We start from the raw sequence: 230,686 nt of genomic DNA on the forward strand, positions 1-230,686 counted from the left end.
CAAAAAAACTTCGGTTGTAGAGTTGCCGTTCCTTTGCCATAATGATTGAAATGGTTCATTCCGTTAAAGCGGCGGATGGACAAAGCACCAGATAAATCAGTATAAATAGGAGGCTTTACATTGAAGGGGATTATCACAGTACTGGGAAAAGACAAAGTCGGTATTATTGCCAAGGTCTGCACCTATCTCGCAGGCCACAATTTGAACATTCTGGACATCTCACAGACCATCATACAGGATTACTTCAACATGATGATGATCGTGGATATTTCCGCACCCAGCAAATCCTTTGAGGAGATTGTGGAGGATCTGCAGCAGGTGGGTGAAGAGATCGGCGTGGAAATCAAGCTTCAGCATGAGGATATCTTCAATATTATGCATCGGATTTAAACCATTAAAAATTAAGATATGGCAAAAATAAATGAAGGAGTTAAACCTATGATTTCAATTGTGGAAGTACAGGAAACGAATAAAATGATCCGGGAAATGAACCTGGATGTCCGTACCATTACGATGGGAATCAGCCTGATGGACTGTGCCCACGCAGATATGCGTGTGTTCAATCAGAATGTGTATGATAAAATCACCCGCTCCGCCGAGAAGCTGGTCAAAACCGGCGAAGATCTGGAGCGGCAATTCGGTGTGCCGATCGTCAACAAACGGATATCGGTTACCCCGATCTCCATTGCCGCCGGAGCGGTCCACACCGATACCTACGTGCCGGTTGCCGAAGTTCTGGACAAGGCAGCCAAGGAGGTCGGTGTGAACTTCATCGGCGGCTTCTCGGCGCTGGTGCAGAAGGGCTGCACCACAGGCGACCGGATTCTGATCGAGAGCATTCCTGAAGCGCTGGCCGTAACAGAAAGAGTATGTTCTTCTGTCAATGTCGGCTCCTCGCGCAGCGGAATCAACATGGATGCTGTGAAGCTGATGGGCGATATCATCCTTCAGACCGCAGAGCGCACCAAAGAGCGCGACTCCATCGGCTGCGCCAAACTGGTGGTTTTCTGCAATGCCGTGGAGGACAACCCGTTCATGGCCGGTGCGTTTCACGGAGTCGGTGAACGCGAATGTGTGATCAACGTGGGCGTCAGCGGTCCCGGTGTTATTAAGCGGGCGCTGGAGGAAGTAAAGGGGCATGATTTCGAGACTCTTTGCGAGACGATCAAGCGGACCGCCTTCAAGGTTACCCGCGTGGGCCAGCTGGTTGCCCAGGAAGCTTCCAAACGGCTGGGCGTGCCTTTTGGCATTATCGATCTGTCTCTGGCGCCAACCCCGCTGATCGGGGATTCCATCGCCGAGATCTTTCAGGTGATGGGGCTGGAAGAAGCCGGGGCACCCGGCACAACTGCCGCACTTGCTATTCTTAACGACAATGTCAAAAAAGGCGGCGTTATGGCTTCATCCTACGTTGGCGGACTCAGCGGCGCTTTTATCCCGGTCAGCGAAGACCACGGCATGATTCAGGCGGTGCAGCGCGGGGCGCTGACACTGGAGAAGCTGGAAGCGATGACCTGTGTCTGCTCGGTAGGCCTGGATATGATTGCTATTCCCGGCAGCACCAGCAAAGAAACCATCGCCGGCATCATCGCCGACGAAGCCGCCATCGGCATGGTCAACAACAAGACCACCGCAGTCCGCGTAATTCCGGTTATCGGTAAGGAAGTCGGCGAAATGGTGGAGTTCGGCGGTCTGCTCGGCTATGCGCCGGTGATGGCCGTGAACAAGTTTGACTGCTCCGGGTTCGTTAACCGGGGCGGACGTATTCCGGCTCCGATCCACAGCTTTAAGAACTAGACTTATGAAGAAGCGCCGCCTGCCCGGCAACGGGGAGACGGCGCTTTTGTTGTGTATTATAGATACCGGAGACCTAGCTCCTGAAAAGGAGCTGAATGTTCCAAAGGCGGGGCCGCAAGGGTCAGTTCGCCACATGCTTCAGCTTGCCGGGAGCCATAACCAGGTACAGCTCCTGAATCTGCTCCCCGCTTTTGTCCAGTGTTAGACAGAGCACCGCTCGGACCTCTCCTTGCTGCTTGAACACAAGATTCGGCTCGCCGTTGATGCTGACGACCGCGCCCTCCCACTCACGCATCCGCTGGAGTACTCTCCGCGAAGTCAGCAGTGCCAGCACGCCTTTGCGTCCCACCATAGGTCTAAGAATCGTATGCACTTCCTGCCCGCCCCCGTCACCGACAAGCACAGGCTGTTCAGCCAGCAGCGCAAGCATTCCGCCAACATCATAAGCGGCAAAAGCGGCGGTGAACCGTTGCAGCAGCTTTTCTCTTGAAGCGGGGTTCCCCTCCCCTGATGCCGCTGGCGGCAACTGCTCCGATTGCAGCGTGCGTTTGGCCCGGCTGAAAATTTGCCGGCAGTTGCTCTCAGACTTGCCAACCATCTCCGCTATAGCATCATATTCGTACTGAAAAGCCTCTCTCAGCACAAACACCGCTCTTTCCGTGGGAGACAGCCGCTCCAGCAGCACCAGAAAAGCATATGACAGCGTATCCTTCCGCTCCGCTGACGCTTCCGGCCCGTCGTAAGCCTCGCTTACAGGCTCGGGCAGCCATTCTCCAATATAAGTCTCTCTGCGGCTGCGCGCAGAGCTGAGAATATTCAGGCAGCGGTTGGTAATCCCCTTAGCCACGTAAGCCTTCATATTGAGAATACCGCTGAGCTCCCTCTGCTGCAGCCCGGCAAAACAGTCCTGCACGGCATCCTCCGCATCAGCCACAGTTCCCAGCATTCTGTAAGCAATCGAGAAGGCATAACGATTATAGCTGCGGTAGATTTCCTCCACCGTGAGATCTTCCACTGTCTGTGGAGTCATGCTGCCAGCCTTGCTGTCCCGGTCCTTCACTGCTGTCCCTCCTGTGCTTCTAACCTAAATTCTGTTGTGGATCAGTTAAAACAACCCGGATACATTCCGGTAGAGATCGCGATGCGGTTCCAGTTGTTGATAGTATTGATGACCATAATCCAGTCCACGAACTCCTCCTGGCTGATATGCTCCATAACCTTGTCATACAACGCCGCAGGAACCCCAGCTTGACTAATAAGGGTTACTGTCTCGGCAAGTTCAAGCAGTGCTTTTTCCTTTTCCGTAAACAACGGCACCTCATGCCATGCACTGAGCAGCAAAATATGGTCCGCATAATCGCCCAGCTTCATCAGGTCCTTCGCATGCATATCCAGGCAGAAGGCACAGCCGTTGATCTGGGAGACGCGTATTTTCACTAACTCATATAATACCTTATCCTTGATTCGTCCGCCTCCATACTGCTCCAGTGTCATCATTGTCCGGAAAGCCTGCTCATTTACCGCTCTGTAATTAAATCTTAAACTCATTCTAATCGCCTCCATTATGTGTGTACATACTGAAGACAATGTACCTTGCGGATTTGTGACAAAGACCTCAAAAGCAGAACAAAACGGCTACGCCGCCCTTCACTGGATAACGTAGCTGTCTTGGATTTCAATTTAGCGTTGCCTGGAGGACCTTTCATGAATCCGGCGGAAATTCCAAGTGGAAAAAGGATCATTCATTTGCCCCAGCACACGGATCTCCGCAGTCTATGTTGGAAAAAGGATCACTGATTCAGCTCATTTCGCTCCCGATTAAGTAAAATCACCAATTAAGTTACCTCATTCTACTTAAATCTCCCATTTGTAGATTTGGAGGGGAAATAAGTTCCCTTTTTCCAACTAGCGGTTGTTCACCTGCTTCTTCGCCAGCGCGGGTTGGAAAAGGCTATCGCCCTTGGCTCCGGAGCTAGCGGAACTTTACCACTCAGCCTCCATGTCTTGCGCTTGGGGTGCTTTTAAGAATCCGCCGGGAACTTCCCCATGAAGATGTCGGCCATGCCAGATGACAAAAAAAGCCTCCCGGCCTGAACTCAGGCTGGAAGGTTTTTGACTTGAATTGGGCTTACGATGTGAGCGGAGAGGCCGAGGGAATCTCAGGCTGCGGCTCTCTTTGCCTTCTTTGCTCTTTTGATCGATATCATCCGCCAGCCTGTCAGCAGCGCCGATACCAGGCAGATAGCCGAAGAGGTCATGAACACGACATGCATGCCGGAGAGAAATACATCCGGACGACCCGGGATAAGGTCGGTTACCCGGTAGCCGGCTTTGCTGCTCATTACGTTGAACAGTATAGAGGTGGCAATGGTGATGCCGACAACCATCCCCACATTGCGGACCAGCGAGTTGACGCTGCCCGCTGAGCCGAGCTGGGTCCGCGGGACGGTGGACATCACCAGTGAGTTATTCGGCGACTGGAACAACCCGCTGCCGATCCCCAGCATGGCAATCCAGACGCCCACCAGCGCGACGGCACTTCCATCATGCAGACGGGCCAAACCAAATTGTGCGATCACCATGACAATCAGACCGGCGAAGGTAAGGAATTCCGAACCGATTTTGTCGGACAATGCCCCGCTCAGCGGAGCGACAATGACCATGGAGATCGGAAACAGCATGAGCAGAAAACCTGCATAAAATGGCGACAGGTTCAGCATGTTCTGCGCATAAAACGGGGCGATGATGTTAAAGCAGAAATTCGCTACGAATACCAGAAAACCGCATAGTATGCTGAGCGAAAATAACGGATTCTTGAACAGGGACAGCTGCAATAGCGGCTGGCTCCGGCGCAGCTCTACAATAAGAAAGACCATAAAAGCTGCGGCTGCGGCCGCCAGCGCCGAGATAATCCGGCTGTCTCCATAGCCGAGCTGCTGTCCGAGCAGCAGGCCTGCAAACAAGGCCACTATAAATATGGCGAACAGCAGGCTGCCGGGAAGGTCAATCTTGGCTTTTACCCGGATCAGATCCTTGGGCAGAACCTTCCACCCCAGCACGATGGCGATCAGACCAATCGGAACGTTCACCCAGAAAATATATTCCCATCCCAAAGAAGAGACGATTATCCCCCCCAGGCTGGGGCCGGCAATACTGCCAAGCGACACAAAGGTACCGATCAGTCCCAGCGCCTTGCCCCGTTCAGTGGCCGGAAAAATATCCGTGACAATTCCCTGGCTGTTGGCCATGGTCATCGAAGCGCCGATTGCCTGAACGACCCGCGAAGCAATCAGCAGCGGCAGGCTTGCGCTCAGGCCGCAGAGCAGCGAGCCGACGACGAAGATAATCGTGCCGATTTTAAAAATCCGGATCTTACCGGCGATATCCCCAAGCTTTCCGAAGAACAGCACGGCTGAGCAAATCGCCATCAAATAACCTGTCGTGACCCATTCCACCTTCGCTACCGGCAGGTGGAGCTGCTTCACGAGTACCGGCAGGGCAATGTTCACAATGCTTCCGTCGAGCGTGGACATAAAGGTGAACAGATTCAGCACGATCAGAATGATCCAGCGTTTCTTCTGGACCGCCGCATCCTCCTGATAAGTAGCAGTCATTGTACTCATGATCAACACCTCTAACTCTTATTCCAAAACTAGTTGCGCCCGCAACCAAACTTCGTCTTCCCAGTGTACCGCAACTTAGTTGCGTGCGCAACTATTTTATTGTACTATTTTAAATTATAAGAAAGTGCCTGCTGTCCGCAGGATTTTAACCAAAGAGGTGTCCATGTTGAATTCAAATAGAGAACCCATCGGGAAGCTGATCTCCCAGCTTTATCGCCAGAATCAAAAGTTTCTGGTCAAAGAACTGCTGCCTTACGGTATCGGCAGCGGCGGACAGCACATCTTTTTGAAGCTGATTGTGAACCGTCCCGGCATTACCCAGGATCAAATGACTAATGAAATGAAATTCGATAAAGCCACAACTGCCCGCTCGGTGAAGAAGCTGGAGGAAGCCGGTTATATTGAGCGGAGAACCGATCCCAAGGACCGCCGCTCTTCCCTGCTGTATCCGACCCCCAAGGCGGTTAAGTTCGCTCCTGTCCTTCAGTCGATCCTGGCAGACTTAGACAGCAAGCTTACCTTCGAATTAACTGAAGAAGAAGCCGACCAGCTTGTTGCTTTGCTTCAAAAGGTCAGCAAAAATTCGGCCAATCTATGAATATGCCACAATATTTTTTGATTCTGGCAATATGAAAGCTTGAACTGTGACGAACTGGCCATCGATTACTAAGGCGATGTAGGAGATGCGTGGGAATGAGTTAACCACGCCCCTACATGTTCAAGTTCCTGCTGATTCTGATTCCTGCCTCCCCGCATCCCTGCTGTTCACAATCTGCGCCACCTCTTGGGTAATGGCATCGCCGCCCAGGCTCTTCCACTTGGCTGCAAAGAGGTCAAAATCGCTGAGCGGTGAATCGCCGACAATAATGTTCAGGAAGGTCTCGCTCTCCAGCTTCTGCAGCTCGGGCCAATGGCTCCGCATATGCATTGTGCTTCCGTAAAAGACACTGCGCACTCTCTCTATAGGGGTTGTGGATAATACAGAGACTCCGTATTTGTAGGCATTGGCCGCTTTCCAGCCCTCCAGATTTTTTTTGGGCTGCTCCTCATCGGCAAGCCAGAGATCATACAACAAATGAGTGTCCGGGTCCAGAGCATCCGGATCAATCTTGCCATGGAGTGCCTGCTGCATATCCGCATAATGCTTCTCAATGGCATCTGTATAATCAATCAGCAGATCGAAAGGATAATACGCCCTCGGCTGGATGCCGGTCTGCGCCGAGAAATCATCCAGGCTCCGGACCGCCTCCAGATTCGGATCTCTTCGCCGTTCCAGCCGGGTGAACGCATTCAGCAGCTTCACCACAGCTTCGGGATGCTCATAGCCTTTGCGGACGACAAGATAGCGGTCGGTGACCGGAGCCATATGAGTTACGAATTTGCCTGAGGCATCAAGCGGGGCGGCAAAGGCCCTCCATTCCGCCCTGGTATCCAGGGCAACCGCTTCCGACAGGGGATAATAGGGCATCCACCACGGGCCGAAGAACATCCCCGCTTTGCCGGAAATAATCGGCTCCTGCGTTTCCTTATACAGGGCAAAGTCCGGGTCAATCAACCCCCGCTTATACCAGTCGGCCAGCTTGCCCAGCGCTTCCTTGGCCTCCGGGGTGATCGAACCATAGACAATGTTGCCCCGGCTGTCCCTGATCCAATTGGTAGGGAACGCATGTAATGCGCTGAACAAGGTGTCCAAGCCGTTGACATGGGGCTTCGTGCCGTACACGATATTGTTGTATGCGCTAAGGCCAACGGTATCCCGCTTCCCGTTGCCATCCGGGTCTTGCTCGATAAACGCCTTGGCGATGGCTTCAATATCTTCAAAGGTGCGCGGAGCCGGCAGCTCCACCCGGTCCAGCCAATCCTGGCGGACCCACAGCAGGGACGGCGAATCCGCATGGATCGCCACGTTGGGCAGGCCATAGAGCCTGCCGTTCCGCATTCCATCCTGAGGCGCTTCGCCCTGGGTCGAATCGTACATATCCTTGATCAGCTCAGACCCGTACTCCTTATAGGTTTCGGTGAGATCCGCAATCATATCGCTATCGATCAATTTTTTCAGCTGGTCCCTGTCCACAACCATTGCGTCAGGCAGATCGTTGCTGTCGATGGCCAGCTGCGCTTTTTGCGTAAAAGCTTCTTCCCCTTTCGCTTCCCAGGAATGAATGACCTTGATATTCGTCAGACTCTCCAAGTAGCGGGAAATCGGATTATTATCATTGCTGTCTCCCGTATTGAGCCGGGAGTCGGGCACTTTGAAGCCGATCCGCATCACTACCGGCTCTTCATATCTCCCGTAAGCAGCAGATTCCGCCTGAGTTGCCCGAGTGTCTGTACCCCCTGAGCCTGCGGCTGGGGCATTCCCCTCCCGGCAGGCCGCGAGGCAGACCAGCGCCACAGCCGGAAGAACATATTTGACGGCTCTGTTCACCGCTCCATCCCCTCCGCACGGTATTCGCTTGGCAGCTTGCCGACATGTTCACGGAACAGCCTGCTGAAATAGCGGTCATCCTCAAAGCCTGATCTGCCGGCGATTTCGCATATCGGATCATAAGTTTCCAGCAGAAGAGTCTTGGCCAGCTCCAGCCGCATGCCCCGGAGGCTCTCGCCGAAGGTTTCACCGGCAAAACGGGCAAAGCACTGGCTGAAGTAGCCGCGGCTCATGTTGATCTCGGCGGCGACATCGCCCTGGTTGATCTTGTCTCCGGCATGGGTCCTCATGTAGCGCACCGCACGGATCAGGCAGAATACTACCTCTTTGCTGAGCCCCAGCTCAAGCATCCGCTGCTGGGCACACCCGGAAAACTGCCGCAGCCAGCTTTTCCATTGGCCCCAGTTCAGGTTCCCGGCAGCAGAGGCTTTCAGCTGTGCCGCTTCTTCAGCCTTCAGGAGCAGTCCGCTCCAGTCATGGAGCAGCAAGTGGCTGAAGGCCGAAATCTGTTCCTGCGCGGGCTGCCTCTGCTGCACCCCGGCTGTAAACCCCTCCCAAGCCTCCCGGTCCAGGGTCCATCTCAGATTCTGCGCCTCTGACAGCATATCTTCTCCTGCAGGCAGCCGTTCCCCGGCTATTCGTTTCAGCCCGCCAAAATCCAGCCTGGCCGGCTCCTCAGCCCCGCAGTAATAAAACAGCGCATGCCGGACAGTCTTGCCCAGCACTTCCTCTGCCTCCTGAAGCAGCTGATTCTTCAGTCCGCTCACCAGCGCCGCTTGCCAGCCTCCGCCCAGCACCGTTTGGAGTTCCCGGCAGGTTTCGTTGTCCGGATACCGGCTGAGCAGCGGCGTCATCCACATGTTCTGAAACGCAATCAGCGGATTATTTTTTGTTACCGACAGCCGAAACAGCTCTTCTTCATTGCCTCCCGGCAGCTGCGGAAGATAGAGCAGCGCGAGATCAGCAGCCATCACCTTGCCTTCTCCACGCGCCAGCAACTCCCGGGTGCTGTCTTCCCATTTCACCCGCTCGACCAGGCGGCGGATGGTCTCATCGGCGTTCTCCACTTCCAGCAATGTTTTGACAATATAATCAACCGCTCCCAGACGCATCGCCTCCTGCACATAATCAAACTCATGATGGCAGGTCAGCACAACACAGCGAATGGCCGGATAACGCTGGCGGACCTGCCGGATCAGCTCGAAACCGGACATGCCTGGCATGGTCAGATCCACAAACAGCAGGTCTGCTTCCTGCTCCCGGAGGAGCGTAAGCGCCGCGTTGCCGTCTCCCGCCTCGCCGACGATCACCACTCCGAAGGACGACCAGTCAATCAGCGAGATGAAGCCTTTGCGCACCAGACGCTCATCATCGACTACAACAGCTTTAATCATCGAAGTCCTCCTTGCCTTTTATGGGGATGATAATGGATACGGTGGTTCCTTCATTTGCAGCGCTATGGATTTGCAGTGTCATCTGCTCTCCGTAATACGTTCTCAGCATACGCATGACGTATGAGAATCCGATTCCAAGCCCGCGCCCCGTTACCCCGTCATCCGAGAGCAGTTCTGCGATCCGGGCTTCATCCATGCCGGTTCCGGTATCCCTGACACACAGCTGCACTTCCCCGGGGCCATGCGCCGTAATAATCACATCCACTCTGCCGTTGTCGTTAAGGCCGTGATAAATCGAGTTTTCCACCAGCGGCTGCAGCAGGAACCGGGGGACCGCTGCGCCCAGCACTGTCTCATCCGCCTGCACGTTGAACTCAAATTCATAGTCATAGCGGATGCGCTGCAGCTCCATATAATTGCGTATCGCTTCAATCTCCTCCCCGATCGTAACAATAATACTCTGCTTGCCGAGGTTATAATGGAGTACCTTCACCAGCAGCGTCACCAGCTTGTCGATTTCCTTCTGGCCGTTCAGGCGGGCCAGCCATTGTACCGTATTCAGTGTGTTATGCAGAAAATGGGGGTTGATCTGACTGAGCAGCTTCTCGATTTCGAACTGGCTTTTCTGCTTCTCATTGCGGGCTACAGCCAGAATCAGCTCATTGACCTGATCCTTCATCTGCTGGAAGTTCATCAGCACGAAGTCGAACTCCGCAACGTTCGTAAAAGCCACCGGAGCCGTTACATTCTCCGCCATCCGGATAATTTCGAGGTTCACCTTGCGCAAAGGGCCGTAGATCCTTTTCCAGATCAGCCAGGCCAGCATTCCGGCAAACAGCAGAGTCGAAAGGGCGAGCAAAATCATTTTGTAGAACCAGGAAGAGATTTCACTGCTATATACTGATTTCTTAACCGCGGCCATAAGCTTCCAGCCCTGCGGACTCTCGTAGCGGAACAGATGATAGCCATCCAGCACCTCATGGGCAGGACCCTTGCTTGCCCGGGCTGCTTCCACAACAGATGCAGGCAATTCACCGTCAATCACATGAACATCCTTGTTATTCTGGTTGACCAGCAGATGATTCACCTGCATCCCGTAAGCCTGCGGATTGAAGATTTTGCGCAGCAGGCTGTAATTCGTCTCCAGATAGATGTACAGCTCATGCCGGCCGTTCACACGGACGATCCGCCGCTCCGAAAAAACTACATTGTCGCCAACCGCATACATCGTTTCGTGCGGCCCGTAATAATCAGCCCCGTTGTAGCGCATAAAGGACGGAAGCCTGCCAAGATCGAAATCCCGCCGCGTACTCATATTAGTGAACAGAACAGGGTCATCGCTGCCTGGCATAATATATGCCGTTAAGCCGATGTAAGGATTGGTGAAGTTGACGAGATTGATCTTCTGGTTGATTGAATTCATGATCCGGGATTTGCGGTAAATCTGTTTCTCCTCCAGAAAGGAAGACATCTCTTCCACGATTTGACCATCCAGCGCAAACTGCTTCGAGGCAAAATCCAGATTATCGATGGCGTTCTCCAGGATCAGCGCCTCCTGCTGCAGGCTTGCCCGGATGCCGCTGCCGATTTTGCCGGAAAGAATGGAATAAATCGATGTATAGGATACTATTCCGACTATAAGCAGCGGGAGCAGCGTTCCGACGAGCAGATATATCACCAGCGTCGTCCGCAGCGATTGGCCTGCCGGAGTCTGCCGGAGCGCTTTCCTTTTGAGTATCCGCACGTCCTTCTTCTCCTCCAATGAAAGCGTTTCACCTAGTACTCCAAGAATACCAGATTTATCTTAATTCGAACAGAATAAGGCAGAGCAGCTACCTCACCGCCCTGCCCTGCTTCTATTTGCCCGAGTGGCTTACTTCACACTTTTGCGGGCTTCGAACAGCTCTTCCGCTTTTTTGACCGAGAAGTCCATCACATCGGCATAGCCGAGTCCGTTCACTTTATCATGCATTTCTTTGTTCAGCTTGTCGTATTCCGCCTGATTTTTGGCAAAAACCATCTTCCAGGAAATCTGCTGAATCACGGTTCCAATCTGCTTATTCTTCTGCTCCAGCGTTTTGTCCATCGTCAGCGGTGCTTTACCGGTGAAGCCCTGAGGCGCAACGGCAAGCCGTTTATTTTTCTCAAAATATTCCTTCGCTGTCAGCACGCCCATCTTTGCTCTCCAGTCGCTATCGAGCTTCGTAGGGTTGCGCTCCAATGATGTTGTCCATAAGTTATGGTCATAAGGCTCGCTGGTCTGCGGATTCACCATTGCGGGCACAATAAACGAAAAGTTCATCTGATTCGAGCCATAGTAATAGTCGCCGCCTCCGTATTCATCGGGAACCTTCGTGTTCTGCTGATCCGCGTACGCCTTCCAACCGAAATCGGTAACTACCGGCTTGCCGCTGCTGTCAATATCCCAGGCCAGCCCCTGCGGTCCGTTCGGTACCGCCGTTCCGCTGCCTGCCGAGATCATCGCGCCTTCAGGCGTATACATCCAATTGAGGAATTCCATAATCCGCGCAGGCTCCTTGGCTTTCGCGCCGATCGCGATGATGCCATTCCCGCCGTAAACGTTGAAGCCTGTGGAATACATCAGCTCATCCTTGAACGGTACAAGTGCGAAGCCCTTGCCTTCTGCTGTTCTTTCCGGCGTATTGTAGTTGGCAGCGCCCAGCCACGGGAACCAGGAGAAAAGCAGACGGCCATCCTTATACTTGGCCACCACATCATCAAATTTCTGCGTCAGCGAGTCGGGGTCCAGCAGCCCCATCTGGTTCGCCTCGTAATACAGCTTGAGCGATTTCATGTACCAGCTGTCCCCGGAGATGAAATCATAATATTTCTCTTCGTCCGCTTTGACATAAAGTGCTGTGTCGGGAATTTCGTCATAGCCCGTCATATTCGCGAACTGCTTTGCCAGCGTCATTTTATAGTTGCCGTCCCAGTCGGACCAGAGCGAGAAGGCATAGGTTTTTTTCCCCTGCTCATTCTTGGGTTCAAGCTCCTGCATCTTCTTCAGCACCGGCAGATAATCCTCAATGGTGCTGATTTCCGGAGCACCGGTTTGCTGATACAGATCCCAGCGCAGATCCGGTCCCCAAGTCATATCTTTTCCTTCGGAAGGTCCCGAGGGATTCGTGGCAACACTGTTCCCGATGCCGTACACCGCGCTGCCCCCGCCAAAAGCAACCTTTGCTTTCTCTACGGCTTTCGGAAACTGCTTCGTGATATCCGTACCGTATTTATCCAGCAGCCCATCCCGGGTCCAGTCCAGCAGCAGCTTGCCTTTGATCGCATTCGGATAATGGTTCTTGTCGTCCCCGAAGACAATGATATCGCCGAGATTGCCGGAGGCCATCATAGCGGAGATTTTGGTGTCCCCGCCGGTTAAATTGGAGGCGACAATGTCCAGCTCGATGTTGAACTTGTCTTTGATAATTTTGGCGAACCAGCCGGTCTGCGGCCCTGCATAGTTGGCAGTGGTAGAGAATACTGTCAGCTTCAGCGGCTTGGAATGGTCGAGCGCCCCGTCACTGGGCACTGCGGACCCAGCCGCAGCATCCGTCGCTTGAGCCGCCGGCTTGCCGGTGCTCTCTGCCGTGTTCGTCTTGCCTGAGTTTCCGTTACCTCCGCCGCAGGATGCCAGCACCAGCACCATGCTCAGCAGAATGAGCGGCAGCTTTTTAAATTTCATGGCTTCATACCTCCTAAAAGTTTTGTGAGCGTTGCTTGCTAGAAAGTCTTCGTACAAAACTCGATTCGAACGGCATAGACTTAAGTATTGTGAGCGTCGCATGCTTGAATTACTTCATACAAAACCCGCTTCGAAAGCATTGACTTAAGGCTGGTGGACACACCGGTCAGCCTTTGACGGCACCGATCATAATGCCCTTAACAAAAAAACGCTGGAAAAACGGATACACGATCAGAATCGGCAGCACAACGATCATCGTTACGGTCATCCGGACGGAGGTCGGTGTCTGCATGTTCTGCACGCTGGCCGCCATATCCGGGGAGCTGCGGATGAGTGCAGCCAGCGAGCTGGACTCATTCAGATACCGCCAGAGCAGGAACTGCAGCGTGTAATATTTGGTATCCGTCATCAGAAATGCCGTGTCAATGAAGGAATTCCACTGGTTGACTGCCGAAAAAATCGTAATCGTCGCCAGAATCGGAGTAGTCAGCGGGACGATGATGCTCCAAAAGGACCGCAGAACACCCGCCCCGTCCATCGCTGCTGACTCCTCCAGTGAAGGCGGAACAGCCTCCACGAAGGTTTTGACGAGAATGATGTTGAATGGAGTAATGATTGTCGGCAAAATATAGGCCAGATAATTGTTGGTCAAGTGCAGATTGTGCATGGTGATGTACCAGGGAATCAGCCCTGCGCTGAAATACATGGTGACGACAACACTGCGGTACCAGATCTGCCGGCCCCACATCTCCTTCTTCGTGAACAGATAGCCGAGAAAGGCTGAAGCGCCCACGGTGAGGAAGGTGCCCGCTAGGGTCCGATATACAGACACCAGCGCCGCATGGCTGAGTCCGCTGATCCGCAGCACCTTCGAGTAGTTGTCAAAATGGATCTGCTGGGGGTAGAACTTAATGTCACCCGCCGCGCTGAGATCATTCGAGCTGATGGTATTGATGAAGAGGTAATAGAACGGGTAGATGCAGCTCAGGGTGAACACACCGAAGAGCACATAGATGATTCCCTGGAACAGGGCATCGCCGGGCTTCAGCTTTTTTAGCAAATGGAATCACCTTCCTTAAATGATCGACTCATCGCGCACTACCTTGGACAGCGTATTGGCCGCAAACAGCAGGATGACACTGACGACCGACTTCAGCATACTGACCGCCGTGGCGAACGGAAAATTGTTGGCAAAAGCGATGTTATACACATACAGGTCCAGCACTTCTATCGCATCCTTGTTCATCGCATTCTGGAAGGCAAAATACTGCTCCATGCCGTTATTGACAAAATTGCCGATGGAGAGCAGCAGCAGCACGAAGAAGGTCGGGATGATGCCGGGAACGGTGATGTGCCAGATTTTGCGGAACCGGCTGGCCCCGTCCACTTCCGCCGCTTCATACAGCTCCTGGTCTATGCCGGCTATCGCCGCCAGGTACAGGATCGCACCCCAGCCAAGGGATTTCCACCAATACCAGGCAATCATGGTCAACCAGACATGAGAGCTGGAAGCCAGAAAATTGAATTCCTCATTCACGATCCCCAGCTGCACCAGAAAGTGGTTCACAACACCGTTATCCACGGAAAACAGTGAAAAGGCCAGCGCATAAACGAGAATCCAGCTGATAAAATTCGGAATCGTCGTCAGGGTCTGCACAAATTTCCGGTACCAGCCCGCCCGTATCTCCGTCAGCAGGATGGCAAAAATGACCGGAAAAACCGAGGTGACCAGCCCCAGTGAACTCATCGCCACCGTATTTTTCAGCACGCGCAGCACCTCCCCGGTCTGCGTGGGATTGGCAACGAGGGTGCGGAACCACTTCAGCCCGACATAGGGTGTGTCCGACAGCGGAATGCCGGGGATGAAATCATAGAAGGCGTAGATCCACCCGCTGACCGGCAAATAATAGAACACAAAGGTCACGGCAAGAAAAGGAAGCGCCAAAAGAAACAGCTTGTATTTGTTCTGCAGTTTCCAACGGGATGGCCGGACCGGTTCCACGCCGCGAAGCAGCTCGCCTGAAGGTACCCCCATATTGAATCTCCTCTATCCAGATTTTTGTTTGCGCTTTCATCTTAGACTAAAAAACCTCCCTCCCGGGAGAGAGGCCGGAATGGCCTTCTGGGAGAGCGGTAATACAGTTTCGGACGATTTTCACAGGCGAGCGGACGAATTTCCTGCTGCCGCCTTTCTGATCCTCCCTGTGAGGGCTAAAGAAAGGCTGGTCTGCCTTTGTATCCAGGCAGACCAGCCTACGGCACTCCAACAACGGCAGTTCTGCCGTTGTTTCTGCACAAACCCGCCTACGGCGCTCCAACAACGGCAGTTTTGCCGTTGTTTCTGCATAAACCCGCCTACGGCGCTCCAACAACGGCAGTTTTGCCGTTGTTTCTGCACAAACCCGCCTACGGCGCTCCAACAACGGCAGTTTTGCCGTTGTTTCTGCACATCCCCGCCTACGGCGCTCCAACAACGGCAGTTTTGCCGTTGTTTCTGCACATACCCGCCTACGGCGCTCCAACAACGGCAGTTTTGCCGTTGTTTCTGCACAAACCCGCCTACGGCGCTCCAACAACGGCAGTTCTGCCGTTGTTTCTGCATAAACCCGCCTACGGCGCTCCAACAACGGCAGTTCTGCCGTTGTTTCTGCACAAACCCGCCTACGGCGCTCCAACAACGGCAGTTTTGCCGTTGTTTCTGCACATCCCCCTAACGGGGCCCGTTCAAAAAGTTTGTGTAAGAAGTGCACGTATCTTCTTTACGCTTCATTAGTTGTTTAGGTGGAAAAAGTATAACTAATTTGCTTGAGCATCGAGCAACCCGGCAGGCTAAGTGGAAAAAGGCACACTAATTCAGCCCGTTTCGCTCCATATAAGGGAAAATTGCTAAATTAAGTTCCTTTTTTCCACTTAAATCTCTCGATTGTTGATTTCTTAGGAATTTAAGTTCCTTTTTTCCACTTGGCTTGCCGCTTCGGCGCTCCAACAACGGCAGTTCTGCCGTTGCTTCTCCCCCTACAGAAGATCATCATATTTTTCCTAAGTAACTTAAAATATCCCCACGAGCGGGGCCTTTGCGCTGGGCCTTTATGCTGGGCCTTTATGCTGGGCCTTTGCATGGAGCTGATTCCGGTACTTTGCGGGGACCCCGATTTATACTTTCTGATATGTAAAAAAAGAGCCGTTCATCTGCAAGCTCCGCAAATGAACAGCTCTTTTACATCCATCTCATCAATACTGCTGCTGCCTGATTACAGCAGCCAGTCTAAGCAATGCTATACTGACCGGCTTAAGCTTCTTCCGCAACCATCCGGTTCGTCAGCCTTCCCAGCTTTTCTATCTCCACGGTAACCTCGTCACCCGGTTGGAGGTAGACCTGCTTCTCCGGCGGATACCCCATCATGACACCCTCCGGAGTTCCGGTAAGGATGATGTCACCCGGCGACAGGGTCATGCAGCTGGAGATGTAGCTGATGATCTGCCTGCAGCCGAAAATCATGTCCGAGGTGTTGGAGTCCTGCCGGACTTCTCCGTTCACTGAACAGCTAATGCGCAGAAATCCGGGATCGCCAACCTCATCTTCCGTTACTACATAAGGCCCGGCCGGCGCAAACCGGTCGCAGGATTTGCCCGCCAGCCACTGGCTGGTGCGCGTCTGCAGATCACGGGCGGACAGATCGTTGGCGGCAAAATAACCGAACACTGCATCAAGCGCCTCTTCCTCGCTTACGTTTTTGACCGTCCTGCCGATCATAATGCCCAGTTCTGCTTCATAATCGACCTTCTGCGTCGAGCTTGGAAGCGGTACTTCCATGCCGTGACCGGCCAGGCTGTTCGAAAACTTGCTGAAAAGAATCGGGTATTCCGGCAGCGGCATTCCGGTTTCTTCAGCATGTCTGCGGTAATTCAGCCCGATGCAGATGATTTTGCCGGGATGGCTGTACACGGTGCGAATTCAAGCAAGGTTTCATCTCTGTAAAAAGCCTTCGCTCCTTCATCATGATAAGGCAGCGTGCCGGCAAATTTACGCAGGCTGCCGAGCGCCGCTTCCCCTCCATCGAGCAATTCTCTCAGCGTTGCCGGAACAGCCTCCGCTGCCAGCTGCGGCAGTGGATTCAGCGCCGCCGCCACATCCAGAATGCCCTCTTCCCTCTTCACACCCAGCCGCAGGTTGCCTGATTCCCAAAAATTCATTAGCTTCATCTGTGCCTCTCCTATCTGGTTTAACCTGCAAAACGATTCGCCGTCACTCCCCTGATGCCCGTATTTGCCTTGAACAGCCCGCCTGCAAGCGGCCACCGCTGCAACTCCTCAGGACTCATACCGCCACGTGCCGAAGTAATATACAGCTGATCCAGGTGCTCGCCTCCAAAAGCGCATGAAGTTACGAGCGGTGCAGGTACTTCAATTTTTCCAAGCTGTTCGCCGGTGTGGGGGTTCCAGCGGGAGACACAGCCGCCGTTCCAATGGGCCACCCAGATCATTCCCTCGCTGTCGATGGTCATTCCATCCGGTCCGCCCGCACCTTCCGGGAACCGCACCACTGTTCTGCGTCCGCTGACCGTGCCGTTCTGCAGATCATAATCCATTACATCCACGCCCCGGGTCAAGGTATCAATGTAATACATCAGTCCGCGGCTGTCATCCCACGCCAGGCCGTTGGAGATGCCGATCCCCGACAGTGCCTTCCGCACTTTGCCTCCAGGCTCCATCACATATAAGCTTCCCGCATCCCGCTTGTCCTCCATGCTCATGGTGCCGAACCATAGTCTGCCCTTGCTGTCGCATTTCGCATCGTTCAGCCGGTTGCCGGGAAGATCTTTCTCTACTTGAGCCAGCAACTCCAAAGACTGATCTTCCTGAAATTTGTAAATCCCATCCTGCAAAGCCACCACCCAGCCGCCGCTAACTGCGGGAACAGCCGCGCTGATCTTTTGCCCAAAAGCATAAATCCGCTCGCTGAGTGTCACGGGGTCGACAATCCGCAGCTGTCTGCCATCAATATTCACCCAATACAGCCGGCCAGCCTCTGAATCCCAATGAGCCCCCTCGCCAAGCTCCGCTTGTACGTCCAATATCATTTCAGCCTGTATAATCACTGGTAATCCTCCTAACTCCACTCCAGAATATGACACCATTCTCTTCATTCTACCTGTGCAGAGTATAATTATCCACTATCCGCCGACCTGACAGACACCTGTCCAGTTTCACATGATATTCTGAAGTTAGGCATGAATTCAAAGGATAGCCACTAAAAAATACGGAGGGATACTAATGAAATACGAATGGAAAAAACAGGACAAAGCGCTGATTACGGTACCCGAATACAACTACTTCATGCTGAAGGGTGAAGGTAACCCAAACAGTGAGGACTTTGCCCAGGCGGTGGGTGTGCTCTACTCCCTCACTTATGCGATCAAAATGCTGCCCAAAAAAGGTCCGGCACCGGAAGATTACTATGAATACAGCATTTTCCCCCTGGAGGGAGTATGGGATCTCAGCGAAAAAGGCCGCAGCCAGGCAGCCCTCGACAAAAACGAATTGGTGTACACTATAAAGATCCGGCTACCGGATTTCGTCACCCCGGCTCTTGCCGGCGGTATTCTGGAGAAGGTGCAGGGCACGAAGCCGCACCCATTGCTGCAAAAAGCCGTCTTCGGCAGTTCCGAAGACGGCCTATCTGTCCAAATGCTGCATACAGGCCCTTATGATGAGGAACCTGCAAGCTTCAGGAAGATGGAACAATACTGCGCGGAGCATGGACTGCGGCGGCTCTCCAAGACCCACCGGGAAATTTATGTCACGGATGCGCGCCGAACACAGCCCGGGAAGCTGAAAACCGTGCTGCGTTTCCTGGTCGCAGAAGAGAAGTAGTCTGCAGCCGGTCTGCCTGCCGGACTACTCCGCCCCGCAGGCAGCATCAGTGTCCGGAAGGCATCTGCCCTTCAGCCGAAGCATCCATCTTCTGGCGGCCCATGAAGCAGGCGGCCAGAAGTGCCAGAAGCGCAGGTAGAGCAGCCCAGGCGAAGGTGCTGGTAATGGAGAATGACAGCCCGTCGGTAATTTTACTCAGAATTTCCGGCGGAATCTGTGCCCGTGTCTCCGGGGAGAGCAGCGCATGCGGGTCCTTGAAATCCAGCGCGCCGCCAGGTGCGGCTCCGGCAGTCCCCGTGAATACTTCGGTCAGCTTCGAGCTGAGATAATGGCTCTGAATGATCCCGAAGGCTGTGATTCCGATGGTCATCCCAAGCGAACGGATGAAGTTCAGCGTTGCGCTGGCCGAGCCGCGCTGCTGGGGGGTCAGGCCATGGATTGCGGCCGTACTGAGCACCGAGAAGGAGGCGCCGACTCCGAGTCCGATGAGGATCATATAGAGCGTGACGAGAAGGCGCGAGGCATCCGGTGCCAGGGTCGCTACAAGACCCGTACCGAGTACAAGCAGGGCCAGTGTGGGCACCATCAGGCTGCGGTAGCTGGTCTTGGCCATCAGGAACCCTCCGGTAGAGGCGGTAATGACCGAGGCGACCATCATCGGCAGCAGCACCAGCCCGGAATTCGTGGCCGAGCCGCCCAGCACGCCTTGGATGAAAATTGGAATATACACCGAGGCGGCGATAAATGCCGCACCGCTAAACAAGGCACATAAAATGCTGGAGGCATATAATCTCTGTCTGAATAAGGCAAAAGAGATTATGGGTTCCTTGGCCTTCGTCTCTGCGAACAGGAACAGCACCGCCAGTACGGCAAACGCCGCGAATAAGCCCAGGATCAGCGCGGAGTTCCAAGCATACTCTTTGCCGCCCAGTTCGAGTGCGAACATTAAGCTGATTACAGCGCCCAGCAATGTTCCCGCACCCGGCCAGTCAATGGGCTGCTTCGAATGCTCCACCGATTCCCGGTAGAAGCTGACCACCATAACAAATGCGATTACTCCCAGGGGAAGGTTGATATAGAAGACCCACTGCCAGGCAATGTGATCCGTAATGTAGGCTCCGAGAAGCGGCCCAAAAATGCTGGACAGCCCGAACACCGCACCAAAGGCGCCGCCCAGCTTGCCGCGTGTCTCCAGCGGAACAGCGTCGAACATAATGGCAAAAGCAATGGGCACCAGCGCGCCGCCGCCGATTCCTTGAAGGGCCCGGTAAGCTGCCAGTTGGGTGATGGTGTCTGCGGTCCCGCACAGGGCTGAACCGGTCATAAATACAATGATCCCGAAAATGAAAAATTTTTTGCGCCCGTACATATCAGACAGCTTGCCGAAAATCGGCATCCCCGCCATCTCGGCAACCAGATACGCCGAAGTAACCCAGACGAATTTGTCCATTCCACCCAGCTCACCAACGATGTTGCCCATGGCTGTGGCCACGATCGTGCTGTCCATGGAGGCCATCAGGATGCCCAGCAGTAAACCTGCAATAACAATGCCGAGATTCGGCGTTTTTTGAGCTGAGCTCATAGGACCCACTCCTTATTTTTTATAGTATGAATTTCACTTGGGGCATTACACTTTCATCTGATTCCTCACAATAGCATTCTGATGGATATCCAGAGAATCACGGTATTCAACTGTGCCAATTTCACAGCCGGTACCTATGACCACTCTCCCGCCTCTGACCGTTTCGGCTGCCGTACCCTGCAGCTCCACCTGATCTCCTTCAATCAAACCCGCAGCGAAGCTCAAATGTCCGGGATGTCCCGGTCTGATCAGCGCCCCGCCAAGGCTGCGTTTGATCTTGACGCTTCCGCCCCCGACCTCGGCTGCCCTGCTCGGACCATACAGCGATATTTCCAGCGTCTCCGCACTGAGCAGCCCGTCTACCTGGACCGCACCGCTAATCTGCATTTCCTCAGCATCACAATTGCCGGCTACGCTCAGATTCCCGGTGAATTTGATACCATCCACATGTACGCTTTCCGCCCTGATCTCCCCTTGTCCGCGCAGGGACTCACCCTCGATGCCGCCTTTCACGGAGCATTCTCCTGTAAGCTTCATATTTTCCATGACCAGGCTGCCATTGACCTTGGTTTCACCCATCAGTGTCAATTTCCGGCAATCCACATCCCCATTGAATGTGCATTCCCCGGTCACCTTGACGTCCAGGAAACATCCGCCCGCCGATGTTGAATTCCCCAGTATTTTCAGATTTGTCCGGTTTGCTGTCTCATCCACCGATCTTCTCCTCCATTCCCACACGGGCTCCGGGATGCACCGTCAGCCTGTCACGGTACTCTACCCGGCCAACGCGGCAGCCCTCTCCAATGATAATTACAGTACCTCTTACAACCTCTGCTTCCGTATATTCCAGGTCAAGAAAATCACCTTCAATTACCCTTGCCTGTAATTCTGCCCTCAATTTCGGGATCATGCCGCCAGCCAGCCTGCTCCAGGCTCCCGAACCGCCTTTGCGGATAACCAGACTCTCCACGCCTATCTCTTTTACCTTAGCCTGACCCTGCAAAACCAACTCGACACTTCCAGCGCTGAGGAAGCCCCCGATCGCAACAACACCTTCAGCGGTAAAGTTCTCCAGCTCACAGTCGCCTTTGATGTCAGCCATCCCGTTCAGCGTAAAGCTTTCTCCGTGCAGGCCGCCTTCAACCTTCAGCAGCCCGTCATGCTTCATCGTGCCGACCCGCAGGCCGCCGCCTATTTTGAGATCACCGTTCGTTTCCATTTGCTCTACCGTGAGACTGCCGCCCAACCTCATCCGGCCGTTTCCTGTAAATGTCCGGGCTGTCACCGGGCCGTTGATCCGGCTTAGTCCCTCCAGACTGACATGGTTATAGGCTCCGCCTGCTGCCCCTCCTATCCCCGCAATCTGTAAATCTGCCGCTGCATCTTTATCCATAATCTAACCTCCCCAATTATGCCAACCTACCGCAAACGGTTGAATCACTCATTATCTGTCTGCGGCCTGCCCCAGTCCTTCAACCCAGCTTGCCCTGCAGCTGTTCTGTCAGATCATCAAGTGTAATCCTGCTGATCAGCCGTACTCCCTCATCAAAAACAAGCTCTGACGGAGCCAGAGCCTGGAGGAAAAAGCCGACCCCCATTTTACGTGCAAAAAACAGCTCCCAGCGCTTGCCCTGAAATTGCGGCCGATTCACATTCAGCGTGTGGTGTAGGAGATCGGCCTCCTCCAGGCTCAATTCCCCCTTGCCGAGCAGGAGGTCAACAGCAACCAGATGAAGCAGCTGATCAAATGAATATTTATGTTCGTTCCTGTCACGCTGCCCATACCGCTCCAAAGTTATCGATGAAACAATGTTACGTTCTCTGACCTCTTCCAAGGTCAGCAATTGTTTTTGCACCCATGTCATATCCGACAGCTTGCCTGCCAGCTCATCCAAAGAAAGGTCATCTTTCTTGCTCAGAATATGCTGAATGCGCCCCAGCATTCGTTCCTTCGGAAAAAAGGTTTCCTGTCCGGTAAATGTTGACTTGCGGATGAACCAATTCTCCGGAATCAGCTGCTTTCGTTTCCAGCGGTACAGCTGTCCGTAAGAGATTCCGGTTAAATCCAGCAGCTCCTTCTTGGAGATCAAATCTTCTTCCATGGTGATCACCCCTAGCAGCATCGTAACATAACACTGTTACGTTGTAAACAAAGGAGTCCCTGCCTACCTATCCATTTCCGTAAGCTTTCTAACTTGTCTCACTGCACTTCCGATTGTATTCCATGTCAAAAAAGCGGACCTCCGCCCTGAGGAGGATTTCCGCTCATTCTTCAAGCCTATTCTATTGCATTATACAAAATTCAGTCCCGAAGCATAGGGAAGCGGAACCGGGAACAGCTCCTTCAGCTGTTCCCGGCTTGCGGCCGGCAGTTCAAGCTGCGGATCGGTGTCAAAAAACAGCGAAATCAGCTCCTTGTCATTCAGATGAACCGCCGTTCCATTCACAGTCAGCACAGTTTCTCCCCCTGGAGCAGCATAGTGAACCTTAACACCGTTGACGGCTTCCGGGGATTTCTGCTGCAGATATGGATGAATTTGCAGCCAGAGCCGGACGGGGTTGATGATTTTGACTGTGCCAGGATTAGGTGTTTCCAGATAAGCGCTGTTTCCCAAGGCTTCTATCATCTCCGTCTCATGCCATGGAACCGGTAACATAAGCTCAGAAATCCCATTCGCTGCAATCGCCCAGGTGATCGCTTGAAGGGCGGCCTCCGGTGCTCCGCCCCATTCGATAACAAGCGGTACGGCATCCGTCTTCAGCTCCTTTCTTACGGCGATAACAGCATAAGCCAGCAAGCGGCCATCCGTTTCCGCAACATAGATCTTTTGCTTTAGCTTATATATATCTGAGATGGCTTCAGCTCTTACAAGTGTGGCCAGCTCATATAAACTGCGATTAAACCGCACTTCACGGTTCTCTGCCAGCCTTTGCAGCCCAAACCAGTCCTGTTCTTCTGCCTCGCGGACGAAGGCCGGGCCAGCTGCTGCCTTTCTGACTGCTTCATTCTCTGTAGTCAGCAGGTAGCTGCGCACAGATCCGAAGGTATGGCATCCCTGCCGAATGTAGAGATCCCGTGTACCCGATACGAGCAGCAGCGAACCGCCTGATCTGTCGATATGATCAAACACGCGTTGCAGTATGGCATTAGCATAGCCTTTTCCCCGATATTCAGGGTGCGTGCATACCGAGCCAAGTGAGAATATCGGCACAGACGCAGCGCCTATCTGTATAAAACCCGGAACAAGTCCGGCAAAAGCAACAAGCTGCCCGTCCTTAAATACACCGGGTGAACTCATGAAACTGCCGGAGAAAATCCCCGGAAATTTGGCTGCCATTGAGGTCTGTTCCTCTCCCCGAAAGACCAGATCCGACAGCTCTGCCGCCTTTTTCAATTCTTCACGCGAGACAAAACGAATATCGCCCATGTTCCATTCCTCTCTCCCATACGCTCAGATCTCGCTGCATTAATTTCGCAGCACATGGTCCGTGCCGATTATATCAGCAGTATATAACACTTCGGGCCTCAAAATCGAATAACGGTTAACGATCAGCTTCTGATCACACCTTTCTCCCTGGCTTCACGCAGCCACTTGGGAAACTCGTTGAACAAACGGTCGTACAGCTCTTCGTCGCTGACTTCATCCAGGTCATCCAGGGCAAAAAAATCCGCATTGTCCACATATCGTCCCCGCAGATCATCCAGCTCCCGCAGCACGCCGTAATCCGCATGGCCAAGACCGACAAATTGCCAGAAAATATTGTGCTTTGAGCTGTCAATCAGCAGCTTGGAGATCTTCGGCGTCTCGTAAATTCCGCCATCACTGAAAAATACGACGTACACCGGCAGGGTGCCCGGATCTTCCCTGGTATATTTTTTGATGATGTCTGCCATGACAACAGGTTCATTATTGCCGATGCCAAGGCCCCCGAACATGCGCGGCCCCGGATAGGTGCGTTTCACATAGTCCTCATATCCGGCTTCACCTACACTGGGCATCCGTTTGCTTTTGGTGGCAAAAAACCAGACATCCAGCATTCCGTCATCATCCATGCTGGCGGCCACGGCAAGTATCCGTTCAAAAGCACGCTGGACCACTCCCTTCTGGTAAAGCGCTGACATGGAACCGGACGCGTCAAAAACGACGGCTACGCGTGCTTTTTCCTGCTCCATATTCTTTTTGCGCAGTGAAAGCTTCACCTGCTGCTTGTGCAGGTCGATCTTGGTCAGGTTGAGCCTCAGCGGGGGAGCTGGCTGTGCCGGCGGCGATGCCGCCGATGCTGCTGCCGTTTCGGCGAAGGAAGCTGACAGCTCGGCAGCAGCCGCAGCCGTATGACCCGGTTCGCCTGTACTGGCAGCCTCCGCTGCCGGTTCATCCTCCACCTCCACGCCATGGGCTTCCGCCAGCGGCTTCAGCCCGCCGTGAAAACCGCGCCCAACGGCCCGCAGCTTGAAGCCCTGTCCGTGGCGGTACAGCTCGGCAAGAACCAGGGAGGTTTCAGCCTTGCCTTCAGTCATGGCGAATACAAGCTCCGTATTCCCTGCCGCAGCACTGATCTTGCAGCCTCTGACCTCGGCAAAGGTTCCCGGCCCGTCCAGCGTCGCGGCGAACACGCATTTTTCAACACCAGAGCTCTGCAAGGCACGCAGATCGATGACAAACTCGCCGCTGTATTTATCGATCGGCTCAAACCGCACGGCCCGCTGCGGATCTACGGGCTGGTTATAGAAAATAAAATAATCGTCCGCAGGCACCCTTCCGTCCGGTCCCACCATAAAACAGCTGAGATCCAGCTCCGCGGGGGAGCTGTTGCAGGATATTTTCACTGTCGCATTCATTGAAGCCTCATCCAGTTTGGCATTTGAGCCGCTGATCAGATTAATGATTGTCCCGTCCATATGCAGTTCTCCTTTTGCTCCCAAGTTAAGGGTGTTAATCCCCATTCCGTTCCTATGCAGCAAAAGGAGCAGACAGCTCCCCGGAAAGGATGTGTCTGCTCCTGATAGCTGCGTATATTAGTACGCTATTCAGATCGTAATACGATTTATTCCTCTGTCTTCTGTTCTGCGGAAGCCTCGGAAGCTGCAGGCTCGTCCGCTTCAGCATCTGCTGGCTCTTGTGCTACAGGCGGTGCAATCCGCACAATCAGCGTATCTTCAGGGGTCAGCACTTCCCAGCCTTCATGCTTCGGCAGATCCGAAACCAGCAGCTGGTCGCCAACGTCGAGTCCGCTGATATCCACTTCAAAGGTGGCGGTCAGCTTGTCCGGCAGTGTGCGGATATCCAGCTCATACAATTCAACCTGCTGAATGCCGCCGCTCTTCACGCCGGCAGGATCTCCGGTGAAGTGGAAAGCCACCTTGGTATCCAGTTCAGCCTTCATGTCAATCTGGTGAAGGTCCACATGCAGCAGCTTCCGGGACAATGGCTGGCGCTGCACTTCCTGGATCACTACGTTTTTGGAGCCGGAATCCGGTAGTTCCACCTTGAGGATGGCCCGCGGGTTTTTGCCCAGAATCTCGTTCAATGTCTTCGCATCCGCTGTAAAGGACTGGCTATCTGAACCTGCACCGTAGACGACAACCGGTACAAAGCCTTTGCTCCGCTGTGAAGAGGTCGAGCCGGATCTTTCAGTCAAACGTACTGTGGTATTCATGATATTTCCTCCTAAAAGTTTTTTGAGCGATAGCAGCATTGAATAGTTCATTGTACAAAACAAAAAAACAAGACCAATTAGAGCTGCAGGTCTAATTAGTCTCTTATTAAACGTATTTACCTACATTGGAATCAGTATAGCACTGCTGATATGGCAAGTCAAAAAAAGGAAATTTTCAATTTTGAGCCGGATTTATTTGAATCAAGCCAAATGACAAGCCACAAAATGTCCGCCTCCGGCATCACGGAAAACGGGGTTCTCTGCTTTGCACACCTCTACGGCAAACGGGCAGCGGGTATGAAATTTGCAGCCGGAGGGCGGATTCGCCGGGCTGGGAATATCCCCTTTCAGGACGATCCGTTCCCTTTTCAGCCTCGGAACCGGAACGGGCACCGCAGAGAGCAGAGCCTTGGTATAGGGATGCAGCGGGTTATGGAACAGCTCGTCCCGGGCAGCCGTCTCGACCATGGAACCGAGATACATGACCCCGATCCGGGAGCATAAATGCTCGACTACACTAAGATCGTGGGAGATGAATAAATAGGCCAGGCCCTTGCTTTGCTGCAGCTTGCTGAACAGATTGATAATCTGGGCCTGGATCGACACATCCAGCGCCGATACCGGCTCATCGGCAATGATGAGATCCGGGTTCAAAATCAGCGCCCGGGCGATTCCGATCCGCTGGCGCTGTCCGCCGGAGAATTCATGCGGGAAGCGGTCGATGTGGTACGAGGATAACCCGCAGGCTGCTAGCGATTCCAGAACCAGCTCCCGCACTTCATGTTTGGAGCATAAACCATGGTCCAGCAGGGCTTCGCCGATCGCATCGCCTACCCGCACACGCGGATTGAGTGCGCTGTACGGGTCCTGAAAGATCAGCTGCATCCGCGGCCGCAGCAGCCGGAGCTCTGCAGGGGAGAGGCTGTGAATGTCTGCTCCTTTGAACTTCACCTCGCCGGACGTTTTCTCGGTCAAACGCAGAATCGTCCGGCCGACCGTGCTTTTGCCGCTGCCGGATTCTCCGACCAGCCCAAAGGTTTCGCCCGGCTGAAGTGTGAGGCTAATGTCATCTACGGCCTTCACATGCCCAACGGTGCGGTTCAGCAGCCCCTGGGTGACCGGAAAATATTTCTTCAGATGCCTAACCTCAAGCAGTGCGTCAGACATGGACTTCCGCCTCCTCGTACAGCCAGCAGGCTGTCTTTTGTCCGCCGCCCAGCTCCTTTAAGAGGGGCTGGCGGCTGCGGCAGACCGGCATACAATGCTCGCAGCGGTCATGGAAATAACAGGAGGGTTCAAGTGTAAGCGGATTTGGCACCTGACCCGGAATGGAATACAGCTCCTCCAGGCGCTGGCCTACCACCGGCTTGGACTTCAGCAGCCCTCGGGTATATGGATGCTTGGGATGATTGAACAGCTCCACAACCCCGCCCTCTTCAACGATTTGGCCCGAATACATCACAATCACATAATCGGCCATTTCAGCAACAACTCCCAGATCATGGGTAATCAGCAGAATGGACATTCCGCCGCTTTCTTTAAATTCCCGCAGCATATCGAGAATCTGGGCCTGGATGGTCACATCGAGCGCGGTGGTCGGCTCGTCGGCAATCAGCAGCTTCGGGTTGCAGGAGACGGCAATGGCAATCATGATCCGCTGAAGCATCCCGCCGCTTAACTCATGAGGATAGCTGCCAAAAATCTGCTCAGGGCGCGCAATGCCCACCTGCGTAATCAGCTCGATTGCCCGGATACGCGCCTGTTTCTTGGTCAGCTTCATATGCACCATCAACGGCTCCATAATCTGCTCCCCGATCTTCATGACCGGATTGAGCGATGACATCGGCTCCTGAAAAATCATGGCGATTTCATTGCCCCGGATAGCACGCAGTGTATTCTTGTCAAGCCGCAGCAAATCTTCCCCCGCAAAATCAATCCGCCCTCCGTTCACCTGTCCGCCTGGCGCTTCCACCAGCCCCATTATGGACATGGCAGTTACACTTTTTCCGCAGCCGGATTCACCGACAATGCAGACCGTCTCTCCTTCGCGGACCTGGAAGCTTACTTTATCCACTGCGGTCACTTTTCCTTCTTCTGTATGAAAAACGGTGTTTAGTCCTTCAATTTTCATTAAATGCTTCATCAGCTGCTGGCCACCTACCTCTTCTGTTTGGGATCAAGCACGTCTCTGAGGCCGTCACCGAATATATTAATGGCAATCACTGTGGCAAAAATGGACAAGCCCGGAGGAATCCACAGCCATGGATGATCCTGAAAATCAATCATATTGTTCGCCGCGTCAATCATGTTGCCCCAGGTCGGCGTAGGCGGCATGACGCCCAGCCCGAAAAAGCTGAGCACCGATTCGCTGAGAATCGCTCCGCCGATGTTCAGTGTAGCCATGACAATCAGCAGCGGGACTACATTCGGGAGCAGATGATGGAACAGCTTCCGGCTGTCGCGCAGGCCCAGCACAACAGCAGCCTGCATAAATTCCCGTTCCCGCAGGCTGAGCATCTGCCCCCGTACCATCCGGGCAAGTCCCGGCCAATTCACAATGCTGAGCATCAGCATGACGATATACATCCGGTAGTCTGTCGGAACCTTCCATTCCGAGAGCAGCGCCCCGAAGATAAACAGCAGCGGCAGGCCGGGTATCGTCATCAGCAGGTCGGCGATCCGCATAATAATCTGATCTGCTATGCCGCGGTAATAACCGGCAACCGCCCCCAGCAGAGCGCCAATGAACACGGACAGCACCATGGAAGCCAGACCTACAGTCAGTGAAATCCGTCCGGCCTGCATCACCCGGGTCAGGATGTCCCGGCCCAAGGCATCGGTCCCCAGCAAATGCTGCAGGTTCGGCGCTTTGTTCATCATTGCCATATTGATTTTGTTATCCGCATAAGGCGAAAAGAACGGGCCGATAAAACATAAAGCAAACATAAACACAACCACTCCAAAACCTGCTACAGCGAGCTTGTTTTTCATCAGCCTTTTCAAAGACTGTCTGAACAGGGAGGACTTTAACCTCTGTACCTGCGGCTCGCGCAGCCCGGCCAACCTGCTGTCAACTGTCATAACGGCATCTCCCTCCTATAACCGGACGCGCGGATCGGCAACCCGGTACAGAATATCCGAGAGCAGCGTTCCGATAACGGTCAGAATGGCAATAAACATCGTAAAGCCCATGAGCAGCGGGTAATCCCGCAGCCCGAAGGATTTCATATACAGCTGGCCGATCCCCGGCCAGTTGAAGATTTGCTCAATGATCAGCGAACCGCCGAACAGTGCCGGAAGCTCGAAGCCGACCAGGGTAATGGCCGGCAGCAGGGCATTGCGCAGCGCATGGCGGAACAGCACCTTCCGCTCCTTCAGCCCTTTGGCCCGCGCGGTGCGGATATAGTCCTGCTTCAGCACGTCAATCATATTGCTGCGGAAATAACGGGTTAATGAACCCAGGCCAAGCAGAGTCATCACCACGACGGGAAGCGCCATATGCCGCACCACTTCCTTGAGATAGGCCATCCCCGCGGCATGGCTGCCCGTGGTAATCATCCCGCCCGGCGGGAGCCACTTCAGATCCACCGCCAGAATCTTGATCAGGAACAAGCCGATAAAAAAGGACGGCAGCGACATTGCGGCAAAGATAGCCACCATTACCAGCGTGTCGAACCAGGAATACTGCTTATAGGCCGAGATCACGCCAACAATGACCGCAATTACCCAGGTTAGAAAGGTAGACACGGCGGCCAGCAAAAAAGAATTCCAGATATAATCGTTAAACAACTGAAGCACCGGCTTCTGCTGGGCAAGCGAATACCCGAAATCCCCGTGAAAAGCATGGTTCATCCAGATGCCGTAACGTTCCAGCACCGGCTTGTTCAAGCCGTAGATTTCCCGCAGTTCTGCTTTGCGCTCCGCAGTCAGCTTAATATTGCCCGTAATGAAATCGCCCGGCGTCGATGCATACAGGACGAAGATCAGCAGTGACGCCGCAAACAGAATGATGAGCATGTACAGCAGTCTTTTTGTCAGATAGGTACTCATGCGCCGCTCCTTATAAGTCGTCCCCTGCCCGTTACAGCTAAGCAGGGGACGAACGTGTAGTTATTTCAGTGTCCACTCCGGAAGGCTGCCGGCAAGTCCGATGAACGGGCTGACGGTCAAATTTTGTATGCGCCCGTTGTAGGCATAGACTGTTTTTTTGTAGCTGGTGAAAAGTATCGGCAGTTCATCATTGAAAAGCTGGTACAGCTCCTTGTAGACGGCTTTGCGCTGTTCAATATCGGTGGTAGCGAGCGCTTTGTTGTACAGTTCAAGAAATTTCGGATTGTCATAGTCAGTGATCTCTCCGTCAAAGAACTGCATGAACCCGTCTGCCGGATCAGTCAGCATACTGGTAGAGAAGGATACCAGATCGTAATCTCCGCCTTCTACCTTGGACACCAGCGAGTTAAAGTCGGCAAAAACCTCCGGCTGGAATTCAATACCCAGCGCTTCAAAGTTCTCCTTGGCTACAGCGATGAAAATATCGGTGTTTTTGCTTTTGGAGCCGAGATAATGGATCGTCAGCGGTTTGCCGGCTTTTTCGCGTATTCCGTTTGCGCCAACAGTCCAGCCGGCTTGATCCAGCAGCTGTTTGGCTTTTTCCGGATCATATTTGTAAGGATTGATGCCTTCCTCGGTATAGGCCCAGGAGATCGGAGAAGCCGGAATATTGGCTATGGAGCCCGCTCCCTGCGCAGCATCTACGTAAATGCTCTGGCGGTCCAGCCCGTACATAATTGCCTGTCTGACCTCTTTATCCTTCAGCTGCTCATGCTTCAGATTGACCTGCATGTAGCCGTAGTTGCTGGGTGTATATGGAATGATGTTTACAAATCCGAGTGCTTTCAGCTTCTCAATATTTTCATCCGTGGCGCTGAAGGAGGCGTAATCGACCTCTCCGGTCTCCAGGAACTGCCACACATCGCCTTCGGAGGTTTTATAGATGAAATGCTCTGTTTTGGGTTTGCCTTTGAAGTAATTTTCATTGGCTGTAAAGCGCACCTCCTGCCCGGGCAGGAATTTTTCCAGCTTGTAGGGGCCGTCGCCGAGCGGATGCTCGTGCAGCTTTTTGATGTATTCCAGGTGGCCGAACGTATAGTCCTTGCCGTAATAAGCTTTGGAGAGCACATTGGAGCCGAGTGTCACCAGCGCTGTAGCATTTGGTTTCTCCAATGTTACCGAGATCGTCTGCGGGTCGATGACTTTGATGCCTTCAACTGTTTTGGCCGTGCCTTCTTTATAGGCTTTGCCGCCTTTTACGTTCATGGAAGGCACAGAAGAGCCGCCGTCATAGGCTTTGTCATATTGAATGGACCAGGTAAAAGCCACATCATCCGCGGTAAGCGGCGAGCCGTCGCTGAACTTCAAGCCTTTCCGCAAGTGGAAGGTGTATGTAAGCTGATCATCCGATACATCCCAGCTCTCGGCAAGCTCGGGTGCAGGAATACCTTTGTCATCCACCGTTACGAGGGAGGCATACAGCAGGGAAGATACGTTGCCGTCATAGCCGCTCTCTTGAAAATAAGGCGTAAATGCGCCGCTGGGATCGGTCAGGCCGACAATAATCGTATCCGTGCGGTTCTGGGCGACAGCCGGAAGCTTGGATAAATCCGCTGCTGTAAAAGGCTCGCTCAGCGCACCCGCAGGCACTGGTGCCGGTGATGCCGGCGCCTCAGTTCCGGCTGTACCCGGATCAGCAGTTGCAGACGCCGGAGTGTTGCCTGATGCAGAATTGCTGCTGTTGTCCGAGCAGGCTGCGAGCAGCATGGAACCGGCAATCAGCAGTGTAGACAATACGAGCGTACTTTTTCTCATACAATCATCTCTCTTCTCTCCAAAATGAATAAAACTTATAATTCCTACCCACTAAGTATGTTTAAGACCGATAGTTCACATTATAGGAAAAGTTTGTGGTTCTGTAAAGAGAGAACTTCACTAAATTTCTCTGTAAACAGAATTCATCCGGAAAAACCGCAGCATAAAAAGCCAAAGCTTTCTCTTCTGCAGAGAATACTTTGACTTGTTATGATGCCGGAGGGCCGGAAGTTATTGCAAATATTCAAGCAGCTGCTCATTCATCCGGTGGATTCCTTCCAGGCGCAGACTATAGGCGGTAACGTTCTCCCCTTCGATGTAGGCATGAAGGAGGCCCGCACATCGGAGGCTGAAAAGATGGTCATGAACAATCCCCTTGGAGATTCCGGCCTGCCTGGCGATTTCGGTAAAGGTTTTGCGCCCGCCGCCAAGCGATTGGAGGATCTTCAGACGGCTCTTCTCCCCCAGGCTGCGCAGAGTCCTGTACATCGAAGGCGATATTTCTTCATCCGTTACTGAGACTCTCGCCGCATAATGGCATATTGTCAGCGGACCGAAGCTGTAGATAATATTGGCAGGCTGAAAATGAAACTGCGGAATCAGCACCAGCTTGCGCAGTCCGTCTCCCGGCAGAAAATAAAAACCGTTCGTTGTCCTGTTCACAAAATCGGATACTGCTTTCTTGTCCGCTTCCAGTCTCTGCTTGTCCGCATGCTGCCGCAGTTTGCCGATGATCTCAGGGCTAGTGCCCCTGAAATACTGCCGGTTCCACTCGGACAGCAGAAAGTGCATACGGCTGCGGAAATGATCCATCTGCACCGGGAACACGCTGACGTATTCCGCAAGCGTCTCATAAATCTCTCCTACCGGCAAGCGCTCCAGCCAGTCCAGGACAATGTCTACGCTTTCCTTCACAGGACACTGATAGATCAGCAGATTCAGCAGCTTCCAGTCATTGCCGAGCTCCGTCTCCTCCAGAGCGGACAACAGCTCCGGGCTAAGCTTGCCCGCTACTTCAGCAGACCAGGAGGTGCCCAGATCCATCTTTTTATTGGATTTCTTGCATATAAACGTATGTATGCTGCTCACTAATTCATATACCGGCTCAAACTCAATCTCAACCTCATATTCCATGGCCATTCCCCCTGATGCAACTTCTATTCATCACAGCGATAGTGTTTTAATATTATGGCATTTCACGGAGCATACGCAAGTTATTCTAAATCACCTTACTTATCCAGTTATACAGATGCGGCTTAATTACAATCTACTGCAAGTTCGCCTTCTCGCTTTTTCCAGATCAGGGTAGTAAAATATAGTCACTATATTAGATTGGAGTGAAGAATATGGAATCGATTGAACAGGGAGAAGGAAGATTTTATATAGCTGGTGACGGTAAGGACCTTGCCGAGATTACATACAGAACGGATGAAGCAACGGGAAATTGGGTTATCGACCATACCTTTGTCTCAGAAGATCTGCGCGGCCAAGGTGCCGGTGAGAAGCTCGTGCGGGCGGTTGTGGATAAAGCCCGGGCAGAGCAGGTTAAGATTGTGCCCCAATGCCCTTATGCTGCCCATCAGTTCAAGAAGCATGAGGAATACGGGGATGTGCTCAGCAGCAGCTGAGAATGGTCTATAGGACCATAGTAACTTTTAGGAGGATATGCGTTTGACTACCGCTGATACATTGAAGGATATAGAGGAATTGCAGCAGCGCTGCGAGCAATACGAAGGCATCAGCCTGAAGCTGAACTGGGACATGCTGCGCTTGTCTCCGGAATCCGGGGGAGCGGAATGGCTGGTCATCTATGAAGAAGAAGTGTTGGTAGGTTTTATAGGACTATACGGATTCGCAGGAGATATGGAAATCTGCGGCATGGTGCGGCCGGGGTACCGCCGCAGAGGAATATTCACCTCGCTCTGGGAGCGGGCACAGAGCATTATCAAGCGTAATAATATCAGGACGCTGCTGCTTAATGCTCCGGCCAGTTCAGCCTCGGCGGCAGGTTTTCTGAAGACCCTGCCCCTGGCATTCAACCATGCGGAATATCAGATGAAATGGGACGGGTCTTCTGTACCGCAAGGTTCGCCGGAAGCCAGTTCAGCCGCAGGGGCCGTAATCCTGCGGCCTGCACGTCAGGATGAAGCGGATATTCTTGTTGAGCTGGACTGCGCTGGGTTTAACATGTCCAAAGAAGATGCCGCCGAAATGTACACTCAGCAGATGAACGAGAATCAGCAGGAACAGATCATTATCGAAATGAACGGACAACCCGCCGGCAAGATGCGGCTGTGGACGGAGGACAACGAAACCTGGATCTACGGGTTCACAGTGGACAAGAACCTGCGCGGGCTGGGCATCGGCCGGAGCGCACTTTTGCAGACGATTGAACGGGAACGGCACAATTACAATGGCGTCAACCTGGAGGTTGCACTCGATAATCCGAATGCGCTGAGACTGTATGAAAGCTGCGGCTTTGTTATTTTGAACAAACAGGATTACTACCGTTATACCGGCTAAGGAGTATTACAATCTGTACAGCACTCTTTCTTTTGGCGTCCGCGCCTTAAGGAAGGGTGCTTTTTGGGTTGGGGTTGGGGTTGGGGTTGGGGTTGGGGTTGGGGTTGGGGTTGGGGCTTTGGGCTTTGGGCTTTGGGCTTTGGGCTTTGGGCTTTGGGCTTTGGGCTTTGGGCTTTGGGGGTTGGGGGTTGCGCTTTGGGCTTTGCGTTTTGGGCTTTGCGCTTTGCGCTTTGGGCTTTTTGGTTCCTTGGACATGGGGCTAGATTATTAAGGTCACACTTTATTTAGGTCACTCATTATTTAGGTCACTCTATTTAAAGGCTACTCTATGTATTGTTACTTTAAGGTGCCTATATAACCCCAAAGTGCGTACTATTCATCCCCTGGCCCAGCAGACATAATGATGGCATACCCAAGTTGAAGGAGAGAACCTGCTTATGAATCCTAATAATACTGCACAGCGCAAAACCGCACTGGTTATTGGAGCGAACGGTGTGATCGGGCGCAATCTGATCGGGCACCTGGCTACGCTTCCTGAATGGGATATTATCGGAGTTTCCCGCCGGGGCGGAGTGAACACCAGCCGTGTCCGCTATATCGCCGCCGATCTGCTCGACCCAGACGAATCCCGGCTGAAGCTGGGGACTCTGCCGGAGGTGACGCATATCTTCTATGCGGCTTATCAGGACCGCCCCACCTGGGCGGAGCTGGTGCCTCCGAATCTGGCCATGCTTGTGAACGCCGTAGAAGCTGTTGAGCCCATTGCCCGCAGTCTGCAGCACATCAGCCTGATGCAGGGCTATAAAGTATATGGTGCCCACCTGGGCCCCTTCAAGACCCCGGCCCGGGAGACGGATGCGAATCACATGCCGCCGGAGTTCAATATCGATCAGCAGAATTTCCTGGAGCAGCGCCAGATAGGCAAAAACTGGACATGGACGGCGATCCGGCCTTCTGTGGTCTGCGGTTTTGCACTCGGCAATCCGATGAATCTGGCCATGGTGATTGCAGTATATGCATCTATATCGAAGGAGCTCGGACTTCCGCTCCGATTCCCCGGGAAGCCCGGCGCCTACCATAGTCTGCTGGAAATGACGGATGCAGGCCTGCTGGCCCAGGCAACCGTCTGGGCAGCAACCGACAGCCGCTGCGCCAATCAGGCATTCAACATTACGAATGGCGATCTGTTCCGCTGGGACGAGCTCTGGCCGAAGCTTGCCGCATTTTTCGGGCTGGAGACGGCCCCTCCGCTGCCCATGTCCCTGTCAGTAGTCATGGAGGACAAAGAGCCGCTATGGAACGGGATGGTGAAGAAATACGGCCTGGAGCCGAACAGCTACCGCGATGTGTCCTCATGGGGGTTCGGGGATTTTGTATTTTCTTGGGATTATGATTTTTTTGCGGACGGGAGTAAGGCGCGGCGGTTCGGATTCCATGAGTTCATCGATACCGAAGCGATGTTTGTGAGCATATTTACGGACCTCCGCAGCCGGAAAGTGATCCCGTAACCAACAACATCAGTCCTCTTGCGAATATCTGGCTTGGAGCCGAATAGCGGCCGCGCGTTTTTTTAACCTCCGTTTCCAAGCAGAAACGGCTTCACCGTTCTTTTTAATGAGCCTATGGCTCCGAAGCAGTGATACAGAGTATCGCTTTCAGGTGCCATTTCAGCGAGAAATAGAAGGATAAATTATAGCGGAGAATAGATAAATTCTATATTCAGACAACATCACCCAGACGGGTCCGAAACAAGGACACCCGGCCTGCGGCGCTCCAACAACGGCATTTCCGCCGTTGTTTCCGGGCTGTCCGGCCTGCGGTGCATTAACAACGGCATTTCTGACGTTGTTTCCGGGCTCACCGGCCTGCGGTGCTTCAACAACGGCATTTCCGCCGTTGTTTCCGGGCTATCCGGCTCGCGGCGCTCCAACAACGGCATTTCTGACGTTGTTTCCGGGCTATCCGGCCTGCCGCGCTCCAACAACGGCATTTCTGACGTTGTTTCCGGGCTATCCGGCCTGCCGCGCTCCAACAACGGCATTTCTGACGTTGTTTCCGGGCTATCCGGCCTGCCGCGCTCCAACAACGGCATTTCTGACGTTGTTTCCGGGCTATCCGGCCTGCCGCGCTCCAACAACGGCATTTCTGCCGTTGTTTCCGGGCAGTCCGGCTCGCGGCGCTTCAACAACGGCATTTCCGCCGTTGTTTCCGGGCTATCCGGCCTGCGGTGCTTCAACAACGGCATTTCCGCCGTTGTTTCCGGGCTATCCGGCTCGCGGCGCTCCAACAACGGCATTTCTGCCGTTGTTTCCAGGCCTGCCGGCCTGCCGCGCTCCAACAACGGCATTTCTGACGTTGTTTCCGGGCTATCCGGCCTGCGGCGCTCCAACAACGGCATTTCCGCCGTTGTTTCCGGGCTCACCGGCCTGCGGTGCTTCAACAACGGCTTTTCTGCCGTTGTTTCCGGGCTGTCCGGCCTAGTTACGTGGAAAAAGTATAACTAATTAGCTGAAATCCCCGCTGCAGAAGTTTTATGTTGGAATTGGTACACTTAATTCATACATATTCATCCCATACACTTTCAGCCAAATTAGTAGTACTTTTTCCCACATAGGAACTTCCATAAGCCAAATTGTGTTCGATTAGTGATCCTTTTTCCCACTAAGGATGACTTAATCCGACCCATCAGCACCTGTACGGGTAAATTCGCTTCGAACAAGTTCACTATGTCTCTCTAATTCCACTTCAACTCGCTTCAACTCACTTCAGCTCACTTCCCTGCATCTCCTTGCCACCGCTGTTACAACGGGAAAAGCCTGGCCCTTCTATAGGCCCAGGCTTCTTTATTCTTTCGTTTGCGGCTGGGCCAGTACGGCGGCTTGATCCCCGTAGACCCGCTCAATATGGGCATCGCCCCACCTGCACATCAAATGCAGGATCTCCTTAAGGCTCCAGCCGTAATCGGTCAGCTCATACTCGACTCTGGGCGGAACCACATTGTATACGGTCCGTTTGATGACCCCATCCTCTTCCAGCTCCCGGAGCTGCTGCGTAAGCACCTTCTGGGTGATGACGGGCATCAGGCTTATAAATTCTCCGTTGCGCTTTTTGCCGAAGGTAAGAAAGAACAGGATCACCGGCTTCCATTTGCCGCCAATCACCTCAAGCGTGGCTTCCACAGCGGTATTATACGTTTTGATCGGTTCCGGCATGGTTACGAACACCCCCTGCTCTAACCATAGCGCCTCGGCAGTACGCTGGCAAGTCAAGCTGCACCCCAGCTGCCACCATTTACTTACATCAGGCCATACCCCCGTTGAACCAGCTCTTCCTGCTCACTCCTGCGTTCTCCGTATTTCAGCATCCGTGCGGCCGACTCCTCCTGCTTCAGGAACACGGACAGCAGCCGCACATAATCGAGGGATTCCCGGAGCGGAATTCCCGCTCCATCAAAAATATGCTGGCGCCCGTCCAGCAGCGAATAAATTTCTACCTTTTCCGCTGGCATTCCATAGGCCCGGTGGCAAAATACATTCGCCATATGCAGGAACCCGGTGATAACCTCGTCATTACTGCTCACCATAAATTTCTGAATGCTGAGACAGCGGCCCGGGACTGCAGAGTTCCAGGCCAGCTGAAAAATCATCGCCAGCTCAATGTCCAGCTCCGGCAACGGCACATGCCACTGCTCATAGAGCAGCACCGGGATCTCCTGCAGGTGATTGATACTGGCTCTTCGCATCAGCTCATCGGTGATCGCCGTCTTAACCTCCCAATAGTGCATCAATGAAGGAAAAGCAATCCCTTTGGGAGGCCAGCGGCGTTCCAGCAGGAACTGGATTGGCGTTTCCCTCCGCACCTCCGGCTGGAGACTATAGAAATCATTCAGCGTATGCCCTACCGCATACTGCACCTGCTGCCTCCAGCGCGGAAGACCGGTGGACGGCTTTCCGCTGCCGGCAGCCTCCGCTCCGCCCAGCATAATATGCTCCACTCGGAAATCATTCAGCCGGCTGTATTGTTCGGCCGGTGCTTCGCGTCTCCCCGCTGTCCTGCTCCCCGCCGCGCCGCCCATTCTCAAGATACCGCCGCGCAGGTTTCGATAAATTGGCGGCCGAAGCTGCGGCAGGTTTCTTTTTCTGCAGCATTAGGTCCGTATTCAATCTTCAGGCTTTCCTGAATAATCTCTGCCCCGCGCTCCCGCAGCTTCTCTTCGATCTGATTCACGGCACCGCAGTATATTTCATAGCCTGTATCTCCACTGCCAAAGGCTGCTGCCTTGCAGGCTGTCAGATCCAGCTCATCCATCTCTTCGTAGAAATCCAGGAATTCATCCGGCAGCTCGCCATCCCCCCAGGTATATGCACCGAGCAGCACGCCCTCATAGGCTTTGATCTCATCCGCATTGCAGTCAGTGACCGATTTCAGCACAGCCTCACCGCCTGCCTGGCGTATGCCTTCCACAATCAGTTCAGCCATTTCCTCCGTGTTGCCAGTCAAGCTGGCATATGCTACAAGCACCTTAGCCATGTATAGGTTCCTCCCAAAGTAAACATTTAATATGTCCGATAATTCAATCCAATACTCCGAAATGCACGCCAAAATGCAAGCCGGAATTCTTGTAGAAATTCATGTAGAAATTCGCGCAGAAATATGTCATGTATATATAATGCTAACCTCATTCTATTTGATAATGATTCTCATTGTCAATATCAAAAAAGCAGTAAACACGTCCCCCCGGTTATCAACCGGATAGAGCCCGCGTTCACTGCTTCGATGTGATCATCTGCTGGCGTGGTTATGGGTTCAACAATATGCCCCTTCCAGGAGAGTAATCCCATTGCCGTCCGGGTCACGGAAATTCATTTCCTTGCCCCCATACTCCATGGTGGCCGGCGGCTGGCAGTCCAGCCCTCCCGCCTTCAGCTGCTCATAAGTCTCATCCAGGCTGCTGCAAGAGAACACCAGATTGACAACACCTGTAGTGTGCTTGCCCCATTTGTTCTCATCCCAAATAATCAGCCCCGGCTGTCCCTTGTCAAAACCGATCTTCGCCCCGTCATAATTGCCAAATCCCTCAAAAGGCACCGGAACCCCAAGCAGGTCCGCATAAAATTTTGCCAAAGCAGCCGTATCCTTTGTATACAGGTTAATACCTTCGAATGAAGAAATCATCTGTCCGCTCTCCTTCAAGATTATTTTCTTAGCTGCACATTGGCCCGCTGAACATAGTGTACATGCTAGTGGAATTATTGTATTGCAAAAAAACGACATCTACCTCCGGGCATAGGCCAAAGCCTCCAGCGGCGTTTTTCCGGCGAATCTCTTGAAGCTGTTGATCATATGGGACTGGTGGGTGTAACGGTAATCGTAAACCATATCCAGCATTGCCTTGTGAGGCGGGGGCGACAGATACAGGTCCAGCCATACATTTTGAAACCGTACCAGATCCGCAGTCTTTTTGGGCGTAAGGCCGATATATTCGCGAAAAAGCCTCTCCAGCTGCCGGCTGCTCACCCCTGCACTGTTCTCAAGCTCTTTGGCATTAACCACACCTCTATGTTTAAGAATACTGTAGACGGCATTCATCATGCTGTCAGAGCCTCCTCCGCTCCTCCGGTCCAGACGCCTCAGCAGATAATTTTCTGCCGCAGCGATGCATTCTGTGAATGTACGCGAAGCTTGAAGCCTGTGGCCTAATTCGCTGCAGAATAGCCCGAAATATTGCTCGACCGGAACGTGTACATTAAGCACATCCCTGAGATGCTCATCCGCAAACAAATGCACGGCCCAGAAATGAAACCGGATGGCAAAATATAGTTGGACTGCGGGCTGATCAGCTTGTCCAGTTTCAAACGGGGCATCATTGATTCCGCAAAACATCCCTCCGGCTTCACCTGTAGCCGCATCCCATTCCCATATAATATCCATGCAGGTATCCGGTATAATCACTTCCGGCCCCTGAATCAGGGATGCTGTCTCAACACGGGGCGTCTTGGCTTCGAATGCACCTGCCTGCTGCAGAGCCGCACTGCCCCAGAAGCAGCGGATATAAGGCCGCAATGCCTTACTAGGCAGAAACTCACTGGCACCCGCCGGGTTGGCCGTAATCGGATAATACAGCTCTGAGAGGTCAAACATCCCCTTCCGCCTCCATTCCAAATATAATCCGATCATACACAATCACTGATGAAAGCGCCAGATTTACAACGGCTGCTAATTCTTTTCATTGCCGCATAATTCACTTTGCTTTCCCGATATAGGGTGGAAATATTATACGCTCCGGTGTAATGGGGCAAAATGAGAATAGTCGCAGCTTTGCAACCATTTTGTTTGTAGCCGCAAGGTTAAATGTTGTACAATAAAGGCTAAATGACTTTTTGAAGGATGGATAAAAAGATGTATATAGCAAGTGATTGGAAGGACTACGAAGTCATCGATACCGGAGGCGGAGAAAAGCTGGAGCGCTGGGGAGACATTATTCTCCGCCGTCCTGACCCGCAAATCATCTGGCCGCTGGCCAATGAGACGGCAAAATGGCGCGACGTGCATGGACACTATCACCGCAGCTCCGCCGGAGGCGGACAATGGGAAATGAAAAAAAACATTCCGGACGACTGGAAAATTAGCTACGGCAAGCTGAAATTCCATTTACGCCCCACCAACTTCAAGCATACCGGCCTGTTCCCCGAGCAGGCGGCCAACTGGCGCTGGATGATGGACAAGATCGCTGAAGCGGGCCGTCCGATTTCCGTACTCAATCTGTTTGCTTACACTGGCGGCGCTACCGTCGCAGCAGCCAGCGCAGGTGCTTCCGTCGTGCATGTGGATGCCGCTAAAGGCATGGTCCAATGGGCGAAGGAAAATGTGCAGCTGTCCGGTCTGGCTGAACGTCCGGTCCGCTTCATTACCGACGATGTGTTCAAATTCGTACAGCGTGAGCAGCGCCGCGGCAGCAAGTACGACGCAATCATCATGGACCCGCCATCCTATGGCAGAGGACCCGGGGGTGAAATGTGGAAATTGGAAGCGAGCCTGTATCCGTTCCTGGAGAGCTGCCTGGAAATTATGAGCGACCGGCCGCTGTTCATGCTGATCAACTCCTACACCACCGGCATTTCGCCAACGGTTCTCCGCAACATGCTCTCGATGACGATGGGCAATCGTTATGGAGGCAAGCTGACCTCCGGTGAAATTGGCCTGCCGATTACAGCCTCCGGGATGAACCTGCCTTGCGGAATTCTGGGCCGCTGGGAGGCGTAAGCCATGTCAGGAATGTTGCCCGGTGCAGCCGGGGATTCCGGCAGCGGAAGCTCCCGGTTCGAGATCCTGTACGAAGACAACCATTTGCTCGGCATTGTGAAGCCCGTTAATATTCCTGTACAGGAGGATGCCACAGGAGATCCCGATCTGCTCAGTCTGTTGAAGCAAGATGTGAAGGAACGTTTCCATAAACCGGGCAATGTATATATGGGTCTGGTCCACCGGCTGGACCGGCCGGTCGGCGGGGCGATGATTTTTGCCAAGACCTCCAAAGCTGCTTCCCGGCTGTCCGAAAGCGTCCGCTCCCATCACTTCCGCAAAGTATATTTAACTGTGGTTCATGGCAAACCTCCGGCCGCGCAGGGCCGTCTGGTCAACACGCTGCTGAAGGATGCCAAGACCAACACGGTCACGATTGTCCGCAAAGGCACGCCCGGCGGCAAGGAAGCTATTCTGGATTATACGGTGATCGGGAGCGCCGGAGGCTATAGCCTGCTTAAGATTGACCTGCTTACCGGACGTTCCCACCAGATCCGGGTGCAGCTTAGCGGTATCCGGTGTCCCCTGTATGGTGACCAGAAATACGGAGCCGCTGTCAACAAGCCCGGCCAGCAGATTGCCTTGTGGTCTGCAGTTGTCGGCTTCCCGCATCCCGTGACCAAAGAGGAAACTGAACTGATCTCTATCCCCCCGCAGACCCATCCGTGGAGCCTGTGGTCACAGCATATACAAAAGCAGGCCATCCTTTAACGGAGGCCTGCTTTTGTATATAGTTTGCTCTGTTCAAATGCCATCTTGCACAAGCATGCCGGCTTCTCTTATGTCATGGAGATGATTCAGCTGCGGCAAAAAAATTCAAATTCACCTCAGCCGGTGAATAGACATGTGGTGCTTACATCCGTTATTTGACCAGCTCTCCCTCATTTTGGGCCCGAAAGAACAATATAACGGCTCCTGAGTCCGACTGATCCGGAAAAGGTGTGTGTTTCGTAAAATAACGCCTTCACTGGAGCACTTCATGCTGCAGATGAAACCGCTTGCTTCTGCAGCATCGGCAACTTTCAATATAACAGCTTTTTTGTATGGCTTGACCACATATCTTAGGGGGTTGAGCCCTCCGGTGTTGGAGCGACAACCATTTTGCCCATCAGGTAGAGCAGGAGCTGCTGGTTATGGGAAGAAATCGGGTCCAGTGCCTCAGCAAAAAAATCACTGCGGATCTGAAGCCCGCGCTCAGTCTCCCGCTTGCCCGTTTCCGTGATGCTTACCCATACAATCCGCCGGTCGGCAGCATCACGCTCCCGGACAATCAGACCATGCTTCTCCATCCGGTCCAGCAGCATCGTTACCGCTGCCGGGCTGGTCGCCAGATGCGGAGCCAGATCGGAAGGCTTCATCGCGTCACGTTCCTGCAGTAATTCCAGTACGGTGAGTTGGGCATCTGTAAGTGTAGGGGCAAGGTTGCTGTCCATATGTAACTTATAATCCTTCAATAATTTATGCCAGATCTTACTGAATTCAGTGGAGTGCACACTTATTCCTTCCTTTCTAGATCAATTAGGATGGTATCTTATCGGGCCGCTATAACTACATTTTCGCGAGATAACTTCCATTTCCTGCAAAAGAAAAAAATAAATAGCCCGCTGCCATATAAAAATGAATCTTTTGGACTATATATCTGGTACTGCGGGTATATCTTAAAACGGTGTCCGTCTTCTCCGTAGGGAGGTCCCGGACACCGTTCATTTCTTCAGCCCTTGCTGGAATTACGAATCACAGTTTATTTGATCGCGGGAAACAGACTGGTAATCTCGTCCTTCTTCTCTACGGCCATCAGCTGCTTGCCTATCGAACGGCGTTCCCCGAGCGGCGCCGATTCAGAGGAAAAGGTAAACGTTGCCCCCTCGCGGGTAATAGCCAACAGTTCCAGCGGTTCCCGGCAATAGAAGGCACCTGAAATTCTGCTGCCGTTCGGACGGACACGTTTGCCTTCCTTGAATTCGAAGGTTGGCATACCTTTGCCGCCCCGGCTCTGTGCAGGATAGTCCAGGAGGAGCGTGCGTTTGGCATAGCCAATTTCAGTTACAGCCAGGATTTCGCCTTCATCTTCATTGACCCAGAAGCAGGAGACCACCTCGTCTCCTTCACGCAATTGTATTCCCCTCACCCCACTGGCAACACGGCCCATTGGGTTCACTTCGTTCTCACGGAAGCGGATGCTCATGCCTTCACGGGTCACCAGCACAATCTCCTTGTCACCGCTGCTTAACGCCACAGTAATGACCTCATCCCCCTCAGCCACCTTGCAGGCTGCAACCGCCCCTGAGCGGCTGGTAGAGTATTCCTTGAGCTCCGTACGCTTCACTTGGCCCTTGCGCGTGACGAAGACCAGGCTGGCTCCAGGATCATCCATATTGCCCACCGGCAGAATAGCGGCAATCCCATCCCCCTTGGCAAGGCCAATCACGTTGACGATCGCCGTACCCGGCTCTTTCCATTTAAACTCCGGTATCTGATGGACCGGAAGCAGGAAATATTGGCCTTTGCGGGTAAACACAAGCAGGCTGTCCCGGGTATTCAGGTCCATCAGCTTGATGATATGGTCGCCTTCCTTCACACCTGAAGCATGGCGTTCACCGCCTGACCGGGTAAAGGACGGCATGCCGGTCCGTTTGATGTATCCGTCCGCTGAAAGAGCTACAAGAACATCTTCGGCGTTGACGAGCACTTCAAGGCTGACTTTAAGCTCCTCCACTTCGCCCTGGATGAGCGAGCGGCGGTCGATGCCGTATTTGTCGCGGATTTCAATAAGCTCTTTCCGGATTACGGCGATCAATTTCTTGTCACTGTCCAGAATCCCCTGCAGCACGGCAATGCGGGCATGCATTTCGTCCAGCTCCTTCTGGAGCGAATGGATCTCCAGGTTGGTTAATCTGTACAGCTGCAAGGTGAGGATCGAATCCGCCTGGCGTTCACTGAAGCCGAACATCCAGACCAGATTGTTCTGGGCATCCTGGCGGTTCTTCGACGCTTTGATGGCGGCGATGACCTCATCCAGAATGTTCAGCGCTTTGACCAGCCCTTCCAGGACGTGGGCGCGGTCTTCTGCTTTTTCCAGATCGAAACGGGTGCGGTGGGTTACCACCTCGCGCTGATGGGCGATGTAAGCCTCCAGGATAGCCTTGAGGCCAAGCTGCTGTGGAGACTTGTTGACGATGGCCACCATGTTGAAATTATAAGTAACCTGCAGATCGGTTTTTTTGAGCAGGTAAGCCAGGATACCCTGGGCATCCGCCTCTTTCTTAAGCTCGACCACGATCCGGAGGCCATCGCGTCCGCTCTCATCGCGGACTTCAGCAATACCTTCAATCTTCTTTTCCAGCCGGATATTCTCCATGGAGGTGACCAGCCGGGACTTGACGATCTGGAACGGCACCTCAGTAATTACAATCTGCTGCTTTCCGCCGCGCAGCGTCTCAATTTCCGTCTTGGAGCGTAAGTAGATGCGCCCTTTGCCGGTGCGGTAAGCATCCATGATGCCATCGCCGCCCATAATGGTGCCGCCTGTCGGAAAATCCGGACCTTTGATAAAGGTCATGATGTCCTCCAGCGCAATATCCGGTTTCTGCATGACAGCGATGCAAGCATCAATAACCTCACGCAGATTGTGCGGAGGAATTTCCGTCGCGAACCCGGCAGAGATGCCGCTGGTTCCGTTGACCAGCAGATTCGGGTACCGTGAAGGAACTACCACCGGCTCTTTGGCCGTATTGTCAAAGTTGTCCTTGAACAGCACCGTACGCTTCTCGATATCGCGCATCATCTCCATCGCGATCGGCGACAGCCGCGCTTCCGTGTAACGCATCGCTGCTGCCGGGTCATCATCCATGGAACCCCAGTTCCCGTGGCCGTCTATAAGGACGTGGCCCATCTTCCAGGGCTGTGCCATCCGCACCATGCCTTCGTAGATGGACGAGTCTCCATGGGGATGATAGTTCCCCATCACATCCCCGACCGTCTTGGCGGACTTGCGGTATGGCTTGTCAGGGGTATTGCCTGAATCGTACATCGCATACAGAATCCGGCGCTGCACGGGCTTCAGCCCGTCGCGGACATCCGGAATCGCCCGGTCCTGAATAATATATTTGGAATACCGGCCAAAGCGGTCACCGACGACCTCTTCCAGAAAAGCCGGCAAAAACTGTTCTGATAAACTGCTCATTCGCTCACCTTCTGTTCCTCAATCTATCCAACTCAAAATAGTGTGGTGAAATCATCGTCACTGCGGTGAATGTTTGGACTTCCTGCCGCTGTTGTCTCCAGATTTCCTGATTTATACCGATGTTATCGGTGAAATCCGCAGACAAAGGCGGACGCTGCCGCTCCTACAGTTCCAAACTTCCCCTACGCTCCTTTCATCACCAAGCTATTCCAACCCCGGAATTTTCGTCAATTTCCGATAAACACATTTCTGTGCCAGCTGTGCCCCGGCATCTCTACGAAACTCTGCCGCTGAACCGGTGCAAGGGTGAATCACGGAAGTTACTCCGTATCCGCCTAATTCTTGCTACTCCTCAATCTCCGTGAAATCGACATTCTCCACAATCCAGCGCTTGCGGGGGTCAACCTTATCGCCCATCAGCGTGGATACACGGCGCTCGGCTTTGGCGGCGTCCTCAATCTGCACCTGCAGCAGGTTGCGCGATTCCGGATTCATCGTAGTCTCCCACAGCTGATCCGGGTTCATTTCACCAAGTCCCTTGTAGCGCTGCAGCTCGAAATTCTTGCCAAACTCCTTCAGGTAGTTCGCCAGTTCCTCATCGCTCCAGGCGTAGCGTACCGTCTCCAGCTTGCCCGATTTGCGCGTCAGCTTATAAAGCGGAGGCTGGGCGATGTAGACCTTGCCGGCATCGATCAGCGGCTTCATATAACGATAGAAAAAGGTCAGCAGCAGCACCTGGATATGCGCCCCGTCCGTATCGGCATCGGTCATGATGATGATCTTGGAATAATTGCTGTCTTCTACGGCAAAATCCGGTCCGATCCCTGCACCAATGGTGGAAATTATCGCCTTGAATTCGTCGTTCTTAAGCACATCCAGCAGCTTGGCCTTCTCGGAATTCATCGGCTTGCCCTTCAGCGGCAGGATGGCCTGAATCTTGGAATCCCGGCCCTGCTTGGCGGAGCCTCCGGCAGAATCGCCTTCGACAATGAACAGCTCTGTGCGTGTCACATCCTTGGACTGTGCAGGAGACAGCTTGCCGCCAAGATTTGAGCTTTCACTGCGTTTTTTGCCGCTGCGGATCTCATCGCGGGCTTTGCGTGCCGCTTCCCGAGCCTTAGAAGCCTGAATGGACTTCTTCAGCAGACTCTGAGCCACCTGCGGATTTTCTTCCAGGAAACGGGCCATATTCTCAGATACGATATAATCCACGGCACTGCGCGCAGAGGCGCTGCCAAGCTGGTCCTTGGTCTGCCCGACGAATTCCACCTCGGACATCTTGACGCTGATTACCGCCATCATGCCTTCGCGGAGATCATTGCCCTCCAGGTTCTTGTCCTTTTCCTTGAGCAGCTGCGTCCGGCGGGCATAATCATTCAACACCCGGGTGTAGGCTGTCTTGAAGCCTGTTTCATGCGTGCCGCCGCTGCGGGTAGGAATCGAGTTCACGAAGGAAGCCAGCGTTTCTGTATAACCGGCATTGTACTGCAGCGCTACCTCAACTTCAATATCATCCTTCTCCGAGCTGAAATGGATCACATCATGCAGCACATCCTTGCCCTCATTGAGGAACTGCACGAACTGGCTGGCCCCGCCTTCATAATAGTATTCATCCTGGCGGCCGCTGCGTTCATCCGTCAGCATAATGCGCAGTCCGGAATTCAGAAATGCAATCTCCTGCACCCGTTCCGCAAGCGTATCATAATTCAGGGCAATGCCGTTTGGAAAGACGCGAATATCCGGCTTGAACGTAATCTTCGATCCGGTCTTATTCGTATTCCCCAGAACTTCAAGCCCCGTTACGGGCTCACCGACATGCTCCTTCCCGCTTTTATCTACCCAATATTCAAAGCGCTGCCGGTGGATTTTGCCGTCCCGGTATATTTCAACTTCCAGCCACTCGGACAAAGCATTCGTGACTGAAGCCCCTACGCCGTGCAGACCGCCGGATTTCTTGTAGCCGGAGCCTCCGAATTTACCGCCTGCGTGGAGGATCGTAAATACCACCTGCGGTGTAGGCACTCCGGTCTTGTGCATTCCGGTTGGAATTCCGCGTCCGTTATCGAGCACGGTCACTGAGCCATCCTTGCGGAGGGTAATATCAATCTTCGAGCAAAATTTAGCCAAATGCTCATCTACGGCGTTATCCACGATTTCCCATACCAGATGGTGCAGTCCCGAAGAACTCGTACTGCCGATATACATGCCGGGCCGTTTGCGTACTGCAACCAGACCTTCGAGCACCTGAATGTCGTCAGCATCGTATCCAGTCGCGGCAGTGCCGCCGTTCTTGGAGACTTTTGCAAACATATCGATCTGTTCGAGCATTCATGCTCCTCCTTCTTTCTCTATCTGCGAAATGCAAACAAACGTTTTGGTTCACTTTGTACATTCTAATTCAAAATATCCCGTTTCGTAAAGACGGCGAATGAAATGATCACCGAAAGAATCCCCCAAACGGCCAGTACCCCCATGGAAAAAGACAGCGTCATCCCCTCAATGGGAGCGGGTGATCCGGCCAAATACCCGGTCAGACCCAGATTGACCATAAATAAATATTTGGCCGTCGTCCACGCCGAAGCCATATTGGTCAGAATGGTGCCGGCAATCAGCGCCGCCATCATGACCACAATACTTGCGGCTGTGCTGCGGACAAGCACGGACACCATAAAGGCCAGGAGTGCAACAACTACGCTCACGAACCAAATCAAGCCGCCTTGCATCAGCAGATATTTCCACTGCGGCACCGCATGTACGGAGGACATGTCCACGGTGTCACCATTCAGCTGAAAACCCGTAAAGACTGGCACGTTAAATCCCTTATAGCCAAAAGCAAGACCGGAAATAAGGTAGCTGATCACAAAGGCCGCAAGCACAATGAGCGAGACGAACATTAGCAGCGCCGCCATTTTGCTGAACAGCACCTTCCAGCGTTTCACCGGACGGGTCAACAGCATTTTGATGGTCCCGGTGGTCCGCTCTCCAGAGACCAGGTCAGAGGCTACAGCCATAATCAGCAGCGGAATGAACAAGGATACCGAGTTGTCCAAGAACTCCCGGGTGAAGGTTACCCCGCTGGGCTCATTGGGGTTCACATCATGATCCAGATAATATTGCAGCTGCTGGACAAATATTTTCCGGTATGACTTCCATTCCTCCGGAATCCGGTCGCTGCCCAGCGAATTCTGGTTGTCCGTGATCTGCTGCTGAATCTCCAGCCTCCAGTCCGAATTGAACTTATCCTTGTTGCGGTCGGCAATCCGCATCTGTGCATAGGTGAACATAGGCACGAGAACAACCAGAATGAGCAAAATGATGTAGAAACGCTTCTTTTTTATAATCTTCAGGCACTCATTGCGGATGAGCGGCATCAGGCTAGTCAATAGTTTCACCTTCCGTTAGCTTCAAGAATAGCTGTTCCAGTGTGGGATTGATTTTATGCACGGCTCTTACTTCCACTTCAGCTGTAACCAGCACGGCTACAATTTCTGGGATCAAATCCTCCTCCATCACCGTAACCAGAGAATTCGCCCCCATTCCGGCAATTATGGAATCGTCCAGCGTCACCTCATCCAGCTCCATCAGTGAAATATCCGGGCGGCTGTCCAGGATCTTTTTTGCTCTGCTTAACGGTTCCAGTTCCCAGAGTACATAAGGAGAATTCCGGGCGACCAGATCCTCTACTCCGCCTACAGCCAGTACCCGGCCTTTGCTGATGATTGCCACACGGTCACACAGCAGCTGAATTTCGCTCAGCAGATGGCTGGATACAAATACAGCAAGCCCTTCAGCAGCAAGCTGGCGGATGAATTCCCGCAGTTCCTTGATTCCTTTGGGATCAAGCCCGTTGGTCGGTTCATCCAGAATAAGCAGCCGGGGCCGTCCTAGAAGGGCTTGGGCAATGCCCAGACGCTGGCGCATGCCGAGCGAATACGTGCTCACCTTATCGTGAATCCGCTGATCCAGCCTGACAATATCCACTACCTCGTCAATGCGGGCCTTGTCCACTCCCGGCTGCATCCGGGCAAAATGCTGCAGGTTCTCCCACCCGGTCAGGTAGGTATATACCTCCGGGTTCTCTACAATGGAGCCGACATATTGCAGCGCTTTTTCGGGCTGCCGGTTCACATTATAGCCGCATACGGTAATACTCCCCTCACTGGGACGGATCAGATCCACAAGCATGCGGATTGTCGTCGTTTTTCCGGCTCCATTCGGACCGAGAAAGCCAAAAACTTCGCCTTCCCGCACATCAAAGGTTACATCGTTAATAATCCATTTACGGCCTATCTTTTTGCGGACACCCTCGACAGACAGCACTACCGTTCCGGAGCCGCCGCTTTGATCTTTTGTCATCTTTCTCACAGCCCCCTGTTCTCCATTTCTGTGTCCTTTTCACTGTTCATGAGGCTTATTGCACCGCCTGAACGATCCGCTCACTCATCCGCTGGTATCCATCGCCATTCGGATGAAAATGGTCGCCCGATAAATACTTGTCCAGATGGCGGTTGAACAAATCAAAGGTTGGGACAAGCGTCATATTGCTGTGCTTATTAATAATATCCATCGCCGCATTATTCCAGGCGGTGACCGCCTGATTGCCGGGTACAAGCAGCTCAGGAATATCTCCAAAGGGGTTATAAAGCCCCATATAAAAGATCTGTGCCTCAGGATTAATCTCCGCAATGCGTTCCAGTATCGTATTCAGCCGTTTAGCCGCTTCCGGCAGTGCTGCCAGCAGAGATTCGGGGGTTAGATCTCCGGCCCCTTCAGCACCACCAGTCATCCCCTCGCCAGCTCCTAATCCCGAGCCTGCACTGGTACCTGTACCTCCACTGTCGGTACTTTCTGTTTCGGGTACCGCTATTTGCTGGCCTTTACTGCTGCTCCCTAAAAGGTCGGAGCCCCTGAACAGATCATTCCCGCCAATGGAGACCAGGATCACATTGGACTGGCGCAGCGCATATTTCACGCCTTCCTGCTGGAGCCTGCTCTGCAGTCCGGCTGTGGTCATGCCGTTGATCCCCAGGTTGCCGGTCAGACTTGCTTTGCTGCCTTTTGCTGTCAAGCCATCTATTGTGCGCTTTACGAAGCCGCTTCCCTCGTTATCGCCCGTTCCTTTAGCCAGAGAGTCCCCTAATGCCACTATTTTGATTACTCCGTCAGTTGCAGCAGCCGGAGCTGCTGTTTCCTGCGGTAAAGTGGTCAGCAAGGCTTCCCCTCTCGGATACAAGATATCCTTCACTGCATAAACAAACCCGCCCAGCAAAAGAATTGTAGCCGCGATGGAAATCAGGCTGACTGCCCGCCAGGTCCACTTGGAATCGTTCAAAAGCTATCCCCCCGTATGCCGTTCTATTCTGCATTGTTCCACATTTTACAAAGTTCTTAACTATGTAGATAAACATAATTCTTCTATGTGCAATTTGCAAATACTCCGACAAGTAGTAAACGGCTTCGCCGTCCTTAAAAGTAAGGTAACCTTTTCAGCGAAAAATAGAAAGATAATTTATTACGCGAAGGATATAAATTCTTATATTTTGACAAAAAACCGTCCCCGGCTGCGCCGGAGGACGGTTTTTAGTGCTGAAGCAGCTAGGATCTGCTGCAGCAAAATATTTTTACTTTCCGATGAATTCCTGAACCCAATAATTGTTATCAAAACCGACACCGATATAATTGAAATTGGCACTTAAGATGTTGGCCCGGTGTCCTGCGCTGTTCATCCAGGCGGTCATAACTTCCTGAGGTGTCCGCTGCCCCATGGCGATGTTCTCACCAGCATACTGGTAAGTAACTCCAAACGCAGACATCATGTCAAAAGGTGATCCATACGTAGGGGAGGTATGGGAGAAATAATTATTCGCACGCATGTCAGTGGCTTTCGCTGCCGCAACTTTGTTCAGGCTGGCCAAAGCGGACACAGGCGAAAGTCCGGCTGCGGCGCGTTCCTTGTTGACCAGCGTTACAATCTGCTGGGTAAAGGCAGCGGTTCCTGTGGCATCCGAAACTGCCGGAGCTGCAGGAATTGCTGCAGGCTTAGCTGTTGCGACTGGCGCTGCAGGCTTAACTGTCGGCGCTGGTGTTGCCACTGGCTTGGCTGTTGGCGCTGGTGTCGCCACTGGTTTGGCTGTAGCTGTTGGGACTGCAGCCGCCGGTCTGGTAGTGACTGGCTTGGTAATGGTTACAGTGGAACCCTCAAACGAAAATCCATTAGTGCTGTATTGTTGTAGATATTCCATAAACTGTGCAAAGTTGTCAGTCTTCAGGGTCACGGTCTGAATTTCGGATGCTGCATTTGCCTGTAATGGAAGAGAAATGCTAAGCGCCATAACAGCTGCTACACTTCCCCCTAACATCGCTCTTAAAGTCTTGCTCTTCATTCTGCCATCTCCTTATTCGTGTTGTATTGTGGCGGGCTGCCAAGAGTTGCTGAATCAAATATTACAAAGTTGTAATTTGTTCCTCAGTCATTGTAACACAAATCTATCAGCAGTGCGCTTCTAAATTCTGGAGATTAATAGAGCGGCAGAAAGCTCGTCCCTTTAGGCAGCAAAAAGTCCAAGGCCTGGTTCACTATGCCAAAACAGCAAAACCGTTCCCGAAGGAACGGCCGCCGCATATTTAAAAATTTTAATTTTCTTCCATTATAATCGGTATCGGCACACAAAGAGCTTTTCTAATGAAAAGACTGCCAGAATTCACCTTCAGTTGAGATCAGGCCCATGATCTCCGCATAGGGAATACGGAAGGTCGGAAACCCGGCGGCATACGGCGCGATTTCATACGGGGCAAAATACAGGTAAAGCGCCTCTTCATCCACGTAAAACGGCTGATCAGCAGTAATGCCTTTATAAGTGTCCGGAAAAACATAATCATACCGGGGATCGTTCGCAATCTGCTTGCCGACGATATCACTGAGCTTTTGCACATATTTGCTGCCCGGCTTGAACAAGTCACCGAGCCGGTAAAACCTGCCGTTCTTCAGATTGATATGCGTATAGATCCGGGTAGGCATGCCATGGGCCGCTCCGAACGGGAAACGGTATCCGCTAAGCTCCAGGACCAGCAAAACCTTCCGGAAGAAGGATACGGCGAAATCGCCGGTATAACTGAAGTCTTGCGCTCCCGTTCCCGCACCTTCGGCCAGAGAAAGACTCCGCAGCTTATCATTCACTTCTCTGGACACATCCGTAATGGCGATGCCTTCCACCACCGGATAGTACACCAGGTAGTCTCTGTTCGGCTTATATTTTTTCTCCAGCACAGAATAAGGCGGCCGGAGCGGTATCACACCGTTGTGCCTCCATACCTGTTTGCCTCTCCGGTCATAATAAGAGATCCTCTGGTCTACATCTGCCCGGATCAGACTGCCGCTGAAGGAGAGTGTGCCGGAGCCGGGGATGACCGGAGGTTGGGCAGCCTTTTTGCCGCTTTTATCGATAAAATAAGTATTCTGGGCATCGTATACCGACGCCAGGCCGTTCTGGTAATTGTTCACGCCGAGCAGAGGATGGCTGCTGAGGATTCTCCCTGTCACCGCGTCTGCAATAGCGTAGCGTGATCCCCGGTAAGGCTGGGATGCAATCAAAGGGGTTCCAAGTGCAACCCGGTCTTCGCCAAGCTGCAGCACTTCATAATAGGTGGCCGGGATGATCTGTTTGCCCTGCTTATCAATAAGCCCGTAGGCATTGCCATAGTCTGATGCTGTATTAACCACCGCTCTTCCTCCGGAAAAAGGCAGCGCAGCCGTAAACTGCGGTTGTATCGCTATAGTGCCATCTGTGCGGAGATAGCCGTATTTGCCGTTTTCCTCCGCCTGAAAGGCGAGCAAGCCGTCTCCCGGGTAGCCGACAAAAGGATAATTGTACGTGTGCAATACGGCCCCCTGCGGATCGATCAGCGCATACTCACCGTCTTTGATCTTAACCAGTGCAACCCCATCCATGAAATCACCGGCATCCTCATAAACGGCTGGCAGCACCTCTTTACCTTGCGCATCCCAATAACCGTAACGCGAATTGCCGGCAGTGCTCTGTTTGGAGAACAATGCCCGGCCTTCCTGGAGTGAATTCAAATAATCCGCGCGCGCCGAAGTGACTTCTTTGCCCTTCTCATCAATCAGTGTGTAGCCTTTCGCATCCGATACTACAGCTCTGCCTTCAGAAAAAGGGGCAATAAAGGAATAGAGTGGTTTCACTCTTTCCCGGCCGGTACTGTCAATCAGTCCGCTTTTGTCCTTACGCTGCACAATAGCCAGCCCGTTCGCCTGAAATTCCTCGGCATAATCGTACCGGGGCTCGATGGCAGTCTTGCCCTCATTGTTGATATAACCCCAAAGCGTACCCTCTTTCAGCTTAAAAGGCGCCGGGTGCAGCAGTTCAGCCCTCAGCGCACTCTCCTCCACCTCAGGGAGAACAAACAGCGGTTCGAGCGGTTTCCGGGAGTAATCCACCCGGTATAAGCCCGCCACCGCAGGGATCGTTACGAACAACTCTTCATCCGCCCGGATAAAATCCTCTTCCTGCTGGGGAATGCACTCGTTCCAGCCGATTCCATCCCAACGCCACACCTCTGTCTGCACGAGGCCGTTATCCCAGCTTTTGATCAGCTCATTTAATTTGATCCTCAGCATCTATCCGCTCCCCTTTACCATAGCCTTATGCCTACAGGATATGGGCAAGGGCGGATTTATGTGCGTAACGGGGCACGGTTCTATATGTCATGTAGTGTGATCTTGAATTTCATGGTTTCTCCGCATAGTATAGACATAACATTTTTGTATAACTTCGGCGATTAGGGTCGTGGATCTCTACCAGGCACCGTAAATCCTGATTACAAATAAGTGCCAGTGTGCATTTTTTGTAATCAGGATTTTTTAGCATACCCGGGACAAATAGAAAAGGATGTAGAACCTATGAACACTTTTAAATCTCTGCACTCAGACGCATTCAAGTGGCAGGCAAGCAAATCCCGGCGGACCCCTTGTGAGTTCTCCAAAGTGGTGCTTCAGCACGGGGTAAACGCTGTCTCACCGATCCGCACGAAATCGGCAGCGTCGCAGGAGTGGCGGGCATAGGGTACATTCCGGGACGCTCCAAGAGACCTGCCAGTGGATATTTATGTCATGCTTCCTTCCTATGCCGGCAACGAAAAGGCTTCCAGTTTGCTACAGGAGCCATTGGCAAGCGTAGCCCACCACCGCCGTCGTCTCCGATCAGGAGCTGTTCACCGCTACCCGGCACATCGAGGCCATGAACGGCGGGGCTGACAGTGGTACCGCGGCAGGTTTCTCACCTCCCTGCCGCTGCCGGTAGCGGGACTCTGTCGGAGCAGGGTTATGAGCAAATATATGCCGAGACTTGCAAATACGCAGAGCTATTTTAAGTAACCTGATGTTTTCTGAATTTGTGATAAGTAAGTGGCAATAATAAAGCGATGCTTATTATTGCAAAACCTATCGTGAACTTATATTGGGGAATGATTTGTCCAAAGACATGGATAATACCATATCCTGTTACTTTTTTAAACCCATCAAACATATTTCCAGGCAATAAATCCATCAGTTGATTAAACAATAGGCTACTTTTGCTGGCAGGGATAAACAGTGGCCCGATCAAAAATATTCCCATCGCTATAATAACTGGGAATGGGCTATTCATCCAACTGGATAACCACAATGTTACAGCCCCTACAAGCATGCAAGCAAGAATTCCAATAAAAACCACCCATAAGTACGTTTGGAACACCGTGTAGGGTACAGGAGACAATAGATCTATCATCTGTACACTGGCATCTGCTCCATAAAACCCAAATGAGCCAAGAAGTAAAAGGGTATATGTTCCGATTGCAATGCAGGTAACTCCACATGTAACAATAAAACTGGCTTTGAATTTTGCTGTAATGATCTTATTCCGGCCATATCGGGTAGATAAAATCACAGAGTCTGTTCCACTCTGATATTCACTCGCAAATACAGGAGCAAGACTTATTGCGATGACAAATGAAATAATTAGAAAAAAGCTTCTAAGTGACTGAAACACCTTCTGCCAGCCGGTCACATAATCCATTTGAAAAGGAACAGGAATACTCTTATTCATTTCTATAAAAAAATCCTTTTCATTCACAGAATAGTTACCATAGGAATAATCGTAATTTAAATAATCAATAATCTTTTCGATTCGTTTTTGATAGAATGTTTGGGCAGATGATGAATTTAACTTTTCTATTACATGATAATCATATTCTTTTACTGGAGAAAATGTAAACCTGAGTAAGTTGTCCATCTGTTCGTCCATTACTTCAAATTTTGCATATGCCTCACTGGTCAGTTCTTTATTTGCGTTCAGATTTTTAGGATCATATGTTATTTTTTTGTGTCGCTTAACTGCTTCTGCAACTTTGTCTACGGTTAATGGACCTGCATGCTTGCGATCATATTCTTTTCTTAATGAAATAGCGGCTAAACCTTTTAGTTTCTCACCATCTTCATTAATTATCCATGTTCCCGCAACCATCATATTAGTCAAGAATAGAGCTGCCAGTATAACGATCATAATCCCTGCAAGAAATGATCTTTTCCTCGTTATTTTCTGGAGTTCAAACCGGGTTAACGCATCCAAGAACAACCCCCCTATTCATTAAAAAACTTGATGCGTTTTAAACGCCCAATAAGCAAATGGTAGGACTACAACTATAACTAATATAGGAAAAATTGCTAATACCTGGTATTCGGGAATAAGTCTTCCAAAAAAATGAAACAATTTATAATCTGTAATTTTATTAAATGCGTCAAACATATTCGCAGGCAGTAAATCCATTGCATAATTTAAAAACCGGCTACTTTTACTCTCAGGAATCAATAGAGGACCAATAAGAACTATTCCCATTGTAACCATAACAGGAAATGAACTACTCAACCTACTAGACAGCCACAGCGTAACTGCCCCTATGAGCAAACTAGCCGTACTTCCTATGAAGATAGCCCATAGGTAAGTTTGGAATACTGTGAAAGAAACAGGGGCAAAAAAATCAATAATTTGTACACTTGCATTGCCGCCATCAAAACCGAATATTCCTAGCAGCAGCAATGTATATATGGCAAGACCCAATATAATAAATCCTGCTGACACCAGAAAGCTAGCTTTTAGTTTTGCGATTATGAGCTTATTACGGCCATATCTCGTGGATAAAATGATGGAGTCTGTCCGTCTCTGATACTCGTTGGCAAACACAGGGGCAAGACAAGCTGCAATAACGAATGAAATGATTAAAAAAAGATTGGGTAAATTCTCAAATACATTTTTCCAGCCAGTAACATAATCCAATTGGAATGGGATGGAAATGTCCTCATTCATTTTCTTAAAATATGCTTTTTCTTCTTGCGTGTAGTCACCATAAGAATACTCCGTATTCAAATACTCCTGAACTTTACCTAACCGTTTTTGATAAAACTCATTTACATCACTTGGGCTCATTTTATCTATAATATAAAAATCATATCCACCTATAGGAGAAAAAGCATACGAGATTAAAGAATGAATTTGATAATCCTTCACATCAAATGTTCCATTTGCCTCAATTGTCATTTCTCCGTTGCCATCAAGGTTTTTAGGATCTCTCATCAAACTTTGATGCCGTTCAATTGTATTCTTCAATTTATCAACAGTTAATAGGCCAGCAAGTTCTCGGTTGTAATTTTGTTCCAAATGAATAGCGGGTATGCCATGTAAAAATTGCCCGTCTTTGCCTGTTATCCGAGCGTTTGTAATCAGGACAACAGATAAGAATATTGCCGTACATACAACAATCAGTATGCTTGCATAAAAAGATTTCCTTCTTATAATTTTTTTCAACTCAAACCGGGTGAGCGTATCCATTCTTCGTGCCCCCTATTTTCTTCCATTGTTGATTTCGTCCTGTTCATCCTGAAAATGATATAAATAAAAGTCTTCTAACGTAGGTGCTACTGATGTTATTTGTCCAGCAGGTTTTTGCTCAGACACAATCCTCAATTCAACCAGATTTCCTTCGTGCCTAAGATTGCTCACACAATATCGAGCGTTCCATTCTTCAGCTTCACGGACAGGAATATGGCACACCCATACAAACCCTTCCATTGTTGCCGTCAAATCTTCTACGGTACCATGCATTAATAATTCACCTTGCTTCATCACGAGAATCTGATCAGCTATGTATTCTATATCCGAAACAATATGCGTTGAGAGGATAACGATCTTGTCTCTGGCCAAATCAGCGATGAGATTGCGAAAACGCACTCTTTCCTTTGGATCAAGTCCCGACGTTGGCTCATCCAGAACCAGTATTTTGGGGTCATTAATCATGGCTTGTGCTATTCCAAGACGTTGTTTCATCCCACCAGAAAATGTACGTATTTTCTTTCTAGATACATCTTCCAGGGCAACCGTCCGCAGAAGCTCTCGGGTTTTTCCTTTTGAAGCCGAAGGCGTTAATCCTTTCAGGGACCCGATATACCAAAGAAATTCCTCCGCACTGAAGTCGGGATAGTATCCGAAGTCCTGAGGCAGATAACCCAGAAGATCGCGATACCGCTCTCCCATTCGTCCAATGTCCTGACCATTCAACTGGATTGATCCTGAAGTAGGGTTTAAAATGCCACATATCATCCGCATTAGCGTCGTTTTTCCTGCTCCATTGGCGCCCAGCAAACCATACACACCACTAGTGAGTCGGAAGGATATTCCTTTAACTGCTCTTTTAGCAGAAAAATGTTTGTTTAATTGATTCAAGCTCAAATCCAGCATCCTATCTCCTCCTCAGTTATTCCTTCCTAAATTCCAAAACTCAGTTATATATTCGGTAAGCACTATCTAAACTGCAACAAACTTTATTTACACCTCGTACCTCCTTAACCACACCTAAAGATGTGAGCATTAATAACACCAGCCATACTTCCAAAGAATCAAATAGCGTCTGCGCTGCAGAGATCTTTAACATGATCTGTATTAATAGAATTAGGCTGCAAAAAATAAAGCAGTAGTTGCCACAGTTAGAAGTTCGAATTTTATTAAGAATGCACAAGCAACCAAAACAAGTCACATTATAAGGGACCAGCAGAAAAAGCATCAACTTTACGAAATCCGCTTGTATCCAAAAATTCAATAATATCGCCAATATTGTAAGTCCTATAAGATCTGTTATGGCCAACAAACTCATCCTTACAAGCATTAGCTTTTGAAAAAGATGACGTGTACTAAGTTCAATCTCAAGCATATTTGAACTCATAGAACAAGTAAGGGTCTGGATACCCGTCATGACCAACAATGGTGCAGCGGTTGAAGCCAACATGATAAAATCAGAGCTTTCCTCTGACCCTAGGAGAAGGCTGTGTAATAACATACCCATTCCCAATACAATCAACAGTTGCATAGCCCACACTTTCCAACTGATGAAGCGAATTTGACTGATATAAAACTCCAAGAAAGTTGTTCTGCGATTCCCCAGTGTTTGGCGCAATTCTACAGTTGCAGAAGTAATTGTTCTATCCAAATGCTGCTGATCAATGGGAGACGAATGGAAGTTTTTCATTGAACCAAGGATGATTTCTTGTTTCTTGGGCAAACGAATCGCTCCTTTCTAAGTGACGTCTCAAGACCAATAATCCGCGTCTAACCCGGTATTGCACCACACATACATTTATCCCAGAAATCTGAGCAATATCTCGAAAGGTTAAATCCAGACAAAACCTCATAAAAATTGCTTCACGCTGCTCTTCAGGCAGCAATTGCAGCAGTTCACCTATCAATTGTTCTCTTTCTACTTGCTCTTCGACAGAGTTTCCTCGCTGCAATGCCGCTAGGTCTGAGGCTTCTTCAGCGTGCTCCCAAGGCAGTGGAGTCCATTTCCGTAAGTAGTCATTGCACAGGTGACGGGCAATGGTATACAAGTACGCACGACACTTCCCTGAATTTGTATATTTTTCAATATATCTGCAAAAACGCAAAAATGTCTCCTGAGTCAAATCCTTGGACTCTTCTTCACTTCTAACCCGATAGTAACAATACTTCTGAATTCCGCTATAATGCCGTTCAATCAATGGAGTCAGGTATTTTGTTTCTCCTTCTTGTATACGTCGAATCCATTCCCGTTCATCCACCACGTCTCCTCCCTTCTATATGTATAACAGTATTATGATGAAAAAAAGTGATTTTATATTGTGACTTTTTCGCGAAAATCACTATTATTTACATTATCGTAAGAATTCGCCTGCATTTGATATAGACGAGCATAGACTCCTTTTAACTGAATTAATTCGTTGTGATTGCCGAATTCAATCATTTTTCCTGACTCTAGAACAATAATATTATCAACTTGGCGTGTATTTACAAAACGATGGGTTACCATTATACATAATCTACTGCATCTCATTTCTTGGAATTTCATAAAAATCTCATGTTCAGCTATGACATCTAAAGATGCAGTAGGCTCATCCAAAATCAATACAGCAGAGGGCTTCATTAATGCACGGGTAATCGCCAATTTTTGCCATTGACCTAGGGATAAATCTACGCTTCCAGACCATTCTTTTTTCAACTTAGTATCATATTGATTAGGAAGGTTGATGATAAAGTCATTTGCACCAGAACTGATTGCAGCGCTAATAATTCGATCAATATTATCAATATTTTCCAAATTTCCTATTCCTATATTTGTTTTGACATCAAATGGATATTGGATGAAGTCTTGAAATACAGCTGTAACATTTTCAAACAAGCTTGAACGATTAAACTCGTTAATGTTTATTCCATCAACAAGTATTTCCCCTTCTGTTGGCTGATATAAATTCAAAAGTAATTTAATGAATGTAGTTTTACCAGAACCATTTAACCCAACAAGAGAATAAGCATGATTAGCTTCCAAAACAACATTAATGTCTTTTAAAGCGTAAATTTCTGTACCTGGATAACAAAATGAAACAGACTTAAATTCTATTCTTTGAAATGGAATTGGAAATTCTCTTTTATTGTCTTTTTTCTCTACTGGAGTATCTAATAGCTGAAAAATGCTCTGCATATATAAACAGTTCTCATAAGCCGAAGATAAAAGGGTTAATATATTCGAGACTGTATTCTTCAAGTTATCAATTGCTGTTACATACATTGTTAATGATCCAATCGTTAATTTGCTATTTAAGCAAATAATAACAACCAGTATTTTAATAAAATACATAATAGCGTTATCAATCACATCGACCAATGACGTCTCAAATAAAAAACGCTTTCTTATTTTTTTATCTTCGTTTATGTACTTATCCATAATCTCAAGGATTATATTTGTTAGATATCGATCTGAACTAGATAATTTCAATTCTTTTATATAATGATTAGTAATGAGAATGGTTTTTAAGTGTTTAACAAATCGATTCTGTTCAAACCTTTCATTGAACACAGCAAACCATTTATTGAGTATTCTAATACTAATGTAAAACATAGGAATCGAAGAAACTAAGCAAAGCAACACAATAGAAGTATCAAGAAAGATAAGAATTCCCACAATCCCAATGAAAGTGGTTATATTATTTATAAAATTCACTGTCGTTTGTAGAATACTTATACTTCTGTTTAATGATTGGTCACTAGATTTTTGAATTTGATTGTATGTCTCCGAATTATCGAAATCTTTCATTTCTAATTCCATTGTTTTCTCAGAAATTTTTTCAGTTATTGTCTTATTCAAATTGGATGAAAAAACATTCTGTACAAAATTAGAAACTCTCCCCAAAACAGAGCTAAACAATACTAAAGAGAAGTGAATGGACAACCAAAAAAACATCTTTTTAAAAGAAGTTGAAGGAACAGACAAAATTTCAGCTGCAGCATCAATAAATTCTTTCCAGACCCACAACTTACCAGGTATTGTAAGGCCGATTGAGGTATCAACAAGAAGAATGAAAAGAAACGTTCCCCGACTAGTCTTCCAAAGTAAAATAATGGTTTTTAAAAAAACCAGAAGATTTTGTATAACACTTTTTAATTTTTGTATCAAGGCCATCATTCCTTTAAGTCGAAATTACTATTTTTGCAGATTCTTCTAGAATCCAATTTCTATAGTTGAGAATGTCTCCAATACTTATTTCATCCATTATTTCCTCTATATCCCTATAGTGCTCTCTAGTAATATGAATCGGCTCACCGTAAAAAAAGTGGGAGGATATATTCTGAAATAGTTGTTCTCTGCTTGATTTGTAGTACTCATTTAAAAATGGAATGATTCTTTTTTTCGACTCAACTAAGACTCGTTCTGTCAAGTTAGCTTTTTTCAAGTGATTAACAATACCATTAGCCAAAAGAGTGATTTTATCATCAACAAAAGAGAATTCCATGCTGAAAACAGCAAAGTAAAAATAATCACTTACATACTTATCCGAAACAGATAGATTATTTAAATAATTACAATATTCAGTTTTTTCTATATATTTTTCGATACAATTTTTAGATATAATTTCAAATAACATTCTAGTCAACTTTCTTTTCAAATTCACTGAAATATATGGTTTATGAAAATATATTTCTACTGTTTTTAGCTTAAAAGGATGATTAAGTTGTAGTAAGGATAATTCATCGTTTTTATTTATTATATTTCGCGAAATCTTTTTAATTTGAAAATTGAAGTATTTATTTTTGGTGTTTCTTCTTTTTTCAGGTTTAATAATAGGAATAATATCTTGTGATAGAATATTAGTAAAAAATACAATCCCTATATTATCCATATTATAAAAATCTTTAATGTATGATATTACATCATTAAAATGCAGTTTTTTAATTTCGTCTTCACTCCCAACTGGAAGGTTCTGCACTTGATTATTTGTAATATATGTTATAATTTCTCGTTGCCATTCCCACTGAGATTTTTTCGTCATACATTCATCAAGGATTTCTGTTTGAGACAATTTAAAAGTATCCTCAGTTACGATATCAGCATCCATAATAGTCCTCAAAAGTCGACTAAATATATAAATATTCTCTAGATGCGACTGAAAGGTAAACATCAAAACAGTTTGTCCGTAATTTGTATATCCAGTAGAACAAAATTTAATATTTTTATAGGTATGTTCGTAATTAGAAGAAATGTAATTCTCATAAGCTAAACATATGTGTTCTACTAAGTGCGCTACTCCATTTTTCCCGAGTGGCTCTTGTCCACAACCAGCTTGAACACATACAACTACCATAGTTTCTTCACAATCATCATTAACGATAAGTAATTTCCCATCACTAAAGCGAGATAATTGAGGATACATTGTTCTCTCCTTATTAAGAATAGTTAACGTTTATTAAGCTAAAAGGTGAGCTAACATTTATGTTAGATCACCTTTTTGAAATTTACCTATAATTAAGATCCATCATGGGCTGTAGTGGTATTACCTTCATTGTTGCCTTTAATATTGCTGTTGCAACCGCAACCACAATCAGGTACTCCCCACCACCAAGCGCTGTCTCCAGTATTATCATGTTGATTCGGGGTATCAACATTACAAATACAATTGCACTTATGAGCTGCTGTCACTGCGTCTCCTTGACTACGGAATAATGGATTAATGACTTTCATTGTTGTTCACCCCCTTTCCACTTATCAATTTATATTAATCCTCGGGTTTGAGGAAAAATATCATTTAGGTTATCACAATATCTTTTAAAAATTCTAGTTTCTCAGGACAATTCTCAAGCATAGTGTGATAGAGTACTAAATCTTTGAGGTGCACTCTCCTACGAAAATCACATTTTCTATTCTTCTCGGAAGAATCAAATTGGGATTCAGTGTAATTGTGAGCATAACATACAGAACATAATCTAATAGCCCAACAATCCTGACATTGTTCTATAGAACCGTTAGAATAATCTTCAACATAGTGCTTTTTCAGTGATGTAAAGTCAATTCCCTCCAAAATGTTCCCGATGGATGGTGAAAATCCAACACGCTCACAAACATATAATTGACCGGAAGTATTGACGTAAAGTCTACGTGCCCCTGGTATACAACAACCATTGAATGGATAAAGATCTTGAGGTTTGTCAGTAAGAAATCTCTTTTCTATACTAATTAAGGAACTCTCTATTCCTGTTGATGAAATATCATTAGTTTCATCCCTGATATAGGAACGGTTAAGGGCCCTTGATTCTAACCAAGTCCAAAGAGGGTCTAATAGTACAGGATTTATTTGATTTTCATCTCTTTTAATACTGGCGTTTGGAAGACTGCCTTCTGCTACATAGCCAATATTAATATTTGTGTTGGCTGGTAAGAATTCCAGACCTGAGAAGAAAGAGTTTATTTCATTTAATTTTTCATGTGAGTACGGTGGTGCAAACACTGCATTAATAGACAGTGAATTTTCACTGAGAGAAAAAGAGTCGCTCAACAATTCCAAGCCACGGAAGGCTTTTGAAAAACTTCCCTCTCCATTACTGTATCTTCTATATTCATTTTGAATATTTTCAGGTCCATCTAAACTGCACACAATCCCCAAACCCGGGACAGTTGCTAAGTAATTGGCAACTTCTTTGGTTACTAATGTTAAGTTTGTCGTTAGTGAAAAAGTGAGTTTCTTCCCTTTCAGGGTCTTTAAAGAATACTCAATCACCCACTTAAGTAGATCAAATTTCAAAAGAGGTTCCCCTCCATAAAAAGTAACGGCTATTCTATCTTTTGAGTGCATAGCTGCATAATCGACCGCTGCTTTGGCAATTTCAAAACTCATATCACTACTATTAAAGTCTCTATTTAAATCGCACTCTTCATTATAAATACAATAGCCACAACGTAAATTGCAGCGCCCCGTTAGTTCTAGAATAATTTGGGATAGTTCATTATTTACTTGTTCTTCTAGTAGCTCATTATGACCTGGTGTGTAAAGTCGATAAGGTTTATGCGCTCTGAATAAATGTTCATTGAGTACAGTTTGACAAAAATCATTAATTGCTGATATGGATATTTGCTCAATAGCCAATAAGCCTTCGGGAGTATTAACATTTACTAATTCAAATAAAGAATGCATAATTATTGAAGAATCCTTGTCCAGTTGCAACACTTTTCCTGTACCTGTATCGTAATAATATGTATTTGAAGCCGTTGTAAATAGTTTTCCTAGACGATGAATTCCATTATTTCTTTTTAATTCGAATAAACGTTCAATTTCTTCATGGTGTATTAACGAACTCATGCTTTTTCCCCCTTATCCCTAAATAAATTTCTTAAACAAACTAACCTTCTTACCTTCTGTACAAAAACTCCTTTTAAAAAAACAATAGAGGTATCTCTACGTAAATAAATCTCTGACTGGTATAAGCATTAGAGGTATTTTAAATTTTAATCATGGGATTTTTTTCACATAATGTCGTATGAATCCCACAACCACATCTATAATATACCATAAAAAAGATTTATTTGTTAAATTTAGGATGTATTAAGAAAATATAATGACGAACGACGACTTTCAAAAATTTATTACATATAATGTTAATAACATCATTTCCTTGATATATCTCCATTCAATGCGCTTCCATTTTTTTGTATTCACCAATTTTTTTCGATATAATAATACTTATATGGATCATAAAGGGATATATGGAGGTTGTTATAATGATGAACATAGCGATCTGTGATAATGATTATGATACTCATATGATTTTCAAGGATTTTTTTTCGAGGTATTTAATAGAGTCAACAGTCACATGTTTCGTACAATATTTCCCATCTGGTGAGGAATTACTTCGATACTACAGCATCCCAGGTCATTATAGTTTCCATTTAGTCTTTCTTGATGTGGAGATGAGCGGAATCAATGGCATTGAGACTGCTTTAAGGATTAGAGCAATGCGAGATTATAAGGTGCAGATTATTTTTATTTCAAATAATTCAGACCACATGCTAGAAAGTTTTTATGTACAACCGTATTATTATCAAATTAAACCTATTGTCTATAAAACATTTAAGTCGCTACTTGAAAGAGCCTTTGCTTTTATAAGTAATGTCATATGTCCAATAATAACTTTAAAAACAACCGATGGAGAACTAAGGATTAAACCCCATCAAATTATATACTTGGAAAAAACAAGTAAGACTGAGATAGAAATATACACATTAGATAATGTTTTTTACTCAAGGCTCACTTTAAATCAAATTATTGAAAGACTGGATACGAATTTTTGTCAAATACATAGATCAATCATTGTAAATACTAAATATGTACATAAATTCACTTATAGCACAGTAGTATTAATAAATAAAAAAATTCTCCCCTTAGGACGTTCCTACAAAAAAAAATTTGACTTTCATGTCCGTCAGGATTTTAATTACACAATATAAGGGCTCAACCTAAAAAATAGCGGTAATTGTTCAGGCGGAGTTTTATTCTCGCTTATCCAACAGGCCTCCCAGATAAGAACAGCATCATTCCGCCCGCACCTGCCCAAATTTACGCTGAATCCATTGGCAGCTTTGGATTTCGTCACGAATGGGTGACTCATCGGCTACAACCGCCTCTAATTGGATTAGTGGTACCTCAGGCCGGGATTTTGCCTCTGGTTTCCTTCAGGTCGCAACTCGCGGTGTACACCCTTGCTCTTGGCTACTGGTTAGGTAATACCAGCCCCCCCGTTCGGGACTTTTATCCAAGAGATAACGCCCATGCTGGGCGTATCATCAAAAAAAGGCGTTTGCGGATACCCCGCAAACGCTATTATACTGTTCCTCCCCGGCAAAGCGGGGAGGGAACTACCTTAGGTGATGCAAGTAGCGGAAGGGAGGTTTGGAGCTGTAGGAGCGAATGCATCCGCCTGAAAGCTTTCCGAAGGACAGCTCACATCGATGCATACACTGTCCTCGGATTCTGCCGCTGCCAGCAGTTCAAATCAGGAAATCCGAGAACAACAGCGGCTGGAAGCCTAAACACTACCTGCAGCCACGTCCTTATCACCTCAAGAGCATTTTCCCCTCATCACTTCGCTTACTTCTTCGACGAATATTTCCGCATATCAAACGATACCGCAGCGATGATGATCAGACCCTTGATAATCAATTGATAGTAAGGGCTGATGCCGATAAAGGTCAGGCCGTAGTTAATCAAGGTGAAGATAATAACACCGACGAGGACACCAGGTACGGTACCGATACCGCCTGTAGTGGATACGCCGCCGACTACGCAGGCTGCGATGGCGTCAAGTTCGTACATGTTGCCATAGTTGTTCGTGGCGCCGCCTGTCCGGGCAGCCTCAAGCACACCAGCCAGACCATAAAGAGCGCCGGCGATAGCATAGATGTAGATCAGGTTCTTGGATACATTGATCCCGGATACCTTGGCAGCCTGCATGTTGCCGCCGATGGCGTACATGTTTTTGCCCAGCTTGGTTTTGTTGAACAGCACCCAGACAATGGCCGCGACCACCAGAGCTATGATTACAATGTACGGTATCGAATATTGTCCGCTGCCTATGAAACCAGAGCCTATTTTGGTGAAGTCAGGACGCAGGCCGCCGATAGGCTGCGATTGGTTCGGGTCCATATCAAAGTACAGCGAGTTCAGACCGTAAACGATCAGCATCGTGCCCAGTGTGGCGATAAACGGCGGAACGTTAAGCTTGGAAACTATGATACCATTGATAAGACCGCAGAGGAGACCGGCAACGATGGCAATAAGAATGGGCAGCCATACCTGCACCTGAGGCATATCCGGGAAGAAACGGCGTGAATAATCCGGAATTTGCAGCATAGAGGCGGAGATAACGGCTGTGAAGCCTACAACGCGGCCCGCTGACAAGTCCGTACCGGCTGTGATTAGAATAAAGGCGACACCAAGGGCGATGATTACCCGGGTGGACGACTGAATTAGCACGTCGCGCAGGGTATTGATGGACATGAAGCTTGGCTCATAGATGATAATTCCTAGAATTAACAGTACCAATACGATATAGATCGCGTTCTGAGTGACAAAGGATTGAGCTTTTTTAACGTTCATTAGTAGTTTCCCCCTTAGTGCTGTGCGGCGAGACGCATAACTTCAGTTTCCGTAGCCTGCTCGCCTTCTAGTATTCCTGTTAGTCGGCCTTCCGACATGACCATCACGCGGTCGGACATCCCGAGCAGCTCCGGCATTTCGGACGAGATCATGATAATGCTTTTGCCCTGCTTCGCCAGATCGGCAATGATCGAATAGATCTCGAACTTGGCGCCGACGTCTATTCCGCGGGTGGGTTCATCCAGCAGAAGAACCTCAGGCTCGGTGAGCAGCCACCTGGCCAGCAGCACCTTTTGCTGGTTGCCGCCCGACAGATTCATGATCTGCGTCTTGGTCGTTGGTGTCTTAGTTCGCAGCTTTTCGATCATTTTATCGACTTCCACCTTCTTTTTTTGGCCGTCAAGCAGGAAATATGGGGTCTTGTAACGATCCAGATTGGCAATCGCACCGTTCTCATGAACCGACAACACCGGGAAAATACCGGTTACACGGCGCTCTTCGGTGAGCAGGGCCAGCCCGTGCTTTTTGGCATCCTGCGGCGATTGAATGTTGACCTTTTTACCGCCAATGGAGATGCTTCCGGATTTTATGGCCCGCAGGCCGAACAAGGCTTCAATAACCTCTGTCCGCTGTGCGCCGACCAGACCGCCAACGCCCAGAATTTCACCGCGTCTAAGCTCAAAGGACACATCCTTGAACGAGCGGGGCTCCGTCGATGTAAGCCCTTCCACTTTGAGAAAAACTTCACCTGGAACGTTATGACGTTCTGGGAACCGGTTAGTGAGGTCACGGCCGACCATTCTGGAGATAATCAGATCTGTTGTCAGCTCCGCCGAAGGCCAGGTGCCGATTTTTTTGCCGTCACGCATGATCGTCACTTCGTCGGAGATTTCAAGGATTTCTTCCATTTTGTGAGATATATAAATAATGGCTACGCCTCTTTTTTGCAGATCCCGGATAATCCGGAATAAATGCTCCACTTCGACGCTGGTCAGCGAGGAGGTTGGTTCATCCATTACGATGACACGGGAATGAAAAGAGACCGCTTTGGCGATTTCGATCGATTGGATTTTGGATACGGACAGCTTGCCCACCAAGGTTTCGGGATTCAGATCGATATCCAGATCCTTGAAAAGGTTTTCAGTGTCAGTAAACATTTTCTTGTGGTCGATGAACTGAAACGGTCCGAAGCCCTTCGTCGGAAAACGTCCCAGCCAGATATTCTCCATCACATTGCGGAACGGAACCGGATGCAGCTCCTGATGGATCATGGAGATTCCGTGCCCCAGAGCATCATTGGAATTCGTAATATTAGCCTTTTCACCATCCAGATAGATCTCACCGGCATCCGGTGAATAGATTCCAAACAGACATTTCATCAGTGTAGACTTGCCTGCGCCGTTTTCGCCCATAAGTGCATGGACCGAACCCGGCCTAACCTTAAGGCTGACGCCGTCCAGCGCCTTAACGCCGGGAAATTCTTTGGTGATATTGTTCATTTCCAGCAAAAATTCTGTTTTTGCCATGTTGATACGCCCCCTACGCTTTTTTTCTTTTTCCATGAGAGGCACAGCGGTTCTATCCTGCTCCCTACCCGTAAGGAATTCCGGGAAGCGGACCTTCCGCCCCCCGGCATTATTTAGTTCAAGCTTATTTTGCGTCAGCTACATTGTCTTTGGTGATTTTTTTGTAGGAAATCCATACATATTGGTTGTCGGTGATGTCAAAGCCTACATTTTCCTTGGTTGGGGCTTCGCCTTTGGCCAACAGCGCAGCCAGTGTAATCGCCGCTTTACCTTGGTTGTTGGCATCGTTCAGCACTGTACCGAGCATGGTTCCATCCTGCAGCGCCTGAACCGCCGGAGCCGTTGCGTCAACCCCTACAACCGGCATGTACTTATCACCTGTAAAATATCCGGCAGCTTTCAGAGCTTCGATCGCGCCGAGGGCCATATCATCGTTGTTGGCAAGAACGGCTTCAATTTTGTCGCCATGGGAGCCGAGGAAGGCTGCCATTTTTTCTTGGCCTTTGACGCGGTCCCACATTGCGGTATCTTCAGCCAGTTTCTCTACCTTGATACCGGCATCTTCGATCGCCTGGATGGAGTATGTGGTGCGCAGCTCAGCATCCTGATGTCCCGGTTCGCCTTTCAGCATTACATATTGGAGCACGCCGTCTTTGTTTTTGTCCGCTTCAGGGTGCGCCTTCCAGTAATCCACAATCAACTGGCCTGACATGGTGCCGGACTCTTCTGCTTTAGCGCCGACATAGTACACTTTGTCCCATTTCTTCATATCTTCCGGGAGCGGTTCGCGATTCAGGAACACCACTGGGATGTTTGCGGTTTTGGCTTTATCGATAATTACGCCTGCTGCCGTGCGGTCAACCGGGTTAATCAGCATGCCGTCGTATTTTTTTGTGATGAAGAGGTCCACCTTGTCGTTCTGTGTAGGCTGTGAGTTTTGGCTGTCTACGATGTCTACGGTAGCGATGTCTTTCGCAGCCGAGTCAATCGCGTTGCGGACACCGGTCATGAACGTGTCATCAAATTTGTAGATGGCCACGCCGACTTTAGGAGTTTTACCCGCAGCAGCACCGGAGTTGGTACTGCTGGTGGCTTCTGCAGCGTTGTCTTTTTTTCCTGTATCGGCATTATTGTTGCCGCCGCAGCCTGCCAAAGCCGCACCCAGCAAAGCACTGGCGAGTAAAACGGAAGTGATTTTTTTCATAATTATTTGACCTCCTGATAATGTTTCTTTTTAGTTGTATCCGGTATGTCCCGGGTACATTCTTATTATGCCCGAGGTGAAAGCGGTTGCGAATATAAAATACTCATCTGTTGTATGAAAATTCTCATATACTGAAAAGAACAAAACGGCTGCCCCCCCCTTCACTGGGTAACGCAGCTGTTGTGGATTTCAGTTTAGCGTTTGCCTGGAGAACCCTTCATGAACCGCGGCAATTCCAAGTGGAAAATGGATCACTAATTGCCCCGGCACTACCGATCTTTGCTCCCTAAGTTGGAAAAAGGATCACTAATTCAGCACATTTTGCTTCTGAATCAGTAAAATCACCCAATTAAGTTTCCTTTTTCCACCTAAATCTCCGATTTGTTGATTTTGAAGAGAAATAAGTTCCCTTTTTCCACTTATTGATTGTTCACCGACGGCTTCGCCGCCCTTTTAAGGGCCTATGCTTCGGAAGCAGCGATACAGAGTATCGCTTTCAGGTATCGTTTCAGTGAGAAATGGAAGGATAAAGGATATTGTGCAACATATACTTTCTTATATTTGCGCAAAAAAAAGGCCAAGCAGTACGACGAGGCCGACAAGAAGCGCCGTCATAACAGCCCAAGCCCATTTCTGGTTTGGAGATGGCCGGGTTGGCTTTCCTTTGAGAGCGGGCAGCAGCAGACCTGCCCAAACCCAACGGGTACAATTCCCAACCTGAAGTTGATTCTGTGCCAAGGCAGAATTGGTCAGTACATTGAGCAGCAGCAGAGAGTTGGCCCCGAGAGCGGTTCCCCACAGAAGGGCGCTTATGGACTGGCGGTTTGCCGCCCGGGCCGGTGCGGTTTTTCTCCACAGCCGGAGCCAAAACAGTTAATAGGACGATGACGTAAGTTATCTTACAAACGGAAACAGCAGCTTTTGATTCTCCGGCCACAGCATATTATCCAGGTCAATCAGCTTCGTTCCGGTATCTACGCGCTCCGGCACATCCATGCCTTCCGTGGCTTCTACCGCGTATTTGACCGCTAAATATCCGTTATTGAAGGGATTCTGAATCACTGTGGCCTGAACTGTACCGTCTTGCAGCAACTCCAGCATGGAAGGCGAACTGTCAAAGGCCACCATCTTCAGCGGACTGAGGCCCAATTCCTGAACGACTTTGCCCGCACCCTGCGAAGCCGTTTCATTCAGTGTGGCAATCCCGCGAAGATTGGGATGGTTAAGCAGCATGTCCCGGGTCAGCTGTTCGGCATCGGCAGTGTTGGAGGAGGTATAAGAAATCTGCACAACCTCAACATTGGGAAAACGCGCAGCATAGTTGAGAAACCCCTTTTCCCGTTCATCTGCATCCCGCGCACCGTAATCAATCGTCCCCGTCGAACTGGTCTGACCGCTTGTGGAATTGGTAAAATTGATGATTCCGATTTCCCCATATCCGTTCAAAAGATCAATCAGTCTTTCTGCGGATTTTTGCCCCGCTTCATAGCTGTTTGAGCCCACATAGGTTTTCACCTTGGCCGAACCCACCTCCGCATCGACTGAAATCACCGGAATCCTGTAGTATTCCGCCTGATCCACAACCTGTGCAAGCCCCATATAGCTGCTGGCTGCAAGGATGATCACATCGGCCTTTTGCTTAATGGACTCTTCCACCATGGTAATCTGTTCATCAATGTCGCTCTCCGAATCCGGCGCCTTGAACGTCAGCTTCACATTGAACTCCTTGGCGGCGGCTTCCGCACCGAGCTTCACTGTATTCCAGTAATCGCCCCGGTTCATTTTTACAATCATATGGACATTGTGTGTTTTATTCGTGCTGATGTATGCCGGAGAGGTGCCCAGACAGGAAGTAACCGCAAGCCCCAACACCGCGCACAGCAGCAGCACAAGCCCTAAGCGCAAGCTTTTCATTGTATGGATTCCTCCATTCCATCTTCCGGCCCTTCTCCGGCTGTGACCGCAGGAAAGCAAATGGTCACTGTAGTTCCTTCTTCAAGCTCACTCTCAAAAGCAAGTCCGTATTCCCGCCCGTAGACCAGTCCGATCCGTTCATTCACGTTCCGAACGCCTACACCTGAACCGCTGCTGCTCTTGCCGCCGCCGCTCAATAGGGTACCCAGCGTCTCCTTGCTCATGCCAAGTCCGTTATCGCTGACCCGGATGACAATCAGACCCTCCTGCAGCCCGGCGGTAATAGTAATCAGACCCTCATCCGGCAGCATTTCGATGCCATGGTAGAGGGCATTCTCCACAATCGGCTGCAGAATCAGCTTAATCGTCTGGCAGGCCAGCACTTCGTCCTCAGCCCGAATCTCATAACGGAATTTATTTTTGAAGCGGAAGCTCTGAATGACCAGATAATGCCGGATATGATCCAGCTCCTCCTGCATAGTGATCATATTCTTCCCTTTGCTTAGGCTGATGCGGAAAAATTTCGACAGCGATTGAATCATCGTCACCACCTCATCCGTTTTGCCGCGTTCTGCCAGCCGGATGACCGAATTCAGCGTGTTGTACAGAAAATGGGGGTTGATCTGCGACTGAAGGACTTCAAGCTCCCCCTTACGTTTGGTTTCCTGCTCGTAGATAATCTGGTCCATCAGCTGTCTGATCCGCTGCAGCATCATGTTGAAACGCCGCGACAGCTGCTCCACCTCATAAGCGCCGCTGACATTGATCGGCGTATTGAGGTCCCCCTCCCCTACCTGCTTGACGGTACGCTCCAGCTTGCGGATGGGACTGGCAATCAGCCAGGAGAGGAGAATGGACAATACGATCACACCTATAATCACGACGCCCAGAAACCAGGCCAAAAAATGGTTCAGGTCACGTTTGGTGGTCACAATCTCATCGTAATAAGCCACACCTACAATCTTCCATCCTGTCAAATCCAGGGTGCGTACCGTAATAAAACGTTTCTCTCCTGTCGATTCGTCCAGGTAGCTGCGGTATTCATACTCCAGCACAGGCTCCACATTCTCATACTTCAGTCCGGCATAGATCAGCTGCTGCTGCGGATGATAGACAATATTGCCTAACGGGTCAAGGATGTAAGCGTAACCCCTTTTACCCAGCTTAACCTGTCTGCTGAGCTCATCAATGGTGCGGAAGTTGAAATCAATCAGCAGAATCCCTTTCCTGATTTGCCCGTTTTCTCTGTACTCAATCATTTTGCTGATCGAGACCACCCAGGTATAGCGTCCTTTGAACAAATTCTGGATATGGGGAGCGGAATAGGAAATTTCAGGGTTTTTGATCGCCGAGGTGAACCAGCTCTGACTCTGCAGCTGGGTGTTCAGCCGCATGTGCTGGCCAGGGGTACCGACAACATATTTTCCCTGGGGAGTGAATACCGCTACTGAAACCAGGTCCTCACGGCTGCTCATCAGTGTATCCATCCGTTCCCCAAGCAGGGGGGAGTCAATGGACGGACTGGATGTAAGCTGCTCCTCCGCGGTTGCAAAGATATTCGCCATCCCTTTGACATACAGCTCCAGGTTGTAATTCACCTGCTCAATGATCTGCTGCATGTTCATATTGGCATTCTCTTCGGCCGTTGTGGCAAATTTGTTGTACAGCATAAAACTGACGATCACTGCAACGAGCACTGTGACCGCCGTAAAGGTTAAGGTTATGATGAGCTGAATACTCCGCAGCTTGGAGGGCAAGCGGAACTTGCCTCTGCGCGGCTGCGGGCGGTGCGGAAAAAAATAAGGCTTCGGCTTGTTCATGGCTTATCCTCCCCGGGAGCTGTTTTTGTACTCTTTGGGTGATTGTCCATATTTCTTGCGGAAGCAGAAGCTGAAATAGTTCGGGTCGGCAAAGCCGATGCGTTCGGCGATTTCAAACGCCTTCAGTTCAGTCGACCGCAGCAGCTCCTTGGCGGCTTCAAGACGAATCTGCAGCAGATAGCTGACAAAGGTCATCTTCATTTCTTTTTTAAAAATGCTGCTGAAATAGCCTGTGCTGATGTGCAAATGCTGGCAGACTCTGCCGATGGAAATATCAGATTCCTCATAATGGCTGCGGATATAGTCCTTGGCCTGATCAATGAGCTGCTTGTAGCTGGACTGCCGTTCCATTGCAATAGAGTCCATCAGCCGGCTGCATACCCCAATAATCCACTCTTTAGCTTCACCCATATTGTTGAACTTATGAATCTCTGACAGGGAAGAAAACCCTAAGCCCGGATAATCGTTTAACTCACTGCCCGACTCCTTGGCTACCCGCAGAATCGTAGTGATGACCTCCAGCAGGAAAATCTGGTATTCCTGTGTGCTTACCTGAGCCGCATCCAATCCGCCAAACAGCTCGTCCACAACCTCCTTCAGTTCCTGAAGGGTGCCCAGCTTAATCGTGCGGATCAGCGACTGCTGGGTCAACTCGTCATAGGCGAGCATTCGTCCTACCCGGGATTCCACATCTTCAATCCAGATGACCCTATTGTTCCCAAGGATCAGCCGGTAATCAAGCGCCTGCAGCGCATCATTGAAGGAGTGGGACAAAAGTGACGGAGAATGGCAAGCCGTACCGAAACCCGCGGTTACCGTCAGTTTAAGAAAACGCTGGACATTCTGGCGGATTTCTTCGAGGGTGGCATACGTCCTGCCGGTAATGGATGCCTCATCCTTCTCTTCGCTTACCGAGAGCAGCACCACATTATCCCGGTGGATAAATACTTTACCGAAGCTGTGCTTCTGGCATATTTCCTCGGCAATATTCAGCACGGCGAAGAGCTGCAGATTACGGTCTCCGGTGTCCCTGAGCGATACCGGTCCGCTGCCGGCAGTACCTGTTCCTCCGCCTTCACGGATATAATCGACACTGATTACGGATGCCTGAAACAGTTCGCCGCTAAGATGGATTCCGTATTCCGCACTCTTCTCGGCAATTTCCTCCGGCCGGAGCCTGCGGGAAACCAGGGAGGAAAGGAACTGCTCACGTAGCACTGGCAGGCTTTTGCGGTAATGCTCACTGAGCACGAATACATTCTCCTTCTCGGCAATCTCAGCCTCGATCGCGGACCTTACCTTAAGCAGAACGTCAATCAGCTCCTGTGCAGAAAACGGTTTCAAAATATATTCATCAATTTGCAGCTTGATGGCCTTCTGGGCATATTCGAATTCATCGTAGCCGGTCAGTATAATAATCTTCGTATTGGGATGACGGCTGCGGATCCACTCGGCCAGCTGCAGCCCGTTCATAAATGGCATCTGAATATCGGTAACGACCACATCCGGCAGCAGCCGGTCAATGGAATCCGCGGCTTCCCGTCCGTTCTCTGCCTGATCCACAACCTCAAACCCGTACTGTTCCCAGTCGATTTGCGCGATTATCCCTTCTCTTACATCTTCTTCGTCTTCGGCAAGTATCAATTTATACATACTTCATCCCTCTTTGAATCAGGTTTAGGTCATACTACAACCATTCTAGCTGATTCGAACGGCTCAATCTATGGTTAAGTTAAGGAAGTGGCTGGGATAAGGAAATACATAAAATTCCCGTCAGGACCGCATACTAAGGGCGGAACGGGTGAATAAGGCCTTGGAGGTTACAAAGTCCGCATTTGTTGTACAAGACGCAGGATGCTTCTTTTTGATGTCAAACTTCTAGATGTCCACATTTTTTTCATTGCAAAATTTCCTATGCATAAAAAAAACCATCCCGCTTGACCCGGGATGGGGATGATTGGCGCATATAGGCCTATAACAATGATTTGTTGAAACGGTAACCGGTTGTTTTTTCGAACCCGATATGACGGTAAAAAGCATGTGCCGGCGCACGCTCCACACGGTTGCCGCTTCTCAGGAAGAGCTGGCAGCATCCCTGCTGGCGGGCCCATTCCTCTGCTGCGGACACCAGTCTTTTGCCAAGGCCGTTGCCTCTGAGCTCCTCTGCTACAATCAGTGCGGTAATTTCCGTAATACAATCTGCATGTTTGTAATACGATCTTACCTTCCGTAGTCCAACCATTCCCACAACTTCATTATCCAGTTCTGCAACAAGTGTGCAATGGAACGGATCCGTCTCCATGTCTTCCATTCTTTCTTTCATCACGCTAAGCGTTGTCGGATAGCCGAATTCCCGCAAAAGGGCTGTGACTCTCTCCAGATCATTTAAGCCGCATTTGCGAATTTGCAGTACCTGCTCCTGAGTACTACTGTTCATCCTCAATAACCTCCACTTTTAGCATAGACGCCGCCTGCTTGGCTGCTGTCCGCGCGATCTCCACATCTTCCGCTGCACTTAATGCTACGGCCATCCGCCGTCCAGGACGGATCTCCGGTTTGCCGAACACTCTAACCTGCGTACGGGGAAGCGCCAGCGCTTCGCCAATACCGGTCACCCGAAAAGCTTGTCCGGCTGTTTCTGCCTTCAATGTTGCTGATGCGCCCGGTGACAGCAAATGCACCGGGTCGAGCGGAAATCCAAGAATGGCTCTGACATGCAGAGCAAATTCCGATAAATCCTGTGTAACCATGGTAACCATACCGGTATCATGCGGTCTCGGCGAAACTTCGCTGAACAACACCCCATGATCCGTAAGAAACAGCTCCACTCCAAAAATTCCAAATCCGCCAAGCTGATCCGTTACTGCCCGGGCAATGCCTTCAGCCTCAGCCAGTTGAGCTGCGCTCATGTGATGGGGCTGCCAGGATTCCACATAATCGCCGTCCTTCTGGATATGGCCGATGGGAGGACAGAATACTGTTCCGCTGACCGAACGTACAGTCAAGAGTGTGATTTCACTTTCAAAAGTGACAAAAGCTTCCACGATCACCCTTGTTCCTTTGGCGCGTGCACCTTCAAGCGCTGTGTTCCAGCAGCTCTCCGCATCCTCTGGTTTCCTGCAGATACTCTGCCCTTTGCCTGAAGAGCTCATAATCGGCTTAATCACGCAAGGGGTGCCCAGGATTTCTACGGCCTGGCGCAGCTCGTCCAGACTATCGGCAAAGCGGTAGTCTGCCGTCGGTAAACCGAGTTCCTCGGCGGCCAGCCGGCGGATGCCTTCCCGGTCCATGGTCAGCCGGGCCGCACGGGCGGTGGGAACCACGAGGAATCCTTCTTCCTCCAGCTCCTGCAGCGCATGTGTGGCGATAGCTTCAATCTCCGGTACGATCAGATCCGGCTTCTCGGCACGAATTAGCTTCTTCAGCGCTTCGGCATCGAGCATATCAATAACATGGGAACGATGGGCCACTCCCATCGCCGGTGCATCTGCATAACGGTCCACAGCTACGGTCTCTACGCCAAGGCGCTGAGCTTCGATAATGACTTCCTTACCCAATTCCCCGCTGCCCAAGAGCAGCAGCTTACGGCTCTGGGATGAAAAAGGAGCTCCCCACATTGTCGATTCCAACCTCTTTCAGCAATTTGACTGCTCTGTTCTATTTTTCTGTAAATAAAGCAGTTCTAATTGTAAATTTTCAGGCTCCTTTATTTTCTTCCATCATCCGTCAGAATGCAAGTGTTCTTCGACATTTTCCTACAACCTTCACAGATCATTGTCCACGAGATTGTCGAAAGCTCCTTCCAGTTGCAGCAATTCTCTGCTGAGTCTGTGCCAGTGCTCTGCAGAATCACCCCCTTTCAGGAGCTCTGTGATCGCCGCTTCCCGTTCAGACAGACTCTCGCGCAGTGCATCCCCCGCGCGTGATAATGCAGCTTCCACACTGCTTGCATAGAAATCGAGTAGAAAGGCCTCCAGTGCTTCAGCTGCCCCTGCAACGGACTCCTTCATCCAAGGCTCTGCCGCTGCTCTGACCTCATTCCGTCCTGCCCCTTCGAAGAAGTGGCGCGGCGATTTGAAGCGGCTCCAGAGCGCCGGCCAATCCAGCGGGTCCAGCCTGCATTCCAGCTTGGCCGGCGAAGGCCAGAGTTCCTTGTCGTTCTGCAGGAACTGCAGCTCCTCTGCGGGGATGGACAGTTCTTCTGCCGCAGCGGCCGCTGCCGCATGCGCAAGCCGCCGTCCGGCCGCCTCCAGCCGCAGCGTGGTAGCCCACAGCTCCTGCTCCAGCTCACGCTGGACCGACCGTTCCAGCTCTCTTCCACAAGCTGTGAAGATTTCTTTCAGATTCCCGCCATCCTCGCGGAGCAGCGAAGGATGGAAGGACTCCTGGAAGAAACGGCCGAAAGCAAAGGAAATCCGCTGGCGGACATGATACAGCAATTCTTCGCCTTCCCGGCGCAAGTCCCGGCGCGGCCGCTCCTCTTCTGTCAGCAGGCGCAGCCGCTGCTCTGCCAGGCGGCGCTGGTCCTGCAGCTCCCGCATTTGCGCTTCACGCTGTCCGGCCGCCTGGCGGGCCTTCTCCTGCCACTCCTCTGTCCGGCGGCGGACGGAGCTGAGGCTGTCTTTGGCTGCGGCCAGAGACAGCCGCGGCAGCTCCCCGCCGGCAAAATCCGCCAGCGCCTGCTCAAAGCTGCTGAACCGGGAAGCCTCATACAGCTCCCGGTTGCCGGCCGTTTTGCCTTCCAGTGCAAGCAGGCTGGAGAGAGAGTACATTTGCGGCTTCATCAAACCGCCGGCCCGCAAATTCTGTGCAACATGCTGATGAACCTCCTGCAGCTCTTCTTCATCCAAGGCCAGATCGGAGGCATTGATGATAAAAAACATTTTATCCAGCGCGAAGCTGTCTTTGATCCGCCCCAGCTGGGCCAGCAGACCCCGGTCCGCCTTGGAGAAGGCATGATTGTAATAGGTTACAAAACATATCGCATCCGCATTCTTCATGTAACCAAAGGTTACTCCGGTATGACGCGCATGGAGGGAGTCCGCCCCAGGGGTATCGACCAGCACAATCCCGCTGGCAGTCAGGGGGCAGTCGTAATAGAGATCAATCCCCTGGATGAAGCAGGCCCGGGTCTCTTCGGCGACCAGGGTCCGGTATTCCTGCAGATCGACGGTACGCACCGTGCCAAGCAGAGCTTCTGCCTCCTGCCAGCCTGCGGCTGCGGCACGCAGAAAACCGGCATGCGGCAGTGCCGAGGGGTGAAGTCCGCCGACCAGCAGATCCACGACCGCAGCGGTCCAGGTCTCCGGCTGCGGAGCGGCCAGCTGCAGCACGCTGAAGGAATGGAGGATGTCTTCCCAGAAATCCTCCCTGCTTTTCATGGTGACCACCGCGCTGGCGTGACGGAAGTCCCCTTCCGGCGCCAATATGCGGCCCACCGCCGCTGTGGCGGGATGCGGCGACACAGGCAGCACTTCTTCGCCCAGCAGGGCATTGGCAAAGGAGGACTTTCCGGCGCTGAATGCTCCGAACAGCGCCAGGGTGAAGCGGCCGCCGGCGAGATCCGCCGCCCGCGCCGCCAGGCTGCGCGCAGCGGAGGCCATGGCCGGCTCGCGGCGCAGCAGCTCCGCCGCAGCGTCCAGCGCCGCTGCGGCCTGCCCAAGCCGGCGGCGCCCGCCCGCCGGCGAAGCCGTCCCCGCCGCCAGGCCGGCGGCGGGGTTTCCAGCCGCAGCCTGGCGCAGCGGCTGGGGCTTGCGCGGCGCGGCGCTGAGCGCGCCTGCCCGCGGGGTAACCCTCACCTCCGGCAGCGTGCCGGGGGTGAGGGTGCGGCGCGGCGGAAGCTGCGCCGCGAGTTCTGCCGCGCGGGCATCCGCCGCGCGGTCAAGGGCGGCCAGCGCGGCCAAAGCGCGCGCCTGCCGCTGCAAGGCGGCCTCGCGGCGCGCCAGCTCCGCGCGCTGCCCGTCAACGAGCGGCGGCAGCTTCGCCAGCAGCTCATCGCCAACGCCCAGCGCAGCGCGGCGGAACTGCGCCTTCATTTCAGCCGCAAGCGTGCGGCAGAAATTAAGCAGCGCCTCCCCGCTGAAGCCGGTTCCCGGCTTGACGGCAGCCGCCAGCTCCGCGGGGCTGACCGCCGGGAACGCCTGCTTAAGTGCCGTCTCCGCCGCCTCATCCCAGACGCCGAGGCCTTCTCCCCATTGCCGTACCAGCTGGAGCAAATGCCACTCCAGCTGGGCGGCAATCTCCCGGGTCTGCAGCGTGTGCCAGGCGGCAAGCCGTTTCTGCTGCTCCTTCTCCCGCTTTGCTGCCGTGAAGAGCAGTCCCTTCCGGAAGCCGGGACTGACACTTTCAGCATAGGCTCCGGCTGCTTCCCGGACCTCTGCCGGCATCAGGCTGCTGTTCCCCAGCAGCGCATCCACACCGGCGCGCAGATTCAAGCGCGCCTCCTCACCAAGCCCGTCAAGACTTACCAGCGCCTCCGCACACTTCTGAAGCTCCTGTTCTACGTAATCCCGTTCTGCCGCTCCCGCTTCCTCGACCAGACGCTCTCTTTCCTCACTCTGCTCTTCCCTGTAAGCTCCCAGAGCTGCATCTGCGGTATGGTAGAGAGAGCGGGACAGGCTGTATTCCAGCAGCTCCTCCCGTTGTTTCAGAAGGCTGTCAATCAGGCCCAGCAGATGTTCCCATTGATTCAGAGGATGCTCCTGTACCTTAAGGGAAGTAAAAAGAATGCCCGCCGGATGAATCCCCCAATGTCCGAAAGCGCTTTCCAGTTGCTGGCGGTACAACTCGATGGTAATCTCCTGTTCACGGTGTTTATCAATCTGATTGATAATGAGATACAGCGGTTTTCCCCATTCACTTAGAGCTTTGGCAAAGGCGAGATTATTCTCGGACTGCACATGATTGTAATCCATTACATAAAAAACGACATCAGCCAGATGGAGCGCCGAATGCGTTGCCGCCTGATGTCCGCTATCGGTGGAATCCACGCCTGGGGTATCCATCAGAACCCCGTGGCTCCCCAAGAGCGGGACATTCTCCCACACGGAAATCGCGGAATATTCCCCGCCTTTGCGGCAAAAATCCTGGAGCTGCTCCGGCGTTGTCTCCCAGGGTTCCGGCTTAGCTTCGGTCTCAAGTGTACGCGGATAGACAAGAACGCGGGGGGACCCGCTGCGGATGGATACGATATTGGCACTGGTTGGAACCGGACCTGACGGCAGGACAGGTTTGCCGCACAGCTGATTAATCATACTCGACTTTCCTGCCGAGAAATGGCCGCAAAAAGCAAACGTCAGCTCACCGGCAGCTGCTTTTGTCTCCAAATCTGTGATAATTTGCACTGCAGCGGAGTCTCCCCACTGTTCCAAAAGCATTCTAAGCCCAAGGTAAGGCTGCTCTTTCAAAATCTCATTCGGTATTTCACCCCGACCCGTTCCCACATTAACTCCCACTTTCGCAGCCTCCAGTATCGTGCGTATGACAAGAATAGAATAATTACATTTTATCACCAGTTTGCCACAATTCAAATCAGAACTATTTACAAAATCCCCTATAATCCTTTACGAATCTCGCCAATCCGGTAAACCCCTTACAAAACTGCGGATTACCTCACTTGTTTCTTCGGGCAAAGCGGGAGAATGTACTAAGTTTGCAGAGCAATATTTCTAACCTGTTTATAATTTGGGTCGTTGTGCGGAACGATAAACGAAAAAAGTGATGAGTATGTAAATCCAATTGCAATATAACACCTTTTGGTGTTATTATAAAAACGAAACCAAAAGGTGTTATAAAAATCAGGAGGTCGCTCATGCATACTGAAGAAACATTGCCCGAAATCCGTAAAACTCTAGTCCTTAATGCTCCCATCGATAAAGTATGGAAGGCTGTTGCCACTTCCGGGGGCCTTGCCGCCTGGTGGATGGACAACACCTTTCAGCCCGTCTTAGGCCAGGAGTTTATTCTCCGGTCCGGACAATTTGGCGATTCTCCTTGCAAAGTCACCGAACTTGAGCCGCCTCACCGGCTGGGCTTCGATTGGGGGAAAGACTGGCATCTCGCTTTTGAGTTGAAAGAGCTGGAGAACCATCAGACAGAATTCACTCTGATTCATTCCGGCTGGGATGAAACAAAGGTCACTGAATTCGGACAACCCCATTCGGTTATCCGCGGCATCATGAACGGGGGCTGGGAAAAAATCGTCAATCAAAGTCTTGTGCATTATGTTGAGGCTTAAACAGTGTCTGCCCCCGCACTCAAACATGATGTATTCCAGGCGGTTGCCGATCCGACACGCCGCAGCCTATTAAAACTGCTCGCCCATCAAGAAATGCCGATTGTAGCCCTCTCGGAGAATTTCCCTCTGTCGCGAACTGCTATTAACAAACATCTGCATATCTTGTCGGGTGCAGGTCTTGTCAGCTCACGGCGGGTAGGCCGGGAGACCAGGTACAGGTTTCAGCCAGAGCCGCTCACTGAACTAAGAGACTGGCTGGACTTCTTTGAGACATACTGGGACGACAGATTGTCACTCCTGAAGGAATTCGTAGAGGTTAAACCTGATCCGCAATGAAAGCTTGAAGCAGAAAAAGCCGGCCCAAGGGCCGGCTTTTTCTCATCACATATCGCTGCTTCCAATTCTTCAGCTAAGCTGAACAATCAGGCAGTTTCCAGAACAGGCAGCAAAATTTCGAATACTTTGCCATGCTGAAGAATCGTCAGACCACGGGACTTGTCTCTCATCACTACAACTTCAGGTTTTTGAGACATACGTTCCAGATAGTGCTCAGGCACATCGCCGGAGTGGCTGATCGTGATGCCTTCCACTTCCTGCTCTTCATTTTCCTCCAGCGGACTTTCAACTACACGTTCGAAAATATCGGAAAAAGCTTCAAAATTATCGGTATATACAGAAATGCACTTCATCTCTATCCCATCCTCTTCTTCATCTCTAATTCTTAGCTATTTGTTTCCGTATGACTCTTAGCTTTCCTGATTACAGTAGTTTTCATACGTTTCTTGCCTTCCCGGCAGACATCCAGCAGCGGGCATACCTGACATTTTGGATTCTGGGCTTTACAGTGATAACGTCCGAAAAAAATCAGCCGGTGGTGCGTGAGTGTCCACTCGTCACGCGGCACCGCCTTCATCAGCTTCTTTTCCACTTCCAGCACGGAATCCTTCCAGCCCGCAAGGGCGAGCCTTTTGGCTACCCGCTCAACATGTGTATCCACCGCAATGGCCGGGACTCCAAAAGCATTGGAAACTACCACATTAGCAGTCTTGCGCCCGACACCCGGCAGGGTTACCAGCAAGTCATGGGCCTGCGGCACCTCGCCGCCATACTGCTCTATCAGGATGGAGCACAGACTTTGAATATGCTTCGCCTTATTGCGGTATAAACCAATACGCCGGATGTCACTCTCCAGTTCCTCGACGGGTACAGAAACGTAGTCGAGCGGAGTTTTGTACTTTTGAAACAGGTCCTCAGTGACTTTGTTCACTGTTGCGTCCGTACATTGGGCTGAGAGCAGCACGGCTATCGTCAATTCAAAAGCGTTGCTGTGGTTCAGCTCACAATGCGCATCAGGGAATAGCTCACCGATGGTATCCAGGATGTGGCGGACCTCTGCAGCTTTCATAGTGTCCCCTCCACGGATTGTTATCTCACCGGCAGCAGCGAGCGTAACTTCTCGATTGTAAGGAAATACAAGCATAGTATGTATCGCAATGTACATGTACATGTTCATACACCAGAGCTAATACATGACCAGCTTTATATTTCAAAAAAAACGTCTTGAAGCAGGCCAAATGCCTGAATCAAGACGGTGTTTCACGCGGAAAATCACCAAGCTCTTATTGTTTCGCAATCTCAACAAGAATATTATTATTGAAATACATTATAATATTATCATTTTCTTTGAGAGATTGCACGGGTAAAGTCGTGTCGCCTTGATGAATATATACATTCGGACCCGGAACAAAGCGGTAATTACTATCCGAAGCACTTGAGCGTTTTACCAGAATCTCATTTGTTCCGCTCTCGTAACGCCAGAACACACGGTTCAGCTGGCTGAGTACGCGGATAATTGTCGACCCGTCTGAATCCTTGCGTACTTCCACACGGTCGGCAGTAGTCAGTGAACCGAGTGTTGTCGTGGTAGACCCGTCACGGATAATCTTGACTCCGCCAGCCGCTGAGAACGTCTGTGCACCGCCTTTGTAATCCTTCAAGGTAAACGTTCCGGAAGCAGCATCCACTGCGGTCAGCTGGCCTGAGTTAAGTTTTACCGCTTTAAGAGAGAGCGGCGCACTTCCATTAAAGGTGATATTTACAAAATCCCCGACCTTCAAATCACCGATCTTGATGCTTTTTCCGGTTTCATCCGTCATAGGGAGCGTATAGGTATTCAATACGGTAGTTCCCCCCGACCATTTCACTCCCAGCTTATTCGCTGTTGCGTCCAGAGTAGCAATCTCCAATTGCATGGATGAGTTTGCGCGGAGAACCGATACCCCGCTCTGATTATCCGCAAGAACAGCAGTAACTGCGCTGTCAAGTGCCACATCTGTAATTGCTGATGTTGTGCGTCCGAAGATTTCCACGGACTGCGGATAAGGCAAGGTAACCTGCTGCGCATTGGCAAGCTTCAGTGTGATCGTTCTGTTCGCTACATTCACAGCAGTCAATGTACCGTCATATTTGGTGCTAGTTTCCACAGATAATGCGCGCTGGCCTGCAGCTACAACATCCACTTTGCGGCCTTCGGCAAGTCTGTAACCCATATTTGCGAGAGAAGTGGTCGTAGCGCCATCATAAGCAAGCTTCGTATTTGCATCGATCTTTACCAATTGTGCTTTCCCGCTGCTGTCCGTAACGGTCAGAAGCTGGGTTTTTGCACTGTAATCGACCACAGTTGCACCGGTGAACTGGCTGATCTGCCGGCTCAAAACTTCAATTTTTGTCACCTGGTCACTGCTGTTCAAGGTGAGCTGTACATTGTCTCCGGCCGTTGCATCAGCGACCAGATCTCCAATGGACGGTGTGGCCACGCCGGGAATGATGACGGCTGGCGATGTGCCAAGCAGATTCACTTCACGTGTGCCATCAGCCTTTTTATAGACAATCGTTGAACCTGACAGTTCAGTAATCGCCCCCTGGACAGTCCGTTCTACCCCAGAAGTCACTTCCACTGTCCGGATCAGATTATCCTTGACTGAATACTTGACGGCTGCCCCCGTCTTCAGATCAGCGGGCAGCAGCACTGCATTTTGCGAACTGAACAGGGTCGTGCCATCCTCCCATTTGTAGGATTCCGTTGCACCCTCAGCTGTTTTGAACGTTATGCTCTTTGCTGCAGTATCTACACTTTGAATGGTTCCGTTCGCCGTTTTATTGACAATTCCCGAGGTCACCTGTACCTTCACGAGCTTGCCCGCCCCGCTGTATGTTTCCCGAAGCAGAGCAACCTTGCTGGCAGGGGTGATCGAGGAGGCAGAAATGACAGCTCCGTTCACATCTACAAAGCTGGTGCTTCCATCATAGCTGTACTGGTCGTATCCGGCTGGAGAATCCAGCCAGATCGTTCCTGGAGTAACCTTGGCAAATACACCTTCAATAGTTTGCACCTGCTGCACCGGATCTGTTACTTCTACATAAGCGGCATTATAGGTAGCTCCAATAACAGTCACTTTGGTATAAGGCTTAAGATCGCTAAAGTTAATTCTGGTATCAACGGTACTGGTAAAGTAGGCGGTGCTGTAGGTTACATTGAATACAGATGTGCTGCCATTGTTGAACAGCGTTAATTTCCCGTCCTGCATTGCGCTGATGGTGCCTTTGACAGTATTGTCATACTCCAGCGTATTGTGAGCTTCTGCACGGCTGAAGAAAGTAGCCAATTGCGCCCGGGTGACCGCACCTTGCGGATCAAAGCGGTTGCCGTCCAGACCGTTGGCCAGCCCCAGACCCACTGCGGCGTTAATATACCCCCGTTTGTTGGCGGCAACTTTCGCATCATCTGCGAACCCGGTAGGTTTGCCCGATACAGCAGCGGCTTCCGTATTTTTGCCGAGTGCCCGGATCAGGAGCTCAGCTACCCATTCGCGGCTGGCTTTACGTTCTCCCCAGGAGGTTTTCAGATTATCAGGAGCCATTTCTACCGCTTTGTCCAGCAGCCCCTGCTGGAAAGCAAGCACGACATAAGGCTTATAATAGTTGGTTACTTTGAAATCCGTTGGAAAGACTACATCGGAATCGCTTTGCACATTGCCTTGCAGCTTCATGAAACGCAGCGCCATCAGCACCGCTTCCTGCTGGGTAATGGAATCCCCCGGACGGAATAGGCCGTTATTACCTACTACAATCCCTTGAGAAGCCAGCTTGTAGATATGTTTTTCGGCCCAGAAGCCAATTTTTACATCTGTAAAAATTCCTGCTGAGGCTGTTGGAGCAGAACCATTATTTGCTCCAGAGGTTGCTGCCGGTGCAGCGGTCGCAGCAAAAGCCGCACCTGCTCCGCCAAACACCATCGTTCCGGCCAGAATTGCGGCTGCCGCTTTGCTGGAGTAAGTATGAATTGAACGTTTTGACCTTTTTTGCCCGGACAATAGGTTATTCCCCTCTCTATGGTTGTATTTTTAATAGACTGTAGGTATTTCGCCAGTCAGCAGGCTTATTCCTGCATTTTCCTTACAACCCGCTGTTCTCTCTGGTAAACGGATGTTCCAGATCCACATGGCCCATGAGACTTTCCGCCTGCTCGCCATCCACAAGAACCTCAATGCTCTTCACTTCTTCGAATTGAAAGAGGGTTTGGACCAGCGCGCTGATGGCAAAAGCTTCGCCGCCCGCTCCGAGCTGTGCCTCATCCGGCTTATGGATATCCATAATAATCTGCCCGTCAGTGAATTTAAGCGATTTAAGCTCAATTCCCCCCCATAAAGGCACCTGGTCAGAATTGCTGCTGCTCTGCAGCGATTTATAAGCCTCACTGTATTTCTCCACATCATTGGTATAGCTTATATCGGTCTTGGCAGGAACCAGCTTCATTTGCTGAGGATCCGTATAATACACGGAAATGCTCTTGCTCTGTTTGGCTGGTGCTGTGGGCTGCTCTGTAGCTGCAGGGGATGCTGTAGGTTCTTCTGTCGGCTGAGCGGATGGGGATGCTGTTGCAGTAGCGGTAGCGGTAGCGCCCTCTCCTCCTTCATTGCTGCCTGCTCCATTGACAACCGTTGTGGAATCTTGACCTTGTTCATTGGCCGGAGCTGCTGTAGGTTTATCACCGCAGCCGGATATCACAAGCAGAAGCAAAGCTGCAATACCTGCATATGTCAATTTCTTGTTCATCAACAATTACCCCCTCTGGATGAATATGGGCAGACAGGGCCGCAAAGCCTTTTTGACCTGCTAAGGCCGAAAGCTGACTTTGCGGCCCTGCTGTGCCGCTTGGCTGCTGCTATAATTTGAGATATTCCTTAATGCCGGCGACAATGCCGGCGGCTACCTTGTTCTGCAGATCTTCCGAGAACAGCAGGGATTCGTCTCCCTTATTACTCAGATATCCGACTTCCAGCAACACGGCAGGCATAGTAGTCTCCCGAATCACATGAAAGTTCCCATAACGAACTCCCCTGTCGCTTAATCCGGTAGCTTGGACTAAATATTTATGCATTACATTCGCCAGAGCCTTGCTTGCCGCCCGCTGATAATAGGTTTCCGAGCCGCTGGCTGCAGATGATGATCCACTGTTCGCATGAACGGATATAAACAGATCGGCTTTGAGATTATTGGCCATTCCTGCCCGTTCCTTCAATTCCAGGAAAGTATCATCACTGCGGGTAAGTACGACGTCCACCATGTTTTCCTGCTTCAGCAGTGCAGCTGCCTTAAGGACAACTGCCAGATTGAAGTTTTTCTCGTATTTGCCTGTAACCCCGACTGCCCCGGAATCCTTGGCGCCATGTCCTGCATCCAGCACCACAAGCTTCCGTCCGCTGTTGCCGGGTAATGTGGCAGTGTCATTAGTGCTTGCCGCATTCAAATCCACAACGACCAGCTTGGAGACATCCCCTGACACATTAACACTATAATTCTTGGCCTGATTCAGATCAATCACAAACCGGACAGTGTACGGATTAGTGCTGTATAGCGAGTAGCGCACTCCTGAAACATCCGGGTAATCCGTCACTGCAAGCGAACCATTCAGATCCGGGCTCAGCATCTGACCCGTTCCGAATACATCTGAGAACGTGGCATTCGGAAGATCAATGATTATCCGGTCCGGCCCTGTTGCCTTGGATACCACGGGCTGCGAATTTCCATCCATCGCAATGGTCAGACGGTTTTCACTAAAGCTGATACCATTAACCATGGTCAGATTTGTCGTTGTATCCACCGGAGGCACGACTACGCTTGTCCCGCCGTCACCGGAACTTTCTCCCGTATTATTGGTGCTATCGGGAATTTCCGGGGTAATAAGATTTACAACTTTGGCTGTGTTGTCCCAGGTCACCTTCAAGCCAAACTGCTCACCGATAAACCGGATCGGCACCAACGTCGTGTCGCTCCTAAGCAGCGGTGCTGTCGTAAGTACTACGGTCTTGTCATCGACGGAAGCTGCAGTCTGATCGACAATCAGCTTGATGGTCTTGCCTTGCTGTTCAATTGTAACCGTCTTGCTCTTCTGATCCCAATTCACCTGGTACCCCAGATTCTCGGCAATCATTCTTAGCGGCACCATAATGGAGTTGTTCACATTTTCGACTGGAACGTCTTGTCCTGCCGTCAGCTCCTTGCCATCGAGAAAAATCTTGTTGTTCCCGCCAGCGGCATGTCCTTGCCCCGGCAGAACAACTACAAAGAGCAGCAGCAACAGCATAAAAGCAAATTTCTTCATTCTTCACCTCAAGAATCTAGTATTCCGCCCAAAAAAAGCGTTCATGATGCCAGTCTGCCTGACAGCCTTCGACATTGATTAGACGCCGGGTTTCTTTAAAAGTTGCGAATATATACCATATCCAAACCTATTTCCTCACTTGCATCTTCCGGTAGAGCCAAGTTACAATCCGAGATATTCTATAATTCCGGCAACGATCTCCCGGGCCAGGCTGTCCTGAAGCTGTTCACTGTACATGGCCGATTCATTTCCCGGGTTAGTAAGGTAACCTACCTCCAGAAGCACTGCCGGCATGCTGGTTTCTCTCGTGACATGGAGACTTTTACTTCTTATTCCGTTATCCTTGAACCCCGTCGCTGCTACCAGGTGTTTATGCAGGATCTGGGCAAGCGGCAGGCTTTCGGCCCGTGAATAATAAGTCTCGCTCCCGTTAACTTTATCCCTGTTCGGGTATTCTACAGGCAATGAGTTGCCATGGACGGATATGAACAGATTGGCTTTCGCCGCTTCCGCAATGTCTACACGCTTCTGCAATCCAAGCGTAACGTCCTCTGTGCGTGTGAATACTACGTCAACCAGTCCTGACTGCATGAGCAATGCTCCCGCCTTTTGAATCACAGCGAGGTTGAAGTTCTTCTCCAGCTTGCCTGTAAGACTGACGGCTCCGGATTGAGTGCCGCCATGACCGGCGTCAAGTGCCACTACCGGCTTGCCGGTGATTCCGGTCCCCCCAGTGGGAGTTGTTCCGCTGCTTGCAACATTCAAGTCAACGGTTACCAATCCTGTACTATCATCCTTACTTAGCTGGTAAGGCTGGCTGCCAACAGTTTGGATTACAAATCTTACGGTAGGCGGACTCACGCTGAAGAGCGCGTAACGCACCTCGGTAATCAGCGGGTATCCGCTGACATCAAGCTTGCCCTGAGGGCTTCCGCTGGCAGAAACTCCCGGAAAGCTGCCAGCAAAACCGGGTGCAAAGCCAGCTCCCGGAAAATCAATGACAATCCGGTCCGGGCTGCCCATTTGGGTTATGTTAGGCTTAACCGACCCTGCTACGGATACAATCAAACGGTTCTCGCTGAACACCGCCCCCATGACCTGCGGCGAACCTGCAGGCGTACCCGCACTGCCAGGAATAGGAGTAGGAGTGGGTTCTGTCACTCCGGTTACAATATCTCCTTCTGTCCCTTGGCTGACTGCCGGAACAGAGGTTGGGGCTGGCACTGCTGTAGGAGACGGTGCGGCAGAAGGCTGGGAACTGCTTGAATCCCCTGGGCTGTCGATAGCTCCGCCGCTCAAGTAGACGGTCTTGTCACTGTTGTCCCAGCCTACCTTCAGCCCGAACTGCTCACTTACAAAGCGGATAGGCACCAGCACCGTCCCGCCCGTCTGTTTCGGTGCCGCATTCAGGGCCAGTGTGACTCCATCGGCATCGGCCGTTTTGCTGCCTACAGCCAGTTGTACACTTTTGCCGTCCTGCTGGACTGTTACTTTGTGGGATTTCTGCTCCCACAGCACCTCAAAACCCAAATTCTCAACGACTACACGGATGGGAATCATAACGCTTCCATTTACGTTCTCTAACTTGATTCCTTTGGGAATCTCCAGCTCTTTGTTGTCCATAACAATTCTGCCCGCGCTGTTCCCGGCAGCTGCGGCTTCATGGCCGGCGAATGATAGCAGTAGCAGTGGCAGCAGCAATAGAAATAGCACTCGTTGTCCGGCTCTTCTCATCCTTTCCTCTCCTTCTGGCAAATGTTAAATACATAGATAAGATTAAGACGACAGAAATCTCCAAAAGTTGCCTTCTCGGGCAATGAATATATCGATTATAGCAAAAAAACTTCTATTTCCGACACCCGGAAATAGAAGTTTTGTGTAAATCTTGTAAAGTTTTTATATTGACTTTTCTTATGCAAACAGCTTAGCAGCGTGGCGCTCCTCGTAGGCGGCAATTTCATCGGCATGCTGAAGCGTCAGCCCGATATCATCCAGTCCCTGCAGGAGGAATTGGCGGCGGTGTTCATCCAGCTCAAATGTAATGCTGAGTCCATAATCATCCCGGAGCAGGTTATTCTCCAGATCCACCGTCAATTCGTAGCCGTCATGCTCTGCTGTACGCTTGAACAGCTCATCTACCTGGGATTCCGACAGCTTGATCGGCAAAATCCCGTTTTTGAAGCAGTTATTGTAGAAGATATCGGCATACGAAGGGGCAATGACGACCCGGAAGCCATAATCCATAATGGCCCAAGGCGCATGCTCACGTGAGGAGCCACAGCCGAAATTCGCCCGCGAGATCAGAACCGAAGCCCCTTTATAGCGGGGTTTGTTCATTTCAAACGCAGCATTGTCATTTCCGGCTTCGTCAAAACGCCATTCGTAGAACAAAAACTGTCCAAAGCCTGTACGTTCGATCCGTTTCAAAAATTGCTTAGGGATAATAGCGTCCGTATCTACATTTACCCGGTCTACCGGGGCAACAATTCCGGTTAATTTCTTGAATGCTTCCATGATTAGTTCCTCCTGCTCTCTCAAGTTCTATGCGTTAACGGCTTCCGCCTTGTAGTTCCAGTCACGGACATCGGTAAAATGGCCTTTGATCGCAGCCGCAGCCGCCATAGCAGGAGATACCAGATGCGTACGTCCGCCGCGTCCCTGGCGTCCTTCAAAGTTCCGGTTCGAGGTGGATGCGCAGCGCTGTCCGGGCTGCAGGACATCCGGGTTCATGGCGAGGCACATGCTGCAGCCCGCTTCGCGCCATTCGAAACCTGCTTCTGTAAATACTTTGTCAAGCCCTTCCTTCTCGGCCTGCATCTTCACGCGTCCCGATCCCGGTACCACAATAGCTGTAACCTGGCTGGATACCTTATGCCCCTTGGCTACTTCAGCAGCGGCGCGAAGATCTTCAATGCGTCCATTCGTACAGGAGCCGATGAAGACATAGTCAATCCCGATTTTGGAAATCGGCGTTCCCGGTACCAGATCCATATATTCAAGCGCTTTTTCAGCTGCCTTGCGTTCGTTCTCCGTCGTGAAATCTGCCGGGTTCGGCACAGTGGAGGTGATATCCGTACCCATACCCGGGCTGGTTCCCCAGGTTACCTGCGGAATTAATGTCTCCACATCAAATTCAACAACGGTATCATACTGGGCACCCTCATCGCTGACAAGCCCCTTCCAGGTTTCAACCGCAGCTTCATAGGCCGCGCCCTGCGGCACATACTGGCGTCCGCGCAGATAGTTGAAGGTAGTCTCATCCGGAGCGATCAGCCCCGCTCTTGCCCCGCCTTCGATCGACATGTTGCAGACCGTCATACGTTCTTCCATCGACAACTCACGGATGGCTTCGCCGGTATACTCAATGACATAACCCGTGGCAAAATCAGTGCCGTACTTGGCAATAACACCAAGAATCATATCTTTGGCCGTTACGCCGGGATTGCGTTTGCCCGTGAAACGGACTTCCATCGTTTTGGCCTTAGACTGCTGCAGACACTGGGTTGCCAGCACATGTTCAACTTCACTGGTGCCGATCCCGAATGCCAGTGCGCCGAAAGCACCATGTGTGGAAGTATGGCTGTCGCCGCAGACGATAGTTTTGCCGGGATGAGTCAATCCGATTTCCGGCCCCATAACATGGACTACACCTTGGTCAATATCGTTCAGATCAAACAATCTTACGCCAAAATCACGGCAGTTCTGTGACAACGTATCAATCTGCTGCTTGGAGATAGGATCGGTAATATTGTAACGGTCCTTAGTGGGAACGTTATGATCCATCGTTGCAAAAGTAAGGCCCGGACGGCGCACTTTGCGGCCGCTGAGGCGAAGTCCTTCAAAAGCCTGCGGGGATGTGACCTCATGCACCAGATGCAGGTCGATGTAAATAATGCTTGGCTTGCCTTCCTCTTGATGAATTACGTGATTGTCCCAAATCTTTTCAAACATTGTCTTATTGCCCATGTCTTCACCTCATAAAGTAGAATCGTTCATTGGAAGAGAAAGTGGAGTCTCTCTTGAATGATCTAAATATAACATCGCGGTGTTTATAATTCCAAGATATGATTTCTATAAAAGCCATAGGTTTGGCCTATAAGCGGCAGGCAGTCCCCTTTATTTTTTTATGAAAAATTGTCCATGCAATCTATCCTTCCCTCCCATAAGCTATACCATCTCTGGAATTGCAGTTGCAGGCTAATGGATAACCTTTGGCTTGAACATCGGGGATCTTATTTCTGGCTCATCCTTCTCGGATATACCACCTATACTAATAACAATATTTATAGGTTATACTTATAAGCAACAATCTATTTAAAGGTGAGGAATCTGTTTATGGAACTCAGACAGTTGCAATATGCCCTGCAAATTGCGGCAGAGCGGAATTTTTCCCGGGCAGCAGACAAACTGCATATCGCCCAGCCTTCACTCAGCCAGCAGCTTTCAAAACTGGAAAAGGAGCTGGGTGTCCTCCTTTTCCAGCGCAATACCAGTTCGGTGGAGCTTACGCACGCCGGCGAGAAATTTGTGGAGCAGGCCCAGACCATTATTGATGCTGTGGAGCTGCTTCGCCAGGAGATGTCGGATATTTCCCAGCTGCGGAAGGGGCGTGTGGTTGTAGGCAGCATGCCCATTACCGGCGCCCATCTGCTGCCGCATGTACTTCCCGTGTTCAAGAGTAAGTATACCGAGGTCGAAATTACACTGCTGGAGGACTCCTCCATGAACCTGGAAAAACTGACAGCCAGCGGTCAAACCGACCTTAGCCTGCTCTCCCTGCCGCTGGAGATCCCTACACTTGCCTACGAGGTGCTGGGTGAAGAGCGGATCGACCTTGCCGTGCCTCCAGAGCATTCCCTCGCTTCGCGGAGCGCCTCCGGAATTCGCACTGCTTTGGAGGAATTAAGGGATGAACCGTTTATTGTCCTTAAAGAAGGCCAGGGTTTCCGTAAAATGACGGTCGAATTATGCCGTGCCGCCGGTTTTGAGCCGCGTATTGTATTTGAAAGCAATAATATGGAAACGGTTCAATCGCTTGTTGCTACCGGAATGGGTGTGACACTGGTTCCCCATTTTATCGCCCGTGCGCCGCGCAGTGAATTTGTTCCTGTATACCTGCCGCTTGCCGATCCGGTGCCCAGCCGTACACTGGTCGTCGCCTACCGGCGCGGCCGCTATTTGTCCAACGCTGCCGAGGCTTTTATGGAAACGTTCAGAACGACGGTCAAAGATCTATCAGTGGAATAGTTACTAAAATTCAAGTTATACTTGTTTTTGTCCAGTATAGTTTACTGCTATGAAAAAAGCCCTTCCGGCTCACTTTTGCGGCTGGGAGGGCTTTTCAAAAAATGAAATGAAACGCTATATACCGATGCTATAAAGGTTCTTTCTTTTTCTCATTGAAACGGAACGTTTCTTGCCTCTGCAGCCGTTTCGGCTTGCAGCTTATTTGCGCAAATTATGCTGGGTGACCAGACGGTTCTGATCATCGGTCATCCGGGCTGTGCTCTCGTCGACCAGACCTTTTGTGCGTGAATCCACGGTGTTCTCCTCAACAAATTCCCGCATAGCCTTGTTTTGAACCTCGGCTGCTTCCGTGGAATTTCGATTCTGTTCCTGCTGGACGTTGTCGTTCTTACTCAAGTCTATCCACCTCCTGGTAACAGATTATAAGTATTTTACCCCATCTCCTACAGGATAAACATTAGATTTCCCTGACAATGCCCCTGCCAAAAATAATCCTCCCCTGCTCTTTGCAAACCCCACTCCTCCATGGTATTCTAGATGACAAACAGTGAAACGTGCAGACGGGACCAGTACGAATAGGCGCTTACCCGCGATCAGAGAGTGAATTCCGGCAGGCTGGGAGAATTCACCGCGGTTGTCCATTCGGAAATCCTACCCCCGAGCGGCCTGCCTAGCAGGACGGAAACTCCCGTTATGAGAATGAAGTCGGATGAACCCTCATCAATGAAGGTGGTACCGCGGAAGTTAACAAGCTTTCGTCCTTTGCTAAGTCTAAGGATGGGGGCTTTTTGTCATTTCCCGCATGAAATATTGTACAATCGAGAAGGAAGTGAATGACATTGACAACACGAATCGTGGTCAAAATCGGCAGCAGCTCGCTTACCGGACCGGAAGGCGGACTGAACCGTGAAGCGGTTGCTTTTTTTGCCGCTGAGATCGCCGGTCTGCAGAAGGACGGCTGTGAAGTGCTGCTGGTTACCTCCGGAGCTGTAGCTGCCGGATTCCGGGGCATCGGCTACCCTACACGTCCCAAGCTGCTGCATGAGAAGCAGGCGGCAGCGGCGGTGGGCCAGGTGATGCTGATGCAGGCCTATCAAGAGGCTTTTGCGAAATATGGCATCCCCACCGCGCAGATTCTGCTGACAAGGACCGACTTTTGCAGCCGCCGGGCAATGAATAATGCTGTAATGACGGTTGAAGAGCTGCTCCGGCAGGGAGCTGTGCCTATATTCAACGAAAATGATACCGTTTCGGTAGATGAGCTGAAATTCGGGGATAACGATACCTTATCCGCGCTGGTAGCCAATCTCCTGAAAGCTTCCCATCTCCTCGTTCTGACGGATATGGACGGCTTGTACAGCGGAGATCCGCGCAAGCATCCGGGCGCCACACGGTATGAGCGTGTTGAGGAGATTACTCCGGAGATTTATGCCATTGCCGGGGGAGCGGGCTCCAGTGTAGGCACTGGCGGCATGCGCTCCAAGATCGATGCGGCCAAAATCGCCACACGCGGCGGAGTGCCCGTCTTTGTAGGCAGGGCAACCGAACCTGGCGATCTGCAGCTGGCAGCGGCAGGCACCGGCAAAGGTACCTATTTTGACACAACGCTCTCTTCCCTGCCTGTTAAGAAACAGTGGCTTGGCTTCATGTCCACCCCGCTGGGCTCCCTGTATGTAGATGAAGGTGCAGTAGAGGCGCTGCTCCATGGCGGGCACAGCCTGCTGCCGGTTGGGGTAAAGCGGATTGAAGGCAGCTTTCATTCCGGTGATGTGGTAGAGGTCCTTGGTCCGGACGCCAAGCTTCTCGGACGGGGAATTGTGAATTACGACGACTCCCAGCTGCGCACGATCCAGGGGCTGCCCAGCGGTCAGATTGTACCGAGGCTGGGCGAGGTTCACCGCCTGGAGGTCATCCACCGTGATGAATGGATTACCTTGCGCTAACCTGCGGTAACATCTTCAAACACAATATGGCGTATGCTTCCCAAGCAGCTTGATCGAAGTCAATTCAGGAAGTATCGCTAACAAATCTTTTAGGAGGGTTAATATGAGTGAGGTTGTTGACAAGGCAGCATTAGCTAAGGAAACTGCCGGTGTTCTGGCCAGCCTGAGTACCGGGCAAAAAAATGAGGCCTTGCAGATCATGGCAGAAGCCCTGATCCGTGAAGCTCCAGCCATCATCGCCGCCAATGCTGAAGATTTGGAGCGCGGACGGCTCGGCGGCACTCCCGAATCGATGCTGGACCGTCTGGCACTGGACGTCAGCCGGATCACAAGCATTGCAGAGGGGCTTCAGCAAATAGCCGAGCTCCCAGATCCGATTGGCGACCGCCTGGAAACCTTCGAACGCCCGAACGGGCTGCACATTCAAAAGATCCGCGTTCCACTGGGTGTCATCGGCATTATTTATGAAGCGCGGCCCAATGTAACCGTAGATGCAGCCGGGTTATGTCTAAAAACCGGAAATGCCGTTGTCCTGCGCGGCGGCTCCTCCGCTCTGTCGTCCAACCGCAAAATCATCGAAGTGCTGCACCGGGCCCTTGCCGAAACAGCCATTCCAAGCCAGGCGCTGCAGCTGATCGAAGATCCGAACCGCTCCTCTGTGGATCAAATGCTCAAGCTGAACGGACTGCTTGATGTCATTATTCCGCGCGGCGGGAGTGCGCTGATCCAGAACGTCGTGCTCAATGCCACGGTACCCGTCATCGAAACGGGAGCAGGCATATGCCATACCTTCCTAGATGCCGGCGCTGACCCGGAAATGGCATTATCCATCAGTTTAAATGCCAAGGCCCAACGCCCTTCTGTGTGCAACTCCATGGAAACGCTGCTGGTCCACAGGGACTATGCCGCAGAGCATCTTCTTCCATTAGCAGAAGCCTTCCGCAAGATCCCTGTGGAATTGCGCGGCTGTTCGGAGACTGTAGCCCTGATACCGTGGGCAATTCCCGCAGCCAGAGGAGATTTTGCCACCGAGTACAATGACTATATTCTTAACATCAAAATTGTCGATGGCCTGGACGAAGCCTTGCAGCACATCGCCGAGTTCAGCACCAAACATTCCGAATGCATTGTAACCAGGGATGTTGGAAACGCCGAACGTTTCCTGCAGGAAGTGGATGCCGCGGCTGTCTATCATAATGCCTCGACGCGTTTCACCGATGGCTTCGAGTTCGGATTTGGGGCAGAGATCGGCATCAGCACCCAGAAGCTGCATGCCCGCGGCCCTATGGGACTGCCGGCGCTGACCTCAACCAAATACAAAATTCACGGCTCGGGACAAATCCGGGGGTAAGCATATATTACAGTGAGCCTAGCTCACAAAATTAAGAGTATGCTTCCGATGCAAGTTTTTCGGAGAGATTCGATGAAGAATACGCTCAAAACTTTTAGGGGGACTAAGAGCCATGTGTCAGCAACCTGCAGTTCCATTAATTAATCATAAGATTGTTTTTTACGGGGCGGGTTCGATGGCGGAAGCGATTGTGCGCGGGATGATTGCCCGCAATGTGGTCGATTCCGGTAATATCGTGATGCTGAACCGCAGCAGCAGTGAACGCCTGAGCGAGCTGCGCAGCCGGTACGGAGTCCTCGGCAGCAATGATCCTGAACAAAAAAATGATTATCTGCGCACAGCCCCGGTCATCGTGCTTGCCATGAAGCCGAAGGATGCTGCCGAGGCTCTCCGCAGCTTAGGAACTCTGCTCTCTCCGGATCAGCTGGTGATTTCCGTGATCGCGGGGATGACCATCCGTACGATGCAGGGCTTGCTCGGCAAGTCCCAGCCGGTAGTGCGCACCATGCCTAATACCTCCAGCTCCATTGGACTGGGAGCAACCGGCATCGCTTATTCCAAAGAAGTGGACGAGCAGAGCCGCCGGACGGCGCTCAATATTTTTGAGGCTGTCGGATTAACCTCGGTCATTGATGAAGAACGTATGGAGACCCTGACCGGGATTTCGGGCAGTGGTCCAGCATATATCTATTACATGATGGAAGCGATGATCGCCGCAGGAATCCGTGGAGGCCTGCCGGCCGAACAGAGCAGAGAGCTGACGGTTCAGACTGTCCTTGGCGCTGCCCGGATGGTGCAGCAGACCGGTGAAGAACCAGCCGCCCTGCGCAAAAAAGTGACCTCGCCGAACGGCTCCACACAAGCAGCACTAGAAGTGCTGGAGAAGGGCGATTTCTTCGAGACGGTAATTTCCGCTGTGAACCGCTGTGCCGAACGCTCCCGTGAAATGGGTCTGGCCCTGGAAAAAGAGCTCTCATAAACGATGGATCCTATACACACCAGGCGATTCCATAGCTAACCTTAAATCTAAAACACCCGTACTTCCAGGCTGATGCAGCCAGGTATAGTACGGGTGTTTTTATTAAATATAAGATTAAACCGCTGTGCGTTATATCTTTCCAGGTATCCTAGTTATCTCCCGCCGCCGCGGAACTTCTGGGTATAAGCTTTGACATCCTGGGCATTTTTCACCCGGTTGCGGGCCCATTCCAGGAGAATGCGGTCAATATAGCGGAAATGAATCTTTCCGGCGAATACAGACTCTTTCAGAGCCAGCAGAATTAATTCCTCGGGGTATTTGTCCTGGTCTACCCAGCCGGAGATGGTTTCACATTCCATGGGGGAAAGCGGGCGTCCGAATTCCTTCTCAAAAATGGTAAACAGACTGCGGTTCTCTTCAGCGTCTTTACCCGCTGCAGAAGGGAACGTTCTACCGTATCCGCCATCAGGAGCAGGAGCTCCGGTATGATGGGCAGATTCACGAAGGCTTGGCAGATTTCCAGCAGGCTTGGGGCTGGAGGAATTGGCCGATTCCTGAACAGCTCCTGCCAAAAATGCGCCAAGCTTGCCGTACAATCCAGAGAAATTATAGCGTTCATAGTGGATATCCCTCAGCTCATCGTTGTCTTCATCAATGCTGATGAAGCCTTCCTTCATCAGCTTCTGCAGTTCTCCTGCTATTGCGGTAATACTCCGCCCTGTCACCGCCTGCAGTTCCTCCAGGGAAGGGAACTCTATTCCTTCCACTTGGCGGAAAGAGAACAGATGAATCAGCAGCATCGCTTCACTGCCAGTCAAGTTGAGCTTCCGGTAATACTTCAAGAGCGCGTAAGGAATGACGGCCATCCCGTTCTGGAGGCCAAATGACACGCCTTCGCCCCAGGTATTCCATCCTTTGCCGTCCATGCGCAGCCCCCTTTGCCAGCCTATGGGTACAGACGGTACAACGTACGAGGGAACGGAATCGTTTCCCGCACATGGTCCAAACCGCAAATCCAAGCTACTGTCCGTTCAAGTCCAAGACCGAAACCGGAGTGCGGCACAGAACCATATGTGCGCAGATCCATGTACCATTTGTAGGCATCCATTGAAAGATTATGTTCCTTGAAGCGCTCTTCGAGCAATGCCGGATCATCGATACGCTGGGATCCGCCTATGATCTCCCCATAGCCTTCAGGAGCAATCATATCCGCGCAGAGCACAACCTCAGGACGTTCAGGATGCGGCTTCATATAGAATGCCTTGAACGAAGCCGGGTAATGCGTAATGAAAACCGGTTTGTCATTGGCCTCGGCAATCGCTGTTTCATGCGGTGCCCCGAAGTCATCCCCCCAGGCAATCTCATATCCTTTTTCATTCAGGAACTTGATCGCATCATCATAGGTGATACGCGGGAACGGCGCTTTGATATTCTCCAGCTTGGAGACATCGCGGCCAACCGCTTCCAGCTCTGCACGGCAGTTCTTCAGCACGGACTGCACTACAAAGCTGATGAATTCCTCCTGTACTCGCAAGCTTTCCTCATGGTCGGTGAAGGCCATTTCCGGCTCAATCATCCAGAACTCGATCAGATGACGGCGGGTTTTGGACTTCTCGGCACGGAAGGTCGGACCGAAGGAATAGACACGGCCAAGCGCCATTGCCGCAGCTTCCATGTACAGCTGTCCGCTTTGCGTCAGATAGGCATCTTCTTCAAAATACTTGGTGTGGAACAGATTGGTAGTACCTTCTGCCGAGGTTGGCGTCAGGATTGGCGGATCCACCTTTGTAAATCCGTTCTCGTTGAAAAATTGCTGAACCGCGCGGATGATTTCCGCACGAATCACGAGCACAGCCCGCTGCTTCGCGGAACGAAGCCAGAGGTGACGGTGATCCATCAGGAAATCCACGCCGTGCTCCTTCGGGGTGATCGGATAATTCTCTGTAAGATGCAATACTTGTATCCCCGTCACAGTCATTTCATATCCGGATTGACTGCGCGGCTCCTCGCGGATGATTCCGGTCACATACAGTGAACTTTCCTGCGTCAGGCTTTTGGCATCATCCCATACTTGCTCCGGCACTTCCGATTTCACCACTACGCCCTGAATATAGCCTGTACCATCCCGGAGCTGCAGGAACTGAATTTTGCCGCTGGAGCGCTTGTTATTGATCCAACATCCAATCACAACAGTTTCTCCAACATGCTCATTCACGTTCTTGATTACACTCTTGTTAGCCATGCCTAATGATCTCTCCTCTGATTTAGCCGTTAATTCCTTGCACAATACGATAAGTATCGCGTGCAATGACAAGCTCCTCGTTTGTCGGAACCACGAGCACCTGCACCTTGGACTCTGCCGTAGAGATACGGCGCGGATCGCCGGAGCGGACCTTATTGGCTTCTGCATCCAGTTCAATTCCAAGGAACGTAAGGTTATTCAGCACTTTGGCACGCAGCACGGCGGCATTCTCGCCAACACCGGCAGTAAATACAATTACATCTACTCCGTTCATCGCTGCAGCGTAAGAACCGATATACTTCCGCAGACGGTACTCATACATATCAAAAGCAAGCGTAGAGTTAGGCTCGCCTTTTTCCGCACCATCAATAATATCACGCATGTCGCTGCTGACGCCAGAAATAGCCAAAAGGCCGCTATGCTTGTTCAGCATCGAATTAACTTCACCCACGGACAACTCTTCCTTGTTCATTACGTAAGGAACGATAGCCGGGTCCAAGTCACCGCTGCGGGTACCCATCATCAGACCTTCAAGCGGTGTCATCCCCATTGAAGTGTCGATAGACAGGCCGCCGTCAACGGCAGTCACGCTGGCACCGTTACCGATGTGGCAAGTAATGATCTTGAGATCTTCAAGCGGGCGGTCCAGGAATTCAGCAGCAGCCTTGCTGACGAAATCATGGGAGGTGCCGTGTGCGCCATAGCGGCGGACCTTGTATTTGTTGTACAGCACTCTTGGAATGGCATACATATAAGCCTTCTCAGGCATCGTCTGATGGAACGCAGTGTCAAAAACAACAACCTGCGGCACGCCGGGCATGTTGACCTCAGTTGCTGAAATCCCCATCATTGCAGCCGGATTATGCAGCGGTGCAAGATCGAACAGCTGGCGGATCTTGGTCTTCGCATCGGCATCAACCAGTGCGGAAGCCTTGAAAAATTCGCCGCCGTGAACTACGCGGTGTCCAACAGCATTGATCTCGTCGATCGAAGAGATCACACCGTGCTCCTTGTCAGTCAGACAGGCCAGCACTTTGCGGATCGCTGTATTGTGTTCAAGAATTTCGCTGACTTCCGTAACTTCCTGCTTCCCGGTCGGCTTATGGTTCAGAATGGAGGAATCCATCCCGATGCGCTCTACCAAACCTTTGGCAAGTACGGATTCATCGGTCATATTGTACAGCTGGTACTTTAGAGAAGAACTGCCTGAATTAATAACTAGAATATTCATACACGGTCACCATCCTTGTCATACTTGAAGAAGCCTTCGCCCGATTTCATGCCCAGTTGTCCCGCACGCACCATTTTCTTAAGAATCGTGGAAGGACGGTATTTCAGTTCACCGTACTCACGGAACATATTTTCCAGTGCGGCAAGAACGGAATCCAGACCAAAACGGTCAGCCATTTCAAGCGGCCCATGCTGGAACTGGTAGCCGATACGCATAGCATCGTCGATATCTTCAGGAGAAGCAACACCCTCTTGCAGAACATGCATAGCCTCGTTTATAAACAGGCAAATGAGGCGTGAAGATACAAACCCCGGGGATTCGTAAATCATGACGCCCTTTTTCTCAACAATTTCATCAACAAAGGCTTTGGTATCTTCAAAAGTGCTGTCGGAAGTTTTCAGTCCGCGCACAATCTCAACGAGATCCACCTTCCCTACAGGATGTATAAAATGCATGCCGATGACGCGTTCCGGGTACATTGTAGAACTGGCAAGCTCAGTCAAGCTGAGTGTAGACGTGTTGCTGGCCAGAATAATGTGACTCGGACACACCTGATCGAGCTGATTGAATACTTTTTGCTTCGCTTCCAGATCCTCGGTAATGGTCTCAATAACCATATCACAGGAGCTGAGTTCTGCGAAGTGTGTCACTTTTTGAATACGGCTGAGGATAAGCTTCTTTTCGGCTTGGGTAATAGCCCATTTCTCAAGCTGTTTGTCGAGACTTGTCTCGATCATTGCATAAGAATAGTCCAGTCTTTCTGCGGTTTTCTCCACCAGCATAACATCCAGGCCCTTGGCTGCCAGCATTTCAGCAATCCCTTGGCCCATTGTGCCACCACCGATGACACCAATTTTCTTAAAATTCATCTAAAAGTCTCCATCCTTTCAGGTATCTATACTTTTGTATTGTACCTTGTCTGTCGTAAAAAATAAGTAGCCCGACATATAATAATATCTTAGCATGTCTGAAAAGTAAAAAAAAATAACCGGCATAAAGAATTATGCCGGTAAAAGGACACTGTCACGAAATTGACAACGAAATTGCTCTCCGGAGAGAACTTCTTCTTTCATTAAAATGTCAAGGGAGTAATCAAATACATTTCGCTGCTTGCCGAGAAGCTCATGCGTCCGTACCATTAACTCGTCCAAAATTTTACTGTTTTCCTTCATTAACTCTTCTGTGGTAACCATTTGCAGATTCGCGATACCCAGTGAGGTTAGCCCTGACTTCATCATTGTCTCCACGATATTGAGCGCCTGGTCAAAATCTCCGCGTGATCCTGTGCTTCGGCCACCATAGTACATTTCTTCCGCCACAGCGCCGCCAAGGGCAATCATAATCTGATTTTCCAGGTAATCCTTAGTGTACAGATACTGTTCGGTCTGCGGATTATGCCGCACGTAACCCAGGGCTTGTCCACGGGGTGTGAGCGTAACCTGGCTAACGCTTCCCGGACGCAGCAGCTCGGCCATAATGGCATGTCCCAGCTCGTGGATAGCTACCCGCTTCTTCTCTTCATGGTTGGTTTCCCGGTCCGTCTTCTCGCCCATCATGACCTTGTCGATCGCCATCGAGAGATGGCGCTGCTCCACTTGAGTCAGGTTCTCGCGCATCATGTAGATCGCCGCTTCGTTCATCACGCTCTCAAGCTGGGCACCGGAGAAGCCATAAGCCTCCTCCGCTATTTTGTCCAGGTCAACCTCCTCATGCAGCGGCTTGTTCTGGGCATGCAGATCGAGGATGGACTTGCGGCCCTTCTTGTCCGGCATGTCCACCTGGATATGACGGTCAAAGCGGCCGGGGCGCAGCAGCGCCGAATCCAGCATCTCCTTGCGGTTCGTTGCCGCAACCAGCAGGATGCGCGGCGTATCATTATTGTAAATTCCATCCATCTCCGTCAGCAGCTGATTGAGCGTCTGATCATATTCACGCTGCTGTCCGCCTTCGCGTTTGCCCCCGATGACGTCAATTTCATCGATAAAAATAATCGCGCTTTGTTTATTTTCCTTGAGGGCACGCGCACGCGCATCTTTGAACAGATCGCGCACACGTCCGGCGCCGACCCCCACATACATCTCAACGAACTCGCTGCCTGATGCGGCTACGAATACGGAGTTGGTATAATGCGCTGCCGCTTTGGCCATCAGGGTCTTCCCGGTTCCCGGAGGGCCTGTCAGCAGAATCCCCTTCAGCGGGCGGATGCCGAACTTGCTGATTTCTTCATGCCGGATCAGGAAATCCAACGCTTCGCGCAGCTCCTGCTTGGCATTATCCTGTCCTCCGATTTCTTCAAAAGTCAGCTTCGACGGGCCGTTCTTTTTACGTTTTTTGTCCCCTCCGGCATTTACGGTCAGCCCCCCGCGCAGATGGGCAATGAGCAGAAGTGCGCCGACCATGCCTGCCGCGATGATCACCGGGAAAATATTAATCCCGACAAAAGCCATAAATATCACCAGTACAGGAACAAATCCGATTAATACCTCTTTCCAGAACTTAGGCATTATTCCACACTCCCATCGTTGCCGCAGCGCGTGGCAAAATCATAAATTTGCTTTTCTTGCCGTCGCTCAGGCTCACATATACGTTATTGTCATCAATTTCGGTTGCTGCAGTTACACCGCTGTATTTGGAATTCTGAGTTTTCAGTTCATCCAGCTTCGCGGGAATTAATGTATATTTACGGCTCTCCATTGCTTCAGCAACCGAGAACATCGCTTGATCCCAATATTCATCCAGCAGCTCGCTGGAATGCTGCTCCACATCCAGTTTCAGTGTCCGGCCGTCAATCGCCGATCTGCCTTCGGTATTCACATACTGCACCAGTTCGCGCAATTTAGTGCCCGGCTGCAAATCCAGTTTCAAAGTGACCTCATTGCGTTTAATAGAGATATGGGAATCATTCACTCCCTCATATGCAGATACAATTTTTTGCAGCGGCTCCTGCACAGCGAACTCCCGATAGGAATACCAGCCGCCAAACAAAAGCGCAGCCGACAGCAGAGACGTTAGCAGTACTGGCATAAGACGTAGTTTCAAGAAACGTCCTCCTCTCAATGATAAAAAAGTGAAAACATAATAAATTTTAAAAAATAGCGGGTCTAGCGCTCTTCCGAGACTGGCATGCTCTTAAACATGCCTAAGTACAAATAGTAGTATATCACAGGTGTATATACGAATTCGAAGAAAAGTGTGAATATATTTAAAATTTTCAGTACTAATTTTTGGGCAAAATGACAGCCTGTTTCCCCTTATATCGACAGCAAAGACCGCAACGTTTAGGGCTGCGGTCTTTTTGGGATGCTTCGGATAAGCACAAATTTATCCAACAGACGCTGCTAGATCCGCCTCATATGTATATACCCGAAGATATATTCAAAATCTCTACTGACCATCCCTCCATTCATTACCTTCCCGATAAGCTGCCGTGTTCGCGTCATCCCAGTTCACCCCCACACCGCTTCCCCGCAGGTGCTAGTTGGAAAAAGAATAACTAATTCTCCTCAGCACCCTGTTCTCCGGTAAATTAAATGGAAAAAGGCACACTAATTCAGCTCATTTTGTTCTTCACAAAGGAATATACCCCATACAAGTATCCTTTTTCCACTTTACACTCAAGATTGTTGATTTTGGGGAGAAATAAGTTCCCTTTTGCCAACTAGCGCCCGCTCAATTGCTTCCTCCCCATGTCCGCTTCAAGCTGCTGATAAGCCCGGCACGTTCCTGCACTACCGTCAACCTTCAAGTTACAAAAAAAGCAGGCAGACAATAACTTGTCTACCCGCTGTATATTGGCTCATGCGCTTATTACTGGTTAGGCAAGCTATAGCCGTCGCCAATCGCACTTCCATCCGCAAAACGGTAAAACTTGTAATAATAGCGTCCCTCCAACTTGTAAAACAGCTGCCACGCATATTCTCCATTGTACACACCCGGCAGGAGCCGCTCAACGGTGCTTCCCGGTAAGTCTGAGGCAATGATGGAACGGATCTTCTGCTCTGACATCCCTTTGGAGACTTCTTCAGCGTACACATCATTGTTCCCTCCGGCAGGCTTGCCGTCACGCGTAAAGCGGACCCAGACCATAAGCTCCGTCCCGGCTGTGTTACGGCCTGTAAGAACCCAGTAAATCGAGTTTTCATCCCAGACAGACTTCTGGGCTCGGGTCACCTCTGTCAGTCCTGCCCGGGCTTCAGCAACCTTTGTGGCTGCGCTGCGTTCGCTCCACTGGTCTTTCATCACGTAAGCATAGAACTGGCTTAGTCCGAACAGAAGGAGAAGAACCAGGAGTATTCCCAGCAGAAGCCATTTTCTTCTTTTCTTCAAAGTACAGCTCCCTTTCTCAAAATGCTTCATCGATCATGCTCTTTTACCGCTTCAGCAGGCCCTCAAAAGTCTCCTGCGCCTTGCGCCGGATTTGTTCCTCATCCAGCGTCAGGCATTGCCCATGCTTCACAACCTGCTTGCCGTCCACCCAGACATGCGCTACATCCTTTGCGCTTGCCGAATATACGGCATGGGACAGGAGGTCCGTATGCGGCAGGAAATGCGGCTGGTCGATATCCAGCGCAATGAAATCCGCCTTCATTCCCGGAGCAAGCCGGCCGACCCGGTCCAGAAAAATCGACTGTGCGCCGTATTCGGTCGCCATCAGCAGCGCTTCCGGTGCCGGAACCGCCGTCGGATCTCCGCTCACGCCTTTGTGGATCAAGGCAGCTAGACGCATCTCCTCAAACATATCGAGATTATTGTTGCTCGCCGCGCCGTCGGTGCCAAGCGATACTGTGACTCCTGCACGCAGCAGCTCCGGTACCCGGGCTACTCCGCTTGCCAGCTTCAGATTGCTGCCTGGATTATGGGACACTCCTACATTGTAACGGGCAAGAATCTCAATCTCTTCATCGGTCAAATGAACACCATGTGCAACTAGGGACGGGCGGGTGAACATTCCCAGCTTTTCCAGATGGGCTACCGGACGCAGGCCGTAATCCTCGGCATTCTGCTCGACTTCACGCCGGGTTTCCGACATGTGCGTATGCATCGGCAGATCCAAATCATGGGCGGCTTGAACAAACTTCACAAAAAACTCCGGCGGACAGGTGTACGGGGCATGGGGTGAAATCATCGTTGTGATTCTTCCGTCCGCTTTCCCGTGCCAGTTCCGCGCAAAAGCAACCGCTTCGGCCAATTTATGGTTCTGCACGTCCTCCGGACAGAGGCCAATAACCCCGCGCATCAGCACGGCACGGATGCCGGACAGCTCGGTAACCTCGGCAACACGGTCCATGTGGTCATACATATCCAGGAAGGTGGTGGTGCCGCCTTTCAGCATTTCCAGTACAGACAAGGAAGTCCCCCAATAGACATCGTCTCCGGTGAATTTTTCTTCCATCGGCCACATTTTTTCCTGCAGCCAGTTCTGAAGCACCATGTCATCCCCGTAGCCGCGCAACAGGGACATTGCTGTATGGCCATGGGTATTGACCAGACCCGGCATGAACAGCAGACGGCTGCCGTCAATGGTCTGGGTACCTTCTTCAATGACAGGTTCAATTTCTCCTATGTATGTGATGAGATCATTTTCTATGGTCATATAACCGCTTAACACCGGCTGCTCCGTACCCGGTACCAGAAACCGCCCATTTACAATTACAGTTTTATTGCTGCTCATCTTCCGTTTCGTCCTTTCCATCATGCAAGTAATAGGCCAGACTCTGCAAATCAGTGGTAAAATCAGCGGCGTGAATCCGGATGTTGGCAGGCGTCTTCAAAATCACCGGTGCGAAATTGAGGATCGCCTCAATACCTGAATCCACCAGAATATCTGCAACGGTTTGCGCTTCACTGTCCGGTACAGTAATAATACCGATGCGAATGCCCTGCTCGCGGATTGTGCTCCCCAGCTCTTCCATAGGCTGGACAGTCAGTGAGTTGATTTTCTGCCCGATCTTGGGCGGATAGGAATCAAAGACTGCGGTGATTTTCATCATGTCCTTTAAGTAGGCATTGTAATTGGATAATGCGTGTCCAAGATTACCTGCACCCACCAGAGCCACATTGATCTGCTGGTCAAGCTTTAGGATATGGCGGATTTTCTCAATCAGATATGATACATCATAGCCGATGCCTTTTCGGCCGAAATCGCCGAAATAGGCCAGATCCTTGCGGATTTGCGCCGGATTCAGATCCAGCTTCTGCCCCAGCTCCTGTGAAGATACGGTGGAGATTTCACGCTTCTGAAGATCATTCAGAAAACGCAGGTACACAGGCAGTCTGCGCACCACAGCCTCCGATATTTTGTCCGATTTCATATTTTCTCCTCCTAAAAGTTTTGTTAGCGTATGCTTCTTAGATCAGCTTCGTACAAAACTCACTCCGAAAGCATCATCTTAAGTTTTGTTAGCGTATACTTCCTGAAATACTTCGTACAAAACTCACTTCGAAAGCATCATCTTAAGTTTGTTAGCGCTCCAAAATTATAGTCCATCCCCCGGCGCCCTTTCGTTAGCAGAACGCCTGAGGACCGAACTATAGGTGATAACCAAAGACATATTCGCCTTCAGCACTCCAACAACGTCATTTCTGCCGTTGTTTCTGAACTCACCAGCCTTCAACGCATCAACAGCAGCATTTCTGCTGTTATTTCCGGGCATTACGAGCCTTCTACACTCCAATAACGGCATTTCTGCTGTTGTTTCTAGAGAAACCAGCCTCCGCTTCCTCAACAACGGCATTTCTGCCGTTGTTTCTGGATAAACCAGCCCCGGCTTTTCAAAAGCTAAATTTTATTTATCTCTACTTAACAAAATTTCTGATCCGCAACAGAAAATAATCATAATTTCTAATAATAAAAATTAGAATGTATAGCAGAATCAGGACACACTGCCGTCTTCAAGCCATTCGGCGATACGCGGGACCATCTGATCGGTGAGCATATGCTCCATTTTGGGTCCAGGAAGCGAGTACAGGAAGTACTTTCCATAATAAGATTCGATAACCCTGGTATCATATACAATGACAATCCCCCGGTCCTGTGCAGTGCGAACCAGCCTGCCGAAGCCCTGTTTGAACCGGATGACCGCCTGGGGTACCGACAGCTTCATAAAAGGGTTCTTTTTCTGTGCCTGCAGCAGTTCAGCCTTCGCCTCCGCAAGCGGATGGTTCGGCGGTTGAAACGGCAGCCTGACAATAGCCAGACAGGTCAGCGCCTCACCGGGAATATCTACCCCTTCCCAGAAACTGCTTGTCCCCAGCAGCACGGAAGCGGCACTATCCTGAAAACGCCGGATCAGCTTACTGCGGCTTCCGCCCTCTACGCCCTGCCCCAGAACAGTGATGTCCTGTGAGGCAAGCGCCTCCTTCAGAGGATCATAAACCTGGCGCAGCATTTTATAAGATGTGAACAGCACCAGCATTCGGCCCTGTGTCGCCACTGCAGCCTCCGCCAGTGAATGCACGAGCTTATCGACAAACCTGGCATCCCCCACACTGCCTTTGACACTGGGGAAATCGCGCGGGATAACCAGAAGTGCCTGTTCACGATACTTAAACGGCGACGGCAGCAGCGCTGTCATCAGACGCCCCTGTTCTGCGGACTCGCCCAATCCAAGATTGTCAATCATGAATTGAAAGGACTTATCCACGGACAGTGTGGCTGAGGTCAGGACAATGCTTTTCTTTTTATCGAAAAACAGCTCCTTGAGTTGGGAACTGACATCCACCGGAACAGCATACAGCTGCAGTGATTTCCCCCGGTAATTGCCGCTGCCCTCCATCCAGTAGACGATATTCTCGTCGTTCAGGTTCATGAAAAACCGCACCTGCTCGCGGATGGAGGCCAAGTCCTTGAACAGCCCGCCGATATCCGTCACCAGACTGTCCGAGGAAGACTGGCTCTCCGATTCGCGCATTTCGCTAAGCATCTTGTCACCTTTGCGGATAATTTCGCTCAGGCTCAGGTTCAGGGTGTTCTCCAGCGCAGCTATTTCTTCCCAGCCCTTTGGCTGAACACCCGGCAGAAGTCGCGTAACCAGCTGTCCCGCTTCTCCTGCTGCGGCATCGCTGCGCTCGGGCAGCAATGCAAACAGTTTGTCGCTTAGCGCGTCCCAAGATTCCTTTACCGTAAGCAGTTCCGGGTAGATTCTATCGATCACCCCGCTCCATTCAGCCGCCTGCTCGCTGCCTGAAGACTGCAGAGTCTGGCGCAGAACGGGCAGCTGTCCGCTCTTGCTGTCCTTATAGAGGCGTGTAAGCGTATGGGCAACCGTGAAGTATTTCATCTGCATGCCCAGATGCTTCCCGGCAATGTCCTCCAGATGATGCGCTTCATCAATAATAAGGTGCTCATACGCCGGTAGCAGCTGATGGCCGGCCTTGACGTCTGCGAACAGCTTGGAGTGGTTGGTCACTACGACATCAGCGATTCCGGCTTCGTGCTTGGCCCGGTGGTAATAACATTTGCGGAACCAGGGGCAGGAGCGTCCCAGACAAGAATCCGTGTCACTGGCCACAGTCTCCCAGAAATCACCGCCGCGGCCGTTCAGATTCAGCTCCTCATCATCACCTGACTGGGTCTGTGTCAGCCATACAATCATCTGCGCTGCAGTAAGCGCTTCTTCCCGGGGACTCGCGAAGTCCTTTTTATTTATTTTATGTTCAAACTTGCGCAGACACAAATAGTGTCCTCTCCCCTTGAAGACCGCAGCTTTAAACGGAAATGGCACGACATTTGTCAAAAGGGGGATGTCGCGCTCACGCAGCTGGTCCTGAAGGTTGATGGTATGTGTGCTCACCATGACCTTCTGTCCCGAGCGCACACTGTGGTAGATGGCCGGAAGCAGATAACCCAGGGATTTGCCGGTACCCGTACCCGCCTCGATTAACAGATGCTTGTCACTTTCAAGTGCCGTCATCACCTCATGGATCATAATTTCCTGGGCTTCACGGCTTTCGTATTGGGGCAGGGCCTCCTTAAGACGCTGGGTCACCTCTTCCATATATTCCTTAAAGGTAATATTCTGCAGAGGATTGCCGGTTCCTTCCTCTCTGGGAGGCATCAGCTCGGTCCAGTCTCCTGCAGCCAGCGCCAGCTGGCGGTAAAAGGTCAGCTCACCCTCAGGCTGGAAAGTCTCCATTTCCCGCTCATGCAGCAGCCCGTCGAAATACCAGGCCAGGTCACTGTCTTCGTCCGCAAACAGTTCATTCAGACGCTGGATGGTCAGCAGGGGGAAGCTGTATAGCTCCTCAAGACATTTCAGCAGGACCAGTGCAGTTGCAAGAGCATCACTGTCCGCCTGGTGCGGACGCTCATGTGTGAGGCCGAAATGGGCACTTACTGCCCCGAGCTGATAGGTGGTCAGTGACGGAAAGCATATCTTAAGAAAATCAATCGTATCCAGAATCCGGCCCTGGAACGGCAAATAACCGCACCGGTCAAGCGCATTCTGCAGGAAATGAAAGTCGAAAGCCACATTATGACCGACCAGCACAACATCGTCGAGCAGCGGAACAAGCTCCATCATCATCTCATCCAGTTCAGGGGCGTCCTGCACATCACTGTCCGTAATTCCGGTCAATCCCGTTATAAAGGGGGGAATTGGCGTTCCGGGCTTGACATAGGAACCATACACCCTGGAAATGGACCGGTCTTCTTCTATAATGGCAAGGCCAACCTGGATGATTTCACCCACGGATTGGGTTCCTGTTGTTTCAAAATCAAGCACGGCAAATTTCATTATAAGTTCTAATCCCTTTCACTTGAGACTCCTTATCAGCATAACAGAAGTTACGAAAAAAGGCGATGCACACCCCTTGGCAAGCGGGATGCATCGCTTAAATGGATGAAGAATTATAAAAGCGAAACCAGCTGATATCCAAATTGCAGCTTCCCGCCTCTCCTGCGGCAGACCTCCAAATTCAAACTGGGTTCAGGGAGCAGGGGATCATGCTGTAAAGAGAGGCTAAAAAGCTCCTGGGCTTCAGGGTACCGCTCCTGGGAGGCTCTAATACAGCCCAGCGCATTGTAAATCATGGCCTTCAGCTTCTTCTCGCGGATCAGGGCCAGCATGTGATGCAGATGCCCCCAGGAGACGTCCAGCTCCCCTTCCTGCAGATAGGCCATGGCCAAATACAGGCGTGCTGCCAGACTGTCCGGATAACGGGTGATAACATCCTTGAACTGCTCGATGCATTTGCGGTACATCAGCAGCTTGTAGTAGCCCTGGCCACGGACAAAAGAGTCCATTGCCAGCTCGGGAGCCTCAACCTGTGGCATTTCTTCCTCCGAAGCAGGCGAAAAATCCGCATTTTGGCGGAAATCACTCAGCTTCTCGGCAAAAGCCAGCCACTCATCCATCACTTCATCGCTAAGCCTGTGCAGCATGTTGTACTTGCATAAAAGTTCATTCCGGCGGGCGCCCTCCGCAGTTGGGAAGTCGGCGGCGATTTCCTGAAGCATCTTGTTCATCTCAGCAAATAAATGTTGAAACACGGGACATCCCACCCTTACTGAAAATGAAATCAGCTTAAGCTTGCCTGCCTTCATTTTTCACAAGTACGGGTCTCTTCATCCCTGCCATTCATTGCTGGGATTTAGCTTCAGGCAATTGTGGCATGCAGCTCATGGTCCGCCAGCTTGACCGGTTTGTTATCTGCGTCCACGAATACAACCGTTGGCTTATGGGCAGCCAGCTCTTCGGAGGACATCATGGCGTAGGAGATGATAATCACAGTATCCCCGGGCTGAACCAGCCGGGCGGCAGCACCGTTCAGGCAGATGACGCCGCTGCCGCGCGGTCCGGGAATGACATAGGTTTCGAGACGGGAACCGTTATTGTTGTCGACTATCTGCACTTTTTCATTTTCCAGCAGGTCAGCGGCTTCCATCAGATCCTCATCAATGGTAATGCTGCCCACGTAATTCAGGTTGGCTTCCGTTACGGTGGCACGGTGGATTTTGGATTTCATCATATGTCTAAACAAGGGCGTGTACCTCCTTGGGAATAAAAACATTATTGTCGATCAGCCGGGTTCTGCCAAATTTCACAGCCAGCGCCATGATCACTTCTCCCTCTGCATCGCTCAGCAGGGACCCGCCTTCCAAAGTTTCCAGGTCTGGAAAAGAGAGAATTTCCACATAATCGATGACTGCGAGCGGCGAAGATGAAATAACGGATTCCAGCAGCTTGCGCGCTTCTTCCACCGTTCTCACAGTCCCTTCTTCAATCGCTTTGCGGGTTTCGCGAAGGGAGCGGGACAGCACAAGTGCTTGGGTGCGCTCTTCACCGCTAAGGTATACATTCCGCGAGCTTAACGCCAGTCCATCCCCTTCCCGGACAATCGGACAAGCGATAATTTCCACATTTATGTTAAGATCGGACACCATCCGGCGCAATACGGCTACCTGCTGGGCATCCTTCAAACCGAAGAAAGCATAATCCGGCTGTACCATATTGAACAGCTTGCTGACAACCGTAGTCACGCCGTCAAAATGTCCGGGGCGGGAAGCTCCGCACAGCTGTGTGGTCAGCGAGTCCACGCTAACCTTGGTGCGAATGGGCTCAGGGTACATCTCTTCAACGCCGGGAATAAAAACAATATCTGCCCCTTCACGCTCCGCCAGCTCCAGATCCCGGCGCTCGTCGCGCGGATAGGACGAGAAATCCTCGTTCGGTCCGAATTGCAGCGGATTGACAAAAATGCTCATCACAACGGTGTTGGCCATTTCTCCCGCTTTGCGGATCAGGCTGGCATGCCCTTCATGAAGATAGCCCATGGTGGGCACAAAACCGACCGGGGTATGTCCCCCCATCCGCATATAATCCAGCGCTTCGCGCAACTCCAGAACCGTTCTGACTACTCTCATCTTATTCCTCTCCTTTTCCGGCCGCGCCGTATAACGAATCCAGCACATGCTCATCTGCATTAAAAACATGACTCTCCGCCGGGAAGGAACGCTCCTTCACTTCCTGGACATAGCTGCTGATCCCCTCCCGGATTAGCGTGCCCACATCGGCATAGGTTTTGACAAACCGTTTATCCCGGTAAGGGGAAGCATACCGCAGCAAATCATGGAAGACCAGCACCTGGCCATCGCAATAACGGCCTGCGCCGATCCCTATGGTCGGTATGCTGACAGCCTTGGAGATGGCTTCCGCGACTTCCTCGGTCACCAGTTCCAGTACAATTCCGAACACCCCGGCAGCTTCGAGAGCCTTCGCTTCATCCATCAGCCGCTGCGCATCCTTGGCATCTTTCCCTTGAATGCGGTAGCCGCCGATCATATTGACCGACTGCGGAGTGAGGCCGATATGGCCAAGAACAGGAACCCCGGCAGACACAACAGCAGATACCGTGCTGCAAATTTCCACTCCGCCTTCCATTTTGACGGCATGTGCCCGTCCTTCCTGCATCAGTCTGCGCACACTGCGCAGAGTTTCGTCAATACCGCCATGGTAAGTCATAAAAGGCATATCGGCCACGATAAACGTATTCCGGGCTCCTCGGGTGACGGAGCGCGTGTGGTAAACCATATCTTCTATGGTTACCGGCAGCGTTGTATCATAGCCGAGCACTACATTCCCCAGCGAATCACCGACCAGAATCAGGTCGATCCCCGCTTCCTCAGCCAGCAGCGCCGAAGGATAATCATAAGCCGTCAGCATGCTCAGCGGCACGCCGTCCGCTTTCATTTTTTTCATTTTCACAATATTCAATGCATGTTTGTCAGCCATAGGCTCTATTCCCCTTTTCGCAGTTAATTACGCATAGACGCGCAAACAAAAAAACCTTTTAGCATAGTCCGCTAAAAAGGTCCGAAGGGCAAAAAAGAGTCACTCGCGATCGTCCCTTCTGTCTCGGTCCTTACGGCTCAGAGCAGAATCCAACGTAACCGTGAAATACAGTTAAGAAGGTGAATCCAAAAGCAAATTCCTGATAAAAGGTTTCTTCCCGAGTACAGCTCGGGTACCGATGCTGTCTCTGCCCTTATTATAACAAAATCTGCAAGTATGTACACAAAAAAAGATGACAAGGGATGGAACCTTGTCATCCTAGATCATTTCTATCTCTCCGGAGAGCACTCTGATAACGCTTCCCGTGCCGTCCTTAAGCAGCAGACCTCCATTATCATCCAGCCCCACAGCGGTAGCCTCACAGCGTCCCTGCGGGGTATTGAAGCCTACCTGGCGCCCCAGTGTAACTGACATGGATTCCCACAGTTCACGGATCGGCGCAAATCCTTGTTCCATATATACCAGATATAAGTACTCCAGCTCGGTCAGGACAGCCGCTGTAAGTGCTGAACGGTCTACAGGAATCCCGCCTCCTTCGATCAGCAGCGAGGTGCCGATGCCCTGCAAATCCGGCGGGTAATCTTCTTCCGTCAGATTGGCTGCAATCCCAATACCGGCAATTGCATAATGAAGCCTGCCTTCACGCAGGGAGGATTCCAGCAGAATGCCGCATACTTTGCGTCCGCCTGCCAGCAGGTCATTCGGCCACTTGATCCCTGCCTGGACACCCGTGACCTCCCGGATGGCTAAGCAGACAGCAACCCCGGCCAGCAGGGTTAGCTGCGGCGTCAATGACAACGGAAGCTCCGGGCGCAGCACCACGCTCATCCAGATGCCTTTGCCGCGCGGAGAATGCCATTTCCGGCCCATCCGGCCCCTTCCGCCGGTCTGTTCTTCCGCCCGGACGGTGGTGCCTTGGGGAGCGCCGCTTTCAGCAAGCTTTTTGGCCTCTTCCTGCGTGGACACCACAGCTTCCAACAATCGCACACGGTCCACCCAGCCGGGTATAAAAGTATCCCGCCCCCCGGCCAGCCGGAGCCTTTCATTACGGTTCATTCCGATCCATCCTTTTTGCTTCCTGCAGCAGTAATTGAGTGTCATTGGGAACGTCTCCCGCTGCTGCAGCCAGTAACAGCTGCTGCAGCCGCTCGCCCAGCCACGGGCCTGGACGCTTCTGCAGCGCCCTGGCCAGCTCATGCCCCGTCACGGCAAGCTCCGCCAGTGTGTGCAGCGGCATCTCCGCGGTCCAGGACCGCAAAGCAGCGATGTCCGGCGCATTAAGCCGCTGTGCGGCGGGGGCGCCTGCTTCCGGCGCTCCCAGTGCAGGCGCAGGCGGCTGCGCAACGCCTGCCGGGCAAGGCGACGCTGCTTGCGGCAGCGCCGCAAGCAGCGTCAGCCACCCTTCGGCGGCTGACTGGCCACAGGCCAGCACGGCGGCGATCCAGCGCCGCCGCAGGGCCTCCGTACCGCCAGGGGAACCTGGCGGCACCTCCGCAAGCGCCGCGTCCCATGCATCGCGGACGCGCAGCACCCCGGCGACGGCGCTGCGCGTCGCCCCCGGGAACGTCCATGCCCGCAGCAGCTCGCCGGACTCGGAGGCCGGCTGCTTCAGGGCATGCAGCAGGAGCGCCCACCGCAGGTGGGCGTCCTGCAGGTCCCCGATCCCGGCTGTCAGGGCGGCGGCTGCCGCCATGTCGCTGCCGGTCCAGGGGAACGGCGCCTTGCCGCGCGGCAGCAGCCCGCTGCGCGCCAGGAGACCGAGGCCGCGCTGCGGGTGCGGGCCGAGAACGATGCGTTCAAGCTCCGCGCGAACGCGTTCTACGGCAATATGCGCCAGCTTGTCCCGCTGGCGCAGCAATCCCCGCCAAGTATTCTTGGCGATGCTGAAATCGAGAACCGACGCAAAGCGCACACAGCGCAGCATGCGCAGCGCATCCTCCTCGAAACGGGCCTCGGCATCGCCCACACAGCGGATCAGCCGGCGCTCGGAATCCTCTTGTCCGCCATAGGGATCAACGACAATCCCATCCAACCCGCGGCACATCGCATTGATCGTGAAATCACGGCGGCGGAGATCCTCCTTAACATCACTTACAAATAAGACATGCTCCGGACGGCGGTGGTCAGCATAACCGCTCTCCGTCCGGTACGTCGTCACTTCAAAACTCCAGCCATCCTGAAGAACAGTGATGGTGCCATGCGCAAGTCCGGTGGGAACACAGCGCGGAAAAATACCCATGACCTCTTCAGGCCGCGCCGAAGTCGTCAGGTCCATATCATGCACCGGCCGGCCAAGCAGCTCATCGCGGACGCAGCCTCCTACAAAATAAGCCTCATGTCCTTGCTCCAGTAGACCTGCTAATACCAGGTTACCCGCTGCAACCATTCCGGAAGGGGCCATTGTCCAGTCCATATTTCAAGCACTCCCTACCTCTGGATTGTATCCAGACCATGCACCTTGCATCCAAGCACCCGGTAATAGATATCTTCATATTGATTGGTGATCACATCTCTGCTGAAATCATTACAGGAACGTTTCAGGCACGCTTGTCTGAACTGCTCCTCCATCAGGGGATCAGACAACAGCTTGACAGCATACTTCGCCATTGTAGCCGTATCCCCAATCGGGGCCAGAAATCCGGTTTTGCCATGTTGAATCAGTTCAGGAATGCCTCCGGCCTCCGAACCGATGGTTGGAACCCCGCAAGCCATCGCTTCCAGAGCCACCAGACCAAAGCTTTCCTTCTCCGAAGGCAGCAGCAGCAGATCCGCCAAGGAAATCACCTGGGCAATCTCATCCTGCTTGCCGAGGAACCGAACCTTGTCCTCAAGCCCCATTTCACAGATCTTTGCCTGGATTTTGGGCAGTTCCGGCCCTTCCCCCACCAGCAGCAGCCGTGAAGGAAGCTCCTGGCTTACTTTTGCAAAAATATCGACCACATCCGATACCCGTTTAACCGGCCGGAAGTTGCTGATATGCATTAGAATTTTCTCATGGGGTTCCGCGAAATCCCCGCGCAGATCGGTCACATCCCGGGGATAATACACACGTTTGTCGACAAAATTATAAGTGAGGTCAATTTCCCGGGTGATATCCAGCACCTTGCGCGTCTCCTTGATGAGATCCTGCGAAACCGCTGTCACCGCATCGCTTTCGTTGATGCCGAGCCGGATCAGGTCCTTCAGCGACTCATCCTGCCCAAGCACCGTAATGTCGGTCCCGTGCAGGGTAGTCACCACCTTGATATCATTGCCCAGCATTTGTTTGGCGAGATAAGCGCATACTGCATGCGGGACTGCATAATGGACATGGAACAGGTCCAAGCCCACCATTTTGGCTACTTGGGCCATTTTGGTCGCCAGTGCCAGATCATAAGGCGGGTAACGGAAGACGTAATAATCGTTAACCTCAACTTCATGATAAAAAATGTTCTTCTGAAACGTTCCCAAACGGAACGGGATACTATGTGTAATAAAATGGACTTCATGGCCCTTCTCGGCCAAAAGCTTGCCCAGTTCCGTCGCCACCACACCCGAGCCGCCAAGAGACGGATAACAGGTGATGCCTATTTTTAAACGGTCCATTGCCCCGTCCCCTTTACAAGACTTAAGTTCATTACTGAGTGTAATGATATGAATTTATTATAGTGGATTATGACCATTTAATAAAGTTTATTAAGCTTGAGCCTGCTTATGCGGTGTGTTGAACAGCTCTACGGTGTGAGGCACTTTGCTCGCAAAGCCTTCAGCGTAAGGAATAAGCCGCCGCTGTCCAAGCAGCATATCTCTGGAGCGGACACGTTCGATATATCCTTCATTTAAAGGAGTGGATACTACGTCCTCCCCCGGGCTTTTCTCAAATTGGGAACGGTAGCAGGACAGCGCCTGCTCTTTAAGGCTGTATTGCCCGGTCACATCCACAATAAGGTCAGTACGCCCCAAATCATTAATGAAATAAAAGTACAGCTGTGGCGCAGGAACAGCGGGCTTGTCCGGCATATACTTGCGCAGCTTGGCATTAAAAACCGCTTCTTCCACCAGCTTGCTGCAGGCAATATGATCCGGATGCCGGTCTTCCCAATAAGGGGCAAATACGATATCTGGAGCGAACTTGCGGATTTCCAGCGTCACTGCCGCCAGATGTTCCTCTGTCATATATAATCCCCGGTCCGGCAATCCCAGATTCGTACGAATGGAAACGCCGAGCAGATCGGCCGCCTGCTGAGCCTCCATTTTACGGCGCTCCACGGTTCCGTTCGAAGACATTTCCGCTGCGGTCAAATCACACAAGCCGACCTTGAATCCTGCAGCCGTATGTTTGGCAATGGTTCCGGCCATGCCGATTTCCGCATCGTCAGCATGCGCACCGAATACAAGAATATCCAGCTTCATTCATCCACACCCGGCTTATACTTATGTACAAGCTCACGCCAGGCGAAGTCGCCGCGGTCGATGGCTTTGACCAGAATCTCGGCTGTGGCAATATTCGTTGCCACCGGGATCCCGTACACGTCACAAAGACGAAGCAATGCTGTAATATCCGGTTCATGCGGCTGTGCCATGAGCGGGTCACGCAGAAAAATAATCAGATCCAGCTCGTCCGTCGCCACCATAGAGCCGATCTGCTGATCGCCGCCAAGCGGCCCGGACATGTAGCGGTGGATAGAGAGATTTGTCACTTCCATAATACGCTGGCCCGTAGTTCCGGTTGAATACAGCTGGTGTCCGACAAATACATGCTCATAGGCAGTCACAAAATTAACCATTTCATCTTTTTTCCGGTCATGCGCGATAAATGCGATTTTCAACATGGTGTTCTCCCCCGTCTATTCAATAAAATGCTCAAAACCATAAATCAATCCGGTGTAGCCCATCACCTTCTGGATTCCCATTTTGACACCGGGCATGTAGCCTGCCCGCTCATAGGAATCATGACGGATTTTTAGGGATTGCCCATATCCGCCAAAAACCACTTCTTCCTGGGCAAAAACACCCGGAAGCCGGACGCTGTGAATGCGGAACCCGTTATAGTAGCCTCCGCGCGCACCCTCAATCACTTCCTCTTCCTTCGGATTGCCTTGCCGCAGTTCCTGCCTTGCCTCCGAAATCATCTCTGCCGTTTTAATTGCCGTACCTGAAGGAGCATCCAGCTTCTGGTCCCCATGGTATTCGATAATTTCCAGATGCGGAAAATATTTCGCAGCCTGGGCTGCAAACTTCATCATCAGAATCGCTCCGATCGAGAAGTTGGGGGCAATGAGCCCTCCAATCCCCCGGTCCTGGCATTGCTTGTCCAACTCAGTAATCTGCTCCGGAGAGAACCCGGTAGTACCGATTACCGGACGCACTCCATATTTTATGGCAAGCAGTGTATTGGGGTAGGCCGACTGCGGGGTGGTAAAATCCACGAGAACCTCTCCGCCGCTCTCTGCCAGGGCAGTTTCCAAATCAGATACAACCACAATGCCGCTCTCTTCCAATCCAACCAGACGGCCGGCATCACTGCCGCTTGACGAACGGTCTACAGCAGCTGTCAGCTCCAGTTCTTCATCCTGCAGTACCAGCTTCACAACTTCTTTGCCCATTCTGCCTCCTGCACCGGAGACGATAACTCTGATCTTGGCCTTCACCCTTATTCCTCCTCGCTTTTACTGGTTCCAAATTACTGAATGTATTTTTGCAACGATTTCTGAAGGTCCTTCATAAGCTCCCGCAGCCCGGTATCATCAGGATGCAGGGACATCACTTCTTTTAGCGCGGCCATTGCCTGCACATGCTCATTAATCCGGCTGTATGCGATGGCAAGCCAAACATAGGCATCCCCGTACAAGGGGTCTAGAGCTATTGCTTCCTTCAATAAAGTAACCGGATGATACGGGTTATGGGCACCCGTAACTTCATCCTCCAGGAGCTTTTTGGCCTCCTGCACCAACTGCAGGGCCCGCAAATGCTGCAGGTGGAGCTGATACTCCGGTTTCCCTCCATCCAGCTTCACTGCTGCCCGGGCATGATCCAGCGCTTTAACCAGCATGCCGCTTCGGGCATACGTTATCGAGCAGCGGTACCTTACCTCGGCATCGTCCGGACTGGCCGCTATTGCTTTTTCGAACAACGTGATTGCCTCGGCGAAGTCACTGCGGAGTATAGAGCGGTATGCCGCTTTGACATAGTCGTTATGATTCATTTGCCCACCATCCTCACGGCTAAATCCCGTTCGTTTGGTACAGCATATGTTATAGAAACCTAATCGGTGTTTTTAGGAGTCCAACGACCGGCATCGCGGGTATTGAACTTGTGCATCACTTTATTGTGTGCCTCAGTTAGATCAATCCCCAGTGAATTGGCGAAGCAAACTGTAATGAACAAAATATCTCCCAGTTCAAGCTCAATCGAATTTTCTGCTTCATCGACTTTTTTAGGTTTTTCGCCAAACTGATGGTTGACTTCCCGGGCAAGCTCGCCTACCTCCTCCGACATCCGGGCCAGCATGGAGAGCGGGCTGAAGTAACCCTCTTTAAATTGTGAGATATAAGCATCAACTTCATGCTGTATGTCACCAAGACTTTTATCCATAATTTGTTTCTCTGCCCCCCCTGTATGATCTTGCCTTCTGTTTGCCCCTATGTTATCGTAAAGACGTTTTGAAGACAAATCTTTTTTAAAATATAAGGAATTTCTCAAGGTCCCGGGCAAGCCGGTGAATGCAATAATCTGACAAAACAGCTCTTAAGAACAGCAATCCTGAATAAAGGATACCAATATACTATGCCCTAAACGGGCCAGGCGAGGGATTACATGAATTCATCTTCCAAAGTAGCTTCCACTATTGTCAAAACGGCAGCACCGATTATGCTGGGAGCCGCCGTATACGCTTTTGGCCTGCTCTATTTCATCATACCTAACCAGTTGATGGAGGGCGGCGTAACCGGGATCACCATCCTGCTCAACTATGCTTTCAACATCCCTATCTTTTTGACCACTCTGCTCCTCAACCTCCCTCTCTTTTTACTGGGCTGGAAAGTACTGGGCGGACGGCAAATCGCCTACACCGGTGTCGGGATCGGCTCGTTGTCCTTTTTCCTCTGGCTGTTCGAGCGGATGATCGATGCCGGCTGGATCGTAACCTTCAGCACCGAGCATGATTTTATTCTCGCTTCATTATATGCGGGGGTTACGCTCGGTTTGGGACTTGGCATCGTGTTCCGTTTCGGAGGCACTACGGGCGGAGTAGATATTGTTGCCCGAATTCTCGGCCGCAAGTTCGGCTGGAGCATGGGGCAGATTATTCTGGCCGTCGACGTTATCATTATAGGCGCCTCACTGCTCTATATTCCCCGTGAAAAGATACTTTACACTCTGGTGGCCGTCTTTATTTCTTCCCGTGTCATCGACTTCATTCAAGAGGGCGCCTATGCCGCCAAAGCCTTCACGATTATCAGTGATGATGCCCCGCAGATCGCTGATCTCATCACAGCAGAAATGGACCGGGGTGTAACGCTGATTCCAGCTATCGGCGCTTACTCTAAGCAAGCCAAGTATATGGTATACTGCGTGGTCTCTAGACAGGAAATCCGCCGGCTCAGCCAGTTGGTGAAGTCGGTTGATGCCAAGGCGTTCGTTATCATCAGTGACGTTCACGATGTCCACGGCGAGGGCTTCCGGCAGACTTGACCAGTGATGAGCGCTCAAGCATACGACAAAAAAGACTGTGCATACTTGCAGAATCCTCTGCAGGTTTGACCAGTCTTTTTTTTGGACTTGCTATACGCCTCAATAATCCGGCTCATGTTATAGCATTCAGCTCTCTGTGGGCAGTGGGCCCGTAAACAGGCAGGCCCAATCGGCCAAATGTGAGGTTTTAGTACCTTTGTTTCCGCCGTGAACGGGATACTAATGAGTTGAAGTGGAGAACTTGAAAGCTTAGAGTACATTAAAGCTCATAAGGAACTAAAGCTAAGTGGAAAAAGTAAAACTAATTAGCTGAAATCCTGGCTTCAAAAGGTTTTAGGTGGAATTAGTATACTTCATTCATGCATATTCATCCTATACCGCCACTTTCTGCTGAATTAGTGGTACTTTTTCCCACATAAGATCTTCCTTAAGTCAAATGAGTTATATTAGTGATACTTTTTCCACTAAGGATGGCTGTTCTTAGTTCTGCCGTTGTTGTCCCTTGGCCGGGCAGCGCCTGATAAGACAGGCCGCTTCCGTTCTCCAATCCTCACTTTAGCAGCCTTATACCGGCTTCCAATCCTCATTCTCACCCCGATACTTCCGGAACGCAGCGTAGGCCAATGCGGCAATGATGAATCCTCCGGCCAGCAGTCCCCAACCTCCATATCCCTGCTCGGCAAGCGGGAGGGTTAAGGCCGGCTCATCCCGTTCTTTGCCGAACATCACCCGGGCTGCATCCTGCCCGTAGGAGACAATTTCCAGGAGACGGGTACGGCTCACCGGCTGTGAGGATGCAGGGATTCCTGCTGCATAGGACAGCCAGGAATCAAAGGCACTGACCGTTTCCGGCGGCCGGGAAATGATAACCGCAGGCCGAATGTTGTCGTACCGGCTCTGGAGACGTTCCAGCGTGTTCTGCCAGCCTTTGAGATCATTTGCGGCAGCTTTTTGCTCCATATCGTTCAGATCCTCGCGGATCAGCTTGTAATATTGCATCCACATGGGCTGGCGCGGATGGTTGAGACTGTCGGCAGCAAGCCGGAGTTTGGCAGCGGCCGCTTCCCATTGCTCCGGATGAATCTGTGCAGCGGCCAACGTCGCCTTCAAGTCAATAATGACGTCTGACAACGCATTTATTCCTTCCACAGAAGTCAGGCCTTCAAATGAAGAGGAGACAAAAATCTGTGAAACCTTCTCACTCGCCTGCCTCGCCTTGACCACGTCACCCTCAAGCACATAACCATACAAAGCCTCCGCCGCTTCATCCAGCCGCTGGGCAGCATTTCTGCCTGTAAGCGCCGGCGCGAGACTGGTTGCGGAACTCCCGTCCCGGAGAACCACTTTCCCGCCTGCCCCTTGTACTTCCGCCTTTGCATCTGCGTGAACCACACCTGCATTCATGCCGGCCAGCAGCCAGCACAACATCAATCCTGTCAGCACAACATATCTCCTGCGCGGCATGAGACATCCCTCCTACCCTAAATGTATGGCAGGAGGACAAGAGTTAGAACAGCCTGTCAGCGTTCCAACAGGACTGCCGGGTCTTTCAAGGTGCCTACAGGAATACCGGAAATTCAGCATTCCAACAGGGGCTACAAAGCCGTTAAGCATTCCATTCCAATAGGGCTACAGAGCTGTTCAGCATTCCAATAGAGCTACAAAGCCTTTCAGCGTCGTCTAATAGGGGGCCTGTCCAGCAGTCAAGCCTTCCGGTACCTTCTCCCGCATAACCAAGCCGCAGCAGTGCTCAGAAAGGTTAAGCCAATGGTAAAATATTGCACTTCATTCACGTTATCCTCCAGCACATCCGGCAGCCAGGGAAAGACACCCTTCGAGTAATCCACCATGTCATTGGCGAAGGCCCAGAACAATGCCAGGGGAAGCATTCTGCGGAAGGAGAAAAACCGGGCGTAGATCAGTGCCTCTACCGCCATTCCGGTGTGCGAAACCACCAGCATCCAGTCCTTCCAGCTCACCGTATCTCCCTGGTATCCGCCAGCAAAAATGATGCTGACCGCCCAAATGCCATATTTCACGGAGGTAACCACCGCCAGCGCCTCAATCAGCTCGCGTAGGAGTGTCCCTTTGATCCCTTTTGGAGGATAGAGCAGCAGCAGCAAGGCGAGCGTAAAAAACAGGCTCGCAGTCGGGCTGTCCGGAACAAAGGGAAGCAGCCATGCGGGATAATTATCCGCTGTAAATTCCAGTTGATTGCCATACCATATGTACCCGTAAATCGTTCCGAGGAAATTCACAATAAAGAGCAGCCACATGACTCCCCGGTGCCTAAATAGTCTCTCAAACCAGTGAACCGGCATATACAATCTTTAACCTCCCGAATGTGGCAGCTTCATATGAACGCATACAAAAACCCGACCGCAGGTACGATCAGGTTGGTGCGTTATTATTATTTTACTGTTCGCTTTTTTGTTTGGCAAGCCAGGCAGCCAGACTGTCAATATCCTGTTCACTAAGCCCCGCTGCCATGGCAGTATCATACATCGGAGGCATCTGGCCCTGGCCATTTTTGATGATCGCGAGGATCGCTTCCTTATCATGGGTGTCTCCCACCCCGCGCAGAGACGGGCCTCCGGCGCCTTTCATATCCACCGCATGGCAAGTTACGCAGGTGGCTTGTTTGAACAGCGCCATGGCCGGATCATCCTTGTCCACAATAGCTATTTCTTTGGCCTGCACCGCACTGGTGGTCGGCAAGCCCTTTGCCTTGTTCTCAGCCGCTTTTTCCTCACGCTGCACATCTTCGGGAATCTGGCCGGTTTCCGCCATCTCGTGCTTGTATTCCGTCCAGGCCGTATTGGTCAGATAGATGATTGCGATCAGGGACAAAAACATCAGCGAGGAAGCAATCGGCCGGCGGTAGAAGCGGCGCTCCCGGCCCGTATCGAGGAAAGGAGCCAGCAGCAGCGAGCCAAAAGCAACACCGGTAACGCCAAGTGTTCCCAGCACAATATAATCGCCGGATGCATAAGGCAGCTTCAAATACTGGTACAGGAACAGGAAATACCAGTCGGGAATCGGAATGACCGTGGCGCTGGCATTTGCCGGGAATCCCAGCGGAGCCGGTTCAGAAATCGTCAGGACGAGTATGCCCACCAGCACAACCACCCCGACCATCCATTCCTTCAGCAGAAAGTTAGGGATAAAGGCTTCCGATTTACCGGGATAGGCTGTGTAATCCGGTGGCGTAATGAAGCCGCTGCCCCTGCGCACCCGTGAATCCCCCACATATACAATTTTTTCCTTGGAGTTGTCTCCGTGAGCCATTGCATTTCCTCCTTTAGCTGTGGCCGGGACTCAGAGCGGGCCAGAAATCCCCTGTCTGCGGATCATAATAAAGTGACCGACGAGCAGAATAAGCAGGACCGCCGGGAGAAAGAATACATGGAGTGCAAAAAAACGGGTCAGCGTTTCCGCTCCGACAATCGTGCCGCCCTGCATCAGCTCCTTCAGCACCGGACCCATGACCGGTACGGAATTCGCAATCTCGAGGGTTACCTTGGTGGCGAAATAAGCTTTATTGTCCCAAGGAAGCAGATAGCCGGTAAGGCCAAGGCCCAGCATAACGAAAAAAATCAGCATTCCCACTACCCAGTTCATCTCACGCGGAGCTTTGTACGATCCGGTAAAAAATACACGCATGGTATGCAGGAACATCATGACAATGACCAGGCTCGCTCCCCAGTGATGCATGCCTCTAACAATTTGCCCGAAAGCTACCTTGGTCTGCAGATATTCCACACTGGCATAAGCGTTGATAATATCCGGGACGTAATACATCGTGAGAAACATGCCGGATAAGATTTGAATGACTGTAATAAAAAAAGTAAGGCCGCCAAAGCAATACACAAATGCCGAGAAGTGATGGGCCGGATTGACATGTTCAGGAACTTCATGGTCGGCGACATCTCTCCAGATCGGCGTAATATCCAGACGTTCATCAATCCAGTTGTAGACATTTTTAAACATCAGATCTACGCCTCCTTCTTAACCTCTGTATTGGGTACGATCTCACCCAGATAGACCCAGTCTCCATCAATTTTGGTTTTGTACTGGTCAAGGGGCTTTGGGGCTACAGCGAGATTTTTGCCAAGCTTCGTGTATCTGGCTCCATGGCAAGGGCAGTGATATTCATCAGGATACGCCTTGTCATTGTTCCAGCCCACCGTACAGCCCAGATGCTTGCAGATTGGTGAAAGCGCATAAATTTCTCCGTTCTCGTCTTTGCGGATCCACGCCGTCAGTGTAGCTGTACTGGCATACCACCCGTCCTGTTGAGGGAGTTCGAAAGTGAACTCTTGAGGGACGTCGGTAATCTTGGCAGTTTCAGCTACCTTGATGAACTCCCCCGCACCTTTCTTATGTAATACCGGGTCCACCGCGAAACGGATCATGGGCAGAATCGCCCCTACTCCCATAAATGCCGTTGCCCCTCCCAGTGTATACGTTAAAAACTGTCGCCTGGACATCTCTTTCCGGCTGGGAGGTCCTTGTGGAATTGACTCGTGCTCGTTGTTATGGCTGCTCATACGGTGTGTAACCCCCTTTTCACATTTGAGAAGGCACCTGCAGTGTAAAAACAATGCAATTTTCTGTAAATAATCCGTTTACAATGATAATTGTCACATGTCACAAGTTCAATCTAATCATAGCTTAGCCTCCAAAACCCGTCAAGAATATTGTCTAAATTGTGACGACCTCATTTTAGATTCCCTTTATAAATTGTTGATTTTTTGTCACATTTACATCTGTTTCATCAATTCCATAATGCCTCGATTTCATCTCTGACGCAGCTTCTCACCGGCTTGTGCTGAGAAGCCTCAATGTCAGGCAGGGATAGGACTAAATCGCTTTCAACAATCCCGCTCCCGGCCAGAGAGATGTCCGCTGACAGCACAATCACATACTGGAAACCACTGGATTTGACTTTTCGGCAAACCTCATTCAAATAAGCTGTACTTCCGGTCCCATTGTACTGTAAAGCCGGATAAGTTACGATACGGCCCTGATATGGTTTTTCAACGAGGTCCAAAAAATCCCGCAATCTTTCCAATGCCTCCGCCGCTTCAGGCGGACTCTCTGTACCGCTAAGTCCTGTATACGGGAGCAGGCAGGTATCGTAGTATTTCCGGTTCTCCAACCAGCTCTCGGCGGTAAAATCACTGAATTTCATCATACTCACCCTTTTTTTAATGATATAAGTTTCCTTATGAAATTTCATTGTAACAAAAAAAGAAATGCGCCAGGCGCATTTCCCGTTTTATGCTTAGGCCAGACTTTTCAATTCTTCCGTCAGATTACGGAACGCCGTTTTATCTCCGGCAGCCAGCGCCGTGTCGATCTCCCGGTACAAGATGTCGGTACGACGCTTTCGCAGCGCTTCATCCCACACCATTTCTGCCACAAGTCCTAGCATCACTTCATAGGTAGCCTTCATTTTGTCCATTCGATACACCTCCGCTGTTTAGATCCTTCCATATTCACTTGCTTTAAGTACATAGCTCTCGCATGTGCGGGCCATCCGCTGAAGGTCCTGCTCCGTTAATTCACGAATCACTCTGGCAGGTGAACCGAGTGAAAGGGTATAGGGCGGAATGATTTTGTTTTCGGTTACAATAGATCCGGCTCCTATTAAAGCATATTCACCAATCTCTGCACCGTTCAATACAATTGCACCCATTCCGATTAATGTACCTTTGCCTATCCTGCAGCCATGGATGATTGCAGAATGGCCAACCGATATGTCATCTCCCAATACCAGCGGCAGTCCCTCAGCCACATGTCCCACGGTACCATCCTGGATATTGCAGCGGTCACCGATGATAACCGGAGCTAAATCCCCCCGCAGTACGGCGTTGAACCAGATACTGGACTGCCGTCCAATTCTTACGTCACCTACCAGCTTTGCACCTTCCGCCACGTATACAGATTCGTCAAGCTGCGGTATGTAGTTCCCATAACCAATCCGCATTCTTCTCCCCCCCTGCCTACTGCAGCTGCTTCGGCACAGCCGCCTCCAGTCCCCACGGCGTCATCATGACCACCGGCCCCTCCGGTGTTTCGCCGAGCCGGAGCATGCCCAGATGCAGCATCATCCGGATGATGCGCTGTTCCAGAATTGAAGCGGCATCATCGTAATAAAATGGCTTGACCAGCCAGCCCAGACCCTCGATGACTGAAGACACGGCAACCCATTTCCCCGCACTTACACTAATCCAGTATACGAGGGATGGCAGATTTGGTATAGCGCCTTTATACAGTTTTAACCAAAAGGAGTATAACTGTATCAGCTTTTCAGATTTCCCTTGTCCGAGCAGCGTGTCTCCCGCCAATGTCAGCTTCAAACGCGAGCCCTCCTCGGTAGTCCAGCGGCGGTGGCGGGCGTAATCCACGATCAGAGCCAGTCTGGGCGGGTAATGCTCACAGGCTCTTCCATAGCCGAATCTCCAGCCGCCTTTGCCGAGAAGAGGTTCAGGAATTTGAATTGCGTTCATGACCCCCTGCTGATACCTTTTGTGCAGCGCTCCTTCCTGGTTCAGCTCCGGCTCATTTTCTTTGATGTACCGAAGAAAGAGCAGCAGGTCACCAGCAAGCATCTCGCCTTCGCCCCGGTAAATCGCAGGCTCTGCGCTTGGAGGGATTCGTTCCTTGAGATAATCGCCCATCCGTTCGCGGAAACGGGTTTTCAGATCCTGCGGCACACGAAATAAATACCTGCTTTGCTGAGAAGCGCCGCTAAAGAGCCAACCGCTATTTTTGAACCTTGCAACCATCTCCCGGTATCTCCCGCTTTGTCCGGGAACCGAATCGAAGGAAGCCTGCCTCGCCGCAGCTAGCAAATCCTCAAGACTGAACTGGCTGCGTTCGTCGAACAACAGCGTATTGAGAAACCGCAGGTCTTCAGGAGCGCATTCCCGGATATGGGATTCCATAAACTGGCGGCTCCCCAGTGTGATCAATATACTCTGAATCAAATCATGTTTGGAATTCCGTTTGCAATCACACTGGTAGCGTCCCGCAATGGCGGTAAGCTGACTAATGTCTGCAAAGTTAAGCATATCCGCCAGATTCATCATTTATCGCCTCACCGTTTTACTACCATTATGGGAAATACTGCCCATTTTATTCCTTGTGGCCCAAAAAAAATAACCCGAAGGGTCGGGTTAATGCTGTTGCTGCAGAATATGGCGTGTACAATTGTACAGCAGCGGATTCCATTCCTTCTCGTTCTTCTCCAGGATAGTAAGCGATAGATTGCCGAGACGCTCTGAGTACTTATCCTTATATAAGGCGATATAGAGCTGGGACAAAAAGCCTCCATGCGAGATGACAAGAATGTTCTTATCCGGATAAAACGCGGCAATTTCCTCCATAAAAGCTAAGGCCCGCGCTTGAAGCTGTTCATCCGACTCCTGTCCAAGCGGCAGCAGATTCCAGTCCTTGCCCCACTTCTCTTCACGCTGCACAGCAGTCATCCCCTCAACCTGGCCATAGGCCCGCTCACGGATGCGATCGTCCGGTTCAAGCAATGGAATGCCCAGCTTGGCCGCGATAATTTTGCCTGTCTCCGCAGCACGGGAAAGACTGCTGGTGATACAGTAGTCCCAACGGTAAGTTTCCTGCAGAAGCCGGTCTCCCAGCATCTCTGCCTGTTTCCTGCCCTCATCGTTGAGCGGAATGTCGCTTTGTCCCTGTATTCTCCCTTCCGCATTCCAGTCCGTCAGCCCATGGCGGATTAAGCCAATCAGCATCACAATCACCTTGCCCTTCCCTTATGTTTGCTTAATAATGTAACACGAATGAAAACAAATGTCTTCTTTTTGAAATGTTAATATGGCATATCCGGTACGATGACAACAAAAAAGCCCGCTTTACTTGGGAGTAAAGAGAGCTTTCTAATGTCTGCGGTAACGGTTCAGCCGGTACAGCAAAAATATCGACAGGCCTACTCCGAGCATGGACAGCATCATCCAATATTGCGGATGGGTAGGTCCCATGCTCACCACGAGCGGTTCAATGATGCCTCCGCCCGATTCAGAGTCAGGGTACGAGGAGGACCAATCCAGAGACAAGCCGGCTACACCGGTCTCCACAATCCCGCTCTGCGCCACAGTAGTGTTGGCAGGTGTTTTGAACATTGTAAAATACAAAAAGCTGGATATAAAAACAGCCAGAAAACAGGCAATCCAGAGACTGAGCCGGCGGCGGAAAACGGCAGAATTCCCGGCAGATTTACCATCCCCCGGCAGGAGCCAGGGACTTTCCAGATAAATCCGCTCCATTACCCGAAGATTCACAGCCTCCGCACGTTCTTCGCTGACTTCAATCTGTGTTTCCCGCATAAGTTCACTGCTCTCCTGCCACAGCGTCCATTCTGCGGAACAGTAGGGACAATTCACAATATGCCTTTCAAGCAAAATCCGCTTAGGGTCCGTGGGGGGAGCGTCCCACAAAAGCGGAATGGAATCCTGCGCTTCCCTGCAATTCATAGGCCTTACACCCTCTCAGCCTGCACATCTTCTTCTGCTTCAGGCTCATAAAAATAGGACTCGAGTTGGAGCTTCACACTGCTCCTGGCACGGAACAATAATGATTTCACGGAGCTGACACTCTGGTCCAGAATCTCTGCAATTTCCTGGTAGTCCATTTGATCGTATTCCCGGAGGATCAGCGCGGAACGCTGTTTCTCCGGCAGATTATTAATCGCTTCACGGACCAGGTTCATCCGCTCTTTGCGGAGCGCGGCCTGTTCTGGAGCCACCTCCATCGGGGCTACCGGCGTATACCCGCTTTCCTCAAGTGACACATTTCCGGCACGGTTCTTGCGAAGCTCGCTAAGCACTGTATTCCGGGCAATCGTATACAGCCATGTTGAAAATGATGCATCTACTTCCCGGAAAGAATGCAGGCTCCGGAACGCCTTGTAAAAGGTCTCCGAGCATAAATCCTCTGCAAGAAGCTCCATGTGGGAATTCTTGAGCATATGGTAGACAAAAGCCAATATTTTACGTTGGTACCGCCGCATTAATTCTGAATATATCTCTGTGTTACCTTGCTTGATTAGCTGGATCAACTGGGAATCCGTCATGGTGAGTTCGGCCCTCCTCGCCCTAGCACGCATAATCCCGTCCGGTCCATAATTCTTATACCGGCCGAGGCTTAAAAAGTTGCGGTTTTCCTGCAAATTTGCACAAATTTAAAGGCATTACTTCCTATGTATATTCCGTCACCCGGCAAATAAGGCACTCTGTAAGTAAATACAGAAAGAAAAACGCATGTCCATGGATTTATGTGCAACCAAATACCGGTTCGCCTGTTATATCCCTGGAAACTATAAACATACCTAGTCTAGTATAACACATATTCTTACAGGATGACATTAATAGACTCATTGCAGCCGTAATGCGTCAGATTTCCAAGTGTGGAGTCGAAAAAAAGGAATCCGGCCGAATTCAAGCTCCAGAAGATGAACTCATATTTTTTTGAATAAAGTGTTGACAAGATGTAAACGGATACATATAATAAAAGTACAGTATGGTTTCTCTCCACTCCTATCCAAATACTATACGGTTCCAAGTAATTGTGAACTGTAACCGCTTATTATGTATAAGCGGTCTTTTTTTGTCTATTTTAGTACCAATTGGTGAAACTCATAAATTCTTCTAATTCCCTCCCCTGCCGGTTCAAAGCCTGTATTTATGGGCGGCCGATCAATCCAAACAAGAGCAGACGGTTAAGCTCTGCCATTTTCTCTTTGTAATTTTCAGTTCTCGCCCAGGCGGATTGGATCGCCCCGATGGCATTTAATAATTCCAATATGGTTTCTAGTGAAACAGAAGCATCAATAACCCCTTCCTTTTTCCCCAGCGCAATGAACTCCTCTATGATTTCAATTCTGATCCGATTTGTATTTTCATTGTACAACCCTGACAGCACTTGGTCCTCTACAGCCCCCGGGGAACTGAGTAATTGATAATCCTGTTCGGAGCAGATTTCCAGAACCTGAAGAATTTTATTTTTATAATCGATATTTTGGTTCATGAGCTCCTTCGCCTTGCGCACGGTATTCTGCATCAGAACGTTGGCACATTCCCTGACCACCCCTTCTTTGTTACCGAAATAGTTATATAGCGACACGGAAGATACGCCGGATTCAGCGGCAATGTCCTTTATACTGACGTGGATAAAGCCTTTCTCTGTGAAAAGCTTCAGGGCTGCTGTAACGATCGCATCCTTCTTGGTTTGGGTTCGTATCTCAAATTTGTTCATACTTCGCTACTCACTTCCCGCCTCATATTCATATTTTTAATATATCATGATTTGTTTAGTTTTGAAATAACGACTCCGATATTTAAAAACTTATTGACAGACGGTTTGAAGCAGAGCTAGAATCGAGCTGTAATAATTTTTAAATATGTGATTGTATATTTAAAAACTTATATACAGAATAGGATACATGAGATGGAGGGGCTATTCATGAGAATATTAGTGTACGGGGCAGGAGTCTTAGGAAGCTATTTAGCCCATGTGCTGGTGCGTGGAGGCAACAATGTGACCATGCTGGCCAGAGGAAGTCGGCTCGATGAATTGCAAAAGAACGGCAATGTGATCCGGCATTATTTCCAGTTCCGTAGCACGGTCGATCAAGTAAATGTGATCAGTGAACTGCAGCCGAAGGATATTTATGACCTTATTTTTGTCGTGATGAAATATCCGGATTTCCAGTCGGTACTGCCTGCTCTTGCAGCAAACCACAGCAGCCATATCCTACTCGTGGGGAATAATGCCAGCCCCTTAGAGATGCGGGATTATTTGCTGGCCAGCAGCCCGTTGAAGAAACACGTTGCCTTTGGCTTTCAGGTGAGTGCCGGATGGAGGGAGACCGGCCGGATGTTCTGCGTACGTGGTCCACAGGTGCAAATGACCCTCGGCGGGTTAGGGGAGGATCTGCGTTGGCGAACCGTGATTGACCAGGCTTTTGTGAACACCAAATATAAATTGGTCTATCAACAGAACATGGATGAATGGTTGAAAAGCCACTTTATGATGGTCTTGCCTTTAAATTTTATCGCGCCTGCCTATAATGGCGATTTGCGCAAGGCTGCAAAAGACAACAAGCTGCTTCATCAGGTCATTGCTGCTGTAGATGAGGGCAATCAGGTATTGGAAAAGCTCGGGTATACGGTAACGCCGGCAAGTCAAATCAAATTAGCCCGGAAACAACGAAAAATGTTCTATCTCCTGCTGAAATTTATGCTGTCAACCCCTGTGGGTAAAATACTCTTGGGTGATAAAGCGGTGTCCGCTGACGAGATTTCTGCGTTATACCAAGCCTTTAATGATCTGAAGAGTAGCGCGAACATTACAACACCTAATTGGGATATACTTGGAAATTATTCTCCGTCTTCTCAGAGGTAACCCATTCCGCATCAAAAATCCCCTTCAAGCTCACATCTCCGCTCATGTTAACCATGGGCTTTGGGAAGTGAATGCTTCAAGGGGATTTCATTCAATCTTTACACATACACAGTATAATCATGGTGCTGCAGCAGAATCTTAGCCCGCTCCATATCGTTCTCCTGCCGGAAGGACAGGCGCATTATGCCCGGCACATCCTCGCGGCTCTCGATAATCTGCACGTTGCTGAGGTTGATGCCCTGGTCCCCCAGCTCTGTGGCAATCCGTCCGATAATCCCCGGATGATCGGGAACATCGATATGCAGATCGAACAGCGGAGTAATCATCCCCTTGCGCCGCTCCGGCAGCTGGCTGCGGAAGCCGCCCGCTTCAAGGAAAGCTTCCTCTATGCCATCTCCGTCCGCTTGCTCAAGCAATTGAACAAATGAGGAAACCTCATCATTCCAATCCTTCAGCAGACGAAGCATAACCGAGCGGTTGTTCAGCAGAATATCCCGCCAGATAATCGGGTCGCTGGATGCAATCCGTGTGATGTCACGGAAGCCCCCGGCAGCCAAAGTACTGTACAGAGAGTCCGTGTCGTCATACGCCCGGATCTGATTCACCAGCGCAACCGCAATGATATGCGGCAAATGGCTGATGGCTCCGACAATCTCATCGTGGCGCTCCGGATTAAGCCGGACAACCTGCGCTTTGGTATGTAGAAGCAAAGCTTCAAGGGCCTGATAGGCTTCCTCCGGGACTCCTGGAGGCGGTGTCAGCACATAATAGGCGTTCTCGAACAGCAGAGAAGAAGCAGCCTCTACACCGGAACGTTCCGATCCGGCCATGGGATGCCCACCGATAAAATGGACGTCTGGAAGATCCAGCGAAACCGCACAGGCGGCAATCGTCGCCTTGGTACTGCCAACATCCGTAATAATACAGCCGGGCTTCAGGGGAAGCTTGCTAAGACGCTGCAAATAAGCCTCCAGCATGCCTACAGGCACGCACAAAAAAATGAAATCGGCATCCAGTGCCGCTTCCTCAAGTGAAAGTGTGGCCTGATCGACCACACCTCGGCTGACATATTTTTGTGCCGATTCGGGACGGTGGGCATGGCCTATAACGGTCAGGCCCTCCTTGCCTTTGAAGCAAAGGGCCAGAGAGCCTCCGATCAGACCGACACCGAAAATTGCTATTTTTGTCGTCATGTTCTCTGAACTACCTGCCTTCTGTAGATTCGTCTTGTACGCTGTACCTTAGACTTGTACGCCCTGTTCCTGGAGCACCTGCTCCAGCGCAGCGATAAAAGCCTTGTTCTGTTCCGCCGAACCGACAGTGACCCGAATATAGGTCGGGTACAGCTTGTGACCTGCCCTGACAATAATCCCCCGCCGCAGCAATGCATCAAAAATTTCGGCTGCCGGCTTCCGTACATCTACCATAATGAAATTGCCGTGAGCCGGGAAGAATGCAAGGTCCAGCCGCTTAAATTCAGCCTGAAGCTGCAGAATGCCCGCACTGTTCAACCGGCGGCACTCCTGCACGTATTCCTGGTCAGCGAGCGCTGCAAGCGCTCCGGCCTGCGCCAGACGCGAGGTATTAAACGGTTCACGCACCTTATTGATCAAGGAGATAATCTGCGGACTTGCTACCCCATACCCGATTCGCAGTGCAGCCAAGCCGTAAATCTTAGAGAATGTGCGCAATACAACCAGATTCGGGTAGGATTCCAGCAGCTTGATTCCATTCGGGTACGAAAGATCAGTCACATATTCGCAATACGCCTCATCCAGGACAACCATCACCCCGGCCGGCACCGCATTCAGGAAAGTGATCAAGGCTTCTTCGGGCACAATCGTCCCGGTAGGATTATTGGGATTACAGATCCAGATGACTTTGGTCCGCTCTGTAACCCGGGCCAGCATCGCGTCCAGATCATGCGTACCATGGGCCAGAGGCACTTCGATAGAGACTGCACCTTCGATATCGGCATTGCTTTTATATACGGAAAAGGTCTGGTCCGCCATAATCGTCTCGTCTCCCGGCAGGAAAAACGCGCGGGCAAGCAAGGCGATAATCTCATCCGATCCGCAGCCAAAGATAATGCTGTCATTCCGTACTCCGAGATGATTGGCCAGCGCAGACGTCAATTCAGCCGCTGAGCCGTCAGGGTACAGATACAAGTTCTCCAGCTCTGCAAGGATAGCGGCTTTGGCATTTGGTGAAGATCCATACGGATTCTCGTTGGAAGCCAGCTTAATAACATCTTTTAAGCCAAGCTCCTTCTTCACTTCCTCGATAGGTTTCCCCGGTTTGTATACAGGGAGGTTAACGATATTTGGTTTCGGGTTCATGAACGGTCCTCACTCTCCATAAAAATCTCCAACGGTTTCAGGTCTGCCAGCAGACGGTTATGGTCTTAATTGTGCCACAAATTCACGAATTTGCAACAAGCCTTCACTTCGTGTAGCTGCATTGTTGAGCAGTGGAATAACATCCTCGACCTTGCGGACGATTGCGCTGCCTACCACTACACCGTCGCAGATGCGGGCAAACCGGGCTACCTGCTCACCGGTTGAGATGCCGAAGCCCACCGCCACAGGAAGGTCCGTGGCCTGGCGGACAGAAGCAATGAACTCATCCACTCCGGAATGAAAGGAAGAGCGTTCTCCTGTAACTCCAAGCGAAGAAACGCAGTACACGAAACCGCTGGCCCCGGCGACAATCCGTTCAATCCGTTCGCTGGACGTAGGCGCTACAAGCGGAATAAGATTCACGCCGGCGGCGCGGCTGCGCTGACGCATGTCCTCTGACTCCTCCACTGGAAGATCAGGAATAATCAGCCCGCTGATCTCATGGGCATCCAGCAGGGAGAAAAAGCTGTCGAGTCCCATCTGCATGACCGGATTATAATAGGTGAACAGAATGAAAGGCAGCTTGCTGCCCGCCTGCCGGGCCTTCAGCGCTGTTTCCATGCAGGTGCGCAAATGGATATTGCCCTGCAGTGCTCTGGAAGAGGCCCGCTGGATCACCGGACCGTCCGCAAGCGGATCGGAATAAGGCACGCCCAGCTCCAGAATATCCGCCCCTGCCGCTTCCAGCTCGGCGATAATCTCAAGCGTAGTCTCCAGATCAGGATCGCCAACAGTCAGGAACGGAATCAGCGCTGTCCGGCCCTCCTCCTTCAGCCTGCGGAAGGCCAAATCCATCCGGTTTGTCGTTACGGTTGTCATCACTTACCCGCCCCTTCCGTGTAGGCCATTATGGACTCAACATCCTTGTCCCCGCGTCCCGACAAACAGATCACCACGATATCATCTTTGGTCAATGCCGGTCCAAGCTTTACAACATGCGCGATGGCATGGGCGGATTCAAGCGCCGGAATAATCCCTTCGGTTACGCAGAGCAGCTTCAGGGCTTCCAGGGCTTCATCATCCGTAACCGGCACATACTGCGCTCGGTGGACGTCTTTGAGGTAGGAATGTTCAGGGCCTACTCCGGGATAGTCCAGACCGGCAGAAATCGAATGCGCCTCCTGTACTTGTCCATGCTCATCCTGCAGCAGATAGCTCAGAGAACCCTGAAACACTCCCCGGGTCCCTTTGCTCATCGTTGCCGCATGGAACGGAGTCTCGACGCCTTTGCCGGCAGCCTCCACCCCGATCATCCCGACCTGCTCATCCTCCATGAACGGATAGAACATGCCGATCGCATTGCTGCCGCCGCCCACTGCGGCGACCAGCAGATCCGGCAGCCTGCCTTCGGCTTCCAGAATCTGGCGCCGCGTCTCATCCCCGATAATCCGCTGGAAATTGCGGACCATCATCGGGTACGGATGCGGGCCCACAGCAGAACCCAGCACGTAGAAGGTGTCTTCCACGTTGCTGACCCAGTATCTGAGGGCCTCATTTCCAGCGTCCTTCAATGTCCGTGAACCGGAAGTCACCGGAATGACTTCAGCCCCCAGCAGCTTCATGCGGAATACGTTGAGCGCCTGGCGGCGTGTATCCTCCTCGCCCATGAACACCTTGCACTCCATCCCGAGCAGGGCTGCTACTGTAGCTGTAGCCACACCATGCTGGCCTGCGCCGGTTTCGGCGATGACTTTGGTTTTGCCCATCATTTTGGCGAGAATGCCCTGGCCGATCGCATTATTGATTTTGTGAGCACCTGTATGGTTGAGATCCTCACGTTTCAAGTATATTTTAGCTTCTCCCAGATGTTTGCTGAGACGTTCCGCATAATAGAGCGGAGTCTCGCGTCCGGAATATTGCTTGAGCAGATAATCCACTTCCTTCTGAAAAGCAGGATCGGCGGAAAATCTGTTGTAGGCTTCCTCCAGCTCAATCAGCGCATTCATCAACGTTTCAGGAACGAAGCGGCCTCCAAAAGAACCAAAACGTCCATTCTTGTCCGGTACTTGTATCATGATTGCTTCACCCTTTCCACAAAAGCTGTCATTTTGACGATATCCTTAACTCCATTGCTCTCTACTCCGCTTGATACATCTACACCATACGGAGCATAGCCATCCAGCAGTTCACGCACATTCTCCGGGTGCAGTCCACCGGCTATAAATAAAGGCAAGCCATAAGCAGAAGCCGCTTGTCTATAGGCAGGAATCTTCTCCCAATCAAAGGTCCGCCCGGAGCCGCCGCTGCCCGCCGGGTCATAGGTATCCAGCAGCAGGGCATCTACGGCTCCGGCATAGTGATGCAAGGAATAAGGATCATCCGCAGCTGACTCTGCATTGCTTGTGGCTACAGAAAGAGCCTTCCATAGCTGCACCTGCGGAAAAGCCGCCTTGACGGCCCGGCACAAATCTGCACTCTCCTGGCCATGCAGCTGGATGACCTTCAGCGGTACGGTGGAGAGCAGCGCTGCAAGCTCAGCAAGTGTAGGATTTACAAACACTCCGGCGGCGAGCGGAGGTTTCCCGTTCTCCCATTCCGCAAGCTCGGCAATAAGCTCTGCTGCTTGTTCGGGGCTCACCCTGCGGCGGCTCTCTGCAAACACAAACCCGATAACATCCACAGGTAATCGCTTCATAGATTTTAGCACTTCAACGTCCTGAAGTCCACAGATTTTTACCAGCGTCTCAGCCATGGGCGGCACGTTCCTTCCCTTCCGGCAGCGCACCAAGCAGCCCGTGCACTGCCTGTTCCACATCCGGCTGGCGCATCAGATATTCTCCAACCAGCACTCCGCTGGCTCCGGTAGTTTTTAGATAATCAATATCCCCGGGTCCGGCTATTCCGCTCTCGCTGATCACGGGAACGGTGCCGGGAAGCAGCGCTGCAAGCTCAGCTGTCGTAGACAGTGCCGTTTCGAACGTGCGCAGATTGCGGTTGTTAATCCCCAGCAGCACCCCCGGGTGCTCCAATTTCCCGGTAGCCAGAACGGTCTCCAGCTCGCTCCGGTCATGAATCTCAATCAGGATATCGAGTCCCAGCGAGGCAGCTGCACCGGTGAACGAAATCAGCTGCTCTGGCGTCAGAATGGCTGCAATCAGCAGCACCGCGTCGGCACCCAGCAGACGGGATTCGTAGATCTGCCGTTCATCAATAATGAAATCCTTGCGCAGCAGCGGAAGCTTAACTGCCTCCCTAACCTGCTGCAGATAAGCCCCGCTGCCCTGAAAATAGTCTTTATCCGTAAGGACGGATAAGCAATCCGCTCCGCCCGCTTCATACCCCTTGGCGATCGACACCGGATCGAAATCCGCCCGGATTAAGCCTTTGGAGGGGGAAGCCTTCTTTACTTCGGCAATCAGCCCCATGGATCTGTTCCGCGACTTCGTTAGCGCTGTTCGAAAACCTCTTGTGGGAGGCAGTGCTGCAATCTGACGTTCTGCCCCGGACAGAGAAAATGTCTGGCTTAATGCTTTAACCTCATTAATTTTGGTGGCAACAATCCGCTCAAGATACATAATCAAGCTCCTTTGTCATGGCTTTGAGCTGCTCCAGCTTCAGCAGCGCAGCACCGGAATCTACTACAGCCTTTGCTTTTTCCACACCCTCTTGCAAGGTATTCGCAAGTCCTGCCACATAAATGCAGGCGCCTGCATTGGCGAGGACAATATCTCGGTAAGGATTCCGATCTCCTTGCAGTACTCCGGTGATTATTGCCGCATTCTCCGCCGCATCACCGCCAAGCACATCCTCCAGCGGATGTGTGTTAAGTCCCAATTCCTGAGGGGTGATCTCATATGTCGTCACCACTCCGTTCTTCAGTTCAGACACCTGTGTAGGAGCGGAAATACTGATCTCATCCAGGCCGTCCAGACTGCTCACAATCATCGCACGCTTGGAGCCAAGCTCTTTCAGCACATGGGCTATAGTCTGTGTCTTGTCCCTGTCGTAGATCCCCATCAGCTGACGGTCCGCTCCTGCCGGATTGGTCAGGGGCCCCAGCATATTGAATACAGTGCGGAACCCCAGCTCCTTCCGCGGTGCTGCAGCGTGCTTCATCGACGGATGATAGATTTGCGCGAACAGGAAGCAGATGCCGATGGTATCCAGGCACTGCCGGGCCTGCTCTGCATTCAGATGAATATTGACTCCAAGTGCCTCAAGCACATCGGCACTGCCCGCTCTGCCGGAGGCGGAACGGTTGCCGTGCTTGGCGACTCTGACGGAAGCTGCAGATGATATAATGGCCGAGGCTGTGGAAATATTGAACTTATGGATGCCCGAGCCGCCGGTTCCGCAGGTATCCAGCAGTTGGGAACGTTCTGTAGCCACATGGGTGCTGAACCCCCGCATCGCTTCCGCGAATCCGGTGATTTCTTCAACCGTTTCTCCCTTAATCCGGAGTGCCGTCAGCAGCGACCCAATCTGCGCCGCTGAGGCTGATCCTTCCATAATGGACCCCATAATCTCCCGCGCCTGCAGCCGGCTGAGATCCCGGCCTTCAATTATACTGGCAATCCCTGATTGTATCCTTTGGCTTGCGTCCATCCTGATTTCCTCCTGTTCATTGTGCCGTCTCAGGCTTCTGGAATCCATTGCTGTTCCGCTTGACCCTCCGGGATCAAGGGGTATACTCATACATGTAATCCTGGTTGATTACCTGCTTTTCTTTGACTTCAGCGGGGAACATGGCTTCTGCCATCCGGATCGCCTTCAGCATCGCTTTGGCCTTGTTGAGCGTCTCTTCATATTCCTTCTCGGGAACCGAATCCCACACGATCCCTGCCCCAGCCTGCACATAAGCCCGGCCTTTGCGGAAAATGATGGTGCGGATCGTAATGCACGAATCCATATTTCCGGAAAATCCAAGATAGCCGATGGCCCCGGCGTAAGCGCCTCTCGCTTCCCGTTCCAGTTCGGCGATGATTTCCATCGCCCGCAGCTTCGGCGCACCCGATACAGTCCCTGCCGGAAGACAGGAGAGGAAGGCATCGAAGAAATCCTTGCCCTCGTCCAGTGTCCCTGACACATTCGAGACGATATGCATCACATGCGAGTACTTCTCGATTTCCATGAAGGAATCGCATTTTACCGTACCGAATTTGGACACTCTGCCCAGATCGTTGCGGCCCAGATCCACCAGCATCAGATGCTCTGCCCGTTCCTTCTCGTCCTCCAGCAGTTCAGCGGCCAGCGCCCGGTCGTGCGCTTCGTTCTCTCCACGGGGACGGGTCCCGGCGATGGGCCGGGTTTCCACACGGCCTCCGTCCACCTTCACCAGCGCCTCGGGCGAAGTGCCGACGATGATTTCCTCATCCATTTTCAGATAATACATATACGGGGAAGGGTTCAGCGTCCGAAGCATCCGGTAGACATGCAGCGGGGACACTTCTGTTTCAATATGCAGCCGCTGAGACAGCACCACCTGAAAAATATCTCCCGCCCGGATATATTCCTTCGCCTGCTCCACATTGCTGATGTACTGTTCCTTGGTAAGATTCGAATGTATCTCACCCAGTTCAATATCCTGGGGAATGCTGCGCCGGTTGACGTTTTCCTTCGGTCCTTCCTTCTGAAGCTCTTCAGCCATAGTCTCAAGACGGCGGCTCAGGTCTTCATATCCGGCCCGGATATCGGAATCCGTATCCCCGTCCTTGATATGCAGGTTACCTACCAGGAGAATCTGCTGTTTCACATGATCGAATACGATAATGCGGTCACAGAACATGAAGCGGATATCATCCATATTCAAATCATCGACTGCATGGGCGGAGAGCTTCTCATAATACTGCAGCAGATCATACCCGAAGAATCCGATGGCCCCGCCTGTAAAAGGAGGCATCCCGTCCAGCTTGGGACTGCGGTATGAGCGGAGCAGTGCTTTCAGCTCCTCTACGGGTTTGCCGAACAGCTGTCTCTTCTCGCCGGCGACCTCCACATGGACTTCGCCTTTTTTGCCGGAGACCATCAGGAAGGGATCACTGCCGATAAAAGAATAACGGGCCCACTGTATCCCACCCTCTACACTCTCCAGCAAAAAGGCCCGGTCCTGCCCGGCAAACCGCTGGAATAACCGGATGGGTGTCTCCATATCGGCGAGCAGCCGCGTAACTACTGGGATCAGATTATATTCCCGCGACAGCGACACCACTTCTTCTACTCTTGGATTCGTCACTTGGGATGCCTCCTTGAAATGTTGGTTTATATTGTCCGAAATACAGAAAAACCTCTACCGAAGTAGAGGTTTGTGTAAGTAAGTATATGGAAAAGCGCAAAGGATCGGCATATAACCATCGCAGAGGATGCACTTCCCCCTATAGAAGAATACAGCGATAGTGCAAATACGCGCACTAAAGTGTAACCTAAAAAGAGAATGGCAAACATACGCAATACATGCCTAAACTCAACTAAAATCCTGCACTCTGCTCAACTATACTCATCTCAGCTAAACTAAACTCTGCTTCACTCGGCTAATTACACTATACATGATGCCTTTGGTCCATGGCAACCCCGCACAAGGAATTTGTTACTTCTGCTGTGAAAGATCGGGACGAAGCTTCCGGGCTTCATTCAAATAGACATGGCGGATATCCCGCTGGGATTTATCGGTGTTGACCTGCACCATAAGCCGGATGCACTTCGGCAGGCCGCCTTTGACGGGAATCTCCACGGAGCACATCAGAGGCACCAGGTCCCACCCTTCAATTTCACGGATCGCCCGCGCCGGAAAGGTGGCGTCCAAATCTCCGGTCACAGTAATCCACACGCTGCAGATATCTTCCGCAATGACATCATTGCGCTCTACAATCTCGCGCAGCAGTACAACCGTTTCCCGCAAAATCTCGTTTTCCTCATTGTTGGTTACGGTTGTTGCACCGCGTATTCCCCGGTTTACCACGGGCTTCCCTCCTTCTTAAGCTGTGCAAGAACCTCGCGCACGGCACTCTGCTGCACATCATTCACGATGCTGACAGCTCCGATTGAATCCGGCACGATAAAGGTCATCTTGCCTTCCTTGAATTTCTTGTCATGCATCATCGCTTCCATCAGCTCATCCACGCTGTACTCAGCAGGCAATCTCACGGGAAGCGAGAGTGCGGACAGCATGGCGATGGTATCCTCATAAATCACCCGTTCCCGCCCAAGCTTGGCGGCGAGAAGCGCAGAGCCTGCCATTCCGATGGCAATGGCTTCGCCGTGCAGGAATACACCGTACCCGCCCACAGCTTCAATCGCGTGTCCGATCGTATGTCCAAGGTTCAGAAACGCTCTTTGCCCATGCTCCCGCTCATCATTGCTGACGACCCGGGCCTTGATCGCACAGCCCCGCTCCAGAGCATATCCCAGTGCCTCCGTATTCAGGGAGAGCAGCTCAGAAGCATGTTCAAGGCACCAGTAAGCAAAGTCACGGTCCAGAATCAGGCCGTGCTTCACCACTTCAGCCAGTCCTGAAGAGATCTGGCGCGGCGGAAGTGTGCTCAGGGTATCCAAATCATAGAGCACCAGCGACGGCTGATAGAAGGCGCCGATCATATTTTTTGCCAGCGGATGATTAACCGCAACCTTGCCGCCTACACTGCTGTCATGAGCCAATATGGTAGTAGGAATCTGAATGAACCCTATTCCACGCATGTAGGATGCGGCTACAAATCCTGCCAGATCCCCTACCACACCGCCACCCAGCGCCAGAACAGCTGAACTGCGGTCCAGACCGGCCTGGATTGCCGTTGTGATGACTTCTTCATAAACGGCCAGTGATTTGGAGGCCTCTCCGGCCGGAATCACATGACTGACTACAACATATCCTTCTCCGCGCAGGGCGGCCTCAACCATGGGAAGATACCGCGGGGCCACTTCGCTGTCGCTGACAATCAGCAGCGGACTGCGCAGCGGAAATCCGGCCTTCACGCAATGCCGGCCAATGTCACGCAAGAGTCCGCTTCCAATATGGATCGGATAAGAGCGTTCACCGAGTTCTACCGTAATGCTGCGCATCATTAGTAGCACTCCAGCTGTGCCTGGTAGTTGTTGTAGTTCGCTCTGATCTCCTCGATGGAATCGCCGCCGAACTTGTCCATAAAGGCTTTGGCGATCTCCCAGGCCACTACATTCTCAAGCACCACACAAGCTGCCGGCACAGCACAGGCGTCTGAACGTTCTACTTGGGCGGTAAAAGGTTCTTTCGTGTCGATATCGACACTTTGCAGCGGTTTGTACAACGTCGGAATCGGCTTCATCACCCCGCGGACCACAACCGGCATTCCGTTGGTCATTCCGCCTTCAAAGCCGCCCAGACGGTTGCTCGCCCGGTAGTATCCCCGGGATGCTTCATACATGATCTCATCATGGACCTGCGAGCCCCGCAGCTTGCCTGCTTCAAAGCCAATGCCGATTTCCACACCCTTGAAGGCGTTAATGGACATCACAGCACCGGCTATGGCGCCATCCAGCTTGCGGTCAGACTGTACATGGCTTCCCAGACCGACGGGCAGACCTTCAACGATACACTCCACGATGCCGCCGATAGAGTCGCCTTCCTCCTTGATCTTATCTATGTAGGCTTCCATCTTCTTCTCAGTTTCTTTATCTACAACTCTCACAGAAGAAGCTTCTGTCTGCTCGATCAGCTCGTCAATCGGCAGATCATTCGCAGGTGCTTCAATTTCACCGATACGGATCACCTGTCCTGCAATCTTCACACCAAACGCAGCCAGAAGCTGCCGGGCTACTGCGCCTACAGCCACTCTAGCCGCCGTTTCGCGGGCGCTGGAGCGCTCAAGCACATTCCGCAGATCAGTCAGATTATATTTCAGTCCGCCGTTCAGGTCCGCATGTCCGGGACGGGGGCGGTTCACACGCCGCTTCTCTTCATCGCTGCCGGGGATCGGCTCGATATTCATAATATTTTTCCAGTGCGTCCAATCCTTATTTTCCACAACCAAAGCTACAGGAGCACCCGTAGTGTAACCATGACGGACTCCGCCGACGATTTCTGCCGAATCCTTCTCAATCTGCATCCGCCGGCCGCGCCCGTACCCTTTTTGCCGCCGCTGCAGTTGAAAATTAAGCTCTTCAAAATCAAGTGTCAAATTGCTGGGCAGTCCTTCGATAATAGCTGTAAGCTGGGGGCCGTGCGTTTCCCCCGCTGTTAAGTAGCGTAAACTCATGCTGCTTTCCCCCTTCACACTTTTAAACTGTAAACCGCTAAAATGTTAAATGTCTTTGCTCATTATAGTATAGGGAATCCGCTTTGACAAGAAAGGGATAAGCCCGGCTTGCCCTCGTCCGGTACGAAAAAGAACAGCGCCGCCTCTACTCTTGCGAGTAAAGACGACGCTGCAGTGTACCCAAAAGAACCGAGTTTTTAACTGCCGATTCTCCGGCTTGGCGGCAGGCATGCCGCCTTGTCATCTTCAAGCGCGAGCAGACTTTGCAGCTGCCGCTCTTCAACACCGAGAACTTGCCCGCATTCACGGACGGTCAGAAAGCCGCGTCTGTAGGCATCTATGACCTTGCTTTTATCCATCGGAATGTACGACCTTTCGCATGACACACGTAATCTTCCTCTACTGTCCAGTATCACTGAAAACGAGCGAAAGTATACGTATCCCTAGGAATGTCATATTCCGGGGCACAGCCAATTTATTTCTTGCGGTAGAAGAACGTTTCCGTCGATTCGAACCCGTACTGGGCCGGGGTGAAAATCTGCTCCGTGCTGCCCACGAACAAATATCCGCCCGGTCGCAGGCTGGCTGAAAATTTGTGATACAGCTTGCTTTTGGCTTCTTCCGTAAAATAGATCATGACATTGCGGCAGATGATCAAATCGAAGCCTTCATCAAACTTATCCAGCAGCAGGTTCTGCTTGCGGAAATCAATGCTTTTCTTGAGCCCGTCGCTGACTTTGAAAACAGGCCCCTCCGGTGTAAAATAGCGGCCGGCGACATCCTTTGGCACATCCTTCAGCGAACGCTCCAGATAGATGCCCTGCTTCGCTTTGGCCAGTGCGCCGTCATCGATATCGGTCGCCAGAATTCCGGTCTGCGCCAGAATATTTTTGTCGGAGAGGATCATAGCCAGCGTGTATGGCTCTTCACCGGTGGAGCAGGCAGCGCTCCACAGCTTCAGCCTGCGGCCCGAACCCTGCAGTTCAGGCAGAATGACATCCCGCAGAACCTCCCAACGGTTCGGGTTGCGCCAGAATTCCGAGACATTGATGGTCATGCGGTCCAGGAATTCATAGAACAAAGCTTTGTCCTTCATCATAGCGGCGAAAAAATCACTGAAGGACTGATAGCCGTTCTTCATCCGGAGCGTGGTCAGTCGCCGTTTCATCTGCGCTTCCTTGTACTGGGCCAGGTCAATCCCGGTGCTTTGCTTAACGTTATGAATAAATCCGGTATAATCCGGGTCAGGTGCTGTTGATACTTCTTCTCGTTCAGCCATTATGTTCCCCTGCCTCCCGCCTGAAACTACATCCAGGCCGCGATGTCTTTGTTGTAAACTGCCAGTTCATCCGGAGCAAAAAAATTGGCAATTTCACGTGCTGCACTTTCCGGCGAATCCGAACCATGGATCAGATTCAGAGGGGTATGGCTGGCAAAGTCACCACGGATCGTACCCGGCAGAGCTTCCCCCACCTTGGTTTTTCCGATCATCAAGCGGGACAGCGCAATTACATCGTCACCTTCCCAGACCATGGCGAATACCGGTCCAGAGGTAATGAAGCGCACCAATTCCGGAAAGAAATCCTTTCCTTCATGTTCTGCGTAATGCTTCTTTGCCTGCTCTTCTGTAATAATGATCAGCTTCGCGGCAACCAGCTTGAGCCCCTTGTCCTCCAGGCGGGCGACGATCCGCCCAATCAGTCCGCGTTGTACCCCATCCGGTTTTATCATCAGATACGTTTGCTCCATAGAGTCACTCTCCATTTTCTATTATTCCCAACGAATAATAAGCTGTTTTTTTGATAGTATCAGAAACCTTGCCATCTGTGAACGCTTAATATTTTGAATGCAGCAGATTAATAAGACCGCCCTGTCACAAAAAAAGCAATATCCTTCAAATTGCGCTTCGTCCGGTTGCTCGGCAGCTGGTCCAGTGCTGCAAGGGCTTTGGCAATGTAGCGGGACGCCAGCTCTTCTGCCCTGGAAATGCCTTCACCCGACAGAATCAGATCAATGGCGCGCCCCACGCCGCTATTTCCTTCGCGGATGGAAGCAAGCTCCGTGAGCAGCGCACTCCGCAGCCGCTGGTCTTCCAGACTGTATATAACCGGCAATGTAATATTGCCCTGCCGCATGTCGCTGCCCGGAGGTTTGCCGATTTGCTTCTCCGTCCCGGAAAGATCGAGCAGATCGTCACGGATCTGGAACGCCATACCGACGTTATATCCGTAATCATAGAGCAGCCTGGCCGTATCCGGCTCCGCATCCGCAGCCAGCGCACCGAGCTGGCAGCTGATGGCAATCAGCAGTGCCGTCTTGCGGCGGATGCGCCGCAGATAATGGCGCACACTCTGCTCGCTGTTGAAGAAGTCACGGATCTGCTCCATCTCTCCGATGGACATTTCCACCATCGCCTTGGAGAGGATCTGGTGTATTCGCGGATTGCCCAGCTCCGAGGTCATTACCAGCGCCTTGGCATAAATATAATCCCCGGTATACATGGCAATTTTATCGCCCCATTTCGCTTTGACCGTCAGCTCTCCGCGCCGCAGCTCTGCATCGTCGATCACATCGTCGTGAACAAGCGAGGCACTGTGGATCAGCTCCAGCGGTATGGCAACACGCTTCAGCTTCTCCAGATCATATTGCCCGAATTTGCCGCCCATCAGCACAAAGACCGGCCGCAGCCTTTTGCCGCCTGCCTTCAGCAGGTGCAGGGATGTCTCTGTCAGCAAATCATCGTCGCCCTGTACGCTGCGGTAGAGCTCTTTTTCGATCTGATCCATATCCTTGTTCAGCAAGCCAAATATTTGCATTCGTTTCATTCGTTCACCCGTGTCAGCAGATTATGGCTCCACATCTCCATCTTCACTTCACGCTGCAGCAGACCCAGCTCGTAGGCGTAGCGGAAATAGAGGTTCAGCCCTTCCTGTTGCCTTTCCCCAAAGTCATAACATAAATTACGGAAGTACATGTCCCAATAGGCTGCTGTCCCCCCGATAGCTGAGCAGGCCTCCCGGATAATGGGGGCCAGATTCTGCTGGCCGCGTCTCTTGCTCTCCACAAAGGCGTCGGCGATTTCAGCAATTGCCTCCGGTCTCATTCCGGCAGCCTCCCGGTTCACGGCCCAGACGGCAAAAGTCATACCGAATCCGGTCCATTCCTTCCACAGCTCGCCAAGATCGGTTACGATATAACCCTGATCCTGCCACGAGGCCCGGATCGCATTGTCACCGATCAGCAGACAGGCATCCGCCCCGGCCATCATTTTATCCAGATCAGGCGCAGCGCTGATATATTCAGGTTTGCCGTTAACTGCTTTTTCCATCAGGATCTTCAGCAGATTGACGGATGTTGCCGACGTGTTGGTTACAGCAATCGTACCTGAGGCCACCTGCGCCAGCGGCACACGCGAAAACATCAGAATAGACTTCACCGGGCCATCCGAGCTAACCGACAAATCCGGCAGCAGCAGGAGCCGTTCGCTCGCAGCCGCGTAGGCAAAAGAGGACAGCGCTCCTACATGAATACTTCCGCTGGTCATACCTTGATTAAGAACGGCTGGCACCTCACTCACCATCTCTGCAGGAAAGCTTAAGGATGAGGGATAGAAATTGTGAAACACCGGCCATGAATTGGTATAACTGATTTTACCGATAACGGTAGGTTCAGGATCATTCATCCTTCATTCCCCCCATCTGCGAAATAATGAATGCTCAATGTCCAAGCTGTCCAGCACCTTGCCCACCATAAAGTCAATGAGGTCATCCATCGTTGTCGGGCCGTAATAAAATGCGGGCATCGCCGGTATCATCTTTACCCCGAGCCGGGACAGCTTCAGCATATTTTCCAGGTGAATCGCATGAAGCGGTGTCTCCCGGGGTACGAGCACAAGCGGACGTCCTTCCTTCAGCATGACATCCGCAGCCCGGGTCATCAGATTATCCGAGCTTCCGTGGGCAACGGCTGACAAAGTTCCCATGGAGCAAGGCATAATAATCATGGCCGCTGTGCGGAAGGAGCCGCTGGCAATGGAAGCCCCGATGTCGGCAATCGGGTGATAATGCAGAGAACCGGGATAGCTTCCGAACTGTTCGTTCAGAAAGCCCTCCCGGTCTGAGGCGGCAAAGCCCAGTTCTTCCTTAAATACGCGCCAGCCGGCGTTGCTTACCACAAGATGGACCGAGTGTCCCAGTGCAAGCAGTGTTCTGGCCAGCCGGACGCCATAAATGCCGCCGCTGGCTCCCGTGATGCCCACAACATAGTTTTTCGGCTTAAGCTTATTCATTTGTAGAACTGCACCACCAAGTCAATCAGAGTAAAGGAAAATACAACAATGCTCAGCACACCGTTCATAGTGAAGAAAGCGGTCTGCAGCCGGCTAAGGTCGCTTGGAGAAACAATATGGTGCTCATAAAAAAGAATAATATAGGCGATCAGCATCCCTGCCACATACCACCAGCTAAGGTCGGTAATAAACAGCAGCGAAACAAAACCGATACCCGTCAGCATGTGAAACACCTTGGCAATGGTCAGTGCACGGGCAACGCCAAAGCGGACAGGAATGGAATACAGGCCTTCCTTCTTATCGAATTCAACGTCCTGACAGGAATAAATAATATCAAAGCCTGCTGTCCAGAATACGATCGTGAAATAGAATACCATGGAAGTCCAGTCCACCGTTCCGGTAACGGCAACCCAGCCCCCGAGCGGGGCGAGTGCAATCGTCAGACCGAGGATCAGATGACAGGCCCAGGTGAAACGTTTAGTGAATGAGTAAAAAACAAGAAGAAAAACTGCGATCGGCAGCAGTTTCGCCGATAAAGGGTTCAGCTTGAATGCAGCCCAGAACAGCAAAAAGAAAGAGAAGGCGATGAACAGGGACACCTCTCCAACCTTGAGCAGTCCGGCGGGGATGGCTCTGCCGGCTGTACGGGGGTTTTTGGCGTCGCTGATCCGGTCAATCAGCCGGTTCAGCCCCATGGCCGCGCTGCGTGCACCGAACATGGCTATGACAATCCAGCCGATTTGGCCCCAGGAGGGCAAGGCCCCAAACATCACGACCGAACCCAGCAGAGCACCCATAAAAGCAAAAGGCAAAGCAAAAACGGTATGTTCAAACTTGATCATTTGCAAAAAAATGGCGATTTTCTTAAGCATTACAATTCTCCTTGAGCCCAATATGTAGTGCCGCGATGCCTCCGGTCAAGGGATAGGATTCCACTTTTTGCAGTCCGGTTTCACGGAAGATTACCTCTAGTTGTTTTCTGTCCGGGAACAAGGCTAATGACTCCGGAAGCCACTTGTACTGCTCATATCTCTTCGCGAAAAGTTTGCCAAGGAGCGGCAGCACCCGCTGAAAATAAAAATAATAAATGCCTTTGAACGGCTGCTTCATCGGTTTGGACAATTCCAGGCAGACCACCATGCCTCCCGGCTTCACCACACGTTTCATTTCGTTCAATACCCGGACTGGATCAGGTACGTTGCGGAGCCCGAATCCTATGGTCGCATAATCGAAGGAGTTGTCGCCGAAAGGCAGCTCCATGGCGTTGCCCTGTACCAGGGAAATCCGCTCCTGGAGATTGCGTGCCTCCACCTTGCGCCGTCCTACTTCCAGCATGCCTGCACTAAAGTCCAGGCCCATGACACAGCCCGTCCTGCTGGCTTCAGCCAGCGCAATGCTCCAGTCGCAGGTGCCGCAGCACAGATCAACCGCAGTGTCTCCTTGCTTCATCCCCATCTTGCGCATGGTGAATTTGCGCCAGGCCTTATGCCTGCGGAAGCTCAGAATGTCATTCATCAGATCATATTTGCCGGCAATGCTCTCAAAAACCGAATGGACAAATTGCTCCTTGGGCTTAGTGCCTTGATCACCGGTTGCAGTAGTTTTCTCTATAGTCATTTCCTAACCCTCCACGGCTGCTTGTCCGGAAATTTTCATGTGCTGAAGAAGGCGGTCAAGCGCAGCACTCAGCTCGGCGAACAGATTTTCCTCCTTCACCCCCTGCAGCAGTCCCTGAATGGACCGGATCGATCCATGCAGCTTGTCTGTCAGCAAAGAATCGCATTTGTACTTCATCTTCAGCTTCTTCCAATCCTTGTGATCGAGCTCCTGCTCCAGCAGCAGCCGCCGTTCATCCTCAGTAGCCGACTCCAGCACTTTCCAGTAGCAATAACCCTCCATGGCATTTACAGGGTCGCCTCCGCGGCGAAGCTCCAGAAGGACGGTCTCATACTGGCTGAATTCAGACAGCAGCTTCTCCCACAGCTCGGCAAGGGATTCCTCAATCATCGGTGTAAAAGAAAGGAACAGCCTCATATTGAGCTGTACCGTGTGACGCAAATATTGTTCAGCAGACAGGAACATGCCCTTCATCTTGCTGTACAGATGGGCCTTCATCACATTAAGATCGGCAATGGCGGTGCTTAGTATACCGACCATCTCAATCTGCTCCCGTTTGGCAAGCAAATGATAAAACCAGCTGCTGAAATAATCGCCGGCCAGCACTTTAAGCTGGCGGGAACGCATAGGATCTCCCCCCGGCTCGTTCTGGACCTGGTCGATGCACTCATGGGTATCCAGCCCCAGCTGCACGAGACCGGTCACGAGTGTAAATAGCTCTCCGCCCTTTATGCCCGCAGGGGAGCCATAACTTAAAAAAATATATAACAAATGACCACGCCCGTCTGGAAACGGCGGCAATTCCGTATGCCGCTGAATCATGTCGTAGTCGGTATAAGGTTTAGCCAGTTGCGGTATGCGGTACGGTTTCATTTCAGCCTCCGGAGCCATTGACGTTATGACAATATCTTTGTTCACAATCTTGTCTATTATATCACATGTTTTTTGGTCACGCACTGTGGGCTATTCTAGTTTCTTTTACCCAGATTAGGGATAAATGAACTGCTTCTTCCATAGCTCGCTCTCACTGATGCGCAGTCCGATCTTCACAGATTCGGGCAGCGGACGGCTTGGTGCCGTCTCCAGCGCATCCTGAAGCCGGAGCGACCATTCATTGCGCCGGATATCCCCGGCAAGCAGCAGACGCCTGCTGTCCAGCCATTTATCCTCGGCAACAATCCGCAGCAACAGCTGGTCAACGTTAACCGTCTCCTGAAAAGCAAAGGAAATGACCCGGGCCATGTTCTGATAGAGCTCCTGCGGTTCCGGATCATTGCCGGTCACCTTCAGATCCAGAGAAAGAACATTCCCCTTCCACCCGGCCCTGTCAATGGTCAGGGTAAGCGGGAGCTTCTCGAGCATATCCACAAGATTGCTGCTCTCCAGAACCACTCCGCCTCCGCTTAAGGTTTCCAATACCCCGTCCTGCCGGTGCAGGGCAGGCTCAAGCGCAGCCAACTGCGGCAGAATCAGCGCGGAAGCTGCGGTAATGAGCACCACCGTTCCAATCAGCCAGCTCCTGTTCATGACAAGCCTCCCTTATCATTCATAGTTGCCGCCTCTTTGAACGAATATACGGAAAACGAGACATGGCTATCCTTAGTTATATTTTGAAAAAAAGCAGGCTATGCCTGCTTTTCAGCTTTCACTTTCCAATTGTCCGTGTTTGCTCCATATTTCGGCCTTGCCGCGGATTTTCATGGCTGAGGTATGATCTGTGAATTGGGCGATGAGCACCTCGCCTTTGTCCAGCTTCTCCGTATGATGAAACCGTGTGTCCAGCCCCCGGGTAAGCCCGATCACCTGAACACCGTTCTCCTTGGCTTTGATTACGATGTAGTCGCTGCCTGCCGGTGCGGGATTAACGCCATTATTCTTCTCAGTCATGCCAAACCCTCCTATAAATTATTGTGAGATTAAGCCAACCCTCTCAACAACAAATGCCGCCTTGGAGGGCGGCATCATTGTTACTCAGAAAGACTATGGGATAGATATGTAGAAATCTCTATTTGATTCCGTCTTTCAGAGCTTTACCCGGTTTGAATGCCGGTACCTTGCTCGAAGGAATTTCGATTTCTTCACCAGTTTGCGGGTTGCGGCCTTTACGTGCGGAACGTTCGCGCACTTCAAAGTTTCCGAATCCTACCAGCTGAACTTTATCTCCGTTTTGCAGAGCACCTGTGATCGCTTCGAAAACGGCATCTACCGCTTTAGTAGCATCTTTCTTGGGAAGTTCAGTTGCTTCTGTAACCACGTTGATCAAATCTGATTTATTCATGTCTTCTCACCTCCCTGGGCAAATTTCCGGTATCATACACTGTTTCCGTTTAAACGCAAAATATACGTGATAATCCCGTTTTTTACTAGATACTGGCGCCCTTCTACCTAGAAGCGCAACAAACTTATAGTAATACAGCCCATCCATAATTTCAAGGCGTTCCTCAAAAAAGAAGCAGAAAGTAGCACTTTTGGCCGAAAAATGTACTGTACGGGTATCCTTTCATACCAAAAGCAGAGCGGAATTTCTCCGCTCTGCTCTCTTAATACGCTAGGATTGGTTACAGAATGATAGCAATCAGTCCGCCGGAGCCTTCATTGATAATCCGGCCCAGCGTTTCCTGCAGCTTGTAGCGGGCGTTATCCGGCATCATGGCGATTTTGCCCTGAATGCCTTCCCGCACTATTGAATGCAGCGAACGGCCAAAAATATCGGATTCCCAAATCTTGATCGGATCGTTCTCAAAATCCTGCATTAAGTACCGTACCAGCTCTTCACTCTGCTTCTCTGTACCAATGATCGGCGAGAACTCGGATTCAACATCTACCCGGATCATGTGAATGGAGGGGGCAGTAGCCTTCAGCCGGACACCAAAACGCGACCCTTGCCGGATCAGCTCCGGTTCGTCCAGCGCCATTTCAGCAAGCGATGGTGCGGCTATACCGTAGCCGGTTGTTTTTACCATTTCGAGCGCTTCGGAGAAGCGGTCGTATTCACGTTTGGCATGGGAGAAATCCTGCATCAGCTGCAGCAAATGATCCTTGCCGCGGATTTCAACACCCACAACCTCCATCAGAACCTGGTCATAGAGCTCTTCAGGCGCATACAGATCGATCTCTGCCACACCCTGGCCCATATTCATGCCGCTGAGGCCTGCTCGTTCAATGAAGTCGTATTCCGTGAACTGGGACACCAGCCGGTCGACATCACGCAAACGCCGGATATCCTTCACCGTGTCACGGACTGAATTCTCGTAGCTGCTGCGCAGCCAGTGGTTTTCTCCCAGCACCATCACCCAGCTCGGCAGGTTCACATTCACCTCATGAACAGGAAACTCATAGAGCACTTCGCGCAGCACGCCGGTTACATCGTCCTCAGTCATGTTGGCTGCACTTAGAGTCATAACCGGGATGTCATATTTCGCGGCCAGCTCGCTGCGGAGCTGCTGCGCTTCCTCACTGCGGGGCCGGGTCGAGTTAATCACAAGCACAAATGGCTTGCCAACCTCCTTCAGCTCAGCGATTACACGCTCTTCGGAATCCACATATGAATGCCGCGGAATTTCAGCAATCGTTCCATCTGTAGTCACTACCACACCCAGTGTGGAGTGCTCTTGAATAACCTTGCGGGTGCCAATCTCCGCCGCTTCCTGGAAAGGGATCGGCTCCTCAAACCAAGGGGTGGAAATCATGCGGGGACCATTCTCGTCCTCGTAGCCTTTGGCACCTTCAACAGCGTACCCCACACAGTCAACCAGGCGGACATTGACCTCCAGCCCTTCCGCCACCTTGATCTGTACCGCATTGTTCGGCACAAATTTCGGCTCTGTTGTCATGATTGTTTTACCTGCCGCGCTTTGCGGAAGCTCATCAATCGCTCTTACCCGGTCAGCCTCGCTCGTAATGTTCGGCAAGACGATCGTTTCCATGAAGCGTTTGATGAATGTTGATTTCCCTGTGCGAACCGCGCCGACGACGCCAAGATAAATGTCTCCGCCGGTACGCTCGGCAATGTCCTTGAAAATATCCACTTTTTCCAAAAGAGATCCCCTCCTCATATTACTCCGAAGAAAAAATGCCTGAAGAGCATCGACTTCGCGTTCCGCCGGCTTTTCTGACCCTTGCAGGACATCCACCGGACTTGACATTGTCCGCCAGGGAGCCTAGCTGCTGACTTCAGGGCGGAGCAATCACTGCCCCACGCTAAACCCCGAATGCTCGGACATGCATTTGGACTAGTATCATCATATGTATCCAGAACGGATTTATGACCCGCTACCCGCGCAAATTAATAGGGAATTTCCAAAAAAACCAGCTGATGCGCGCCGCAGAGCGTCACGACGCCCGGAAGCCTTCTCAGCTAATATATGAGAGTGAATAGAGGAGTAGAACTACCTGTTGGCAGTGGACCGGAATGGTATCTTTATTGTTGCGGAGACTGGGGGACCGGGCGGTCCTCCACCCAGTAATAAGGCAAGGATTTGACAGGCACATAATATGAGGCCTGCTCCAGCTTAAGACGCAGATCGCGATTTGCTTCTGTGGAAATACCATTCTTGCCGACCACGGCCAAAATATCAGGACTGTAATCAGCGTATACAGTGCCGTTTTTATCCATAATGAATTGCAGCGGCTGGCCGGAATATATACTTTTCAAGGTAATGGAGCCGGTTCCCGCCTGCTGGGCATCTATGGTAAAAAGATCGGGATATATTTCATCCGCAGCTGGAAGATTCCCGCCATGCCCGGACTTGTACCGGTTGATCCTGCGCTGGACATCATTCACCTTCTGCACGGTAACAAGATCCATCAGTTTAACGGATGGGCGTGTTTCTTCATCCAGGATTAGAAAATACGCGCTGCCGCCTTTTTCAAAAGCTGCCGCGGGAATTTCATCCAGATACCCCATTTCATGCAGCTTCCCGAGATCTACCACAAATTTCTCATATCTGGGGGTGGCTTCATCCGCATTCAAAATCGGCAGCAGGCCCTCCTGCTGCTGGTAATCCTCTACAGCCTCCTGTACCCGCTTTACGCTTTCCCGGTAGCTGCCGCCTGTCTGCTGCTCCTTGCCGGGATACATGCAGCCTGAGAGTGAGCCAGCCAAGAGTATGAACACCATCAATAGCAATGCTGCACCTTTGGATTTCTGCTTTTTCATCCGCCTTATGCCGCTCACCACCCTGAATCCCTCCACTTCGTAAGGTTGTTGCTTACAGAACTACCACAGCTCGTCTTCATCCCCGCGCCGCGCCGCTTCAAGCCTGCGCCGCACGGCTGCTTTTAGAGGGTCTTCCGGGGTATGTACTGTTACATTGCTCCGTACGGCTGCTTGACAAGCCAAACGGACACCTTCATCCAGCAGACTGCCCAATTTGCGCCGTTCCGCATCGCCAGGCGGCTGTATACCCGCAGCTGATTGATCCTCAACCTTCACCTTACACATCAGACAACCGGCCTTTCCGCCGCAGCGGGTAGTTAGGACAACCCCTGCTTTACGGGCTGCTTCAAGCAGCGAGGTGCCCTGCATAACTTCAGCTGTACGGCCTTCCGGCTGAAAAGTAACAATCCATCCCTTTTGCCGTTTCATGATGCAGCTTCCTTCCTTCGCATTTGTTATGTTTCAATTAATGGGGAAACTCCCAGCAGTTGATTCAGTTGCATCTGGAAGGACAGGTCCAGTCCGTTATCCAGAATCAGACTTTGCAGCAATGGCAGGTGGGCGGACAGATCATGTCTCAGGTAAGCTGCGATGCTTGCACAGCGTTCATCCCTGCCGCGCAGGATGTTGAATATCAGTTCATGAGCTGCAGGCATTAGCCGCAGCAGGCCGATTCCCGTAAAATCCTGCACAGGTGCATAAGCCAGCAGCCGCTGGATGTTCACAGAGTACTGCCAGGAGCCATGTCCAATCTCAAATCCGCCTATCAGTTCAATACTGGTATTCCCCAGGGAATAGCAGCTGCGCAGCGAAAAACAGCCTCCGCTGTAATCCTCCTCCGGACCGCTTACGGTATACCCGCTAAGCACGTCATGGAGGCGCCTGGCATCCTGTATATCCGCATACAGGTCAATGTCATGTGGAGCAGCGTCCAGCGTGACCCCATGAAGCAGCAGCCCGCAGCTTCCTCCCAGCAGCCATGCCGGCGGCTGCTCCAGCCATGGCAAGCTTAACTTTTCCGTCAATTCCCCAAGCACAGTAACCAGTGGTTCCGGTACCCCGGTTAAAGCCATACCCCACACACTCCATTCATGAAAAAGTCAGCGCTTCTTCCAGAAATACTTCTGACTGAATGAATGTAAATGCTTACATAATCGAAGCAGCTCCTCCTAGCAAGCCGATTAGCATAATCACAAAAGCGATCACAGACAAAATGCCCCTTAACAGGCCTTTGGTTTTACTGCGGGCAAAGGTAATCAGAAACACGGATAGTCCCATAATCAGGATTGCGACCAGGGATAACCACATCTTTGTCATCGGGTCCATGCGCTGCGCCCCCTATTCGGCTAATTTCGGATTGCGAATATTATAACATGAAACTCTATCCATTTCTGCAAGTAGAAAAGTTTGGAATTCACAGTAAAAAAGAGCAGAAATCCGGAATCTGGGTGGATTCCGGATTTCTGCCCTTTACTGCGCTAAGCTCTGACTTATTTTTTCATCATCATTTTCATTAAAGACTCCATTGTGCCGGAATTTGCGCCGCCTTTTTTGACTGCGTTAATAATTTCCTGCACAGTAGCTTCACTAACTGGCACCTTAGCCATTGATGACACCTGCTTGATCAACTGGCGGAGCTGGGCTTCATTCTGCGTTGTTCCCGGCTTGACCGTGCTGGCCAGCTTTTTGACGGCGCCTTCCGTAATGTTCTTGCCCGCCTTTTTGTTAATAGCGTTCAATGCATCCTTGGAAAAATCTCTGCTCACTTTTCATCCCTCCTCCGTCAATCCCCATTACAACATATGAGGATTTCCGGCAAAAGGTGAACGTTCATCAGGAATGCCATTGCTCCCAGGTCTCCTGGGAAATGGCCTCCATCTCCGTCTTGCGGTCCCGGCCCATCAAGGCCTCCACCGCACTGCGTGGAGATCTGCCTTGGAACAGCACATGATAAATCTGATCGGTAATCGGCATCTGCACATTAAGATTAAGCGAAATCGCATAAGCCGCTTTCGTGGTCCGTATGCCTTCAACCACCATTCCCATCGATTCTAGCACCTCAGCTAAAGGTTTGCCCTGGCCCAGCATAGAGCCGGCCCGCCAGTTGCGGCTGTGCTTGCTGGTTGCCGTTACCACCAGGTCCCCCAGACCGGCAAGGCCGGAGAAGGTAAGCGGATTGGCGCCAAGCTCCACCCCAACACGTGAGATTTCGGCAAGTCCACGGGTAAGCAGCGCTGCCTTGGCATTGTCTCCGAAACCCAGGCCATCCGACAGCCCTGCACCCAGTGCAATGATATTCTTCAATGCCCCGGCCAATTCCACGCCCACCTGGTCGCGGTTCGTATAAACGCGGAAATCATTGTTGATGAAGAGCTCCTGCGCGGCCGCTGCGCGGTGTTCATCTGCCGAAGCCACAACTACAGTAGTCGGACACAAACGGACTACTTCTTCCGCATGGCTCGGTCCGGACAGCACCACAATTTCCCCTTCGGTACAGCCCAGCTCCTCAGAGATCACGGTCGACATCCGTTTTACAGTTTCGGTCTCAAACCCCTTGGTGGCATGAATGCAGAGCATCCCTTCCTTCCAATAGGGCTTCAAAGCACCGGCAACCTGCCGCATGGCGGAGGAAGGCGCAACAATAACAACCGCTTTGGAATCCTTGACGGCAGTCTCCATATCTGTAGTCGCAATAATGTTCGGCGGCAGCGTTATTCCGGGCAGAAAATGCTCATTCGTATGGGAGTTGTTGATCTCGGCCGCTTGTTCGGGTTTCCGTGTCCACAGATAAACTTCCGAGTGGTTAGCCGCCAGCACAGATGCCAGCGCAGTTCCCCAACTGCCCGCGACCAGCACGGTTATTTTATCAGACAACGCGGTTCCCCTCCTTGACTTTGGAGCCGATTTTATTTTCCCGTCCCTGGCTGATTTTCACGATATTGCTCCGGTGCCGCCAGAAAGCGAAGATGGCAATAATAAGACTGCCCCACAGCTCCGGCGCTGTAAATCCGGTAAAAATCAAAAACACCGGGGTCAATGCCACAAACAGCAGTGAGCCTAGGGATACATACTTTGTGATCACAATCGCCACAATGGCAATAATGCCGGCGATCAGCGCAGGCCAAAACGCAAGTGTAGCCATGACGCCAATAGTGGTTGCAATGCCTTTTCCGCCGCGAAAATGGAAGTACAGCGGCCAATTGTGCCCGATAATGGCGGCGATCCCGCAGGCAACTGCGACCCACGTTCCCCAGCCGCCGGCCCAGGTTCCAAGCCAGACCGCAGCAATTCCCTTCAGCACGTCAAGAACGAGCACAAGAATCGCCGGGCCTTTTCCCATCACACGCAGTGTGTTGGTAGCCCCCGCATTTCCGCTTCCATACTGCCGGATATCCACACCCTTAAGCAGCCGCACCAGCAGCACACTGAAGCTCACAGAACCAAGCAGATAGCTTACAACGATAACCAGAAGTTCAAACGCCACTGTCTTCTCCCCTAACCTTCGTTATCGGACTTGCGCCGTGTAAACAGACGGATTGGTGTGCCTTCAAAATTGAACGCAGCGCGGATCTTGTTCTCCAGATACCGTTCATAGGAGAAGTGCATCAGCGAAGGATCATTTACAAACACCACAATCGTCGGCGGCTTCACGGCTACCTGCGTCACGTAGTTGATGCGCAGGCGCCGGCCTTTATCCGTTGGCGGAGGATTAATGGCAACAGCATCGGAGACCACATCATTCACCAGATGCGTCGTAATCCGCAGCGCATGCTGCTGGGCTACATGCTGAACTACCGGCAGCAGCTTCTGCAGGCGCTGCTTGGTGAGCGCAGACAAGAAGACGACCGGCGCATAAGACATAAACAGGAAGTGGTCGCGGATTGTGTTTTCGAAGTTCTGCATGGTTTTGTCATCCTTCTCGACAACATCCCATTTGTTCACCACAAATATGGAAGCCTTGCCCGCATCATGGGCATAACCGGCGATATGCTTGTCCTGGTCGATAATGCCTTCCTCGCCGTTGATGACGACGAGCACAACATCAGCTCGCTCAATCGCACGCATAGCCCGCATCACACTGTATTTCTCTGTAGTCTCATATACCTTGCCGCGTTTGCGCATTCCGGCAGTATCGATCAGCACATATCTCTGCCCATCCCGTTCAAAAGGCGTATCAATAGCGTCCCGGGTAGTACCGGCGACATCACTGACGATTACACGTTCCTCGCCCAAAATGGCATTGACCAGGGAGGATTTGCCTACATTCGGACGGCCGATCAGTGCCACACGAATGATATCCTCATCGTATTCCTCTTCCACAGGCTCCGGCAGACGCTCGGTAACCGCATCCAGCAGATCGCCAATCCCCGTGCCATGGCTGCCGGATATTCCGATGGGATCGCCAATGCCAAGGCTGTAGAATTCATAAATATCCTCTGTACGTTTCATGTTGTCAACTTTATTGATCGCAAGAACAATCGGCTTGCCGGAGCGGAACAGAATCTGCGCTACCTCTTCATCCGCATTCGTCAGCCCGCTTTTTGCCTCGCACATAAAGACGATGACATCCGCTTCTTCAATCGCCAGCTCCGCCTGAACGCGGATTGATTTCAGAATTGCATCTTCACCGTCAATTTCAATGCCTCCGGTATCGATGACACTGAAGGATTTGCCGTTCCAATCGGAAACGCCGTAAATCCGGTCGCGTGTAATCCCCGGTTTATCTTCTACGATGGCCAATCTATCGCCAATCAGCCTGTTAAATATCGTCGATTTACCGACGTTAGGCCTCCCAACGATGGCCACAACGGGTCTTGCCATATTCATTCCTCCTGTCTTCCTTACGCTACTCATCATAGCAAAAAACCATTCAATTGGCTAACACCCTAACGCTTGGTCCATCCCGCTGTTTCCGCGCGGAACGGGTCCTTAAAATACAATCGGCGAACCCCCGTATCGAGGGTTCGCCGATTACTATACCCGTATATGAGCGGAAATACGAAGGGATTAGTTATTGCCCTTGAATTTGTCCAGCTTGTCGCCAAAACGTTCAGCCAGCGTAAAGCTGAGTCCTTCATTGCTGAGCGACACGTTAGGGTTGTTCAGCACTTCTTTTGGCGCTCTGTCTCTGTTGTTGCTGCGTTCTGGTCTAGCCGCTTGAGCAGGAGCTTCTTCGGTTTCCTTGATGCTCAAGCTTACGCGCTTCTCGGATGGATTGAAGTCCAGAACCTTAACCTGTACCTCTTGTCCTTCTTTCAGCACTTCATGCGGAGTTCCGATGTGCTTGTGGGAGATCTGGGAGATGTGCACAAGGCCTTCCACGCCTGGAAGCAGTTCAACAAATGCTCCGAAGTTCACGAGGCGTTTAACTTCGCCTGTTACTACATCGCCAATGTTGATTTTGCCTGCAGCAGAATCCCAAGGACCTGGAGCGGCAGCTTTGATACTGAGGCTGATTTTGCCTTTTTCAGGGTCAACCTTAAGTACTTTAACCTTAACCTTTTCGCCTTCAGAAACCACATCAGAAGGTTTCTCTACATGATTCCAAGCGATTTCGGATACGTGAACCAGACCATCAACGCCGCCTACATCAACAAATGCGCCGAATTGAGTCAAGCGTTGCACTGTACCTTCAATGATTTGTCCTTCGGACAGCTCGGACATAATCTTCTGCTTGTTGGCTTCGAATTCTTCTTCCAGGACTTCTTTGGCAGAAAGAATAACCTTGCTGTTCTCGCGGTCCAATTCTTTCACTTTTACGCGAAGTGTGCGGCCTTTATAGTCGCTGAAATCTTCTACGAAGTGACGTTCAACCATGGAAGCCGGAATAAATCCGCGCGCGCCAACATCAGCCACGAGGCCGCCTTTGACAACATCAGCCACAGTGACTTCGAACGCTTCCTGGGACGCAAAATATTTTTCGAGATCTTCCCATGATTTTTCGCTGTCGATTGCACGTTTGGAAAGCACGAGGCTTTCTTTGTTGTCATTGATGCTGACAACCTTGCATTCCACTTCTTGTCCAACTTCAACCGCTGCAGCAGCGTTGTCCAGTTGTACGGAAGACAATTCGCGAATCGGAATCACGCCGTCGTATTTATATCCAATGCTTACATAAGCTTGGTTATCTTCGATTTTGACGATTGTTCCTTTCACGGTATCGCCTTTTTTCAGAGAAATGATTTCCAAACCTTCTTGGCTAGTCACTTCTTCTTCGTTGCCAGCAACTGCTTCTGTAGCACCGTTAGTCTCTTCAGCTGCGGTTTCCACAGTTTCGGTTGCTTCTACGGCTTCGTTGTTGTCAACGTTTGCCGCAGTTTCCTGATTTCTAGTTTCTTCAGACATGTGATTACCCTCCTCGATTCAAAACCCCATTTATTTAAACCCGCGTAGAGCAGAGTTCAAAACAAGCAATGCATGATGCACTTACACTTTCACGTTAGTATGTTCCAAAAAATAGCGGTTATGCCGTTATTTAATCAGCAGAACATCCGCTTGCCTGCCACTGCTTAGTTCACAGTAGGCTTTCCGGTCTTTGCCATCTCACGAATGCGTCCCATAATGACATCGGTGACTTCTTCCAGAGATTCGCTGCCTGCGCCTGCAAATGAACTGAGATCTATGGGAGCCCCATAAATGACGGTCATCCGGCGAAAAGGCTTATAAGACCCGACAATTGCGGCAGGAACAACTGCTGCGCCGCTGCGAAGCGCAAAACTTGCTGCGCCCTTCTTCGCCGCACCGGAGTCTGACTTTCGTGTCCCTTCCGGAAAGATGCCCATAACATGTCCGCTGCGAAGCGTATTAAGGGCCGTTTTGATGGATTCTTTGCTAACGCCGCCACGCTTGACCGGAAAAGCACCCAGCTTGTCAATAAGCCAGCCCAATACCGGAACCTTGAACAGCTCCGCCTTGGCCATGTACTTCACCTGGCGTCTCAGCTTAATTCCGATGGTCATCGGATCAAGCAGACTGATGTGGTTGGCGCACAGCAGCACTCCGCCTTCCTCCGGCACATTCTCTTTCCCTATAATCTTAAGCGGAAACAAAATGGCGTAAATGAAGCGAAGCAATCCACGGCATATCACATAAATCATAAAGGATTTCTCTCCCCGTCTACATAAGATCTGCAGCGGGAAACGATCGCTTCTACGGCTTGATGGATATCCATATGCGTCGTATCCAGAAGAATGGCATCCTCTGCGCGGCGCAGCGGTGAAATCTCCCGTCCTTCATCCAGACGGTCCCGCATGGCGATATCATGTTCAAGCTGCTGGAGCGTCACTGTTTCCGCATCTTTCAGTTCCTTGTAACGGCGAAGAGCCCGTTCTTCCACACTCGCCGTCATGAAAATCTTCACTTCGGCATCCGGCAGTACGGTTGTCCCGATATCGCGGCCGTCCATCACCACTCCCTTGCGAAGCGCCATCTGGCGCTGCAAATGGCTCAGCCTGGATCTTACACCCTCAATCTTCGAATACTGCGACACCAGGCCGCTGACCTGAAGACTGCGGATATGCGGAGTCACGTCTTCCCCATTAATCAGCACTTTCTGCACATCCTGCTCCGGGATCAGCTCGATCACCATGTCGCGGACCTTCAGATCCACCTGCTGATCATCTTCAGCCGGAATGCCTTCACGGATCATATACCAGGTAATCGCCCGGTACATAGCGCCCGTATCAACATAAATGTAGGACAGCTTCCTGGCTACCAATCGGGCTACAGTGCTCTTGCCTGCCCCGGCAGGTCCGTCGATGGCGACGTTAATTCTGTCGTAAGTATGTGCACCCTGCCTATCCAACGGGGCATTCCTCCTCAAACACTCTTTCAGTTAGCAAAAAAGTTTGCTGTTATTATCAAGAAAAAAGCAGGCATTGCCTGCGACTTATAAAATTATACCACAGTTTATAACTCAGTGCAAAATGGCACAGAGGGTTTTATACAGAAAAAAGTGTCTGTTTTCGCCTTTTTTGTCCCTTTCACCGGTTGCGGAAATCGAACTGGCGCTCAAAACAGTACCGGATAATTTTTTGCCGCTCCGAATCTGTAATGGATGCGAATTTCAGCATCACCAGATTGCGGCCGGTTTCCAAAGTCTTGATCCGCACGATCTCACCTTCGAAGTTCACATGCTCCGTGCTGCCGTTCCGGTAGGGAATCATTAGCCAGCAGAAGAGCTTCCCTCCTACCTCAAGCTGTACCTTAGCATCGCTCAGAAATGAAGTTCCGCCGCCCCCGATATCTTCAGTACGCACCAGAAAACGGCTGCCGAGGGCATCTTTTACCGCCAGTTCAAGCTCGGCATTCACCCGGAAGAAGCTGCGGCGCTGAATTTTGAAGATGGAATCTGCCGCCGGTTTTCTTATTTTGACCATACGGATCACATCTTCTTTGAAGCCAATGACATGGGTATTAAAATAATTTTTGATCCCGCCCTCTGTGAGAAAATAGACGGAGAGCTCGTCCCCGATAAACAGCTTTTTCAGCCTTCCGTTGTTTTCCTGCATCGGGACTTCAATCAGAAAAGCCTCTTCTTCCATTTCTGCAATTCTGGATCTATATTCCACTTCTGCCTCAGCAGCATCGCTTGAAGCAACCTGTATATATAGATATTCGTTGATTTTCGGATACAAGCCTGTCACCGCCACATGATTAAGTTATTAATTCTAAAGCTGATTATAGCATGGAGGTTAAATACCTGGTGAGAAATATTATTCCGGTTTTGAATCACACCAAAAAGGCGCATTCCATAACGGACTGCCCCTTCATGATTGATCAACGTATTATACGGAACAAATTATTTATCCTGTGCCCCTGAGGAGGTTCTGATCTCTTCCACCGCTTCCTCATGGCCGTCTGCCGCATTTAAGTAAATCCGGTACTGCGAGCCGTTGATTCTGCCTCCGAACTCATAGGTCAATACCTCTTCGGCATCTTCATTTTCAATCAAGGCCAGCCTGTTGTACATCTCTTTGAATTCCGGATGCAGCACTTTGCGGGCAGCGGCCAGTGTCATCCCCGGTTTGGGAATCTTCCGCTTCTCCTGCCGTTCACGGACATAATCGCTTGCCTGAAAACCTGTGGCATCCCCGGTATCCAATCCAACGCGGACAGTTATTTTCTCCGGATAGATCAGTACCCCGTCACGGCTTGTTACAAAGGTCAGGTTGCCCAAATTATCGTATCTGTCTGCACTTACAGCCGTCATGCTCGGATACCCTTTTTGCTCCAGGAAGGCCCCCGCTTTGGCAACGGCCTGTTTCATCGAGACTTGAGCCGGACCGACGCTTCGGTTGTCATTATAGGAGATCAGCAGTCCACCCTCCACAGTAAAATCCATACTGATCGGCTGTTGGTGATTCTGGCTTGAAACCGTAGCGGTATAGGATGCCCACTCGGTTCCCTTGCCGTTCTCCTTAACTTCTACATTCGCATTCCTGCCGATATCGGCAAATTTGAGCGCTTTGCGTTTCACATCTTCGGCTGTAACCGGCTTGCCTCCCAGCTTTTTCACAGACCGTTTATCATAAATGCTGGCTACAGAAGGTCCATAATCCAGTTCAGGATAAGCAGCCACCCGTTTGTCCACCGTTTTAAAGCCGTCGATAATCGTGTTATCTTCCGCCTTATCCTCTGTTGCCAGTGCAGATTCTACGTCCATCCAGCGGAGCCTGCTCGTGATGACTTTGTTCTGTACCTCCTGCAGATCCTTGGAGATTTCACCCGAGTTCTTATAGAGCGCCTTTAAATTGCCAATTTCATTGTCAGTGAGCGGTTTCTTGGTAAAATCGCGCACCGCAGCCTTGTAGGAGAAGTTGGCGATTTTTGATAAAAACTCCTCTGTTTCACTGAATGGCAGCAGGGTTAGCGGCAGCTGATTGATCTCATTTTGCGCTTCACTGGTCAACCGCCAGACATTCACAAGACCTTTGCGGTGCATATCATTCGAAGTACTGTTAACAGCCAGAGTATTCCCAAGCTCCCCGTGCAGCTGCTCCACGTGATAGGAGAGGTCATGAAAGGCCCGCTGGTACTGGTTCTCCGCTTTGATCAGAATCGAGTTCTTTTCCTGGTTCTCCTGGTACCCCCACACAAGCGCTCCGACCAGCAAGAGCGCGGTAATCGGGAACATTAAAGCACTTAATCTTTTGTACATAGGACCGCAAGACTCCCTTCAATAGCTTATTGCCGTTAGTTTGACAATAACTGAGAAGTCTTATGCACCGGAACGGCCTGCAACTTGAAGAGAATACTTCCAAAAACCCGGCTAAGCCCGTTCTTCAATCTCAAAGCCGCTGCTGCTGTTACAGAGACATTGCTTGAAGCCGGTCTGGATAATTCCCTGCTCCTTGTTTCCTCTTAATATGTAGCTTTCGCCGCACTGTTTGCAGATGATCCGGACTTTTACACGCAAAAAAAGACACCTCGCTCCTCTCTGGAATTCCTTGCATACGGAACTATCCGATAAGATTAAGTGTGTCCACCTCTACTATAGGTTAATCTCTTCTTCACGCTTTAGGAAGCGGAATGGGGAGCGGCTGTTGGCACGGGCAACCTTGCCCATCCCGCCATACCATAATACGGCCATCAGGGGCACGATGAACCAAATCCAGGTATTGGTCATCGTACTGAGGATAAAATCATAGATTCCATGCCACAACCAAGGCAGCAGCAAGGATATGAATAAAATCCCTCTTGTCCGGACTCCTCCTGAGAACTTGGCCCTGCCCATATGGTATCCCATAATGACGCCAAACATAGCATGCCCCGATACCGGAAGCAGCGCGCGCATGAACATAGAGCCGATTGAAGCGTGGCTGTACCAGGCATACATTATATTTTCTATTGTTGCAAAGCCTAGCGATATCGCTACAGCATATAGTATTCCATCATATGGCTCGTCAAACTCGGTATGATTGTAGATCATATGGTACAGCACAAACCACTTCAAGCATTCTTCTACGCCGGACGAAATCAGAAATGAGTCAACGTAAGGTCCGCCGTCCAGTCCAAGCACAAGCCCTCTTTGAATAATCATAATGGGAAACACAATCAAAAGACCCAGCAGAAACACCTTCAGAACCATATGAAGCGGCTCCTGATCATACTTGTCCTTTAGATAGAAAAAAGTCAGCAGGGCAAGTCCCGGTGCCACTGCTGACGAAATGACCGATAACAAAAGCACCGATTCCCCTCCCCGCGTCTAATTATCCTCTGTGCATACTGCCCTAAGATAAACGGAAAAGGGCCCTGAGTAATGCTCTTCCAAGCCCTTCCACCGTTATTGCTGGCGTTTGAAATGAGTGCAGATCAGTTCTATAGCATTCTCCGGCATGACCGTCTTACCATACTCAGCCAGCATAGCTTCGGTTACCGGCGACGAATCGCCGAACTCGGAGAGCACACCGACAAGCCCGGACAATGTGGCTTCCTCAAATTCCTTCGGATCAAAGTAGAGATACCATATATCATTATAAGAATACAGTTTTCCTTGAGAAGTAATATTGCCGATGAGCACATGAGCTGCTTCAACCAAAGCCTCAAAATCACGGAATGCATATACAATGGAATCGCTTTGTTCCAGAGTTACTTCCATTTCGTAAATTTCCTCGGGCAATTCTTCTTCACCGGACGCACCGTACTGATGGTGATCATATTTTCCCCTAGTCACTATAACGACCATGCCTTGCGCGGGCAATGCGAATACTTCCACGGCAAGCGGACCTGTAGCGTCGAAACCAAGTTCACTGTACGCCTGATCCATCATTTCCGTAAACAAGTCATGCACCTTGGGAACTTCCTGCCACATATCTTCCTTCTGGATGCCCCGCTCGCTCAGGTCGTCAAAAGTGAGGAAAATCCGTATCTTATCTTGACTTAATCGCTCTATTCTCATGACAGGATCCTCCTTTTGCAAGCTCATTTATTATAATGTATGATGAGTCCCGAGTAATGAGCCAAAAATAGTTACTATGTATGTATGTTATCATTTTGCAACGGCAAATGCACGTAAATAAAAAATTATTTCCGGAAGCGGTTTGCTAAAAAAAAGAATCATTTTGACGACACTTGATCCCCAAAATGATTCTGCTGCAGCTTACCCGCTTTTACAGTCCCGGTATGGCGGTATGTGTATCCTTGAGAATTTGCTCGACTTCATGCTTCACATCAGGGTTGCTGCGGATAAAATCCTTCAGCATTCTAAGATTGTTTTCCCTGTTTTGGGCGTTGGTTTCTCCCTTATGTTCACTGCTGCTATGGGCACTGTGTGCCCCGCTGTCATGATTCCCGCTGGAAGCCGTTCTTCCGAAGCCGGTCATGGCCATGTCCATGATTTTATCCTTCGCTTTATCACCGGCGCCGCGCATCGAACCGTTCTGCTGAAGCAGGCCCGACATCAGGGCTCCCCGTTTTTTGGACATCATCATACTGACGGCTGCACCCAGCAGCACTCCGCTTAAAAATGACGAAGTATTCATATCTCTAACCTCCTTGTATGGTAAAATCATGTTTAGTGTTCGCGGAAAGATTGCGGCTCATACAGCCAAACAACAAGAAAGCGAGATGAAAAAAGTGGGTAAAACAACATCAATGCTGCTGCTGTCCGCTCTTTTGCTGTCAGCCTGCAGCAATGGCGGCAACAGCGGGAATACAGCGGCTGAAGCTACAGTGCAGCCCACAGCAGCTGCCGCACAAGCAGCACCGGAGCCTTCGGCCAAGGCCACCGCTAGCCCGGAAGCAAGCTCAGCCCCTGAGGCGGAACCGTCTGCCGCACCGGCCACAGCGGGTGCAGCCTCAAGCACCGCGCCGCAGCCTGCAGGCAACAACGTTGCGGTGTCCGGCGAGCAGCCAGCCGGCGGTGATACTGCCGCCGCAGAAGTCCCGCTGCTTTACCACATGAACAAAAATTATGACATTGTACCCAATGAGGAAGGCACTAACAAAAAGGTCGTCCTGCTCACCTTCGATGATGGACCAAAGGAAGCGGATATGATCAATTCCCTGATCGATACACTCGATAAGCATCATGCGAAGGCTATTTTCTTCGTAAACGGCTACCGCGTGAAGGAACACCCTGAGCTGCTGAAACTCATCAAAGACCGCGGCGGCATTATCGGCAACCACAGCTGGGACCATATCGTACTGAAGGACAAGCCAGCCGCTGAAGTGAAGAAGCAGATTGAGGATGTGCAGAATATTGTCAAGGAAGTCACCGGTGAAGCTCCGCACTTCTTCCGTCCGCCCCATGGGGCAGGCGGAGATGTAGGCAAGAAGATTGCTGCTGAAAACGGCCTGCTGTATATGACCTGGTCCGTCGGCTCCCTGGACTGGGAAATGAAGGAGAAGGACAGCAACAAAACAGCGAAGCTGATCACCAACGTGACAGATCAGCTGCATTCCGGCAGCAACATCCTGATGCATGAGCTTCCGTGGACCGTAGAAGCGCTGGATAAGCTGCTGACCACTCTGGAGGGCAAGGGTTACAGCTTTGTCGATCCCCGGAGCATCGAACTCAAGATGCGCTAAGCTGCTGCAGAACTTGCTGCTGCAATGAGCAACACGTGTATAGTTGCTGCGGCAATGGACAAAAATGGATGGGTACTGTCGGAGCTGCCTAATGAGCAACACGGCTTCGAGTATAGTTGCTGCTGCAACAAGTAGAAACGGGTACCGTCCTTATAGGGCGGTACCCATTTTAACGGGATAACTTATAACGCGAAGCATATAAATTATATTTTGAACAAAACGGCTGCGCTGTCCTTCAGTTGCACGTGTCCGTGCAGCCGTCTTTGATTTCAGTCAAGCGTTACCTGGAACGACTCCCATGAATCCTGCGGTAACTCCAAGTGGAAGAAAGGGAACTCATTTACCTCTGCCGCCCACTTCTGAATAAATCAAAGGTATTTTTACCTCTCTTTTCACTCAGCCGCCTATTCCTAGCCAAATCAAGGGTATTTTTACCTCTCCTTTCACTCAGCCGCCTACTTCTAGCCAAATCAGGGGTATTTTTACCTCTCCTTTCACTCAGCCGCCCACTTCTGAACAAATCTAAGGTATTTACAGCTTCAGCCGTTGTTTTCGGACAGACTGGAATGCGGTACGCTCTCCCGCATAGCATGGTTAGGACATCCATTGTTGACCGTGCATCTTGTGAGAGTTCCTTACAACACGATGAGTTCCCTTTAAGGCCCTTCCACGCTAAAGCGGACTGCGAAAGCCGTTATTGGCGGAGGTGTCATTCATTCCGCCAATGCGCCGTTCCCCAATCCGCCATTCCGCAGCACAAACGGACTGTTTCTCCCATAGAAGCTATATAAAATAAACGGCTCCGTCGTCCATCAATGGACAACGAAGCCGTTTGAGGTGGGTTGAACAAAGAGTTTCCGTTACAGGACCGATTCCCCTTCATTTCAAGCTGAATGAAAGGTTTAACAGATCTGAATCTGAACCGGCAGGAAGTGTTGAAAGGCGGATTGGAATACCAGCCGCTTCACATCAACCCTCATGCGGGGTTTTCAATCTTACGGCTTTTTAATGTTCTACTGTGTATCTGCCGCAGATACTAACAGCGCTGCCCTGCTCCACGGCGGAGCGTCAGAACATGCATTTCTGCGCGGCTCCCCCAGCGCAGCGGAAGATGAGCGGTGCCGAAGCCGCGGCTGATCAGCATTCTGGCTTTTGTTCCGGAGCCGTCTTTTCTCGGAATAACATAGTGGCCGGCGTTATAGTGGCGGTAGAAAGGATCAACATGCCTATGGCCGACAAAAGGCAACACCACCTGGCCGCCATGGGTATGGCCGGCAAGTACAAGGTCAGCCGGGACTTCGGATTGCCGGGACAGCCAGAGCGGATCGTGGACAAGAATGATCCGGAAGAGCGCGGCCTCTGCACCGGACAACGGCGGCAGCGGCCTATATGCCTTCTTGCCGCCTGTGCGCGGAAAATCCACCCCGGTAAGCAGGAGCATGCCCCCATTTTTTTGTATCATAATGTTCTCATCCTGCAGCAGCTTTACTCCACAGCCGCGTATGATATTGTCCACAAGCGTTATATTCGCCCGGTAATCATGATTCCCGTGCACAGCATAGGCCGGTGCGAGCGCCGCCGCCAGTGTCATATTATCATACAGGCGTTTCATGGAGGCGCCGTTTTCCGTCAGGTCTCCTCCAAGGAAGACGGCATCTATATTCCCTTTCACCGGACTCAGCAGCTTGGCTGGAAGGCGGCGCCGGTGAATGTCTGAAATAAAAAGGATGCGGAAGCCGTCCAGCTCCTTCGGGAGAGCCTCAAGAAGTATTTCCTCGGCAATAATCCGGTTTTTAAAGGCAGCTGCCAGCATAAGAGATCCAAATAACACCAGAAGCAGCATGCAGATTCCCGCAAAACCCAGCAGCCATACAGCTACCATAAGGTATTTAGATCCGGCGCCCCGATAAGTCCCCACCACAACAGGAAGCCGAGCAGCAGCATAAAAATAATTATTAATGAATTAATGAACATTTTGCTGAAACGCAGCCGCTCGGAGGGGTAGCTTTCGGTCCGGGAAGGTGTGGCGGTATCTCCGTCCACAGGGCTTTCGTCCCGTTTGGACGCTTTCCTGGACGGTGCTGTGGAATAGCGGCTTTTTCTCGACAGAGTACCTGATCCCGCTAGGGGCGTTTCAGCGGCTGTCTGGGATGCGGATGGCACCCGCGATCGATTTTTCCTTTTGGCGGCAGAGGGTTGTTCAACTTTATTCGGTTTCTTGCGGGACTTCACCCGGCTAAGTTCTTCACTCATGACGACCTCCGGTAACGGATCACAAGACCCGAGAACACATCAATAATAAAATGGCACAGAATCGGTGCCCAAAGCGTTCCGGAATGAATATATATGTAGCCCAGACCATAGCTGCTGAGGAACACCCATCCCGTTGGAATCCAGTGGCGCAGGTAGCGGACATGGATCACGGCAAACAAAATGCTGGTCCAATAAGGCCCAAACGTATGCTGAACTGCTCCCCGGAACAACAGCTCCTCGCAAACGGACACAATGGCAGCAATGACAAGTATGTGCCATAATGGCCTTTTACCGAATAACAGCTCATTAATCCCTCCATCATCCATGCTGTCTTCAGGAACAATATGGGTCAGCAGGAAGTCCACTACCAGCATAATTACAGCGAGCCCGAGGGCCCAAAACACAAAATGTGCGTTGTCCGGAAAATTTAATATGTGAATGGGGTTTCTTTTCTGCAATAATATCCATATCAAGCCGATAAATAAAGTAAGACCCTGCGTTATATAGAGATTAAGTAAAAGAAGCTTGTCAGTTAACTGCTGAGGATCAGCTTTTTTGATCTTGATATCGCCAATTTTGAATTTTTTCATCGTAACCTGCCTGTTCTATATTGTTTTTACATAAGATAATTTCCCTAGACGAAGGAGCATTAATTATGAACAGCCGTACCTCCCGCACTCAAATGTTATACACACTAGGTTTTCTATTTTTTCTGATTTCTGCATTCGCCGCTTTTTTTACGGGAGTGAAGGTCGGGGCAGACAAGACAGAGGCTAAATACGCACGCCTCGACAATAAAGAAGCTGTTGAGGAATTCTCCGGCTCCTATCAGCAGCAGGATCTGGTTACCTTCTATCATAACGTATTTTTGCCCTACCGGGAATTCAAGCGCAATTGGAACGATGAGCTGGGCAACCTGGCCCGCAGCACAGATGCGCGTGAGAACGCTGCAACGTTGAAGAATCTCAGCATTCTGGCAGACAAGCAGTATGACAAGGTGACACAGGATTCCATTTTTACAAGTTCGCCTTTGCTTTATGAATCCCAGTTGAATATCCTGAAGAGTCTGACCTTGTTCTCCCAGGCCTCCAGTAAGGTAACCGCAGGCACATCGGGGGCTGAAACGGCAAAAATACTAAAAAACGACAATTTTACAGCCAGTGCGGTCAAGTTCGGCCTGCTGGCGCAGAAAAATTTCTATGACTCCATGCTCAAATGGGGAGCTAAGAGCAGCAGCAAAATCCCTGCGGAAGCCGGAGAGCTGAAAACCCTCTCTTTCGTGCAATGGAAAAAGATGCCCCTGCTGCTCAAAAACGCATCCATCGCTGACATTATGCTCAACCGTGCAATCTATGCAGCATATGACCCGCAGGATATTACGGCCAAAATTGACGATATGATCTATTCCGGCACGGCCAGCTCGCTGAACCTTAAGGATGTTCAATCCTCCGTTTCCCTTCTAATCTCCACGGGAGCAGTGCAGGAACAGGATTTCATGAAATGGCGCGAACAATATTATGGCAAAGAAACGATGCCCCAGCTTCCGTTTTTTTATGAGTAGCTGCCTATGCCGCTCATATCGCGGTCCTCAGGCGATGAAATTTCGGAAAGGCACCCTCCATTGGGCTTTACCAAATCCGGGGTTTTCATAATGATGCTGTACACATCGGACAGTGATATTACAGTTAGAACCAGCTATTGCATCATAACGAAAAATGAGGTTCACTTCAAGACAGCGGCTTTGCAATAAGCCTATTGACACATCTGGCGCCGTCATGTTACATTATGAAAAATTAATCAAGCAAAACCGATGATGGAACAAAGATTCTGCAAGTCTTCAGAGAGCCGGTGGTTGGTGCAAACCGGTGGCAGACAGAACTCTTTAGCGCTCCTGAGATATTGTGTCGAACCTTACAGTAGGCATAATCGGATCATCTCCGTTACCAGTGTGGCCTTGCAGGCCAATGAGGCTGCTTCTTCAACGTTGCAGTGAATTAGGGTGGTACCACGACAACTCTCGTCCCTTACTACGGCAGTAGTATGGGGTTGGGAGTTTTTTTGTTATCCAAATTCTGGTGAATGGCCCTAACGCCCATGTTCCCGGTTTTGCCGGTATACTGCACACTTTTTCTTTTATGCGACAGCGCGTTGCCTTGTTATTTTGTCATATTTTCATGCATTTTCTCTGCTTCTGGTACTGTGGACTGCCTCTTCAGGGCATCCTTGGGCATATATAGCTTTCCAAATTTAAGGAGGACAAGAAACCATGTTTAAAGTATTAGTATCGGATCCGATCAGCGATTTGGGCATTCAGCAATTAATGGACGCAAGTGATGTGACTGTAGACAAAAAAACCGGACTCAGTGAAGACGAACTTATCGCCATCATCGGGGAATATGACGGTTTGCTCGTCCGCAGCCAGACAACGGTGACAGAGAAGATTATTGCAGCGGGTACTAACCTGAAGGTGATCGGCCGGGCTGGTGTGGGCGTCGACAATATTAAACTGGAAGCAGCCACACAGCACGGCATTGTTGTCATCAACGCTCCTGACGGAAATACAATTACGACCTGTGAGCACGCTTTTGCCATGATGATGGCTTTGGCCCGCCATATTCCTCAAGCCTATGCCAAAACAATCTCCGGTGTCTGGGATAGAAAAACTTTCCTAGGCGTAGAGCTTCGCGGCAAAACGCTGGGCGTACTCGGAATGGGCCGGATCGGCAGCGAGGTAGCCAAACGGGCCAAAGCCTTCGGCATGAACATTCTTGCCTTTGACCCGTTCCTGACCGCTGACCGTGCGGAAAAACTTGAGGTGAAGCTGGCTTCAGTGGATGATATTGTCCGCGGTGCTGATTTCATCACTGTGCATACCCCGCTCACCCCGGAAACCCGCCATATGATCTCCCGTCCGCAATTCGAAGTCATGAAAAAAGGCATGCGTATCGTCAACTGTGCCCGCGGCGGTGTAATCGACGAAATGGCACTGGTTGAAGCCATCGACAGCGGCATCGTTGCCGGAGCTGCGTTTGACGTATTTGAAAAAGAGCCGCCTCAAGCGGACCACCCGTTCCTCTCCCATCCGAAAATTATCGTGACTCCGCATCTGGGTGCTTCGACCGTAGAAGCCCAGGAGAATGTGGCGATCGATGTTTCGGAGCAGGTGCTGCATATTCTGCGCAACGAGCCGTTCATCAACGCTGTGAATATTCCTCCGGTGGCGCCAAGCGTAATGAACAAGCTTCAGCCTTACTTCACGCTGGGTGAAAAGCTTGGCAGCTTTGCAACACAGCTGACCGGCGGCGCTATCCGTGAAATACACGTTGAATATGCCGGGGACCTTTCGGATGTGGATACTCAGCCGCTAACCCGCTATATCGTGAAAGGCGTGTTCACCCGCCACTTCGGCAGCGATGTCAACATCGTCAATTCCATGCATCTGGCCAAAACGCGCGATGTCAATGTTGTCGTGACAAAAGCTTCCAAGACCAAAGGCTTCACGAACCTTATCACGGTTACACTGAAAGCCGAGCCGGATGAAGAACGTTTGGTTGCCGGAACATTGCTCCAGGGTTACGGGGAACGCATTGTTCAGGTCAATAAATTCCCGGTCGATATCGCTCCGGAAGGCCATCAAATTGTAATCTCCCACAACGACAAGCCGGGGATTATCGGTCTCGTCGGCACGCTGCTGGGACAGAACGATGTTAACATCGCTTCGATGCAGGTGGGACGCAAAATTGTCGGCGGTGCAGCCATCATGCTTCTGACCGTGGATAAAGCGGTGCCGCAGCAGGTGCTAGTGAAGCTCGCCGGGTTGCCGGAAATCAACACTGCCGAAGAGATTGTTCTGGTGTAGAAACCATTCCACCTCATCTATAGCTCTGGTAAATTAGCAAAAAATCGCTCTTGCGAAAATGGATGCTTCCTGCAGCCATTTCAAAAGAGCGATTTTTTTTAAAATATAAGAATACGTATGCTTCACGCAATAAATGTTCCTTATATTTCCCGCTAAAACGGTACCGTCCTGTAAAAGGACAGCGAAGCCGTCTCCACTTGTTTATTCCGGTACTTTAAATACCGGTACAAGCCGGCCATCCACATCAGTGAAACCGTATTTTGCCGCAAGGCTGCCTACCTGCTGCGGGATTCCCGTTATGGACATTACCTCAGGGTCAGCAGCCAGCCTGACTACAGCCCGCCCTATATAAGCTGTGGACTCACTGGCCTGCAGCTCAGTCACCTCCTGCCAGTGCTCTTCATCCGTATCCAGGCTCTCCAGAACCAGTTCGGTCCGCATCCAACCGGGCGAAAGCGGGATCACGGCTATTCTGTCTGCCGCAAGCTCTACAGACAATCCAAAAGCCATGCGTACCAGCGCATTTTTCGCCAAGTCATAATAGAAGTTATCAATGTATTTGTAGTGGTCCCAATACGTTGTATGAATAATGATTCCGCCGTCATTCCGGGTGCTGCGCATCAGCGGAACCGCGTAATAATTGGTCATGAGCTGCGCTCTGACCCCCGCATCGAACATATGGCTCCAATGGTCTGGAGGCAGCTCCCAGAAAGGCTTGCTCTCGATAGGCCGCTCGTTGCCGCCCCATACATTGTTGACCAGGATATCCAGCCTGCCCTGCTCTGACGATATCCGCCGGATGGCTGCTTCTGTCTCACTATCCCGGGTATGGTCGCAGCGGATCGCCTCCCCCTCTCCTCCAACTGCCCTGATCTCGCTGAGCACACTGTCAATGGTCCCTTTATGCCGTTCATCGTGCGAAAGTCCCCTGCTTCTGCCTGTGATATACACATACGCACCCGCTTTTGCCAACTCCAAAGCGATTCCCCGGCCGGCTCCCCGGCTTCCTCCGGTAACCAGCGCCACTTTCCCTTGCAGATTAGTCATCATTACCGCTCCCCTCATGTCTCATGTGTTCTTTTGCTTGCTGTAGTTATCATAAACTCTATATATGACACCAATTGACATATATATATGATAAACTGAAAAAGATTGAAATTAGGGGTACCCCTGTGAGGAGGACGTTATGAGAGCCGACCGTTTATTATCCATCCTGCTTCTGCTGCAGAACCGCGGCAAAGTCACCTCCCGTGAGCTGGCCAGCACCTTGGAGGTGTCTGAACGAACGATCTTTCGCGATATGGAGGCGCTGAGCGCCTCCGGAATCCCCGTATTGGCTGAAAGAGGCCGGGAAGGAGGCTGGAGGCTCACAGAAGGCTACAGAACCTCGCTTACCGGAATGAAGCCCAAAGAAGTAGGGGCACTCCTGCTCTCAGCCGATCCGGCCATTCTACAGGCTCTCGGTATTCATGAGGATTACACGCTTGCCTCGCGCAAGCTGGAGGCGGCTGCAACTGCGAATACACACCCTTCCGCCAACTATTTTAACCAGCGTATTCATATAGACAATGAAGGATGGCTTCCATCCAAAGAGAGTTTTCCCTTTCTTTCCATATTGCAGACGGCCCTGCGGGAAGACCGGAAGGTAAATATCTCCTACCTGCGCAACGGGGAAGTGAAGAACAGAAGGATTGGACTGCTGGGTTTGGTGGCTAAACAAGGGGTCTGGTATGTGATCGGGGAGCATGAAGAGCAACTCAGAACCTACCGGGTCTCGAGAATCGTTGCGGCTCAAATGATAGATGAAGCTTATGCTCGTCCTGACGGTTTTGAACTGACGCGCTACTGGGAGTCCTCCAAAACCTCCTTCAAATCTGCCCTCCCCAGCTTTCAAGCCAAATTCTCATTAAAGTCTTCTTCGCTTCAACAGTTAAGACATGAACGTTATGTTACAGTGCTAGACATAAGTGATTCCCCAGAGGCTGAGTGGCTGAAGGTTGAGGCTGAGTTCAACACCTTAGAAGCAGCTTGCCGGGTGATGTTGTCCCTAGGTCCAAATGTGATCGTTGAGGCACCGGAAGAATTGCGTTTAAAAGTTTATAAGGCTGCCTTAAAAACAGTCCTGTTGGGCCGCAGCGTAAGACGTTCTCTTCTGGGAAATTCCCAGCCGCAGCATGACTAGACTCCTGGGCCTTCCAACAAGGATAGCTGTTTTCCCAATTTTATTTATGTCAATTCTTACAATAGACCTAACGTCCTGAATTCGCCTATAATATTACAATACACAACATATTTTATTAGGGGGAAATAGTTATTATGGACTGGATGAACAAGCTTCCGCTTAAACAGAGAATTGTTGCCGGATGTTATCTGATCGCCGCCTTATTCGCAATTCCTGTACTGGTCACTTTATTGGTCATGGGCAAAATTGTTGTCGGAATTATCCTTGTAGCCGTATTGGCAGCTCTCACCTTCCCTCTTTCACGCTTCATTGAGAGAACGCTTACATCTTCATTTGACGACATTTCTAATGTTACACACACCATTGCAAAAGGCGACTTTACTAACCGGGCCGACGAGAACGGCTCCATGGGGGACATCAGCCGTTCCTTCAATACCATGATCGATAAGCTCAAAAAAATCCTTACCGATGCTTCGCAGATTACCCGCCAGGTTATGGATGCCAGCCGCGGCATTGAAGACAAGAACCAGAATCTGAAGATAGTAATGGCCCAAGTCGCCTCTTCGTCCAATGAACTGGCTCTTGGCGCTAATGAAATCTCCGTGGACATTGCCGACATGACCGAATCCATCAAAGACATAGAGACTAAGGTCTCCAATTACACGAGCTCGACCAAGGAAATGAATAAACGGTCTGTACATACACTGGAACTGGTAGAAAAAGGACGGCAATCGGTAGATACGCAAGCTGAAGGCATGCGCAAAAATATACAAGCTACCCAGAAGGTGGCCGGCACGATTGAAGCACTCTCCCAAAATGCCCGGGGGATTACGATGATCACCAAAACCATCACAGAAATCGCTGAGCAGACCAACCTCCTGTCGCTCAACGCCTCTATTGAAGCAGCACGGGCTGGTGAACATGGCCGTGGTTTTGCCGTCGTGGCCCAGGAAGTACGCAAGCTGGCCGAGGAATCTACCGCCTCTACCAAAGAGGTGTTCAGTCTGGTCCGCAGCATAGAGAACGATATCAAACAAGCGATCGAGAACATAGCCATTAATGAGGAAGTCGTTCAGGTACAGAACGAGATGATTATCGAAACAGCGAATATTTTCGCACAGATTGTGCAAAGCGTTCAATACATAACCGAGCAAATTGCTTCCTTCTCTGCTGAAAGCGACCTCATGCTGGAAAGCGCACATAAAATCTCGGGAGCCATCGAAAATATTTCTGCGATTACCGAAGAAACGGCCGCAGGAACAGAAGAGGTCTCCGCAGCGATGAACGGGCAAATTCATGCCTTGCAATCCGTTGCCGAAGAAACGGAGAAAATGACCCAAGCTGTATTTCAACTGCAAAAAACGATTCACATTTTCAAATTTTAAATGTTACGAGGGAACTGCCGCCTCCTTCCTGCGGCAGTTTTTTTGTTCACAAAAATTTCGCTGTTATATTCATCGGTTACAGTTTTTTTGCATTAGAAGAGCCCCTCCATTCTTTTGCACTTCTTTGCCTTAGCCTGTTTCCGTTTTTGGATTATAGACATTTGGAGATGAGCTGCTCTTTGTTCAATGGTTCTTTTTACACAGTAGATTTTACAATGCATTCCATTATCAAGGCAAAATATGCTTATAATAATTGAGTTTATAGTGCAAAATACTTATTTTTAGATAATTTCAATATTTCTTCACAGTTTGCATTTTCGGACTTTTTTTCATTAACCCTTTTTTCTTACCCATTCTTATATATATACAAAATTATACTATTTTTCACATGTACCGGCAGGCAGAATTCGCCAAAATCCGAGGATATCAGCACAAATATATTGACAAAAGTAGAGTTAGAAATATATTGTAAAATAAAAAAAGGTATAATTTTCTTTAACACATATTGGCAAAATTCACCGAAAGGGAATGACGCAAAGCCATGGATCTACAGTCTCATTTTTATGGGACCATGACTGCCAGGTTGCTGAACAGCCGAACGTCCGGGTTTTCCTGCGTTCTCTATGGTTATTTACGCAGCCAACCTGTGCTCTCCTGAGTACAGGTTTTCTATTTTGCTGAAAAAAATAAAAAAAACATTGGGTGGGGTGGATTTCCTTTGAAAACAGTTTCAGATTATATGGCTGAGGCACTACGAAACCTTGGTGTAACACATTCTTTTGGCATAATCGGCAAGTCTATTTGTCCCGTAGTCCTGAAAATGGTTGATTACGGTATTGAATTTATTCCCGGCAGACATGAATCCAGTTCCGGGTTCGAAGCCGCGGGCTATGCTCTCAAAACAGGCAGACTCGGGGTGGCTTTTGGGACTTCCGGGCCGGGGGGGACCAATCTTCTCACCGCCGCCGCACATGCCAAAGCGAACAATCTTCCCGTACTTTTTATAACAGGACATCAATCCATCAAGGAACTGGGGATTCCCCAGTGCCAGGATTCTTCGGCTTATCTGGCCGATCTGGCGGATATGTTCAGACCCGCGACCCTTTACAGCAAGCTGGTGGAACGCGGCGATCATTTCGGCACGATCTTCAGTCATGCCATCTCCATTGCCTTGAGCGGACAGCGGGGTCCGGTTCATCTCTGTATCCCGTTTGATGTACAGACCGAAATGCTGGAAGAATGCCGGATTGTCATTCCTGAACGCGAACGTCTGGTAAGTGCCGGTAATTTGGAACGTGTACTTTCTGCAATTAATGAATCAAGCCATCCTCTGATCATTGCCGGCAAAGGCATCAATCGTTCCAAGGCGCACGAGGAGCTTGTTCAACTGGCTGAAACTTTCAATATTCCGGTGGTCACCTCTCCCGGCGGCAAGGGTGCCATCGCCTGGGATCACCCGCTGTATCACGGTCCTATTGGTGTCGGCGGCTGCAAGCACGGCGAGGATTTGTTAAACCGCAGTGATTTGTTCATCGTGCTTGGCTCACGCCTTAGCGATATGACCATCTGCAATCTCAAGCCAGAGAATCATCCCAAAACATTGATTCAATTTGACGTCGATCCTACCTTTGTAGGAAAAATATTAACCTCAGAAACAATCGCTGTAAGCGGGGACTTACACGACAATCTTACATTCTTTCTTCAGAAAGCAGATTTATCCGCTATAAAAAAACACGAAGCAGAAACCGATGTTCATTATGCGGAAGAGCTGCCGGTTCTGTCCAAGCTTTCGCTTGCTTCGGTCATGTCCACATTAAGCGACCTGATCCCTTACAACAACACCATTTTTGTTGATGATGGCAGCCATGGCTTCAATGCCGCAAAATGGTACAAAGTCAAAAAGCCCGGCAGCGTTGTCTTCGATGCTTACTTTGCCTGCATGGGAAATTCTATCGGCATGGCTATCGGAGCTAAGGTGGCTTCACCGGAAGAAACGATTTTCTGCATTACCGGTGACGGCTGCTTCATGATGCTTGGCACAGAGATCAATACGGCCGTGTGCAAGGATATCCCGGTGATCTTTATCGTAGTGAACAACATGCAGCTGGATATGGCCTTAAAGGGCATGGAAAAAACAACAGGCAGAATCGATGGCACGATCTTCGAAGTTCCTATGGATGCCGTGAAATTTGCCGAATCACTGGGAGCCACAGGCTACAGATGCGAGACTCAGGAACAATTCACATCTGCTATCCATGCCGCAGTGGCCTCTAACCGCGTGGCTGTAATTGAACTGCTGACCGACCGTGCCGAAGTGCCTCCGACGGCCCATCGAACCTTGAATCTCAACTAAGAATCAACAGCGGCAAGGACCTCTCCTCACTTGATTGCTCCTTGCCGCTCATCACAATTCAGGAGGCATCTCTGTGGAAAATACGATTAACAGCGGTCTTAGGCATTTTTCCAACTTATCTGGCAATTACGGTGCCAAAGCTCTGGCTCCAATCAAGGAGCATTTCCCGGAGCTGGCCGAGTATATCATGGGCAACGCCTATGGAGACGTTTTTCAACGTACAACGATTGGTTCGGATTGGAAAGAAATTGCCGTTATTTCATCCCTGATTACGATGGGACAGTTCGAGCAGCTCGGAGTCCATTATGTGATGGCGCTCAGCGTCGGAATGACTGTAGATCAGATCAAAGGTATTTTACTGCATCTGGTGCCGGTTGTTGGTGCGCCCAGAGTGATTTCAGCTTTTAATGTGCTGCTGGCCACACTTGAGGAAATCGAATAATTTTTTTCGACTTATTTATACAAAATTCGACTTTTTTATTGCATATTCGATAAATCTATGATTATATTGAAGGGAATTTATCCCAAAACTAAGGTTTTTATGTCGAATTAAGGCATAAAATTCTAAAGTTTCCGGATAGATTCAAAAACTGAAACACATTCAAATTTGGGAGAGATGAACACATGGGTAAATTTATTTTGAAAACCGATTCCGAAAAAAAAATTATTAATATTGAATTAGAAGGAACCTTCTCCAATGAGGACGGCCTCAAATCGATCCAAGCCTATCAGCAAACTGTAAACCCGATTACCCCTTCAGAATATGCACTGCAGATTGACTGCAGAAAACTGAATGTGACTGCTCCTGATGTTGTGCCATTGCTGGAAGGATGCTTCGTCATGTTCAAAGCGGATGGCTTCGAAAGGGTAAGCCTGACTCTTGAAAATAACCCGATCCTCAAAATGCAGCTTGCCCGTCTGGGCCGCAAAGCGGGGCTTGAAAATTTGGAAATTACCTCGACTGTTCAGGCTTAGGTCATTGGCCGGCGGATCACAAATCTGCAGGATGGTGGCGAAGCGGGTTTTGTACAAATCTATGGCTGTGAAGAAGCGCACATAATACTTTTAGGGGGATTAACCATGGCCGGGATACGAATTAAGGATATTGATATCTATCATCCAAGCAAAAAGATTGGCAACGATTTTTTCATACAGCATTTTGACGAAAAGGGTATTGATATCCGTGGACTTCTGGCTACATTGGGCCGTGAAAGCCGGTATAGCATCGACAGCAGTGAAGAAAACTCTCTGACCATGGCTTTTGAAGCAGCCAGCAATGTGCTGGACAAGACGGGACTTACCGGTGCCGACATTGACCTGATTGCATATGCCAGCCAAACTCCTGAATATATCTTCCCGACCAACTCTCTCATGATTCACCGTTTGATCGGCGGCCCCTCTCATGCCATCTGCATTGACAGCAACGCGAACTGTGCAGGCATGACTGCCTCGGTGGAGCAGGTAAGCCGTCAAATGATGGCCAACCCGAGAATCCGCCGTGCGCTCGTCATCGGCTCCGATCACGTGGCTCCGCATGCCGACAAAAATGATCCTGTCTACTACGCCAACTTCGGCGACGCAGCAGCAGCTCTTATTCTGGAAAGGGATGAGTATTCTGTAGGGTTTATCGACTCCATCTATCAGACAGACACTTGTGTCTACGGCAACTCGATGTTCCCTGCTGAAGGCTTGGCTAACCTCGGAAGAAAGGGTGTGGCTGCCGGAGAATTCAATGTGAAGTTCATTCCTTTTGATGACTCGATTTGTGTGGATGCCGCCTCTGAATCGATTAATACATTGCTTAGCAATAATGACATTGCCCCTGAATCGATCAAAGCCGCCTGTTTCTCGCAGCTGTCCCTGCCTAATATCCGTGCCGTTTCCGGCAAAACAGGGATCCGCGACGACGCTGCTGTCTACATCGGTGATGAATTCGGCTATACTTCTACAAGCAGCCCATTTGTCGCCCTTCATAGAGCAGTAACTACAGGAAAGATTGAACGCGGCGATAAAGTCCTGTTCTGGACCGTTGGCGCAGGCTGGCAGAATGTAGCTTTTGTAATGGAATACTAGTTATTTAGGGGCTGGCCTTTAAAATTTTTTAATTCAACTTATCCAGTCACAGCAAAGCGGTCCGTCAGGCAGATGATCTGCCTAACGGACCGCTTTGTTGTAAGCTCATTATGTTCAGCTATTCACTTATCGTCCTGCCAATACCCTTATCGGCGCCCTTCATGCTTCTCCCAGCCCATGGTACGCGATACGGCGTCCTGCCAGGCATGGTAACGGCGCTCGCGCTCCTCTGCCTCCATTGACGGAGCGAAGATCTTCTCTGCCTTATTGAAGCTCTCCAGCTGCTCCCTCGTCCAGACCCCCGACGTTAGACCAGCGAGCAGGGCAGCCCCCAGCGCTGTCGTCTCTGCGTACATTGTACGCGTCACCTCGCTGCCCAGAATGTCCGCCTGAAACTGCATTAGCAGATCATTGCGCACTGCTCCGCCATCGACCCGCAGTCCTGTCAGCGGCATTCCGGCGTCTTTTTCCATTGCGCCGATGACATCCCTGGATTGAAACGCAAGGGACTCCAGAGTCGCCCGGACCAGATGGCCTGCCGTCGTACCGCGGGTCAAGCCGAACACGGCTCCGCGGGCATACATATCCCAGTAAGGGGCTCCGAGTCCTGTAAAAGCGGGTACCACTACAACGCCTTCACTGTCCTCCACCTCCCCGGCCTTTTCCTCCGAGTCTGCCGGGCCTTCAATCAGGCCCAGCCCTTCATGGAGCCATTGTACCGCGGCTCCTGCTACAAACACACTGCCTTCTAGGGCATAATATAATTCATCGCCCATGCCCCAGGCCACTGTGGTCAGCAGCCCATGACTGGAGGCTACTGCTTCATTCCCGGTATTCATGAGAATGAAGCAGCCAGTGCCGTATGTATTTTTGGCACTCCCGGCCTCCAGGCAGGTATGCCCGAATAGAGCGGCCTGCTGGTCTCCCAGTACAGATCGAATCGGTATCTCTTCCCCGAACCATTCACTCCCGGCAGTTCCAAAATCCCCGCCGGACATTCGGACTTCCGGGAGAATCGCACGCGGAATTCTCAGCTCCTCCATCAGCTCCTCGTCCCATCTGCGCTCATGCAGATTATACAGCATGGTCCGTGAAGCATTCGTAACATCCGTAGCGTGCACAGCTCCTCCGGTAAGCTTCCAAATCAGCCAGGCATCGATGGTTCCCCCCAGCAGCTCGCCTTGTTCGGCACGCGCCCGGGCTCCGGGCACATGATCCAGAATCCAGGCCAGCTTGGTTGCCGAGAAGTAGGCATCCACTACAAGGCCGGTCTTGGCGGCAATGGTATCTGCAAGCCCGCGCCCCTTCAGCTCCTCGCACTGTCCGGCTGTGCGGCGGTCCTGCCAGACGATTGCCGGATAGATAGGCCTCCCGGTGGCCTTGTCCCAGACCAGCGCGGTTTCCCGCTGGTTGGTAATACCGATAGCTGATACCTCCGCAGCAGGCCTCCCGCTCTCGCTAATGGCCTCTCTGGCCGCTGCGAGCTGAGTCTCCCAGATCTGATCCGGATCATGTTCTACCCAGCCGGGGCGGGGAAAGGACTGTCTGATCTCATATTGCCCCTGCGAGACCATACCGGCCTCCTGGTCGAACAAGATTGCCCGCGAGCTGGTAGTGCCTTGGTCTAATGATAGAATCATCTACGTGTGCCTCCTAACACTGGCTTGGTAAACCTGGCGGGTTGTTCCACGATGAACAAGATTTATGTGGTGATTTCAACAAAAAGCACCTCTGCAGTCAGAGGCGCTGTCATACATTGTCTCGGCATTACTGTTTTTCGACAGGAAGCCGCAGGATAAACTCGGTACCTTCCCCCAGTCTGCTGGAGGCAGTAATCGTACCATGATGGGACTCGACGATATTTTTGACAATCGCCAGCCCAAGTCCGGTTCCCCCGGACTCTCCGCGCACGCGGGCCTTGTCTGCTTTGTAGAAGCGCTCAAAGATAAAAGGAAGATCCTCCGGAGGAATGCCTACCCCTTCATCACGGATGGTGATCTCCAGGTAACGGCGGCCCTCAAGAACGGCTGTGGAGGTCAGAATTGTAATGGTTTTGTCCGCAGGCGTATGCCGAAACGCATTGTCCAGCAGATTGGTCAGCACCTGCTCCAGCTTATCTTCGTCAGCGGCTTTGAGCAGCTGCGTGTCACTGCCGGGCTTCAGCTCAAGCTGAAGCCCCCGCTCCTTGGCCCGGACAGTAAATTTGCGGTAGACCCGTTCCAGCAGTTCCCCCATATCCACCGGCACCTTCATCATATCGGTATGTCCGGCCTCCATGCGGGCAAGGTCCAGCAGATCCTTCACCAGCCGGCCCATCCGCAGCGACTCGTCATGGATAACCTGAACCAGCTCACTGCTCTCTTCGGGAGAGGAAGCCATTCCATCCAGCAGCGCCTCGCTGTAGCCCTGCATCATCGACAGCGGCGTGCGGATCTCATGCGATACGTTGGCCACGAAGTCCCGGCGCATTTTCTCCAGCTTAACCTCTTCGGTAACATCACGCAGAACAGCTACTACTCCGCGGATCGTATCTTCTGAATACAGCGGAGCCATATGAACCGACCAGACTCCCTGGCGGACATGCACTTGAGAGCGTTGATCCCCGCCCTGGCTCAGTGTACTGAAGAACAAAGGCCGCAAGGGCGGCGGTACCTCGCTGTCACTTGCCCCTTGCGGGTACAGCTCGGATTCATTCTCCTGCTCCCAGTCCAGATCGCTCCACCGCTCCAGCAGAGCCTGGCCGTGCGGGTTGGTCAATATGATCTTCCCATCGGTATCAAAGGTGAGGACAGCGTCGCTCATGCTGCGCAATACACTGGACAGATGCCCCTTCTCGTGGTTCAGACTGCGGATGTTCTCTTCCAGCTCTTCTGCCATATGATTGAAGGAGGTGGCCAGCTGGCCGATCTCGTCACTGGTGACCAGTGTCAATCTCGTCCCGTATTCCCCCCGGCGGATATTATTCGCCGCTTCAATCACCTGCTGCATCGGCTGGGTAATCTTCGTGAACAGGAATAAAGCGAAAAACGTCGTTAGAGAAAACCCGATCATACAGACATACGTGAACAAGCGTTTGATCGCCCCGGAATTGGCGAAGTTGCTGTCGATGTAAGGCAGAAGAAACAGCCCCAGTGTGATAAGCACGACAGCAACCAGACAGATGATCGTGATCCACAGCTTTCCGACAAGACTTCTCCAGAACTTCACTTATTTAGGTACCTCTAGCTTGTAGCCTACTCCCCAGACCGTGGTGATCATCGCTGCCGATTCCGGTGATACTTTGTTGAGCTTCTCGCGAAGCCGCTTGACATGTGTATCCACGGTGCGCAAATCCCCGAAGAACTCATAGTTCCACACATCCTTCAGCAGCTCTTCGCGCGAGAACACCTTATCCGGCGAAATCGCCAAATAATGCAGCAGCTCGTACTCTTTTGGAGTCAGGCTGACTTCCTGGCCCCCTGCGGTTACGCGGTGTGCATCATGTTCAATGATAAGGTGCGGAAACACGATATTATTGCTGGAGTTGCTCTCTTTGGACAAAAAGGCTGTCGCCGAGGAACGGCGCATAATCGCCTTCACCCGGTAGATCACTTCGCGCGGGCTGAAGGGTTTGACCACATAGTCATCCGCCCCCATCTCGAAGCCCTGCACCCGGTTGATCTCTTCGCCTTTGGCTGTAAGCATCAGAACAGGCGTCGATTTGACGCCTCTGAGCCGGGTCAGCACTTCAATGCCGTCGATTCCCGGCAGCATCACATCCAGCAGGATCAAGCCGTAATCATTGGCCGTTGCTTTACGCAGAGCGATTTCTCCGTCTTCTGCTTCATCAATTTCGTAGCCTTCTTTTTCAAGATACATCTTCAGCAGGCGGCGAATGCGCTCCTCGTCATCCACCACCAGTATTCTGTTCAAATGCTCTGCCATTTCACAACAACCCCTTCATCAATTACAGTACAACGTTACCCTTACTCTTCATTGCCGCTTCGGCACAAACGCTGCCTTAATCCGTTCCTGCATAGGAATGAAGTCCGGCGATGACCAGATTAACGCCAACCAGGGTAAACATTACGACCAGAAAGCCGAGTACGGCGAGCCAAGCGGATTTGCGTCCCTGCCAGCCGCGTGCCAGACGTAAATGCAGGTAGGCGCTGTAAAACAGCCAAGTGACCAGAGCCCAGACTTCTTTGGGGTCCCATCCCCAGAACCGGCCCCAGGCCACCTGGGCCCATATCATTGCAAAAATCAAAGCCCCCAAGGTAAAGATCGGGAAGCCGATGGCAATCGCCCTATACGTAATTTCATCAAGGTCATTCTCATCAATTCCATCCAGAACGGGATGGATCGCCTTGCCCAGCGGTTTGCGGGCAACCAGACGCAGAATTCCGTACAGAAGCAGACCGGAAATCAGCGACCAGAGGACCGTGTTGAATTTTCGACCGGCGTTAACGCCATTCATCCAAGAAGGCGCTTCAAAAAGCGGCTCACTCATTCCAAGAAACGGCTGGAAGCGCTCAATTTCGCTATGGTAAGGTGCCACAATGGGTGGCATTTTGTAGCTCACTTTCTCTATTGTACTATCTCCCTGCCCAGGGCTGTCAATCGTAACGTTGGATCTGACGAAAACCGTTTCGTACCCTGCGCCGCGAAAAGCAAATACTGATCCAAGAAACCCAATTATAACAATGATTGAGAACAGAGTAAATTCGACCAGGCGCTGCTGCTTGCGGTCGTTCTTCTCCTTACTGGCAAAATCCACAGTGCGCAGCAGATACATCAGCCCGGCCGCAAAGCCAACCGCGAAGAAGGATTCGCCCAGCGCGGCGAGCGTGACATGAATATTCAGATAAATGGATTTCAGTGAAGGAATCAGCGGCTGAACCTCTTGCGGAAATACTGCCGCGTAAGCCATGACTATAATCGAGATCGGCACCGCGAAGACACCGAGAATGATTTTGCGGTAAATCGAGAAGATCACGGTAAACGCCACCATGACCATCATGGATAAAAACGTCATGAACTCATACATATTGCTGACTGGAATATGCCCTGAGCCTGCCCAGCGGGTGAAGAAATAAGCGAGGTGGCAGATAAGGCCCAGAGAGGATACGGTAAAAGCGATCCTGCCCCAGCGGGCGGTGTGCTCCTCCGGCTTTCTTCCGGACCATTTGCGGCCCATGATAGCAATCGTATACAACATGAATGATCCGCTGTACAAAAAAAATGCGGCAATAAAGACGTCACTGCTGAAATCGAGCAAGCTCATGCCAGACCTCCCCCGTTGTCCAGAGATTTTTCATCCACTGTCAAATCCGCCTTCGCCAGAATCGAAACGATCTCCCGGCGGAAGCCGAACCAGTTCTTGTTCGTATGGCCTCCAAGTACCAGCTCACCATGACCGGCTACAAGCCATATGCGCCTATGCTGCCAGTAGAAGCCGAGAACCAGTCCAAGCATGACAATACCTGCCCCGACCCAGACGAAAGGCATCGCACGGTCCACACGAATGTTCAGATACGCCGTGGATTCCGAGAAATCCACATCACTCATGCTGCCTACCTCAAGCTCCAGGAACCGCCCGCTGCCGCCAAGCTTGTCGTTGATCGCCTTCATCTGGAACTTTTCCTTGTCGACCTGCTTCGGAAAATAAAAATACTGCTGTCCTCCGGCCGGCAGCTCCGGCCCTGTGATCAGAAACAGGAAGGCTGGAGCGTTAGGGTAAGGAGATTTGGACACTGGCCGCCCCTCTTCGTTCAAACCGAAGTCCATATATTTTTCTTTCAAAGACAGCGTATAGGGGCCTGCCTGAAACGACCGCTGCGGATTGTTCATGTCCAACTTGAACTTGCCGTATACCTCTCCATTCTTCGCATTGATAAGCTCGGGCTGCACCGAGCGCAGCACCGGAGTGAGGTCATAATCAAACTGATACGCTTTCAATCCGTTGTAGCTGAGCGGCGAGTTCACCTGAATATCATGCCTGGCCACCTCGGCCAGCTGCGGTTCCTTGGAGGGATCTGTGCAGTCAGCAGTGCATTCATAGAGAACAGCTTTGGTTTCGTATAGTTTCGGAAGGATCTTCTTCCCGCGGAATTCCTTGGGCATTTCCTCCTCAGTATAAAACTCCACGGTAAACTTCTCGTTTTTTAGATAATAGGTAGTTTCCGGAATTCTGACCGTGTCACCTTGCGGAAACGCAAGATGCTGATCCATGTTCAGACCGGGCAGCCCTCTGGCCAGCACAGCCAGCAGAAAAATAATCAGGCCAATATGTATGACATAGGGCCCCCAGCGGCTGAAGCGGTGCTTCTCGGCCAGCAGTGCGCCACCGTCGGTACGGACACGGTAGCCTTTCTTCTGGAGCGGCTCCGCCATACGTGCAACCCAGGCTTCAGGTTCCTCCTTCAGTTCAGTGACCAGCACCACCTTTTGGCGGGTCAGGAACTGGCGGTGCTTCCGGATCTTCTGACGGGTAAGCGCCTTGTAGAGAGGGAGTACACGGTCCAGGCTGCAAATGACCAGCGACGCTCCAATGAGCACAAGCAGCAGCACGAACCACCAGGATTCGTAGGTGTGCGAAAGGCCGAGTTTATAATAAATCTCCCCGGCTGTTCCGTACTTTTCTGGATAATAGGTTGCTGCATCAATATTGAGAAAAGTGCTCTCCTGGGGAAATATCGTTCCCAGCATGGAACCGAGCAATGTCAATACAATCAGGTATATGGCGATCTTGACCGAGGAAAAAAAGTTCCAGATCAGGTCGATCACCCCGGGATTCACCCGCTGTGAACGGCGGGCAACACCATCATACCGCATTTCGAGGTTCCCTGAAGAGCGCTGCTCCTCCCCGTCGAGCGGCTTGCCGCAGGCTTCACAGAGGACCGTGCCTACCGGGTTCTGGTGGCCGCATTCACATTTGGTGTTGCTGATCAGTGGCTTACGCTCCTTCACGGTCTCACCAGCTTCCCGATCTGATCATCAAGCGTGCTGAGATCCAGCTGGCCGATATGGATGCTGTCGATCTTGCCTTTGGCATTAATGAAGAAAGTGGTTGGAAGCGGTGACACGCCGTAGCTGCGGACAGCGTCGCGCCCGGTATCCATGACAACCGGAAAATTAATATCAACCAGCTTGACAAAATTCTCCACGGTCATCTGGTCTTCGCCGACATTTACGCCGACAACCACAACACCCTGCTCCTTCCACTTCTCCCACTGGGCCTGCAGGGCAGGCATCTCCTTGACGCAAGGGGCGCACCAGGAACCCCAAAAATTAAGCACAACAGACTTCCCCTTGTATTCGTCCAGCGTATGGGTCAGACCGTCTAGTCCAAGCAGGTCAAAGGAAGGTGCTTTTCCGCCTTCCCTGGGTTTCCCGTCTCCTCCGAACACCGAGGAGCCGATGGCATAACCCCCAAGCAAAATAATTACGAACAGAATGATGATTTGAACCGGCTTTCTCGCTCTGCCCACATGCCAGGCCCCCTTCTGTGACGCAACTCATTACTTTAGTTGATAGGTGTGAACATCCTATGAACATTATAACGAATATTGTCACCGAATTAGGAGGGGGAATTGTGAACATTATGTGTCCTTGCGTGTTGGGTTCGCTTTTAGCATACCGGCTTTGGCGATTTGCTGAAGATGATTGATCTCATCCTTGGTCAAATGGCGGTAGGAGCCGCGTTTGAGATTTTGCAGCAAAATATCCCCAAAGGAAATCCGTTTCAGGCGGATGACGGGATGGGAAATGGCTTCGAACATCCGCCGTACCTGACGGTTGCGGCCTTCATGGATGGTAATGCTGATGACCGTTTCTTTGTTTGCTTCATCAATATCCTTATATTCCACTTCTGCCGGAGCAGTCATCCCATCCTCCAGCTTGATGCCGGCTTTGAGCTTGTCCAGCGCGGTGCCATGCGGCACACCCTTGACCGTGGCCAGATAGGTCTTGGGCACATGATGCTTCGGATGCGTGAGCAGGTTGGCAAACTCCCCGTCATTCGTCAGCAGCAGCAGCCCTTCCGTATCATAATCCAGACGGCCCACAGGGTATACGCGCTCTTTGATGCCTTTGAGGTAGTCCGTTACTACCTTGCGTCCTTTGTCGTCGGAAGCGCTTGTAATCACACCCTTGGGCTTGTTGAACATAATGTAGATTTTGTTCTCGCCCCGGATCAGTCTACCGGCGACCTTGATTATATCTGTTGCGGGGTCCACCTTCGTGCCAAGCGTAGTTACGAGTTCCCCGTTGACTTCCACTTTACCGGCCAAAATCATTTCTTCACACTTGCGTCTTGACGCCACACCTGCCTGCGCCAATATTTTTTGTAGTCTTTCCATTTTTGACTATTCACCTCAGGTTAATGATAACCATCAGCGGGATAAATCACAAGTTCATTCCATGGAAAAAATGCTCCCGGACAGGTTTTGGTGTGGGGTTCCACGATAAGAGGGTCAATTTGATAACGCGCAGCCAATTCCAGGATAAGCTTGCCTGCCGCAAACAGCTGATTCTCCCGCCCGGACAGAGGCGGAAGCGTGTACTCTTCGCCATAGTTCCCTTCCAGGCAAACATGGATATATTCCGGGTCCGTAAGCAGCGGCGCAGCATAAATGGATCCATCTGGTCCCACCCAAAAGTCAAAGCCCTTGCCATTAATGGACGGACAGCGGGAATGATGCAGAATAAAGCCTTTATACTCCATCGTATGTCGGCCTCCCTCCGTATTGCTGGAATAGCATATGTTCGGAGGAGGAACGGGGTGACCTGCGGATGCTGTTTTTTTGCCCCATAGAAATCGTTCATAAATAGCGGCAGCGGAAAATGCGAACATAACATAACCATGATGTAAGGAAGCAGTCATCTAAATCGATTGTTCGGGATATGGGAGATTCTTACACTAAAGAGGACAGCTAATCAAACTATATTTTAATACGGAGGAAAAATGAATGCTGCTTAAAAGAACATGGGAAAAACAGATCATCACCATTGTAACTGCAGCCGGGATGCTGCTCGGAGGTTCCGGACCCGTCTCAGCCGCACAGCCGGCTCTAAATCCGCTGCCCTATGCGCATGAGATTAAATCACTGACAAGCGAAAACTACAGCGACCTTTCTTTTTTGAAGCCGCTGCTGAAGGACAAAACGGTCGTCAGCCTTGGCGAAAATTTCCACCGGGTTGGCGAATATGCCAGCATGAAGACGAGATTGGTAAAATATCTGCATGAGGAGCTGGGGTTTGAGGTCATCGCTTTTGAATCGGGGGTGGCTGAGGCTTCTGTCGTCAACGATGTGGCTGATGAATTGACTTCAGCAGATATGATGGATAATTCCATTTTTGATATCTGGAAATCCGCAGAAACCCTGGAGCTGTTCAACTACATCAAACAATCCAGGCAGACGGACAAGCCTTTGCAGCTGGCCGGATATGATATGCAATATACGTCCCCAATGCTGACGCTGGCAGTCCGCAGCTTCATTTCTAAGGTCAACGCTGCTTATGGCAAAGAATTTATGGATTTTGACCAAGAAGCCATTGAACAATACTTTGGACTGATCAATCAATACAGCCTGGAGACCAAAAGCAATCCTGTTTACCAGCAGAAGATAGGCCAACTCATCCAAAAGTATGTTCCTAAATATAAGGAATACATCAGGTTCATTCAGGAACACCGGGTACCGTTAGACGCAGCTTACCCCAATGCGCCCCACACGGCAGATACCATCCTGAAAGGGCTGGAGGACCGTGTGGCAATTTTCACGCAGGCACAGATCAAGAGTGTACGTGAAATATACGAAGCCCGGGACAGAATCATGGCTGAGCATGTGGAATGGCTGATGAAGGCCAGATACCCCGGCAAAAAGATCATTCTGTGGGCCCACAATGACCATTTGGCTAAAAACACTTCAGACATACGCGTCTTTGAGAAAGGGAAGTGGCAAAACAGTTTTACCAGCATGGGCGAACTGCTGCATCAGAAGTTGAAGGATAAAATGTATGTGGTAGGCTTTTATATGAACCGGGGCAAAGCGGCAGCCATTTCAACATTGAAGGAATTTCCTATCGGCCCGATGCCGAAGGGGACCCTGGAAGCGAGAATCATGCAAAGCGGGTATTCCCGGACCTTTGTAGACCTCGCCGGGCATACCAAAGCAGGCCCAGGCAACAGCTGGATGTTTCAGCCGCAATATGCTGCTGAAGACGGGCTGACCAGAGAGGTTATTGTTCCGATGGCGATGAAATTCGTGCCGAAGGAGCAGTTCGACGGCCTGATCGTCATTGATAAAGTATCCCCGCCAACCCGTAACTATTAAAAAGGATCTTCCGGGCCATCTAAAAAGGACACTCCGTGCTATCCGGTTGCCTGCTAGCCGAAGACCAGCAGACATACAGCAATAGCTGCGATGAAGCCGACAATGTCTGAGAACAGCCCGACCTTGAGGGCGTAACGCCCGTTGCGGATGCCCACAGCACCAAAATAGACGGTCAGCACATACAAAGTGGTATCCGTGCTGCCCTGGATGGTAGAGGCAATCATGCCAATCAGGGAATCAGGACCGTGAACGCTGATCAGATCGGTGGTATACGCCAGCGAGCCGGTGCCTGTGAGCGGACGCAGGAGGCCAAGCGGCAGCACTTCCGGCGGCACGCCTATTCCCTTCAGGGCGGGAGCGATGAAGCCCATCAGGAAGTCCAGCGCGCCGGAGGCGCGGAAGACGCTGATGGCGACAAGCATGCCCACCAGATGGGGAATAATGGCGATGGCCGTACCGAAGCCGTCCTTGGCACCTTCGACAAAGGACTCGTAGACCGGGACCTTGCGTGTAAAGGCGTACAGGGGGATGAAGGTAATCATGACCGGAATCGCCCAGGCCGAGATAAGACTGATTAGCTGGAACAAGGCAGGCTCACCCTTTCAGAGAAGAATACGGGAGCGGAGTGTTCCCTCTGGTAGAATCCCCGGACCTGGCGGCTGGCGGTCCGGGCGGCCTGCGCAGCAGAGCCAGGCGGCGGCACAGCCGGTCTGCTGCAATGGCGGCCAGTGTCGCCACCGCCGTAGCCGCCAGTGTTGTGCCGACGATGGCTGCCGGGTCGGACGAGCCATAGTTCAGCCGGATGGCAATCAGCGTTGCAGGGATCAGGGTAATGCTTGCGGTGTTCAGCGCCAGCAGGGTACACATGGCCGGGGTCGCCGTCTCCTTGTCCGGATTCAGTGTCTGCAGCTCCTGCATCGCCTTGATGCCCATCGGTGTGGCTGCATTGCCCAGCCCCAGCAGATTGGCGCTCATGTTGGAAAGGATATAGCCGATCGCCGGATGGCCCTTGGGCACATCCGGGAACAGAAAAGATACAACCGGCCCCAGCACTTTGGCAATTTTCTTCAGCAGGCCCGCATCCTCCGCCACCCGCATGATTCCCATCCAGAACACCAGTACACTAATCAGGCCAAAGCTGACAGTAACCCCGCTTTTGGCTCCATCGAACACGGCTGCCGTAAATGCATCCATGCGGCCGTTCACGGCCGCAAACACAAAGCCGATAAGGATCATCCCCAGCCAGATCCCGTTAATCATATGCTTCTCCCCCATTTCTCCCGCTTCTGATTATTTCCCGGCGCCTATTCGGAAAAGCGCCCGCAGCGCACTGCCGAGTGCCTGCAGCCAGTTGTCCGCCGGATAGGCGGCGGCTCCTGCCGGTTGAAACCTCTTCTCGTAAGGTGACTGCTCCGGAGGCAGCTGATCCGGCAAATAGACCGGAACCCGGCCGATCTCCTTGCCGCCGAGCTGCAGCACCAGCACGCCCTTGATGCCAAAGCTGCTGCTTCGTGCCCCCTTCCCCTCTGCCTCCGAAGTGCCGCGGCTCAGTTCCAGCTTGGTCACAAGCCGCGCTTCCTCTCCCTGGCCAAGCGGATAGGCAAACGTCCTGCCGGGGACGAAATTGTAGCCGCTGATGCCTTCACCGCGCTCGATAAGCGTCTTCAGCGGGTAGTGATTGAAGCCGTAGTCCAGCAGCGCGGCATGGTCATTCCAGTCATTCCCGTCATTCAGCGTAACAGCGACCAGCTGCTGGCCGCCGCGGGTGGCGGAGCTGACGAGGCAGCGCAGCGCTTTTTTGGTATATCCGGTCTTTACTCCATCCGCTCCCTCGTACAGGCGCAGCATTTTATTTTTATTCAGCCACTTGTAGTCCCATGGCTCATACGGGTTATCTGCCGTTTTCACCTGGGTCTTCACAATCTGCTTGAATACCGGATTATGCATAGCATAGGCTGTGAGCACAGCCAGGTCATTCGCGCTGGAATAGTGCCCTTCCGCATCGAGTCCATGGGGATTGGCAAAATGGGTGTTTTGCAGCCCCAATTCCTCCGCCTTGGCATTCATCAGATAGACGAAGCCTTCTTCCGACCCTCCTACATGCTCGGCAATTGCCGTAGCCGCATCATTGCCTGAGCGCAGCATCAGTCCATAGAGCATATCCTCCAGCGGCATTTCCTCCCCCTGCTTCAGATATAAGGAGGAGCCTTCCTTAGCAAAGGCATTTTTGCCGACCTTGACCTTGGAATGCAAATCACCGTTCTCTATGGCAACTAGCGCAGTCATGATCTTAGTCAGGCTGGCAATCAGCATAGGCTCGTCCCCACGGCTGCTGTACAGAAGCCTTCCGGACTCTACATCAATCAGCGCCGCGGCCCTGGCATGGGTGGATATGGAACTGTTCTCGGCCCGGATTAAGGGCTGGGGAACCACACACAGCAGCAGTGCGCACAATATTAGAATCAGCAGTACCTTAAGGTTTGATGTCTTCATGTTCATCCTCCGGCTTCTTATCTGTTCACTTGTGTTGTACAAGTGTATGCGGGGCAATGGGATGGTATGTCCATCTCTTCCGCTGCAAGCTTTATCATCACAAAAAGGGACACCGCCTGTTTGAGGCGATATCCCTGTTGTCTGCCGCTGCATCCTTCAGGTAGTACCCATAACGCTAATGAGTCGAGGAATCTGAAGTGACCGGTTTTTTAACCACTTTTTCGGTAACTGAAGCTACTACCTGCGAACCAACAGGTGTGCCATTCTGTGATGATTCGCCATTCTGAGACGATGCGTTACTTGGGAACATGGTCTGAATTTTGTCGATGAGACCCGGAGTCGCATCAATAATTTTCTCGAACAGATGGGTCTGGTTATCCAGCGGCACAATGTGCACACCTTCTTTGCCGACAACAAGAAATGCGATTGGCCGAATGGATACCCCGCCGCCGCTGCCGCCGCCGAACGGAAGCATTTTGACGCCGCTTCCAGTGCCATTGATACCCGGAGCATCGTCTTCCACGCGGAAATCACTGCCCCCTGCGGCAAAGCCGAAGGCAACTTTACTGATAGGCAGAATGACACTGCCATCCGGAGTTTCTACCGCGTCGCCGACAATCGTATTGACATCCACCATGCCTTTAATATTTTCCATAGCGGTCTGCATGAGACCTTGAATCGGGTGATCTGACATCTAAGTACTCCTCCTCTGCTGTTTGAAAGATAGGGGAATTGCCTACTCTTGTACAGTCTGCTCATATATCGGGCATGATATGTACAGCACTCTAATAAAAAAATACGCTGGATGTGAAGCTGCCGACTGGTGCTTTGTCCAGATCTAACCTTCGCAATTTCGCCTCACATAAAATCGGCTTAAGAGGCCAGAATGATGGCTAAGCAGTAAAATCTATATAAGGAGGCTGAGCAATGGACTTCGCGAAAATTTGGCAGGCAGACATGGAAGGCAATGGTTTGCTGCCTTTGATTATGGGTGGGAGCGACATGCAAAAAGACCCCCTAAAGGGGTACGTGATCGTAGATGTGAATCCACTGTCCGGTGAGAAGGCCGGGGCGGGGACCGGCAAGACTCCAATCACTGTGTTCAAGGAGGTCGTTATCCCTGACGGCAAACGGCATTCCTATGACCTGTTCAGAAAGCTGAAGAATAATTACGAATCGGTGTTTGGCGGCAAAGAGGCGGCTTCGGCTGCAGAACATGAAGATATTCATGAATTTCTGTCCTATTCCGCGGTTTCGGCACCTTTACGTCTGGCCCGCAAGTATGCCGAGGATCACCATCAGATTAAGGCCGGGTGCTCCAAAGAAGAATGGGTGGAGACGCTTAGATCAATCTGGTTCCAGCCCCATAAAGACGGCACCTCATTTTTTGAGCATGTTTTTATTGGAGAACGGGGCAGCAAATGGGGCGGACCGCAATTTTGGTACAACTACTATCTGAATGAGGAACCTTACGAATCTCTCGTGAAAGAGGATTCTAACGTCGTTACCAAGCATGCCGGGGCCGGGCAGACTGAAAAAAACAACCTGGCTGAAGTTATCACCATAAAATATACAATTGCAAAAACCCAAAACAACGGGGACCAGCAGACCCAAAGCCAAGATATTGGCGGATTGTTTGCAGGGATCAGTGCGGAAGGGCTGATGGCCCTGGGAACCGTAGCCTATCTGGATGGCCGGACCCAGATCCCTATGGAGCTTAACGGAAAGTCCTTTGATCTCATCATGCATAAGACGGGAGACCGCGAAAAGAATCCGCAAAGCTTCTATCCTCAAATGAAGACACCTGTTCTCGCTTAGCGCCCGTAACAGCCCTGCAAAATTCCCTGGCAGCCCGCACTCCCTGCGGCGCTGCCTTTTGGTGCGATACTGCCGCAGCCGGGTTAATCCGCCTCCTTCTGTGGGGAAACCGCGGGATTGCGGCTAAGCAGCTCTTTCCAGTACCGCAGCCCGCCCTGTACCTTGGAGGCCCGCCGCAGAAGCCGGAGCCCCGAATAAACGGCATGACCCATTGAAAGCTTGCCTACGCATACCGCCTCCGTGGCAAAGGATATCTCATCTGAGAACACAGGCGCAACAAACATCCGCGGAGATTTTTTCAGCCGGACATACCTGGATATCCACCCTGCCAGCGTCCATTTCAGCCCCCAGCATGCTCCCGCTGCCGTTGCCGTATATGCTGCATCGCCCAGCGAGAAATCGGTAGACCAATCCAGCTTGGTAATCTCGACATGAGAAAGTGTATCCTTCAGCCATTTGTTCAGACCATGCGTTGCCTTAATGGCTTTACGGATATTCTTCAGCCAACGGGTAACCGACTCCTTGTCGATTTGCTCATCCTTGTCTTGATCCTTCCGAATGGGTGCAATGCCGCTTTCTTCAAGCTTTACTTTGATGCCCTGCTCCATTCCTTGGAACACGAGTTTAGGCAGCTCATAGTGAAATTTGACCAAGCCAAACAGGGCTTTCAAATCTAATTCGATCCGGTCATCTTTTCCCAGCCTGCACACCCGGAGATGAAAATGTATGTATGAAGTAAAAATCACTAACAGCACTACAATCACCAGCAGCAGCAGCGCTAAGGGTATTGCCAGCCATAACGTCACGAATGTAACCTCCATGCAACAATAATGAGGAGCCTTGCACTAGTATGGCATTCAGGGCTGGAAATAATTCCGCGCACATGCAAAAAAGCCCCATAGCCCCATCCATGATGCCTTCGGCATTTAGGTGAATGGGCTATAGAGCTTCTGCTTGTATACATCCGGCGGCTTACGCCTGTTCCGTATCCTCAAAGGTCATCTGGCTGTCCAGCTTGCTGAACAGAAGCTGTGTCTCCTCTTCCAGGTCGTCGGAGGAAGCGTCGAAGTTTGAAGGTTCCGGCAGCTCCTTCAAATCAGCCAGCCCGAAACTCTCAAGGAATGATTTGGTGGTTCCATACAGAATGGGGCGGCCTACCGCTTCCGCACGCCCGACCTCGTGAATCAAATCCTTGTTGTTCAGGGTATGAATGGCCCGCTCAGACTTCACACCGCGGATCTCCTCAATTTCCACACGGGTTATCGGCTGGCGGTAAGCGACGATGGCCAGTGTCTCCAGCGCAGCCTGGGACAGGGATGCACGTGAAGGTGAATAAGCCAGCCTTTCGAAATAAGGCGCATGGTCAGGCAGTGTAGCCAGGCGGTAGTTCCCGGCAATCTGCACTACCTGCAGGCCGCGTTCCTGGGATACATAATCCTCCTTCAGCTCCTGCAGCGCTTTGCCGGCAATATCCGGCCGCTGCTCCGTAATCTCGGCGATCTGGCGGACAGACAGGCCTTCATCTCCGGACAGGAACAGCAGGCCTTCAATAATTGATTTCAGCGTTTTGAATTCCACTGAGATCTTCTCCCCCTCTCCACTCCATGACAATGTCATCAAATAATTTCTCTTGGTAGCAGAATATCGCCTTCATCTTCATCAGCTCCAGGATGGCGAGGAAGGTAACCACGATCTCATGGCGGGCCATTTCATCATCCAGCAGCGCTGAGAAGCGCATTCTGCCGCCTGTCCCCTTGCGCTGGAGCGCAGCCGATACATCCCGTATTCGGTCCTTTACGGATATTTCATCCCGGGTAATCCGCTGGTAGGAGGATCTCCTGGCCGCCTTGCTTAGCGCCTTCCGGAATGCGGCGATCAGGTCGGCCGTATGCAAGCCCTTGAGCGTATTATCGATTTGGGCCGGCACAAAAGGACCCAGGTCCTCCGGCTCCTTGGTAAAGATCAGGCTGCGTTCACTCTCCATATCCAGCAGCTGCACGGCAATGCTCTTGAATTTGCGGTATTCGATCAGCCGCTGAACCAGCTCTGCACGCGGATCATAATCATCGTCCTCGTAATATTCGAAATCCTCGATTTCAATTACCGGCGGCTTCGGCAGCAGCAGCTTGCTCTTGATCGACAGCAGCGTTGCAGCCATCACCAAGAATTCACTGGTGATATCCAGCTCAAGCTCCTGCATACTCCGCAGATATTCCATGTACTGCTCGGTGATCTCGCTGACCGGAATGTCCTGGATGTCGATTTCCGCCTTGTCTATTAAGTGCAAGAGCAAATCGAGCGGACCTTCGAACGTCTCCAGCTTGTACAATACAGTCACGCGGTTTCCTCCCGCCAAAAAAAAGTAAAGTGCAGCGCCGCCCGGGCGCTACACAAGTAGAAAGATCTTATGGTTCATGCTTTCTTCTCATACATATAAATAAGCACGATTTCAGCTGATTCGTCAAGAGGTCTCTTATTTAAAAAGCTTGTTCAGGTTCGCCATTTCAATGGCAGAGGTCGCAGCATCCCAGCCTTTATTGCCAGCTTTGGTTCCGGAGCGCTCAATGGCCTGCTCGATATTTTCGGTAGTCACTACGCCAAAAATGGTTGGAATACCGGTCTTCAGATTGATTGCCGCCACCCCTTTGGCAACCTCATTGCACACATAATCATAATGGGTTGTAGATCCGCGAATGACGGTTCCCAGCGCGATTACCGCATCGTATCTGCCGCTTTCCGCCATTTTCTGGGCGATCAGAGGAATTTCGAACACTCCCGGAACCCAGGCCACATCTACTTCATCATCAGCTACACCATGACGCTTGAACGCATCAAGCGCACCGGACAGCAGCTTACTGGTAATGAACTCATTGAAACGTCCCACAACTACCCCGTACTTCAGTCCTTCGGATACTAAATGTCCTTCTAAATAATTCGGCATTGTATTCATCTACCCTTCATTAGTAAGTGATATGGATGTTACAGCTTGGAATCCTCATTTTGCTCGATGTTGTCAAAAGTCAGCAGATGGCCCAGCTTGGCCTGCTTGGTATGGAGATAATTGGTGTTGTCCTTGTTCTCCGGCATTTGAATCGGCACACGTTCCACAACCTCAAGACCGTAGCCTTCCAGTCCTTTGATCTTACGCGGATTGTTGGTCAGCAGCCTGATCTGGCGCACACCCAGATCCTTAAGAATCTGAGCTCCGATGCCATAGTCGCGCAGGTCTGCCGGGAAGCCCAGCTTCAGGTTGGCATCCACTGTATCCAGACCTTCCTCTTGAAGCTTATATGCGCGGAGCTTGTTGATCAGGCCGATGCCTCTGCCTTCCTGGCGCATATACAGCAGAACCCCCCGGCCTGCTGCTTCGATCTGGCGCAGCGCCGCTTCAAACTGCGGGCCGCAGTCGCAGCGGTGGGAGTGGAACACATCCCCGGTGAGGCATTCGGAATGCACACGGACCAGCACCGGTTCTTCACCGGAAATATCGCCTTTGACCAAAGCGACATGCTCTTTGTCATCCACTTCATTCGTGTAGGCGATCGTCTGAAAGTCACCGAAATCCGTCGGCAGGTTGACCGAAACCTCACGGGTGACCAGATGCTCCTTCTCATTACGGTAATGAATGAGATCCTTAATGCTGATCAGCTTGAGCTCATGCTTGCGGGCAATCTCGACGAGATCCGGCAGACGGGCCATAGTTCCATCTTCCTTGACCACTTCGCAGATCACGCTGGCAGGATAGGCGCCGCACATGCGGGCCAGGTCCACAGCAGCTTCCGTGTGTCCGGAGCGGCGCAGCACACCGCCTTTTTTGGCAATCAGCGGAAACATATGCCCCGGTCTGCGGAAGTCGGAAGGCCTGGCGTTCGGGTCCATCAGCGCTTGAATGGTTTTGGATCTTTCTGCGGCTGAGATACCGGTGGTGGTATCTATGTGATCGACTGATACGGTAAAAGCCGTGCCATGGTTGTCGGTATTATGTGCAACCATAGGCTGCAGATCCAGTTCTGCGGCCCGCTCTGCCGTAATCGGCACACAGACCAGCCCGCGTCCCTCTGTAATCATGAAGTTAATCACTTCCGGTGTGGAGCGTTCGGCAAGTGCGATGAAGTCCCCTTCATTTTCACGGTCCTCATCATCCACTACGATAATGACCTTACCGCGCATCAGATCATAAATTGCGTCCTCAATGGGGTCCAGAACACTATCGTTCTTGGTTGGCTCGCTCATCTTTCTGTCCTCCTGACAGCTTGGCGCACCCTTATCAGGGCTTAGGCACAAGCCTGCTCATTATTTATACAAACCCGTTCGCCGCCAGAAAATCACGGCTGATCCGGGAGCTGTTCTCTTCTTCCACATTCCCTGCACGTGAACCATAGTTAAGGAGATGGTCTACATACTTGCCAAGCACATCGCATTCCAGATTGATCCGGTCCCCGGTCCGCTTATGGGCCAGGACCGTCTCACCGAGCGTATGGGGAATGATGGATACGGTAAAGGTAGAAGCCGAAGCGTCGACCACGGTCAGGCTGATGCCGTCAATGGTGATGGAGCCTTTGGGAATAATGAACTTAAACAAAGATGTACGCTCTGGAGCAATCTCGAAGACGACCGCATTCTGGTCGCGCTTGACGCTGCGGATTTCACCGGTTCCGTCTACATGGCCTTGCACAATATGTCCGCCGAATCGTCCGCCGGCAGCCATGGCCCGCTCCAGGTTCATCCTGCTTCCGCTGCGCAGCTCCTTGAGCGTGCTGTTGCGGTAAGTCTGAGGCATGACGTCAACGGTAAAAGAATGATCGCCGATTGAAGTTGCCGTCAGACAGACGCCATTCACCGACACGCTGTCGCCGATTTTCAAGTCATTCATAATGAGGGATGCGCCGATGTTCAGCACCATCATTTCGCCTCCGCTGGTCACCCCCCGCAGCACACCGACCTCTTCAATCAAACCTGTGAACATCTGATCGCCTCCTGATATTTGCTTTAACGGATAGGCGTGCCGCTGATACACACATTATCCCCGAGCACTTCCACTTCCAATCCTTCAAGTGTGATCGCGCTTTGCATCAGCTCTACGCCCGGAAAGTCGAAGGTTCCGGGTGCGGCTGCGCCACCACCGACGATTTTTGGAGCGAAAAACAGGATCACACGGTCCACCAGACCGCTCTCCAGCATTGCACCGTTGAGAGTTCCGCCGCCTTCCAGCAGGATCGAACCTATCTCCAGCTCGCCCAGGCGGGTCATCGCTGTCTTGAGATCCACCCGCGGTCCGGCGCCGCTGACAACGATCTGCACCCCGGCGTCCAGCAGTGCCGCCCGCTTCACCGGATCAGCAGATTCGGTAGTGACGACAATGGTAGGTGCCCGGCCATCAAGGACGACAGCAGCATCAAGCGGAATCCGCAGCATAGAGTCAATCACGATCCGGACCGGATTCAGTCCCGGTACTTCCATCCTCGTGGTTAAGGAGGGATTGTCAGCAATCACGGTGTTGACGCCGACCATAATTCCCTGGTGACGGTGGCGCAGCGTGTGCACAATCTCCCGCGCCTGTCCATTGGATATCCATTTACTGTCCCCGGTCCGGGTGGCCAGCTTCCCATCGAGCGTGCTTGCGCTCTTCAGCGTGACAAAAGGCTGCCTGGTCAGGATATACTTGATGAATTTCTCGTTCAGCCGCAGAGCCCGGCTTCGGAGCAGCCCTACCTCAACTTCAATTCCCTGTTCCCGCAGCATGGTGATGCCGCGTCCGGCAACCTGGGGATTGGGGTCCTCACAGGCCACGACCACACGGGCAACCCCTTCATCGATCAGCCTCTGGCTGCAGGGGGGTGTCTTGCCATAGTGACTGCAAGGCTCCAGAGTCACATAAGCCGTACTCCCTTGAGCCTTGCCTGCCGCCATATTCAGCGCGTGCACTTCGGCGTGGCCTGTGCCGCGCTGGAGATGGGTGCCCAGGCCAATCATGGCTCCATCCTTCACGACAACACAGCCGACTACCGGATTAATGCCGGTCTGGCCTTGCGCTCTTTCCGCCATATCCAGTGCGAGTGACATATAAAATTCGTCATTCATTGTATCCATGTCCTGCCTCCGATCGTTGTGCTGCTCTAGCTTTTGCCCAGTTCAAAACAGAAAACCCGCCTCAATCTCCAGGTGGAGTTCAAGACGGGTTATACGAGAGTTTACTGGCAGTTCTAATAAAACTGTACGTTTCACCGTCAAAAAAGACCGAATGTGAAAGTTCGCACATAATATTGGAATACACTGCAGTACGCCTGTCTATATAAGCACAAACGCTAATCTCTCCTTCTTCCATCCAGACTATACTGTCGGTCCCGGAATTGCACCGGGTCCACCGTCCGTATAATATATACGAAGCGGGTAGCGGACTAAGCAGTGCAATCAGCTTGTTCAGCCAATCACAGTTGCATCACCGCCGGTAGGGAATTACACCCTGCCCTGAAGGATTGATCTATTTAATTAGTTTTCAGGTTTTGCCTACAACAAAATTATCACTTTGCTACCGGAAATGCAAGTGCGTTTATGAAATTAACTTTATTTATGTAACTTAATTATCCTTTTGAGCCTGCTTGTCTGTACGCAATAAATCACGGATCTCTGTTAACAAGGCTACTTCAGGTGCCGGTGCAGGGGTCTCCACTACCTCCACTTTCACGGGCTCCTTGCGCTTGAAACGGTTAGCCAGCTTGACTACCATAAAGATTGAGAAGGCAATGATAAAGAAATCGACAACCGACTGCAGAAACACCCCGTATTTCACTACGGCATCTCCATAGGAAAAGGATAGTCCATTCAAATCAATACCCCCGGTAAGCATTCCGACCAGCGGCATGATAATGTCCGTCACCAGCGAAGAGACGATCTTCCCGAACGCTGCACCAATGACCACCGCCACCGCCAGATCCAGCACATTCCCCTTCAAAGCAAACTTTTTAAATTCTTCCCACATTTGTCTTCCTCCAACATCTTGAATTTGAAGTTATTATAGCATTTCTGACGACGGTTTAAGAAGCATCTGGAGGGTATAGCGTTTTTTCTTGCTGCGAAAGAGCCTATGCATGCAGTTCCAGGTAAGTTGCTTGAATAAATTGGGTGTAGACCGACGAAGGGTACTTCCCTACTCTTTCGTTTGCGATTTCCGACTGTTGGCGTGCTTCCTCCATTTTCCCTTGTCTTGCGTAAATTTTGGCTTTGTAGGCATATGAAGTGAAGACAGCTGCACGGTCCAGCGGATGGTAGGCATCGTCAGGCAGGGTAACTTTGGACAGGGCCGCGAGCGCTTCTTCATCCCGGCCCAAATGATACAGGGCAATACCGGTTTGCAGGAAACAACTCGATTCATACCTGCTCCCCTTGCTTTGATACTTCTGCCCAAGCACGATGGCCTCTTCATACCGCCGTTCCGCATTAGCCAGTCTGATCTCGGCCAGATGGACAAGCTGCACAGATTGCTCATCCTCTGTAAACTGCACGAACAGCTTAGCCTTATCCAGATACATCCCCGCTTCTTCGAGATTCCCGGACATCAGGGCAAGGCTGGACAATACACGGTATAGATGATCTGTCAAATAATACACGCCCTCCTCCCGTGACAGGGCAATGGCCGCAAGCGCCGCCCTCCGGCTTCCATCATATTGACCCAGCGCCGATAAAGTCACACTCTCCGCATAATGCAGGTCGATTTCGAATAGAAAATCGTTGCCGGTTTTTTTACTTACATAGTCATCCCTGACCCGCAGGATCAGTTCGAGGCTCTCGCTGTACCGGCTCTGCGTGAAAAGCAGGGCATAGGCCAAATACTGAACTTTAGCACTTTCCACGTATAAATTGAACCGTTCGTAAATCTCGACGGCCCGCCGGATCGCCTCTTCTCCTCCCTCCGTTCCTGTATAGTAGCAGGCATTCACATAGAATCCCATCAGCCGTGCGGCATCCACCGTCATGGGAAGTCTCCCGTCCATTAGGGGTTTAACTGCGGATACAACCGCCTGATAGTTTTTGTGCTTGGACAGGGCTTCAATATCGTGCACCAGGCGGGTAAGATCTGCGCTTTGCTCCTCTCCAAGAAAATAACCTGCGTCCACCCCAAGACGCGCAGCCAAAATTTGCAGACTGCGCATGGAAGGCAGCGCTCTGCCGTTTTCGATTTGGCTGAGCATACTCTTGGTCATATCATCACCGGCCAGATCACTCTGTGTGAGCCGTTTGCTTGTACGCAAGGATTTGATCTTATCTCCAATCGTTTGTTTGCTTGTCATTTATAAGGGCCATCCTTCTGTCCGTATTGTCTCCAGTATAGCGTAAACGAAAACTCTGAGAAAGTGATGTTAAATATAATTTAACTTTTTATTGCATATCAACCACTTCCAGCTTAGAATAAGTTTAATAATATTTAACTTTATTTGAAGGGAGCTGCGCATGAAGATTAATGCCCATGTTTTTTCATCCCCAAGCAACCGGAATATGCTGCTGTTCTTTACAGGCAAACTGGCATCTGTCCTGGGCTCCGGAATGTATACCTTCGTTGTGGGATTATCTATTCTGAAGCTCACAGGCTCTGGAGGAAGCTTTGCAGTTACGATGGTATGCGGACTGCTGCCCCGGATCCTGCTTGCACCCTTCGCCGGCGTTACCGCAGACCGGATGAACCGCCGCATGCTGCTGGTCTGCTCTGATCTTGCCGCCGTCCTGACGCTTCTGCTGGCCTTTCTGGCCGTCTCCCTGGGAGGTGTGTCCCTGCTTCCTGTCTATGCGTCCTTGGTTCTGCTGTCCGTCTGCTCCACCTTTTATGGAATTGCCGTCTCCTCCTCACTGCTGCAGCTTGTGGATACGGGACAAATCCAGCGGGCAGGGTCGCTTAATCAAATGGCCGGTTCCATCGGCAGCCTGCTCGCGCCAGTACTCGGCGGAATGCTGTACGCCATGGTCCCCCTCAAGCTGTTCATGCTGCTGAACGCGGCGGGCTTTGCCGTTTCGACCCTCATGAGCTGTGGTTTGCGGTTCAAACCCTCCGCAGCTACCGTAGTGCACGGTGAGCTGCCTGACCCAGTCCCAGGAAACGATGTTCCGCAGGTACAAACCAAAGTATTGGCAGAGCTGCGGAGCAGCCTTGCCGGAGGCATTTCTTATGTTTTTAAGAAACCTGTCATCCGCGCAGTAATCAACATCGTTTTCTGGGTCAACTTTTTCGTGGTATCGCTGAATGTTGTAATGCCCTTTGTCGCTGTGAAGTCCCTTTCGCTCTCTTCCAGCCAATATGGCACCATTAATGCCATGCTGGCGGCAGGCATACTGGCAATGTCCCTGCTGCTGACCGTCCGCCGCCAAAAAAGCAGCCCCGCCAGCTCGCTGATCCTCGGCCTGTCCACACTTGGCCTCCTGTTTATAGCAATGGCGTTCCCAATGCTGTTTTCGTTCAGCACCACTTCCGCTTATCTTTTTCTGCTTGTGCTGATGTTTCTTGTAGGTATCACGGTGATAAATATCAATATTCCCGTCCAGGTTTACCTGCAGCAAACGGTTGAAGAAGAATATCGCGGAAGAGTGTTTGCAGTCGTCGAGACTGCATCAGGAGCCATCGCGCCAGCAGGGATGATTGTGTATGGGCTGCTGTTGGACCGGATTCCGTCCGGTCTCCTGCTGCTGGCTTCCGGCGTTGCGATTGTATTAGTCGCACTGTTAGGACGAAAAGGACTAAAAAACGGCCGGGAGCTGGAGAGCATGCAGGAGCAGGAACCCCTTCCGGAGCTTCATGCCTGAGAAGGCTGCTGAAACGACGATACTGTACGCAGAAACCACTTTCAGAGCTTCATGTTTGAGAGGGAAGCTGAGAACGCCGATGCTGTAAGCAGCCGTGTTGGGGTTAGGGTTGTCCGTGGAGCCTCATTTCCATCTCCGTGGTAACCTTATGTTCCCTTCTACTTCTGCAGCTCCAACCTCCTCTTTGCACCAAACGGCAGCTCAAGTGGAAAAAGTCCACTTCATTTTTCCTTTCCTGCCCCTCAGCAAGCGTTAGTGGGAAAAAGTAAACTTAATTCGGCCGTTTCGGCCGTTTCGGGTAAATCCACTTCGAATAAGTCTACTTTTTCCACCTAATACCTTCTGTTGAAGGCTTTTGAGCCGATTTAGGTTCCCTAATTCCACTTCACTTCCTGAGATTCGGGCAGTATTGGACTTTGCTTTGGATTGCAAGCTCGTCCGTCCCAGCATGCCTTGTATGTGATTTCTATTCGTCAGACCGAGGGTTTGCCTCCGGCTTCCTTCAGATTCCGCCTCGCGGCGGACACCCTTGCCCTTGGCTAACAGTTCCTACTGCCAAGCCTGTAGCGGACTTTCACCGCCTAGTTATCGCCCATGCCGGGCGTATCACACAAAGCGGGCAGCGCCAAGGCGTTGCCCGCTTCTTCATGAGCGCCAGCGGAGTCATGGTGCCGACTCTTGCATGACGGCTCGATGCGGGCGCAGCCTAGCAGAGCGCGCATCAAGCCGTCATGCCTTCCCCCGATCTCACCGGCAACGCGTCTGACCTGGCCTTAAGCTCAGTGCGGGGTGTGAAGCGACGGACAGGAACCTAGAGCGCCTTGGCTGGGGCGCTTTTGCTCGGCTGGTTATCGCCGGAGAACCCCGCAGCGGGGCGTACCGGCTCTAAGGCGGCAAGAGCGGCCCACTAAGAGCCGGCAGCATCAGCCCAACCTCTATTTAGACCTTCTGTTTCTTTCCTTTGTAAGAACAAAAAACGCCCAAGTGGAAACCACCTGAATGCTTTTTTATTACTCCTCCATAATTAGTAGCCTATTTGTATTTATTTTATATGTAATTGTTTACTCATAAATATATTTATAGTAAAATTTACCTTGTAATTATATTCATTTTAATACAAGGAAGTTGGTTTTATAGTAAAATACACCTTTTTTTGTTTTGCTTCAAACCAAATTTCACTCCAAATCCTTTTACAGAAAAGAGGTTCTAAATTGAAAAGTAAAATTAAGGCTATCTTGTCCCTATCTCTACTCGGAACTCTAGCAGGCACAATATTTATCGGAAATGCTGATGCTGATTTATATGGATATAAACGTAAAAATGGTGGTATTTTTAGCGCATGGTACGACTCGTCAGTTGCATCCTATGGTTATATAGGTACGTATGATACAGCACGTTCTAATTGGGGCGGAATTAGTTCCAATGTCTCTATTAGTAAAGCTTCATCACCTAATGGGAATAGTATTGATGAGTACTATGCTGGGACTACAAGCGATCCCTTACTGTTAGGTTTAAATGTTGCCTATAATGTTTTTTGGCCGGGAAATATTCCTGTTAATAAATATGAAAAAAATTGGGATTATTCAGTAAATTCTTTGTATCACAATAACGTTACTGTTCCTAATGACGCTGCTGCCTCTGCACTTAAAGCTCGATTCACAGCAACACACGAAATCGGTCACTCTTTAGGATTAGATCACACCACAGGTACAAATGCTCAAAATTCTGTAATGAAAGGCGGTTGGCAAGGTAACGAAACATCTGCCAGTCCTACAACTTACGATAGAAATCAATTAAAATCTATTTACGGAAATTAATTAAGGGAGACTAAATATGAAAACTTATAATATTCGTAAACCTTTCCATATGTTCTTAACAATCCTACTTTTATTTTTTGTTTTCGCTAGTGCCTATTATTTTTTCATTTATAATTCAGTTAAAAGCACAGTAATTAACACAGCGGCTGTATATCCTGACTACGAAACAGAAGAAGCACTCTTCAATGAAGCAGATTTAGTTGTAGTTGGCTCCACTGATCAAAGCTTTGAGAATCGAGAACACATTAATGTAAGTTACCCAACAGGAGCAATTCAGGACTTTTATACAAAAACCGATTTTTCCGTAAAGCAGGCCCTAAAGGGTGATGTGCCAAATGATTCAATAATTGAAGTCGGCGAACCCATAGGTTACGTTCAAACACTTACAGGTAAAAGCAAGATAACACGGGATGAGTATACCGAATTACAACAATCCAGCGAATACCTACTTTACCTTAAACAAAATTCAGAGGGACTTTACTTTATTATCGCTGCCGAGTTGGGGAAATATAATATTGATAACACCGACCTCAATGAAAGCCAGAATGAAAAACAACAACAAATCAAACAAGAAATAATTAAAAGCAATATTCTTGATAATATCGATATTCAATGATCTGTCTAGCTGATCATTGAGATGGTTCTTGCAACTCTTTTCACATCAAATAAAGAATTAAAGGTTAACCTCTGCTGGGGGGGGGGTTAACCTTTTATGTGCCACATCAAAAAGAACCGGCGGTCGCCTCTCTCCTTAAGTAACGAAGCGCGTGGTCTTTTACAACTTTATGGGGCCAATCGGGGAAGCCACTTACGGGTTTGTGGAACCTAACGGAGAAGTCACTACCCTGGGGCAGCAAGAGATGAAGTTAAATCAGTTTTTCCACATTCCGAAAGAGAACAAATTTTAAAGCATTTCCACACAAAAAGCGGGCAGCGCCAAGGCGTTGCCCGCTTCTTCATGAGCGCCAGCGGAGTCATGGTGCCGTCATGCCTTCCTCGATCTCGCCCACAACGCATTTGACCTGGCCTTAAGCTCCGTACGGGGTGTGAAGCGACGGACAGGAACCTAGAGCGCCTTGGCCGGGGCGCTTTTGCCCGGCTTAGGCGCTCTTGTTATCGGCCGGAGTAACCCCGCAGGGGGCGTACCGGCTCTTGGGCGGTGTTTTTCAGACGCCTTAGAGCCGGTAGCCTCAGCCCGACCGGTCGTTTGCTTTATCCTTCAGCTCTTGGGTTTCTGGCTGAACACAAAAAGCGCCCAAGTGAATACTGCTTCACCTGGACGTATCATTCCGTTTCCCCCGGCGTCGTTTCGCCGTTCAGAGATTAAAAAAAGAAAAAGGTTGTAAATTACCCTCTAAATTCTCCCTAATAGATGAGAAGCAAGACGGCGCGCCAGCTTCCAAGCTACTCATCTCACACAAATACGAACAATTACCAACTCGGCCTCTTATACGGGGGTGACAACCAAGCTCATTTTGCCCACGACTATTAACGCTGTCAACGGCTATGTTGATTGGTATCTGGGCATTGGGGATGCGGCCATTGAAAGCGGCATTTCGTATTCCTACGAAGGATTTAAGGTGTTTCTCGGCTCTTCCTATGGGGACGTATCAACGTATAATGAATCTCATCCGGTGGCCAGCCTGGCCAAAGGTCAGACCGTAGATTTGAAACTGGTATACGACTATGCGACGAACCGGGCAACCTTGTACGTAAATGGTTCACCCCTGCCTTGGACGAATAACGTCAACGTCGGTGCTACCAAAAACCTGCTGAGTACCCACAACAAAGTCAAAATGATTCATGGCGTGCAAGACCAGGGCGGTAGCTCGTACAGCCAAGCCAGCTTTTCGCAAACCCAGCTGCGAATGGATACCGCGGGAGCGATTTACAATACATGGACGGACAATCTGTCTTCCACCAGTCGTGTAGTAGTCAGCACCAAGGAACATCCTGCTGATCCCACCAGCGCCGACAAATTCACCATCTATAACTTCGCTCCGCTTATTACCAAGCTTGACCCTGCCTAACAGGAGTAGTCATATAAAACAAAGAAGAAACTTCTTTTATAGAAGTTTCTTCTTTGTTTTTAGTAACATTTTGGATTTTCGTGCGTCTATAATACAGGGAGTGAAGACCAAAAATGGAACAAGGAGGATATGATAACGTGAACAAGATGTTGAAAAGAGGATTCATCGGATGTCTCATCGCGTCCCTGCTAGTCGTAGGAAGTGCCCTACCTACAGGAACGGCTTCCGCAGCTTCCTCAGCTATCAAAATTAGTATCAATGGCATTTACGCAAATATGGATGTGGCCCCTTATATAACCAAAGGAACCACAATGGTTCCTTTGCAGGTAGCCCAACAAATACCCGGCAGCTCGGTACAATGGAATAACGCATCCAAGACCGTCACGCTTACCCGAAACGGCGAAACCATCACCTTAGTGGCGGGACAGAAAACAGCAAAGGTTGGAAATAAAGAAGTGAAACTGGAAGCAGCCTCGACCCTAAAACAAGGGCGTGTCATGGTTCCCTTGCGTTTTATCGCAGAATCGACGGGGGCGTATGTACTGTGGAATCCCAAACAACGGATTGTATTCGTCGCCAAATCCAGTGAAGAGGAAGAGCTAAAGGAACAATTTGCCTCGTCCAGCCTGGCCGAAGCCCGAAGCGCAGCGCTAAAATTTCCAATGGTTAGCTCGTTGAAAGCCTTGGATATTACTCCCAGCGAAGTAGGGGGTAATCAAGGTTATTATTTCCCGGAAGGAAAAGCGGACCAATTTTTCTTGACTGGAGGCAACAGCATTTCATATTACGAAGTTGTGGGAAACCACAGCGAGAAAAAATGGACGGCCACCTTTGATTCGGTTAAAGCCTCCAGCGGCCTGTTCTTTTTGCCTCTAAAAATCACCAACCAGGACGGCGAACTTCCAAAAATAACGAGTCGTGTAGTTTTTTTTGAATTTATGGGGCATGTCGGAGAAGCAAAATACGGGTTCGTGGAGCCTAACGGAGAAGTCAAGACCCTGGGGACAAAGGAGATGAATTTAAATCAGTTTTTTGACATTCCGGAAGAGAAAACATCTTAAAACATATCCAATCGAGTAGGAGGCTACCCATTGACTGAGTAGCCGACCTCTCACACCACCGTACGTACCGTTCGGTATACGGCGGTTCAACCGCATAAGTGCAATTTACGTAATTGCTCATACTGTGCAGGGAAGTCATAATATCCGGCCTGTGCGAGCTTTTCGTTTGTTATGGAACGGGACAGCACCGGGCTTCCGGCCACTCGCCAGTAGCCCAGGCGGGAGTTCCCCCATGGGTAAGCCTGCCACTCCGGTATTCCCAGTTTCCGTAGGTTTTGTACCTTTGTTTTGGGCTTCTTCCACTGTTTCCAGATGTACATTCGCAGCCTTCTACGCAGCCATTCGCTCCAGCTTTGCAATATCCGTTTTATATCGGCTACGTAGAAGTAGCCGATCCAGCCGCGAATGTAGACTTTCACCTTCTCCATCACTTGTCGAACATTCCTGCCCTGACTGCGGCTCGTCAGTTCCTTCAACTTCTTCTTTGCTTTGGCGAGGGATTGACCATGGGCGCGAATATACACTCCATTTCCGTTCTTGCCCAAGGCAAAGCCAAGAAACTTGAAATGCTTCCGAGCCACTACGCTCACGACCTTGCTTTTCTGCGCATTCATCTGGAGTCCCAGTTTATTCTCCAGGTACTTCCGGCAGGATTCCAGAAGCCGCGTTGCTGCCCGTTTGCTTTTCGCTAGTACCACGATATCGTCTGCATACCGAATGACGTTCACTCCACGGCTGCTCATCTCCTGGTCGAATTCGTTCAGATAAATATTCGCAAGCAGTGGAGATAAGGGGCCTCCTTGCGGAGAGCCTTCCTCCGTTTTGCAGTGTACCCCGTTCTCCATAACCCCACTTTTCAGATATTTCTTAATCAGGTCGGTTACACGGTGATCCTGGATTTGCTTGCGTAGCAGATTCATCAGCAATTCATGATTCAGGGTGTCAAAATATTTGGAGAGGTCGATTTCGACTGCGTAGCCGTAGCCTTGCTGTGCGTACTCTCTTACCTTTCGAATGGCCTGCTGCGCACTCCGCCCGGGGCGGTAGCCGTAGCTTCCGTCAGAGAAGAGCCGTTCAAACAAGGGTTGTAGCTGCTGGGAGATCGCCTGTTGAATCACCCGGTCTATGACCGTAGGGATGCCCAGCTTCCGGACTCCGCTTCCATCTGGTTTGGGAATTTCCTTGCGCCGTACCGGGCTTGGCTTGTATTTTCCTTCACGGATACTCTGTAAAAGCTCGCCCTTATGCTCCTGTAACCATGACAACGCGTCTTCTACGGTCATTCCGTCGATTCCCGGCGCTCCGTGGTTACGTTTCACCTGCTTGTAGGCCCTGTTCAGATTGTCTCTGTTCAAAATCTGCTCTAGCAGGTCTGTTGCACCGCCTCTTTCTCTACGTTCCCGAACGCTGGCGCTCCGCGCTCCCGCATACTCTTCGCGTTCCACGTTATCCCTTTGCGGGTAGCCCTTTCGGTATTCTGCTTTCATCGCGCCAACTCCCTTCTGGTATGTAATCGAGACTTGCGATTGTTCGGCTCTTTCCGAAAAAAAAAACTTCCCGGTACTATGGCCTCTGCTGACTTCTCACAGCAAGCTTTACTCCGTCTTTCGGATTTTTTTTCCTACCGGACGTCTGTGAGACCTCCCCGGGTAAGAGCGGTAACCTTCCCCTCATCTATCTGCCACATTTACATCCTGAGATTCGGGCAGTATTGGACTTTGCTTTGGATTGCAAGCTCGTCCGTCCCAGCATGCCTTGTATGTGATTTCTATTCGTCAGACCGAGGGTTTGCCTCCGGCTTCCTTCAGATTCCGCCTCGCGGCGGACACCCTTGCCCTTGGCTAACAGTTCCTACTGCCAAGCCTGTAGCGGACTTTCACCGCCTAGTTATCGCCCATGCCGGGCGCACAAGACGAAAAGCACACGGCATTGAATCTGCCGTGTGCCTTCTTTTCCTGTATCGGGTTGTTCCTACTCTTTCCGGTTTCTGAATACTCTGCTGAGAATAAACCCGGCAAGGATCAGAGCCAGACCTGCCGCATATATAGGCAGCGGGCTGCTTTCACCAGTCTGAGGGAGCTTGCCGTCAGTTGCTGGTTTTACAGCAGTTCCTTTCGGAACGTCATCTTCGTCGACAGTCACTCCGCCCAGCGGAACTTCATCGTCAATAGGCGTATCCGGATCCGTATTGCCTCCGGCTGCAGGCGCAGCAGAAGGTGACGGGGACGCTGCCGCAGTAGCTGCAGGAGGTGTAGGAGTTACTGCGGGCCCTGCAGGAATCTGCGGCTCATCAATGATTATTCCCGGTACACTGGACACTGTAGGTGTTGGTATTGGAATAAACGGAATATCTGGTGGCGTTGGCGCCACCGTAGGACCTGAAGTCGGTGCTGGCGATGGCGTCACCGCCGGTGATTCTGACGGTGTTATGGTTGCTGCCGGCGACTCCGTTGGTGTTGTTGACGGTGTTGGAGTCGGCGTAGGCGTCGGTGTCGGCGTAGCTGTAGCCGGGGCCAGCTTCGTATTGAGCACCGTTAAGTTGATTGTGGCTGAAGAGCCAATGGTAACCGGATATTCACGCGTATCCAGAGCGTAACCGGTAGGAGCCGCCGTCTCAATCAATACATAGCTTCCCAGCCATATATTGTTGAACACCGCGCTGCCTGCGGCATCCGTGGTCCGGGTATTGATAAGCACCCGTTCGGAGCCGTTCAGACGGTACAGCTCAAAGGTCGCCCCCGCGAGTGGAAGCTGGCTGTCTGCCGCATCCAACTTCTGAACCGCCAGGGTTCCGCGCACACCGCTGCCTGTTCCCGAACCGCTGGAAACACCAACGATAATCTCTTTGGTTGTTTCCTGGGTGACCCGCTCTACATTAGTGCCGGCGAGTTTGACGGTATTCACCAGCTTTTCCCCTGTATTCGCGACAATCAGAGACTTGTATTCAAGGATATACGCGTAATTAATATCATGCAGGAAACTGAGCACGAAGCTCTGCCTGCCGCCCTCATCCGTGATGACACTGAGTGTGTAATCAGAATCCCTAACCAATTCGGGTCCGCCTTTGGTCACTTCTCCGTTCATCCCCGCAGAGGCAGGATAAAGGTGGAAGGAATCCGGCAGCAGAATCTGATTCCGGCTCGGTATATCGGTCAGCACCGCATTTTTTATAGTGGACTGTGAACGGTTGATTGCAATCGTCCAATCCAGTTTATCACCTTTTTGCAGGCCATTTTTGTAGACATATTCACCACCGTAAGGAATGTTGACCGAGGCGAATAAATCCTTGGATACTTTTCGGGTGCCGTCCAGCAGCTTCGCCGTATTGTCAACGGTGGAATGAATCAGCTGCCCATCCAGACTCGTCTTGAAAACAATGTAATAGGCAGAACTGATGGCATCCGCAAATTTAACCTTCAGCTCATTGCCGGTGCCAACACTGTAGGTATAGGCGTCAGCGCTGACCTCGGAGCCTTGGGATGGATCTCCCTTTGCATTGATATTCATGTTGTAGACTTTAAGTGAGCCTGGCACCAGGGCCTGCCCGGATTTCAGGAGGTCTGCTACATTGGGGTCCGTGATGGACTTGCTGTTGTAATTGATTCCTACGGTCCAGGTGATCTCTTTGGCGGATGCATTATAAGAACCGGCTTTGAAGCCATTGTTCTTCACCTCGGCACGGGGAATGAACAGCCCTTTCGCTTCAGCCCATAGCGCTTTGCCGTCTCCGCCTATCCAATCAATCCGCGCATTGTTGACAAAATTATCCGTGCTGCCATACAGCCAGTCATTGCTGAACTCTGTGCGGTAGGCAATTGTATAGGTTCCTGAGATTGGTGAGGTGAACTTCACCTTGAACCCGGCGTTCGGCTTCACGGGCGAATTATATTCCAGCGTATAGGCAGAGGCACCAAGTACTGTGCCGCTTGCGTTCCTTACGACCAGAGTCCCCGGAATAAACTTCTGCCCCCCCTGCGGGAAGCTATCCGTAACGGCTACATCATTCATTGGGTAGCCGTCGCCATTCAGGGTAATTTTCCAGTCCGTTGTATGGTTCTTGTAATCGACACCCGAGAGGTTTTTATAAATGATTGCCGACCGGATCAGCTGTGAAGCCTCCACATTGTAGGTGCTATCCGAAACCGTGTTGGTGATTGTTGTATCAGTGAGTACACGATCTGCCGACTTGGTTTTGTATTCAATGCGGAAGGCTGAAGAGATATCATTCAAAAATTCCAGCTTGAAGCCTTTTTTATCGTCATGGGTTACGTCCGTCACCGTGTAGTCTGCGTTCTCTACCAGGGGGGGGCCTTTTATAGCCGTCCCCGAGGAGTTCAACGTCACCGGATAGATCTTCACCGAACCCGGAACCAGCTCCTGCGAGTTATTGAACAAATCGGTCAGCACCCCGCTGCCCTGCGGGATAGCCTTATTGTTGTAGTTGTATTCAATGGCCCAGGAAATCACCTGCTTACCCCATTCATAATTCGTAGCCAGTTTGTTCAGGCTTCCGCCGCGTTCGATAGTTACGGTAGCAGATGAGCTGACTGGTTCACGGCCATCTCCTCTAAAAGACGCCGTATTCGTGAAGCTGCTCAACGTATCGCTGACAACTGCAGTCGTATAGGCAATCCGGTAAGCGCCCGTGATAACAGGGTCCGTAAAATGTACCTTCAGCGTTCCGTCCGTTACTTCGGCGATATACTTGCTGCTGTCAAGCAATGCCCCCTTTGTGACCGTGCCATCCAGTTGAACCGACAGCTGATAGACCGCAAGCGTAACGGTGCTGTCCAGGGACAAGCCTTCAGGAATCGGGTCTGTAACGACAGCACCCGCTACCGGCTCCAGCTTTTTGTTGACATCGACGGTCCAGTCAATGTGATTGGCATTGAAACCGCCCGAGACGCCTTTCTTCTCGATCGTTGAACCTACAGAAGGCTTGAAGTTCACAACAATGGTCTGAGCGCCGCCATTGACCGGGAACACAATTTCCTGCACCGTGCTGCCCGAGATCACTTTTTTATCAAATTGGGTATTAATTCTTAACGTTCCCTGAACATTATCGTGGGTCTCGATGTAGCTGTTGAAGGTCATCAGCACCTGGTGTGTGGATTGGCTGACTGTAAAACTGCCTACCTCCCCATCATCTGATACCAGTGATCCGTTAATGTCATTGAACAGCTCGAATTGCGCCGGCAGCTGGAACGCAAAAGTGTCACCGTCAACGTAGCCATGCCCGTTAGGAAGCGCCCACGTATAATCCAGCTTCACACTGGAATCAACGTCATACACGCTGCCTGTTACCGTCTGTCCATCCGGCCCATACACGGCCATCGACACACTGGTAATAATGTCCCGGTCATTCTCAATTCCCGCAGCCGTAGCCTTCATACTAAACCCGATGCCGTATGCATACTGCACAAACAGCATGAGGACGACTAAGGCCACACTAATTCTTTTTTTCACCATACTCAAAAAGCCCCCATTCCCCATCGTATTATCGGATTCGCAAAATTCTCTTGCCGCTGCCGAAGATTACCGCCGAATGCCCAGGTTAAGACATATTCCGCTTGAAAGCCAGTTATGTATTCCGGAAAATCCTGCGACCATCTTATGTGAATATTCTGCGTTTTTTTCTTTTCTGGCCAGAGACTGCGATATATACTTATATCACCTTAGTGTAGATCATTAGAATCAGAAATTGTTAAAATTTCAGAATTTTATTTTTGCCAAATATTTCTCGTCTTTCAAGGGGGAAAGCTGTGAGCCACAACACTTTTTTCGGCCGGCAGCATGATATCGATTTCATCATGTTCTCGGTTTCGCATTGGATGGCTATATCTTTAGTCGCATGTTTCTGTATGATCCTCTTTGGCCTGCGCCGGGCAATCCGTTCCAACCCGGGACTTAAGCAGTCTATCCGCCTGCTGCTTGTTGCTGTGCTGCTGTTCTCTGAAGGCGGTCTGCAGCTGTGGTACATCACTCAGGAGGTCTGGAAAAAAGGGAATTCCCTGCCGCTGGAACTATGCGGAATCACGCTGCTCTTATCCATTGTGATGCTGCTTACCCGGAGCCGTCTGCTGTACTCCTTTCTCTATTTCGCGGGCATCGGCGGTGCATTCATTGCGCTGCTTACACCCAATCTGGTGTATCCTTTTCCCCATTTCCGCTTTCTGCTGTTTTTCGCCGCCCACGGCGGGATTATTCTGGCATCGCTGTACATGACCTGGATCGAGGGTTACAGGCCAACCTGGAAATCGCTGTTCTTCACCATGCTCTGCCTCAATATCGTGGCGGCCGCCGTCTATGCCGCAGACCGGATTCTCGGGGCCAACTATATGTTTCTGGCGCACAAGCCGGGCACGTTTTCAGTATTGGATTATTTTGGTCCCTACCCGTACTATCTGCTTGCGGAAGAGGCGTTTGCTTTTGTGGTATTTCTCCTGATGTATCTTGTGTTCTTCTGGTTTCCGCAGCGTTGGAATGCCCCGCCATGCGCTAGACGAACCAAACTATAAGAATAAAAAACGCCAAAAAGCAGACCTCCATACCGGAAGTCTGCTCTGCTTGGTACATACGGGATAAACCCGAGAAATTAATAATTAAGCTTCGATAATTTCCACCGAAGTCATTTTGTCGCGTCCCTGGAAAGCATCAACCTTGTCCATACCTTCTACCACTTTGCCGAATACAGTGTGTACGCCGTCAAGATGCGGCTGTGGAGCGTAGCAGATATAGAACTGGCTTCCGCCTGTGTTCTTACCGGCATGAGCCATAGCGAGCGTTCCGCGCTCATGCTTGTTCGGGTTGATTTCGCAGTCGATGGTATATCCCGGACCACCGGAGCCTGTACCATTTGGACAGCCGCCTTGGGCTACGAAACCTGGGATTACACGGTGAAATACCAGACCGTTGTAGAACCCTTCTTTTGCCAGCTTCTCAAAGTTTGCAACCGTGTTGGGTGCATCCTTCTCGAACAGATCAAGCAGCACGACGCCGCCATTTTCGAGTGTAATTTTCGCTTGCTTTGCCATATGTAAATACCCCTTTCGAAATAACAGATATTGAACACGTTTATTAGTTTACTATGAAATGACGCACAAAGCAAAGCAGGCGGAAGTCCTTCCGCCTGCTGCATCCTTCTTCATTGTCTGCCGCATCTGCCGCAGAAAATCACTTACTTCGCCACCGCCTGCTTCGCAATGCGCGCCGGAACAATATCGTTGGCGATAATGTCCTGATGGCTCTCACGGCGGACCACAAGGTCGCTCTGCCCATTCTGTACGAACACCACTGCCGGACGGCGGATCCGGTTATAGTTGCTGGCCATGGAATAGTTGTATGCCCCTGTGCAGGCCACAGCGAGCAGATCCCCGCTCTCCACCTTAGGAAGCTCTACATCCCAGATCAGCATATCGCCGCTCTCGCAGCATTTGCCGGCAATCGAAACCGTTTCTTCATTCGGTTCTGCGGCACGGTTGGCCAGCAGCGCCTCATATTTGGATTCATAGAGCGCCGGACGCGGATTATCCGTCATCCCGCCGTCAACGGCGACATATTTGCGCACACCGGGAATCTCCTTGTTCGTGCCCACAGTGTACAGCGTAGTTCCGGCATCGCCGACAATGCTGCGGCCCGGCTCTACCCAGATTTGCGGCAGCTTCTCGCCAATGCCGGCAAAATGCGTCTTCACGGCACCTGTGATGGCGGCCACATATTCGGACACCTGCAGCGGTGTATCGCCTTCGACATAACGGATACCAAAGCCGCCGCCGAGATTAACCACCGGGAACTCTACACCCAGTTCTTCCTTCACTTTGCGCGTGAACTCGGCAATGCGTTCAACCGCCAGCTCAAAACCTTCGGTTTCAAAAATCTGTGAGCCGATGTGCGAATGAACGCCCAGCAGCCGCAGATTGCTTTGTGCGGAGGCGAGTCTTACCGCTTCCAGTGCAGAACCGTTTCCAATATCGAAGCCGAATTTCGAGTCGGTCTGGCCGGTGGAGGCATACGCATGGTGGGCATGCGCCTCTACGCCCGGAGTCACGCGCAGCAGGATGTTAACTGTTACTTCCTTGCGGAGGGCGATGGCCTGCAGCATGTGCAGCTCTACCAGATTGTCGGCTACGAAGCAGCCGATCCCGGCATCAATTGCCATTTCGATCTCATCCGGTGTTTTGTTGTTGCCGTGAAAATGGATGCGCTCAGCCGGAAATCCGGCCTGCAGCGCGGTATACAGCTCACCGTCCGACACAACGTCCAGCGACAGCCCTTCCTCGTCAGCCAAACGGCACATCGCCATTACGGAGAAGGCTTTGCTGGCATAGGCCACCTGGAACCCGAGACCGGATGCAGTAAAAGCCTCCATGTACTCGCGGCAGCGGCGACGGACTAATTGCTCGTCCACTATATACAGCGGGGTACCATATTCCGCCTTCAATTCGGTCACATCACATCCGCCGATCTCCAGATGATTGGCATCATTAATTCGGCTCGTCCCGTGTAAAAACATTTGCGCAGTCCTCCAATTTCTGTGGAAATTCTTGTTCCACCCTATCTTTTAGTGTATTCAGTATAACAGACAGTGGGAACACCATTGAATGGACTAATTTGCAGTTGATTTGTATTTTCCTACGATTTGCTTTTCTTCTCCGGAACCGGCGGCATCCGCGTATTGTCTCTTGTTTTGTTGAAGGATGGCCTAGTTTTGGAGTTAAGCACAGGCTGGCGGATAATGATCTCCCCCATCGCCTTTGCATTAAATGGTATAAACGGCCACAAATATGATGAATTGTAGGAGCGGTGTGTCGTGAGCAGGATTATAATCAGTGTTGTGCCGATCATAAAGCCCTGCACCTGGAATGCGGCCACAGCGAGCAGCAGCACAAGCCTGACAATCCGGTTGGCCAGCCCCAGCTCATAGCTGGGCGTGGCGAACATACCGATGGATGCAACAGCCATGTACAGCACGACCTCATTGACGAAAAGACCGGTCTGGACAGCAATGTCCCCAACCAGAATCGCGGCAATGAGACCCATAGCCGAACCTAGAGGAGTCGGTGTATGCACGGCAGCCATGCGCAGGAGATCGACCCCAAGCTCAACAAGGAGAAACTGGGCAAGCAGCGGAATTTTGGCCATTTTCTGCGGCCCGATGAATTCAAGCATCGCCGGTTTAAGCTCCGGATGGATCACAAGCAGCATCCAGAGCGGAAGCAGGAACATGGAAGCAAAAATCCCGATGAACCGCACCCAGCGCAGATACGTGCCCATAAACGGTGTCTGGCGGTTCTCTTCCGCATGTTGGCACAAATCAAAAAAGGTGGTCGGCAAAATCATGACACTCGGGGAAGTATCTACGAAAATAACCACCCGGCCTTCCAGCAGATGGGAAGCCACAACATCCGGACGCTCCGAATACCGCACCAGCGGATAGGGATTCCAGCCTCCGCCGACGATCGCCTCCTCCAGCTGTTTGTCCGCGAGCGGAATGCCGTCAATATTCACGCTCTTAATTTTTTCGGTGACGGCCTTAACCTGCGTTTTGTCGACGATATCATCGATATACGCGACACAGACATCCGTGCGCGTCCGGCGGCCCACCTGGTGCATCTCATATTTCAATCCAGGGTCGCGGACCCGTCTTCTGACCAGCGCGACGTTGCTTAGCAGGGTTTCTGTGAATCCGTCGCGCGCTCCACGCACCACCCGTTCAATGGACGGTTCGTCCGGATTGCGTGAAGGATAGGAGCGGGTATCCATGATAATAACTTCAGTTTGACCTTCAATGAAAAAGACGCTCATTCCCGACAGCACTTTATTAATGCTCTCGCTGAGCAATTCTCCTTTCTCCACCTGGATGTGGGGGATGAACTCGCTCATAAAGCTGGCTAGCACATCCGTAGAGATATTCTCCGGGGTGAGGTACGTCAGGCGCTTCAGAATTTCATCGATGATCGTATCCTTGGCGAACCCGCTGATGCACAGCAGCGCCGCCTTGCGTCCGCCAAAAGTCATTTCCCGGAACACTACATCAAAGGACGAATGAAGGCCCATGACCTCCGCAAGTGTCTTTTTGGTATCCTCAAGATTAGCCGGAATGTTGTCACTGCCCTGCCAGTAAATGATCGATTCCTCCAAAGAATCGGAACGTTCGGCATCGCGTTTCTTTTGCAGCGGATCATCGGCCTTCTTCGCTTCAGCCCCGCCAGCAGCATTTTCCTTTGCACTTTTCCCGTTTTCCTCCGGCTGCTCCAGGGTTTTGCCTGCTGCCCCTGCCTGAGGCTGTGCACCCGGAGGTCCTTCATCCTCAGCCTGGCCTGCATCGTCGTCTGTCTCTTCGTCATCCCCGAACAATCTGGCAAAAAAACCTTTTTTGCCGCTCTCCGGCTCCTGCGCACCCAGCTCTTCCGAGGCTTCCGCATCCTGCGCACCCAGCTCTTCCGGGGCTTCCGCATCCTGCGCACCCAGCTCTTCCGAGGCTTCCGCATCCTGCGCATGCGCGTCCATTCCGCTGTCCCTGCCGAGGCCTCCCTTGCCGGAATCTGCTGCTGCACATCGGTTCTGAGCGGCGGCAGACTCCGAATCCAAGCTTCCTGAAGCAGACGGCTCTGCAGACTCCTTCTCTGATCCAGCTTCCGGTCCGGCTCCTTCCTTTGCACTCTCACTCATGGATGGACTTTCATCCCCATATCCGGTTGCGCCCGAATCCTCTCCACTGTCCTCTCCACTGGCCACAGTATTGCCATCTCCGCCATCTGTCCCGCCGGTTCCGGCTTCCTCTACGGCTTCATCCGGTTCCTTATCTTCCTCTTCGTCGTCGCTGAACAACGATGCCAGGAACCCCTTAGCGTCCTTCTTGGCCGTCTCATTACCGGACACCTTCTCTTCATCCGCATCCTGATTCTCCTCAGAAGCTGCCGGGTCCACGGCTGCGGAACCGGCCTCCCCGTCTCCCTGCTCTGTCTCCTGCTGCTCCACATTACCTGCGCCCAGCTCCGCCGAAGCTTCCACATCCTGTGTCCCTCTCTCTGAATCAGCCGCATCCTCCCCGTCAGTTCCCGTAGCGGTACCGGCGGTTACAGAATTGTCTTCCACATCAGCTGCCGCCTCTGGCTTTTCTTCCGTCTCCACACTGTCTTTACCGGCCGTTTTGCTCTTGTCTTTTGGAACTTCGATAAAATCTCCGCTGTGAACATACCTAACCACGCCATAACCTCCTTCTACTGTTGATACACAAACCAATCAAACAAAGAGCCAGCGACCTTGCCGCAGACCATCGCCATCAGCAGCCCGAAGAGCAGATGGGTCATACGCAGGCGCTTAGCCAAGATGGGCAGCACATTCAGCACCTCGGTCAGCGCCGCAGCCAGCATGCCCACAAATACCCCGTCAAACAGACCTACTCCCAGCTCTACCAATGGCCCGGCGGAAATCCGCCAATTCCAGAAATCAGACACGGTGCCAAGCAGCGAGCCCCCGATCATTGCTCCTTCATACCAATGCACTTTATCGTAGGAGGATGTCAGCTGGGCCAGCCGTGGTACCATGTCCAGCACAATGAAAAGTGCGATTACCCCGCCGCCCACCGCAATGCCTCCGGCAATCCCCAGCAGCAGATGCAGGCCCAGCGACAGCGGTGCGGTCATGACCTTTCCCCCCTCTCCGGAAGCCTGGAGGATTCATCGCCATGGCTTTTCATTTTGCTGTACTCCTCGTTGACTACATAGTGGTCAATATTTTTTTGGTAAAGGAACATTTCCACTTCCAGCGGAGTCGGCTCTTCATTCCATTTTTTCTTAAAAAGATGGTTGAAAAAAATCACCATGCCAAATCCGATGCCCAGGGAATAGGCAACTTGAAAGACATACGGATGCTCGTCCCGGCGGCCTGTAAGCATCTCCACAGTCCTGACCTGCACCTCCAGCATGCTGACATCAGCATGGAAATTCATAATCGTCAATGCGGAGCCAAAGAACAGCAGCAGCCAGACCAGCACGAATAAGGCAATGGACGGTTTGCGTGCTTCCACCGGCCCTTCAATCTGCACCAGCGTCCGGCCTTCTCCGATCGGCTGAATATCGGCACCGGGCACAAGCTCATGGATCTTGGGAATGACGGTCAGCAGATCAATCAGGATCAGGTTTCCGTCGCTTTGGACAGGGTCCAGCAGCAGCAGTGAATACAGCGGCTCCCTCCACTCCGGATCGGTAATTAGATAGGCCACATCACGCAGCAGAACCCCTTTGCCTTTGGGCACCGTCACCCGGTTTTTCAGCTGTATGTAAATAGCGGGAGCCGAATGGGCAGTCATGCGCGGACACCTCCTACAGGATCTGATGAGAAGCTGCATAGTCTTATATTTCAAGAATAACGGTAGTATGGGAGAAAAGGCTTATTTTTACTCTTAACCTGCACAAAAGGCAGACCAGGGAAAATCCCGGTCTGCCTTCTCTTTGTATCGTCAATGGATTCAGCCTGCCCCCTCACCCGGCAGACATCCAGCTTTACGCTGTCTTACAATCTGTTCTCTTGACGCTTGATCCACTCACCGTCGTTTCTAAGTTCCCGTCCAACGGCCGGGGGGGAGCAAGATTTCCGCGTATATTTTACTCCTTCATCTGCTTTAAATTCCTTACCGAATAGATCGCTACCCGTATGAGCAGCACCGCACTAATCACCAGACCGGTGTAACCGAACAGCGGTCCCCCAGGTACAGCAAACCGATGGAAATCCCACCGAAGGCAGTTCCGATAAAGGCGAGCAATAGCTGAGAAATCCAACGGGTGATGAACGAAGCATTGGTTTTGTCAGCAAAAAAACCGACCTTAATCGAAACTTCACCCTTCTCCAGCATGGAAGTCAGATTGTCCAGCCGCCGAGGCAGCTTGCGGATGACAGGCAGCAGCTCCAACAGTTCGTCCGCGGCCGTTTGCTTCCAATCGGCGGAGCCTCCGGCCGGCATAAATTCCGGCGAATGCTCCTGCACAAACCTCCGGGCTTCATTCATCAGGCTGAACGAGGGGTTCAATTGCAGCAATGTACCTTCTAGCGTAATCAGTGAACGGAAAGCGCCAGCCACATTAGGATAGAACGAAAACTCAAATTCGGCGATCATCCGGAACAGGCCTTGAATGAATGCCTCCGAGCCCCCCGCCGGATCATATGCCGTCTGCACCAGCAGTTGGCTGACCGCTTGCTCCAGTCCTTCCTTGTCTACATCGGGCCGCGACTCAACCAGCAGCAGCAGCGATTCCATAACGACATAGGTGTTGCGGTGCTCGAATCCGATCAAGGGCCGCTTAAGCGCATCCTGCTGCAGTGTGCCGATCCGTCCAACCGATCCGAAATCGAGCAGTGCGGGCGTCCCGTCATTGAGGATGTAGACATTGCCCGGATGGGGATCGGCATGAAAAATGCCCTTGAAAAAAAATCTGCTCCAGCACGCAATCAAAAATTTGCCGTTGGACTTCACGGCGGTCAATGCCGCGTGCTTCCAGAACGGGGGTGCTGCTCTTGACGCTCATGCCGTCCATATACTCAATTACAAGGATTTTGGAGTTGCGCACAAATACAGTTTTCGAGACGGCTTATATAAAGATGGGGATCTCGGCGAAAACAAGACTGTTTGTGCCTTCATGTAGTCTGGATTCCCATCCTTTATGCCAGCCGGAGTCCCGTCATTCGGCAGTAGCTGGTTTTGGTGCGCCGGAATTTCAAACAACTTTAGGAGTTTTTCGGTGTAGGTAATAAAGCCTCTCCTTGGGGGTAATCTCTCTTTTATTCCCCCTCAAGAGAATCTTTCCACCTAGTTAGTAAAACGGGCAGACGTAATAAAAAATGCCTCCCGGCCATATGGCTAAGGAGACATCTTTCTTGGTACATCAGTGACCTGGGGTCCGTCCCCTCAGGCGCTGCGCTGATTCGTTTGGGATAAATCCAAGCCAGCCGGCACAGCCTGCCGGCTCTGCTGGTTCGAGATGAAGAACAATGCTGTCCAGATCAGCGCAAACCCGACAATCTGCGGCAGGGTAACAAGCTGATGATAGACAATCCAGTTGATCAGGATGCCCGTCATTGGAAAGCTGAGCTCGGCCAGCGTTGCGTAAGAGGCTTTGGTGGTGTTGAGGCCTTTGTAATAGAGCAGCATGCTGAGCAGTCCAGGCAGCAGTGCCTGCAGCAGCAGATTGATCCCAATCGCTGCAGATGCGCCCATGCCGCCAGGGCTCTGCCAAGGGGCCCCCTCCATGCTCGTAATCACGAACAGCAGTGGCAGCGCCAGGATGAAACGCAGTGAAGTGACCGTCTCATACTTCATGGATCCCAGCAGGTATCGTCCCATAACCGTAGAACCGCCCCATAATGCGGCTGCTCCCAGCGCCATCAGACTGCTGACGCTGATGAAGCTGTTCACGTGTCCGAAGGGAATCGTCCAACCGAAGGTCAGCAGGTATGTTCCCGCCAGAGCGACAACAATCAGCGGACCGAAGTTTTTAGGCAAGCGTTCCTTCAAAATGACAGCGGCCAGGCCAATGGCGAACAGCGGCTGCAGCTTCTGCAGCAGAAGAACTGCATTGAAGTCTCCGCTTGCCAAAGCTTGGGTGAACAGAATCGTAGCCACGGCGGAGCCGCCCCACGATACAATCAGCAGTGCTGCGGCCTGACGCAGCCGGACGGCCTTCAGTTCGGCACGGTGGCGCCAGAGAACAGGAGCGGCTGCCAGAAAGAGCACGACATGCTCCAGCAGCACAATCTGTGATGAGGTCAATGATTTCAGCAGGATAATGCGGAACAGCGGATCGATGCCCCACAGCGCCGCGCCCAGGACGACCAGCCAGAATCCGCTGCGCAGCGGCGCTGTGCGGACTCCTGAAGATGAAGCAGTAGCTTGACTCATAACTCATTCTCCTTGTCGATACAAACCCTCGATAAGAGACCAAAACCCCCGAAACGCCTGAAAAGGGCGTACATCGGGGGTTGTTTAGGGCAAAGACAACAGAAATAAACCTGATTTCTTTGCTCCTTATGATCCTCTCCCATCCGGACTTTACCGTCGGCTCTGGAATGGCACCAGATCAGTCCTTTTCTCTGCCTGCAGAGAAAAGAAGTCGCGGGCTTAGTTCGCTTTGAACATCACCGCCGGTCAGGAATTTCACCTTACCCCGAGAATCTTGTATTCCGTTATATTTTTCACAATCTCAGAATAACGCCGTTTACGCTTTTCGTCCAGTCCCTTATGAAAATATTCACAGTTTTTTCATCAGCCATAGCATTTCCAGAGGCCGCCCCCGCTCAAAAATTGGAAGAAGGCATGATAGTTTAGATATAATAGAAATGTATGTGTATCCATATTTTTGCTTCAGGAAAGAGAGGCTGCTGTGAAAAGATCCTTTGCTCTAAATCTGCTGTATACAGTCCTGATCCTAATTGCCCTTGCTTTCGCCGGATTTATCGGGTACTTCATCACTGCGCTAACGCTTGGACTGACCTTCTACGCACCGCTTATCGTCGTCGTCACCTGCGGGCTGGCCGCTTATTTCATCATGACCGTTTTCCAATGGCTCTCCCCCCGGACCCGGAACCTGGGCATTGCCGTCTTTGCCGGGCTTTGCCTGCTGGCAACCGCCGGATATGAGCTGAACAAGGCCTATGTCAATAGCATCGCTGTAGTCGATGACCGGGAGGTTGATCTTACTCAGTACAAGCCGTTTGATGCCCTCTCCAAGGCCGCCGTTCTGCAGCATCCCGCATCCTATCATATCACTGACCAGCTTCCGCGTCTGGATGGAGCAACTGCGCTTTATCCGCTCTATTCCGCTTTTGTACAGGCGGTGTACCCGGAAGACAATTACGATCCCTATGAAATTAATGATGCGAACATTCTCATATGCTCCTCTACCGCCTTTGCTTATAAACGGCTGATTGCCGGGGACAGTGATATTATCTTTGCCGCAGCTCCCTCTTCCGCCCAGCAGAAAGAGGCCAAGCGGGCGGGCAAAGAGCTGAAGCTTACGCCCATTGGACGCGAAGCGTTTGTCTTTTTTGTCAACAAGCGCAACCCGGTGTCTTCCCTGAGTACAGATCAGGTTAAAGACATTTATTCCGGCAAAGTGAAGAACTGGAAACAGGTTGGCGGCAAAAATGAACGCATCCGGGCCTTTCAGCGGGATCAGGGCAGCGGCAGCCAGACCATGCTCGAGAAAATCATGGCTGGCCGTACGCTGATGACACCCCCGCAGGAGGATGTGATGGATTTGATGAGCGGCATCATCAGCCAAACCTCCGACTACCGCAACTTCAAAAATGCGCTGGGCTTCAGCTTTTTGTTCTATGCCTCGGAGATGAATGCAAATCATCACATCAAGCTGCTGGCCATCGACGGTGTACAGCCTGACAAAGAGAGCATACGCAGTGGAAAGTATCCGATGACCGCCGAATTTTATGCCGTGACCGCAGGGAGTGTTAACCCGAATGTCCAGCCGTTTCTGGACTGGATCCAATCAGACGAAGGGCAGGAACTGGTAGAGAAGACGGGCTATACCTCAATAAAGTAGCAGGAGAACACTTCCAAACGGGTACTGGCGCAGCAAGGTAGCGAGGTTGAAGTAAAAAGCAGATTGGGTAGCTGGAGGAGCGGGTGGAGCGGGTGGAGTGGCATCAAGTGAAAAAAAGTAAACTAATTTCCCAAATTTAACGATTTTTCAGAATTTAAGTGGAAAAAGTAAATCTAATTCGCTTGATAGCAACGAACTACAGGTAAATCATCAAGTTTAAGTATACTTTTCCACCTGTTACTGGCATGAGCCATATTGTAACGAAATTAAGTGCCCTAATTCCCATTGCTGCGATTAATGATGGTCCAAGTCTTATCACAATTCAAATTCACCGCAGCGGGTACCAATAACTGGGGCCGGCTGGCCG

Annotated in this window: 213 protein-coding genes, 1 pseudogene, 4 riboswitches and 1 other annotated feature; of the genes and pseudogenes, 37 read left to right on the top strand and 177 right to left on the bottom strand. The window is 51.1% G+C overall.

What is annotated here, in order from left to right; translation table 11 throughout:
- The first annotated feature begins 120 nt into the window (after window positions 1-120).
- Window positions 121-390: an ACT domain-containing protein gene (locus tag PGRAT_RS19250; protein WP_025703370.1), complete on the top strand. Its 270-nt coding sequence runs from the start codon at window positions 121-123 to the stop codon at window positions 388-390.
- Between the two features lie 51 nt (window positions 391-441).
- Window positions 442-1,797, top strand: a complete 1,356-nt coding sequence (locus PGRAT_RS19255) for a PFL family protein (protein ID WP_244884092.1) — start codon at window positions 442-444, stop codon at window positions 1,795-1,797.
- Between the two features lie 121 nt (window positions 1,798-1,918).
- On the opposite strand, the gene PGRAT_RS19260 is transcribed toward PGRAT_RS19255, so the two are convergent.
- From PGRAT_RS19260 to PGRAT_RS19270, 3 genes are all read right to left on the bottom strand, one after another.
- A complete protein-coding gene (locus PGRAT_RS19260; protein WP_042268192.1) occupies window positions 1,919-2,827 on the bottom strand; it encodes a sigma-70 family RNA polymerase sigma factor in 909 nt (302 codons plus the stop codon).
- A gap of 71 nt (window positions 2,828-2,898) precedes the next feature.
- A complete protein-coding gene (locus tag PGRAT_RS19265; RefSeq protein WP_025707405.1) occupies window positions 2,899-3,345 on the bottom strand; it encodes a carboxymuconolactone decarboxylase family protein in 447 nt (148 codons plus the stop codon).
- A 611-nt stretch (window positions 3,346-3,956) separates the two neighbouring features.
- Window positions 3,957-5,420 carry an MFS transporter gene (locus PGRAT_RS19270; protein WP_042267057.1) on the bottom strand — a complete coding sequence of 488 codons (1,464 nt, stop codon included), beginning with the start codon at window positions 5,418-5,420 and terminating at the stop codon, window positions 3,957-3,959.
- Window positions 5,421-5,583: 163 nt separating this feature from the next.
- Between PGRAT_RS19270 and PGRAT_RS19275 the strand changes: the two genes are divergently transcribed.
- Window positions 5,584-6,018: a MarR family winged helix-turn-helix transcriptional regulator gene (locus tag PGRAT_RS19275; RefSeq protein ID WP_036706066.1), complete on the top strand. Its 435-nt coding sequence runs from the start codon at window positions 5,584-5,586 to the stop codon at window positions 6,016-6,018.
- Between the two features lie 120 nt (window positions 6,019-6,138).
- On the opposite strand, the gene PGRAT_RS19280 is transcribed toward PGRAT_RS19275, so the two are convergent.
- From PGRAT_RS19280 to PGRAT_RS19315, 9 genes and pseudogenes are all read right to left on the bottom strand, one after another.
- Window positions 6,139-7,848 carry an extracellular solute-binding protein gene (locus PGRAT_RS19280; RefSeq protein WP_025707508.1) on the bottom strand — a complete coding sequence of 570 codons (1,710 nt, stop codon included), beginning with the start codon at window positions 7,846-7,848 and terminating at the stop codon, window positions 6,139-6,141.
- Complete coding sequence (locus tag PGRAT_RS19285; protein WP_025707507.1) at window positions 7,845-9,242, bottom strand: response regulator transcription factor; 1,398 nt, start codon at window positions 9,240-9,242, stop codon at window positions 7,845-7,847. The genes PGRAT_RS19280 and PGRAT_RS19285 overlap by 4 nt, the downstream gene beginning before the upstream one ends.
- Window positions 9,235-10,986 (bottom strand): sensor histidine kinase, encoded by a 1,752-nt coding sequence (locus tag PGRAT_RS19290; protein ID WP_025707506.1) that lies wholly within the window; start codon window positions 10,984-10,986, stop codon window positions 9,235-9,237. The genes PGRAT_RS19285 and PGRAT_RS19290 overlap by 8 nt, the downstream gene beginning before the upstream one ends.
- A 129-nt stretch (window positions 10,987-11,115) precedes the next feature.
- Complete coding sequence (locus tag PGRAT_RS19295; protein WP_025707505.1) at window positions 11,116-12,945, bottom strand: type 2 periplasmic-binding domain-containing protein; 1,830 nt, start codon at window positions 12,943-12,945, stop codon at window positions 11,116-11,118.
- 166 nt (window positions 12,946-13,111) lie between these two features.
- Window positions 13,112-14,005 (bottom strand): carbohydrate ABC transporter permease, encoded by an 894-nt coding sequence (locus tag PGRAT_RS19300; protein WP_025707504.1) that lies wholly within the window; start codon window positions 14,003-14,005, stop codon window positions 13,112-13,114.
- Window positions 14,006-14,020: 15 nt separating this feature from the next.
- Window positions 14,021-14,980, bottom strand: coding sequence for an ABC transporter permease (locus PGRAT_RS19305; protein WP_025707503.1), 960 nt, complete (start codon window positions 14,978-14,980; stop codon window positions 14,021-14,023).
- A gap of 46 nt (window positions 14,981-15,026) precedes the next feature.
- Window positions 15,027-15,695 carry a hypothetical protein gene (locus tag PGRAT_RS32515; protein ID WP_081954757.1) on the bottom strand — a complete coding sequence of 223 codons (669 nt, stop codon included), beginning with the start codon at window positions 15,693-15,695 and terminating at the stop codon, window positions 15,027-15,029.
- A 539-nt stretch (window positions 15,696-16,234) separates the two neighbouring features.
- Window positions 16,235-17,148, bottom strand: a pseudogene (locus PGRAT_RS31245) (fumarylacetoacetate hydrolase family protein).
- A gap of 20 nt (window positions 17,149-17,168) precedes the next feature.
- Complete coding sequence (locus PGRAT_RS19315; protein ID WP_025705487.1) at window positions 17,169-18,044, bottom strand: SMP-30/gluconolactonase/LRE family protein; 876 nt, start codon at window positions 18,042-18,044, stop codon at window positions 17,169-17,171.
- Between the two features lie 175 nt (window positions 18,045-18,219).
- Here PGRAT_RS19315 and PGRAT_RS19320 point away from each other — a divergent pair, with 175 nt between their 5' ends.
- Window positions 18,220-18,819, top strand: a complete 600-nt coding sequence (locus PGRAT_RS19320) for a GyrI-like domain-containing protein (RefSeq protein WP_025705488.1) — start codon at window positions 18,220-18,222, stop codon at window positions 18,817-18,819.
- 46 nt (window positions 18,820-18,865) lie between these two features.
- On the opposite strand, the gene PGRAT_RS19325 is transcribed toward PGRAT_RS19320, so the two are convergent.
- The 13 genes from PGRAT_RS19325 to PGRAT_RS19385 all read right to left on the bottom strand — a co-directional run bounded on the left by PGRAT_RS19325 (window position 18,866) and on the right by PGRAT_RS19385 (window position 33,058).
- The gene (locus PGRAT_RS19325; protein WP_025705489.1) at window positions 18,866-20,401 is read right to left on the bottom strand and encodes an MFS transporter; all 1,536 of its coding nucleotides are present in this window, start codon (window positions 20,399-20,401) and stop codon (window positions 18,866-18,868) included.
- Window positions 20,402-20,446: 45 nt separating this feature from the next.
- Window positions 20,447-21,115 carry a polymer-forming cytoskeletal protein gene (locus PGRAT_RS19330; RefSeq protein WP_025705490.1) on the bottom strand — a complete coding sequence of 223 codons (669 nt, stop codon included), beginning with the start codon at window positions 21,113-21,115 and terminating at the stop codon, window positions 20,447-20,449.
- On the bottom strand, window positions 21,108-21,794 hold the full coding sequence (locus PGRAT_RS19335) for a hypothetical protein (RefSeq protein WP_025705491.1): 687 nt from the start codon (window positions 21,792-21,794) through the stop codon (window positions 21,108-21,110). Before PGRAT_RS19335 ends, PGRAT_RS19330 begins: the two co-directional genes overlap by 8 nt.
- A gap of 79 nt (window positions 21,795-21,873) precedes the next feature.
- Window positions 21,874-22,503: a YhbD family protein gene (locus tag PGRAT_RS19340; protein WP_025705492.1), complete on the bottom strand. Its 630-nt coding sequence runs from the start codon at window positions 22,501-22,503 to the stop codon at window positions 21,874-21,876.
- 189 nt (window positions 22,504-22,692) lie between these two features.
- On the bottom strand, window positions 22,693-23,829 hold the full coding sequence (locus PGRAT_RS19345; protein WP_025705493.1) for a GNAT family N-acetyltransferase: 1,137 nt from the start codon (window positions 23,827-23,829) through the stop codon (window positions 22,693-22,695).
- 122 nt (window positions 23,830-23,951) lie between these two features.
- Window positions 23,952-25,301, bottom strand: coding sequence for a vWA domain-containing protein (locus PGRAT_RS19350; RefSeq protein ID WP_042267062.1), 1,350 nt, complete (start codon window positions 25,299-25,301; stop codon window positions 23,952-23,954).
- Window positions 25,302-25,447: 146 nt separating this feature from the next.
- A complete protein-coding gene (locus tag PGRAT_RS19355) occupies window positions 25,448-26,059 on the bottom strand; it encodes a 50S ribosomal protein L25 (RefSeq protein ID WP_025704773.1) in 612 nt (203 codons plus the stop codon).
- Between the two features lie 201 nt (window positions 26,060-26,260).
- Window positions 26,261-27,226: an ABC transporter ATP-binding protein gene (locus PGRAT_RS19360; RefSeq protein WP_025704774.1), complete on the bottom strand. Its 966-nt coding sequence runs from the start codon at window positions 27,224-27,226 to the stop codon at window positions 26,261-26,263.
- A complete protein-coding gene (locus PGRAT_RS19365) occupies window positions 27,219-28,202 on the bottom strand; it encodes an ABC transporter ATP-binding protein (protein WP_025704775.1) in 984 nt (327 codons plus the stop codon). The genes PGRAT_RS19360 and PGRAT_RS19365 overlap by 8 nt, the downstream gene beginning before the upstream one ends.
- A gap of 14 nt (window positions 28,203-28,216) precedes the next feature.
- On the bottom strand, window positions 28,217-29,140 hold the full coding sequence (opp4C, locus tag PGRAT_RS19370; RefSeq protein ID WP_025704776.1) for an oligopeptide ABC transporter permease: 924 nt from the start codon (window positions 29,138-29,140) through the stop codon (window positions 28,217-28,219).
- A 15-nt stretch (window positions 29,141-29,155) separates the two neighbouring features.
- Window positions 29,156-30,109 carry an ABC transporter permease gene (locus PGRAT_RS19375; protein ID WP_025704777.1) on the bottom strand — a complete coding sequence of 318 codons (954 nt, stop codon included), beginning with the start codon at window positions 30,107-30,109 and terminating at the stop codon, window positions 29,156-29,158.
- A gap of 60 nt (window positions 30,110-30,169) precedes the next feature.
- Window positions 30,170-31,924 (bottom strand): ABC transporter substrate-binding protein, encoded by a 1,755-nt coding sequence (locus tag PGRAT_RS19380; RefSeq protein WP_025704778.1) that lies wholly within the window; start codon window positions 31,922-31,924, stop codon window positions 30,170-30,172.
- A gap of 231 nt (window positions 31,925-32,155) precedes the next feature.
- Window positions 32,156-33,058: an ArsR/SmtB family transcription factor gene (locus PGRAT_RS19385; RefSeq protein WP_025704779.1), complete on the bottom strand. Its 903-nt coding sequence runs from the start codon at window positions 33,056-33,058 to the stop codon at window positions 32,156-32,158.
- Window positions 33,059-33,270: 212 nt separating this feature from the next.
- On the opposite strand from PGRAT_RS19385, the gene PGRAT_RS19390 reads away from it, so the two are divergent.
- The 3 genes from PGRAT_RS19390 to PGRAT_RS19405 all read left to right on the top strand — a co-directional run bounded on the left by PGRAT_RS19390 (window position 33,271) and on the right by PGRAT_RS19405 (window position 35,955).
- The gene (locus tag PGRAT_RS19390) at window positions 33,271-33,552 is read left to right on the top strand and encodes a GNAT family N-acetyltransferase (protein WP_036704156.1); all 282 of its coding nucleotides are present in this window, start codon (window positions 33,271-33,273) and stop codon (window positions 33,550-33,552) included.
- A gap of 43 nt (window positions 33,553-33,595) precedes the next feature.
- Window positions 33,596-34,447, top strand: coding sequence for a GNAT family N-acetyltransferase (locus tag PGRAT_RS19395; RefSeq protein ID WP_025704781.1), 852 nt, complete (start codon window positions 33,596-33,598; stop codon window positions 34,445-34,447).
- A 437-nt stretch (window positions 34,448-34,884) separates the two neighbouring features.
- On the top strand, window positions 34,885-35,955 hold the full coding sequence (locus PGRAT_RS19405; RefSeq protein WP_025706742.1) for an SDR family oxidoreductase: 1,071 nt from the start codon (window positions 34,885-34,887) through the stop codon (window positions 35,953-35,955).
- A gap of 221 nt (window positions 35,956-36,176) precedes the next feature.
- On the opposite strand, the gene PGRAT_RS33885 is transcribed toward PGRAT_RS19405, so the two are convergent.
- The 6 genes from PGRAT_RS33885 to PGRAT_RS19435 all read right to left on the bottom strand — a co-directional run bounded on the left by PGRAT_RS33885 (window position 36,177) and on the right by PGRAT_RS19435 (window position 40,588).
- Window positions 36,177-36,890 (bottom strand): hypothetical protein, encoded by a 714-nt coding sequence (locus PGRAT_RS33885; RefSeq protein WP_042267067.1) that lies wholly within the window; start codon window positions 36,888-36,890, stop codon window positions 36,177-36,179.
- A gap of 400 nt (window positions 36,891-37,290) precedes the next feature.
- A complete protein-coding gene (locus PGRAT_RS19415) occupies window positions 37,291-37,659 on the bottom strand; it encodes a winged helix-turn-helix transcriptional regulator (protein ID WP_025703117.1) in 369 nt (122 codons plus the stop codon).
- An 83-nt stretch (window positions 37,660-37,742) separates the two neighbouring features.
- On the bottom strand, window positions 37,743-38,522 hold the full coding sequence (locus tag PGRAT_RS19420; RefSeq protein ID WP_025703119.1) for a hypothetical protein: 780 nt from the start codon (window positions 38,520-38,522) through the stop codon (window positions 37,743-37,745).
- A gap of 2 nt (window positions 38,523-38,524) precedes the next feature.
- Window positions 38,525-38,977, bottom strand: a complete 453-nt coding sequence (locus tag PGRAT_RS19425) for a flavodoxin (RefSeq protein WP_025703121.1) — start codon at window positions 38,975-38,977, stop codon at window positions 38,525-38,527.
- Between the two features lie 276 nt (window positions 38,978-39,253).
- Entirely contained in the window at window positions 39,254-39,622 is a 369-nt protein-coding gene (locus PGRAT_RS19430) for a VOC family protein (RefSeq protein WP_025703123.1), read from the bottom strand.
- A 99-nt stretch (window positions 39,623-39,721) separates the two neighbouring features.
- Window positions 39,722-40,588 carry a helix-turn-helix domain-containing protein gene (locus PGRAT_RS19435; protein WP_025703125.1) on the bottom strand — a complete coding sequence of 289 codons (867 nt, stop codon included), beginning with the start codon at window positions 40,586-40,588 and terminating at the stop codon, window positions 39,722-39,724.
- 258 nt (window positions 40,589-40,846) lie between these two features.
- Between PGRAT_RS19435 and PGRAT_RS19440 the strand changes: the two genes are divergently transcribed.
- Window positions 40,847-41,710, top strand: coding sequence for a class I SAM-dependent methyltransferase (locus PGRAT_RS19440; RefSeq protein ID WP_042267072.1), 864 nt, complete (start codon window positions 40,847-40,849; stop codon window positions 41,708-41,710).
- 12 nt (window positions 41,711-41,722) lie between these two features.
- Window positions 41,723-42,460 (top strand): RluA family pseudouridine synthase, encoded by a 738-nt coding sequence (locus PGRAT_RS19445; protein ID WP_420329495.1) that lies wholly within the window; start codon window positions 41,723-41,725, stop codon window positions 42,458-42,460.
- A 350-nt stretch (window positions 42,461-42,810) separates the two neighbouring features.
- On the opposite strand, the gene PGRAT_RS19450 is transcribed toward PGRAT_RS19445, so the two are convergent.
- The 8 genes from PGRAT_RS19450 to PGRAT_RS19485 all read right to left on the bottom strand — a co-directional run bounded on the left by PGRAT_RS19450 (window position 42,811) and on the right by PGRAT_RS19485 (window position 54,567).
- Window positions 42,811-43,242 carry a MarR family winged helix-turn-helix transcriptional regulator gene (locus PGRAT_RS19450; RefSeq protein ID WP_020429133.1) on the bottom strand — a complete coding sequence of 144 codons (432 nt, stop codon included), beginning with the start codon at window positions 43,240-43,242 and terminating at the stop codon, window positions 42,811-42,813.
- A 248-nt stretch (window positions 43,243-43,490) separates the two neighbouring features.
- Window positions 43,491-45,932: a DNA gyrase subunit A gene (gene gyrA, locus PGRAT_RS19455; protein WP_025704423.1), complete on the bottom strand. Its 2,442-nt coding sequence runs from the start codon at window positions 45,930-45,932 to the stop codon at window positions 43,491-43,493.
- Between the two features lie 345 nt (window positions 45,933-46,277).
- Complete coding sequence (parE, locus tag PGRAT_RS19460; RefSeq protein ID WP_025704424.1) at window positions 46,278-48,260, bottom strand: DNA topoisomerase IV subunit B; 1,983 nt, start codon at window positions 48,258-48,260, stop codon at window positions 46,278-46,280.
- 65 nt (window positions 48,261-48,325) lie between these two features.
- Entirely contained in the window at window positions 48,326-49,303 is a 978-nt protein-coding gene (locus PGRAT_RS19465) for an ABC transporter permease (protein ID WP_411830900.1), read from the bottom strand.
- Window positions 49,304-49,307: 4 nt separating this feature from the next.
- On the bottom strand, window positions 49,308-50,288 hold the full coding sequence (locus PGRAT_RS19470) for an ABC transporter ATP-binding protein (RefSeq protein ID WP_025704426.1): 981 nt from the start codon (window positions 50,286-50,288) through the stop codon (window positions 49,308-49,310).
- Window positions 50,289-50,343: 55 nt separating this feature from the next.
- On the bottom strand, window positions 50,344-51,264 hold the full coding sequence (locus PGRAT_RS19475; RefSeq protein ID WP_025704427.1) for a GDSL-type esterase/lipase family protein: 921 nt from the start codon (window positions 51,262-51,264) through the stop codon (window positions 50,344-50,346).
- Between the two features lie 289 nt (window positions 51,265-51,553).
- A complete protein-coding gene (locus PGRAT_RS19480) occupies window positions 51,554-52,315 on the bottom strand; it encodes a CAP domain-containing protein (protein WP_042267077.1) in 762 nt (253 codons plus the stop codon).
- Window positions 52,316-52,611: 296 nt separating this feature from the next.
- Window positions 52,612-54,567 (bottom strand): WG repeat-containing protein, encoded by a 1,956-nt coding sequence (locus PGRAT_RS19485; protein WP_025708173.1) that lies wholly within the window; start codon window positions 54,565-54,567, stop codon window positions 52,612-52,614.
- 124 nt (window positions 54,568-54,691) lie between these two features.
- Window positions 54,692-54,790, top strand: a riboswitch (purine riboswitch).
- 59 nt (window positions 54,791-54,849) lie between these two features.
- Here PGRAT_RS19485 and PGRAT_RS33340 point away from each other — a divergent pair.
- Complete coding sequence (locus PGRAT_RS33340; RefSeq protein WP_155990526.1) at window positions 54,850-55,011, top strand: hypothetical protein; 162 nt, start codon at window positions 54,850-54,852, stop codon at window positions 55,009-55,011.
- Window positions 55,012-55,315: 304 nt separating this feature from the next.
- Here PGRAT_RS33340 and PGRAT_RS19490 read toward each other — a convergent pair whose 3' ends face one another.
- From PGRAT_RS19490 to PGRAT_RS19520, 9 genes are all read right to left on the bottom strand, one after another.
- Window positions 55,316-56,554 (bottom strand): ABC transporter permease subunit, encoded by a 1,239-nt coding sequence (locus tag PGRAT_RS19490; RefSeq protein ID WP_025708174.1) that lies wholly within the window; start codon window positions 56,552-56,554, stop codon window positions 55,316-55,318.
- Between the two features lie 18 nt (window positions 56,555-56,572).
- Window positions 56,573-57,811 (bottom strand): ABC transporter permease subunit, encoded by a 1,239-nt coding sequence (locus PGRAT_RS19495; RefSeq protein WP_025708175.1) that lies wholly within the window; start codon window positions 57,809-57,811, stop codon window positions 56,573-56,575.
- A gap of 12 nt (window positions 57,812-57,823) precedes the next feature.
- Window positions 57,824-58,717 carry an ABC transporter ATP-binding protein gene (locus PGRAT_RS19500; RefSeq protein WP_337588178.1) on the bottom strand — a complete coding sequence of 298 codons (894 nt, stop codon included), beginning with the start codon at window positions 58,715-58,717 and terminating at the stop codon, window positions 57,824-57,826.
- 40 nt (window positions 58,718-58,757) lie between these two features.
- Window positions 58,758-59,534 carry a hypothetical protein gene (locus PGRAT_RS19505; RefSeq protein ID WP_025708177.1) on the bottom strand — a complete coding sequence of 259 codons (777 nt, stop codon included), beginning with the start codon at window positions 59,532-59,534 and terminating at the stop codon, window positions 58,758-58,760.
- Complete coding sequence (locus tag PGRAT_RS32530; protein ID WP_162165101.1) at window positions 59,473-60,069, bottom strand: RNA polymerase sigma factor; 597 nt, start codon at window positions 60,067-60,069, stop codon at window positions 59,473-59,475. Before PGRAT_RS32530 ends, PGRAT_RS19505 begins: the two co-directional genes overlap by 62 nt.
- 53 nt (window positions 60,070-60,122) lie before the next feature.
- Window positions 60,123-61,958: an ABC transporter ATP-binding protein gene (locus tag PGRAT_RS19510; protein ID WP_162165102.1), complete on the bottom strand. Its 1,836-nt coding sequence runs from the start codon at window positions 61,956-61,958 to the stop codon at window positions 60,123-60,125.
- A 13-nt stretch (window positions 61,959-61,971) separates the two neighbouring features.
- Window positions 61,972-63,213 carry an insulinase family protein gene (locus PGRAT_RS19515; protein ID WP_025708179.1) on the bottom strand — a complete coding sequence of 414 codons (1,242 nt, stop codon included), beginning with the start codon at window positions 63,211-63,213 and terminating at the stop codon, window positions 61,972-61,974.
- Window positions 63,214-63,305: 92 nt separating this feature from the next.
- A complete protein-coding gene (locus PGRAT_RS33345; RefSeq protein WP_155990527.1) occupies window positions 63,306-63,521 on the bottom strand; it encodes a hypothetical protein in 216 nt (71 codons plus the stop codon).
- A gap of 64 nt (window positions 63,522-63,585) precedes the next feature.
- On the bottom strand, window positions 63,586-65,133 hold the full coding sequence (locus PGRAT_RS19520) for a radical SAM/SPASM domain-containing protein (protein ID WP_025708180.1): 1,548 nt from the start codon (window positions 65,131-65,133) through the stop codon (window positions 63,586-63,588).
- Between the two features lie 419 nt (window positions 65,134-65,552).
- On the opposite strand from PGRAT_RS19520, the gene PGRAT_RS19525 reads away from it, so the two are divergent.
- Window positions 65,553-66,278, top strand: a complete 726-nt coding sequence (locus tag PGRAT_RS19525; RefSeq protein ID WP_025708181.1) for a LytR/AlgR family response regulator transcription factor — start codon at window positions 65,553-65,555, stop codon at window positions 66,276-66,278.
- A gap of 640 nt (window positions 66,279-66,918) precedes the next feature.
- Here the strand turns inward: PGRAT_RS19525 and mglC are convergent.
- The 9 genes from mglC to PGRAT_RS19575 all read right to left on the bottom strand — a co-directional run bounded on the left by mglC (window position 66,919) and on the right by PGRAT_RS19575 (window position 81,844).
- Window positions 66,919-67,926, bottom strand: coding sequence for a galactose/methyl galactoside ABC transporter permease MglC (gene mglC / locus PGRAT_RS19530; protein ID WP_025708391.1), 1,008 nt, complete (start codon window positions 67,924-67,926; stop codon window positions 66,919-66,921).
- Window positions 67,927-67,940: 14 nt separating this feature from the next.
- On the bottom strand, window positions 67,941-69,452 hold the full coding sequence (locus PGRAT_RS19535; protein WP_025708392.1) for a sugar ABC transporter ATP-binding protein: 1,512 nt from the start codon (window positions 69,450-69,452) through the stop codon (window positions 67,941-67,943).
- 124 nt (window positions 69,453-69,576) lie between these two features.
- Window positions 69,577-70,656, bottom strand: coding sequence for a galactose ABC transporter substrate-binding protein (locus PGRAT_RS19540; protein ID WP_025708393.1), 1,080 nt, complete (start codon window positions 70,654-70,656; stop codon window positions 69,577-69,579).
- 894 nt (window positions 70,657-71,550) lie between these two features.
- Window positions 71,551-72,570, bottom strand: a complete 1,020-nt coding sequence (locus tag PGRAT_RS19550; RefSeq protein WP_025708395.1) for a substrate-binding domain-containing protein — start codon at window positions 72,568-72,570, stop codon at window positions 71,551-71,553.
- Window positions 72,567-74,390, bottom strand: coding sequence for a sensor histidine kinase (locus PGRAT_RS19555; RefSeq protein ID WP_025708396.1), 1,824 nt, complete (start codon window positions 74,388-74,390; stop codon window positions 72,567-72,569). The genes PGRAT_RS19550 and PGRAT_RS19555 overlap by 4 nt, the downstream gene beginning before the upstream one ends.
- Before the next feature lie 3 nt (window positions 74,391-74,393).
- On the bottom strand, window positions 74,394-76,043 hold the full coding sequence (locus PGRAT_RS19560; RefSeq protein WP_025708397.1) for a response regulator: 1,650 nt from the start codon (window positions 76,041-76,043) through the stop codon (window positions 74,394-74,396).
- Window positions 76,044-76,362: 319 nt separating this feature from the next.
- Window positions 76,363-76,827 carry a GNAT family N-acetyltransferase gene (locus tag PGRAT_RS19565; protein WP_025708398.1) on the bottom strand — a complete coding sequence of 155 codons (465 nt, stop codon included), beginning with the start codon at window positions 76,825-76,827 and terminating at the stop codon, window positions 76,363-76,365.
- A complete protein-coding gene (gene purT, locus PGRAT_RS19570; RefSeq protein ID WP_025708399.1) occupies window positions 76,817-78,007 on the bottom strand; it encodes a formate-dependent phosphoribosylglycinamide formyltransferase in 1,191 nt (396 codons plus the stop codon). Before purT ends, PGRAT_RS19565 begins: the two co-directional genes overlap by 11 nt.
- A gap of 147 nt (window positions 78,008-78,154) precedes the next feature.
- Entirely contained in the window at window positions 78,155-81,844 is a 3,690-nt protein-coding gene (locus PGRAT_RS19575; protein WP_156124073.1) for a dynamin family protein, read from the bottom strand.
- 356 nt (window positions 81,845-82,200) lie between these two features.
- Here PGRAT_RS19575 and PGRAT_RS19580 point away from each other — a divergent pair, with 356 nt between their 5' ends.
- Entirely contained in the window at window positions 82,201-82,626 is a 426-nt protein-coding gene (locus PGRAT_RS19580) for an SRPBCC family protein (protein ID WP_025703705.1), read from the top strand.
- A 3-nt stretch (window positions 82,627-82,629) separates the two neighbouring features.
- Window positions 82,630-82,962 (top strand): ArsR/SmtB family transcription factor, encoded by a 333-nt coding sequence (locus PGRAT_RS19585; RefSeq protein WP_025703704.1) that lies wholly within the window; start codon window positions 82,630-82,632, stop codon window positions 82,960-82,962.
- An 86-nt stretch (window positions 82,963-83,048) separates the two neighbouring features.
- Here the strand turns inward: PGRAT_RS19585 and PGRAT_RS19590 are convergent, their stop codons facing one another.
- The 8 genes from PGRAT_RS19590 to leuC form a co-directional block, all read right to left on the bottom strand.
- Window positions 83,049-83,315, bottom strand: a complete 267-nt coding sequence (locus PGRAT_RS19590; protein ID WP_020432793.1) for a hypothetical protein — start codon at window positions 83,313-83,315, stop codon at window positions 83,049-83,051.
- A 32-nt stretch (window positions 83,316-83,347) separates the two neighbouring features.
- Complete coding sequence (nth, locus tag PGRAT_RS19595) at window positions 83,348-84,031, bottom strand: endonuclease III (RefSeq protein WP_025703703.1); 684 nt, start codon at window positions 84,029-84,031, stop codon at window positions 83,348-83,350.
- A gap of 214 nt (window positions 84,032-84,245) precedes the next feature.
- Window positions 84,246-86,999: an S-layer homology domain-containing protein gene (locus PGRAT_RS19600; protein ID WP_025703702.1), complete on the bottom strand. Its 2,754-nt coding sequence runs from the start codon at window positions 86,997-86,999 to the stop codon at window positions 84,246-84,248.
- An 82-nt stretch (window positions 87,000-87,081) separates the two neighbouring features.
- Window positions 87,082-87,741 (bottom strand): GerMN domain-containing protein, encoded by a 660-nt coding sequence (locus PGRAT_RS19605; RefSeq protein WP_025703701.1) that lies wholly within the window; start codon window positions 87,739-87,741, stop codon window positions 87,082-87,084.
- Window positions 87,742-87,850: 109 nt separating this feature from the next.
- Window positions 87,851-89,290: an N-acetylmuramoyl-L-alanine amidase family protein gene (locus PGRAT_RS19610; protein WP_025703700.1), complete on the bottom strand. Its 1,440-nt coding sequence runs from the start codon at window positions 89,288-89,290 to the stop codon at window positions 87,851-87,853.
- A 162-nt stretch (window positions 89,291-89,452) separates the two neighbouring features.
- Window positions 89,453-91,024 carry an N-acetylmuramoyl-L-alanine amidase family protein gene (locus PGRAT_RS19615; RefSeq protein WP_025703699.1) on the bottom strand — a complete coding sequence of 524 codons (1,572 nt, stop codon included), beginning with the start codon at window positions 91,022-91,024 and terminating at the stop codon, window positions 89,453-89,455.
- A 177-nt stretch (window positions 91,025-91,201) separates the two neighbouring features.
- The gene (leuD, locus tag PGRAT_RS19620) at window positions 91,202-91,804 is read right to left on the bottom strand and encodes a 3-isopropylmalate dehydratase small subunit (RefSeq protein ID WP_025703698.1); all 603 of its coding nucleotides are present in this window, start codon (window positions 91,802-91,804) and stop codon (window positions 91,202-91,204) included.
- A 27-nt stretch (window positions 91,805-91,831) separates the two neighbouring features.
- Window positions 91,832-93,256, bottom strand: a complete 1,425-nt coding sequence (gene leuC / locus PGRAT_RS19625; RefSeq protein WP_025703697.1) for a 3-isopropylmalate dehydratase large subunit — start codon at window positions 93,254-93,256, stop codon at window positions 91,832-91,834.
- Window positions 93,257-93,625: 369 nt separating this feature from the next.
- Here leuC and PGRAT_RS19630 point away from each other — a divergent pair, with 369 nt between their 5' ends.
- A complete protein-coding gene (locus PGRAT_RS19630) occupies window positions 93,626-94,537 on the top strand; it encodes a LysR family transcriptional regulator (protein ID WP_025703696.1) in 912 nt (303 codons plus the stop codon).
- A 198-nt stretch (window positions 94,538-94,735) separates the two neighbouring features.
- On the opposite strand, the gene PGRAT_RS19635 is transcribed toward PGRAT_RS19630, so the two are convergent.
- Window positions 94,736-94,933 (bottom strand): hypothetical protein, encoded by a 198-nt coding sequence (locus PGRAT_RS19635; protein ID WP_025703695.1) that lies wholly within the window; start codon window positions 94,931-94,933, stop codon window positions 94,736-94,738.
- A 443-nt stretch (window positions 94,934-95,376) separates the two neighbouring features.
- On the opposite strand from PGRAT_RS19635, the gene proB reads away from it, so the two are divergent.
- From proB to proC, 3 genes are all read left to right on the top strand, one after another.
- Window positions 95,377-96,480 (top strand): glutamate 5-kinase, encoded by a 1,104-nt coding sequence (proB, locus tag PGRAT_RS19640; protein ID WP_025703694.1) that lies wholly within the window; start codon window positions 95,377-95,379, stop codon window positions 96,478-96,480.
- Between the two features lie 103 nt (window positions 96,481-96,583).
- The gene (locus PGRAT_RS19645; RefSeq protein WP_025703693.1) at window positions 96,584-97,831 is read left to right on the top strand and encodes a glutamate-5-semialdehyde dehydrogenase; all 1,248 of its coding nucleotides are present in this window, start codon (window positions 96,584-96,586) and stop codon (window positions 97,829-97,831) included.
- A 112-nt stretch (window positions 97,832-97,943) separates the two neighbouring features.
- The gene (proC, locus tag PGRAT_RS19650) at window positions 97,944-98,810 is read left to right on the top strand and encodes a pyrroline-5-carboxylate reductase (protein ID WP_025703692.1); all 867 of its coding nucleotides are present in this window, start codon (window positions 97,944-97,946) and stop codon (window positions 98,808-98,810) included.
- A gap of 152 nt (window positions 98,811-98,962) precedes the next feature.
- Here the strand turns inward: proC and PGRAT_RS19655 are convergent, their stop codons facing one another.
- The 22 genes from PGRAT_RS19655 to PGRAT_RS19760 all read right to left on the bottom strand — a co-directional run bounded on the left by PGRAT_RS19655 (window position 98,963) and on the right by PGRAT_RS19760 (window position 121,647).
- Window positions 98,963-99,736 (bottom strand): DnaD domain protein, encoded by a 774-nt coding sequence (locus PGRAT_RS19655; protein WP_025703691.1) that lies wholly within the window; start codon window positions 99,734-99,736, stop codon window positions 98,963-98,965.
- Between the two features lie 20 nt (window positions 99,737-99,756).
- Entirely contained in the window at window positions 99,757-101,052 is a 1,296-nt protein-coding gene (gene asnS, locus PGRAT_RS19660) for an asparagine--tRNA ligase (protein ID WP_025703690.1), read from the bottom strand.
- Window positions 101,053-101,074: 22 nt separating this feature from the next.
- Entirely contained in the window at window positions 101,075-102,283 is a 1,209-nt protein-coding gene (locus PGRAT_RS19665) for an acetate/propionate family kinase (RefSeq protein ID WP_025703689.1), read from the bottom strand.
- Window positions 102,280-103,152, bottom strand: a complete 873-nt coding sequence (locus tag PGRAT_RS19670) for a 3-hydroxyacyl-CoA dehydrogenase family protein (protein ID WP_025703688.1) — start codon at window positions 103,150-103,152, stop codon at window positions 102,280-102,282. Before PGRAT_RS19670 ends, PGRAT_RS19665 begins: the two co-directional genes overlap by 4 nt.
- Before the next feature lie 132 nt (window positions 103,153-103,284).
- Entirely contained in the window at window positions 103,285-104,787 is a 1,503-nt protein-coding gene (locus PGRAT_RS19675; RefSeq protein WP_025703687.1) for an AAA family ATPase, read from the bottom strand.
- Complete coding sequence (locus PGRAT_RS19680; protein ID WP_025703686.1) at window positions 104,780-105,322, bottom strand: hypothetical protein; 543 nt, start codon at window positions 105,320-105,322, stop codon at window positions 104,780-104,782. Before PGRAT_RS19680 ends, PGRAT_RS19675 begins: the two co-directional genes overlap by 8 nt.
- 768 nt (window positions 105,323-106,090) lie before the next feature.
- Window positions 106,091-106,609, bottom strand: a complete 519-nt coding sequence (locus tag PGRAT_RS19685) for a cell wall elongation regulator TseB-like domain-containing protein (RefSeq protein ID WP_025703685.1) — start codon at window positions 106,607-106,609, stop codon at window positions 106,091-106,093.
- A gap of 43 nt (window positions 106,610-106,652) precedes the next feature.
- Window positions 106,653-107,954, bottom strand: coding sequence for an amidohydrolase (locus PGRAT_RS19690; protein WP_025703684.1), 1,302 nt, complete (start codon window positions 107,952-107,954; stop codon window positions 106,653-106,655).
- Window positions 107,941-108,594, bottom strand: coding sequence for a redox-sensing transcriptional repressor Rex (locus tag PGRAT_RS19695; RefSeq protein ID WP_025703683.1), 654 nt, complete (start codon window positions 108,592-108,594; stop codon window positions 107,941-107,943). The genes PGRAT_RS19690 and PGRAT_RS19695 overlap by 14 nt, the downstream gene beginning before the upstream one ends.
- A 561-nt stretch (window positions 108,595-109,155) precedes the next feature.
- Window positions 109,156-112,017, bottom strand: a complete 2,862-nt coding sequence (dinG, locus tag PGRAT_RS19700) for an ATP-dependent DNA helicase DinG (protein ID WP_042267086.1) — start codon at window positions 112,015-112,017, stop codon at window positions 109,156-109,158.
- Between the two features lie 113 nt (window positions 112,018-112,130).
- Window positions 112,131-112,772 (bottom strand): tetratricopeptide repeat protein, encoded by a 642-nt coding sequence (locus PGRAT_RS19705; RefSeq protein WP_025706085.1) that lies wholly within the window; start codon window positions 112,770-112,772, stop codon window positions 112,131-112,133.
- A gap of 107 nt (window positions 112,773-112,879) precedes the next feature.
- A complete protein-coding gene (gene panD / locus PGRAT_RS19710; protein ID WP_025706084.1) occupies window positions 112,880-113,263 on the bottom strand; it encodes an aspartate 1-decarboxylase in 384 nt (127 codons plus the stop codon).
- Window positions 113,256-114,146, bottom strand: coding sequence for a pantoate--beta-alanine ligase (gene panC, locus PGRAT_RS19715; protein ID WP_025706083.1), 891 nt, complete (start codon window positions 114,144-114,146; stop codon window positions 113,256-113,258). Before panC ends, panD begins: the two co-directional genes overlap by 8 nt.
- A 1-nt stretch (window position 114,147) precedes the next feature.
- Window positions 114,148-115,014 carry a 3-methyl-2-oxobutanoate hydroxymethyltransferase gene (panB, locus tag PGRAT_RS19720; RefSeq protein WP_025706082.1) on the bottom strand — a complete coding sequence of 289 codons (867 nt, stop codon included), beginning with the start codon at window positions 115,012-115,014 and terminating at the stop codon, window positions 114,148-114,150.
- A gap of 318 nt (window positions 115,015-115,332) precedes the next feature.
- Window positions 115,333-116,130, bottom strand: a complete 798-nt coding sequence (locus PGRAT_RS19725) for a biotin--[acetyl-CoA-carboxylase] ligase (protein ID WP_025706081.1) — start codon at window positions 116,128-116,130, stop codon at window positions 115,333-115,335.
- A complete protein-coding gene (locus PGRAT_RS19730; protein ID WP_052415721.1) occupies window positions 116,120-117,487 on the bottom strand; it encodes a CCA tRNA nucleotidyltransferase in 1,368 nt (455 codons plus the stop codon). Before PGRAT_RS19730 ends, PGRAT_RS19725 begins: the two co-directional genes overlap by 11 nt.
- 14 nt (window positions 117,488-117,501) lie before the next feature.
- Entirely contained in the window at window positions 117,502-118,659 is a 1,158-nt protein-coding gene (gene bshA / locus PGRAT_RS19735) for an N-acetyl-alpha-D-glucosaminyl L-malate synthase BshA (protein ID WP_025707470.1), read from the bottom strand.
- Between the two features lie 90 nt (window positions 118,660-118,749).
- A complete protein-coding gene (bshB1, locus tag PGRAT_RS19740; RefSeq protein ID WP_025707469.1) occupies window positions 118,750-119,466 on the bottom strand; it encodes a bacillithiol biosynthesis deacetylase BshB1 in 717 nt (238 codons plus the stop codon).
- Complete coding sequence (gene mgsA / locus PGRAT_RS19745; protein WP_025707468.1) at window positions 119,463-119,885, bottom strand: methylglyoxal synthase; 423 nt, start codon at window positions 119,883-119,885, stop codon at window positions 119,463-119,465. Before mgsA ends, bshB1 begins: the two co-directional genes overlap by 4 nt.
- Before the next feature lie 15 nt (window positions 119,886-119,900).
- Complete coding sequence (dapB, locus tag PGRAT_RS19750) at window positions 119,901-120,704, bottom strand: 4-hydroxy-tetrahydrodipicolinate reductase (protein WP_025707467.1); 804 nt, start codon at window positions 120,702-120,704, stop codon at window positions 119,901-119,903.
- A 32-nt stretch (window positions 120,705-120,736) separates the two neighbouring features.
- Entirely contained in the window at window positions 120,737-121,258 is a 522-nt protein-coding gene (locus PGRAT_RS19755; RefSeq protein ID WP_025707466.1) for a tetratricopeptide repeat protein, read from the bottom strand.
- Between the two features lie 59 nt (window positions 121,259-121,317).
- Window positions 121,318-121,647 carry a nucleotide pyrophosphohydrolase gene (locus PGRAT_RS19760; protein ID WP_025707465.1) on the bottom strand — a complete coding sequence of 110 codons (330 nt, stop codon included), beginning with the start codon at window positions 121,645-121,647 and terminating at the stop codon, window positions 121,318-121,320.
- A gap of 222 nt (window positions 121,648-121,869) precedes the next feature.
- On the opposite strand from PGRAT_RS19760, the gene PGRAT_RS19765 reads away from it, so the two are divergent.
- Window positions 121,870-122,745 carry a YitT family protein gene (locus PGRAT_RS19765; protein WP_025707464.1) on the top strand — a complete coding sequence of 292 codons (876 nt, stop codon included), beginning with the start codon at window positions 121,870-121,872 and terminating at the stop codon, window positions 122,743-122,745.
- A gap of 564 nt (window positions 122,746-123,309) precedes the next feature.
- Here PGRAT_RS19765 and PGRAT_RS19770 read toward each other — a convergent pair.
- The 13 genes from PGRAT_RS19770 to PGRAT_RS19830 form a co-directional block, all read right to left on the bottom strand.
- Window positions 123,310-124,209: a sporulation protein YpjB gene (locus tag PGRAT_RS19770; RefSeq protein ID WP_025707463.1), complete on the bottom strand. Its 900-nt coding sequence runs from the start codon at window positions 124,207-124,209 to the stop codon at window positions 123,310-123,312.
- Between the two features lie 239 nt (window positions 124,210-124,448).
- Window positions 124,449-125,066, bottom strand: a complete 618-nt coding sequence (locus PGRAT_RS19775; protein WP_025707462.1) for a DUF1405 domain-containing protein — start codon at window positions 125,064-125,066, stop codon at window positions 124,449-124,451.
- A gap of 94 nt (window positions 125,067-125,160) precedes the next feature.
- Window positions 125,161-126,033, bottom strand: a complete 873-nt coding sequence (locus tag PGRAT_RS19780) for a menaquinol-cytochrome c reductase cytochrome b/c subunit (protein WP_025707461.1) — start codon at window positions 126,031-126,033, stop codon at window positions 125,161-125,163.
- A gap of 30 nt (window positions 126,034-126,063) precedes the next feature.
- Window positions 126,064-126,735 carry a menaquinol-cytochrome c reductase cytochrome b subunit gene (gene qcrB / locus PGRAT_RS19785; RefSeq protein WP_020427667.1) on the bottom strand — a complete coding sequence of 224 codons (672 nt, stop codon included), beginning with the start codon at window positions 126,733-126,735 and terminating at the stop codon, window positions 126,064-126,066.
- Between the two features lie 5 nt (window positions 126,736-126,740).
- On the bottom strand, window positions 126,741-127,295 hold the full coding sequence (locus PGRAT_RS19790) for a Rieske (2Fe-2S) protein (protein WP_025707460.1): 555 nt from the start codon (window positions 127,293-127,295) through the stop codon (window positions 126,741-126,743).
- Between the two features lie 227 nt (window positions 127,296-127,522).
- Window positions 127,523-127,942 carry a DUF2487 family protein gene (locus PGRAT_RS19795; RefSeq protein ID WP_238326869.1) on the bottom strand — a complete coding sequence of 140 codons (420 nt, stop codon included), beginning with the start codon at window positions 127,940-127,942 and terminating at the stop codon, window positions 127,523-127,525.
- A 90-nt stretch (window positions 127,943-128,032) separates the two neighbouring features.
- Window positions 128,033-128,212 (bottom strand): IDEAL domain-containing protein, encoded by a 180-nt coding sequence (locus tag PGRAT_RS19800; protein ID WP_025707458.1) that lies wholly within the window; start codon window positions 128,210-128,212, stop codon window positions 128,033-128,035.
- Window positions 128,213-128,230: 18 nt separating this feature from the next.
- Window positions 128,231-128,737 carry a gamma carbonic anhydrase family protein gene (locus PGRAT_RS19805; RefSeq protein WP_025707457.1) on the bottom strand — a complete coding sequence of 169 codons (507 nt, stop codon included), beginning with the start codon at window positions 128,735-128,737 and terminating at the stop codon, window positions 128,231-128,233.
- Between the two features lie 16 nt (window positions 128,738-128,753).
- The gene (locus tag PGRAT_RS19810) at window positions 128,754-129,839 is read right to left on the bottom strand and encodes a hypothetical protein (RefSeq protein ID WP_025707456.1); all 1,086 of its coding nucleotides are present in this window, start codon (window positions 129,837-129,839) and stop codon (window positions 128,754-128,756) included.
- A gap of 90 nt (window positions 129,840-129,929) precedes the next feature.
- Complete coding sequence (locus tag PGRAT_RS19815; protein WP_025707455.1) at window positions 129,930-130,517, bottom strand: histidine phosphatase family protein; 588 nt, start codon at window positions 130,515-130,517, stop codon at window positions 129,930-129,932.
- 144 nt (window positions 130,518-130,661) lie between these two features.
- Window positions 130,662-131,255, bottom strand: a complete 594-nt coding sequence (locus PGRAT_RS19820; protein WP_025707454.1) for an anti-sigma factor — start codon at window positions 131,253-131,255, stop codon at window positions 130,662-130,664.
- 5 nt (window positions 131,256-131,260) lie between these two features.
- A complete protein-coding gene (locus PGRAT_RS19825) occupies window positions 131,261-131,854 on the bottom strand; it encodes an RNA polymerase sigma factor (protein WP_025707453.1) in 594 nt (197 codons plus the stop codon).
- A 608-nt stretch (window positions 131,855-132,462) separates the two neighbouring features.
- Window positions 132,463-133,035 (bottom strand): TetR/AcrR family transcriptional regulator, encoded by a 573-nt coding sequence (locus PGRAT_RS19830; protein WP_025707452.1) that lies wholly within the window; start codon window positions 133,033-133,035, stop codon window positions 132,463-132,465.
- Window positions 133,036-133,242: 207 nt separating this feature from the next.
- Here PGRAT_RS19830 and PGRAT_RS19835 point away from each other — a divergent pair, with 207 nt between their 5' ends.
- Window positions 133,243-134,184 (top strand): ketopantoate reductase family protein, encoded by a 942-nt coding sequence (locus tag PGRAT_RS19835; RefSeq protein ID WP_025707451.1) that lies wholly within the window; start codon window positions 133,243-133,245, stop codon window positions 134,182-134,184.
- A 98-nt stretch (window positions 134,185-134,282) separates the two neighbouring features.
- Here PGRAT_RS19835 and PGRAT_RS19840 read toward each other — a convergent pair whose 3' ends face one another.
- From PGRAT_RS19840 to PGRAT_RS20030, 41 genes are all read right to left on the bottom strand, one after another.
- Window positions 134,283-135,377, bottom strand: coding sequence for a prephenate dehydrogenase (locus PGRAT_RS19840; RefSeq protein WP_025707450.1), 1,095 nt, complete (start codon window positions 135,375-135,377; stop codon window positions 134,283-134,285).
- Between the two features lie 48 nt (window positions 135,378-135,425).
- A complete protein-coding gene (hisC, locus tag PGRAT_RS19845; RefSeq protein ID WP_025707449.1) occupies window positions 135,426-136,523 on the bottom strand; it encodes a histidinol-phosphate transaminase in 1,098 nt (365 codons plus the stop codon).
- Window positions 136,524-136,580: 57 nt separating this feature from the next.
- Window positions 136,581-137,402 carry a tryptophan synthase subunit alpha gene (gene trpA, locus PGRAT_RS19850; RefSeq protein WP_025707448.1) on the bottom strand — a complete coding sequence of 274 codons (822 nt, stop codon included), beginning with the start codon at window positions 137,400-137,402 and terminating at the stop codon, window positions 136,581-136,583.
- Entirely contained in the window at window positions 137,402-138,598 is a 1,197-nt protein-coding gene (trpB, locus tag PGRAT_RS19855; protein ID WP_042267089.1) for a tryptophan synthase subunit beta, read from the bottom strand. Before trpB ends, trpA begins: the two co-directional genes overlap by 1 nt.
- Window positions 138,595-139,275: a phosphoribosylanthranilate isomerase gene (locus tag PGRAT_RS19860; RefSeq protein ID WP_042267092.1), complete on the bottom strand. Its 681-nt coding sequence runs from the start codon at window positions 139,273-139,275 to the stop codon at window positions 138,595-138,597. Before PGRAT_RS19860 ends, trpB begins: the two co-directional genes overlap by 4 nt.
- Window positions 139,268-140,098 (bottom strand): indole-3-glycerol phosphate synthase TrpC, encoded by an 831-nt coding sequence (gene trpC / locus PGRAT_RS19865; protein WP_025709341.1) that lies wholly within the window; start codon window positions 140,096-140,098, stop codon window positions 139,268-139,270. The genes PGRAT_RS19860 and trpC overlap by 8 nt, the downstream gene beginning before the upstream one ends.
- Window positions 140,088-141,128: an anthranilate phosphoribosyltransferase gene (gene trpD / locus PGRAT_RS19870; RefSeq protein ID WP_025709339.1), complete on the bottom strand. Its 1,041-nt coding sequence runs from the start codon at window positions 141,126-141,128 to the stop codon at window positions 140,088-140,090. Before trpD ends, trpC begins: the two co-directional genes overlap by 11 nt.
- 73 nt (window positions 141,129-141,201) lie before the next feature.
- Window positions 141,202-142,755 carry an anthranilate synthase component I gene (gene trpE, locus PGRAT_RS19875; protein ID WP_025709337.1) on the bottom strand — a complete coding sequence of 518 codons (1,554 nt, stop codon included), beginning with the start codon at window positions 142,753-142,755 and terminating at the stop codon, window positions 141,202-141,204.
- A gap of 351 nt (window positions 142,756-143,106) precedes the next feature.
- Window positions 143,107-143,478, bottom strand: coding sequence for a chorismate mutase (gene aroH, locus PGRAT_RS19880; RefSeq protein ID WP_020427687.1), 372 nt, complete (start codon window positions 143,476-143,478; stop codon window positions 143,107-143,109).
- Entirely contained in the window at window positions 143,472-144,575 is a 1,104-nt protein-coding gene (gene aroB / locus PGRAT_RS19885; protein WP_025709335.1) for a 3-dehydroquinate synthase, read from the bottom strand. Before aroB ends, aroH begins: the two co-directional genes overlap by 7 nt.
- A 2-nt stretch (window positions 144,576-144,577) precedes the next feature.
- The gene (gene aroC / locus PGRAT_RS19890) at window positions 144,578-145,747 is read right to left on the bottom strand and encodes a chorismate synthase (RefSeq protein ID WP_025709334.1); all 1,170 of its coding nucleotides are present in this window, start codon (window positions 145,745-145,747) and stop codon (window positions 144,578-144,580) included.
- A gap of 197 nt (window positions 145,748-145,944) precedes the next feature.
- Window positions 145,945-146,133 carry a hypothetical protein gene (locus PGRAT_RS33350; RefSeq protein ID WP_155990565.1) on the bottom strand — a complete coding sequence of 63 codons (189 nt, stop codon included), beginning with the start codon at window positions 146,131-146,133 and terminating at the stop codon, window positions 145,945-145,947.
- Window positions 146,134-146,222: 89 nt separating this feature from the next.
- Window positions 146,223-147,026, bottom strand: coding sequence for a CheR family methyltransferase (locus tag PGRAT_RS19895; protein ID WP_025709333.1), 804 nt, complete (start codon window positions 147,024-147,026; stop codon window positions 146,223-146,225).
- A 26-nt stretch (window positions 147,027-147,052) separates the two neighbouring features.
- Window positions 147,053-147,496, bottom strand: coding sequence for a nucleoside-diphosphate kinase (gene ndk, locus PGRAT_RS19900; RefSeq protein WP_025709332.1), 444 nt, complete (start codon window positions 147,494-147,496; stop codon window positions 147,053-147,055).
- 107 nt (window positions 147,497-147,603) lie between these two features.
- Entirely contained in the window at window positions 147,604-148,572 is a 969-nt protein-coding gene (locus PGRAT_RS19905) for a polyprenyl synthetase family protein (RefSeq protein WP_025709331.1), read from the bottom strand.
- Window positions 148,569-149,429, bottom strand: a complete 861-nt coding sequence (locus tag PGRAT_RS19910) for a menaquinone biosynthesis protein (protein WP_025709329.1) — start codon at window positions 149,427-149,429, stop codon at window positions 148,569-148,571. Before PGRAT_RS19910 ends, PGRAT_RS19905 begins: the two co-directional genes overlap by 4 nt.
- A 3-nt stretch (window positions 149,430-149,432) precedes the next feature.
- On the bottom strand, window positions 149,433-150,035 hold the full coding sequence (locus PGRAT_RS19915) for a UbiX family flavin prenyltransferase (RefSeq protein ID WP_025709327.1): 603 nt from the start codon (window positions 150,033-150,035) through the stop codon (window positions 149,433-149,435).
- Window positions 150,032-150,907: a UbiA-like polyprenyltransferase gene (locus tag PGRAT_RS19920; RefSeq protein ID WP_025709326.1), complete on the bottom strand. Its 876-nt coding sequence runs from the start codon at window positions 150,905-150,907 to the stop codon at window positions 150,032-150,034. The genes PGRAT_RS19915 and PGRAT_RS19920 overlap by 4 nt, the downstream gene beginning before the upstream one ends.
- Entirely contained in the window at window positions 150,900-151,652 is a 753-nt protein-coding gene (locus PGRAT_RS19925; RefSeq protein WP_025709324.1) for a demethylmenaquinone methyltransferase, read from the bottom strand. Before PGRAT_RS19925 ends, PGRAT_RS19920 begins: the two co-directional genes overlap by 8 nt.
- 3 nt (window positions 151,653-151,655) lie before the next feature.
- The gene (locus PGRAT_RS19930) at window positions 151,656-152,525 is read right to left on the bottom strand and encodes a heptaprenyl diphosphate synthase component 1 (RefSeq protein ID WP_025709323.1); all 870 of its coding nucleotides are present in this window, start codon (window positions 152,523-152,525) and stop codon (window positions 151,656-151,658) included.
- 114 nt (window positions 152,526-152,639) lie between these two features.
- Window positions 152,640-153,179: a hypothetical protein gene (locus PGRAT_RS19935; protein ID WP_025709322.1), complete on the bottom strand. Its 540-nt coding sequence runs from the start codon at window positions 153,177-153,179 to the stop codon at window positions 152,640-152,642.
- A 111-nt stretch (window positions 153,180-153,290) separates the two neighbouring features.
- On the bottom strand, window positions 153,291-153,539 hold the full coding sequence (gene mtrB / locus PGRAT_RS19940) for a trp RNA-binding attenuation protein MtrB (RefSeq protein ID WP_025709321.1): 249 nt from the start codon (window positions 153,537-153,539) through the stop codon (window positions 153,291-153,293).
- A 118-nt stretch (window positions 153,540-153,657) separates the two neighbouring features.
- The gene (locus PGRAT_RS19945; RefSeq protein WP_020427702.1) at window positions 153,658-153,930 is read right to left on the bottom strand and encodes an HU family DNA-binding protein; all 273 of its coding nucleotides are present in this window, start codon (window positions 153,928-153,930) and stop codon (window positions 153,658-153,660) included.
- A gap of 280 nt (window positions 153,931-154,210) precedes the next feature.
- Window positions 154,211-155,689: a stage IV sporulation protein A gene (spoIVA, locus tag PGRAT_RS19950; RefSeq protein WP_025709320.1), complete on the bottom strand. Its 1,479-nt coding sequence runs from the start codon at window positions 155,687-155,689 to the stop codon at window positions 154,211-154,213.
- Window positions 155,690-156,072: 383 nt separating this feature from the next.
- Window positions 156,073-156,828 (bottom strand): YphF family lipoprotein, encoded by a 756-nt coding sequence (locus PGRAT_RS19955; protein WP_025709319.1) that lies wholly within the window; start codon window positions 156,826-156,828, stop codon window positions 156,073-156,075.
- Between the two features lie 42 nt (window positions 156,829-156,870).
- A complete protein-coding gene (locus PGRAT_RS19960) occupies window positions 156,871-157,239 on the bottom strand; it encodes a 2Fe-2S iron-sulfur cluster-binding protein (protein WP_025709317.1) in 369 nt (122 codons plus the stop codon).
- A 26-nt stretch (window positions 157,240-157,265) separates the two neighbouring features.
- Window positions 157,266-157,883 carry a hypothetical protein gene (locus PGRAT_RS19965; RefSeq protein ID WP_025709314.1) on the bottom strand — a complete coding sequence of 206 codons (618 nt, stop codon included), beginning with the start codon at window positions 157,881-157,883 and terminating at the stop codon, window positions 157,266-157,268.
- 73 nt (window positions 157,884-157,956) lie between these two features.
- The gene (locus PGRAT_RS19970) at window positions 157,957-158,136 is read right to left on the bottom strand and encodes a DUF2768 family protein (protein ID WP_025709313.1); all 180 of its coding nucleotides are present in this window, start codon (window positions 158,134-158,136) and stop codon (window positions 157,957-157,959) included.
- 164 nt (window positions 158,137-158,300) lie between these two features.
- Window positions 158,301-158,576 carry a stage VI sporulation protein F gene (locus PGRAT_RS19975; RefSeq protein WP_025709312.1) on the bottom strand — a complete coding sequence of 92 codons (276 nt, stop codon included), beginning with the start codon at window positions 158,574-158,576 and terminating at the stop codon, window positions 158,301-158,303.
- A gap of 67 nt (window positions 158,577-158,643) precedes the next feature.
- The gene (locus tag PGRAT_RS19980; RefSeq protein ID WP_025709308.1) at window positions 158,644-159,684 is read right to left on the bottom strand and encodes an NAD(P)H-dependent glycerol-3-phosphate dehydrogenase; all 1,041 of its coding nucleotides are present in this window, start codon (window positions 159,682-159,684) and stop codon (window positions 158,644-158,646) included.
- Window positions 159,677-160,294: a glycerol-3-phosphate 1-O-acyltransferase PlsY gene (gene plsY, locus PGRAT_RS19985; protein ID WP_025709307.1), complete on the bottom strand. Its 618-nt coding sequence runs from the start codon at window positions 160,292-160,294 to the stop codon at window positions 159,677-159,679. Before plsY ends, PGRAT_RS19980 begins: the two co-directional genes overlap by 8 nt.
- Window positions 160,295-160,305: 11 nt before the next feature.
- Window positions 160,306-161,631: a ribosome biogenesis GTPase Der gene (der, locus tag PGRAT_RS19990; RefSeq protein WP_025709306.1), complete on the bottom strand. Its 1,326-nt coding sequence runs from the start codon at window positions 161,629-161,631 to the stop codon at window positions 160,306-160,308.
- Between the two features lie 186 nt (window positions 161,632-161,817).
- The gene (rpsA, locus tag PGRAT_RS19995) at window positions 161,818-163,155 is read right to left on the bottom strand and encodes a 30S ribosomal protein S1 (RefSeq protein ID WP_025709305.1); all 1,338 of its coding nucleotides are present in this window, start codon (window positions 163,153-163,155) and stop codon (window positions 161,818-161,820) included.
- Window positions 163,156-163,319: 164 nt separating this feature from the next.
- A complete protein-coding gene (locus PGRAT_RS20000) occupies window positions 163,320-163,907 on the bottom strand; it encodes a lysophospholipid acyltransferase family protein (RefSeq protein WP_025709303.1) in 588 nt (195 codons plus the stop codon).
- The gene (gene cmk / locus PGRAT_RS20005; RefSeq protein WP_025709302.1) at window positions 163,904-164,614 is read right to left on the bottom strand and encodes a (d)CMP kinase; all 711 of its coding nucleotides are present in this window, start codon (window positions 164,612-164,614) and stop codon (window positions 163,904-163,906) included. The genes PGRAT_RS20000 and cmk overlap by 4 nt, the downstream gene beginning before the upstream one ends.
- A gap of 178 nt (window positions 164,615-164,792) precedes the next feature.
- The gene (locus PGRAT_RS20010; RefSeq protein WP_025709300.1) at window positions 164,793-165,446 is read right to left on the bottom strand and encodes a flagellar brake protein; all 654 of its coding nucleotides are present in this window, start codon (window positions 165,444-165,446) and stop codon (window positions 164,793-164,795) included.
- A 164-nt stretch (window positions 165,447-165,610) separates the two neighbouring features.
- Window positions 165,611-166,969 carry a germination protein YpeB gene (gene ypeB / locus PGRAT_RS20015; protein WP_025709298.1) on the bottom strand — a complete coding sequence of 453 codons (1,359 nt, stop codon included), beginning with the start codon at window positions 166,967-166,969 and terminating at the stop codon, window positions 165,611-165,613.
- Between the two features lie 111 nt (window positions 166,970-167,080).
- Window positions 167,081-167,227, bottom strand: a complete 147-nt coding sequence (locus PGRAT_RS33770) for a hypothetical protein (RefSeq protein WP_167337233.1) — start codon at window positions 167,225-167,227, stop codon at window positions 167,081-167,083.
- A 75-nt stretch (window positions 167,228-167,302) separates the two neighbouring features.
- Window positions 167,303-167,998, bottom strand: a complete 696-nt coding sequence (gene prsW / locus PGRAT_RS20020) for a glutamic-type intramembrane protease PrsW (protein WP_025709297.1) — start codon at window positions 167,996-167,998, stop codon at window positions 167,303-167,305.
- Window positions 167,999-168,094: 96 nt separating this feature from the next.
- Entirely contained in the window at window positions 168,095-168,709 is a 615-nt protein-coding gene (locus tag PGRAT_RS20025; protein ID WP_025709295.1) for a genetic competence negative regulator, read from the bottom strand.
- A 211-nt stretch (window positions 168,710-168,920) separates the two neighbouring features.
- A complete protein-coding gene (locus PGRAT_RS20030) occupies window positions 168,921-169,292 on the bottom strand; it encodes a hypothetical protein (protein ID WP_025709292.1) in 372 nt (123 codons plus the stop codon).
- An 85-nt stretch (window positions 169,293-169,377) separates the two neighbouring features.
- On the opposite strand from PGRAT_RS20030, the gene PGRAT_RS20035 reads away from it, so the two are divergent.
- Complete coding sequence (locus PGRAT_RS20035; protein WP_411830933.1) at window positions 169,378-170,340, top strand: polysaccharide deacetylase family protein; 963 nt, start codon at window positions 169,378-169,380, stop codon at window positions 170,338-170,340.
- Between the two features lie 1,036 nt (window positions 170,341-171,376).
- On the opposite strand, the gene PGRAT_RS20040 is transcribed toward PGRAT_RS20035, so the two are convergent.
- Genes PGRAT_RS20040 through PGRAT_RS20050 form a run of 3 tightly spaced genes read right to left on the bottom strand, consistent with a single transcriptional unit; the run spans window position 171,377 to window position 173,183 of the window.
- Window positions 171,377-172,222: a metallophosphoesterase gene (locus tag PGRAT_RS20040; RefSeq protein WP_025709289.1), complete on the bottom strand. Its 846-nt coding sequence runs from the start codon at window positions 172,220-172,222 to the stop codon at window positions 171,377-171,379.
- Entirely contained in the window at window positions 172,216-172,593 is a 378-nt protein-coding gene (locus PGRAT_RS20045) for a hypothetical protein (RefSeq protein WP_025709288.1), read from the bottom strand. The genes PGRAT_RS20040 and PGRAT_RS20045 overlap by 7 nt, the downstream gene beginning before the upstream one ends.
- Window positions 172,590-173,183 (bottom strand): CPBP family intramembrane glutamic endopeptidase, encoded by a 594-nt coding sequence (locus tag PGRAT_RS20050; RefSeq protein WP_025709286.1) that lies wholly within the window; start codon window positions 173,181-173,183, stop codon window positions 172,590-172,592. The genes PGRAT_RS20045 and PGRAT_RS20050 overlap by 4 nt, the downstream gene beginning before the upstream one ends.
- Before the next feature lie 65 nt (window positions 173,184-173,248).
- Between PGRAT_RS20050 and PGRAT_RS20055 the strand changes: the two genes are divergently transcribed.
- Window positions 173,249-174,154, top strand: a complete 906-nt coding sequence (locus PGRAT_RS20055; protein WP_025709285.1) for a hypothetical protein — start codon at window positions 173,249-173,251, stop codon at window positions 174,152-174,154.
- A gap of 240 nt (window positions 174,155-174,394) precedes the next feature.
- Window positions 174,395-174,621, top strand: a binding site (T-box leader).
- 238 nt (window positions 174,622-174,859) lie between these two features.
- Window positions 174,860-176,452 carry a phosphoglycerate dehydrogenase gene (gene serA, locus PGRAT_RS20060; protein WP_025709284.1) on the top strand — a complete coding sequence of 531 codons (1,593 nt, stop codon included), beginning with the start codon at window positions 174,860-174,862 and terminating at the stop codon, window positions 176,450-176,452.
- Window positions 176,453-176,653: 201 nt separating this feature from the next.
- Here serA and PGRAT_RS20065 read toward each other — a convergent pair whose 3' ends face one another.
- Complete coding sequence (locus tag PGRAT_RS20065; RefSeq protein WP_238326927.1) at window positions 176,654-177,502, bottom strand: SDR family NAD(P)-dependent oxidoreductase; 849 nt, start codon at window positions 177,500-177,502, stop codon at window positions 176,654-176,656.
- 136 nt (window positions 177,503-177,638) lie between these two features.
- On the opposite strand from PGRAT_RS20065, the gene PGRAT_RS20070 reads away from it, so the two are divergent.
- From PGRAT_RS20070 to PGRAT_RS20095, 6 genes are all read left to right on the top strand, one after another.
- Window positions 177,639-178,634, top strand: a complete 996-nt coding sequence (locus PGRAT_RS20070) for a helix-turn-helix transcriptional regulator (protein WP_025709282.1) — start codon at window positions 177,639-177,641, stop codon at window positions 178,632-178,634.
- Window positions 178,635-178,768: 134 nt separating this feature from the next.
- The gene (locus PGRAT_RS20075) at window positions 178,769-180,019 is read left to right on the top strand and encodes a methyl-accepting chemotaxis protein (protein WP_025709281.1); all 1,251 of its coding nucleotides are present in this window, start codon (window positions 178,769-178,771) and stop codon (window positions 180,017-180,019) included.
- Between the two features lie 497 nt (window positions 180,020-180,516).
- A riboswitch (cyclic di-GMP riboswitch) is annotated at window positions 180,517-180,610 on the top strand.
- A 127-nt stretch (window positions 180,611-180,737) separates the two neighbouring features.
- Entirely contained in the window at window positions 180,738-182,372 is a 1,635-nt protein-coding gene (locus tag PGRAT_RS20080; RefSeq protein ID WP_025709280.1) for a thiamine pyrophosphate-binding protein, read from the top strand.
- A gap of 73 nt (window positions 182,373-182,445) precedes the next feature.
- Window positions 182,446-182,814, top strand: a complete 369-nt coding sequence (locus PGRAT_RS20085) for a carboxymuconolactone decarboxylase family protein (RefSeq protein ID WP_025709279.1) — start codon at window positions 182,446-182,448, stop codon at window positions 182,812-182,814.
- Window positions 182,815-182,996: 182 nt separating this feature from the next.
- Window positions 182,997-183,347, top strand: a complete 351-nt coding sequence (locus PGRAT_RS20090; protein WP_025709278.1) for a hypothetical protein — start codon at window positions 182,997-182,999, stop codon at window positions 183,345-183,347.
- A gap of 105 nt (window positions 183,348-183,452) precedes the next feature.
- Complete coding sequence (locus PGRAT_RS20095) at window positions 183,453-184,445, top strand: 3-oxoacyl-[acyl-carrier-protein] synthase III C-terminal domain-containing protein (protein WP_025709277.1); 993 nt, start codon at window positions 183,453-183,455, stop codon at window positions 184,443-184,445.
- A gap of 146 nt (window positions 184,446-184,591) precedes the next feature.
- Here PGRAT_RS20095 and glpK read toward each other — a convergent pair whose 3' ends face one another.
- The 8 genes from glpK to PGRAT_RS20135 form a co-directional block, all read right to left on the bottom strand.
- Window positions 184,592-186,085, bottom strand: coding sequence for a glycerol kinase GlpK (glpK, locus tag PGRAT_RS20100; RefSeq protein ID WP_025709276.1), 1,494 nt, complete (start codon window positions 186,083-186,085; stop codon window positions 184,592-184,594).
- Window positions 186,086-186,212: 127 nt separating this feature from the next.
- Window positions 186,213-187,652: a HAMP domain-containing sensor histidine kinase gene (locus PGRAT_RS20105; protein ID WP_025709275.1), complete on the bottom strand. Its 1,440-nt coding sequence runs from the start codon at window positions 187,650-187,652 to the stop codon at window positions 186,213-186,215.
- Window positions 187,653-188,369 (bottom strand): response regulator transcription factor, encoded by a 717-nt coding sequence (locus tag PGRAT_RS20110; RefSeq protein ID WP_020427515.1) that lies wholly within the window; start codon window positions 188,367-188,369, stop codon window positions 187,653-187,655.
- 76 nt (window positions 188,370-188,445) lie between these two features.
- Window positions 188,446-189,708 (bottom strand): cytochrome c biogenesis protein CcsA, encoded by a 1,263-nt coding sequence (gene ccsA / locus PGRAT_RS20115; RefSeq protein ID WP_025709274.1) that lies wholly within the window; start codon window positions 189,706-189,708, stop codon window positions 188,446-188,448.
- On the bottom strand, window positions 189,705-191,375 hold the full coding sequence (resB, locus tag PGRAT_RS20120) for a cytochrome c biogenesis protein ResB (RefSeq protein ID WP_025709273.1): 1,671 nt from the start codon (window positions 191,373-191,375) through the stop codon (window positions 189,705-189,707). Before resB ends, ccsA begins: the two co-directional genes overlap by 4 nt.
- 14 nt (window positions 191,376-191,389) lie before the next feature.
- The gene (gene resA, locus PGRAT_RS20125; RefSeq protein ID WP_025709271.1) at window positions 191,390-191,914 is read right to left on the bottom strand and encodes a thiol-disulfide oxidoreductase ResA; all 525 of its coding nucleotides are present in this window, start codon (window positions 191,912-191,914) and stop codon (window positions 191,390-191,392) included.
- 111 nt (window positions 191,915-192,025) lie between these two features.
- Complete coding sequence (locus PGRAT_RS20130; protein ID WP_025709270.1) at window positions 192,026-192,784, bottom strand: pseudouridine synthase; 759 nt, start codon at window positions 192,782-192,784, stop codon at window positions 192,026-192,028.
- 20 nt (window positions 192,785-192,804) lie between these two features.
- Entirely contained in the window at window positions 192,805-193,149 is a 345-nt protein-coding gene (locus PGRAT_RS20135; protein WP_025709268.1) for a peptidoglycan recognition protein family protein, read from the bottom strand.
- A gap of 244 nt (window positions 193,150-193,393) precedes the next feature.
- On the opposite strand from PGRAT_RS20135, the gene PGRAT_RS20140 reads away from it, so the two are divergent.
- The gene (locus PGRAT_RS20140; protein ID WP_025709267.1) at window positions 193,394-194,758 is read left to right on the top strand and encodes an erythromycin esterase family protein; all 1,365 of its coding nucleotides are present in this window, start codon (window positions 193,394-193,396) and stop codon (window positions 194,756-194,758) included.
- Between the two features lie 53 nt (window positions 194,759-194,811).
- On the opposite strand, the gene PGRAT_RS20145 is transcribed toward PGRAT_RS20140, so the two are convergent.
- The 4 genes from PGRAT_RS20145 to ytfJ all read right to left on the bottom strand — a co-directional run bounded on the left by PGRAT_RS20145 (window position 194,812) and on the right by ytfJ (window position 197,945).
- On the bottom strand, window positions 194,812-195,300 hold the full coding sequence (locus PGRAT_RS20145; protein ID WP_042268221.1) for a spore maturation protein: 489 nt from the start codon (window positions 195,298-195,300) through the stop codon (window positions 194,812-194,814).
- A gap of 52 nt (window positions 195,301-195,352) precedes the next feature.
- The gene (locus tag PGRAT_RS20150; protein ID WP_042268224.1) at window positions 195,353-196,018 is read right to left on the bottom strand and encodes a nucleoside recognition domain-containing protein; all 666 of its coding nucleotides are present in this window, start codon (window positions 196,016-196,018) and stop codon (window positions 195,353-195,355) included.
- 30 nt (window positions 196,019-196,048) lie between these two features.
- The gene (locus PGRAT_RS20155; protein ID WP_042267101.1) at window positions 196,049-197,257 is read right to left on the bottom strand and encodes a D-alanyl-D-alanine carboxypeptidase family protein; all 1,209 of its coding nucleotides are present in this window, start codon (window positions 197,255-197,257) and stop codon (window positions 196,049-196,051) included.
- 169 nt (window positions 197,258-197,426) lie between these two features.
- Window positions 197,427-197,945: a GerW family sporulation protein gene (gene ytfJ, locus PGRAT_RS20160; protein ID WP_025706964.1), complete on the bottom strand. Its 519-nt coding sequence runs from the start codon at window positions 197,943-197,945 to the stop codon at window positions 197,427-197,429.
- Between the two features lie 233 nt (window positions 197,946-198,178).
- Here ytfJ and PGRAT_RS20165 point away from each other — a divergent pair, with 233 nt between their 5' ends.
- On the top strand, window positions 198,179-199,069 hold the full coding sequence (locus PGRAT_RS20165; protein ID WP_025706963.1) for a hypothetical protein: 891 nt from the start codon (window positions 198,179-198,181) through the stop codon (window positions 199,067-199,069).
- Between the two features lie 83 nt (window positions 199,070-199,152).
- Here the strand turns inward: PGRAT_RS20165 and PGRAT_RS20170 are convergent, their stop codons facing one another.
- From PGRAT_RS20170 to PGRAT_RS20210, 9 genes are all read right to left on the bottom strand, one after another.
- Window positions 199,153-199,875 carry a DUF2953 domain-containing protein gene (locus PGRAT_RS20170; RefSeq protein WP_025706962.1) on the bottom strand — a complete coding sequence of 241 codons (723 nt, stop codon included), beginning with the start codon at window positions 199,873-199,875 and terminating at the stop codon, window positions 199,153-199,155.
- 166 nt (window positions 199,876-200,041) lie between these two features.
- Entirely contained in the window at window positions 200,042-200,647 is a 606-nt protein-coding gene (scpB, locus tag PGRAT_RS20175) for an SMC-Scp complex subunit ScpB (RefSeq protein ID WP_025706961.1), read from the bottom strand.
- Entirely contained in the window at window positions 200,616-201,407 is a 792-nt protein-coding gene (locus tag PGRAT_RS20180; RefSeq protein ID WP_025706960.1) for a segregation and condensation protein A, read from the bottom strand. Before PGRAT_RS20180 ends, scpB begins: the two co-directional genes overlap by 32 nt.
- A 135-nt stretch (window positions 201,408-201,542) precedes the next feature.
- Entirely contained in the window at window positions 201,543-202,010 is a 468-nt protein-coding gene (ribH, locus tag PGRAT_RS20185) for a 6,7-dimethyl-8-ribityllumazine synthase (protein ID WP_025706959.1), read from the bottom strand.
- 38 nt (window positions 202,011-202,048) lie between these two features.
- The gene (locus PGRAT_RS20190) at window positions 202,049-203,302 is read right to left on the bottom strand and encodes a bifunctional 3,4-dihydroxy-2-butanone-4-phosphate synthase/GTP cyclohydrolase II (protein ID WP_025706958.1); all 1,254 of its coding nucleotides are present in this window, start codon (window positions 203,300-203,302) and stop codon (window positions 202,049-202,051) included.
- A gap of 64 nt (window positions 203,303-203,366) precedes the next feature.
- Window positions 203,367-204,035 (bottom strand): riboflavin synthase, encoded by a 669-nt coding sequence (locus tag PGRAT_RS20195; protein WP_025706957.1) that lies wholly within the window; start codon window positions 204,033-204,035, stop codon window positions 203,367-203,369.
- Between the two features lie 23 nt (window positions 204,036-204,058).
- Entirely contained in the window at window positions 204,059-205,159 is a 1,101-nt protein-coding gene (ribD, locus tag PGRAT_RS20200) for a bifunctional diaminohydroxyphosphoribosylaminopyrimidine deaminase/5-amino-6-(5-phosphoribosylamino)uracil reductase RibD (RefSeq protein ID WP_025706956.1), read from the bottom strand.
- A 219-nt stretch (window positions 205,160-205,378) separates the two neighbouring features.
- A riboswitch (FMN riboswitch) is annotated at window positions 205,379-205,549 on the bottom strand.
- 97 nt (window positions 205,550-205,646) lie between these two features.
- Window positions 205,647-206,048 (bottom strand): large conductance mechanosensitive channel protein MscL, encoded by a 402-nt coding sequence (gene mscL, locus PGRAT_RS20205; protein ID WP_025706955.1) that lies wholly within the window; start codon window positions 206,046-206,048, stop codon window positions 205,647-205,649.
- 103 nt (window positions 206,049-206,151) lie between these two features.
- Entirely contained in the window at window positions 206,152-207,357 is a 1,206-nt protein-coding gene (locus tag PGRAT_RS20210) for a helix-turn-helix domain-containing protein (RefSeq protein ID WP_025706954.1), read from the bottom strand.
- Between the two features lie 160 nt (window positions 207,358-207,517).
- Between PGRAT_RS20210 and PGRAT_RS20215 the strand changes: the two genes are divergently transcribed.
- From PGRAT_RS20215 to PGRAT_RS20230, 5 genes are all read left to right on the top strand, one after another.
- Window positions 207,518-208,858: an MFS transporter gene (locus PGRAT_RS20215; RefSeq protein WP_025706953.1), complete on the top strand. Its 1,341-nt coding sequence runs from the start codon at window positions 207,518-207,520 to the stop codon at window positions 208,856-208,858.
- A 1,211-nt stretch (window positions 208,859-210,069) separates the two neighbouring features.
- Window positions 210,070-210,675 (top strand): matrixin family metalloprotease, encoded by a 606-nt coding sequence (locus tag PGRAT_RS32535; RefSeq protein WP_025706131.1) that lies wholly within the window; start codon window positions 210,070-210,072, stop codon window positions 210,673-210,675.
- Window positions 210,676-210,691: 16 nt separating this feature from the next.
- On the top strand, window positions 210,692-211,291 hold the full coding sequence (locus PGRAT_RS20220; RefSeq protein WP_025706130.1) for a hypothetical protein: 600 nt from the start codon (window positions 210,692-210,694) through the stop codon (window positions 211,289-211,291).
- A gap of 841 nt (window positions 211,292-212,132) precedes the next feature.
- The gene (locus PGRAT_RS20225) at window positions 212,133-212,705 is read left to right on the top strand and encodes a hypothetical protein (RefSeq protein WP_025706128.1); all 573 of its coding nucleotides are present in this window, start codon (window positions 212,133-212,135) and stop codon (window positions 212,703-212,705) included.
- Between the two features lie 146 nt (window positions 212,706-212,851).
- A complete protein-coding gene (locus PGRAT_RS20230; protein ID WP_036705308.1) occupies window positions 212,852-213,766 on the top strand; it encodes a copper amine oxidase N-terminal domain-containing protein in 915 nt (304 codons plus the stop codon).
- An 86-nt stretch (window positions 213,767-213,852) separates the two neighbouring features.
- On the opposite strand, the gene ltrA is transcribed toward PGRAT_RS20230, so the two are convergent.
- Window positions 213,853-215,253 (bottom strand): group II intron reverse transcriptase/maturase, encoded by a 1,401-nt coding sequence (ltrA, locus tag PGRAT_RS20235; protein WP_042267105.1) that lies wholly within the window; start codon window positions 215,251-215,253, stop codon window positions 213,853-213,855.
- 484 nt (window positions 215,254-215,737) lie between these two features.
- Entirely contained in the window at window positions 215,738-219,235 is a 3,498-nt protein-coding gene (locus tag PGRAT_RS20240; protein ID WP_025707422.1) for an LPXTG cell wall anchor domain-containing protein, read from the bottom strand.
- Between the two features lie 293 nt (window positions 219,236-219,528).
- On the opposite strand from PGRAT_RS20240, the gene PGRAT_RS20245 reads away from it, so the two are divergent.
- Entirely contained in the window at window positions 219,529-220,284 is a 756-nt protein-coding gene (locus PGRAT_RS20245) for a YwaF family protein (protein ID WP_025707421.1), read from the top strand.
- 84 nt (window positions 220,285-220,368) lie between these two features.
- On the opposite strand, the gene PGRAT_RS20250 is transcribed toward PGRAT_RS20245, so the two are convergent.
- The 8 genes from PGRAT_RS20250 to PGRAT_RS20280 all read right to left on the bottom strand — a co-directional run bounded on the left by PGRAT_RS20250 (window position 220,369) and on the right by PGRAT_RS20280 (window position 228,662).
- Entirely contained in the window at window positions 220,369-220,800 is a 432-nt protein-coding gene (locus PGRAT_RS20250) for a peptidylprolyl isomerase (RefSeq protein WP_020427255.1), read from the bottom strand.
- A gap of 143 nt (window positions 220,801-220,943) precedes the next feature.
- Window positions 220,944-222,278, bottom strand: coding sequence for a diaminopimelate decarboxylase (lysA, locus tag PGRAT_RS20255; protein ID WP_025707420.1), 1,335 nt, complete (start codon window positions 222,276-222,278; stop codon window positions 220,944-220,946).
- A 119-nt stretch (window positions 222,279-222,397) separates the two neighbouring features.
- Window positions 222,398-224,023, bottom strand: coding sequence for a spore germination protein (locus PGRAT_RS20260; protein WP_036706047.1), 1,626 nt, complete (start codon window positions 224,021-224,023; stop codon window positions 222,398-222,400).
- Window positions 224,024-224,988: 965 nt separating this feature from the next.
- Complete coding sequence (locus PGRAT_RS20265; protein ID WP_025707418.1) at window positions 224,989-225,414, bottom strand: stage V sporulation protein AB; 426 nt, start codon at window positions 225,412-225,414, stop codon at window positions 224,989-224,991.
- Window positions 225,411-226,079, bottom strand: a complete 669-nt coding sequence (locus PGRAT_RS20270) for a stage V sporulation protein AA (protein ID WP_025707417.1) — start codon at window positions 226,077-226,079, stop codon at window positions 225,411-225,413. Before PGRAT_RS20270 ends, PGRAT_RS20265 begins: the two co-directional genes overlap by 4 nt.
- Window positions 226,080-226,442: 363 nt before the next feature.
- Window positions 226,443-227,216, bottom strand: a complete 774-nt coding sequence (locus PGRAT_RS31250) for an AarF/UbiB family protein (protein WP_342342275.1) — start codon at window positions 227,214-227,216, stop codon at window positions 226,443-226,445.
- On the bottom strand, window positions 227,137-227,301 hold the full coding sequence (locus tag PGRAT_RS34425; RefSeq protein WP_342342276.1) for a hypothetical protein: 165 nt from the start codon (window positions 227,299-227,301) through the stop codon (window positions 227,137-227,139). The genes PGRAT_RS31250 and PGRAT_RS34425 overlap by 80 nt, the downstream gene beginning before the upstream one ends.
- Window positions 227,302-227,672: 371 nt before the next feature.
- Window positions 227,673-228,662, bottom strand: a complete 990-nt coding sequence (locus PGRAT_RS20280; protein ID WP_025707416.1) for a DMT family transporter — start codon at window positions 228,660-228,662, stop codon at window positions 227,673-227,675.
- Between the two features lie 127 nt (window positions 228,663-228,789).
- Window positions 228,790-228,939: riboswitch (FMN riboswitch) on the bottom strand.
- Window positions 228,940-229,143: 204 nt separating this feature from the next.
- Between PGRAT_RS20280 and PGRAT_RS20285 the strand changes: the two genes are divergently transcribed.
- A complete protein-coding gene (locus PGRAT_RS20285; protein ID WP_025707415.1) occupies window positions 229,144-230,319 on the top strand; it encodes a PstS family phosphate ABC transporter substrate-binding protein in 1,176 nt (391 codons plus the stop codon).
- The last annotated feature ends 367 nt before the right edge of the window (window positions 230,320-230,686 follow it).

The organism is Paenibacillus graminis (assembly GCF_000758705.1).
In the GTDB taxonomy this organism is placed as follows: Bacteria; Bacillota; Bacilli; order Paenibacillales; family Paenibacillaceae; genus Paenibacillus_AQ; species Paenibacillus_AQ graminis.

Coding starts and splice junctions, on each gene's coding strand:
- PGRAT_RS20095 (WP_025709277.1), top strand. CDS start 183,453: ATGGCCGGGATACGAATTAAGGATATTGATATCTATCATCCAAGCAAA.
- bshA (WP_025707470.1), bottom strand. CDS start 118,659: ATGGACCGTTTAAAAATAGGCATCACCTGTTATCCGTCTCTTGGCGGC.
- parE (WP_025704424.1), bottom strand. CDS start 48,260: ATGCTCGAACAGATCGATATGTTTGCAAAAGTCTCCAAGAACGGCGGC.
- PGRAT_RS19305 (WP_025707503.1), bottom strand. CDS start 14,980: ATGGGGGTACCTTCAGGCGAGCTGCTTCGCGGCGTGGAACCGGTCCGG.
- gyrA (WP_025704423.1), bottom strand. CDS start 45,932: ATGAGCAGTTTATCAGAACAGTTTTTGCCGGCTTTTCTGGAAGAGGTC.
- PGRAT_RS20195 (WP_025706957.1), bottom strand. CDS start 204,035: ATGTTCACAGGTTTGATTGAAGAGGTCGGTGTGCTGCGGGGGGTGACC.
- PGRAT_RS19610 (WP_025703700.1), bottom strand. CDS start 89,290: ATGAAGAAATTTGCTTTTATGCTGTTGCTGCTGCTCTTTGTAGTTGTT.
- PGRAT_RS19265 (WP_025707405.1), bottom strand. CDS start 3,345: ATGAGTTTAAGATTTAATTACAGAGCGGTAAATGAGCAGGCTTTCCGG.
- PGRAT_RS19730 (WP_052415721.1), bottom strand. CDS start 117,487: ATGGACTGGACAATGGCCCCTTCCGGAATGGTTGCAGCGGGTAACCTG.
- PGRAT_RS20145 (WP_042268221.1), bottom strand. CDS start 195,300: ATGATTACCTTCATCCCCCTGTACGCCTTTACACGCAAGGTCCCGGTC.
- PGRAT_RS20140 (WP_025709267.1), top strand. CDS start 193,394: ATGCTGCTTAAAAGAACATGGGAAAAACAGATCATCACCATTGTAACT.
- PGRAT_RS20000 (WP_025709303.1), bottom strand. CDS start 163,907: ATGATTTATGTGATATGCCGTGGATTGCTTCGCTTCATTTACGCCATT.
- glpK (WP_025709276.1), bottom strand. CDS start 186,085: ATGATTCTATCATTAGACCAAGGCACTACCAGCTCGCGGGCAATCTTG.
- PGRAT_RS19840 (WP_025707450.1), bottom strand. CDS start 135,377: ATGACGACAAAAATAGCAATTTTCGGTGTCGGTCTGATCGGAGGCTCT.
- panC (WP_025706083.1), bottom strand. CDS start 114,146: ATGAGAGTAGTCAGAACGGTTCTGGAGTTGCGCGAAGCGCTGGATTAT.
- PGRAT_RS19415 (WP_025703117.1), bottom strand. CDS start 37,659: ATGCCGGAACCGATCAAAACGTATAATACCGCTGTGGAAGCCACGCTT.
- PGRAT_RS19670 (WP_025703688.1), bottom strand. CDS start 103,152: ATGAATTTTAAGAAAATTGGTGTCATCGGTGGTGGCACAATGGGCCAA.
- ccsA (WP_025709274.1), bottom strand. CDS start 189,708: ATGAGCTTGCTCGATTTCAGCAGTGACGTCTTTATTGCCGCATTTTTT.
- proC (WP_025703692.1), top strand. CDS start 97,944: ATGTGTCAGCAACCTGCAGTTCCATTAATTAATCATAAGATTGTTTTT.
- lysA (WP_025707420.1), bottom strand. CDS start 222,278: ATGTTTTTACACGGGACGAGCCGAATTAATGATGCCAATCATCTGGAG.
- purT (WP_025708399.1), bottom strand. CDS start 78,007: ATGTGGGGAGCTCCTTTTTCATCCCAGAGCCGTAAGCTGCTGCTCTTG.
- ltrA (WP_042267105.1), bottom strand. CDS start 215,253: ATGAAAGCAGAATACCGAAAGGGCTACCCGCAAAGGGATAACGTGGAA.
- PGRAT_RS19690 (WP_025703684.1), bottom strand. CDS start 107,954: ATGAGCAGCAATAAAACTGTAATTGTAAATGGGCGGTTTCTGGTACCG.
- panB (WP_025706082.1), bottom strand. CDS start 115,014: ATGGCTGACAAACATGCATTGAATATTGTGAAAATGAAAAAAATGAAA.
- PGRAT_RS19500 (WP_337588178.1), bottom strand. CDS start 58,717: ATGCTGGATTTGAGCTTGAATCAATTAAACAAACATTTTTCTGCTAAA.
- PGRAT_RS19480 (WP_042267077.1), bottom strand. CDS start 52,315: ATGAAGAGCAAGACTTTAAGAGCGATGTTAGGGGGAAGTGTAGCAGCT.
- PGRAT_RS19965 (WP_025709314.1), bottom strand. CDS start 157,883: ATGGCTTTAACCGGGGTACCGGAACCACTGGTTACTGTGCTTGGGGAA.
- PGRAT_RS19345 (WP_025705493.1), bottom strand. CDS start 23,829: ATGGGCGATATTCGTTTTGTCTCGCGTGAAGAATTGAAAAAGGCGGCA.
- PGRAT_RS19535 (WP_025708392.1), bottom strand. CDS start 69,452: ATGGCAAAAACAGAATTTTTGCTGGAAATGAACAATATCACCAAAGAA.
- PGRAT_RS19605 (WP_025703701.1), bottom strand. CDS start 87,741: ATGAACAAGAAATTGACATATGCAGGTATTGCAGCTTTGCTTCTGCTT.
- PGRAT_RS19560 (WP_025708397.1), bottom strand. CDS start 76,043: ATGTATAAATTGATACTTGCCGAAGACGAAGAAGATGTAAGAGAAGGG.
- PGRAT_RS19805 (WP_025707457.1), bottom strand. CDS start 128,737: ATGCGGATTGGTTATGGGAACTACATACCGCAGCTTGACGAATCTGTA.
- ndk (WP_025709332.1), bottom strand. CDS start 147,496: ATGGAGCAAACGTATCTGATGATAAAACCGGATGGGGTACAACGCGGA.
- PGRAT_RS20265 (WP_025707418.1), bottom strand. CDS start 225,414: ATGACCGCACCGCTGTCGCTGGGCCTGCATCTGCTGCTGGGGATTGCC.
- PGRAT_RS19825 (WP_025707453.1), bottom strand. CDS start 131,854: ATGACGGATTCCCAGTTGATCCAGCTAATCAAGCAAGGTAACACAGAG.
- PGRAT_RS20040 (WP_025709289.1), bottom strand. CDS start 172,222: ATGGTAGCTGTATGGCTGCTGGGTTTTGCGGGAATCTGCATGCTGCTT.
- PGRAT_RS20075 (WP_025709281.1), top strand. CDS start 178,769: ATGGACTGGATGAACAAGCTTCCGCTTAAACAGAGAATTGTTGCCGGA.
- PGRAT_RS20270 (WP_025707417.1), bottom strand. CDS start 226,079: ATGACTGCCCATTCGGCTCCCGCTATTTACATACAGCTGAAAAACCGG.
- PGRAT_RS20110 (WP_020427515.1), bottom strand. CDS start 188,369: ATGGCAGAGCATTTGAACAGAATACTGGTGGTGGATGACGAGGAGCGC.
- dinG (WP_042267086.1), bottom strand. CDS start 112,017: ATGAAATTTGCCGTGCTTGATTTTGAAACAACAGGAACCCAATCCGTG.
- PGRAT_RS19970 (WP_025709313.1), bottom strand. CDS start 158,136: ATGGACCCGATGACAAAGATGTGGTTATCCCTGGTCGCAATCCTGATT.
- PGRAT_RS19755 (WP_025707466.1), bottom strand. CDS start 121,258: ATGAATCATAACGACTATGTCAAAGCGGCATACCGCTCTATACTCCGC.
- PGRAT_RS19590 (WP_020432793.1), bottom strand. CDS start 83,315: ATGAAGTGCATTTCTGTATATACCGATAATTTTGAAGCTTTTTCCGAT.
- leuC (WP_025703697.1), bottom strand. CDS start 93,256: ATGGGCAATAAGACAATGTTTGAAAAGATTTGGGACAATCACGTAATT.
- PGRAT_RS19630 (WP_025703696.1), top strand. CDS start 93,626: ATGGAACTCAGACAGTTGCAATATGCCCTGCAAATTGCGGCAGAGCGG.
- PGRAT_RS19580 (WP_025703705.1), top strand. CDS start 82,201: ATGCATACTGAAGAAACATTGCCCGAAATCCGTAAAACTCTAGTCCTT.
- hisC (WP_025707449.1), bottom strand. CDS start 136,523: ATGAACCCGAAACCAAATATCGTTAACCTCCCTGTATACAAACCGGGG.
- PGRAT_RS20070 (WP_025709282.1), top strand. CDS start 177,639: ATGAGAGCCGACCGTTTATTATCCATCCTGCTTCTGCTGCAGAACCGC.
- serA (WP_025709284.1), top strand. CDS start 174,860: ATGTTTAAAGTATTAGTATCGGATCCGATCAGCGATTTGGGCATTCAG.
- aroC (WP_025709334.1), bottom strand. CDS start 145,747: ATGAGTTTACGCTACTTAACAGCGGGGGAAACGCACGGCCCCCAGCTT.
- PGRAT_RS19380 (WP_025704778.1), bottom strand. CDS start 31,924: ATGAGAAAAAGTACGCTCGTATTGTCTACACTGCTGATTGCCGGTTCC.
- PGRAT_RS19960 (WP_025709317.1), bottom strand. CDS start 157,239: ATGAAACGGCAAAAGGGATGGATTGTTACTTTTCAGCCGGAAGGCCGT.
- PGRAT_RS19275 (WP_036706066.1), top strand. CDS start 5,584: ATGTTGAATTCAAATAGAGAACCCATCGGGAAGCTGATCTCCCAGCTT.
- PGRAT_RS19820 (WP_025707454.1), bottom strand. CDS start 131,255: ATGAATTGCAGGGAAGCGCAGGATTCCATTCCGCTTTTGTGGGACGCT.
- PGRAT_RS19430 (WP_025703123.1), bottom strand. CDS start 39,622: ATGATTTCTTCATTCGAAGGTATTAACCTGTATACAAAGGATACGGCT.
- PGRAT_RS19675 (WP_025703687.1), bottom strand. CDS start 104,787: ATGCCTAAGTTCTGGAAAGAGGTATTAATCGGATTTGTTCCTGTACTG.
- PGRAT_RS19555 (WP_025708396.1), bottom strand. CDS start 74,390: ATGAACAAGCCGAAGCCTTATTTTTTTCCGCACCGCCCGCAGCCGCGC.
- PGRAT_RS19405 (WP_025706742.1), top strand. CDS start 34,885: ATGAATCCTAATAATACTGCACAGCGCAAAACCGCACTGGTTATTGGA.
- trpB (WP_042267089.1), bottom strand. CDS start 138,598: ATGATACAAGTACCGGACAAGAATGGACGTTTTGGTTCTTTTGGAGGC.
- PGRAT_RS19665 (WP_025703689.1), bottom strand. CDS start 102,283: ATGAATATTCTAGTTATTAATTCAGGCAGTTCTTCTCTAAAGTACCAG.
- PGRAT_RS20030 (WP_025709292.1), bottom strand. CDS start 169,292: ATGAATACTTCGTCATTTTTAAGCGGAGTGCTGCTGGGTGCAGCCGTC.
- PGRAT_RS19775 (WP_025707462.1), bottom strand. CDS start 125,066: ATGCCGGTTCACTGGTTTGAGAGACTATTTAGGCACCGGGGAGTCATG.
- PGRAT_RS19525 (WP_025708181.1), top strand. CDS start 65,553: ATGATGAACATAGCGATCTGTGATAATGATTATGATACTCATATGATT.
- PGRAT_RS33345 (WP_155990527.1), bottom strand. CDS start 63,521: ATGAAAGTCATTAATCCATTATTCCGTAGTCAAGGAGACGCAGTGACA.
- asnS (WP_025703690.1), bottom strand. CDS start 101,052: ATGGCTAACAAGAGTGTAATCAAGAACGTGAATGAGCATGTTGGAGAA.
- mgsA (WP_025707468.1), bottom strand. CDS start 119,885: ATGTTGAAAATCGCATTTATCGCGCATGACCGGAAAAAAGATGAAATG.
- PGRAT_RS19495 (WP_025708175.1), bottom strand. CDS start 57,811: ATGGATACGCTCACCCGGTTTGAGTTGAAAAAAATTATAAGAAGGAAA.
- PGRAT_RS19860 (WP_042267092.1), bottom strand. CDS start 139,275: ATGGCTGAGACGCTGGTAAAAATCTGTGGACTTCAGGACGTTGAAGTG.
- trpA (WP_025707448.1), bottom strand. CDS start 137,402: ATGACAACCGTAACGACAAACCGGATGGATTTGGCCTTCCGCAGGCTG.
- PGRAT_RS19930 (WP_025709323.1), bottom strand. CDS start 152,525: ATGAAACCGTACCGCATACCGCAACTGGCTAAACCTTATACCGACTAC.
- PGRAT_RS19655 (WP_025703691.1), bottom strand. CDS start 99,736: ATGGACGGCAAAGGATGGAATACCTGGGGCGAAGGCGTGTCATTTGGC.
- PGRAT_RS20045 (WP_025709288.1), bottom strand. CDS start 172,593: ATGAGTGAAGAACTTAGCCGGGTGAAGTCCCGCAAGAAACCGAATAAA.
- aroB (WP_025709335.1), bottom strand. CDS start 144,575: ATGCGCAGCATTACGGTAGAACTCGGTGAACGCTCTTATCCGATCCAT.
- PGRAT_RS33340 (WP_155990526.1), top strand. CDS start 54,850: ATGAACACTTTTAAATCTCTGCACTCAGACGCATTCAAGTGGCAGGCA.
- PGRAT_RS19695 (WP_025703683.1), bottom strand. CDS start 108,594: ATGAAATCGGACAAAATATCGGAGGCTGTGGTGCGCAGACTGCCTGTG.
- PGRAT_RS19425 (WP_025703121.1), bottom strand. CDS start 38,977: ATGGCTAAGGTGCTTGTAGCATATGCCAGCTTGACTGGCAACACGGAG.
- PGRAT_RS19790 (WP_025707460.1), bottom strand. CDS start 127,295: ATGAGCAGCCATAACAACGAGCACGAGTCAATTCCACAAGGACCTCCC.
- leuD (WP_025703698.1), bottom strand. CDS start 91,804: ATGGAAGCATTCAAGAAATTAACCGGAATTGTTGCCCCGGTAGACCGG.
- ribD (WP_025706956.1), bottom strand. CDS start 205,159: ATGGATACAATGAATGACGAATTTTATATGTCACTCGCACTGGATATG.
- PGRAT_RS19925 (WP_025709324.1), bottom strand. CDS start 151,652: ATGACTATAGAGAAAACTACTGCAACCGGTGATCAAGGCACTAAGCCC.
- PGRAT_RS19470 (WP_025704426.1), bottom strand. CDS start 50,288: ATGACAAAAGATCAAAGCGGCGGCTCCGGAACGGTAGTGCTGTCTGTC.
- PGRAT_RS19915 (WP_025709327.1), bottom strand. CDS start 150,035: ATGAATAAGCTTAAGCCGAAAAACTATGTTGTGGGCATCACGGGAGCC.
- PGRAT_RS19270 (WP_042267057.1), bottom strand. CDS start 5,420: ATGAGTACAATGACTGCTACTTATCAGGAGGATGCGGCGGTCCAGAAG.
- PGRAT_RS19550 (WP_025708395.1), bottom strand. CDS start 72,570: ATGAAAAGCTTGCGCTTAGGGCTTGTGCTGCTGCTGTGCGCGGTGTTG.
- PGRAT_RS19920 (WP_025709326.1), bottom strand. CDS start 150,907: ATGCTTAAGAAAATCGCCATTTTTTTGCAAATGATCAAGTTTGAACAT.
- mscL (WP_025706955.1), bottom strand. CDS start 206,048: ATGTGGGAAGAATTTAAAAAGTTTGCTTTGAAGGGGAATGTGCTGGAT.
- PGRAT_RS20035 (WP_411830933.1), top strand. CDS start 169,378: ATGAAAAAAGTGGGTAAAACAACATCAATGCTGCTGCTGTCCGCTCTT.
- PGRAT_RS34425 (WP_342342276.1), bottom strand. CDS start 227,301: ATGGACGGCATGAGCGTCAAGAGCAGCACCCCCGTTCTGGAAGCACGC.
- PGRAT_RS19835 (WP_025707451.1), top strand. CDS start 133,243: ATGAGAATATTAGTGTACGGGGCAGGAGTCTTAGGAAGCTATTTAGCC.
- PGRAT_RS19440 (WP_042267072.1), top strand. CDS start 40,847: ATGTATATAGCAAGTGATTGGAAGGACTACGAAGTCATCGATACCGGA.
- PGRAT_RS19520 (WP_025708180.1), bottom strand. CDS start 65,133: ATGAGTTCGTTAATACACCATGAAGAAATTGAACGTTTATTCGAATTA.
- PGRAT_RS20190 (WP_025706958.1), bottom strand. CDS start 203,302: ATGAGCGAGCCAACCAAGAACGATAGTGTTCTGGACCCCATTGAGGAC.
- PGRAT_RS20025 (WP_025709295.1), bottom strand. CDS start 168,709: ATGAGAATAGAGCGATTAAGTCAAGATAAGATACGGATTTTCCTCACT.
- PGRAT_RS19295 (WP_025707505.1), bottom strand. CDS start 12,945: ATGAAATTTAAAAAGCTGCCGCTCATTCTGCTGAGCATGGTGCTGGTG.
- opp4C (WP_025704776.1), bottom strand. CDS start 29,140: ATGACAGTTGACAGCAGGTTGGCCGGGCTGCGCGAGCCGCAGGTACAG.
- PGRAT_RS19565 (WP_025708398.1), bottom strand. CDS start 76,827: ATGAACAGTAGTACTCAGGAGCAGGTACTGCAAATTCGCAAATGCGGC.
- PGRAT_RS19285 (WP_025707507.1), bottom strand. CDS start 9,242: ATGATTAAAGCTGTTGTAGTCGATGATGAGCGTCTGGTGCGCAAAGGC.
- trpD (WP_025709339.1), bottom strand. CDS start 141,128: ATGGACGCAAGCCAAAGGATACAATCAGGGATTGCCAGTATAATTGAA.
- qcrB (WP_020427667.1), bottom strand. CDS start 126,735: ATGTTTAAAAATGTCTACAACTGGATTGATGAACGTCTGGATATTACG.
- PGRAT_RS20220 (WP_025706130.1), top strand. CDS start 210,692: ATGAAAACTTATAATATTCGTAAACCTTTCCATATGTTCTTAACAATC.
- PGRAT_RS20055 (WP_025709285.1), top strand. CDS start 173,249: ATGAACAGCCGTACCTCCCGCACTCAAATGTTATACACACTAGGTTTT.
- nth (WP_025703703.1), bottom strand. CDS start 84,031: ATGAAAGCTGCAGAGGTCCGCCACATCCTGGATACCATCGGTGAGCTA.
- PGRAT_RS19335 (WP_025705491.1), bottom strand. CDS start 21,794: ATGGATAAAGATGCAGCGGCAGATTTACAGATTGCGGGGATAGGAGGG.
- PGRAT_RS19420 (WP_025703119.1), bottom strand. CDS start 38,522: ATGGGCGGCGCGGCGGGGAGCAGGACAGCGGGGAGACGCGAAGCACCG.
- bshB1 (WP_025707469.1), bottom strand. CDS start 119,466: ATGAAGCTGGATATTCTTGTATTCGGTGCGCATGCTGACGATGCGGAA.
- PGRAT_RS20240 (WP_025707422.1), bottom strand. CDS start 219,235: ATGGTGAAAAAAAGAATTAGTGTGGCCTTAGTCGTCCTCATGCTGTTT.
- ribH (WP_025706959.1), bottom strand. CDS start 202,010: ATGCCGAATTATTTAGAAGGACATTTAGTATCCGAAGGACTGAAGTAC.
- PGRAT_RS19375 (WP_025704777.1), bottom strand. CDS start 30,109: ATGAGTACCTATCTGACAAAAAGACTGCTGTACATGCTCATCATTCTG.
- PGRAT_RS20280 (WP_025707416.1), bottom strand. CDS start 228,662: ATGAGTCAAGCTACTGCTTCATCTTCAGGAGTCCGCACAGCGCCGCTG.
- PGRAT_RS20250 (WP_020427255.1), bottom strand. CDS start 220,800: ATGGCAAAGCAAGCGAAAATTACACTCGAAAATGGCGGCGTCGTGCTG.
- PGRAT_RS20130 (WP_025709270.1), bottom strand. CDS start 192,784: ATGGAAAGACTACAAAAAATATTGGCGCAGGCAGGTGTGGCGTCAAGA.
- PGRAT_RS20150 (WP_042268224.1), bottom strand. CDS start 196,018: ATGATTAACGGGATCTGGCTGGGGATGATCCTTATCGGCTTTGTGTTT.
- PGRAT_RS19540 (WP_025708393.1), bottom strand. CDS start 70,656: ATGAAAAAAATCACTTCCGTTTTACTCGCCAGTGCTTTGCTGGGTGCG.
- PGRAT_RS19365 (WP_025704775.1), bottom strand. CDS start 28,202: ATGAAGCATTTAATGAAAATTGAAGGACTAAACACCGTTTTTCATACA.
- PGRAT_RS19760 (WP_025707465.1), bottom strand. CDS start 121,647: ATGGATAAAAGTCTTGGTGACATACAGCATGAAGTTGATGCTTATATC.
- PGRAT_RS19765 (WP_025707464.1), top strand. CDS start 121,870: ATGAATTCATCTTCCAAAGTAGCTTCCACTATTGTCAAAACGGCAGCA.
- PGRAT_RS20215 (WP_025706953.1), top strand. CDS start 207,518: ATGAAGATTAATGCCCATGTTTTTTCATCCCCAAGCAACCGGAATATG.
- PGRAT_RS19815 (WP_025707455.1), bottom strand. CDS start 130,517: ATGCTGATTGGCTTAATCCGCCATGGGCTGACGGACTGGAATGCGGAA.
- PGRAT_RS19260 (WP_042268192.1), bottom strand. CDS start 2,827: ATGACTCCACAGACAGTGGAAGATCTCACGGTGGAGGAAATCTACCGC.
- PGRAT_RS19355 (WP_025704773.1), bottom strand. CDS start 26,059: ATGAATACCACAGTACGTTTGACTGAAAGATCCGGCTCGACCTCTTCA.
- PGRAT_RS19945 (WP_020427702.1), bottom strand. CDS start 153,930: ATGAATAAATCAGATTTGATCAACGTGGTTACAGAAGCAACTGAACTT.
- PGRAT_RS19515 (WP_025708179.1), bottom strand. CDS start 63,213: ATGTATCCTCAATTATCTCGCTTTAGTGATGGGAAATTACTTATCGTT.
- PGRAT_RS19485 (WP_025708173.1), bottom strand. CDS start 54,567: ATGCTGAGGATCAAATTAAATGAGCTGATCAAAAGCTGGGATAACGGC.
- mglC (WP_025708391.1), bottom strand. CDS start 67,926: ATGAACGTTAAAAAAGCTCAATCCTTTGTCACTCAGAACGCGATCTAT.
- PGRAT_RS19320 (WP_025705488.1), top strand. CDS start 18,220: ATGAAATACGAATGGAAAAAACAGGACAAAGCGCTGATTACGGTACCC.
- PGRAT_RS19340 (WP_025705492.1), bottom strand. CDS start 22,503: ATGGAAGAAGATTTGATCTCCAAGAAGGAGCTGCTGGATTTAACCGGA.
- PGRAT_RS19390 (WP_036704156.1), top strand. CDS start 33,271: ATGGAATCGATTGAACAGGGAGAAGGAAGATTTTATATAGCTGGTGAC.
- ypeB (WP_025709298.1), bottom strand. CDS start 166,969: ATGTACAAAAGATTAAGTGCTTTAATGTTCCCGATTACCGCGCTCTTG.
- PGRAT_RS19725 (WP_025706081.1), bottom strand. CDS start 116,130: ATGAACCGTAATGAAAGGCTCCGGCTGGCCGGGGGGCGGGATACTTTT.
- PGRAT_RS19645 (WP_025703693.1), top strand. CDS start 96,584: ATGAGTGAGGTTGTTGACAAGGCAGCATTAGCTAAGGAAACTGCCGGT.
- PGRAT_RS20230 (WP_036705308.1), top strand. CDS start 212,852: ATGTTGAAAAGAGGATTCATCGGATGTCTCATCGCGTCCCTGCTAGTC.
- PGRAT_RS19830 (WP_025707452.1), bottom strand. CDS start 133,035: ATGAACAAATTTGAGATACGAACCCAAACCAAGAAGGATGCGATCGTT.
- der (WP_025709306.1), bottom strand. CDS start 161,631: ATGGCAAGACCCGTTGTGGCCATCGTTGGGAGGCCTAACGTCGGTAAA.
- PGRAT_RS19435 (WP_025703125.1), bottom strand. CDS start 40,588: ATGTTTGACCTCTCAGAGCTGTATTATCCGATTACGGCCAACCCGGCG.
- PGRAT_RS19800 (WP_025707458.1), bottom strand. CDS start 128,212: ATGGACAAAATGAAGGCTACCTATGAAGTGATGCTAGGACTTGTGGCA.
- ytfJ (WP_025706964.1), bottom strand. CDS start 197,945: ATGTCAGATCACCCGATTCAAGGTCTCATGCAGACCGCTATGGAAAAT.
- PGRAT_RS19350 (WP_042267062.1), bottom strand. CDS start 25,301: ATGGACGGGACAATCATTAATCTGATCAGCGGCTCAAATGCCAAACTG.
- PGRAT_RS20210 (WP_025706954.1), bottom strand. CDS start 207,357: ATGACAAGCAAACAAACGATTGGAGATAAGATCAAATCCTTGCGTACA.
- PGRAT_RS19445 (WP_420329495.1), top strand. CDS start 41,723: ATGTTGCCCGGTGCAGCCGGGGATTCCGGCAGCGGAAGCTCCCGGTTC.
- mtrB (WP_025709321.1), bottom strand. CDS start 153,539: ATGACTGAGAAGAATAATGGCGTTAATCCCGCACCGGCAGGCAGCGAC.
- PGRAT_RS20135 (WP_025709268.1), bottom strand. CDS start 193,149: ATGGAGTATAAAGGCTTTATTCTGCATCATTCCCGCTGTCCGTCCATT.
- trpC (WP_025709341.1), bottom strand. CDS start 140,098: ATGTATCTTGAGCGGATTGTTGCCACCAAAATTAATGAGGTTAAAGCA.
- rpsA (WP_025709305.1), bottom strand. CDS start 163,155: ATGTCTGAAGAAACTAGAAATCAGGAAACTGCGGCAAACGTTGACAAC.
- PGRAT_RS20050 (WP_025709286.1), bottom strand. CDS start 173,183: ATGAAAAAATTCAAAATTGGCGATATCAAGATCAAAAAAGCTGATCCT.
- PGRAT_RS19385 (WP_025704779.1), bottom strand. CDS start 33,058: ATGGAATATGAGGTTGAGATTGAGTTTGAGCCGGTATATGAATTAGTG.
- PGRAT_RS19325 (WP_025705489.1), bottom strand. CDS start 20,401: ATGAGCTCAGCTCAAAAAACGCCGAATCTCGGCATTGTTATTGCAGGT.
- PGRAT_RS20155 (WP_042267101.1), bottom strand. CDS start 197,257: ATGAACATGAAGACATCAAACCTTAAGGTACTGCTGATTCTAATATTG.
- PGRAT_RS20090 (WP_025709278.1), top strand. CDS start 182,997: ATGGGTAAATTTATTTTGAAAACCGATTCCGAAAAAAAAATTATTAAT.
- PGRAT_RS19905 (WP_025709331.1), bottom strand. CDS start 148,572: ATGAAACGAATGCAAATATTTGGCTTGCTGAACAAGGATATGGATCAG.
- PGRAT_RS19770 (WP_025707463.1), bottom strand. CDS start 124,209: ATGCCGCGCAGGAGATATGTTGTGCTGACAGGATTGATGTTGTGCTGG.
- PGRAT_RS20165 (WP_025706963.1), top strand. CDS start 198,179: ATGGACTTCGCGAAAATTTGGCAGGCAGACATGGAAGGCAATGGTTTG.
- PGRAT_RS20065 (WP_238326927.1), bottom strand. CDS start 177,502: ATGATGACTAATCTGCAAGGGAAAGTGGCGCTGGTTACCGGAGGAAGC.
- PGRAT_RS19935 (WP_025709322.1), bottom strand. CDS start 153,179: ATGAACAGGAGCTGGCTGATTGGAACGGTGGTGCTCATTACCGCAGCT.
- PGRAT_RS19810 (WP_025707456.1), bottom strand. CDS start 129,839: ATGAATCTGGCGGATATGCTTAACTTTGCAGACATTAGTCAGCTTACC.
- PGRAT_RS19465 (WP_411830900.1), bottom strand. CDS start 49,303: ATGCCGCTCATCCGCAATGAGTGCCTGAAGATTATAAAAAAGAAGCGT.
- PGRAT_RS19360 (WP_025704774.1), bottom strand. CDS start 27,226: ATGTCTGACGCACTGCTTGAGGTTAGGCATCTGAAGAAATATTTTCCG.
- PGRAT_RS19910 (WP_025709329.1), bottom strand. CDS start 149,429: ATGAATGATCCTGAACCTACCGTTATCGGTAAAATCAGTTATACCAAT.
- PGRAT_RS19615 (WP_025703699.1), bottom strand. CDS start 91,024: ATGAGAAGAGCCGGACAACGAGTGCTATTTCTATTGCTGCTGCCACTG.
- PGRAT_RS19795 (WP_238326869.1), bottom strand. CDS start 127,942: ATGATGAAATTCAGTGATTTTACCGCCGAGAGCTGGTTGGAGAACCGG.
- PGRAT_RS19780 (WP_025707461.1), bottom strand. CDS start 126,033: ATGGCTCACGGAGACAACTCCAAGGAAAAAATTGTATATGTGGGGGAT.
- PGRAT_RS19895 (WP_025709333.1), bottom strand. CDS start 147,026: ATGGCTGAACGAGAAGAAGTATCAACAGCACCTGACCCGGATTATACC.